This is a genomic window from Pseudomonas sp. NBRC 100443 (assembly GCF_030268185.1).
GTDB classification, from domain to species: domain Bacteria; phylum Pseudomonadota; class Gammaproteobacteria; order Pseudomonadales; family Pseudomonadaceae; genus Pseudomonas; species Pseudomonas citronellolis.
Genome location: NZ_BSQE01000001.1, coordinates 224,546 through 451,323 on the forward strand (window position 1 = coordinate 224,546; position 226,778 = coordinate 451,323).

Consider the following 226,778-nt stretch of genomic DNA (forward strand, 5'->3'; position numbering starts at 1 on the left):
GCCTTGTGCACGTTGTTGATGGCGTAAGCCAGCTGACGACGGCCCCAGTCTTCCAGGCGGTGAACCTTGCCGCCGTCTTCTTCGATGACCTTGGTGTAACGCTCGACCATGCCACCGACTTGTTCGCTCTGGTCCGGGTGAACCAGGAACACGATTTCGTAATGACGCATAAATGCTCCTTACGGGTTGCAGCCTGCCGACGATGCGGTCAGGCAAGGAGTGAATGTCTTTTTGACTTGCCGGCGGGTGGACGCGTGAGCGCCTGCCCGGACGGCAAGGGGCGACATTCTAGAGAAGGGGGGAAGGCGGCGCAAGGCAATTGATGAATATTTGAGCAATTGCTGGCGGGGGGCGGCAGAGGCTCTTCGCAGGATGGGTCGGGCTTGCGAAACCCATGCGGCCATGGCGATGGGTATCGCTTCGCTCAACCCATCCTACGACGGCATTTCTCCTATGGCTCCAACTGTCCTGCAGACCGCGCTGGGGGCTCTTCGCAGGAGCGAGCCTGCTCGCGAACCGGGCGGGCACGGTGCCGGATTTGGTTCGCGAGCAAGCTCGCTCCTACGGGGTTCTTAGGCCTGTTTCGCCTGGCGCTGGCGAACGATCTCGAACAGGCACACGCCGGTGGCCACCGACACGTTCAGGCTGCTGACGCTGCCGCCCATGGGCAGCTTGGCCAGGTAGTCGCAGTGCTCGCGGGTCAGGCGGCGCATGCCCTTGCCTTCGGCGCCCATGACCAGCACGGTGGGCCCGGTGAGGTCCAGTTCGTAGAGGGTCTGGGTCGCCTCGCCAGCCGTGCCGACCACCCACAGGCCGCGCTGCTGGAGCTTTTCCAGGGTGCGCGCGAGGTTGGTCACGGCCACCAGCGGGATCACCTCGGCGGCGCCGCAGGCGACCTTGCGCACGGTGGCGTTGAGGGTCGCCGACTTGTCCTTCGGCACTATCACCGCCAGCGCGCCGGCGGCATCGGCGGTGCGCAGGCAGGCGCCGAGGTTGTGCGGGTCGGTGACGCCGTCCAGGGCCAGCAGCAAGGCCGGCCCCGGGGTGCGCTCGAGCAGTTCCTCGAGCATGTTCTCGCCCCACACCTGGCTCGGGCTGACCTCGGCGACCACGCCCTGATGCACGCCCTCGGCCCACTCGTCGAGTTCCTTGCGCTCACGGGTGCCCACCGGCACCCGCGTCTGCCCGGCCAGCTCCACCAGCGCCTGGACCCGCGGGTCGTGCCGTCCCTCGGCCAGCCACAGCTGCTTGACGCGCTTGGGGTGGTGGCGCAGCAGCGCCTCCACGGCGTGCACGCCGTAGACTCTTTCCCACTGGCTCATGGCTTGGCCTTAGGCTTGCCTGCCGCGGCGCCCTCCGCCTTGGGCTTGGACGGGCCCTTGCGGTGCTTGCTCGGCTTGGCGGCCTTGGCTTTCTGCTTCGACGGCTTGCGCGGCTTCTCCGCAGCGGCCTTGGCGTTCTTCGCCGGCTTGCCCTGGGCCTTGGCCGGCGGCCGCTTGCCGCCCACCTTGGCTTCGTCGAGCAGCGCCTGCTTCAGCGCGCGGCTTCTGTTCACATCGGTGTTGCCGAGCATCTCGTCGGCCTTGGCGAGCATCTCCGGCGCCACCGAGGGCAACGCCTGGACCACACCGACCTTGCGCTTGCGCGGCGGCGCCACGGGCAGCGGCGGCTCCGGCACTTCCAGCTCCAACTCGCGCGGCTGGCCCTTGGCCCTGGCCGGCTTGGCAGCCGCCTTGGCAGGCTTGCCGGGCTTGGCCGTCTCGGCCTTGTCGCCGCGCTTCTTGCGGCCGATGGGCGCGCTGAGCGCGTTTTCGGCCAGCTCGAAGTCGATCTTGCGCTCGTCCAGGTCGACCCGCGCCACCACCACCTGGGTGATGTCGCCGAGGCGGAAGCTGCGCCCGGTGCGCTCGCCGGCCAGGCGGTGGTGCACGGCGTCGAAGTGGTAGTAGTCGCCGGGCAGCGCGGTGACGTGCACCAGGCCCTCGACATAGATGTCGGTCAGCTCGACGAAGATGCCGAAGCCGGTGACCGCGGTGATCACGCCGTCGAAGGTCTCGCCGACGCGGTCGCGCATGTATTCGCACTTCAGCCAGTTGGTGACGTCGCGGGTGGCCTCGTCGGCGCGCCGCTCGGTCATCGAGCATTGCTCGCCGAGCTGCTCCAGGCGCGGCTCGTCATAGGGGTAGATGCGCGCCTTGGCCATCGCGGCGGCGCCGGCGCGCTGCACCAGGTCGGTTTCGCGCTTGGAGCGGATCACGCTGCGGATGGCGCGGTGCACCAGCAGGTCCGGGTAGCGGCGGATCGGCGAGGTGAAGTGGGTGTAGGCCTCGTAGTTCAGGCCGAAGTGGCCGTGGTTCTCCGGGCTGTACACCGCCTGGCTCAGCGAGCGCAGCATCACCGTCTGGATCAGCTGGAAGTCCGGGCGGCCCTGGATGGATTCGAGCAGCGCCTGGTAGTCGCCGGGGGTCGGCTCGCCCTTGCCGCGGTAAAGGGCCAGGCCCAGTTCGCCGAGGAACTGCCGCAGGTTGTTCAGCTTCTCCTGCGGCGGGCCGTCGTGGACGCGGTACAGCGCGGGGATTTCCAGCTTCTCGAGGAACCTGGCGGTGGCCACGTTGGCCGCCAGCATGCATTCCTCGATCAGCTTGTGCGCGTCGTTGCGCTGGGTCGGGCGAATCTCCGAGATCTTGCGGTCGGCGCCGAAGACGATGCGCGTCTCCTGGGTCTCGAAGTCGATGGCGCCACGCACGTGGCGCGCCGCCAGCAGCACCTTGTACAGGTCATACAGGGTGTTCAGGTGCGGCACCACGCCCGGCAGTTGCTCGGCCAGGCGCTTGGCTTCGGGGCTGTCGGGGGTCTCCAGGTACTGGCTGACCTTGGTGTAGGTGAGCCGCGCGTGGGAGTAGATGACCGCCTCGTAGAACTGGTAGCCGGTCATCTTGCCGGCCCTGGACAGGTTCATCTCGCAGACCATGGCCAGGCGGTCGACCAGCGGGTTCAGCGAGCACAGGCCGTTGGAGAGGATTTCCGGCAGCATGGGGATGACGCGCTCGGGGAAGTACACCGAGTTGCCGCGCTTGGCCGCCTCCTCGTCCAGCGCCGAGCCCACCTTCACGTAGTGGGAGACGTCGGCGATGGCGACGTACAGCTTCCAGCCGCCGCCCTTGCGCTTCTCGGCGTAGACGGCGTCGTCGAAGTCGCGGGCGTCCTCGCCGTCGATGGTCACGAACGGCAGGGCGCGCAGGTCGACGCGCTTCTCCTTGTCCTTGTCCGCCACCTCGGGCTTGAGCTTGGCCGCTTCCTTCTCAACGCCTTCGGGCCAGACGTGGGGGATGTCGTAGCTGCGCAGGGCGACTTCGATCTCCATGCCCGGCGCCATGTAGTCGCCGAGCACTTCCACCACTTCGCCCTGGGCCTGGCGGTGCACGCTGGGCCACTGGTCGATGCGCACCTGGACGAACTGGTTGTGCCTGGCCGCGCCGTGCTTGCCCGGCGGGATCAGCACTTCCTGCTGGATCTTCGGGTTGTCGGCGACCACGGTGCCGATGCCGCTCTCTTCGAAGTAGCGGCCGACCAGGGTCTCATGGGCGCGTTCGATGACTTCGACGATGGCGCCTTCGCGGCGGCCGCGGCGGTCGAAGCCGGAGACGCGCGCCAGGGCGCGGTCGCCATCGAACACCAGGCGCATCTGCGTCGGGCTGAGGAACAGGTCGTCGCTGCCGTCGTCGGGAATCAGGAAGCCGAAGCCGTCGCGGTGGCCGGCGATGCGGCCGCGGATCAGGTCCAGCTTGTCCACCGGGGCGTAGGCGCCGCGGCGGGTATAGATGAGCTGGCCGTCACGCTCCATGGCGCGCAGGCGACGGCGCAGGGCTTCTTCCTGCTCCTCGCCGGACAGGCCGAGCTCTTCCAGTAGTTGCGCGCGGGTCGCCGGCGCGCCGCGTTCGGCGAGGTGCGCCAGGATCAGTTCGCGGCTGGGGATGGGGTTTTCGTATTTTTCCGCTTCGCGGGCGGCCTCGGGATCGAGGTTTTGCCAATCGGCCATCAGGGTGAGATCACCTTATCGTCTATATAAATGTAAGCGTCATGTGCTTATTGAAGCGCGAAATCCGCTCGTCGGTCAGCTTCGACCAAGAATAAATTTTTTATCGCATCAGGGGTTTACAAGCCAAAGCCTGCTCCGTATAGTTCGCGCCCACAGCGTCACTGCGACGTTGTAACACGGAAACGATGAGCAATCATCGCATCCAGTGCCCAGGTGGCGGAATTGGTAGACGCACTAGGTTCAGGTCCTAGCGGTGGCAACACCGTGGAAGTTCGAGTCTTCTCCTGGGCACCACTTATTTCACGATAGAGCCCCTGGCTGTATCGCGGCGGTTCGGAACCCTGATAACCGGACATTGAGACGCCGAAGCGACCGAAAGGTTGCATTACCGCAAGACGATGAGCGATCATCGCACCCCATGCTGAAAAGCATGCCCAGGTGGCGGAATTGGTAGACGCACTAGGTTCAGGTCCTAGCGGTGGCAACACCGTGGAAGTTCGAGTCTTCTCCTGGGCACCATCTTCAAGCGAAAAAGCCGAGCACTGCTCGGCTTTTTCGTTTCCGTCGTTCGCAGGAGCGGGCCGGACGAAACGCCCGGCCCTTCTCCCCTCATGCCTTGAACTGCCCCAGGCTGGCGCGCAGCTGCGCCGCCAGGCCGTCCAGCACGCGCCCGCTGCTGGCGGTGGCGGCGACGGCTTCCGCGGCGCGTCCCGCCTCGGCATGGATCACCTCGACGCGCCCGCGCACCGCGACCGCACCGGCGGCCTGCTGCTCGGCGGCATGGGCCGCCGACTCGATGGCGCCATGCACTTCCTCCACGGCCCGCTGCACTTCACGCTGCAGGCGCTCGCTGTCGTGTAGCGCGGCCAACCCCTGCACTGCCTGCTCGCGGGCCTGGCCGATGGCTTCCACCGCCTCGCGCGCGCCACGCTGCAAGGCATCGATATGCGTTTGTATGTCGCCAGTGGACTGCTGCGTCTTGCTCGCCAGCGCCCGCACCTCGTCGGCCACCACGGCGAAACCGCGGCCGCTCTCGCCGGCGCGGGCCGCCTCGATGGCGGCATTGAGCGCCAGCAGGTTGGTCTGTTCGGCGATGCCGTGGATCACCGAGAGCACCACTTCGATCTGCTCGCTCTGCTGCGCCAGCTTCTCGATCACCCCGGCGCCGCTCTGCACGCGGGACTCCAGGGTTTCGATGAGGCCGCCGACGCGCCGGGCGATGGCCGCGTTGTCGTCAGCCGCCTTGCGGATGGACGCCACGCGCTCCAGCGCCTCCTGCATGGCCTGGCTTTCCAGCTGGGCTTCGGCGGCCATGCCGGCGAGCGCCTCCAGGCTGCCGGCCACTTCGTTGCGCTGACGGTCGGCGGCCGCCTCGGCGCTGGCGCTGCGCGAGGCCAGGGCGGCGATCTCGCTGCCGGTGCGCTGCGCCACCTGCCCCGCCTCGCGGACGATGGGCTGCAGCTTGTCGACGAAGCGGTTCACCGCGGTCGCCATCTCGCCCACTTCATCATTGCTGTCCAGGCGCACGCGGCGGGTCAGGTCGCCCTCCCCGGCCGCCAGGTCGTCGAGTGCATCGATCAACAAACGCAGGCGGTTCACTACCCGCCGCCCAAGCACCAAAGCCAGCACCAGCAGTACGCCCAGGCCGACCAGCAGCAGCCCCAGGCCGATATGCCAACGCAGGCTACCGGCGGAAGCCTCCACCGCGCCCTGCGCGCCCTGGCTCATCTCGGCGGCCGCCTGCTGCGCCGCCTGCAGACGGGCGCTCAGCGCCTTGTTGCTGTCGGCGGCGGCGCCGGCCAGGCTGTCGGCCACCAGTTGGTCGCCACTGGCGATCAGGGCGGAGAAGCGCTTGTCCAGGGCCTGCACCTGCTTCTCCACTTCGGCCGTGGAAATACCCAGGCGCACGGTACCGATCACCACGCCGTTGGGGCTGATGGGCACGCTGGAGAGGATCACCGAGTCGTCGTGGGCGGCCGCTTCCAGTACCTTGTCCAGGGCGCGCTCAGCCTGGCCCTTGGCGAGCAGCGCCTGGATGCGCGGGTCCTCGCGGTTGAGGTAGCGCGTCAGGTGCTGCCCCTGGGCATCGTCGTAGACCACGAAGAGCACGTTGGGGTTGGCCTGGGCGCGCCGGGCGTACTCGGAGAGCGTCGGTACGTCGTTGTCCCACATGGCCTTGGGCGCCACCGCGGCAAGCAGTTGGGCAAGCTGGTCGGCGGACTGCCGCAGGCTCTGTTCGAGGCTCTGGCGGGTTTCGCCGCGCTCCTCCTCCAGCCGCGCCGACAAGGCGGCGCCGAGGCGTTCGCGGGTCCGCGCGGACAGCTCGGTGAGCCCTGAACTGAGCTCGCCACCGGCGCGCTCCAGCTCGTCGGCCAGGCGCTGCGACTGGCCGCCCAGGCGTTCGCCCAGGTCGGCCACCAGTTGGTCCACGGTACTGCGGGTGAGCCACAGGGCGATCAGCAACTGCACCAGCAGCGCCAGGCCCAGGGCGATGAACACGGGGCGCAGCAGGCGGCTGCGCAACAGCGAAAGGACGGCGGACACGGAGTGCCTCCTCGGGTAACGGAATACTGGCGCGGGATGCGCCGATGCCATTTGCCAGCAAGGGGCGTGCCGTTGGGGTGGCCATTGGCCGACTGATTGGGAGAGATTACTTTTTGTAGGAGCGAGGGGGACGCCTGGTTCTTGCTCGCGAACGGAATTTCCCGGCAGTTGCAGTGCGGCTGGCACGGTTCGCGAGCAAGCTCGCTCCTACAATTTCAGCCCCCCCCCCCCGGAGGGTATAACGCCAACGGTTCCCGGGAAGCACGGCCGTAGGAGCGGACTCCGTCCGCGATAACCGGACATACCGGCGCGAATCGCGGATAAGATCCGCTCCTACGCAACCCCACCCACGCCATTCCCCTGTAGGAGCGCGCCCTGCGCGCGAATCGCGGGCAGGGCCCGCTCCTACGAAGAGCCCCAGCCCCAAACGAAAAAGCCGCTTCCCCATCAGGAGAAGCGGCTTTTCACACCCTTCGCAGCGACTAGCGCCGCGACGGATCAGCCGAACGGATGGCGCAGGACGATGGTCTCGTTGCGGTCCGGGCCGGTGGAGATGATGTCGATGGGCGCACCGACCAGCTCCTCGATGCGCTTGATGTAGGCGCGGGCGTTGGCCGGCAGGGCTTCCAGGGTCTTGGCGCCGACGGTGGATTCGCTCCAGCCCGGCAGGTCTTCGTACACCGGCTGCAGGCCGATGTAGCTATCGGCGTCGGTCGGCGCGTCGGTCAGCAGTTCGCCGGCGGCGTTCTTGTAGCCGGTGCAGATGCGCACGGTCTGCAGGCCGTCGAGGACGTCCAGCTTGGTCAGGCACAGCCCGGACAGGCTGTTGATCTCGATAGCGCGACGCAGGATCACGGCGTCGAACCAGCCGCAGCGACGGGCACGGCCGGTGGTGGCACCGAACTCGTGGCCTTTCTTCGCCAGGTAGGCGCCCACTTCGTCGAACAGCTCGGTCGGGAACGGGCCGGAACCGACGCGGGTGGTGTAGGCCTTGGTGATGCCGAGGATGTAGTCCAGGAACAGCGGGCCGAAACCGGAGCCGGTGGCGGTGCCGCCAGCAGTGGTGTTGGAGCTGGTGACGAACGGGTAGGTGCCGTGGTCGATGTCCAGCAGCGAGCCCTGGGCGCCTTCGAACATGATGTTCTGGCTGGCGCGACGCAGGTCGTGCAGGGTGCTGGTGACGTCGGCCAGCAGCGGCTTGAGCTGCTCGGCGTAGCCCATGCACTCGTCGAGGGTCTTCTGGAAGTCGACCGCCGGCTCCTTGTAGTAGTTCTGCAGGACGAAGTTGTGGTAGTCCAGCAGCTCGCCCAGCTTGGCGGCGAAGCGCTCGCGGTGGAACAGGTCGGCCACGCGCAGGCCGCGGCGGGCGACCTTGTCTTCGTAGGCCGGGCCGATGCCACGGCCGGTGGTGCCGATCTTGGCGTCGCCGCGGGCCTTCTCGCGCGCCTGGTCGAGGGCGACGTGGAAGGACAGGATCAGCGGGCAGGACGGGCTGATGCGCAGGCGCTCGCGCACCGGTACGCCCTTCTCCTCCAGCTTGGCGATCTCGCGCATCAGCGCGTCGGGCGCCAGCACCACGCCGTTGCCGATCAGGCACTGCACGCCTTCGCGCAGGATGCCCGACGGAATCAGGTGCAGCACGGTCTTCTCGCCGTCGATCACCAGGGTGTGGCCGGCGTTGTGGCCGCCCTGGTAACGAACCACGGCAGCAGCCTGGTCGGTGAGCAAGTCGACGATCTTGCCTTTGCCCTCATCACCCCATTGGGTGCCCAGGACTACGACATTCTTACCCATAACACTTGTCCCCATCGTGGATATTCGGTGCCGGCCTCGGCCGGCGGAAACTCGCGGTGCCCGTCGATCACGGGTCAGAAGGGCACCACCTGCCAATTGCCTTCGCGCAGCTGCAGTTGCGCATCGCAACCCGCCTCGCGCGCCGAAGCCGCATCCTGCCCGGGCAGCGCCTGAACCACGCGCCGCCCGTCGCGGCGCAGCTGCTGCACCGCCTGCCAGAGGCCGGCCCCTTCGGCCGGCGCCCAGATGCCTTGCACCGGCGCGTCCAGCTGCACCTGGCCCAGGGTCACCAGGGTCTTCAGGTCGGTGGAGAAGCCGGTGGCCGGCCGCGCACGGCCGAAGTCGGCGCCGATGTGGTCGTAGCGACCACCCTGGGCGATGGACTCGCCGACGCCGGGCACGAAGGCGGCGAACACCACCCCCGTGTGATAGTGGTAGCCGCGCAGCTCGCCGAGGTCGAAGTACAACGGCAGCTGCGGGAAGCGTTGCGCCAGGGAGTCGGCGATGACGACCAGATCCGCCAGGGCGGCCTTCACCACCGCCGGCGCATCGGCCAGCACTGCGGCGGCCTGCTCCAGCACCTCGCGGCTGCCGCACAGCTCGGCCAGGGCGCGAAGCATGCCGGCGAGCTCGGCCGGCAGGCCTTCGGTGAGCGCGGCAACTTCATCCACCGCCTTGCGCTGCAGGGCGTCGAACAGGGCCTGCTCGGCCTCGCCGGACAGGCCGGCGGCGCGGGCCAGGCCACGGTAGATGCCGACGTGGCCGAGGTCCATGTGCACGTCCGGCACCTCGGCCATGGCCAGCATGTCGAGCATCAGGCTGATGACTTCGACGTCGCTCGCCGGGCTGGCGTCGCCGTAGAGTTCGGCGCCCAGCTGGATCGGGCTGCGCGAGGTGGCCAGGGCGCGCGGGCGGGCATGCAGCACGCTGCCGGCGTAGCACAGGCGGTTAGGGCCCTCGCGGCGCAGGCTGTGGGCGTCCATGCGCGCCACTTGCGGCGTGATGTCCGCGCGGAAGCCCATGAGCCGGCCCGAGGCCGGGTCGGTGACCTTGAAGGTGCGCAGGTCCAGGTCCTGGCCGGCACCGGTCAGCAGGGACTCCAGGTATTCGATGTGCGGGGTGACGACGAACTCGTAACCCCAGCGCTGGAACAGGTCCAGCACCTGACGGCGGGCTGCTTCGACGCGCGCCGCCTCAGGTGGCAGCACTTCTTCGATCCCATCTGGCAGCAGCCAGCGGTCTACCGTTGCCATGTCGCCTCTCCCCTTTCAGCCGGGCGGCAATTCATCTAGTGAATCCAGTAAAGAAGGCCGGTGCCGAGCAGCATGCTGCCCAGCCCGATGAGCCGCAGGCGCCGGTCGTCGAGGCGACCGAGCCCGCTGACGGCCTCACGCCAGCCACGCGGATACAGGAAAGGGAGGATGCCCTCCAGCACCAGCAACAGACAGAACGCTTTGCCGAATTCCTGCCACATGGCTCTCTGTACATAAATCTCGCGGACGCAAAAAAGCCGGGATTTCCCGGCTGACCCATGATAACACGTTTTCTCCGGCGGGCGCTGCCGCCCGCCGGAGAACCCACTCAGGGCTTGGACTTCTCCAGATAACGGAAGAACTCGTTGTCCGGGCTCAGCACCAGGACGTCCTTCTTGTCGGCGAAGCTGTCGCGGTAGGCCTTGAGGCTGCGGGTGAAGGCATAGAACTCCGGGTCCTGGTTGTAGGCCTTGGCGTAGATCGCCGCCGCCTTGGCGTCGCCCTCACCGCGGGTTTCCTCGGACTGCCGATAGGCCTCGGCCAACAGCACGCGGCGCTGGCGGTCGGCGTCGGCGCGGATACCCTCGGCCAGTTCGCGGCCCTTGGCACGGTGCTCGCGGGCCTCGCGCTCGCGCTCGGTGCTCATGCGCTCGAACACGCTGCGGTTGACTTCCTTCGGCAGGTCGATGGCCTTGACGCGCACGTCGATGACCTCGATGCCCAACTCCTTCTGCGCCATGCGATTGAGCGACGCGGTGATGTCGCCCATCAATGCGTCGCGCTCGCCGGACACCACCTCGTGCAGGGTGCGCTTGCCGAACTGGTCGCGCAGGCCGGCTTCCAGGCGCCGCGACAGGCGCTCGTCGGCGATCTGCTTGAGGCCCGAGGTCGCGGTATAGAAGCGCTCGGCATCGGCCACACGCCACTTGGCGTAGGCGTCGACCATCACTGCCTTCTTCTCCAGAGTGAGGAAACGCTGGGTCGGCGAGTCCAGGGTCAGCAGGCGGCCGTCGAACTTGCGCACCTGGTTGACGTAGGGAATCTTGAAGTGCAGGCCAGGCTGCACGTCCGACTCGACCACGCGGCCGAAGCGCAGCAGCACCGCGCGCTCGGTCTGCTGCACCACGTAGATGCTGCTCCACAGCGCCACGGCAGCCACCACGGCGGCGATCAGGGCGATCAGGGACTTGTTACTCATCAGCGGCTCTCCCTGGTGCGCAGGTCACGTTGCTGCAGGTCGCTGGCGACCCGCGAGCCGATGTCCGGCGTGCTGCTCGTCGTACCCGCCGCGCCGCTGCCCGGCGTCGCCGAGCCACGGCCGTCGATCATCTTGTCCAGCGGCAGGTAGATCAGGTTGTTCTGCCCCTGCTGCCCGGTGACCAGCACCTTGCTGCTCTGCGACAGGACCTCCTGCATGGTGTCCAGGTACAGGCGCTCGCGGGTGACCTCCGGCGCCTTGCGGTATTCGCCGGCCAGCTTGCTGAAGCGGTCGGCCTCACCCTCGGCTCGGGCAACCACCTCGTCGCGGTAGCCGTTGGCTTCCTCGATGATGCGCTGGGCCTGGCCGCGGGCTTCGGGCACCACGCCGTTGGCGTAGGCTTCGGCCTGGTTCTTCTCGCGCTGTTCGTCTTCGCGGGCACGGATCACGTCGTCGAAGGCTTCCTGCACCTCGCGCGGGGCGGCGGCGCTCTGAATGTTCACCTGGGTCACGGTGATGCCGGTCTTGTAGGTGTCCAGGAAGCGCTGCAGGCGATCGCGCACCTCGGTGGCCATCTGTTCGCGGCCCTCGGTGAGGATCTGGTCCATGGTGGTGGAGCCGGCCACGTGGCGCAGGGCGCTCTCGGTGGCGTGCTGCAGGCTGACCTCGGGCTGGTCGACGTTGAGCACGAAGTCCTTCAGGTTGCTGACCTTGTACTGCACGGTCAGCGGGACCTCGACGATGTTCTCGTCCTCGGTGAGCATCTGCCCCTGCTTGCTGTAGGCACGCTCGCGGGTGACGTTCTCCTGGAACTTCCTGTCGATCGGCGGGAAGTAGAAGTTCAGGCCCGGGCCCACGGTGTCGTAGTACTTGCCCATGCGCAGGATCACCGCCTGCTCCTGCTCGTCCACCACGTAGATGGCGTTGTACAGCCAGAGCACGGCGAGCACGGCCAGGCCGATGCCGAACAGGCCCAGGCCACCGCCCTTGCCGCCGACGGGGCTGCCGCCGCGCGGTTTCTTGCCGCCGAAGATGCGATTGAGGCTGTCCTGCAGCTTGCGGAAGGCCTCATCGAGATCCGGAGGGCCCTGGCGGCCGCCGCCACGGCGCCCACCCCAGGGGTCCTGATCGTTCTTGTTCGAGTTGTCACCCGGCTCATTCCAAGCCATAGCGCTCTCCATCTAGTAACGCGAAACGCGCCAGCGGCGCGACCACCCATGCTACCGAATGCCCCGCCCGGTGCCAAAAGCACCGTTCCGGGCTTTATTGCAAAGTGTGTTGCGCAATGAACTCCGCCGGCTGCCATCCCTCGCGGCTGACCAGGCGGTTCAACTCGACACGCGGCAGGCGAACCTGCAAAACGGCGCGTCCCTGCTCGTCATGGTCCTCGGACTGCACCGCGCCCAGTTCGAAGAACTGCGCGCGCAGGCGCCCCAGGCGCTGCGGCAGGCAGAGCGTGCCGACGAACAGGTCGTCGCCCAGCAGCTCGGCCACCGCCTTTTCCAGCAGTTCCAGCCCGCGCCCGTCACGGGCGGAGAGCCAGACCCGCACCGGCTTGCCGGTCTCGTCGCGCTGGATTCGCGCGTCCATGTCCGGCAGCAGGTCGATCTTGTTGTACACCTCGAGCATCGGCAGCTCGTTGGCGCCGATATCGGTCAGCACCGCGTGCACCTGCTCCACCTGCGCGTCGCGCTCCGGCTCGTGGGCATCGATCACGTGCAGCAGCAGGTCGGCGTTGCTCGACTCTTCCAGCGTAGCGCGGAAGGCCTCGACCAGCTTGTGCGGCAGGTGACGGATGAAGCCCACGGTGTCGGCCAGCACGACCGGGCCGACGTCCTCCAGCTCGAGCCGGCGCAAGGTCGGATCGAGGGTGGCGAACAGCTGGTTGGCCGCATAGACCTCGGAAGTGGTCAGGGCGTTGAACAGCGTGGACTTGCCGGCGTTGGTGTAGCCGACCAGGGAAACCGAGGGGATTTCCGCCCGGCGCCGGCCACGGCGGGCCTGTTCGCGCTGGCTGCGGACCTTCTCCAGGCGCTGCTTGATCTGGCGGATGCGTGCGCGCAACAGGCGGCGGTCGGTTTCCAGCTGGGTTTCACCCGGACCGCGCAGGCCGATACCGCCCTTCTGCCTTTCCAGGTGGGTCCAGCCGCGCACCAGGCGCGTGCTCATGTGTTCGAGCTGCGCCAGCTCCACCTGCAGCTTGCCCTCATGGGTGCGGGCGCGCTGGGCGAAGATGTCGAGAATCAGACCGGTACGGTCGAGCACCCGGCATTCGAGGACGCGTTCGAGGTTGCGTTCCTGGCTGGGCGTGAGGGTGTGGTTGAAGATGATCAGCTCGACGTCCTGGACTTGCACCAGGTCGCGCAGCTCATCGACCTTGCCACTGCCGATCAGGAACTTGGCCGACGGCTGATGGCGCGAAACGTTGACGAATGCCACCGACTCCGCGCCCGCCGAACGGGCCAGCTCCTGGAATTCCTGCGGGTCTTCGCGCGCCTCGGGGTCCTGACCTTCCAGATGGACCAGAATGGCCCGTTCCCCACCACCCGGGCGCTCAAAGAACAAGGCGGGCTACCGTCAAGCGTTGCCCGGCTCGGCCGGTTGATCGCCGCTGGGCAGACGCACCGGACGGCTGGGCACGACGGTGGAAATGGCGTGCTTGTAGACCATCTGGCTGACAGTGTTCTTCAGCAAAATCACGAACTGGTCGAAGGATTCGATCTGACCTTGCAGCTTGATACCGTTCACCAGGTAGATGGAGACCGGTACGCGTTCTTTTCGCAGGGTATTCAGGTAAGGGTCTTGTAGCGAATGCCCTTTTGACATATGCCGCACTCCTTTAGGGAATCAATAGATTTAGTAGTAGTCGAATGGCTTGTTGCCGTCGGTAACCCCAAGGATAGACGGCTGAATTATGGTCTCGAACCTATATGGAGACCGCCTCAAGATATTTCAAGGCACGCGGCAGATTGTCGCCTGCCAGACTGTCCAACCAGTGTAGATGGCCCCAGCTGCGCAGCCAGGTGAACTGGCGCTTGGCTAGTTGCCGGGTGGCAATCACGCCGCGCTCCTCCATCTCAGCGTAGGACAGTTTGCCCTCGAGGTATTCCCATACCTGTCGGTAGCCCACGGCACGAATGGATGGCAGAGCGGCGTGCAAGTCGTCTCTCGCGCGAAGTGCTTCGACCTCGGCGATGAAGCCCTGTTCCAGCATCTGACGAAAACGTTGCGCGATTCGCGCGTGCAGTACCTGGCGCTGCTGAGGTGCAATCGCCAGTTGCGCCACAGTATACGGTAATTGCGCCGCGCCTGGCGCGCTGGCACCGGCATTTTCAGCCGCCTGGCGGCGGCGGTGGTCGCTCATCGACAAGCCGCTGACGCGTTGCACTTCCAGCGCCCTGACCAGGCGTTGCGGATCGTTGGGGTGGATGCGCGCCGCCGACTCAGGGTCGACCCGCTGCAATTCGGCATGCAGCGCCGCCCAGCCCTCGGCCGCGGCCCAGGCTTCCAGCTCGGCGCGCACCGCCGGATCGGCGCTGGGCATGTCCGCCATACCTTCCAGCAATGCCTTGAAATACAACATGGTGCCGCCAACCAGCAGGGGGATGCGCCCCGCCGCGGTGATCTCGGCCATGGCCGCCAGGGCGTCGGCGCGGAATTCCGCCGCCGAATAGCTTTCGGCCGGATCGCGGATGTCGATCAGGCGGTGCGGGAATTCGGCCAGGATGTCCTTCGAGGGCTTGGCCGTGCCGATGTCCATGCCGCGGTAGACCAGCGCCGAGTCGACGCTGACCAGCTCGATGGGCAGCAGCCGCGCCAGCTCCAGCGCCAGGTCGGTCTTGCCGGCGGCGGTCGGGCCCATGAGGAAGATGGCGGGAGGCAGGGAGGACATCGGCAACTCTTCGGCAGAACGGGCGCGCGCAAACCGCGCGCTGAATCGATTGGCGCGCAGTTTACTGCACTTGGCTTAACGCTGGCTTTATTTCAGCGCCCGCGCAGAAAGAGTTTGTCCAGCTCGTCCAGGCCCAGCTGCGTCCAGGTGGGCCGGCCGTGGTTGCACTGGCCGCTGCGCTCGGTGATTTCCATGTCGCGCAGCAGGGCGTTCATCTCCGGCAGCGTCAGGCGCCGGTTGGCGCGCACCGCGCCGTGGCAGGCCATGGTCCCGAGCAGTTCGTTGAGGTGCGCCTGGATGCGGTCGCTGGTGCCGTATTCCAGCAGGTCGGCGAGCACGTCGCGCACCAGTTGGGTCGCCTCGGCCTGCTTGAGCAGCGCGGGAATCTGGCGGATCGCCAGGCTTTCCGGGCCCAGGCGCTGCAGCTCGAAGCCGAGCCGGCTGAACCAGCCGCCGTGTTCCTCGGCGCAGTCGGCCTCGCGTTCGCTCACCGCCAGGGATTCGGGCACCAGCAGCGGCTGGCCGCGCAGGCCTTCGCTGTCCATGGCGACCTTCAGGCGCTCGTAGGTGATGCGCTCATGGGCCGCATGCATGTCCACCAGCACCAGGCCGTGGGCGTTCTCGGCGAGGATGTAGATGCCCTTGAGCTGGGCCAGGGCGTAGCCCAGCGGCGGGACATCCTGGGCGCTTTCCGGCAGAGCCTGGGGCGCGGCCGTCGCGGCCTGTTCCGGCAGCGGCGCGAAATAGGCGCGGTAGGCGCCCTGGGCCTCGGCGGCGGGCGGCATGTCCTGACGCTGCGGCTGGTAGGAATAGCCGCCGCCGGAACCGGAGGAACCGCCCGAGCCGCTCCAGCTGCGCGCCGCGGCCGGGGCCTCCAGCACCTTGTCCGACAGGCTCATCTCGCCCTGCGGGCCGAATTCCCCGGCGGCCTGCCCGGTGGGGCGCGGCACGGTCAGGGTGGTGGCCCCCGGCGGCGCCAGCTGGTCGTCCGGGCGCACCTCGGCGAGCGCCCGGTGCAGGGTGCCATAGAGGAAGTCGTGGACCATGCGGCTGTCGCGGAAGCGCACTTCGTGCTTGGTCGGGTGCACGTTGACGTCCACCGTCGCTGGGTCGACCTCCAGGAACAGCACGAAGGTCGGGTGGCGGCCGTTGTAGAGCACGTCGCGGTAGGCCTGGCGCACCGCGTGGGCGACCAGCTTGTCGCGCACCATGCGGCCGTTGACGTAGAAGTACTGCAGGTCCGGCTGGCTGCGGGAGAAGGTCGGCAGGCCGACCCAGCCCCACAGGTGCAGGCCGTTGCGCTCGATCTCGATGGGCAGCGCCTGCTCGAGGAAGGCCGGGCCGCACACGGCGCCGACGCGGCGCGCGCGGGCGGTCTCATCCGCGGCCTCGTGCAGGCTGAAGATGGTCTTGCCGTTGTGGCGCAGGTGGAAGGCCACGTCGAAGCGGGCCAGGGCCAGGCGCTTGATGACTTCCTGCAGGTGGTCGAACTCGGTCTTCTCGGCGCGCAGGAACTTGCGCCGCGCCGGGGTGTTGAAGAACAGGTCGCGGACCTCGACGCTGGTGCCCACCGGGTGCGCCGCCGGCTGCACCCGCGGCTGCATGTCGCGGCCCTCGGTCTCCACCTGCCAGGCCTGCTCGGCGTCGGCGGTGCGCGAGGTCATGGTCAGCCGCGACACCGAGCTGATCGAGGCCAGGGCCTCGCCGCGGAAGCCCAGGCTCATCACCGCCTCGAGGTCTTCCAGCTCGCGGATCTTGCTGGTGGCGTGGCGCGCCAGGGCCAGCGGCAGGTCGTCGGCGGGAATGCCACCGCCGTCGTCGCGTACCCGCAGCAGCTTGATGCCGCCCTGTTCCACCTCGACGTCGATGCGCCGGGCGCCGGCGTCCAGGCAGTTCTCCAGCAGTTCCTTGATCACCGAGGCAGGGCGCTCGACCACCTCGCCGGCGGCGATCTGGTTGGCCAGCCGCGGGCTGAGCAGCTGGATGCGGCGTGCTTCGTTCATTGCTGCGCCGCCAGGGAAGTCGCGGGGATGTTCAGCACCTGGCCGATGCGCACGCTATCGGTCTTCAGGTTGTTGGTGCTGCGCAGGGTGGCCATGCTCACGTCGTAGCGAGCGGCGATCATCGACAGGCTCTCGCCGGCGCGCACCACGTGCTGGCGCGGCCCGCTGGAAATCTGCCCGCCGTCGCGCAGCGAGGCGATGTAGGTGCCCGGCGGCGGCGTCTGCACGAAGTACTGGCGCACGCCGGCGGCGATGGAGCGGGCCAGGGCCTGCTGGTGCGAGGCGCTGTTGAGCTTCTGCGACTCGCCGGGGTTGGAGATGAAGCCGGTCTCCACCAGGATCGACGGGATGTCCGGCGACTTCAGCACCATGAAGCCGGCCTGCTCGACGCGGTTCTTGTGCAGCGAGGTGACGCGGCCGACATTGGTCAGCACCTTGTGCCCGACGTCCAGGCTGGAGGACATGGTGGCGGTCATCGACAGGTCGAGCAGCACGCCGGCGAGCATGTGGTCCTTGTCGTCGAGGCTGACGCTGCCGTCGCCGCCGATCAGGTCGGAACGGTTTTCGCTGTCGGCCAGCCAGCGCGCGGTCTCGGAGGTGGCGCCGCGGTCGGAGAGGGCGAACACCGAGGCGCCGAAGGCGCTGCGGCTGGGCGCGGCGTCGGCGTGGATGGAGACGAACAGGTCGGCGCCCTTCTTGCGCGCGATGGCGGTGCGCCCGCGCAGCGGGATGAAGTAGTCGCCGGTGCGCGTCAGCTCGGCGCGGAAGCCCTTCATCTGGTTGATCTGCCGCTGCAGTTCGCGGGCGATCGACAGGGTGATGTTCTTCTCGTGCAGGCCGTTCGGGCCGGAGGCGCCCGGGTCCTCGCCGCCGTGGCCGGCGTCGATGGCGATGATGATGTCGCGCTTGCCGCCGGCCGGCACCGGCGCCTTGGCCACCGGCTGCGTCGGCGTCACCGGGGTGGCCGGCTGGTTCGGCGTGGGCGTGGCGGGCACGTCGGGGGTAATGTCCGCGCCCTGGTCGTAGAGGTCCACCACCAGGCGGTTGCCGTACTGCTGGTTGGGCGGCAGGACGAAACTCTTGGGCGTCACCTGGGCCGAGAGGTCCAGCACCAGGCGCAGGTCGGTGGGCGAACGCTGCGCCGAGCGCACCGAGGTGATCGGGGTGTTCTTCAGCTTGAGCTGGTTCAGCGCGGTGCTCAGCTGCGCGCCATTGAGGTCGATGACGATGCGGTTCGGCGCGCTGAGGGTGAACAGGCTGTGCTGCACCGGGCCGGACAGGTCGAACACCAGGCGCGTGTTGTCCGGCGCGCGCCACAGGCGCACGCTCTTGATCTGCGTGATTTGCGCGGCGGCAAGAACCTCGCCGGCGCCCAGCGCCAGCAGGATGAACAACCCGGCCAACAGCGCCCGAAGGCGCAACCCCCAACCCATGTTTTTTCTCATGCTCCCGTAGCCAGGACGGCGCACCAGGCTTCGCCCCGCACTCCGTGCGGTTCCAGGCGCAGCATGCGGCCGCCCGCTTGCGGGGTAATGGTAATGTCCAGGTCGGCCTTTGGCAAAATGCCCGCGCCCCTTTCGGCCCACTCGATCAGGCACAGGGCGTCGCCTTCGAAGTAATCGCGGATGCCCAGATATTCCAGTTCCTCGGGGTCGGCCAGGCGGTACAGATCGAAATGGAAGGCGCGCACCTCGCCCAGCTCGTAGGGCTCGACCAGGGTGAAGGTCGGGCTCTTCACCGCCCCGGCATGGCCCAGGCCGCGCAGAATGCCGCGCGAGAGCGTGGTCTTGCCGGCGCCGAGGTCGCCGTGCAGGTAGATCACCCCGCGCCCGCCGGTAGCCTGGGCGATCCTCGCGCCCAGCGCGTACATGGCCTCCTCGCCGTCGGCGAACAGCTTCAGTTCAGGCATGGGGCGAACTCCTCGAGCAACTGACGAACGGCAGGGATCAGGTCGCTGGCCGCGAGCCCCCGCCCCTGCGCGCCAAGCAGCTCGCCGGCGCGGGCGTGCAGCCAGACAGCCAGGCAGGCGGCGTCGAAGGGTTCCATTTTCTGCGCCAGCAACGCGCCAACTATCCCGGACAGCACGTCACCCAGGCCGGCGGTGGCCATGGCCGGATGACCATGGGAGCACAACGCCAGGCGACCGTCCGGCGCAGCGACCAAGCTGCCGACGCCCTTGAGCACGGCCACCGCCTGGTAGCGGCTGGCCAGCTCGCGCACGGCGGCGGCTCGATCGGCCTGCACCTCGGCGGTGGAGCGGCCCAGCAGGCGGGCCGCCTCGGCGGGGTGCGGGGTGATCACCAGGCTGCCCGCCGGGCGCTGCACCTGGCCCTCGGCCAGCAGGTTGAGCGCATCGGCGTCCCACACCTGGGGCAGCTCCAGACTGGCCGCGGCGCTGGCCAGGCAGCGACCCCAGGCGTTGCGGCCGATGCCGGGGCCGACCACCAGCACGCTGGCGCGCTCGGTGGCGCGCAGCACCTCGGCTGACGAGGACACGCCGCGGGTCATCAGTTCCGGGCAGCGCGCCAGCGCCGCCGGCACGTGGGCGGCGCGGGTGGCGACGGAGACCAGCCCGGCGCCGCTGCGCAGGGCCGCTTCGCCGGCCAGCAGGGTGGCGCCGCCCATGCCGTGATCGCCGCCGATCAGCAGCAGGTGGCCAAACAGGCCCTTGTGCGCCGCCTTCGGCCGCGGCGCCAGCTGCGCCAGGCTGCTGGGCGCCAGGCGCGTGGCCTGGGCCTCCTCGGGCAGTTGCGCGGGGTCGGCGTCGAGGCTGTCGAAGGCCAGCTCGCCGCACTGGTCCGGGCCTTCGCCGGTGAACAGGCCGAACTTGAGGCCGATGAAGGTCACCGTCAGGTCGGCGCGCACCGCGCAGCCCAGCACCTGGCCGGTATCGGCGCTGAGGCCGGAGGGGATGTCGATGGCCAGGACCGGCAGGCCGCTGGCGTTGATCCGCGCGATGGCCGCCGCGTACGGGTCGCGCACCGCGCCACCGAGGCCGGTGCCGAGCAGCGCATCCACCAGCACGCCATGCAGTTCGGCGTGTTCGTGCCAGGGCAGGAGGGTCACGCCGGCGGCCAGGGCCTCGGCGTGGGCGGATGCGGCGTCGCCGGCCAGCCGCGCGGTGTCGCCCACCGCCAGCACGCGCACGTTCCAGCCGGCGCGCTGGGCCAGGGCGGCGACCAGGTAGCCGTCGCCGGCGTTGTTGCCGTGCCCGGCCAGCACCGTCAGGCGCCCGGCGTCCGGCCAGCGCCGGCGCAGGGCGCGCCAGGCGGCATGGGCGGCGCGCTGCATGAGCTCGAAGCCGGAGGTGCCGGCGGCGATCAGGCACGCGTCGAGGTCGCGCACCTGCCGGGCGCTGTACAGCGCGGTCGGCAGACTGTCGTGAAGGTGCGAATTCATCGGGTTTCCGCGGGGAATCGGGCGCCGGTCGGCGCGGTCTGGCAGAATTATACCTACCCCGGTCCCGCTTTCCCGCCCCCGCATGCACGATTCCACATCCGATTACAGCGCCATCGCCGAACGCATCAAGGCCTGGGGCCGCGAGCTGGGCTTCCAGCAGGTCGGCATCGGCGGGCTGGACCTGGCCAGCCACGGCGAGCACCTGCAGCGCTGGCTGGCCGCCGGCTACCACGGCGAGATGGACTACATGGGCGCCCACGGCAGCAAGCGCTGGCGCCCGGACGAACTGGTGCCCGGCACCCTGCGGGTGGTCTCGCTGCGCATGGACTACCTGCCCGGCGACACACGCATGGCGCAGCGCCTGGCCGAGCCGGAGAAGGCCTACGTATCGCGCTACGCCCTGGGCCGCGACTACCACAAGCTGGTGCGCAAGCGCCTGCAGCAGCTGGCCGAACGCGTCCAGCAGGAGGTCGGCCCGTTCGGCTACCGCGCCTTCGTCGACAGCGCGCCGGTGCTGGAGAAGGCCATCGGCGAACAGGCCGGGCTCGGCTGGATCGGCAAGAACACCCTGCTGCTCAACCGCAAGGCCGGCAGCTACTTCTTCCTCGGCGAACTCTTCACCGACCTGCCGCTGCCCCTGGACGAACCCCACGGCAGCGAGCACTGCGGGCGCTGCAGCGCCTGCCTGGACATCTGCCCGACCAACGCCTTCGTCGGCCCTTACGTGCTGGACGCGCGGCGCTGCATCTCCTACCTGACCATCGAACTGAAGGGCCCGATCCCCGAGGAACTGCGCGCGCCCATGGGCAACCGGGTATTCGGCTGCGACGACTGCCAGATCGTCTGCCCCTGGAACCGCTTCGCCCGGCCCAGCGAGCAGGGCGACTTCCAGCCGCGCCACGGGCTGGACAATGCCGAGTTGGCCGAGCTGTTCCTCTGGAGCGAAGAAGAGTTCCTCAGCCGCACCGAGGGCTCGCCGCTACGCCGTGCGGGCTATGAGCGGTGGCTGCGCAACCTGGCGGTGGGGCTGGGGAATGCGCCTTCGAGCATTCCGGTGATAGAGGCGCTGAAGGCACGGCGGGAGTTTCCGTCGGAGTTGGTGCGCGAGCACGTCGAGTGGGCGCTGCGGCGGCATGGGATCGCCCCTACACCTTCCGGCAATGCCCCGTAGGATGGCGTTGAGCGAAGCGATACCCATCGCCATGACCGCATGGGTATCGCAAGCTCAACCCATCCTACGAAAAGCACTTCAAATGCACCTTCGAGCACTCCAGTGATAGAGGCGCTGAAGGCGCGGCGGGAGTTTCCGTCGGAGTTGGTGCGCGAGCACATCGAGTGGGCGCTGCGGCGGCATGGGGTGGGACGGTAGGGGTTCTGCTGGCTGGGTTCGGAGCGCGTCCTGAAGAGCCCCTCTCCCCAGCCCTCTCCCTGAAGGGAGAGGGGGCTTGTCCGTGCCGAAAGAAGGAATGGTTTCAGCTGGAAACCATCGGAGTTGCCGGCTAACTCCAGAGCATCCAAGCACTCCGAACGGTCCCCTCTCCCTTCAGGGAGAGGGTTAGGGAGAGGGAGCGGAGCCAAACCGACACACCTCAGCCACCTGGAAACCCCGTTCGCGAGCAAGCTCGCTCCTACGAAAAACCAGCGACTCAGACCTTGATGAAGGTCTCGCGGTAATAGCGCAGCTCGGCGATGGATTCGCGGATGTCGTCCAGCGCCAGGTGGGTATTGCCCTTCTTGAAGCCATCCCGCACCTGCGGGGCCCAGCGCGCCGCCAGTTCCTTGAGGGTGGAGACATCCAGGTTGCGGTAGTGGAAGTAGGCCTCCAGCTTCGGCATGTACCTATAGAGGAAGCGGCGGTCCTGGCAGATGCTGTTGCCGCAGATCGGCGAGGCGCGCTTGGGCACCCATTTTTCCAGGAAGGCCAGGGTCATGGCCTCGGCCTGGGCGGCGTCGATGGTGCTTTCGCGCACGCGCTGGGTCAGGCCCGACTGGCCGTGCTGGCGGGTGTTCCACTCATCCATGCCGGCGAGGGTCTCCTCGCTCTGGTGCACGGCGATCACCGGGCCTTCCGCGAGAATGTTCAGCTCGCTGTCGGTGACGATGGTGGCCATTTCGATGATCACGTCCCGGTCCGGGTCCAGGCCGGTCATCTCCAGGTCGATCCAGATCAGGTTCTGTGGGTTCTGCATGCTGCGCTCCTCGGCTCAAGCCCCCTAGTTTAGCGGGAAGCGCGCCGGGGCATGCTAAACTCGCCGGCGATTTTTCACTCGGGTTCCCTATGGCCAAGCGTCATCTCACCCGCCGGCAGAGCTGGCGCATCGAAAAGATCCAGGAAGAGCGCGCCGCACGCGCCGCCAAGCGCGAGTCGCGCACCCTGGAGGAGCTGGAAGGCGGCGACCTGGGGCCGGAGCAGAACGGCCTGGTGATCGCCCACTTCGGCGTCCAGGTGGAAGTCGAGGCGCTGGAGGGCGAGCACGCCGGCGAGGTGCTGCGCTGCCACCTGCGCGCCAACCTGCCGCCACTGGTGACCGGCGACCGCGTGGTCTGGCGCCCGGGCAACCAGGGCATCGGCGTGATAGTCGCGCAGCTGCCGCGCACCTCCGAGCTGTGCCGCCCGGACATGCGCGGCCTGCTCAAGCCGGTGGCGGCCAACGTCGACCGCATCGTCATCGTCTTCGCCCCGCGGCCCGAGCCCCACGCCAACCTGATCGACCGCTACCTGATCGCCGCCGAGCACGCCGGCATCCAGCCGCTGCTGCTGCTGAACAAGGCCGACCTGATCGACGAGCAGAACGCCGAGCAGATCGACGCGCTGCTGGGCACCTACCGCGACCTGGGCTACCCGCTGCTGGAGGTCTCGGCCTTCAACGGCCTGGCCATGGACGCCCTGCGCGCGGCGCTGAACGATCACGTCAGCGTGTTCGTCGGCCAGTCCGGGGTGGGCAAGTCGTCGCTGGTCAACGCCCTGCTACCGGGGGTGGACACCCGCGTCGGCGACCTCTCGGAGATCACCGGCAAGGGCACCCACACCACCACCACGGCGCGGCTGTTCCACTTCCCCGCCGGCGGCGACCTGATCGACTCCCCCGGCATCCGCGAATTCGGCCTGGGGCACGTCACTCGCGACGACGTCGAGGCCGGCTTCATCGAGTTCCGCGACCTGCTCGGGCACTGCCGCTTCCGCGACTGCAAGCACGACCGCGAGCCCGGCTGCGCGCTGCTCAAGGCTCTGGAGGAAGGCCGCATCAGCCCGCAGCGCATGGCCAGTTATCGGCACATTCTCGCCAGCCTGCCGGAAACGGATTACTGATCAGCGCCCGCGCTCCGACAACTTTGTCGGAGCGCCAGGCCCGCCTTCACTGTAATGCTGTTCACTTAAGCGATATGTGGTAGTTCAGCGAAGGTGCGCCAGCTTGGCCTCGCTCCCTCACCCCAGCCCTCTCCCAAAGGGAGAGGGGGCTGTTCGGAGCGTGCGGGGAGTTCGGCGTCATCCCGGAACGCCTACCTCCTCTCGTCATTCCCGAGAGCGCGAACCCTGGGTTCGCGAGCAAGCTCGCTCCTACGAAAAGCCAAAGCGCATTCGCTCTGGCTTTTGCTCTTGAGACTTCCAGAGAAACATCCGCGCACTCCGAAACGCCCCTTCAGAAGGCCGAGCGAAACCGGCGCTCAGGAGGTCATGCGACATGGATGTCGCGAGAGCCCCGATGGGCTACAGGGACGTACCCTCGGGGCGGGCCTCCGTGGCGGGGGAATTCGCGAGGGTAGCCCGGCTCCATCGGGCCCGTATGCGGGGCAAGCCTTTTTGGTTCCTTTTGTGGCGTTTGACAAAAGGGACTCGCCCGAGGGGGCGAAACAAGAAGGTCGGGCAGACTCGGTGCGGCGCAGAAACACCCAAGCCAAGGCAACTGGGTTATTCCCCTTCGGGCCAGCGCAAGTATTGTTCGCGGCAATGACGAGGTTAAGGCCGGAGTGGGGCAAGCTTCGCGAGCCAAGCCATAACCCCAAATGAAAAATACCGTTTCCCCCAGGCAGAGAAACGGCATCCTTTCTTAAGTGAACAGCATTACCCGTAGGAGCGGACCTTGTCCGCGATAGCCGGACGTCCCGGTGCGATTCGCGGATGAGATCCGCTCCTACGCTGCCCCACCACGCCGTTCCCCTGTAGGAGCGCGCCCTGCGCGCGATTCGCGGGCAGGGCCCGCTCCTACAAGGGCCATCGGGGTCAGTCGGCGGCATCCGGGGCGTGCAGCGGCAGGTCCAGCTGCACGCGGCGGCGCAGCCAGGGGCTGGGGCGGTAGCGCGGTTCGCCGTAGCAGGCCTGCAGGCCCTGGAGGATGGTGAGGATGCGCGCCGCGCCGTAGTGCTCGCCGAAGGCCAGCGGGCCGAAGGGGTAGCCCAGGGCCAGTTGCACCGCGCGGTCGAGGGTCACCGGGGTGGCGATGCCGCGCTGGGCGATCTCGCAGCCCAGGTTGACGATGCCGGCGATCACTCGCTGGGTGACGAAGCCGGCGGAGTCGTTGATCACCTCCACCGGCACGCCGTCGGCGCCCAGGGCCTGGCGCGCCTGGGCTTCCAGCTGCGGGTCGAGGGCCGGCTGGCGCATCAGCACGCGGCGCTTGTCGAGGTCGCCGAAGCTTTCCAGGGCCAGGCTGCGCTCCGCCGGCAGGCCGAGGGCGTCGATGCGGGTGCTGGCGTCTTCCCCCAGCGGGGTGACCAGGCAGATGGCGCGGGCCGAAGGCGCCTCGGCGCTCTCCAGCACCAGCCCGGCCTGGATCAGCAACTGGCCGACGTGGTGGCGCAGCTCCGGGTCCTGGCTGTCCAGCCAGAAGGGCCGGTCCAGCAGCACTGGCTCGGGTTGTGGCTCCGGCTCGCGCAGCGGCTGGCCGTCGCGATAGCGGTAGAAGCCCTCGCCGCTCTTGCGCCCGAGCAGGCCGGCGGCCACCCGCTGCGCCGCCAGGGGCGAGGGCAGGTAGCGTGGGTCCTGGTAGAACTGCTGGTACAGCGACTCCATCACCGCGTGGGAGACGTCCAGCCCGGTCAGGTCGAACAGTTCGAAGGGCCCCATGCGGAAGCCGGCGCCGTCGCGCAGGATGCGGTCGATCTGCGCGGCGCTGGCGATGCCCTCGCCGAGGATGCGCAGGGCCTCGGTGCTGTAGGCGCGGCCGGCGTGGTTGACGATGAAGCCGGGGCTGTCCGGGCTCACCGCCGGGAAGTGCCCGGCCTGCTCGGCCAGGCGCGAAAGGCGCGTTATCACCGCCTCGTCGGTGCGCTGGCCGCGCACCACCTCGACGATGCGCATCAGGGGCGCCGGGTTGAAGAAGTGGAAGCCGGCCACCCGCTCGGGGCGGCGGCAGCGCGCGGCGATGCGGGTGACCGACAGCGACGAGGTGTTGCTGGCCAGCACCGCGTCGTCCGCCACCCGCGCCTCCAGCTCGGCGAACAGCGCCTGCTTGGCGCCGAGGTCTTCGACGATGGCCTCGACCAGCAGGTCGCAGCCGGCCAGCTCGTCGAGGCTGTGCGCCGCTTGCAGGCGCTGCAGGGTGGCGGCCAGGGCGTCGGCGCCGAGCTTGCCCTTGGCGGCGGCGCGCTCGAGCAGCTCGCGGTTGAAGTCCAGGGCCTGCTGGATGCTCTCGGCGCGGCTGTCGTAGAGCTGCACCGGCACCCCGGCGCTGGCGAACAGCTGGGCGATGCCGCGGCCCATGGCGCCGGCGCCGATCACGCCGATGCGGCGGAACGCGGGAAGGTTGCTGGCTGGCATGGACGTGGCGTCCCCGTCTGGCTGGCTTGTCTTCACCTTAGTCGCTGGGGTCACGGCGTGGGGTTCCGTCGTGCCTCCAGGTCGCGCAACTGGCGGCGGAGCATCTTGCCCACCGAGGTCTTGGGCAACTCGTCGAGAATCTCGACGAAGCTCGGCACCTTGTAGCCGGTGAGGTGCTCGCGGCAGTGGGCGATGATCGCGGCGGCGTCCAGGGCCGGGTCGCGCAGGCTGACGAACAGCTTCACCGATTCGCCCTTGCGCAGGTCCGGCACGCCGATGGCGATGCACTCGCGGATGCCCGGGTGGCGCATCACCGCGTCCTCCACCTCGTTGGGGAAGACGTTGAAGCCCGACACCAGGATCATGTCCTTCTTGCGGTCGACGATCTTCAGCAGGCCGTTGGCGTCCTGCAGGGCGATGTCGCCGGTGCGCAGCCAGCCGTCGGCGTCCAGCACCTGGGCGGTTTCCTCCGGGCGGCCCCAGTAGCCGAGCATCACCTGCGGACCGCGCAGGCACAGCTCGCCGGGGACTTCCAGCGGGCACGGGTTGCCCTCCTCGTCGAGGATGCGCACCTGGGTGTCGATCAGCGGCTGGCCGACGAAGCCCTCGCGGTAGGGCGTCAGCCGGGTGTTGGTGCACACCACCGGCGACGCCTCGGTGAGGCCGAAGCCCTCCAGCACCGGGGCGCCGGTGAGCGCCTGCCAGCGCCGGCCGACTTCCAGGTTCAGCGGCGCGCCGCCGCTGGTCACCCACTTCAGGTGGCTGAAGTCCAGGCTGGCGAAGGCCGGGTGGTTCATCAGCCCGACGAACAGGCTGTTCAGCCCGCTGAGCAGGGTGAAGGGGTAGCGGCGCATGGCCTCGATGATCTCGTCGAGGTTGCGCCCGTCGCGGATCACCACGGTGTGCAGGCCCATGGCCACGGAGCTCAGGCAGTTCGTGGAGAAGGCCATGATGTGGTACAGCGGCAGCGGCGCGATGCGCACGTCGCTGGCCGGGTCGAGCAGGCCCGGGCGCATGAACAGTTCCAGGGTCTGGATGACGTTGGCCAGCAGGTTGTAGTGGCTGAGCATGGCGCCCTTGGACAGGCCGGTGGTGCCGCCGGTGTACTGCAGCAGCGCCAGGCGCTCCAGGCCCGGCTCGGCGTCCAGCGGCGGGGCCTCGACGCCCAGGCGCAGGGCCTGCATGAAGCGCGTGGCGTCGGGCTCGTCGCAGGCGTACTGCGGGGCTTGCATGTCTTCCACCGAGGTCAGCAGCACCTGGCGCACCGCGCTGTCGCCCTGCACCTTGCGCAGCAGCGGCAGTAGGCGGTCGAGCAGCAGTATGGCCACGGCGCCGGAGTCGCGCAGCTGGTGGCTCAGCTCGCCGGCGGTGTACTGCGGGTTGGTGTTGACCAGCACCAGCCCGGCCTTGAGCGCGCCGAAGGCGGCGATGGGATATTGCAGGGAGTTGGGCAGCATCAGCGCCAGGCGCTCGCCGGGTTGCAGGCCGGCGCAGTGGCGCAGGTAGCGGGCGAAGGCGTCGGCCTGGCGCTCCAGCTCGGCGAAGCTCAGGCAGCTGCCGGCGCAGGAGAAGGCGGGGCGCTCGGGGTGTTCGCGGCTGGCGTCGCGCAGCAGGTCGTGGACGTTGCGGTAACCGCGCGCGGCGAATTGCGCGGCGACATGGCTTTCGGCAGTGACGGGCATCGTCGCCCTCCATCAGTGAATTGTTATTCTGCTCTGCGAAACATGATGTCGAAATCGATGGTATGCGATAGCCTTTGCCTGTGCAACGGCCCGTCGCCCTGCTGTCCGCGGCATGCCGATCTGCTATCGTTCGCCCGCGCCGGACGCCGCTCCGGCCCTTATTTCCCCATAGCCGAGGCAGCATGAGCGACGATTTCGAAGACTCCAGCGCACCCAAGGACCGCAAGTTCGTCGAGGCCCTGGCCCGCGGCCTGGACGTGCTGCGCGCCTTCACCCACGGCTCGGTGGTGCTGGGCAACCAGGAGATCGCGCGGATCACCGGCCTGCCCAAGCCGACCGTGTCGCGCATGACGTATACGCTGACCAGGCTCGGCTACCTCAGCTATTCGCAACAGCACGAGAAGTACCAGCTGGATTCCGGCGTGCTCGCCCTGGGCTATGCCTACGTGTCGAACCTGCGCGTGCGCCAGCTGGCCAAGCCCTACATGGACGCCTTCGCCCGCCGCACCAACACCACCGTGGGCCTGACCTGCCGCGACTGGCTATCGATGATCTACGTGGAGAACTGCCGGCCGCCGGAGGCTACCTCGCTGCGCATGGACGCTGGCGTGCGCCTGCCGTTGGCTACCACTGCTGCGGGTCGTGCCTACCTGGCGGCGACTCCGGAGCAGGAGCGAGAGCATTTGCTGCAGGCCCTGGAGGCGCGCCATGAAGGCGATTGGGCGGCCATGCGTGCGTCGCTGGAGCGTTCCTTCGAGGAATATCGCGAGCATGGTTTCTGCCTGTCCCTCGGCGATTGGGATCGCAATGTGCGTGCGGCTGGTGTGCCGCTGCGGCTGGCCGATGGGGGGCTGATGGCGCTGACTTGTGGTGCGCCGTCGTTCCAGTTGAGTGAGGAAACGCTCAAGGGGACGTTGGCCCATGAGTTGGAGATGCTGGCGCGGGATATCGAGAGCCTGGGGGCCTGAACCAACCCGGCTGCACGATTCGTAGGATGGCGTTGAGCGAAGCGATACCCATCGATCACGGCCTCGGCTTATCGGCGGATAACGCTGGCGCGTTATGCGCCCTACGGATTGGGCTCGGTGCTCGGGCTTTTCCCTCACCCCAGCCCTCTCCCAGAGGGAGAGGGGGCTGTCCGTGCCGGCTGGGAGTGGGGTTTCAGCCGGGGGCGCCTGGGTTTCCGACTGACTCCAACCTCCCCGCACACACCGAACGGTCCCCTCTCCCTCCGGGAGAGGGTTAGGGTGAGGGGGCCGCAGGCCTGCCCTGCGCCACCTCCATCAATTCCGCAAGGGCCTTTGAGTCAGGCTTCCCTCACCCCAGCCCTCTCCCAGAGGGAGAGGGAGCTGTCCGTGCCGGCTGGGAGTGGGGTTTCAGCCGGAAACGCCTGGGTTTCCGACTGACTCCAACCTCCCCGCACACACCGAACGGTCCCCTCTCCCTCCGGGAGAGGGTTAGGGTGAGGGGGCCGCAGGCCTGCCCTACGCCACCTCCATCAACCCTGCATAAGCCTTCAGGTGATGGTCGTCATCGCCCAACTGGTGACCCAGCATCACCAGCCGCTTGGCGTGGTGCGCCAGCACGTATTCCCAGGTCATGCCGATGCCGCCGTGCAGCTGGATCGCCTGCTCGGCGATGTAGCGCCCGGCGCGGGTGACGATGAATTTCGCCGCCGCCAGGGTGCGGCTGCGCTCGGCGCTGTCCGGCTGGTCCGCCACGCACGCGGCCAGGATGGCCATGCTGGTGGCCTGCTCCAGCTCGCTGCGCATGTCCACCATGCGGTGCTGCAGCACCTGGAACTTGCCGATGGGCACGCCGAACTGCTTGCGCGTCTTCAGGTAGTCGAGGGTCAGGGCGCAGGCTTCCTGCATGCTGCCCAGGGCTTCGGCGCACTGCGCGGCGATGGCGCGGCCCTGCTGATAGCGCAGCGCCGGCAATGCTTCATCGGGAACGCCCACGGCTTCGGCTACGGCACCGTCGAGGAACAGCTCGCAAGCCTTCTGCCCGTCGATGGTCGGATAGGTGCGGCGCTGCACGCCGGGTTGTCGCGGATCGACCAGGAACAGGCCGATGCCCGCCTCGTCCCGCGCGTTGCCCGCTACCCGCGCCGAAACCAGGATCGCCGCGGCGCTCTGCCCGCCGACCACCACCGCCTTGCGGCCGCTGAGCTTCCAGCCGTCGCCGGCCTGTTCCGCGCGGGTCTGCACGTCGTGCAACTGGTAATGGCTCTGCGGCTCTTCCAGGGCCACCGCCAATTGCGCCTCGGCGCTGGCGATGCGCGGCAGCCAGCTTTCCTTCTGTGCCTCGCTGCCCAGTTGGGCGAGCAGCCCGCCGGCGTGTACCACCGATTGCAGGTAGGGCTCCAGGCACAGGCCGCGGCCCAGTTCGGTGAGCACCAGCATGCTGTCCACGCCGCCGCCGAAGCCGCCGTAGGCTTCGGGCAGCGACACCGAGGTCAGCCCCAGCTCGCCCAACTGACGCCAGAAGCCGGCGCTATAGCCCAGCTCGCTCTTGCCGAAGCCCTCGCGCTTGTCGAAGGCGTATTCGTCGCGCACCAGGCGCGCCGCGGTGTCCTGCAGCATCTGCTGCTCTTCGCTGAGTTTGAAGTCCATGCTCACGCCCTCACAGCTCGAGAATCATCTTCGAGACGATGTTCTTCTGGATTTCGTTGGAGCCGCCGAAGATCGACAGCTTGCGCAGGTTGAAGTACTGGCTGGCCGGCGCGCTGGCGTAGTCGGCGTGCAGCGGCTCGGCGCCCAGCTCGAATTCCTCTTCGAGGAAGGGCAGCGCGTAGGGGCCGATGACCTTGCGCAGCAGGTGGCTGATGGCCTGGCGGATCTCGGTGCCCTTGACCTTGAGGATCGAGCTTTCCGCCCCCGGCACGCCGCCTTCGCGGGCGGCGGCGAGGATGCGCAGGGTGCTCATCTCGATGGCCATCAACTGCATCTCCACCTCGGCCACCTGGGCGCGGAACAGCGGGTCTTCCAGCATCGGCCTGCCGTCGCACAGCTCGCGGCTGGCCACGCGCTTGAGGTGCGCGAGCACCGCCTTGGACGCGCCTATGCCGGCCAGGCCGGTGCGCTCGTAGGTGAGCAGGTACTTGGCGCAGGTCCAGCCTTCGTTCTCGCGGCCGACCAGGTTCTGCAGCGGCACCTTCACGTTGTCGAAGAAGACTTCGTTGACCTCGTGCTCGCCGTCCAGGGTGATGATCGGCCGCACGGTGATGCCGGGGCTCTTCATGTCGATCAGCAGGAAGCTGATGCCGCGTTGCTGCTGGGCCTCCGGGTCGGTGCGCACCAGGCAGAAGATCCAGTCGGCGTGCTGGCCCAGTGTCGTCCAGGTCTTCTGGCCGTTCACCACGTAATACTCGCCCTCGCGCACCGCGCGGGTCTTCAGCGACGCCAGGTCGGAGCCGGCGCCCGGCTCGGAGTAGCCCTGGCACCACCAGTCGGTGCCGTCGAGGATGCGCGGCAGGTAGTGGGCCTGCTGCTCCGGGGTGCCGAACCTGATGATCACCGGGGCGACCATGTTCACGCCGAAGGGGATGGTGCGCGGCGCGCCGAAGGCGGCGCATTCCTCTTCGAAGATGTGCTTCTGCACGGCGTTCCATCCGGTGCCGCCGAATTCCACCGGCCAGTGGCTGGCGTACCAGCCCTGCTCGCTGAGGGCGCGCTGCCAGCGCTGGTGGTCCTGTTTGTTCAGGTGCTTGCCCAGGCGCACCTTGCTGGCGATGTCGGCCGGCAGCTTGTCGCGCAGGAAAGCGCGGACTTCGTCGCGGAAGGCCAGTTCGTCGGGGGTGAAGTGGATGTCCATGGCGGTTCCTTAGAGGTCGGCGAAACGGCGGCCTTCGGCCACCAGGCGTTCGAGCAGCGGCGCCGGCTCCCACCAGGCGCCGAAGCGCTGGTGGAATTCGCGGATGCGTTGCAGCACCTGGTCCAGGCCCAGGCGGTCGGCGTGGAACAGCGGGCCGCCGCGCCAGGCGGGGAAGCCGTAGCCGTTGAGGAAGATCAGGTCGACGTCGCTGGCGCGCTGGGCGATGCCTTCGTCGAGGATGCGCGCGGCCTCGTTGACCAGGGCGAAGAGGCAGCGCTCGACGATGTGCTCGTTAGTCACCGGCTGGCGAACGATGCCGCGGGTGGCCGCGGCCTGCTCCAGCATGGCCGGCAGCGCCGGGTTGTCCTGCGGGGTGCGCGAGCCTTGCGGGTAGAGGTAGAAGCCGGCGCCGCTCTTCTGCCCGAGCATGCCGGCGGCGTACAGGTGGTCGAGCACCGTGGGCAGCGTCTGCCCGGGCTCGAGGCCGGGGCGCTGGCGCTCGCGGATGGCGTGGCTGATGTCCAGCCCGGAGAGGTCGCGCACCGCCAGCGGGCCCATGGCCATGCCGAAGTCGCGCAGGGCGGCGTCCACCTGGGCCGGGCTTGCGCCCTCCTCCAGGAGGAACTCGGCCTGGCGGCCGTACTGGAAGATCATGCGGTTGCCGACGAAGCCGTCACACACGCCCACCGCCACCGCGACCTTCTTCAGGCGCTTGCCCATTTGCATGGCGCTGGCCAGCACTTCGGCGGAAGTCTCGCGGCCGCGCACCACTTCCAGCAGGCGCATGACGTTGGCCGGGCTGAAGAAGTGCAGGCCGACCACGTCCTGCGGGCGGCGGGTGAAGGCGGCGATGGCGTCGAGGTCCAGCGACGAGGTGTTGCTGGCGAGGATGGCGCCGGGCTTGCACACCGCGTCCAGGCGCTCGAAGACCTGGCGCTTGACCTCCAGGCTCTCGAACACGGCTTCGATCGCCAGGTCCGCGTCGGCCAGCGCGGCGTAGTCGAGCACGCCCTGGATCAGGCCCAGGCGCTTTTCCATTGCGTCGCTGGTGAGGCTGCCACGCTCGACGCTGGCCTGGTAGGTGGCGCGGGCGCGTTGCAGGGCGCGGTCGAGGGCGGCGGCGTCGACTTCCAGCAGCTTCACCGGGATGCCGACGTTGGCGAAGCACAGGGCGATGCCCACGCCCATGGTGCCGCCGCCGATCACCGCGGCCGTGCGTATTTCGCGCACCGGGGTGTCGGCGGGCAGGCCGGCGATCTTCGTCGCTTCGCGCTCGGCGAAGAAGGCGTGGATGAGGGCGGCGCGCTGCGGTGACTCCAGGCATTCCTGGAATAGTTCGCGCTCGCGCTTCAGGCCCTCGGCCAGGGGCAGGCGGCTGGCGGCTTCCACCGCGGCCACGCAGCGCAGCGGGGAGAACAGGCCGGGCATGCGCTTCTGCACTTCGGCGTGCTTGGCGGCGATCAGCGCGGCGTCGCCTTGCACCTGGCGCTCGCCGCTGCGGCGCGGGCCGCGGCCCTCGTCCAGCAGGCGGCGGGCGTAGGCCAGGCCGGCTTCGGCCAGGTCGCCGTCGACGAGTTCGTCGAGGATGCCGTATTTCAGGGCCTGCGGCGCTTTCACCGGGTTGCCGGAGACGATCATCTCCAGCGCCCGCTCCACGCCAACCAGGCGCGGCAGGCGCTGGGTACCGCCGGCGCCGGGGAGCAGGCCGATCTTCACTTCCGGCAGGCCGACCTGGGCGTCGGCCCGGGCGATGCGGTAATGGCAGGCCAGCGCCACTTCCAGCCCGCCGCCCAGGGCGGTGCCGTGGATGACTGCCACGCTGGGCTTGGCGGAGGCCTCGATGGCTTCCACCACCTCGGGCAGCGAGGGCGCCTGCGGCGGCTTGCCGAATTCCTTGATATCCGCCCCGGCCATGAAGGTGCGCCCGGCGCACACCAGCACCACCGCGCGCACCGCGGCATCCGCCTCGGCCTCGCGGAAGGCCCGCAGCAACCCGGCGCGCACCGCCAGGCCCAGGGCGTTGACCGGGGGATTGTCGACCTTGATCAGGGCCACGTCGGCGTGACGTTCGACCTGCACTACCTCGGACATGCTCAGCGTCTCCGTTGTAATTGTGGTTTTTAACGGAATTATGTTTCGCTGTGCAGAATATAAAGATCACTGGGGGTTGTCGAGGGGTGTTGTGCTTTTCGTAGGAGCGAGGGGGGCGCCTAGCCCTTGCTCGCGAACGGTGCCTCCCGGCTGCTTCGGTGTCGTGGCTTGACTCCGCCCCCTCTCCCTAACCCTCTCCCTGAAGGGAGAGGGGACCGTTCGGTGTGCTTGGGCATTCCTGAGTTAGCCGGCAGCGCCAGCGGTTTCCGGCTGAAACCATCACTTCTCTCGGCACAGACTGCCCCCTCTCCCTTCAGGGAGAGGGCTGGGGAGAGGGCGCTCTTCGGACAAACACCATAGGCCCGGCCGGAAATCCGTTCGCGAGCAAGCTCGCTCAAATAATTTCGGAGAGCGCAAAGCGCAGGACGTTGGGGCATCGGCCGAAACGCAGACAAAAAAAGACCGCTCTCCCCTGCCTGAATCTGGAAAAGCGGTCTGTTAAGCGAAAAGAAGTCGTGGAAAGGTCGTTATAGCCCCCCGCCGTTGCAGCTTGTTTACAGGCGAAAAAAAGCCGCGCCCTTGCGGGGCGCGGCTTCTTCAAAGGTGCGGTCGGCTATCAGAAGGCCGGAACCACGGCACCCTTGTATTTCTCCAGGATGAACTGCTTCACCTCGGGGCTGTGCAGGGCGGCGGCCAGTTTCTTCATGGCGTCGCTGTCCTTGTTGTCCGGGCGGGCTACCAGGATGTTCACGTAGGGCGAGTCGGAACCCTCGATGGCCAGGGCGTCCTTGGTCGGGTTCAGCTTGGCTTCCAGGGCGTAGTTGGTGTTGATCAGCGCCAGGTCGACCTGGCCCAGCACGCGCGGCAGGGTCGCGGCTTCCAGTTCACGCACCTTGATGTTCTTCGGGTTGTCGGTGATGTCCTTCGGGGTGGCGGTGATGCTCTTCTCGTCCTTGAGCTTGATCAGGCCGGTCTTGGCCAGCAGCAGCAGGGCGCGGCCGCCGTTGGTGGCGTCGTTGGGGATCACCACGGTGGCGCCGGAGGGCAGCTCGTCGAGTTTCTTGTACTTGCTGGAGTAGGCGCCCAGCGGCTCGATGTGCACGCCGGTGACGGCTACCAGGCTGGTGCCCTTGGACTTGTTGAACTCGTCCAGGTACGGCTGGTGCTGGAAGAAGTTGGCGTCCAGGCGCTTTTCGGCGACCTGGGTGTTGGGCTGCACGTAGTCGGTGAATTCCTTGACCTTCAGCTCCACCCCTTCCTTGGCCAGGATGGGTTTGACGAAGTTGAGGATTTCCGCGTGCGGCACCGGGGTGGCGGCCACGCTGAGGGTTTCGGCCGCGTGGGCGCCGGTGATCGACAGCGCCGCGGTGGCGGCGAAGGCGGCAAGCAGTTTCTTCATGGATCGCTCCTTTTGGGATTTTCCTGTGGCCCGCGGGCCTTGTGGTTATTTGCGGGAGAAGTGGACCACCAGCTTGTCGCCGACGGTCTGCAGAACCTGTACCAGCACCAGCAGCATGATCACGGTGACCACCATGACGTCGGTCTGGAAGCGCTGGTAGCCGAAGCGGATGGCCAGGTCGCCGAGGCCGCCGGCGCCGACCACGCCGGCCATCGCGGTGTAGGACACCAGGGTGATGGCGGTGACGGTGATGGCGGCGATGATGCCCGGGCGGGCCTCCGGCAGCAGGGCGTTGCAGATGATCTGACGGGTGCTGGCGCCCATCGCCTGGGTGGCCTCGATGATGCCCTTGTCGACCTCGCGCAGGGCGGTTTCCACCAGGCGCGCGAAGAACGGCGTGGCGCCCACCACCAGCGGCGGGATGGCCCCGGCGACGCCCAGCGAGGTGCCGGTGATCAGCACGGTGAAGGGGATCATCACGATCAGCAGGATGATGAACGGCAGCGAGCGCAACACGTTGACCACGAAGGACAGCAGGGCGTAGACCGCGCGGTTCTGGAACAGCTGCCTGGGCCCGGTGAGGAACAGCAGCACGCCCAGCGGCAGGCCGAGGATGACGGTGAACAGCAGCGAGCCGCCGAGCATCCAGAAGGTGTCGATGCTGGCCTGGAGGATTTCCGACCAATCAATGTTTACAAAGCCCATGTTTTCAAAAAAAGCATTCATGCGCGCAGCACCTCCACATGCACCTCGGCCGCGTTCAGCTGGGCCATGGCCGCCTCCATGTCACCGCCCACCAGGGCCAGGGTCAGCTGGCCGTAGGGCTGGTCCTTGATGCGGTCGATACGCCCGGCGAGGATGCTGTAGTCCACCCCGGTCTGCCGCGCCACGGTGCCCAGCAGCGGGGCGTAGGTGGCCTCGCCGCGGAAGGTCAGACGCAGGATGCGCCCGGGCACGTGGGCGAAGTCGTCGTGCTGCTCGTTCTCGTCGACGCGCTCGGCCTCGAAGACGAAGCGCCGGGTGGTCTCGTGCTGCGGGTGGAGGAAGACGTCGGCCACCTCGCCCTGCTCGACGATGCTGCCGGCGTCCATCACCGCCACGCGGTCGCAGACGCGGCGGATCACGTCCATCTCATGGGTGATGAGCACGATGGTCAGCTTCAGCTCGCGGTTGATCTCCGCCAGCAGCTGCAGGACCTGGCCGGTGGTCTGCGGGTCCAGCGCGCTGGTGGCCTCGTCGCAGAGCAGCAGCTTGGGCCCGCAGGCCAGGGCGCGGGCGATGCCGACGCGCTGCTTCTGGCCGCCGGAGAGTTGCGCCGGGTACTTGCGGGCGTGGTCCTGCAGGCCCACGCGCTTGAGCAGTTCGTCCACCCGCGCGGCGATCTGCGCGGCGCTGAAGCTGCCGGCCAGCTTCATCGGCATGGCGATGTTCTCGGCCACGGTCTTGGAGGCCAGCAGGTTGAAGTGCTGGAAGATCATCCCGACGCGCTGGCGGAAGCGCCGCAGGCCGTCGGCGTCGAGGGCGGTGACGTCCTCGCCATCGATGACGATGCGCCCGCCGCTGGGTTCTTCCAGGCGGTTGATCAGGCGCAGCAGGGTGCTCTTGCCGGCGCCGGAGTGGCCGATCAGGCCGAACACCTGGCCGGCGCCGATGCTCAGGCGCGTCGGCTGCAGGGCCGGGATGTCGCGGCCGGCGACGCGGTAGGTCTTGTGGACGTCGTGGAATTCGATCACGTGGCGAACCTTGTGGGTACGGCGAAGTGTGGGAATGGCGCGCTCTGCCGGGGTGTCCTGGCAAACGAGCGTAGGCGCTCGGCAAAAACCGCGCATTTTACCCTGCTTTCCTATAGCCGATTAATCCTTGTTCGGATAAGGGCCGAGCGAAATGGAATAAGACGGGCGGACGCGGCTTTCAGGGCTCGCACTTGACCGGGGCGGCGGCCTTGGGCTGGCCGATGTCCTTGACATCGGCGGCCAGCGCCGGGGCGCGCGGCATCAGCGAGCGGGCGCGGGCCAGGGCGTTGCTGGCGCCGTTGACGTCGCCGGCCTGCAGGGCCTCGCGGCTGCGTTGCAGGTAGGCGTCGGCCAGGCGCTGGCGGCGTTCGGCCAGCTGCGCGGCATCCTCGTGCTCCTGGCCCAGCTGCAGTTGCGCGGCTTCCAGCTGGCCGGCGGCCAGGCGGGCCTCGAAGCCAGAGCCGCTCGGCGCCTGGCCGGGCAGGCTCTGGCACGCGCCCAGCAGCAGGGCGAGGGAGAGGACGGAAAGCAGACGGAGGGCAAGGGACTTCATGCCAGTCATTCTCGATTGATCAAAAAATCGACAAATTCTACACCGTCCGCCGCGGCAGGACAAAACTCAGCAGGAACAGCGCCGCCGCGCTGACCACGATGGACGGCCCGGCCGGGGTGTCCTTGAACCACGACAGCGCAAGCCCGGCGCACACCGCCACCAGGCCCACCAGGGTGGCGCCGAAGGCCATCTGCTCGGGGCTGCGGGCGTGACGCTGGGCGGCGGCGGCGGGGATGATCAGCAGCGAGGTGATCAGCAGCACCCCGACGATCTTCATGGCCACGGCGATGACGATGGCGATCAGCAGCATCAGCGCCAGGCGGATGGCGGTGACCGGCAGGCCCTCGACCCGCGCCAGCTCCTCGTGCACGGTGATCGCCAGCAGCGGCCGCCACAGCCAGCAGATCAGCCCCAGCACCAGGGCGCTGCCGGCGACTATCCACATGAGGTCGGTCTGGCTCACCGCCAGCAGGTCGCCGAACAGGTAGGCCATCAGGTCCACCCGCACTTCCTTCATGAAGCTCAGGGTCACCAGGCCCAGGGACAGGGTGCTGTGGGCGAGGATGCCCAGCAGGGTGTCGGCGGCCAGCGGCTGGCGCTGCTGCAGGGTCACCAGCAGCACGGCCAGCAGCACGCAGCCGACGGTCACCGCGAGGGTCGGGCTGACGTCCAGCAGGAAGCCCAGGGCCACGCCGAGCAGCGCGGCGTGGGACAGGGTGTCGCCGAAGTAGGCCATGCGCCGCCAGACCACGAAGGAACCCAGGGGGCCGGCGACCAGCGCCAGGGACAGCCCGGCCAGCAGCGCGTAGAGAAGGAAATCAGCCATGGTTGCAGTCGGGGCCGTGCTTGTGGACCGGGGTCAGTTTGCCGTGGATCGCCAGGCCGGCGCCGTCCTGCGGCACCACTTCGCCGTGCAGGTCGTGGGCATGGTCGTGGTGGTGGTGGTAGACCGCCAGGCTGCGGGCGTCCTGGCCGAACAGCTCGACGAAGGCCGGGTCGCCGCTGACCTGCTCGGGGTGGCCGTGGCAGCACACGTGGCGGTTCAGGCAGACCACCTGGTCGGTGGTGCTCATCACCAGGTGCAGGTCGTGGGAGACCATCAGCACGCCGCAGCCCAGGCGGTCGCGCAGGCGGGTGATCAGGCGGTACAGCTCGGCCTGGCCGGCGACGTCGACGCCCTGCACGGGCTCGTCCAGCACCAGCAGCTGCGGCTTGCGCAGCAGCGCGCGGGCCAACAGCACGCGCTGCAGTTCGCCGCCGGAGACGGTCTGCAGCGGGCTGTCCAGCACTTGCGCGGCGCCCACTTCCTTGAGCGCGGCCAGGGCCTGCTCGCGGCCCACGCCGGGCACCAGGCGCAGGAAGCGCAGCACCGAGAGCGGCAGGGTCGGGTCGACGTGGAGCTTCTGCGGCATGTAGCCGATGGTCAGCTTCGGCTGGCGCCACACCGTGCCGCTGTCGGGCTTGAGCAGGCCGAGCACGCTGCGCACCAGGGTGGTCTTGCCGGCGCCGTTGGGGCCGATCAGGGTGACGATCTCGCCGGCGCCGATGCTCAGGCTGACGTTCTGCAGCACCGCCTGCCCGGCATAGCGCACGCCCACCCCTTCGAGGCGGACCAGGGGCTGGCTCATCAGGCCTCCCGCTGCTTGGGCGCGCAGGCGGCGCAGAGGCCGACCACTTCGACGGTCTGCGTCTCGACGCTGAAGCCGACGCCCTCGGCGCCGGCGACTATGGCCTGGCTGATGGCCGGCTGTTCCAGCTCGATGGCGGTGTGGCAGGCGCGGCAGATGAGGAACTGGCCCTCGTGGGCGTGCTCGGGGTTGTTGCAGCCGACGAAGGCGTTGAGCGAGGCGATGCGGTGCACCAGGCCGTTTTCCAGGAGGAAGTCCAGCGCCCTGTAGACGGTGGGCGGCGCGGCGCGGCGGCCGTCTTCCTCGCTGAGCACGGCGAGGATGTCGTAGGCGCCCAGCGGCCTGTGGCTCTGCCAGACCAGTTCCAGCACGCGCCGGCGCAGCTCGGTCAGGCGCACGCCCTGGCGCGCGCAGAGCGCGTCGGCCTCGGCCAGGGCGCCGGCCACGCAGGTGGCGTGGTCGTGCGGGCGGCAGGCCAGCGGGGTGTTGGGCATCAACTTGTACATTGCGGCGACGACGCTCGGGTACGGAGACGTTATTATATTACCCTTTACCTCCCTGCCCGTGTGAGTCCGCCGTGTCCCTGCGCCCATCCGCCCTGCTCCTCGCCTGCTGCACCCTGTTCCTGAGCCTTGGCGCCAGCGCCGAGGTCAAGGTGCTGACCAGCATCAAGCCGCTGCAACTGATCGCCGCCGCCGTCCAGGACGGCGAGGGCAGCCCCGACGTGCTGCTACCGCCCGGCGCCTCGCCGCACAGCTACGCCCTGCGCCCCTCGGACGTGCGCCGCCTGCGCGAGGCCCAGCTGTTCTACTGGGTGGGCCCGGACATGGAAGTGTTCCTCGGCAAGCCGCTGCAGGCCCGCCAGGCCCCCAGCGTGGCGGTGCAGGAGCTGCCGGGCATGCACCTGCGCAAGTTCGTCAACTTCGAGACCATGAGCCACGCCGACTACGAGGACCACGACCACGATCACCGCCCCGGCACCCTGGACGCGCACCTCTGGCTGCTGCCGGCCAACGCCCAGGCCATCGCCGCGCGCATGGCCGAGGACCTGGCCATCGCCGACCCGCTCAACGCCGGGCGCTACCAGGCCAACCTCAAGGCCTTCGACGAGCGCATGGAACAGCTCGACGCGCGCCTGAAGCAGCGCCTGGCGCCGCTGGTCGGCAAGCCCTACTTCGTCTTCCACGAGGCCTTCGACTATTTCGAGGAGGCCTACGGCCTGCGCCACGCGGGGGTCTTCGCCCTGTCCGCGGACGTGCAGCCGGGGGCGAAGCACGTCGCCGCGATGCGCGCGCAACTGCAGAAGGCCGGCCCGTCCTGCATCTTCAGCGAACCGCCGCTCCGCCCGCGCCTGGCCGATACCCTCAGCGCCGGCCTGCCGGTGCAACTGGCCGAGCTGGATGATCTGGGCGTGGCGGTCAAGGTCGACGCCAATGGCTACGAGAAGCTGCTGGGTAACCTGGCCGACGAGTTCGCCGGGTGCCTGGAGAAGCTCTGAGGCGGCGCTCTTGTAGGATGGGTTGAGCGAAGCGATACCCATCGGGCCATGCCATGGTGATGGGTATCGCAAGCTCACCCCATCCTACGGTCTTTGGTGGGGTGAGAGGGAATGGTGCCTGCCGGGGGGCCATGGTGCTGGGATGGGTACCGCTCCCTCTCCCCAGCCCTCTCCCTGAAGGGAGAGGGGGCTAGTTCGTGCCGAGAATAGAACAGGCATCAGCTTGAAAATTTCGGCGTTGCCGGCTAACGCCTATACCTCCGACTCTGCCCAACGGTCCCCTCTCCCTTCAGGGAGAGGGTTAGGGAGAGGGCGCTCTTGCGCTCTTGGGCACTTAGGCTCTTGCCCCCACCCCAACCCCCTCCCTCCCGCCCCCGCTCACCTACACTTTCCCCCTGCGTCCCATCGCCTCATAGGCAAATACCTCTTCCGGGTACTAGAGTCTCCGGCTGGACTAAATACACAATATGTAGTTTCGTGTATTTACTGGATAACTAGATATTGCGGTCTGCCCCAAGCCGGCCGCGCACCAACGGGAGGATCTTCAGCGGATGGCCAAGACCGATGCTCGCCCGCAGGGCACAGACCAGGCGGCACTCGAACTGCAGCCGGCGTCCCAGGACATCTGGGACAGCAAATACCGGCTCAAGCAGAAGGACGGCACGCCCATCGACGCCAGCGTCGACGAGACCTGGCAGCGGGTGGCCCGCGCCCTGGCCGACGTCGAGCCGGACGCGGCGACCCGCGAGCACTGGTACGAGCGCTTCCTCTGGGCCCTGCGCCATGGCGCCATCCCGGCCGGGCGGATCATCTCCAACGCCGGCGCCCAGGGGCACAAGCCGGCCACCTCGACCATCAACTGCACCGTCTCCGGGATCATCCACGACTCCATGGACGACATCCTGCAGAAGGTCCACGAGGCCGGCCTGACGCTCAAGGCCGGCTGCGGCATCGGCTACGAGTTCAGCACCCTGCGCCCGCGCGGCGCCTACGTGTCCGGCGCCGGCGCGCACACCAGCGGGCCGCTGTCGTTCATGGATATCTTCGACAAGATGTGCTTCACCGTCAGCTCCGCCGGCGGCCGCCGCGGCGCGCAGATGGGCACCTTCGACGTCGCCCACCCGGACGTGCGCGAGTTCATCCGCGCCAAGCGCGAGGACGGCCGGCTGCGCCAGTTCAACCTCAGCCTGCTGATCACCGACGACTTCATGCAGGCGGTGCAGGCCGACGCCGACTGGCCGCTGCTGTTCCCGGTGCACCACAAGGAGCGCGACGAGGTCGACCTGGACGACCCGGCCCAGGTGCTCTGGCGCGACTGGCCGATCCACGACGAATATCTGGTCGGCGAGGACGGCCGCGTCGCCTGCAAGGTCTACGGGCGCGTGAAGGCGCGGCACCTGTGGGACATGATCATGGTCTCCACCTACGACTATGCCGAGCCGGGCTTCATCCTCATCGACCGCGTCAACGAGCTGAACAACAACTGGTGGTGCGAGGCCATCCGCGCCACCAACCCCTGCGGCGAGCAGCCGCTGCCGCCCTATGGTTCCTGCCTGCTGGGCTCGGTGAACCTCACCGGCTTCGTCGTCGATCCCTTCGGCGAGGAGCCGCACTTCGACTGGGAGCGCTACCGCGAGGTGGTGCGGGTGTTCACCCGCATGCTCGACAACGTGGTGGAGGTCAACGGCCTGCCGCTTGCGCAGCAGCGCGAGGAAATCCTCGGCAAGCGCCGCCACGGCATGGGCTTCCTTGGCCTGGGCTCGACGCTGACCATGCTCAAGCTGCGCTACGGCAGCCCCGAGGCCTGCGTGTTCACCGAGGAAGTGGCGCGCGAAATGGCCCTGGTGGGCTGGGAAGTGGCCCTCGACCTGGCCCTGGAGAAAGGCCCGGCGCCGGTGCTGGCGCAGGACTACGAAGTGACCGCGGAAATGCTGCGCAAGCGCCCGGAAATGGCCGCCGACGGCCTGAAAGTGGGCGACCGGGTGCCCGGCCGCGTCCTCCACGCCAAGTATTCGCGCTACATGCAGCGCATCGCCGAGCACGCGCCGCAACTGGTCGAGGCCCTGGCCCGCCACGGCGCGCGCTTCACCCACCACAGCTCCATCGCGCCCACCGGCACCATCAGCCTGAGCCTGGCCAACAACGCCTCCAACGGCATCGAGCCGAGCTTCGCCCACCACTACTCGCGCAACCTGATCCGCGCCGGGCGCAAGACCAAGGAGAAAATCTCGGTGTTCAGCTACGAACTGCTGGCCTACCGCGCCAAGGTCGACGCCAAGGCCGTGCCCGACGCCGAGGACGGCAAGCACCGCCTGCCGGAGTACTTCGTCACCGCCGACGACATCACCCCGCAGCAGCACGTGGACATCCAGGCGGCGGCGCAGCGCTGGATCGACTCGTCGATCTCCAAGACCGCCAACGTGCCCACCGACTACCCCTTCGAGGACTTCAAGGACATCTACCTCTACGCCTGGCGCCAGGGCCTGAAGGGCTGCACCACCTTCCGCTTCAACCCGGCGGCCTTCCAGGGCGTGCTGGTCAAGGACTCGGACCTGGAGAAGACCCTCTACCGCTTCGAGCTGGAAGACGGCAGCACGGTAGAACTCAAGGGCAACGAGGAAGTTGAGTACGACGGCGAGACGCATACCGCCGCCAACCTGTTCGATGCCTTGAAAGAAGGCTACTACGGCAAGTTCTGAAGCCGCGGAGGAATCCCATGCCAGTGAAAATCAACCAGAAGATCCGCAGCTTCGAAGTGGTCGACGTCGCCGAGGAAAAGGCCCGCGCCGAGGCTGCCGCGGCGGCGGCCGTGGTGAAGATGGACGAAACCCTGCAGCGCCCGGAGATCCTGGTGGGCGCCACCTACAAGATCAAGTCGCCGCTGTTCGAGCACGCGCTCTACGTGACCATCAACGACATGGTGCTCAACCCCGACACGCCCTACGAGCAGCGCCGGCCCTTCGAGATATTCATCAACTCGAAGAACATGGACCACTTCCAGTGGATAGTCGCCCTCACCCGCATCATGTCGGCAGTGTTCCGCAAGGGCGGCGATTGCACCTTCCTGGTGGAGGAAATGAAGGCGGTGTTCGATCCGCGCGGCGGCTATCTCAAGCGCGGCGGCATCTACATGCCCTCCATCGTCGCCGAGATAGGCGCGGTGGTGGAACGCCACCTGGTAGCCATCGGCCTGATGCAGGGCCCGCAGATCGACGAGGAACAACGCCTGTACCTGGCGGAAAAACGCGCGGCCTACGAAGCGGCCCAGGGCACCAACAAGGCCGAACCCGGCGAAGGCTTCCCCGCCGGCGCCCAGCTGTGCGGCAAGTGCAGCACCATGGCGGTGGTGCAGATGGACGGTTGCGCGACCTGCCTGAATTGCGGGTATTCGAAATGTGGGTGAGCCGGCGCTACGCGACGCATGCGTCGCGCCGGCGAACGACTGACCATGGATGGTCAGGCCGGGGTTGAACTTGGGCAGAGGAGTATCGACAGGGATGTCTGCTCAAGATCGGATCTTCACTCCGTACGAGCATGCGTCGCGCCGGCGAACGACCGGCCAAGGATGGTCAGGCCGGGGTTGAACTTGGGCAGAGGAGCAACGACAGGGATGTCCACTCCGACTCAGATCTTCACACCCGCATGCGTCGCACCAGTACACCCCTGTAGGAGCGAGCTTGCTCGCGAACCAAGCCCTGCAGAGAAGCCATTCGCGAGCAAGCTCGCTCCTACGAAAAGCCGTGCCACCCGGCAGAACCGTGGGGCGTCATCCCGCGATCGCGCGCAGGGCGCGCTCCTACAGGTGGGCATCGAGGCCCCTGGGACGCACGGACGTAGGAGCGGACTCCGTCCGCGATAGCGTATATACGCCGGCGCTGCCGGCGGAAATCGCGGATAAATCCGCTCCTACACAAAATCGTACCGTCCGGCGGCGGCCCTACAACGCAAACGGCAAATGAATGTCCACCTTCTGCCGCTTCGCCAGGCGCCGTTCGAACTCGCCCGGGTCGTGGATCAGCACGTCCTGCCCGGCGAAGGCCTCGGCGGCGATCAGGCGCGACAGCCAGAAGCGCACGCAGGCCACGCGCAGCATTTCCGGCCACAGCTCGGCCTCCAGGGCGGTGAACGGCCGGCGGCTGGCGTAGGCGGCCAGCAGCGCGCGGGCGCGGGGGCCGTCGAGTTCGCCGTCTTCGTGGGAACACCAGTCGTTCAGGGTGATCGCCAGGTCGTAGAGCATCCAGCCCGAACAGGCGTTGTAGAAGTCGATCACCCCGGCCAGGTGCGGGCCGTCGAACAGCACGTTGTCGCGGAACAGGTCGGCGTGCAGGTTGGCGCGCGGCAGCTCGGGCTGTTCGGCGAGCAGCCGGGCGATTTCCTCCAGGGCGTTTTCCAGCAGTTCGCGCGGGGCCGGGGCCAGGTGCGAGGCGAGGTTCTCGCCCTGGTGCAGCATCCAGCTCAGGCCGCGGTCGCTGGGGCGTTCGATGATGCGCCCGCGGGTGGCCAGGTGCAGGCGCGCCAGCAGGGCGCCGACCTCGCCGCAATGGTGGGCGTTGGGCTGGCGCTCGTGGCGGCCGGGCAGGCGCGGCTGCAGCAGCGCCGGCTTGCCCTCCAGCTGGCGCAGGGCCTCGCCGGTTTCGGTGCGCAGGGCGTAGGGCACCGGCAGGTCGGCCTCGTGGAGCACGTCGAGCAGTTCGACGAAGAACGGCAGGTCCTGCACCGGGCCGCGCTCGACCAGGGTCAGGACGAATTCGCCGCGCTCCAGGCTGACGAAGAAGTTGCTGTTCTCCGAGCCCTCGGGGATGCCGCGGAACTCGTGCAGGCGCCCCAGCCCGTAGGGTGCGAGGAAGCTTTCCAGGGTGGAACGCTCAAGAGGGGTGAATACCGACATGCTCAGGCCTCGTGAGCGCCATGGGGTTGAAGGTTTACCAGCTGAAGATCTGCCACTGCGGGATCAGCTTGTCCGGCTGGTCGGAACGGATGAAATTGCCATCGCTGCCGTCCTGGCGCACCAGGAAGTACGGCTTGCCATGCTTGGGCGTGACCTTGATGGCGTAGAGGAAGCCGTTGACCCGGTATTCCTGGATGGTCTTGTCGCCCTCCTGGCGGATGGTCACATCCGGTTCGGGCGTCGGCGCTTCCTCGTCCACCGCCATGGCGACCAGGGGGGATACGGCCAGCAGGGCGGCGAGCAACCAGCGTTTGCGACTGCGCATGATAACCTTGTTCCTTTGTCGATTCGGCTGGGGTCATTCTAGCCCCTGGCCTCCGGAAAAGGTTGATTCCACTCATGAGTCAAGCACCCCTCGTCCTCGTGGACGGCTCTTCCTACCTGTACCGCGCCTTCCATGCCCTGCCGCCGCTGACCACCTCCACCGGCATGCCCACGGGCGCGGTGAAGGGGGTGCTGAACATGCTCAAGAGCCTGCGCAAGCAGTACCCGGACAGCCCCTTCGCGGTGGTCTTCGACGCCAAGGGCCCGACCTTCCGCGACGAGCTGTTCGCCGAGTACAAGTCGCACCGCCCGCCGATGCCGGACGAACTGCGGGTGCAGATCGAGCCGCTGCACGCGGCGGTGCGCGCCCTGGGCCTGCCGCTGCTGTGCGTGGAAGGGGTGGAGGCCGACGACGTGATCGGCACCCTGGCCCGCAGCAGCGCCGCGGCGCAGCGCCCGGTGGTGATCTCCACCGGCGACAAGGACATGGCCCAATTGGTCGACGGGCACATTACGCTGGTCAACACCATGACCGGTAGCACGCTGGACGTGGATGGCGTTAAAGAGAAATTCGGCGTCGGTCCTGAGCTGATCATCGACTACCTGGCGCTGATGGGCGACAAGGTCGACAACATCCCCGGCGTGCCCGGGGTCGGCGAGAAGACCGCGCTGGGCCTGCTCACCGGCGTCGGCGGCGGCCTCGACGTGCTCTACGCCAGCCTGAACAAGGTGCCCGAGCTGCCGATCCGCGGCGCCAAGGGCCTGCCGGCCAAGCTCGAGGAAAACCGCGAGCAGGCCTACCTGTCCTACCAGCTGGCCACCATCAAGACCGACGTCGCCCTGGACATCGAGCTGGACGCCCTGCACCCGGGCGAACCGGACCGCGACGCGCTGATCGAGCTGTACCGCCAGCTGGAGTTCAAGAACTGGCTGGACGACCTGCTGCGCGAGGCCAAGGACGCCGGCGAAAGCCCCGCCGAGAGCGCCCCGGCCCAGGACTCGCGCTACGAAACCGTGCTGGAGCAGGCCGCTTTCGACGCCTGGCTGCAGAAGCTGCAGGCCGCCGAGCTGATCGCCTTCGACACCGAGACCACCAGCATCGACGCCCAGCAGGCGCAGGTGGTGGGCGTGTCCTTCGCCGTCGAGCCGGGCGAGGCCGCCTACGTGCCCCTGGCCCACAGCTACATGGGCGTACCCCAGCAACTGGACCGCGACGCCGTGCTCAAGGCCCTCAAGCCGCTGCTGGAAGACCCGAACAAGGCCAAGGTCGGCCAGCACGCCAAGTACGACATCAACGTCCTGGCCAACGCCAGCACGCCCATCGAGGTGCGCGGCGTGGCCTTCGACACCATGCTCGAATCCTACGTGCTCAACTCCACCGCCACCCGCCACGACATGGACAGCCTGGCGCTGAAGTACCTGGGCCACAGCACCATCCGCTTCGAGGACATCGCCGGCAAGGGCGCCAAGCAGCTGACCTTCGACCAGATCGCCCTGGAGCAGGCCGGCCCCTACGCCGCCGAGGACGCCGACGTGACCCTGCGCCTGCACCAGGCCCTGTGGGAGAAGCTGCAGGCCATCCCGTCGCTGGCCAAGGTCCTCACCGACATCGAGATGCCGCTGGTGCCGGTGCTGGCGCGCATCGAGCGCAACGGCGCGCTGGTCGACGCCAACCTCCTGGGGCTGCAAAGCCGCGAACTGGGAGAGAAAATGGTCGAATTGGAGCGCAAGTCCTTCGAACTGGCCGGCCAGGAGTTCAACCTCGGCTCGCCCAAGCAGCTCGGCGCCATCCTCTACGAGAAGCTCGGCCTGCCGGTGCTGGCCAAGACCGCCACCGGCCAGCCGTCCACCGCCGAGAACGTGCTCGCCGACCTGGCCGAGCAGGACTACGAGCTGCCCAAGGTGATCATGCAGTACCGCTCCCTGAGCAAGCTCAAGAGCACCTACACCGACAAGCTGCCGGAGCAGATCAACCCGCGCACCGGGCGCATCCACACCAGCTACCACCAGGCGGTGGCGGCCACCGGGCGGCTCTCCTCCACCGACCCGAACCTGCAGAACATCCCGATCCGCACCGCCGAGGGCCGGCGCATCCGCCAGGCCTTCGTCGCCCCCGCGGGCTGCCGGCTGCTGTCGGCCGACTACTCGCAGATCGAACTGCGCATCATGGCCCACCTGGCCCAGGACGAGGGCCTGCTGGACGCCTTCCGCCACGACCGCGACGTGCATCGCGCCACCGCCGCCGAGGTCTTCGGCCTGCCGCTGGACGAGGTCACGCCCGAGCAGCGCCGCCGCGCCAAGGCCATCAACTTCGGGCTGATCTACGGCATGAGCGCCTTCGGCCTGGCCAAGCAGATCGGCGTCGAGCGCAAGGAGGCCCAGGCCTACATCGACCGCTACTTCGCCCGCTACCCCGGGGTGCTGGCCTACATGGAGCGCACCCGCGCCCAGGCCGCCGAGCAGGGCTACGTCGAGACGCTCTACGGCCGCCGCCTGTACCTTCCGGAAATCGGCTCGAAGAATGCCGCCATGCGCAAGGCCGCCGAGCGCACCGCGATCAACGCGCCCATGCAGGGCACCGCGGCGGACATCATGAAGCTCGCCATGGTCGCCGTGGACGACTGGCTGCAGGCCAGCGGCATCGATGCCCGGGTCATCCTCCAGGTACACGACGAACTGGTGCTGGAAGTGCGCGAGGACCTGGTCGAGGAGGTGTCGGCGAAACTGCGCGACCTGATGGGCAAGGCGGCGGAGCTGGCGGTACCGCTCATCGTCGAAACCGGCAGCGGTTCGAATTGGGACGAAGCCCACTGACGAACGGTCGCAGGGCCCGGGTGACGGGCCCTGCGGGGCGCCTCAGGAAACCCTGAAAAGGGCCTCGGGAAAATTTTTTCAGCCACCACTGAACTTTCCCGCCGCAGCCCGGGTCAGAACTCGTGAATGGCTGGAGAAGCCCTTCGATGCTCCTTTGCAGTGTTTAGTGTTGGCAGAATCCTGGACCCCGCCCTAGCGGTCCGGACTTAAACCCCGAACTTCCCCCTCCCCATACGAAGCTCGGGGTTTTTTTTGCCTGCGAAAAAGTGCCGGCGGCCAGCCGGCACCCTCTACGCCAGGCCTTCAGGCCTGTTCGGCCTCCTCTCCGTCTTCTTCCAGCAGGCCCAGCCAGGCCGCCAGGACCTGTTGCGCCTCCTCCACCCCCTCGCGCTTGGGCGCCGAGAACAATTGCACGCTGGCGACGTCGCCCCAGCCCTGCTGGATTTCGCGGCGCACCTTGAGCAGCGCATTCTTCGCCGCGCCGAAGGCCAGCTTGTCGGCCTTGGTCAGCAGCACGTGGATCGGCAGCCGGCTGGCCTGGGCCCAGTCGAGCATCAGGCGGTCGAATTCGGTCAGCGGGTGGCGGATGTCCATCATCAGCACCACCCCGGCCAACGACTCGCGGCTGCTCAGGTAGGCTTCCAGGTGCTGCTGCCAGTGCAGCTTCAGCGGGATCGGCACCTTGGCGTAGCCGTAGCCGGGCAGGTCGACCAGGCGGCGCTCGTCGTCCAGGCGGAAGAAGTTCAGCAACTGGGTGCGCCCGGGGGTTTTCGAGGTGCGCGCCAGATTGGCATGGGTGAGTGCATTTAGCGCGCTAGACTTACCAGCGTTGGAACGGCCGGCGAAGGCGACTTCGCGGCCGCTGTCTTCCGGGCACTGCTCGACCTTGGCCGCGCTGATGAGGAAGGTTGCCTGCTGGCAAAGGCTGAGGATGGGGTTCTTGGCAGGGCTCTTGGGGGGCATGGGGGGCTTCCGCGGCGGGGTGCGACTCGGTGTCGCGGGGGCCGGTCTCGTTTTCGAACAGGCAGGCGAAGTATATAATGCCGCGGATTTTGTGTGCGCTTTATCCCCCAGGGTCGGGCGCCACGGGAACGCGATAATCAACCGGCCGCGCAATAGAACGCGGACGTTCCCTCCCGATGAGGACGATCATGAAGAAACTGCTGTTCGCAGCCGTAGCCGCCGCGATGGCTACCAGCGTGCAGGCCGCCCAGGACCCGGAAGCGGTATTCAACCGGGCCTGTGGCGCCTGTCATGCCGGCCAGTTGCCGATGGCCCCGAAGAAGGGCGACGCCGCAGCCTGGAAACCGCGCCTGGACAAAGGCATGGATACGCTGGTGCAGCACGTCACCAACGGTTTCAACGCCATGCCCCCGCGTGGCCTGTGCACCGACTGCAACACCGAGGACTACAAGGCAATCATCCAGTGGATGTCCAAGTAACCCGGGCTTTTCTCTTTCACCTATTAGCCGTAATGGATTAGCTGATGAACAAAATAATCGTGAGTCTGCTCTTGACCCTGGGACTGACCGCCATGGCCCACGCCGAAGTCGGCGATGCCAAGGCCGGCCAGGCGAAGGCCGCCGTGTGCGGCGCCTGCCATGGTGCCGATGGCAACAGCATGGCGCCGAACTTCCCGAAACTGGCGGGCCAGGGCGACAAATACCTGCTCAAGCAGATGCATGACATCAAGGACGGCAAGCGCACCGTTCTGGAGATGACCGGCCTGCTGACCAACCTCAGCGACCAGGACCTGGCCGACATCGCCGCCTACTTCTCCAGCCAGAAGATGAGCGTCGGCGCCGCCGATCCCAAGCTGGTCTCCGCCGGCGAGGCCCTGTACCGCGGCGGCAAGCTCGCCGAGGGCATGCCCGCCTGCACCGGCTGCCACTCGCCCGACGGCGTGGGCAACGAGCCGGCCGCCTTCCCGCACCTGGGTGGCCAGCACGCGGCCTACGTGGCCAAGCAGCTGACCGCCTTCCGCGAAGGCGAGCGCACCAACGACGGCGACAGCATGATCATGCGCAGCATCGCCGCCAAGCTGTCCAACAAGGACATCGCCGCCGTCTCCAGCTACATCGAAGGCCTGCACTGAGGCCTTCGCCCCGCGGCACGGCTTGAAAAAAAAGGGTGGCTTCGGCCACCCTTTTTCGTATCCGCCGCCACTACAATGCCTGGAACCGCCGCCGGCCTCCCCAGTCCAATCACCGCCGCGCCGCGGCGCCCCCGATCCAGCCAAGGAGTGAACCATGCGTAACCTGATTTTCACCGCCGTACTGGCCTTCGCCGGCCTGTTCGGTCTCAGCGCGCAAGCCGCCGAGTTCGAATCCGGCAAGCAGTACACCGAGCTGAGCACCCCTGTTCCGGTGTCCCAGCCCGGCAAGATCGAGGTGGTGGAGCTGTTCTGGTACGGCTGCCCGCATTGCTACGCCTTCGAACCGACCATCAACCCGTGGATCGGGAAACTCCCGGCCGACGTGCACTTCGTCCGCATCCCGGCCATGTTCGGCGGCATCTGGAACGTCCACGGCCAGCTGTTCCTGACCCTGGAAGCCATGGGCGTGGAGCACAAGGTGCACACCGCCGTGTTCGAGGCCATCCACAAGGAAGGCAAGAAACTGGCCACCCCGGAAGAGATGGCCGACTTCCTCGCCCCGCTGGGCGTGGACAAGGACAAGTTCCTCAGCACCTTCGACTCGTTCGCCATCAAGGGCCAGATCGAGAAGGACAAGAAACTGGCCATGGCCTACCAGATCAGCGGCGTACCGACCATGGTGGTCAACGGCAAGTACCGCTTCGACATCGGCTCGGCCGGTGGCCCGGAGAAGGCCCTGGAGCTGGCCGACTTCCTGATCGCCAAGGAACGCGACGCCGCCAAGGCCGCCCAGTGAGGTAACCCAGCCATGCTGAGCAGGCTCCGCCAGCAGCGGGTGGTCGCATCCCGCCCCGCGCAGGTCAACCCGCAGGCCGCGGAAACCGGCTATCCCGCCGATGGCCGCCTGCGCCTGCTCAGCTTCAACATCCAGGTGGGCATCAGCACCGAACGCTACCGCCACTACCTGACCCGCGGCTGGCAGCACCTGCTGCCCGCCGCCGGGCGCGCCGGCAACCTGCAGCGCATCGGCGACCTGCTGTCCGGCTACGACCTGGTGGCCCTGCAGGAGGCCGACGGCGGCAGCCTGCGCTCCGGCTACGTCAACCAGGTCGAGCACCTGGCCCAGCTCGGCGCCTTCCCCTACTGGTACCAGCAGCTCAACCGCAACCTCGGGCGCATCGCCCAGCACAGCAACGGCCTGCTCAGCCGCCTGCGCCCGACCCTACTGGAAGACCACCCGCTCCCCGGCCCGCCCGGCCGCGGGGCGATCCTCATGCGCTTCGGCGAGGGCGACAACGCCCTGGCCGTGGTGATGATGCACCTGGCCCTGGGCCCGCGCACCCGCACCCGCCAGCTCGCCTACATCCGCGAGCTGCTGCAGAACTACCGCCACCAGGTGCTGATGGGCGACATGAACACCCACGCCAGCGACCTGCTGGAGACTTCGCCGCTGCGCGATCTCGGGCTGATCGCCCCGCAGGTCCAGGCGACCTTTCCCAGCTGGCGCCCGCAGCGCTGCCTGGACCACATCCTGCTCAGCCCCGGGCTGACCCTGGAGCGGGTCAGCGTGCTGCCGGAGCCGATCTCCGACCACCTGCCGGTGTCCGTGGAGATCCGCCTGCCCGACGGCTGCCGACAAGACTCCGCGCTTTCTCTCAAGGACGCTCGATGAGCCGCGACGACAACCAGCGCTGGAAGGAAAAGTACCTCGCCAACATCGACCAGCAGGAGCGCCTGGAGCGCCGCTGGGAGGTGCGCGTCGACCTGCTGCGCCGCGGCCTGGTGCGCAGCAGCCTGGCTGCCGAGGGCAGCGACAAGGCGGTCGACCAGTGCATGCAGGAGCTGCGCGAGCTGCTGCGCCGCAACGATATTGACGCGGGCCTGGCGCGGCTGATCCCGCGCCTGGAAAAGACCGTGCTGGACTCCGAACAGCGCCGCCAGCAGCGCATCCGCCAGAACATCACGGCGCTGCAGCAGATCGCCCAGCAGCTGCTGAACCTCGACCTGCCGCGGGACGTGCGCCTGCCGCTGAAACTGTTCGCCCGCGACCTGGAGGCGCGCGCCAGCCAATCCCGCGAGCTGCCGGTGCTGCTCGGCGAGCTGGGCAACCTGCAGCGGCGCGTGCTGGAACAGCTTTCCGACGCCGAGGCGCCGCGTCCCGGCCTGCTGCAGCGCCTGTTCGGCGGCCGCGAAGACGGCGAGGACGGCCCCGCCCAGCCCGCGCCCGCCAGCAACGGCGCGCCGGCCAGCGAGACGCCGGCGGCGCCGGCCAGGGCCGAGGCCGCCGCGGTCGCCGAGGCTGGCGTAGCCGTCGCGGACGAAGAACCCCCGGCCATCCCGCAGCAGGCCGCCGCCGTGGCGGTGCAAGCCGATCCCGAACCGCTGCCGTCACCCGCGCCGTCCGCCGCCCTGCTGGACAGCCTGCCGCTGCCCGCCGACCTCATCCCCAGCGCGCCGCGCCCGGTGCTGCTGGACGGCGAGGGCGAGCAGCACTACGCCCTGCCGCCGATGCCCGAGCCCGGCTACAGCGCGGTGGCGCCGCACATCGAAGCCAGCCTGCTGAACCTGCTCGACCAACTGCAGCTGCCGGCTACCTACCGCCCACAGGCCCAGGCCCTGCGCGAGCGCATCAACGGCAGCCTGAACTGGTACGAACTGGTGCCGGTGCTGGACGACCTGGCGGTGCTGGTGCTGGCCCTCAACGACAGCGGCCAGGCCGCCTTCGAAGGCTACCTGCACCAGCTCAACGACCGCCTGAGCACCTTCCTCGACAGCCTCGGCGCGGTGCAGCAGGGCCAGGACGCCGTGTCCGACAGCGCGCGGCGCCTGGACGATGAACTGCGCGACCAGGTCAGCGGCCTGCAGAGCAGCGTGCAGCAGGCCACCGACCTGGACAGCCTCCGGCGCTCGGTGGATGAGCGCCTGGAAGGCCTGCTCGGCAGCATCGAGCGGCACCGCCAGGAACGCGAGGCCCGCGAGCGCGAGGCCGGGGAGCGCCTGCAGGCGCTGGTGGCGCGGGTTTCCTCGATGGAGGAAGAGGCGCGCAGCTTCCAGGCCAGCATCGAGGACCAGCGGCAGAAGGCCCTGACCGATCCCCTCACCGGCCTGCCCAACCGCGCCGCCCTGAGCGAGCGCCTGGAACTGGAAGTGGCGCGGGTGCAGCGCTTCGGCGGCGAACTGCTGCTGGCGGTGCTGGACGTCGACCACTTCAAGCGCATCAACGACGACTACGGCCACCTGGCCGGCGACAAGGTGCTGAAGATCATCGCCGGCGAGCTGGCCAAGCGCCTGCGCAAGACCGACTTCATCGCCCGCTTCGGCGGCGAGGAATTCGTCGTGCTGCTGCCCTCCACGCCCCTGGACGGCGGGCAGCAACTGCTGGAAGCCCTGCGCACGTCGGTGGAACGCATCCCCTTCCACTTCAAGGGCGAGCCGCTGGTCATCACCTGCTCCGCGGGCCTCACCCAGTTCCGCGCCGGCGAGCGCAACGAAGCGGCCTTCGAGCGCGCCGACCAGGCCCTGTACCGCGCCAAGCGCGGCGGCCGCAACCGCCTGGAGATGGGCTGAGGCGCTGCCCGTGGGCGCTCCTGCACCCGCCGGCAAACACAACCCCCGTAGGATGGCGTTGAGCGAAGCGATACCCATCGCCACGGCAGCATGGGTTTCGCAGGCTCAACCCATCCTACGGAAAGCAGTGTCCGCTCGTGCGTCGTCGCCCCAACCTCCCATCACCCGAACTTGACGAATGAAAGCTCTTGGGTTTTGATTCGCATCTGTAACTTTCGAATCGAAACATAAACCTTCATGTCGAAACGCAACACGCCCCAGCGCCGCCACGAGATCCTCGCCCTGCTCAACCAGCAGGGCGAGGTCAGCGTCGACGACCTCGCCCGGCGTTTCGCCACTTCCGAGGTGACCATCCGCAAGGACCTGGCCGCCCTGGAGAGCAACGGCCTGCTGCTGCGCCGCTACGGCGGCGCGGTGCCCATGCCGCAGGAACTGCTGGCCGAGCCGAGCCCGCCGCTGTCGCCCTACAAGCAGGCCATCGCCCGCGCCGCGGCGGCCTGCATCCGCGAGCACGCGCGGATCATCATCGACAGCGGCAGCACCACCGCCGCGCTGATCCCCGAGCTTGGGCACAAGCCCGGCCTGGTGGTGATGACCAACTCGCTGAACGTCGCCAACGCCCTGCGCGAGCTGGAGCGCGAGCCGGTGCTGCTGATGACCGGCGGCACCTGGGACCCGCACTCGGAGTCGTTCCAGGGCCAGGTGGCCGAGCAGGTGCTGCGCTCCTACGATTTCGACCAGCTGTTCATCGGCGCCGCCGGCCTCGACCCCGCGCGCGGCACTACCACCTTCAACGAACTGCTCGGGCTGAGCCGGGTGATGGCCGAGGTCGCCCGCGAGGTGATCGTCATGGCCGAGGCCGACAAGCTCGGGCGGCGCATGCCCAACCTGGAACTGCCGTGGAGCAGCATCCAGACCCTGATCACCGACGAGCGCCTCAGCGACGAGGCCTGTGCCCAGATCGAGGCGCGCGGCGTGAAAGTCATACGCGCGCGCTGCACGAACTAAGGAGAACGCCCCATGTGTGGAATCGTTGGCGCCATTGCCGAACGTAACGTCACCCCGATCCTGATCGAGGGCCTCAAGCGCCTCGAATACCGCGGCTACGACAGCGCCGGCCTGGCCCTGGTGGACGCCGCCGGCGAGCTGCAGCGCCGCCGCCGCGTCGGCAAGGTGGCGAGCTTGGAGCAGGCCCTGGCCGAACAGCCGCTGGCCGGCCACCTGGGCATCGCCCACACCCGCTGGGCCACCCACGGCGCGCCCAGCGAGGCCAACGCCCACCCGCACTTCTCCCACGACCGCCTGGCGGTGGTGCACAACGGCATCATCGAGAACCACGAGGAGCTGCGCGAATACCTCAAGGGCGAGGGCTACGTGTTCACCTCGCAGACCGACACCGAGGTCATCGTCCACCTGCTGCACCTGCGCCTGCGCGAGCTGGGCGACCTGACCACCGCGCTCAAGGCCACGGTCCGGGAACTGCACGGCGCCTACGGCCTGGCGGCGATCAGCCTGGACCAGCCGGACCGCATCGTCGCCGCCCGCAGCGGCAGCCCGCTGGTGGTCGGCCTGGGCCTGGGCGAGAACTTCCTCGCCTCCGACCAGTTGGCCCTGCGCCAGGTCACCGACCGCTTCATCTACCTGGAAGAAGGCGACATCGTCGAGCTGCGCCGCGATAGCGTGCAGCTGTGGGATGCCGAAGGCCGCCCGGTGAAGCGCGAGGCGGTGCAGTACCACGAGGGCGCCGAGGCCGCCGACAAGGGCGAGTACCGCCACTTCATGCTCAAGGAGATCCACGAGCAGCCCAAGGTGGTGCAGCGCACCCTGGAAGGCCGCCTGGGCTCCGGCCAGGTGCTGGTGGAGAGCTTCGGGCCGAACGCCGCCGAATTGTTCGCCAAGGTGCGCAACGTGCAGATCGTCGCCTGCGGCACCAGCTACCACGCCGGCCTGGTGGCGCGTTACTGGCTGGAAGAGCTGACCGGCATCCCCTGCCAGGTCGAGGTGGCCAGCGAGTTCCGCTACCGCAAGGTGGCGGTGCAGCCCGACGCCCTGTTCGTCACCATCTCGCAGTCCGGCGAGACCGCCGACACCCTGGCCGCGCTGCGCAACGCCAAGCAACTGGGCTTCCTTTCCAGCCTGGCGATCTGCAACGTCGCCACCAGCTCTCTGGTGCGCGAGTCGGACATGACCCTGCTGACCCTGGCCGGCCCGGAGATCGGCGTGGCCTCGACCAAGGCCTTCACCACCCAGCTGGTGGCCCTGCTGCTGCTGACCCTGGCCATCGGCCGGGTGCAGAACCGCCTGGGCGAGGGTGTCGAGGCCGAACTGGTGGAAGCCCTGCGCCGCCTGCCGACGCGCCTGGAAGAAGCCCTGGCGATGGACAAGGTGGTGGAGAAGGTCGGCGAGCTGTTCGCCGAGAAGCACCACACCCTGTTCCTCGGCCGCGGCGCCCAGTACCCGGTGGCCATGGAGGGCGCGCTGAAGCTCAAGGAAATCTCCTACATCCACGCCGAAGCCTACCCGGCCGGCGAGCTCAAGCACGGCCCGCTGGCCCTGGTGGATGCCGACATGCCAGTGGTCACGGTGGCGCCGAACAACGAGCTGCTGGAGAAGCTCAAGTCCAACCTGCAGGAAGTCCGCGCCCGCGGCGGCGAGCTGATCGTCTTCGCCGAGGCCAACAGCGGCCTGGGCAACGGCCCGGGCACCCACGTGGTGAGCATGCCGCCGATCCACGACTGCCTGGCGCCGATCCTCTACACCGTGCCGCTGCAGCTGCTGTCCTACCACGTGGCCGTGCTCAAGGGCACCGACGTCGACCAGCCGCGCAACCTGGCCAAGTCGGTTACGGTGGAATAAGCCGCGCGCCCGGTGAATCCAATCGCGGACAAAGTCCGCTCCTACCGCATGAGCGAGCATGGCTTTTCGTAGGATGGTGTTGAGCGAAGCGATACCCATCAGCGCAACCGCATGGGTATCGCAAGCTCAACCCATCCTACGCAGGAACACTTCAGCCTAGGCAGCTGGGTCATTTCCCTTCGGGCCGGGTCACCCCCACGGATAACCGAATCGTCATGCACGCCTCAGGCTCCCGTTAGGCCCCGCTGCTTAAGGTGAAGGCAGTTTCCACCACCACCGACGAGGTGACTGCCATGAACCTGTTCCGCCCTCTCCTGCTCGCCGGCCTGCTCGGCGTTTCGTCCCTGGCCCTGGCCGAGAGCGGGGGCGATCGTACCTTCGCGCGCATGGAGCAGAACCGCCTGGCGGCCATGGCCGCCGCGAACCCGCCGGCGCAGGCCGACGACTTCCGCCGCTACGAGTACGGCATGCGCCTGGACATCGCCCAGGTGCTGGAAGTGACGCCGGCCCGGGGCTGCGGCGTGGTGCCGGTGCGCATGCGCTACCTGGACTCCGACGGCGCCGAGCAGCGCCTGGAATACCGCGCCGAGCGCGTCAGCTGCAACCGCGGCAAGTGATCAGGCGGCCGCGTTGGGAAAGCGCAGGTGGAAGCGCGTCGGGCCTTCCGCCGCGCTGTCCACCGCGACGCTGCCGTTGTGCAGGCTCATGATCGAGCGGACGATGGCCAGGCCCAGGCCGGTGCCGCCCTCCTGGCGCGAGCGGCCGCCATCGGCGCGGTAGAAGCGCTCGAACAGGTGCGGCAGGTGCTGCGGCTCGATGCCGGGCCCGGGGTTGCTGACGCAGAGCGCTACGCCCTCCGCGCCGCCCTTGATGTCGATGTCGACCTGGCTGCCGGCCGGCGCGTGACGGATGGCGTTGGACAGCAGGTTGGAGATCGCCCGCTGCACCATCAGGCGGTTGCCGTGGACCCAGGCATCGCCGGACAGCTCGATGTCCACCCCCTTCTCCTCGGCGGCATACAGGAACAGCTCCGCCACGCGGCAGGCCTCGGCTCCCAGCGAGAGACGCTCGAAAGGCACCTGCGCCTGGTTGACCTGGGCCAGGAACAGCATGTCGCTGACGATGCGCGACAGCCGCTCCAGCTCCTCGACGCCCGAGGCCAGCACCGCCTGGTATTCCTCCAGCGGCCGCTCGCGGGACAGGGTGACCTGCGCCTTGCCCAGCAGGTTGCCGATGGGCGAGCGCAGCTCGTGGGCGAGGTCGTCTGAGAACTGCGTCAGCTGCTGCACGCCCTGGTCCAGGCGATGCAGCATGACGTTCAGCGCCTGGGCCGCCTCGCCCAGTTCCAGCGGCAGTTTCTCCACCGGGATGCGGTGGCTGAGGTCCTCGGTGGAAATGCGCGCGGCCACCTTGCGGAAGCGCTGCAGCGGCGACAGCCCGCGGTGCACCGCGTACCAGGCGCCCAGGCCCACCAGCAATAGAAGGAAGGGCACGCCGGCCAGCACCGACTGGCGGAAGGCGCCGAGCAGCGCATCGTCGTTGCCGCGTTCGAGGGTCAGCAGGGCGCGCACGCTGGCGCCGTTGGCCATCGGCACCCGGCTGCCGATGCTGAGCAGGCGCCGGCCGGCGTCGTCGGTCCAGGCGTGGTACTGCGGTTCGCTGCCCGGTTGCAGGCTGTCCAGGGTGGCCAGCCGCTGCGGCTTGCCGGTGTCGAGCAGCGGCGCCTGGCCCTGCTCCGGGGCCAGCAGCGTCAGCTCCAGGTTGTCGTGGCCGGCCACCACGTCCAGCAGTTCGTGCGGGCCGCGCGCCAGGGCGCGGTCGTCCAGGCCGGCATCCAGGGCGTGGCGGACCTGGCCGAGCTTGTCGGCCAGCTCGTTGCGCGCGCGGCTCTGCAACTCGTGGTCGAGGGCCGTGTAGGCGAGCAGGGCGAACACCACCACCAGGCCGGCGCAGAGCAGGCCGATGCCCAGGGCCAGGCGGGTGGACAGGCTGGCCGGCTTCATTCGCGCGCCTCCAGCACGTAGCCGACGCCGCGCAGGGTGTGGATCAGCTTGCTGTCGAAGGGGTCGTCGACCTTCAGCCGCAGGCGGCGGATGGTGACTTCCACCACGTTGGTGTCGCAGTCGAAGTTCATGTCCCACACCAGGGAGATGATCTGGGTGCGCGTCAGCACCTCGCCGCTGCGGCTCATCAGCAGGTGCAGCAGGGCGAATTCCTTGGTGGTCAGGTCGATGCGCCGGCCGTCGCGGTAGGCGCGGTGGCGCGCCGGGTCCAGCTCCAGGCCGGCGATGCGTAGCACCGGCGGCGCGCTCACCCGCTCGCTGCGGCGCAGCAGGGTACGCACCCGGGCGAGCAGCTCGGGGAACTCGAAGGGTTTCACCAGGTAGTCGTCGGCGCCCAGCTCCAGGCCGCGCACGCGCTCGGCCAGGCGGCCGCGGGCGGTGAGCAGCATGACCCGCGTGTCGCTCTCGCGGCGCAGTTGCTGCAGCACTTCCCAGCCATCCATCTGCGGCATGTTCACGTCGAGGATGACCAGGTCGTAGGTGCCCTGGCGGGCCAGGTGCAGGCCGTCCACGCCGTTGTCGGCGCGGTCCACCACGAAGCCGCTTTCGCTCAGGCCCTGGTGCAGGTAGTCGGCGGTCTTGGCTTCGTCCTCTACAACTAGGATTCGCATATGGGGAATGACCTTACTTATGAAGTCTGAAAATTCTGTACTTATCGGACGTGTGAATTACGGATATGTAGACAGGGAACTTTCCGATATTTAACTGGCCAGTGAGGCTAAGGGCTGTAGCCGCTTCAGGGTCAATGCCGCTGGCTCCCAAAGGATGTTTCCGGATATTGCCATTGCGGCGCATTAGTTGTTCCAAATCCTTGATAAGGCGGCTTTATCGGTGGTTTTCAGGGCCTGGTTCGGAGCGCCCTGGATAGCCGGATAAAGCCGATGCTAACGCAGGAAAATATGAACTTCGGTTGAATGACATATTTGTAATTGACGGGTCACCTTGCCGATAAAAGCAGGAAATTAACGTTGCGGCAGTGGGTGGAACTTCCCTGGAAGTTGCCGCCTGTCCATGGGGCGAAAACGCCGTCCCGGGCCGTTTCCTGAGGTGTGCCGTGTCCTACTTTCGTGGCCTGTTCCGCTGGCCGGCTGCGGGCCTGTGTCCGTGGCCGGCATCGTTGTCGCTGTTCCTGCTTCTGCTCGGCCTGCCGGGCGTGCCGGCCGAGGCCCGCGCCCTGGGCTTCGACGAGGCCCTGCGCACCGCGCTGGCGGCCAACCCCGAGCTGGCCGCCGTGGCTCGCGGCCGGGGCATTGCCGCGGGCGAGCGGCGCCAGGCGGCGCTGCTGCCGAACCCGAGCCTGTCCTGGGAGACCGAGGACACCCGCCGCGAGCGTTCCACCACCACCCTCGCCCTGACCCAGCCCCTGGAACTGGGCGGCAAGCGCGGCGCGCGGGTGGCCGTGGCCGAGCGCGGCGAGGCGATTGCCGAAATGGAACTGGAGGTACGCCGCAACGCGCTGCGCGCCGAGGTGCTGGAGGCCTTCCAGGCTGCCTTGCAGGCGCAGGAACGGCTGCGCCTGGGCGAAGAGTCGGTGGCTCTGACCCGCCGCGGCCTGGCTGCCGCCGAGGCGCGGGTGCGCGCCGGCAAGTCGGCCCCCCTGGAGGCGACGCGGGCACAGGTGCAGCTGACCGAGGTGGAGCTGGAACTGCAGCGCGCGCGCATCGACCGCGACCAGGCCTACCGCGCCCTGGCCGGGCTCATGGGCGAGGCCGAGCCGGGCTTCGCCGAAGTGGCCGGCAACGCCGAGCTGCCGGCGCCGCCCCAGGCCGCGCAGTTGCTGCGGCGCCTGGAGCAGACCGCCGAGCTGCGCCTGGCGCTGCTCCAGGTCGACCAGCGCGAGGCCGCCATACAGCTGGCGCGGGCCGAGCGCGTGCCCAACCTCGACGTCACCCTGGGCAGCCAGTACGACCACGAGGCCCGCGAGCGGGTGAACCTGGTCGGGCTGTCCATGCCGCTGCCGCTGTTCGACCGCAACCAGGGCCGCCTGCTGGCCGAGGCGCGCAGGGCGGACCAGGCCCGCGACCTGCGCAACGCCACCGAGCTGCGCCTGCGCCGCGAGACGCAGCAGGCGCTGGACCTGTGGGGCACCGCGCAGCATGAGGCGCGGACCCTGCGCGACAGCCTGCTGCCGGCCGCGCGCCAGGCCTTGGACGCCGCCACCCGCGGCTTCGAGATGGGCAAGTTCGGCTTCCTCGAAGTGCTCGACGCCCAGCGCACCCTGCTCGCCGCGCGCGACCGGTACCTGCAGGCGCTGGCCCGCCTCGCCGAGGCGCGCGCTCGCACCGAGCGCATCTTCGGCGACCTGGCGCTGCGCTGATGGCCGGGCGCTCCCTGCGCGCCCGGCTGTCGTCGGCTCTGCTGCTGGCGGCGTTGCTGGCTACCAGCAGCCACCTTCCCTACCAGGCCTACGGCTCCGCCGCCGGGCACTGGTGCATCCATGACCTGTTCCGCGCCCTGGGCGCGCTGTCGAGCCTGATCGGCGCCTGAGGCGCGGGGCCATCCGGGAGAGTCCATGAAGTCGAGAGAAATGAAGATCGCCGCCGCCGTGCTGTTCCTGCTGGCGCTGGGTGGCGCCGCCACGCTGTTGCCGGGCGGGGCCGCGCAGGCGCCGGAAGGGCATGGCGAGGCGGCCGCGCACCAGGATGGCGAACACCACGGCGAAAGCGCCGCCAAGGCCCATGGCGAGGCCGCTGGCCACGAAGACGACGAGCACCACGCCGATAGCGAAGAACACGGCGAGGAAGACGCCGGCCTGCGCCTGAGCGACGAGCAGTTGCGCGCCGCTGGCGTGGAGCTGGAGCGCGCCGCGCCGGCCGAGTTGTCCGCGCGCCTGAGCCTGCCCGGCGAGATCGCCTTCGACGCCGACCGCACCGCGCACCTGGTGCCGCGCGTGGCCGGGGTGGTGCAGCAGGTGGCGGCCGAACTGGGCCAGGCGGTGAAGCGCGGCGAGCTGCTGGCGGTGATCGCCAGCCCGCAGCTGTCGGACCTGCGCAGCGAACTGGCGGCGGCGCAGCGGCGCCTCGAACTGGCGCGGGTGACCTACGAGCGCGAGCGCCAGCTGTGGCAGGAGAAGGTCTCCGCCGAGCAGGACTACCTGCAGGCGCGCCAGGCCCGGCAGGAAGCCGAGATCGCCCTGGCCAACGCCCGGCAGAAGCTCGGCGCCCTGGGCGCCGGCGGCGGCGACCGCTACGAGTTGCGCGCGCCCTTCGACGGCGTGGTGGTGGAGAAGCACCTGGTGCGCGGCGAGGTGGTGGACGAGAACACCGCCGCCTTCACCCTTTCCGACCTGTCGCGGGTCTGGGCCACCTTCGCCGTGGCGCCGCGCGACCTGGCCTGGGTGCAGCTGGGCAAGGCGGCGCAGGTCGAGGCCGTGGACCTGGGCATGAGCGCCGAGGGCCGCGTCGCCCAGGTCGGCAACCTGCTGGGCGAACAGTCGCGCATGGCCAGCGCGCGGGTGGTGGTGGAGAACCCCGGCGGCGCCTGGCGGCCGGGCCTGCCGGTGCAGGTGACGCTGGCCGGCGCGCCGCGCGCGGCGGCGGTCAGCGTGGCGGAGGCGGCCATCCAGCGCGTGGAGGAGCAGGACGTGGTGTTCGTCCGCCGCGACGGCGCCTTCGTCGCCCAGCCGGTGCGCCTGGGCGCGCGCGGCCAGGGCCGGGTGGAGGTGCTGCAGGGCCTGGCCGCCGGCGAGCAGGTCGCTGCCGCCGGCAGCTTCGTCCTCAAGTCGGAGCTGGGCAAGGCCAGCGCCGAGCACGCCCACTGACCGCGAGAGCCCCCCATGTTCGAACGCATCATCCGTTTCGCCATCGAGCAGCGCTACCTGGTGCTGCTCGCCGTGCTGGGCATGGCCGCCCTCGGCGTGGCCAGCTACCAGAAGCTGCCGATCGACGCGGTGCCCGACATCACCAACGTCCAGGTGCAGATCAACACCGCCGCCCCCGGCTACTCGCCGCTGGAGACCGAGCAGCGCATCACCTACCCCATCGAGACCGCCATGGCCGGCCTGCCGGGCCTGCAGCAGACGCGCTCGATCTCGCGCTCGGGGCTGTCGCAGGTGACGGCGATCTTCGCCGACGGCACCGACATCTACTTCGCCCGGCAACTGGTCAACGAGCGCCTGCAGCAGGCCCGCGAGCAACTGCCCGAAGGCGCCGAGGCGGCGCTGGGGCCGATCTCCACCGGCCTGGGCGAAATCTTCCTGTGGACCATCGAGGCCGCCGAGGACGCGCGCAAGGAGGACGGCACGCCCTACACGCCCACCGACCTGCGGGTGATCCAGGACTGGATCGTCAAGCCGCAGCTGCGCAACGTGCCCGGCGTGGCCGAGATCAACACCATCGGCGGCCAGGCCCGGCAGTACCAGGTGGCGCCCGACCTGCAACGCCTGGCCGCGCACCGCCTGACCCTGGCCGACCTGCTGGCGGCGCTGGAGCGCAACAACGGCAACGTCGGCGCCGGGTACATTGAGCGCAACGGCGAGCAGCTGCTGGTGCGCGCGCCGGGGCAGCTGTCCGGCCTGGAGGACATCGGCAACGTGCTGGTGGCCAACCTGGAAGGCACGCCGATCCGCGTGCGCGACGTGGCGCAGGTGCAGATCGGCCGCGAACTGCGCAGCGGCGCGGCTACCGAGAACGGCCGCGAGGTGGTGCTGGGCACGGTGTTCATGCTGATCGGCGAGAACAGCCGCAGCGTCGCCGCCGCCGTGGCCGAGCGCCTGGAACAGGTCAACCGCAGCCTGCCGGCGGGGGTGCGCGCGGTGCCGGTGTACGACCGCACGCAGCTGGTGGACAAGGCCATCGCCACGGTGAAGAAGAACCTGGTGGAGGGCGCGGTGCTGGTCATCGCCGTGCTCTTCCTGTTCCTCGGCAACCTGCGCGCGGCGCTGATCACCGCCATGGTCATCCCGCTGGCGATGCTGTTCACTTTCAGCGGCATGTTCGCCAACCGCGTCAGCGCCAACCTGATGAGCCTGGGCGCGCTGGACTTCGGCATCATCGTCGACGGCGCGGTGGTCATCGTCGAGAACGCCATCCGCCGCCTGGCCCACGCCCAGCAGCACCACGGCCGCCTGCTGACGCGCAGCGAGCGCCTGCACGAGGTGTTCGCCGCCTCGAAGGAGGCGCGCCGCGCGCTGATCTTCGGCCAACTGATCATCATGGTGGTGTACCTGCCGATCTTCGCCCTCACCGGCGTGGAAGGGAAAATGTTCCACCCCATGGCCTTCACCGTGGTCATCGCGCTGTTCGGCGCCATGCTGCTATCGGTGACCTTCGTGCCGGCGGCCATCGCCCTGTTCGTCAGCGGCCGCGTGCGCGAGGAGGAGAACTGGCTGATGCGCGGCGCGCGGCGCGGCTATGAGCCGGTGCTGGGCTGGGTGATGGGCCACCGCGCGCGGGTGTTCGCCGGCGCCGCGCTGCTGGTGCTGGGCGCGGGCCTGCTGGCCACGCGCATGGGCAGCGAGTTCGTGCCCAGCCTCAGCGAGGGCGACTTCGCCCTGCAGGCGCTGCGCGTGCCGGGCACCAGCCTGACGCAGTCGGTGGAGCTGCAGGAACGCCTGGAGCGCCACATCCTCGCCAGGGTGCCGGAGGTGCAGCGGGTGTTCGCCCGCACCGGCACCGCCGAGATCGCCTCCGACCCCATGCCGCCGAACATCTCCGACAGCTACCTGATGCTGCGCCCGCAGCAGGACTGGCCGGACCCGCGCAAGCCGCGCGCGCAGCTGGTGGAGGAGATCCAGCGCGCCGCCGCCGAGGTGCCGGGGAGCAACTACGAGCTGTCGCAGCCGATCCAGCTGCGCTTCAACGAGCTGATCTCCGGGGTGCGCAGCGACGTGGCGGTGAAGGTCTTCGGCGATGACATGGCGGTGCTGGAACAGACCGCCGGGAAGATCGCCGAGGCCCTGCGCCGGGTGCCCGGCGCCTCCGAGGTGAAGGTGGAACAGACTGGCGGCCTGCCGGTGCTGACCGTCGACATCGACCGCGACCGGGCGGCGCGCTTCGGCCTGGCCGTGGGCGACGTGCAGGACTTCGTCGCCATCGCGGTGGGCGGGCGTCAGGCCGGCACGCTGTTCGAGGGCGACCGCCGCTTCGACCTGCTGGTGCGCCTGCCCGAGGCGCAGCGTAGCGACATCGACGGCCTGTCGCGCCTGCTGCTGCCGTTGCCGGCCGGCGCCGACGGGCGCATCGCCTTCATCCCGCTCGGCCAGGTGGCGCAACTGCAATTGCTGCAGGGGCCGAACCAGGTCAGCCGGGAGAACGGCAAGCGCCTGGTGGTGGTCAGCGCCAACGTGCGCGGCCGCGACATCGGCTCCTTCGTCGCCGAGGCCGAACAGCGCCTGGCCAATGAGGTGCAGGTGCCGGCCGGCTACTGGAGCGCCTGGGGCGGCCAGTTCGAGCAGCTGCAATCGGCGGCCAAGCGCCTGCAGGTGGTGGTGCCGGTGGCGCTGCTGCTGGTCTTCGTGCTGCTGTTCATGATGTTCGGCAACGTCCGCGACGGCCTGCTGGTGTTCACCGGCATCCCCTTCGCCCTCACCGGCGGGGTGGCGGCGCTGTGGCTGCGCGACATCCCGCTGTCGATCTCCGCCGGGGTGGGCTTCATCGCCCTGTCCGGGGTGGCGGTGCTCAACGGCCTGGTGATGCTCGCCTTCATCCGCAACCTGCGCGAGGCGGGCCGCGGGCTGGATGCGGCCATCCACGAGGGCGCCCTGACGCGGCTGCGCCCGGTGTTGATGACGGCGCTGGTGGCGTCGCTGGGCTTCGTGCCCATGGCGCTGGCCACAGGTACCGGCGCCGAGGTGCAACGGCCGCTGGCTACGGTGGTGATCGGGGGCATTCTCTCCAGCACTGCGCTCACGCTGCTGGTGTTGCCGGCGCTGTATCGCTGGGCGCACAGGCGCGATGAGGTGGGCTGAGCAGGGACGTAAAAAAGGCGCCCGCGGGGGGCGCCTCAGGGGCCATCCCTTACCAAAGGAGCTTTCGCTGCCGGGACGGCCGTCAGTTCACACGAGTGGGGCTGACGGGGTTATTGGAACCTGTCGTCGGTAACAGGATGCTGAGGTGGGGATGACGATTTTGATAGGGAGGGGGTTGGGCTTTTGTGTAGGAGCGAGCTTGCTCGCGAACGGAGTTCCCCCGGTTGCAACGGAGCCTTGGATTGACTCCGTTCCCTCTCCCCAGCCCTCTCCCTGAAGGGAGAGGGGGCTAGTTCGTGCCGAGAGGCGGTGTGGTTTCATCCTGATACCCGTGTAGTAGCCGGCTAACGCCGAAATACCCGAGCACACCGAACGGTCCCCTCTCCCTTCAGGGAGAGGGTTAGGGAGAGGGCGCTCTTCAGGCCAGGCACCGAAGCCACCGGGAAACCGGGTTCGCGAGCAAGCTCGCTCCTACGCAAAAGCAAAACCACCCCCGCAAACGAAAAAGGCCCCCGCAGGGGCCTTTCTCCACAGCCGAACCTCAAAGCACCCGCAACGGGTACTCCACTATCAACCGCACCTCGTCCAGGTCCGACTCGAAGGCCGTGGCCCGGGTCGTCGCCTGGCGCAGGCGGAAGGACAGGTCCTTCAGGTTGCCGTTCTGCACCACGTACTTCGCCTCGACGTCGCGCTCCCAGCGCTTCTGGTCGGTCAATGGATCGCCGTTCCCGTCGCGGCGCATGTAGACCGCGTTGGCGTGGCTGTAGTCGGCGTCGCTGCCGCGGGCGTAGCGGGTCATGAAGCTCAGGCCGGGGATGCCGTAGGCCTGCATGTCGAGGTCGTAGCGGAGCATCCAGGAGCGCTCCTTCGGCGAGTTGAAGTCGGTGTACTGGATGGAGTTGTCCAGGTAGATCGAGTCCGACTGGCGCAGATAGTCGAAGTCGTTATTGCCGTTGTTGCGCTGGTGGCTCAGGGCCAGGGTGTGGGCGCCGAAGCGCACGCCGAGCTTGCCGCTCCAGATGTTGGTGTTGAACTCGCCGAGCAGCTCGCGGCCGCCGTCGTCCACCGACTTGTAGTAGGTGAAGCCGCCGATCAGGTCCAGGCCGTCGGCCAGCGGGTAGGTCGCCGAGGTGGCCGCGTAGTACTGCTTCCAGGCGTCCTTCAGGCGGCTGCCGTAGAGGCTTACGCTGACCTGTTCGGTGAGCGCGTAGTCGCCGCCCAGGTAGGCGACCCAGGGGGCGTCGACGGGGCCGGCGTAGAAGGTCGCGAAGCCTTCGCTCATCTTGCGCTCGTTGGGCTGGCTCATCGAATGCAGGCGCCCGGCCTGCAGGTCCAGGCCCTTGATGCTGGCGTTGTTCAGGGTCACGCCGCGGAAGGATTCGGGCAGCAGGCGCGAGTCGCCGTAGTGCACCACCGGCGTCTGCGGGAACACGTCGCCGATCCTCACCTCGGTGTCGAACAGGCGCAGCCTGGCGGCGCCGCCGGCCTTGGCGTATTCGTCCTGGGTGCGGCCCCGGGCGTCCACCGGCAGCACGTCGAACGAACTGTGCCCGCCGTTGCGGCCGTCGCCGCTGTCCAGCTGGATGCCGAGCATGGCGAAGGCGTCGACGCCGAAGCCCACCGTGCCCCGGGTGTAGCCGGACTGGTAGCGGGCGAAGAGGCCCTGGGCCCAGGCCTCGGAGTAGCCGTTGCCCTTGGGGCTGGACTGGCCGTGGCGGTCGTCGCGGTTGAAGTAGAAGTTGCGGTTGAGGATGTCCAGGCGCTGGCCTTCGAGGAAGCCCTCGGCGCCTTCCTCGGCGCCGGCCAGGGGGCTGGCCAGCCCGGCGGCGAGCAGGGAGAGGGCCAGGGGAATGTGCCGCTGTGTCATCGATCGCTCCATGGGGTGTTGGGCGGCTGCCGGAGAGGCGCCGCATCGTTGTTGTGCACCCGCAGCGGCTGGGAGCCGCGCGCAGGCAGGCTCCATCCTGATGACGGCGGAATGACGCGGAGATGAGGCGGACATGACAATTCCGTCAGCCGGCGAACGGCGGACGAAGACGGGAGCGACTGCGGAGATGAAGAAGGCGGGGGGACCATTATCCCCCCGGTGCCTGCGCGTCCGGGGGTGTGGACGGGGCACCGAGGCTTTGCGGCAGGAGCCGCCCTGCGAGGGGAAGGTAATCGACCTTGTCTTGTGGACAAGGTCGGACCCTGCGGCCCACCGAGGGGTACCTGACAAGTAGTCCCGGCAGGCACGCGTGGGTGGCGAAACGATAGAAGCTGGCCTTGTGCCGGTCAATCGGAAATGCCGAACGGACGTTCGATATTCGCCCTTTCGATGGTTGGCACCCCGTCGATCGGCAGGATTTATCGTTAGCTGGCTATCGGCAGGGGGCTATACTCCTGTAACAGATTGTGTCGGCAAGCTGCCCGAGTGCGGCCTGCCGCACCTCGTCCGGTGGCGAAAGGGACGGCCGCCGTACAACGCCAACAACAGTGTCATCGACGAGAGAACCCGCATGAACGCACCCGTACCGCATTACTCCGCCGAAGAACGCGCCCGACGCATCTTCGCCATTGTCGGCGCCTCCTCCGGCAACCTGGTGGAGTGGTTCGACTTCTACGTCTACGCCTTCACTGCCATCTACTTCGCCCACGCCTTCTTCCCCTCGGGCAATCCCACGGTGCAGCTGCTCAACACCGCCGGGGTGTTCGCCGCCGGCTTCCTGATGCGCCCCATCGGCGGCTGGATGTTCGGCCGCATCGCCGACAAGAAGGGCCGCAAGACGGCGATGATGATCTCGGTGCTGATGATGTGCGGCGGCTCCCTGGCCATCGCCGTGATGCCCACCTACGAGACCATCGGCGTGCTGGCGCCGGCGGCGCTGCTGCTGGCGCGGCTGTTCCAGGGCCTGTCGGTGGGCGGCGAGTACGGCACCAGCGCCACCTACATGAGCGAGGTGGCGCTCAAGGGCCAGCGCGGCTTCTTCGCCTCCTTCCAGTACGTGACGCTGATCGGCGGCCAGCTGCTGGCGGTGCTGGTGGTGGTGATCCTGCAGCAGCTGCTGAGCAACGAGGAGCTGCGCGCCTGGGGCTGGCGGATTCCCTTCGTGGTCGGCGCCATCACCGCGGTGATCGCCTTCTACCTGCGCCGTTCGCTGAGCGAGACGGCCAAGGACGAGAACCTGCACCGCGCGGAGTCCGGCACCCTCACCGAGCTGTTCGCCCACCACAAGCGCGCCTTCTTCACCGTGCTCGGCTTCACCGCCGGCGGCTCGCTGATCTTCTACACCTTCACCACCTACATGCAGAAGTACCTGGTCAACACCGTGGGCATGGACGCCAAGGTGGCCAGCGGCGTGATGACCTTCGCGCTGTTCGTCTACATGTGCATGCAGCCGCTGTTCGGCGCCCTCTCCGACCGCATCGGGCGCAAGACCTCGATGCTCTGGTTCGGCCTGCTGGGCATGCTCTGCACCTGGCCGATCCTCTCCGCGCTCAAGACCACCACCAGCCCCTACATGGCCTTCGTGCTGATCATCGCGGCCATGGCCATCGTCAGCCTGTACACCTCCATCAGCGGGCTGATCAAGGCCGAGATGTTCCCGCCGCAGATCCGCGCCCTGGGCGTGGGCCTGTCCTACGCGGTGGGCAACGCCATCTTCGGCGGCTCGGCGGAATACGCGGCCCTGGGCCTGAAGAGCCTCGGCGTGGAGTCGTACTTCTACATCTACGTCTCGGTGATGTGCGGCGTGGCGCTGGTGGTCTGCCTGCTGCTGCCGGACCTGCGCAAGGTCAGCTACCTCAACGACGAGGACTGACGGCGCGCGGGCGGTGGAGGCTCAGTCCTCCACCTTGCCGCGCAGGCGGCTGTTGGGCAGCGCCAGGGCGATGAGCAGCGCCAGCACGCCGACGCCGGCGTTGACCAGGAACAGCCGGCGGAACACTTCGTCCAGCAGCAGGCGGCGGTCCTCGTGGCCGGGGCCGGCGAGGCTGGCGAGCAGTTCGTTGGCGGAGATGCCGTGGCCGAAGCCCTGCCCGGCCGCCAGCGGCTGCAGCATGGCCAGGAGGATCGCCGACATCAGGGCGACGCCCACCGCCCCGCCGAGGGAGCGGAACAGCGTGGTGTTGCTGGTGGCGACGCCCAGGTGGCTATGCGATACGGCGCTCTGCGCGGCCACCAGGCTGGTGGGGAACTGGGTGCCGGCGGCGGTGCCGCACAGCAGCATGAACAGCCCCGACAGCCAGAAGCTGGACGGCGTGACCAGGGCCAGGCCGGCCACCGCGCAGGGCAGCAGCAGCGCGCCGGCGACTATCTGCGGCTTGTAGCGGCCCAGTATGGTGGTCAGGCGCCCGCAGCAGTAGGCGCCGATCGGCACGCCCATGGCCAGCGGCAGCATGTGCAGCGCGGCGCTGTCGGCGCCGGCGCCGGTCACCGACTGGAAGCGCAGCGGCACCAGCACCGACAGCGAGATGATCTGGAAGCTGGCGAAGAAGCCGACCATCCAGCTCAGCGTCGCCGCGCGGATGGCGAACAGCTGCATGGGCACCAGCGGCTCGGCGGCGCGGCGCTCCTGCAGGACGAACAGCACCAGCAGCACCAGGGCCGCGGCGAACAGCCCGAGCAGCTGCGCATCGCGCCAGTCGGCGCCCTGGCCGACGTCGGTGATGGCCAGCAGCAGGCTGCCCAGGCCTGCGATCATCAGCAGCGTGCCCAGGTAGTCGATGCGCGGCCGCCGCCCCGGCACCGGCAGGCCCACCAGGGTGCGCCGCGACACCGCGAAGGCCACCAGGCCCACCGGCAGGTTGATCAGGAACACCCAGCGCCAGGACAGGTACTCGGTGAGCAGCCCGCCCAGCACGGGGCCGGCGATGCTCGCCACCGCGTACATGCTGCTGAAGTAGCCCTGGTAGCGGCCGCGTTCGCGCGGCGGGACTATGTCGCCGATGATCGCCTGGCTCACCGACATCAGCCCGCCGGCGCCCACGCCCTGCAGCACCCGCGCCAGCACCAGCTGCTCCATGCTCTGGGCCAGGCCGCAGAGCAGCGAGGCGAAGGTGAACAGCGCGGTGGCGAAGAGCATCAGCCGGCGCCGCCCGTAGAGGTCGCCGAGCTTGCCGTAGATGGGCATGGAGATGGTCATGGCGACCATGTAGCCGGAAATCACCCAGGCCAGCAGGTCGAAGTTGGCGAAACCGGCGGAGATGGCGGGCAGCGAGACGGCGACTATGGTCTGGTCGAGCGCGCCGAGGAAGATCGCCAGCATCAGCCCGATGAGGATGGTGCGCACCGGCGGACGCGGGTGGCTCAGGGTATTCAAGCAACCCCCTTGAGGACGAGCGAATTTGTTGGGACGGGATGGATGCTTAGCAGTCTAACGGATTGTGCCTGCGGCGCGCTGCCGCACTTTTGCAATCCGGTAAAGGCTCTATCTCGATATGGACACGCTGACTGTCAGAAATCTCCTGCTACGCTTTTGCAGCGCTCCGTTCGCACCTGCCGCCGAATCCACCGATAGACGAAGGGCGGGAACACCCATAGGCGAAGGCTATGAGGGTCCTGTTCTATAGTTTTTCTGTTCGTGACCAGGAGGAATGCATGAAAGCCAACCTGCCCTCTGAGTTGCTGTCCCTGCAATTGCCGTTGCGCATCCGCATCGGCGATGCCCAGGCCTTCGACCTCGGCCCGGACCCGCAGGTGACGCTGATCGTCCGCGATCCGACGCTGCTGGCCGAGATCAGCCAGCCCAGCCTGGACGCCCTCGGCCGCGCCTACGTCGAAAAGCGCATGGATATCGAGGGGCCGATCGGCGACGTCATCGCCATGGGCGATGCCCTGAGCGAGGCCCTGGGCGTCGACGACGGGCCCGCCGACTTCGTCCGCGAAAGCCACGACAAGCGCACCGACGCCGAAGCCATCCACTACCACTACGACCTCTCCAACGACTTCTACAAGCTCTGGCTGGACCCGGAGATGGTCTATTCCTGCGCCTACTACGAGACCGGCACGGAAGACCTGGCCACCGCCCAGTTGGCCAAGCTGCGCCACCTGTGCCGCAAGCTGCGCCTGAAGCCCGGCGAGCGCCTGCTCGACGTCGGCTGCGGCTGGGGCGGCCTGGCCCGCCTGGCGGCGCGCGAATTCGGCGCCGAGGTCTACGGCATCACCCTGAGCGAAGAGCAGCTCAAGCTCGGCCGCGAACGGGTCAAGGCCGAGGGGCTGGAAGGTAAGGTGAGGCTGGAGCTGCTGGACTACCGCGACCTGCCCCGCGACGGCCGCTTCGACAAGGTGGTCAGCGTGGGCATGTTCGAGCACGTCGGCCACGCCAACCTGGGCCTCTACTTCCAGCAGCTGTACGACGCGGTGCGCCCGGGCGGCCTAGTGATGAACCACGGCATCACCGCCAAGTACACCGACGGCCGCCCGGTGGGCCGCGGCGCCGGCGACTTCATCGACCGCTACGTGTTCCCCCACGGCGAGCTGCCGCACCTGTCCCTGGCGGTGTCGCGCATGAGCGAGGCGGGCCTGGAAGTGGTCGACGTCGAGGGCCTGCGCCTGCACTATGCGCGCACCCTGGACTTCTGGAGCGCCAGCCTGGAAGCGAAACTGGCCGAGGCCGCCAAGCTGGTGCCGGAGCAGGCCCTGCGCATCTGGCGCTTGTACCTGGCCGGTTGCGCCTACGGCTTCAAGAAGGGCTGGATCAACCTGCACCAGATCCTGGCGAGCAAGCCGCACGCGGACGGCAGCCACGAGGTGCCGTGGAGCCGGGAGGATATCTACGCCTGAGGCGGGGCCGTAGGCGCGGGCCCTGCCCGCGATTCGCGCGCAGGGCGCGCTCCTACATGGGCACGGTGTTGGGGCATCTCGTAGGAGCGGATCTCATCCGCGAATCGCGCCGGAACCTCCGGCTATCGCGGACAAGGTCCGCTCCTACAGGCTCCGGCAAACACAACGCCCGTAGGATGGTGTTGAGCGAAGCGATACCCATCGCCATCACTGCCGGATGGGTTCGGTGCGCACCCCGAAGAGCGCCCTCTCCCTAACCCTCTCCTGAAGGGCGAGGGGACCGTTCGGAGTGCGTGGGTATTCCTGAGTCAGCCGGCAGCACCGAAGGTTTCCGACTGAAACCATCACTTCTCTCGGCACGGACAAGCCCCCTCTCCCTTCAGGGAGAGGGCTGGGGAGAGGGAGCGTAGTCACCCCAAAGCACTACTGCATCCGGCATGCTCCATTCCCAAGCAACCCTGCTTCCTCTGCGGCACAATACGCCCCCTCCAGCCCCCGCCCGGATGCTCTCCCGTGCCCACCCTCCAGGAACTCCCCCTCACCCAAGCCCCCTGGCCCCTGCTCCTGCTCGCCGACCCCAGCCGCGAGCAGATCGAACGCTACCTCCCGCAATCCCGCCTGCTGGCGCTGGTCGAGGGCGAGGCAGTCCGCGGCGTGCTGGCGCTGACACCGGTGAGCTGGGGCGTGCTGGAAGTCACCAACCTCGCCGTGGACGAGGCCTGGCAGGGGCGTGGGCTGGGCAAGCGCCTGCTGGCCGCGGCCATCGACGCGGCGCGGGCGGCCGGGGCGTTGCGGCTGGACATCGCCACCGGCAACTCCAGCCTGGCGCAGTTGGGGCTCTACCAGCGCATGGGCTTTCGCATCTGCGCCGTGGAGAGCGACTACTTCAGCCTCAACTACCCCGAGCCCATCGTCGAGAACGGCATCCCCTGCCGCGACCGCCTGCGCCTGAGCCTGGTGCTCTAGTCGGTCAGCGCCTGGTAGAGGGTGTCGACGTTGCTGCGGTACAGGCCCAGGTAGGTGCTGGCCGGGCCTTCGCTGGCCAGGGCGTCGGAGTGCAGGGTGCCGCCGATCTTCGCGCCGCTTTCCTCGGCGATCTGCTGCATCAGCCGCGGGTCCTTGATGTTCTCCACGAAGACCGCGCGAATGTGCTGCTCGCGGATCTGCCGGATCAGCTCGGCGACTTCCGTGGCCGAGGCCTCGCGCTCGGTGGACAGGCCCTGGGGCGCCAGCAGCTTCAGGCCGTAGGCCTGGCCGAGGTAGCCGAAGGCGTCGTGGGAGGTGACCAGGGTGCGGCGGTCGGCGGGCAGGTTGCCGAGCTTGTCCTTGGCGTAGGCGAGCAGCGCGTGGGCCTGCTTCAGGTAGGCCTCGGCGTTGCGCCGGTAGTCGGCGGCATTGGCCGGGTCGAGCTTCTCCAGCGCCTTGGCGATGTTGTCGACGTAGATGTCGGCGTTGGCCAGGTTGTTCCAGGCGTGCGGATCGGGGATGGTCTGGCCGTCCTCCTCCAGGCTGCGCGGGATCACGCCGTGGCTGGCCTGGATCACCTGCGCGCGGGTCTCGGTGCTCTTCACCAGGCGGTCGAGCCAGGGTTCGAAGCCCAGGCCGTTCTCCACCACCAGCTGCGCCTGGCGCACGGCGCGGGCGTCGTCCGGGGTGGTCTCGTAGGTGTGGGCGTCGCTGTCGGGGCCGACCAGGTTGTTCAACTGGATGTGCTCGCCGCCGACCGCGCGGGTCATGTCGGCGAGGATGCTGAAGCTGGTCACCACGCGCGGCTTCTCGGCGGCGGGCAGCGACAGGGGCAGGCAGAACGCGAACAGCAGCAAAAGGGCGCGCATGGCGGGTTTCCTTGGGTGGAGGGTCATTGGGGGATGGGCAGCAGGCCGCGGCGCAACAGGCCGTGCACCGGGCCGAACAGCACGGAGAACAGGTAGAACAGGCCGGCGAGCAGGACGATGGCCGGCCCGCTGGGCAGCGACCAGGCGTAGGACGCCGCCAGGCCCAGCCACACCGAGAGCGCGCCGATGCCCGCGGCCAGGGCCAGCAGCGCCGGCAGGCGGCGGCTCCAGAAGCGCGCGGCGGCGGCCGGCAGCATCATCAGGCCGACCATCATCAGCGCGCCCAGGGCCTGGAAGCCGATCACCAGGTTGAGCACCACCAGGCCGAGGAACAGCCCGTGGGCGAAGGGTCCGAGGCGGCTGACGCTGCGCAGGAACAGCGGGTCGAGGCTGTCCAGCAGCAGGCTGCGGTAGATCAGCGCAAGCACGCCGAGGCTGAGCGCGGCCACGCCGAGCATGCCCAGCAGGGTCGTGCGGTCCACCGCCAGGGCCGAGCCGAACAACAGCTCCAGCAGGTTCAGGCGCTTGCCGGCCAGGCCCAGCAGGAGCACGCCGCTGGCCAGGGAGATGGGGTAGACCGCGGCCAGGCTGGCGTCCTCGCGCAGCCCGGTGTGGCGCGTCACCCAGGCCGCCAGGCCGGCCACCGCCAGGCCCGCGCCAAGGCCGCCGAGGGTCAGCGCCGGCAGCGACAGCCCGGCCAGCCAGAAGCCGATGGCGGCGCCGGGGAGAATGCCGTGGGCGATGGCGTCGCCGATCAGGCTCATGCGCCGCAGGATCAGGAACACCCCCAGGGGCGCCGCGCTCGACGCCAGGACCACGCCGCCCAGCAGCGCGCGACGCATGAAGGCGAATTCGACGAAGGGCTGCCACAGCGTGTGCAGGACCATCACGCCACCCGCGCCAGGCAGCGGCTGGCGAGCAGCTCGCGGCTGCTGCCGTGGCGGCAACCCTCGGCGGCCACGCACAGGCAGTCGGGGACGCGCTCGCGCACCGCGCCCAGGTCGTGGCAGACCAATAGCAGGGTGCGGCCTTCGCGGTGCCAGGCGTCGATGTGCTGCCAGAGCAGCGCCTGGCCGGCTTCGTCGAGGCATGCGTCGGGCTCGTCGAGCAGCAGCAGCGGGCTGTCCAGCAGGCTCAGGCGGGCCAGCAGGGCGCGCTGCAGCTGGCCGCCGGAGAGCGCCGCCAGCGGGCGCTGCTCCAGGCCCTCCAACTGCCAGTCGGCCAGCGCCCGGCGCAGCTTGTCGCGGCGCTCGGCGGTGGGCAGGCGGCTGTTCCAGAAGCCGGCGCCGACCAGCTCGCCGAGGCCGATGGGGAATTGCCGGTCGAGGGCCTGCTGCTGCACCAGGTAGCCGATCTCCCGCGGCCGCAGCTGGACGCGCACGCGCCCGGCCAGGGGCTTCTGCAGCCCGGCGATGACCTTCAGCAGGCTGCTCTTGCCGCAGCCGTTGGCGCCGACGATGGCGGTCAGGCTGCCGGCGCCCAGGTCGAGGTTCAGCGGCGGCGTCAGCGGCAGGCGCGGCGGCCCCCACTGCAGGGCCTGGCAATGGATCATGGGGCCTCCCTGCGCCACTGGCTGCGGGCCACGGCGTCGTGGGCGTGGAGGCTTTCGGCGTGGACCACGCTCAGCGCGAAGGCCTCCAGTTCCCCGCGTTGCGCCAGGGCGCGGTGCAGGCGGCGGGCGGCGTCTTCGCAGAACATCAGGTTCTGCCCATTGGCCAGGGCGAAGGCCTGCTCGTCGGCGCGCTTCACCGCGGTCTGCACGGCGGTGCCCAGGGCGGCCTCGGCGCAGTCGAGCAGCTCGCGCAGCGGCAGGCTGTCCAGGCCCTCGCGCAGGTGCAGATGCAGGTCGGCGAAGCTGCGCTGGCTGTGGGGCGTGGCGACTATGCCGGCGCTGCTGCCGAGCCAGGTGTGGACTTCCTGGTGGCTGGGCGAGCGGTCGGCGAAATCCTCGGTGAAGCGCTGCTGGATCAGCTGGCGCGCCAGGGCCGCCGAGCAGGGGCAGGTGGAGGAATAGGCCAGGCGCAGGCGCAGCTCCAGGCGCAGGCCCTGATCGTCCAGGCACGCGTGGACCTCGCAGGGGTACTGCTTCCAGCCGCTGAGCGGGCTGACCAGCGCCGGGCGGCTGAGCAGGGCGTCGAAGGCCAGGCGCAGGCTGGCGCGGCGCGACAGGCCGGCGTGGCTGGCGAGGAAGTCGTCGAGCACTTCGCGCAACAGCTGCGGGCCCAGCTCGGCCTGCTCCAGGCGGGCCAGGGCCAGGTACAGGCGCGACATGTGGATGCCCCGGGCGGCGGCGGCGTCCAGGCTGACGCCGGCGTCGGCCAGCGCGTTCAGGCGTTCGCCGTGCAGGCGCATCGGCAGGGCGATGCCCTGCATGCCGACCCAGTCCAGGGCGAGGGTGTCGGACGCGGCCTGGCTGGCGACGTCGGGGAGAAAGGCGGTCATGGGAATGGCTGGCACTGGTGAATGTTATAATATAACGTATTGTTTCCTACTCCTTCCTGCAAGCGCCATGAATCGACGCCGCCTGCTGCAAACCTTGCTCGCCAGCGCCGCCTGGCTGCCCGCCCTGGACGTTTTCGCCGGCCCGCGCCTGCTCGGCGCGCGCAGCGAGGCCATGGCCGGGGGCCTGCGCCTGGTCCTCGACCTCGACGGGCCCTTCCACTACCGCACCTTCACCCTTTCCGCGCCGGAGCGCCTGGTGGTCGACCTGGACGGCGCCAGCCTGGGCACGCCCCTGGCCTCCCCTGCCCCGTCCGGCCCGCTGCGCGGCCTGCGCAGCGGGCGCCTGGCCGACGGCGGCACGCGCCTGGTGCTGGACCTGGCCGAGCCGGTGCAATTGCAGGCCTTCGCCCTGGGGCCCCAGGCCGGCAGGGGCCATCGCCTGGTGCTCGACCTGCATCCAGCAGGGGCACCTGCCCCGGTCGCCACGGCGAAGCCTGCCGGCAAGGGCCGCGACATCCTCGTGGTGGTGGACGCCGGCCACGGCGGCAAGGACCCCGGCGCCCTCGGCCCGCGCGGCGAGCGGGAGAAGGACGTGGCGCTGCTGATCGCGCAGAACCTGGCGCGGCGCATCGACCGTCAGAGCGGCTTCAAGGCGCGCCTGGTGCGCAACGTCGACGTGTTCATCCCGCTGCGCCAGCGCGTGGAAGTGGCGCGGCGCTGCAACGCCGACATGTTCGTCTCGGTACACGCCGACGCCGCGCCCCGCCGCACGGCCTCCGGCGCCTCGGTGTTCGCCCTCTCCGAGCACGGCGCTACCTCGACCCTGGCGCGCTTCATGGCCGAGCGCGAGAACGGCGCCGACCTGATCGGCGCCGCCGGCAACCTGCCGCTGCAGGGCAAGGACCCGGCGCTGGCCAAGGTGATCCTCGACATGTCGCTGAGTTCCACCATCGCCTCCAGCCTGGACCTGGGCCACAGCGTGCTGCGCAGCCTCGGCGGCATCACCCGGCTGCATCAGGAGCGCGTCGACCAGGCCGGTTTCGCCGTGCTCAAGTCACCGGACATCCCCTCGATCCTGGTGGAGACCGGCTTCATCTCCAACGACGCCGACTGCCGCCGCCTGCACGACGCGCGGCACCAGCAGGAGCTGGCCGGAGCGATCTTCGATGGATTGCACGGCTATTTCCGCCAGCGCCCGCCGGTGGGGAGCCTGCTGGCGGCGTTGCGGGAGCAGGGCAAGGCGTAGGGCGAGGAGCGGATTCATCTGCGATTTCGCGGCGGGGCTCGGCCTATCGCGGACGGAGTCCGCTCCTACGAGGAAACTCCGTGCTTCACGACAATTGTAGGAGCGGGCCCTGCCCGCGATTCGCGCGCAGGGCGCGCTCCTACAGGGGAATGGCGTGGGTGGGGCAGCGTAGGAGCGGATCTCATCCGCGAATCGCGCCGGAATGTGGAATACCGTGCTGCCCCGCGAACCGTAGGAGCGGACTCCGTCCGCGATTCCCCATGCGTCCGGCAGTGGCGTGGCCGGGCGCCTACCGCACCTGCTGGCTGCACCCGCTGACGCGCCCGCAGGTCAGCTTCGCCTGGCCGCCGCTGGAGCTGCTGAAGCGGCTGATGTGCGTCCAGCCGATGCCGCGGCTGGTGCCCAGCCACACCTGGCCGTCGCTGCTCACGCCGCTGAAGAAGGTCAGGCGCCCGTAGCGCGTGCCGGTCTGCGCCCAGCGCTGGCCGCTGGCGGCGTCGAAACCGCGCAGGTAGGTGTCGTGGCCGAGGGTGGCGATGCTGTAGTGGCTGCCGTCGCGGTCCATGCAGGCCAGCACGTTGGCCAGCCAGGCGCAGGCCGCCGGCGGCAGGCCGGGGAAGGCCAGCGGCGGCTCCCCCGCGGCCCGCGCCAGGGGCGCCAGGAGCAGCAGGCAGAGCGTCAGGGCGGCGGCTTTCATCGGGACCTCGGGGCGGGCTGGACGGGCCTCCATGGTACGCCGGCGGATTGTCGAATACGAAATGTTATATTATAACAATTCGATCCCGTCCTTCCGGAGACCGCCATGTCCCTGCAAGCCGAACCGGTCCTCAGCGAACGGCAACTGCTGGCACAACCCGCCAGCGCCTACATGAACGAGGCCCAGCAGGCCTTCTTCCGCGACCTGCTGCTGCGCCAGCGCGCCGAGCTGCAGGCGCGCATCGACAGCGAATTCGACGCGCTGCGCGAGGTGGAACGGCCCGGCGACGAGGCCGACATCGCCAGCCGCGAGGAGCAGCGCCAGTGGCAGCTGCGCCTGCTGGAGCGCGAGAAGAAGCTGCTGGACAAGATCGACCAGTCCCTCGAGCGCCTGGCCCGCGGCGAGTACGGCTGGTGCGCCGAGACCGGCGAGCCGATCGGCCTGCGCCGCCTGCTGCTGCGCCCCACCGCCAGCCTCAGCGTCGAGGCCAAGGAACGCCAGGAGCGCCGCGAGCTGCACCTGCGCGACGCCTGAAGAATCCATAACAGAGAGCCACCACCGTGAAGCAACGCCTACCCGTCACCGTCCTTTCCGGCTTCCTCGGCGCCGGCAAGAGCACCCTGCTCAACCAGGTGCTGAAGAACCGCGAGCACCGCCGCGTCGCAGTGATCGTCAACGACATGAGCGAGATCAACATCGACGGCAGCGAGGTGCAGCGCGACGTCAGCCTCAACCGCGCCGAAGAGAAGCTGGTGGAGATGAGCAACGGCTGCATCTGCTGCACCCTGCGCGAAGACCTGCTGCAGGAAGTGGCGAAGCTCGCCGCCGAAGGCCGCTTCGACTACCTGCTGATCGAGTCCACCGGCATCTCCGAGCCGCTGCCGGTGGCCGAGACCTTCACCTTCCGCGACGAGCAGGGCCGCAGCCTGTCCGACCTGGCGCGGCTGGACACCCTGGTCACCGTGGTCGATGGCCTGAACTTCCTGCGCGACTACCAGGGCAGCGACAGCCTGGCCAGCCGCGGCGAGAGCCTGGGCGAGGAAGACCAGCGCTCCATCGCCGACCTGCTGATCGACCAGGTGGAGTTCGCCGACGTCATCCTGCTCAGCAAGGTCGACCTGATCTCCAGCGCCGAGCGCGAAGAGCTGCTGGCGATCCTCCGCGGCCTCAACCCCGACGCCGAGATCCGCCCCATGGTCATGGGCCAGGTGCCGCTGGAATGGATCCTCGACACCGGCCGCTTCGACTTCGAGCGCGCCGCCCAGGCCCCCGGCTGGCTCAAGGAACTGCGCGGCGAACACGTGCCGGAGACCGAGGAGTACGGCATCGCCTCCCGCGCCTATCGCGCGCGCCGGCCCTTCCACCCGCAGCGCTTCCACGACTTCCTTGCCACGCCCTGGAGCAACGGCCGCCTGCTGCGCTCCAAGGGCTTCTTCTGGCTGGCCAGCCGCTACCGCGAGGCCGGCAGCTGGTCCCAGGCCGGCGGCCTGATGCGCCACGGCCTGGCCGGGCGCTGGTGGCGCTTCGTGCCGAAGGAACGCTGGCCGCAGGACGAGGACGGCCTGCGCCAGGTGATGCGCCACTGGAGCGCGGAGACCGGCGATTGCCGCCAGGAACTGGTGTTCATCGGCCAGGGCATCGACTTCGCCCGCCTGGAGGACGAGCTGGACGCCTGCCTGCTGGACGACGCCGAATTCGCCGCCGGGCCCCAGGCCTGGGCGCGGCTGGCCGACCCCTTCGAGTCCTGGACGGAGGACGCCTGATGCTCGCCCGGTCATTGCAATGCACGCCGCGCCAGGTGCTCGGCGACGACCCGCAGGTGCTCGCCGAGGTGCTGCACGACGGCGTCAACCTGGCGGTCTGGCGGCGCCGCCTGTTCCCCGAGCTGGCGGCCTATGCCGAGGCCCTGGTGCAGGACGAGGCGCTTTACGCCCGCCACGCGACCCTGGAGCTGGACGAGGCCGGGCGCAGCGACCAGCTGCGCGGCCTGTTCGACGAGAGCCCGGGCGCTACGCTCTTCGCCAACGACCTGGCCTGGCTGGTGGAGGCCTTCGCCTGCCTGACCGGCGCGCGCCGCGTGGGCCTGCGCCTGCGCAGCCTGGAGCGGGCCATGTGCCCGCGCTTCCACGTCGACCACGTGGCGCTGCGGCTGGTCACCAGCTACGCCGGCTGCGCCAGCGAATGGCTGGAGGAAGGCGCCCTGCCCCGCGACCGTCTCGGCGAGGCCGAGCCGGCGAGCATCCAGCGCCTGGAAGTGGGCGACGTGGGCCTGTTCAAGGGCGAGAAATGGATCGGCAACGAGGGCGCCGGCATCGTCCACCGCTCGCCCGCCCCGGCGCCGGGCACGCGGCGCCTGCTGCTGACCCTGGACTGGCTCTAGGCCGGGCGGCGCATGTCGATGTGCGGGATGTCGTCTTCCAGGTACACCTCGCCCTCGGCGACGAAGCCGTAGCGGCCGTAGTAGCCCTGCAGGTGCGCCTGCGCTGAGAGATACACCGGGCTGCCCGGCCAGCGCCGCGCCGCTTCGTCCAGGGCGCGCTGCATCAACTGGTGGCCGAGGCCGCGACCGCGCCCGGCGGCGGCGGTGATGACGCGGCCGATGACCACTTCGCCGTCGTGCGTCGTCGGGTCGAGCAGGCGCAGGTAGGCCAGCAGCTGGCCGCCCTCGTGGGCCATCAGGTGGCAGGTGTCGCCGGACAGGTCCTGGTCGTCGATGTCCTGGTAGGGGCAGTTCTGCTCCACCACGAAGACCTCGCAGCGCAGGCGCAGGAGGGCGTACAGCGTCTCCTTGCTCAGTTCGCTGTGGTGTTGGCAGCTCCAGGTGAGGTCCATGGCGTGAGGCTCCGGCGGCAGGTGGAAAAGGCCGCCCATCCTCTCACGCCCGGGCGCTTCACACAGCCACCCGCGGCCCCGTCGGCGACAGCCCGCCGAGGTGCCGACGCAGCGCCTCGATGGCCACCCGCACCTTGGCCGGCTGGGCGTCGCGCCGTGGCGTCACGGCGTAGATGCCGTAGGTGGGCAGGCGCCATTGCGGCAGCAGGCGCAGCAGCCTGCCCTCCTCCAGCGCCTCGCGCACTTCCGGCTCCGGCTGCAGCGACACGCCCAGGCCGTCGAGGGTGAACTGGCGCAGGGCGAGCATGCTGTTGGCCGCCACCCGCGGCTCCAGGCGCAGGCGACAGCTCTCCCCGTCCGGCCCGTCGAACTGCAGCGCCTGGCCGTGGCCGCGGGTGTTCAGCGCCAGCCAGTCGACCTGCAGCAATTGCTCGGGACGGTCGATTGCCCCGCAGCGGCGCAGGTAGGCCGGGGCCGCGCAGACCAGGTTCTGCCAGTCGCCCAGGTGGCGCGCCACCAGGCTGGAATCGGCCAGGTTGCCGACGCGGATGGCCAGGTCGATGCGCTGCTCGATCAGGTCGATCTGCTCGTCGTGGAAGAACAGCTGCAGGCGCAGCTGGCGGTGGTTCTCCAGCAGCGGACGCAGCGCCTCGGTGATCAGCCGCCCGGAAAAACCCACCGGCGCTGCCAGGCGCAGTTCGCCCACCGGCGCTTCGCGCCACTCGCCCAGGCGCTGCTCGGCCTCCTCGGCGATGGCCAGCATCTGCGCGCAACTGCGGTAGAAGGCCTCGCCGGCCTCGGTCAGCGTCAGCCGGCGGGTGGTGCGGTGCAGCAGGCTCACCTGGGCCTGCGCCTCCAGCTTGCGGATTTGCTGGCTGACCGCCGAGGGGCTCATGCCCAGGGCCTCGGCGGCGGCGGCCATGGAGCCGCGGGCGACCACGGTGGCGAACACGGCCATGCCTCGGAGGTTGTCCATTGTGAAGCTCCGCTTAAGAGTGAAAGGCACGATAGCCGGTTTTTCCCGGGCTTTCTTGCGCCTAGCATACGAAGCCTCTGAAAGAAGAGGATGAACGATGCCGACTTCCCGTGCCGACGTGCCCACCCCCGATGGCGCCCGCTACCTCAAGCGCCTGTGCAACCACTTCGCCCACAAGCTGCCGGTGGAGCTGAGCGAGGACAGCGGCGTGCTGAACTTCGAGTTCGGCACCTGCCGGCTCGAGGCCGACGCCGCCGCGCTGCACCTGCAGGCCGAAGCCGAGGACGCCGAGCGGCTGGCCCGCGTGCAGCAGGTGGTGGTCAGCCACCTCGACCGCTTCGCCTGGAAGGAAGGCCAGCTGCCGGTGAACTGGAGCTGAGCCCCCTGCCCTTTTCCCTTGCCGCCGTGGCCGCCGTGGCCGCCGCGGTTCAGCGCTGGCCGCTGAGAATCTGCTGGATCAGGCCGCTGGCCAGTTCGATCAGCAGGTAGTCGCCGTCCACTTCCTGCCACTGGTAGCCGTAGGCCGGCGGCGGCAGCTGGCGGCTGCGCCAGTCTTCCACGTAGTAGCGCTGCGCGCGGTATTCCGGCGGCAGGTACTGGCCGGTCTGCCAGTGCCGGCGCTCGGCCTCCTGGCGGCGCATGGCGTCTTCCCATTCGCGTTGCCGCTGCTCCTGCTGGCGGCGTTGCGCCTCTTCCCACTGACGCTGGCGCTCATCGGCCTGGCGGCGCTGCTCGTCCTGCCACTGGCGGTCGCGCTCGGCCTGCTGGCGTTGTTCCTCCTGCCAGCGCCGCTGCTGTTCCTGCTGGCGGCGCTGGGCTTCCTGGCGCTGCTGCTGCTCGGCCTGGCGGCGCTGTTCGTCGCGCTGGCGCTGGAACTCCTGTTGCTGGCGCTGCCGGTCCTCCATCTGCCGACGTTGCTGCTCGGCCATCTGCCGCTGCTGCTCCTGCTGGCGGCGCTGCTGTTCCTCGTTCTGCCGGCGCTGCTGCTCGGCCATCTGGCGTTGCTGTTCCTGTTGCTGGCGCTGTTGCTCCTGCCATTGCTGCTGTTGCTGGGCGTCGTTGGCGTTCCAGGCGAGGGCCGCGCCGGCGGGCAGCAGCAGGCCCAGGCAGAGGGCGCGGAGGGAGGCGGTGTTGGGCATGGTCGGGTCGTCGGGCAGGGCGGCGAAATGGCCGGGAAAGTCAGGAAAGTGGACAGGGAAATGCTGGGAAAAGTTCCGATCTTGGAAAAACGCGTCGCCGCATGAAAAGACGATTGGTCATCATTCGGTCGTAACTAGATCGATATTTCAATTTATGGTCGCAAATAGACCAAATTACCTTGAAAGATGCATTTGATCTATTTTTGTACAAAATTAATAAGTCAATACTTTGAAATATTTTGTAACCGTGTGGCCACTTTTACCCCGGGTTATCCACAGAATCGATGCGCAAAATTTGTACATCGCGGCCTTTTACCCGGTAGGCGGCCTGGTAGGGCCAGCGTTCCAGCGGCAATTCGCGCACGCCGGGCACCTCGCTGGGCCGACCGACGCTGCTCAGGCTGAGGTCGGCCAGCGCCTTCACCTGGCCGACCACGTCCTGGATGGCCTTCAGCGCCTTCTCCGGGCCGATCAGCACCACGTAGTGGTCGTACAGGCCGTCCAGGTCGGCCGCCGCCTTGTGCGTCCACTGCAGGCTCATGCCAGCCCCCACTTGGCTTCTATCTCGGCGTGCGGCAGCAGGTGCCCGGCGTTGGCGTCGGCCAGGCCCTCGTCGATGGCCGCCACGTGCCAGCTCTGGCGCTCCAGGTACTGCGCCAGGGCCTGGCGCAGGTGGTAGGGGCGGTCCCGGTGGGTGGCCCGGGCCAGTTGGTCCAGGGCCTTGGCCAGGGCGTCATCGGCGCGGAAGGAGATTACGGTGGTCAATTTCTGAGCAGTCCGTTTACGCTGTATACAGTGTCTACAACGATAACATAAGTATACGAATCAGGCACTTGGCGTTGGCGAGAAGGGCAATGGGAAGGAGAGGGCGCGAGTGCGGCCGGGCGCTGGCGCGGAACTGGCCAGGAAGGCGGAAAGGCCCGGCTGGCGCGGCTTCTAGGGCACTTTCGCGGCGGCGCAAGTTGGCTTGCCGCTTTCGGGATTTGCCGCCGCCGCGGGGCGGTCCAGGCTGGCGGAGCAGCCCCTTTCCCGCCAGGAGACGCCCATGCCCCATGACTTCCCGCAACCGGTGGACGCCGCCGAGGTCCCGCGCTTCGCCGGCATCCCCAGCTTCATGCGTCTGCCGATCTTCGAGGACCCGGCCCAGGTGGATATCGCCCTGGTCGGCGTGCCCTGGGACGGCGGCACCACCAACCGCGCCGGCGCCCGCCACGGCCCGCGCGAGGTGCGCAACCAGTCCAGCCTGATGCGCAAGGTGCACCACGTCAGCCGCATCGCGCCCTACGACCTGGCGCGCGTCGGCGACGTGGGCGACGCCCCGGTGAACCCCATCGACCTGCTCGATTCGCTCAAGCGCATCGAGGGCTTCTACCGGCGCATCCACGCCGCCGGCGCGGTGCCGCTGTCGGTGGGCGGCGACCACCTGGTGACGCTGCCGATCTTCCGCGCCCTGGCCGCCGAGCGGCCCATCGGCATGGTCCACTTCGACGCCCATTCGGACACCAACGACCGTTACTTCGGCGACAACCCCTACACCCACGGCACGCCGTTCCGCCGCGCCATCGAGGAAGGCCTGCTGGACCCGCGGCGCACCGTGCAGATCGGCATCCGCGGCTCGGTGTATTCGGCGGACGACGAGGCCTTCGCCAGGGAGTGCGGCATCCGCGTCATCCACATGGAGGAGTTCGCCGCGCTGGGCGTCGAGGCGACACTCGCCGAGGCGCGGCGGGTGGTGGGCGAGGGGCCGACCTACGTCAGCTTCGACGTCGACGTGCTCGACCCGGCCTTCGCCCCCGGCACCGGCACCCCGGAGATCGGCGGCATGACCACGCTGCAGGCGCAGCACCTGGTCCGCGGCCTGCAGGGCCTGGACCTGATAGGCGCGGACGTGGTGGAGGTGTCGCCGCCGTTCGACCTGGGCGGCGCCACGGCGCTGGTCGGCGCGACCATGATGTTCGAGCTGCTGTGCATCCTCGCCGACGCCCGGGCCCGGCGCCGCTGACCGCCGCGGGGGTTCACGGGGCGGCGCCCGCGGGGCTATAACGAAGGCCTGCCCCCGCCGCCGCGAGAACCCCCATGCTGGGCAACCTTTCCGACATCGACCTGCGCCTGCTGCGCACCTTCTGCGCCATAGCCGAGGCCGGCGGCTTCACCGCTGCCCAGGTGCGCCTGAACACCAGCCTGTCGCGCCTGAGCGTGCTGGTGCGCGACCTCGAACTGCGCCTGGGCTACTCGCTGTGCCGGCGCGGCAGCAGCGGCTTCCAGCTCACCGAGGAAGGCCAGCAGCTGTACGACGCGGCCCAGGGCCTGTTCGTCGACATCGAGCGCTTCCGCGAGCAGGTCACCGGCCTGGGCGGGCGCGCCCGCGAAACCCTGCACCTGGGCTGCGTCGACGGCGTGGTCGGGCAGCACTGCTGGGCGCTGCCGCTGGCCATCCGCCTGTTCCGCCAGGGCAACCCCGGCGTGCGCCTGAACCTGCACACCCAGCGCCCGGACGAGCTGGAGAACGCCGTGCTGGAAGAGCGCCTGCAACTGGCCATCGGCGCCTTCCACCATCGCCTGTCCGGGCTGCGCTACCAGTTGCTGTTCAGCGAGGAACAGAACCTCTACTGCGCCCCCGGCCACCCGTTCTTCGCCCGCGCCGACGACGAGCCGGGCCTGGAGGCGATCTGCGCCGCCGATTACGTCGGCCGCGGCTACATGGCCGAAAGCCGGCGCCCCCACGGCCTGGTGTTCAACCGCACGACCACCGCCTACAGCATGGAGGCCATCGCCAACCTGGTGTTCAGCGGCACCTTCATCGGCTACCTGCCGACGCCCTACGCCGCGGCCTGGGTCGCCGAGGGGCGGCTGCGGGCGATCCGCCCGGCGCAGCTGGCCTACCACTCGGAATTCCACTGCGTGACGCGCCAGGGCGCCGAACCGGGCGAAGCCCTGGGCGCCTTCCTCAGCGCGCTGGAACAGGCCCAGGCGCAACTGGGGCGGGGAGGGCTGGACTCATGAACGCACTGCACGCATTGCACGAGGACGGCTTCGTGCTGCTGCCCGGCCTGCTGGATGCCGCGCAGGTCGCCGAGGTGCGCGGGCTGATCGACGCCCTGCGGCCGATCCACTGGGACTACGAGGGCCTGGTGGACCACTACAAGTGCGTGTTCAACCGCTCGCCGCGCTGGCTGCCCTACCTCGACCCGCCGGGGCTGATCGAGGTGGCCGAGGCGGCCCTGGGCGCGGACTGCCACGTCATCGGCCAGACCGCCTGGCGCTGCCACCCCGGCTTCATCGGCGGCGACATGCACCAGGACTACCTGCCGCTGCGCCTGCCGGAAGCGCTGTTGCTGGGCGGCTTCGAGCTGCCGATGTTCATCTGCACGGCGCAGGTCTACCTCGACGACATCGACCACGACCTCTGCCCGACCTGGGTGATCCCCGGCAGCCACCGCGCCGGCCGCGCGCCGCACCCGGACGAGCGCAGCTGGCGGGGCAGGGCGGCCGAGCCGGTGCTGTGCCGCGCCGGTGATTGCCTGCTGTTCCGCAGCGACCTGTGGCATTCCGGCAGCCGTAACCTGAGCCAGCGCACGCGCTACCTGTTGCAGGTGCACTACGGCCGGCGCATGGTGGCGCAGAAGTTCTCGCCCTATCTCGACTGGTGTTTCGACCCCGAAGTGCTGGCCGCCTGCACGCCCCGCCAGCGCCGCCTGCTGGGCGACCACGAGGCGGCGGAATACGACTGAGGAGCCCGGCCATGAGCCAGACCCACCAAGGGGGCTGCCATTGTGGCGCCCTGCGTTATGAGTTCACTGCGGAGCTGGATGATGTCGGCCACTGCCATTGTTCGATCTGCCGGCGGAGTAGTGGGGGCATGGTGGTCACCTGGGCGACGGTGCCGCGCAGTAGTTTCCGTTGGTTGAAGGGGGCGCCGGCCTGCTATGTGTCGAGTCCGGGTAATCGGCGGTTGTTCTGTGGCAACTGTGGGGCGCAGGTGGTGTTCGAGACGGAGCGGACGCCGGAGACGTTGGATGTGACTGTTGCGACCTTCGATCATCCGGAGGTGGCGCCGCCGCAAAGGCATGTTTGGGTGAAGAGCCGGGTTGCTTGGCTGCATCTGGATGAGCAGTTGCCGGGAGAGGATGGGGAGGTTTTGTAGGCGCGAGCTAGCCGGCGGTTCTTGTGCGCTGGATCGGTTCCGTACCCTCTCCCCAGCCCTCTCCCTGAAGGGAGAGGGGGCTTGTCCGTGCCGAGCGGAGGCCTGGTTTCAGCCGGCAATCTCTGTGCTAGCCGGCTAACTCCAGAACATCAGTGCCTGCCCAACGGTCCCCTCTCCCTTCAGGGAGAGGGTTAGGGAGAGGGCGCTCTTCAGGCCACACACCGAACCTCGCCGGCTGACTGCTGTTCGCGAGCAAGCTCGCTCCTACGAAAAGCATCCTCCGGACTTGTGGGCCGGGCGTAGGGCGCATAACGCCTACAGCATTATCCGCCGTTTGACTCTGATCCCAGGCGCGCTTCGGGGGCGGTTGCGGAGTGCCTGTTTCCGGGCGCTCCGGCCTTGACCACCAAGCCGGGCATGGGCCGGGTGAAGCGGCGGATAACCGCGAACGGTTATTCGCCCTACGTCGAGGGTGGGCCGGGCGTAGGGCGCATAACGCCTACGGCGTTATCCGCCGTTTGACCTTGATTCCAGGCGCGCTTCGGGTTCGGTCACGGAGCGCCTCTTTCCGGGCGCTCCGAGTTCGACCGCGACGCTGGGCATGGCCAAGGTGAAACGGCGTATAACCGCGAACGGTTATACGCCCTACGCGGCGTTTCAGAACACCATCTGCCACTGCGCGATCAGCGCATGGTTCTGCGCCTGGCTGCCTTTCTCGCCGCTGTAGGCCAGGCCGATGCTGTGGCGGGCCGACAGGCCCAGGTCCAGGCCCAGGTCCAGCAGCAGGCTGTTGCGGTCCAGCGCCGTGCCCTGGACGCTGAAGGCGCCGCCGCCGGCGAGGAAGGCCTGGCGGGTGCTGCTGTCCAGGTCGCCGTAGGTGTGGCGCCAGCCCAGGCCCAGGCGCGGGGTCAGGCTCATGCCGTTGTCCAGGCTGGTGAGCCAGGCCGTGCGCACGCCCAGGGTGCTGCTGAAGTTGTGCTGGCTTTGCTCGTCCACGTGCAGGGCCGCGGCGCCGCCTTTTTCGTCGTAGGCGTCGCGCTTGTAGTACTGGTAGCCGAGGTTGGCGTAGGGCTCGGCGCTCAGGCGGCCGTCGCCGAGCTGGTAGCCGGCTTCGGCGAAGGCCTGCCAGCTGTGGGCGTCGTAGTCGCCCTTGGGGCGGTCGCTGAAGCCGTCGAACTCGACGCGGCGTTTGCTTTCGCCGTCGTGGCTGCTGTAGGCCGCGCCCAGGCGCAGGGCCAGCGGGCCGCCCTGGCGCAGGGCGTAGGTGCCCAGGTGCCAGCTGTCGATGTCGCCGGAGGTGCCGCCCTGGCCGTCGAGGTCGGTGTGCGAGTAGCCGCCCAGCACGCCCAGGCGCCATTGGCCGTCCAGCGCCCAGTCGGCGCCCAGCAGGGTGCCGCCGGTGTCCTGGTCGAGGTCGCCGCTGCCGTGCTCGCCGTCCAGTTGGCCGTGGCTGCCGATGCCTTGCAGCCAGAGGCGGCCGGCGGCGTTCGGGTCGTTCAGGTTGCGTGCCTCGCTGGGTACGCCGAGGGCGGCCAGTTGCGGGGTGTCGCGCTCGTCGCTGGCCACCAGCAGGCCGCCGCCGAACTGGCGCAGCGCGCCGAGCATGGCGCCGCCCACCGCCTGGCTGCCGGCCAGGGTGGCGGCGGCCAGGTTGGCGTTGCTGGCGCCGGCCAGCTGCTCCACGGCGCGGCCGGCGTTGCCGGCGTCGCTGGTGATCAGCGCGTTGTACAGCTGGCCCATGCCCTGGCCCTGCAGGGCGCTGGCGGCGTTGCGGCCGTTGCCGCTGCTGGCCAGGTCGGCGAACTGCACGTCGTTGCGCGTCAGTTGCAGGTCCACGCTGTTGGCGCCGTAGCCGAGGCTCGGGGTGAGGAAGGCGAAGTTGCTGCTGACCTCGGCGAACCGGCCGCTGACGCCGCCGCTGGCGTTCAGCACCTGGTAGCTGCTCTGCCAGGGATAGTTGCCGGGCCCGGCCTGCAGGGCCAGGCGCGCGCCGTCCAGGGTCGCGCTGCCATCCACTTGCAGGGTGGCGTGGCTGCCGTCGGCTTCCACGCCGTAGGCCAGGGTCGAGCCGCTGCGCAGGGCCAGGTCGCCGGTCACGTGGGTGGCGCCCTGCTGCGGGTTGGCCAGCAAGGTGCCGCTGACGTCCAGGCCGCCGACGCTGCCGCTGCCGGCATAGCTGGCGCCGCTGTCCACCAGCAGGCTGCCGGCGATGCCGCCCTGGTTGATCAGCTGGGCGCCGGCGAAGACTTCGCCGCCTTCGCTGAAGTCGCCGCTGCCAGTGAGGGTCCAGGCGCCCTGGCGCACCTCCAGGCGCTCGAAGTTGTGGCTCTGGCCGAAGCTGCCGCCGCGGGCGTCGTCGAAGCTCACCCGGTCATGGCCGTCGCCGCCGTCCACCAGGCCTTCGAAGCGGCTGCCGGCGAGCAGCGTCAGGCTGTCGTCGCCGCCGCCCAGCTCCAGGGCGATGCCGTTGCCGCCGTGGATCAGGCCGTCGTTGATCACGCTGTCGGCGAAGTCGCCGACCAGGCTCACGCCGCTGGAAGCCAGGCCTTCGATGGTGCCGTGGTTCTCCAGGGTGGTGGCGCCGTAGCCGCTGCCGGCGGAGCCGTCGTCCACCAGGATGCCGCGGCTGGCGCCGCTGATCAGCGCGCCGGCGGCGTTGTAGACGCTGCCGCCGCCCATGGCGATGCCTTCGCTGCCGTTGGGCTGGCCGCCCTTGTCGACGCCGGCCGCGCCTGTGCCTTCGATGATCCCGTGGTTCTCGATGTGGCCGATCAGGTCGATGTCCACGCCATCGCCGTCGCCATCGGGCACCAGGCCGTTGTAGGCGCCGGTGATGCGCCCGTAGTTGGTGACCGTGCCGTTGCCGTCGGAGCCGTAGCCCGAGCCGTTGCGGCCGATGATCACGCCGTCGGCGTAGTTGACCAGGGTGGCGCCGACGTCGGTGGTGATGCCGTGGCGGCCGCCGGAGATCAGCCCGTGGTTGTAGACGCTGCCGCCCTCGGTGTCCTGGAAGTCGATGCCGTCGTTCTTGGCGTCGGCGTCGATCATGTCGCCGCTGCTGATCTCGCCGTAGTTGGTGATGCTGGCGTTGGCGCCGGGGCGGATGCCGTCGTTGCCGTCGCCGTGGATGACGCCGGTCTCGCGGTTGATGATGGTCACCGGCACGCCGCTGCGCAGGTCGTCGAAGTCCACCGCCTGGCCGGTGGCCGAGCGGATGCTGCCGGCGTTGTCCAGCAGCAGGCTGCCGCTGTCGAAGCCGTCCTTCACCCGCACGGCGTCGTCGCTGGCGCTGATGCCGGCGCCGGCGCGGTTGTAGATCCGGTAGTCGCGGGTGGTCGCGGTGCTGCCCGAGCTTTCGATGGCGCGGCCGTTGCTGGCGGTGATCTGCCCGCTGTTGTCGACCACCACGCCGGCGCCGCTGGTGGCGTCCTTCAGGGCGACGGTCTTGTCGCTGGCGGTGATGCTGCCGCTTGCGGTGACCTGCAGGCTGGTCTCGCCGGAGAGCGTCTGCTTGCTGGTGCTGGGCGTGCTGATGACGATGGGGCCGGCGGGCGCGGCGTGGGCGCCGGCGCTGAAGACGAGGGCGATGCTGAACGCCAGCGGGGAAGGCTTGAACGACATGGCGACGACCTTTTTTCTTCTGGAAGTGGCCGTCGTTTATAGCGATGCAATCTTACGCTTTTGTAACCATGCTGGCTTTTTGCCCAGGCCGGGCGCGGGGCGCCCGGCCCTTGCCGTCACTGCTTGTAGTAGACGATCTGGTTGCTGGTGGCGAGCAGTTCGCCGGCCTCGCTCCACAGCTCCGCGGCCTGGTCGAAGTAGCCGTTGCGGAAGGCCTGGCCGCGGGCCTCGCCGAGCAGGTAGCCGCTGCCGACTTCGGCCAGTTGCGCGGCGTCGGTGTGGAAGTAGGTGGTGATCGACACGGTGCCGGCCGGCACCGGGGTGGCGCGGCGCAGCCAGACGCGCGGGTAGAAGATGTCGCTCATCGCCGCCAGCGCCGGGAAGTCCAGGGCCCGCGGCTGGGCGTCGCGCAGCCAGAGGCGGGTGCGGCTGTGCTCGCCGCTGCCGTCCCAGGTGCTGGGGAAGGCGCCGTCGATGGCGCGCATCTCGTACTGCTGCGCCCAGGCCACGCCCTTGCCGCTGGTGTTCAGCGGCGGCGTCTGCGCCGGCGCCGTGGCCTGCGGGCGCGCCAGGTCGAGCTCGCTCCAGGTCTCGCGGCGCAGAGCGGTGACCGCGGTGCCGGTGGTGGAGACCTGCTCCACGCCGTCGCCGTCCACCTGGCTCAGTTGCAGCAGCCAGTGCTGGGTGGAGCGGTTGGTGCGGATCGGCGTGGCGCGCACGGCGAAGGCGCCGGCCTCGATGGCGGCGGCGAAGTTCACCGTCAGCGCGACGGGCGCGCCGAGCAGCCGCGGGTGGCGCAGCACGGCCTGCAGCAGGGTGGCGGCGGTGATGCCGCCGAAGGGCCCGACCATGTTCCAGTAGTCGGCGCTGGTGTGGCCGTGGAACAGGTCGGCGTCGCGGGCGTCGGCTTCCAGGGCCAGGGCGCGGTCGAAGGGGTGCAGGGCGGAGTCGGTCATGCTCGGTGCTCTCGGCGCGGGTATCCGGTCCTTTTAGGGGAGCGGCCCGGGCGCGGTCAAGCGAACCGGGCGGTCAGGGCGTGACCTCGAAACGCAGGGTGCCGATCACCTGGCCGACCTCGGTGATCACCTGCACCTGCCAGCGCCCGGTCGGGTCGGCGGGGAAGTTCTGCTTGTGCGTCCAGGCGCGGTAGCCGGCCTCGCGGCCGCCGTGGATGTCCAGGGCGATGCGGTCGACTTCCTGGCCGTTGTGCAGCCACACGTGGAAGATGCGCTCGTCCAGGCCGCGCGGCGCGCTGATGGCGGTGTAGGCGTAGAGGCCCTGGGCGCGGATCTGCGCGGCGCCGACCTGCTCGACGCTGTCGCCGGGGGTGCGCTGGCTGTTGTCGAACTGCTCGGTGACCGCCATTTCCGCCAGCCACAGGGTGGACGGCGGCACCCAGGCGCGGCCGAACCAGCCGACCACGCCGATGCACAGGGTCAGGCCGAGCAGGGCGAACCAGCGCCACCACTTGTGGATGCCCACCGACACCACCAGGCTGGGGAAGGACAGCGCCACGGCGATGCCCAGGGCCCAGCGGTAGCTTTCCGGGGTGCTCAGCTGGAGGATCAGCGGCAGCGCGGTGAGCAGCACGGCGAACAGCGTCAGGGTGTGGTAGCCGAGGAAGGTCCAGCGCCGCGGCGCCAGCCACTTGTAGTAGACCGGGTCGGTGATGGCGATCAGCCCGGCCAGCCCCAGGGCGCCGGTGAACAGGGCCTGGCCGCTGTTCCAGGTGGTGGTGACGAAGAAGAACGGCAGGACGAAGAACAGGCTTTCCTGGTGGATCAGTTGGGTCGCGTAGCGCAGCAGCCCCGGCGGCACCGACCAGCCGAAGCGCTCCTTGAAGCGCTGGGTGAGCAGGTTCTCCAGCATCAGCCAGAGCCAGCTGACCAGCATGACGATGGCCATGGCGCGGGCGAAGCCGGCGCGGTGGCGGTCGACCATCATGAAGCTGAACAGCCCCGAGCAGAAGCCGAACAGGGCGACCAGCCGCGGGTAGCGTTCGAGGAGCGAGAGGGCCAGCGCGATCAGGCGCTGCACGCGGGATTTCAACACAAGCATGACGAAAGGCCGAAGCCGGACAACCGGAAGGCCGGGGATTGTAGCGCTTGTGCCGGGCGCGGGGCAGCGGCGCTGGACGGAGGGTAGGGGGCCGGCGGCTCTTCGTAGGAGCGGACCTTGTCCGCGATAGCCGGCGGTTCCGGCGCGATTCGCGGATGAGATCCGCTCCGCTGCGCCACCCGCACCGTCCCCATGTAGGAGCGCGCCCTGCGCGCGATTCGCGGGCAGGGCCCGCTCCTACAAGGGTTGGCATTCAGCCCCGTAGGATGGGTATCGCTCCGCTCAACCCATCCTACGAAGGCTGGTGTGCGGGCTCTGACACCACCCCGCCACTCAGTTCCTCGCGGGCATAGTCGACGAACAGCCGCGCCGGCTTGGTCAGCTGCGCGCGCTTGAGCCAGGCGGCCACCAGGCCGGAGGCGCTGACGTCTTCGGCGATGTTCACCATCACCACCTTCTTGCCGTCGTAGGTGCATTCCGAATGCGGCCGGGTGACCAGCACCGAGAAGCCGAAGCCCTGGCCGACCATGCCGCGCACCATCTCGATGGAAGGCGAGCTGAAGGCGATGTTCGGCGTCAGCCCCAGTTCCTCGAAGATGCTCACGAAATAGGTGCGGCTGGGCTGCACGTCGAGCAGGATCATCGGTTCCAGCGCCAGGTCGCGCAGCGACACCTGGGCCTGGCGGGCGAAGCGGTGGTCGGCCGGGAGCAGGGCGTAGGGGCGCTGCGCCGGCATCAGCGGCTCGGTCTCGATGGTGCCGTCGAGGTCGTGGCGGTACAGCAGGGCCAGGTCGAAGCGCCCGGAGGTCAGGCCCTGCACCAGTTCCTGCTGCTCGCCGTCGCGGATGCGGATCTCCACCCCCGGGTAGCGCTCGCGGAAGCCGGCGATCAGCCGCGGCAGGTACAGCGGCGCCACCGTCTCGAAGCAGGCCAGGTCGATCTGCCCGGCCACCACGTCGTTGTCGGCCAGGGCGTTCTGCTCGAACTCGTGGGCCATGCGCAGCAGTTCCTGGGCCTTGCGGTAGAAACGCGCGCCGCTGGGGGTGAGGGACACGCCCTGGGCGTGGTGGCGGATGAACAGCTGCACGCCGAAGCTCTCTTCCAGGCCCTTGATCGCCGTGGAGATCGACGGCTGGGCGATGTAGAGCTTGCGCGAGGCCTCGGCCACGCTGCCGCATTCCACTGTGGTCACGAAATACTTCAATTGCCGCAAGGTATAGGAAGCCACTGCAAGACCTCTATGGCGCGGCTTCGCCGGTGGCGTGCGCGCTCTCGTTGTGTCATCGGTTCATCGGAAAGCAAGGATCGGGCCCGCCGGCAGGCGCCGGGGAGCGCCGAGGCGCCTCCAGGTGCCGCACCATAACCCAGCATGGCGCACTTTGCCGGTGCGCGCCTGCCCAGCTTTTTCATATACCCCGAAGACATATTTAATATTTTTCCTCCGCCGGGGCATGCGCGACCATCAGGGCACCACAGAACAAAACAATAATTGCTCGTGAGCAGGAGTGCCCTGGTGTATCAACTCAGCGACTGGCAGCAGCGTGCAGCCCGCCAGACCTTCATCGACGCCGCCCTGATCGATGGCCGCCGCATGGCCGCCGCCGACGGCGCCACCTTCGCATCCATCGACCCGGCCACCAACCGCCTGCTGGCCAACGTCGCCGCCTGTGGCGCGACCGAAGTCGACGCCGCCGTGCGCAGCGCCCGCCGTGCCTTCGAGCAGGGCCCCTGGGCACGCATGGCGCCGCGCGAGCGCAAGGCCGTGCTGCTGAAGCTGGCCGAGCTGATGCTGGCCCACCGCGACGAGCTGGCCCTGCTGGACTCGCTGAACATGGGCAAGCCGGTGATGGACGCCTGGAACATCGATGTGCCCGGCGCCGCCGGCGTCTTCTCCTGGTACGCCGAGGCCCTGGACAAGCTCTATGACCAGGTCGCCCCGACCGCGCCCAGCGCCCTGGCCACCATCACCCGCGCGCCCCTGGGCGTGATCGGCGCCGTGGTGCCGTGGAACTTCCCCCTCGACATGGCCGCCTGGAAACTGGCCCCGGCCCTGGCCGCCGGCAACTCGGTGGTGCTCAAGCCGGCCGAGCAGTCGCCGTTCTCGGCTTTGCGCCTGGCCGAGCTGGCCCTGGAGGCCGGCCTGCCCGAGGGCGTGCTGAATGTGGTGCCGGGCCTCGGCGAGCACGCCGGCAAGGCCCTGGGCCTGCACCCGGACGTGGACTGCCTGGTGTTCACCGGCTCCACCGAAGTGGGCAAGTACTTCATGCAGTATTCCGCCCAGTCCAACCTCAAGCAGGTATGGCTGGAGTGTGGCGGCAAGAGCCCGAACCTCGTGTTCGCCGATTGCCGCGACCTCGATCTTGCGGCTGAAAAAGCGGCATTCGGCATTTTCTTCAACCAGGGCGAGGTCTGCTCGGCCAACTCGCGGCTACTGGTGGAGCGCTCCATCCACGACGAATTCGTCGAGCGCCTGATCGCCAAGGCCCGCGACTGGGCTCCGGGCGACCCGCTGGACCCGGCCAGCCGCGCCGGCGCCATCGTCGACGCCAAGCAGACCGCCAGCATCCTGCGCTTCATCGAGGAAACCCGCGGCAGCGCCGCTACCCTGGCCTGCGGCGGCCGCCAGCTGAGCTTCAATGGGTCGGGCAACTTCATCGAGCCGACCATCTTCACCAACGTCGACCCGCAGCAGCGCCTGGCCCGCGAGGAAGTCTTCGGCCCGGTGCTGGCGGTGACCGCCTTCGACAGCGAGGACGAGGCCCTGCGGCTGGCCAACGACAGCCCCTTCGGCCTGGCCGCCTCGGTGTGGAGCGACGACCTCAACCGCGCCCACCGCGTGGCCGGCCGGTTGAACGTCGGCACCGTGTCGGTGAACACCGTGGACGCCCTGGACCCGGCCATCCCCTTCGGCGGCGGCAAGCAGTCCGGCTTCGGCCGCGACCTGTCGCTGCATTCGTTCGACAAGTACACCCAGCTGAAAACCACCTGGTTCCAGCTGCGCTGAGGGCAGCCCCGGGGCCGGCGCACCGCCGGCCCGTGCTGCCCCGGCGAACCGCTCGAGACGGCCGGTGAGACTGCCCAGGTAAGTCCGTCGCCCTCGATCCCCTGCAAACCCCTCAGGCCGGCTGCCGGAGCACCGCCGAGGGAACTAGGAGAAAGTCGATGACCGACAACACCAAAGCGCAACGCGAAACCCGTGACTACCAGGCGGCCGACGCGGCCCACCACATCCACGCCTTCCTCGACCAGAAGGCGCTGAACGCCGAAGGCCCGCGGGTGATGGTGCGCGGTGAGGGCCTGTACCTGTGGGACAACGACGGCAACCGCTACCTGGATGGCATGTCCGGCCTGTGGTGCACCCAGCTGGGCTACGGGCGCAAGGACCTGACCGCCGCGGCGAGCGCGCAGATGGACCAGCTGCCGTACTACAACATGTTCTTCCACACCACCCACCCGGCGGTGATCGAGCTGTCCGAGCTGCTCTTCAGCCTGGTGCCGGGCCACTACAGCCATGCCATCTACACCAACTCCGGCTCCGAATCCAACGAGGTGCTGATCCGCACCGTGCGCCGCTACTGGCAGATCCTCGGCAAGCCGCAGAAGAAGATCATGATCGGCCGCTGGAACGGCTACCACGGCTCGACCCTGGCGGCCACCGCGCTGGGCGGCATGAAGTTCATGCACGAGATGGGCGGGATGATCCCGGACATCGCCCACATCGACGAGCCCTACTGGTTCGCCAACGGCGGCGACCTCACCCCCGAGGAGTTCGGCCGCCGCTGCGCGCAGCAGCTGGAGGACAAGATTCTCGAGCTGGGCGCCGAGAACGTCGCCGGCTTCATCGCCGAGCCGTTCCAGGGCGCCGGCGGCATGATCTTCCCGCCGGAGAGCTACTGGCCGGAAATCCAGCGCATCTGCCGCAAGTACGACGTGCTGCTGTGCGCCGACGAAGTGATCGGCGGCTTCGGCCGCACCGGCGAATGGTTCGCCCACCAGCACTTCGGCTTCGAGCCGGACACCCTGTCCATCGCCAAGGGCCTGACCAGCGGCTACATCCCCATGGGCGGCCTGGTGCTGAGCAAGCGCATCGCCGAGGTGCTGGTGGAGCAGGGCGGCGTGTTCGCCCACGGCCTGACCTACTCCGGCCACCCGGTGGCGGCGGCGGTGGCCGTGGCCAACCTCAAGGCGCTGCGCGACGAGGGCATCGTCACCCAGGTCAAGAACGACACCGGCCCCTACCTGCAGCAGTGCCTGCGCGAGGTGTTCGGCAACCACCCGCTGATCGGCGAGATCCAGGGCGCCGGCCTGGTGGCGGCGCTGCAGTTCGTGCAGGACAAGGCCACCCGCAAGCGCTTCGACAACGAGAACGACCTGGCCTGGCGCTGCCGCACCATCGGCTTCGAGGAGGGCGTGATCATCCGTTCCACCCTCGGCCGCATGATCATGGCCCCGGCCCTGGTGGCCGGCCGCGCCGAGCTGGACGAACTGGTGGACAAGACGCGCATCGCGGTGGACCGCACCGCGAAAGAGATCGGCGTGCTCTGACGCCAGTCTCGCAGGCGCTGCCTTCCGTAGGATGGCGTTGAGCGCAGCGATACCCATCGATGGGTATCGCCGCGCACATCCCCTCCTGCGAGCAGCGCCCTTCGCCACAACCGAACAACAACGCCGCGGGCCCACGCAGGCCCGTGCCGTGGAACCTTTTTGCCGCCCGTTCGGCAACTGCCCAGCAATCCAAACCAACAACGCCAACCGGCTGTGGGAGTTCGTTCCATGAAATCGTCCTTGCATTGCATCCTCGCCTGCGCGGTCCTCGCCGCCACCGGCGCCGCCCAGGCGCAGGATCTCACGGTGATCTCCTTCGGCGGCGCCACCAAGGCCGCCCAGGACCTGGCCTACTTCAAACCCTTCGATGCCAGCGGCGCCGGCAAGGTGATCGCCGGCGAGTACAACGGCGAGATGGCCAAGGTGAAGGCCATGGTCAACGTCGGCAAGGTCACCTGGGACGTGGTCGAGGTGGAAAGCCCCGAGCTGCTGCGCGGCTGCGACGAGGGCCTGTTCGAGCGCATCGACCCGGCCGCCATCGGCGACGAGTCGAAGTTCGTCCCCGGCACCTTCAGCGAGTGCGGCGTGGCCACCTACGTCTGGTCGATGGTCATGGCCTACGACAGCAAGCGCCTGGCCAAGGCGCCGACTTCCTGGGCGGACTTCTGGAACGTCAAGGACTACCCGGGCAAGCGCGGCCTGCGCAAGGGCGCCAAGTACACCCTGGAAGTGGCCCTGCTGGCCGACGGCGTGAAGCCCGAGGACCTGTACAAGGTGCTGGGCACCCCCGAGGGCGTCAGCCGCGCCTTCAAGAAGCTCGACGAGATCAAGCCCTACATCCAGTGGTGGGAAGCCGGCGCGCAGCCGCCGCAGTGGCTGGCCGCCGGCGACGTGGTGATGAGCGCCGCCTACAACGGCCGCATCGCCGCCGCGCAGAAGGAAGGCGTGCCGCTGGCCATCGTCTGGCCGGGCAGCCTCTACGACCCGGAATACTGGGCAGTGGTCAAGGGCACGCCGAACAAGGCCCTGGCCGAGAAGTTCATCGCCTTCGCCAGCCAGCCGCAGACGCAGAAGGTGTTCTCCGAGAACATCCCCTACGGCCCGGTGCACAAGGGCACCCTGGAACTGCTGCCGGCCGACGTGCAGGCCGCGCTGCCCACCGCCCCGGCCAACCTGCAGGGCGCCCGCTCGGTGGACTCGGCCTTCTGGGTCGACCACGGCGAGGAACTGGAACTGCGCTTCAACGCCTGGGCGGCCCGCTGAGGCCCCCGGCCAACCCGAGTGCCCGGCGTGCCGGGCACCGCTTTGCCTTGCGAGAACCACAATGACAACGACGCAAACCCCGGCGGCGACCCTGGAGCTGAGCACCATCCAGCCCATCGCCCGGCACGAACGCCACGGCCGCGCCCGCGACCTCTTCACCATCTGGTTCGGCAGCAACATCATGCTGCTCACCGTGGTCACGGGGGCGCTGGCCGTCACCGTGTTCCAGCTGTCCTTCGTCGCCGCGCTGCTGGCGCTGGTGCTGGGCAACCTGGTGGGCGGGGTGTTCATGGCCCTGCACTCGGCCCAGGGGCCACAGCTGGGCGTGCCGCAGATGGTGCAGACGCGCGGTCAGTTCGGCTCCTTCGGCTCGCTGCTGGTGGTGGCCCTGGTGGTGATCATGTACCTGGGCTTCTTCGCCTCCAACCTGGTGCTCGGCGGCCAGACGCTGCACGCGCGCTTCCCGGCCGTGGCCACCAACGCCGGCATCCTGCTGGTAGGCGCGGTCAGCGTGGTCGCCACCGTCTTCGGCTACCGCCTGATCCACGGCTACACTCGGCTGATGTCCTGGCTGTCCGGCGCGGTGCTGCTGGTCAGCTTCGCCTGGGTGCTGTTCATCCACGGCCTGCCGGCGGACTTCCTGCAGCGCAACGGCTTCAACCTGCCGGGCTTCCTCGGCGCGCTGTCGATCGCCGCGCTCTGGCAGCTGGCCTATGCCCCCTACGTTTCCGACTACTCGCGCTACATGCCGCAGGACACCGGCGCGCGCACCGCGTTCTGGTCCAGCTACTGGGGCTGCTGCCTGGGTTCGATCCTGCCCATGGTCCTGGGCGTGATCGTCGGCCTGTGCCTGGACGGCGGCGACGTGGTCGCCGGGCTGATCGGCATGACCGGCGGCTTCAGCGCCGTGCTGGTGGCGGTGTTCTCCATCGGCATCGCCGCCACCAACGCCATGAACCTGTACTGCGGCACGCTCTCGGCGATCACCGTCGGCCAGACGCTGATCCCGGCCTGGGCGGCCGGCGCCGGCTGGCGCGCGCTGATCGCCCTGAGCCTGTTCGGCGGCTCGCTGGCCATCGCGCTGCTCGGCCAGGACAACTTCATGGCCAACTACACCAACTTCATCCTGCTGCTGCTCTACGTGCTGGTGCCCTGGAGCGCGATCAACCTGGTCGACTACTACCTGGTCGCCCACGGCCAGTACGACGTGCTGTCGTTCTTCCGCCGCGACGGCGGCATCTACGGCACCTTCAACTGGACCGCGGTGAACTGCTACGTGCTGGGCATCCTGGTGCAGGTGCCGTTCATGTCCACCGAGCTGTACACCGGGGTAGTGGCGCGCGCCATGAACGGCGCCGACATCTCCTGGATCGTCGGCCTGGGTGTGGTCTCGCCGGTCTACTGGCTGTTCAGCCGCAAGCGCCAGCGCGCCCTGGCGGAGGCCCGCGCATGAGCCGCCGCACCGGGTTCTTCTTCGACGAACGCTGCTTCTGGCACGCCGCCGGGCTGCACGCGCTGATCCTCCCGGTGGGCGGCTGGCTGCAGCCGCCGGCCGGCAGCGGCCACGCCGAGTCGGCGGAGAGCAAGCGGCGGCTGAAGAGCCTGATGGATGTCTCGGGCCTGAGTGCGAAGCTCAGGCTCGCCAGCGCGCCGTTGGCCAGCGAGGAAGACCTGCTGCGCGTCCACCCGCTGGACTACCTGCAACGCTTCAAGGCCATGAGCGACGCCGGCCATGGCGAGCTGGGCGAGGAGGCCATGGTCGGCCCCGGCACCTACGAGATCGCCCGGCAGTCCGCCGGGCTGGCCATCGCCGCGGTGGACGCGGTGCTCAGCGGCGAACTGGACAACGCCTACGCGCTGTCGCGGCCGCCGGGCCACCATTGCCTGGCCGACCGCGGCATGGGCTTCTGCTACCTGGCCAACATCGCCGTGGCGGTGGAGGCGGCCAAGGCGCGCCACGGCATCCGCCGCGTCGCCGTGCTGGACTGGGACGTGCACCACGGCAACGGCACCCAGTCGATCTTCTATGGCCGCGACGACGTGCTGACTCTGTCGATCCACCAGGCCGACTGCTTCCCGGTGGGTTCCGGCGCCGTGGAAGAGCAGGGCGAAGGCGCCGGCCTGGGCGCCAACGTCAACGTGCCGCTGTACCCCGGCAGCGGCGACGACGCCTATCGCCACGCCATGCAGCGCATCATAGTGCCGGCCCTGGAGCGCTTCCGCCCGGAGCTGATCGTGGTCGCCTGCGGCTTCGACGCCAACGGCGTGGACCCGCTGGCGCGCATGCTCGCCCACAGCGAGACCTTCCGCGCCCTCACCCGCAGCGTGCGCGAGGCCGCCGAGCGCCTGTGCGACGGGCGCCTGGTGCTGGTCCACGAGGGCGGCTACGCCGAAGCCTACGTGCCCTTCTGCGGTCACGCGGTGATCGAGGAACTGGCCGGGGCGGCCACCGAGGTGGTCGACCCCTTCCTGCCGATGCTCGAAGGCCAGCAGCCGGACGCGGACTTCCGCGCCTTCCAGCGCCAGGCCATCGAGCGCATGGCGCAGAAGCTGGGCCTGTAGGCCGGGATCAAGCCTGCGGCAGCGTGCCCGGGCGCAGGTAAGCCAGCACGTGCGCGACGTAGTCGGCCTTGCCCAGTTCGATGCCCAGGCTGCGCAGGATGGCGTAGGCGGTGATGCAGTGGAAATAGAACTGCGGGAACGACCAGTCGCGGGCGTACTGCTGGCTGTCCATGTCGAAGATGATGCCGTTGGGCAGGTCGAGCGCGATCGGCGCCTCGGGCCGGCCATCGAGCGCGTCGCCGGGCAGGTCGGCGAGCGCTGCCAGCGCTTCGGCGATGCAGGCCCGGGCCTCGGCCAGGGTGCCCGGCCGCTCGTTCGACGCCCAGCCGTCGTTGCGCACCTGCAGCCACGCCTGCGGAACGGCCAGGCCACGTAGGCGGTAGGTCGGCTCCAGCGCCTGGAAGCAGGCGAAGCGCACCTGCGCGGCCAGCGGGTACATGTCCGGCGCCAGGCGTTGCGCCATCAGTTCGTCGACGTCGTTGCCGGCAGCGCTTTCATGGGCGGCGGCCTTGTCGAGCCATTGCGACAGGTTCGTGAGCATGTGGGTGAACGAGGGAACGAGAAGGCTGGTCAGCGGCATGGCGGGCTCCGGGAAAGGGGAGCCGTCAGCTTAGTCCGGGCTCGCCGGCCGTGCTGCGCCATGAAGTCCCTGTCGTACTCGGCCTGCTGTGGATATCGCGGACGGAGTCCGCTCCTACACCTCCAGGGAAGCACGGCTTTTCGTAGGATGGGTTGAGCGAAGCGATACCCATCCTACGAAGAGCATGCGGCGCGTGCTGGCTGTGGGTCCTTTGTCTCCGGCTGACCCCAGCCTCCCCGCACACGCCGAACGGTCCCCTCTCCCTCCGGGAGAGGGTTAGGGTGAGGGGCCGTTGAGGCACGGGGCGTCATGTTTACCGTAGCGGGCCCTGCCCGCGATTCGCGCGCAGGGCGCGCTCCTACAGGGGAATGCCGCGCAAAAAAAGAGGGAGCCCGAAGGCTCCCCTGGAGAGAAACCGCGGCGGGGGACGCCGCGGTCGGAGCGCTGGCCGCGGCTCAGGCGGCGCGGAACAGGTTGTGCGGGTCGATGACGAATTTCTTCGGCACGCCGGCATCGAACTCGCCGTAGCCTTTCGGCGCCTCGTCCAGGGTGATGACTTCCACCCCGACGATGTCGGCGATCTTGATGCGGTCCCACATGATCGCCTGCATCAGCTGGCGGTTGTACTTCATCACCGGGGTCTGGCCGGTGTGGAAGCTGTGCGACTTGGCCCAGCCCAGGCCGAAGCGGATGCTCAGGCTGCCGTGCTTGGCGGCGTCGTCCACCGCGCCCGGGTCCTCGGTGACGTACAGGCCCGGGATGCCGATCTGGCCGGCCACCCGGGTGATGCCCATCAGCGAGTTGAGCACGGTGGCCGGGGCCTCGTGCTGCGAACCGGAATGGCCGTGGCCGCGGGCCTCGAAGCCCACCGCGTCGACCGCGCAGTCCACTTCCGGCTCGCCCAGCAGGTCGGCGATCTGCTCGTGCAGCGGGGTGTCCTTGGACAGGTCGGCGATCTCGAAGCCCTGGGCCTTGGCGTGGGCCAGGCGGGTCGGGTTGACGTCGCCGATGATCACCACCGCGGCGCCCAGCAGGCGGGCTGAGGCGGCAGCGGCCAGGCCCACGGGGCCTGCGCCGGCGATGTACACGCTGCTGCCCGGACCGACGCCGGCGGTGACCGCGCCGTGGTAGCCGGTGGGCAGGATGTCGGACAGGCAGGTCAGGTCGCGGATCTTCTCCATGGCCTTCTCGCGGTCCGGCAGCTTCAGCAGGTTGAAGTCGGCGTAGGGCACCAGCACGTATTCGGCCTGGCCGCCGACCCAGCCGCCCATGTCGACGTAGCCGTAGGCGCCGCCGGCGCGGGCCGGGTTGACCGTCAGGCAGACGCCGGTGTGCTGCTCCTTGCAGGTGCGGCAGTGGCCGCAGGCGACGTTGAAGGGCACCGAGACCAGGTCGCCGATCTTCATGGTTTCCACGCCGCGGCCGATCTCCACCACCTCGCCGGTGATCTCGTGGCCCAGCACCAGGCCGGTGGGCGCGGTGGTGCGGCCGCGCACCATGTGCTGGTCGGAGCCGCAGATATTGGTGGAGACCACCCGCAGGATCACCCCGTGGTCGATCTGCTTGCCTTGCGGGTCCTGCATCTTGGGATAGGGGATGTTCTGAACTTCGACCTTACCTGGGCCGAGATAAACCACACCACGATTGCCAGACATACGCATTCCTCTTTTTTGTCGTTGTGGGTACAAATGCGCGGCGCGGCGGCCACGCGGCTTTGCACTGGGAATTCGAGCTGGAAGCTCAAAGCGCGAAGCTTGAAGCCAGGCCGCATGCTTCCAGCTCCAGGCTTCCCGCTTCCAACTGCTCTTTTTAGAGAACCACCGTCCGATTCGCGTTGAGGAACACCCTCCGCTCGATGTGGTAGCCCACCGCTCGCGCCAGGGTCAGGCACTCGACGTCGCGGCCCTTGGCGATCAGGTCCTCGGGGTAGTGGGCGTGGTCCACGGCCTCGACGCCCTGGGCGATGATCGGGCCCTCGTCGAGGTCGTTGTTGATGTAGTGGGCGGTGGCGCCGACCAGCTTGACGCCCTTCTGGTACGCCTGGTGGTAGGGCTTGGCGCCCTTGAAGCCGGGCAGCAGCGAGTGGTGGATGTTGATCGCCCAGCCGTCCAGCCTGCGGCACAGCTCAGGGGAGAGCACCTGCATATAGCGGGCGAGGATCACCAGTTCCGCGCCGCTTTGCTCGATCACCTGCCACACCTTGGCTTCCTGGGCGGCCTTGTCCTGCGGGTCGAGGGCGAAGTGGTGGTAGGGGATGCCGTGCCAGCGCGCCAGGGGCTCCAGGTCCGGGTGGTTGGAGACCACCGCCGCCACGTCCATCGGCAGCTGGCCGATGCGCTGGCGGTAGAGCAGGTCGTTCAGGCAGTGGTCGGCCTTGGAGACCATGATCACCACCTTGCTGCGGTAGCCCGGCGGGGTCAGTTCGGTCTTCATCTGGAAGGGCTCGACGCGCTCGGCCAGGCTGGCGCGGAAGGCCGCCTCGTCGAAGCCGGGCGGGGCGCGGAACTCCACGCGGATGAAGAAGCGCTGGGCCAGGCGGTCGTCGAAGGAGTGGTGCTCGGTGACGTAGCACTGCTGTTCGAACAGGTGGCGCGTCACCACGTCGACGGTGCCGAGCAGGCTCGGGCTGTCGGCGGTGAGGATCCAGGTATCGGGGGTGCGGCTCATGACGTGGCTCCGGTGGCGACGCGGGAGGGCGGGCCGGGTGGCCCGCCCGCCAGGATCAGGCGGCGATCTGCAGGCCGTACTCGGCGCTGGCGTCCTGCAGCCACAGCCAGAAGTAGTCGGCGAAGCTGCGGCGCACCACCAGTTCCCAGGTGTCCTCGCCGGTGTGGCGGATCACGCATTGGGACTTGGCGAAGATGCTGCCCACCGCCTTGCCCACCGGGAAGTTGCTCGGGTGCACGTCGTAGCTGGTGGACTTCATCAGCAGTTCGCGCACCTTCGGCCCGGTGAGTTCCAGCAGGGTCTGCCCGCCGCTGACGTTGACCACCGAGTAGTGCAGGTCTTCGCCGAGGGTTTCGCGCAGCTTCTTCTCAACAGTGAATTCCTCGCCGCCGGGGACGATCAGCAGCCACTCGTCCGGGCCCAGCCACTGCAGCGAGACCTCGCCCTTGGCTACCAGGCCCAGGGCCACCGGCAGCTCCAGGCCCAGGGCCTTGTGCACGCCTTCGGCGAAGGCCGCGTCATGGGCGCTGCCGCGCAGGGTCAGGTGGCCCAGCAGCTTTTTCTCGCGCAGGGTGATGCCGGCGTTGGCGACGCTGCGGCCGGCGAGCTTGTCCAGCTCGGCGTGGTGCAGCGGGGTCTCGACTTTCACCCCGGCTTCGGGGCATTGCTGGTAGAGGTTTGCCTTGCTCATTCGTATTCACCTTGGGGCGCCGTGCGCCCTGGAATCCTCTCACCCTCCCCCCGTCGGAGGAGGGCTCGGCCTTCGCTTGCGGCTTGTCGCTTACCGCTTGCAGCTGCTCTTAATCCACATTCTGCCGTTCGCCTTTCGGGTCGTAGAACACCGAGCTGCAGATTTCCGCCTCGATCACCCGGCCGTCGACCAGGGGCGCGTAGACCTTCTCGCCCATGCGCTTGAGGCCACCCTTGACCACCGCCAGGGCGAAGCCGTAGCCGAGGGTGCTGCTCATGTAGCTGGAGGTGACGTGGCCGACCATGTTCATCGGGATCGACTGTTGGGTGGTGAACACCAACTGGGCGCCTTCGGGCAGCACGTCCATGGGGTTGGTGGGCTTGAGGCCGACCAGCTGCTTGCGGTCCTCGCGCAGGCAGTCGGCGCGGTTCATGCCGCGCCAGCCGATCCACGAGAAGGGCTTGGTGCGGCCCACGGCCCAACCCATGTTGAGGTCGTCCGGGGTCACCGAGGCGTCGGTGTCCTGGCCGACGATGATGAAGCCCTTCTCGGCGCGCAGCACGTGCATGGTCTCGGTGCCGTATGGGGTCAGGTCGTACTTCTTGCCGGCCTCGACTATGGCTTCCAGCACGCCCATGGCGTAGTTGGCCTGGATGTTCACCTCGTAGGAGAGCTCGCCGGTGAAGGAGATGCGGAACACCCGCGCCGGCACGCCGGCCACCTTGCCTTCCTTCCAGGTCATGAAGGGGAAGGCGTCCTTGTCCAGGTCGATGTCGGTGACCTCGGCCAGCAGCTTGCGGCTGTTGGGGCCGGACAGGGTCAGGGTGGCCCAGTGGTCGGTGACCGAGGTGAAGTACACCTTCAGCTCCGGCCATTCGGTCTGGTGGTACAGCTCCAGCCACTCCAGCACGCGGGCGGCGCCGCCGGTGGTGGTGGTCATGACGAAGTGGTTGTCCGCCAGGCACGCGGTCACGCCGTCGTCGAAGACCATGCCGTCTTCCTTGCACATCAGGCCGTAGCGGGCCTTGCCCACGTCCAGCTTGGTCCAGGCGTTGGTGTAGACGCGGTTGAGGAACTCGCGGGCGTCCGGGCCCTGGATGTCGATCTTGCCCAGGGTGGAGGCGTCCAGCAGGCCCACCGACTCGCGCACCGCGCGGCATTCGCGGGCCACGGCGGCGTGCATGTCCTCGCCGGCTTTGGGGAAGTACCAGGGGCGCTTCCACTGGCCGACGTCCTCGAACTCGGCGCCGTTCTTCACGTGCCAGGCGTGCAGGGCGGTGAAGCGCACCGGCTCGAACAGGTGGCCGCAGTGGCGGCCGGCCACGGCGCCGAAGGTCACCGGGGTGTAGTTCGGGCGGAACATGGTGGTGCCGGTCTCGGCGATGCTCTTGCCCTGGGCGCGGGCGGCGATGGCCAGGCCGTTGATGTTGCCCAGCTTGCCCTGGTCGGTGCCGAAGCCCAGCGCGGTGTAGCGCTTGACGTGCTCGATGGACTCGAAGCCCTCGCGGCAGGCCAGCTCGATGGCCGCGGCGGTGACGTCGTTCTGCGGGTCGACGAACTGCTTGGGCGCGCGGGAAGTGGGCTTCTCGTGGGGCACCTGGAACAGCGCCACGGTCGGCTCCTCGACCCGCTCGGAAGCCTTCGGCAGCTCGCCTGCGACGGCCTTGAAGCCGGCGTCCTCGGCGGCCTGGGTGCCGGCGTTGTAGCCGTCCTGCAGGTTGTCGGCGAGGCGGAACACGCCGTTCACGGCGCCTGCGCAGATGCGCTTCTGCAGGCCTTCGCCGGGGACGAAGGCGAGGATGTCCTCGCGCCACTCGGGCTTGCCGCCCAGGTGCGAGGCCAGGTGCACCACCGGGCTGTAGCCGCCGGAGCTGGCGATCAGGTCGCAGTCCAGCCAGTCGCCGGGGGCGGTGACCTTCAGGCGGATGGGGTCGATGGCGGCGATTTTCGCGCCGCTCACGCGCTTGCCGCCGCGGGCTTCGATCACCGCACTGCCGGTGATGACGCGCATGCCGCGCTTGCGGGCTTCTTCCACCCACTCGCCGCGAGGGTTGGCGCGGGCGTCGGCGATGGCCACCACTTCCAGGCCGGCTTCCTGCCAGTCCAGGGCGACGCGGTAGGCGTAGTCGTTGTTGGTGGACAGCACCAGCTTCTTGCCCGGCGCCACGCCGTAGCGGCGCACGTAGGTGGAGACCGCGCCGGCCAGCATGTTGCCCGGCAGGTCGTTGTTGGCGTACACCAGCGGCCGCTCGTGGGCGCCGGCGGCCAGCACCACGCGCTTGGCGCGCACGCGGTGCACGCGGTGGCGCACCTGGCCCAGCGGCGCGGTTTCACCGAGGTGGTCGGTGAGGCGCTCGTGGATGGTGAGGAAGTTGTGGTCGTGGTAGCCGTTCACCGTGGCGCGCGGCAGCAGCACGACTTCCGGCAGCGACTTCAGCTCGGCCAGCACCTGCGCCACCCATTCGGCGGCGGGCTTGCCGTCGAGGGTCTCGCGGGTGTCCAGCAGGCTGCCGCCGAACTCTTCCTGCTCGTCGGCCAGGATCACCCGGGCGCCGGTGCGCGCGGCGGCCAGGGCAGCGGCCAGGCCGGCGGGGCCGGCGCCGACCACCAGCACGTCGCAGTGGCGGTTCATCCAGTCGTAGCTGTCCGGGTCTACCTCGGTGGGCGCGCGGCCAAGGCCCGCGGCCTTGCGGATGTACTTCTCGTAGGTCAGCCACATGGACTGCGGGTACATGAAGGTCTTGTAGTAGAAGCCGGGGGGCATCATCTTGCCGCCGACCTTGCCGAACACGCCCATCAGGTCGTTCTGCACGTTCGGCCAGCCGTTGGTGCTGCTGGCCACCAGGCCCGGGTACAGGGCCTGCTGGGTGGCGCGCACGTTGGGCACCTGGGTGGCCTCGCGCGAGCCGATCTGCAGGATGGCGTTGGGCTCCTCGGCGCCGGCCGCGACTATGCCGCGGGCGCGGGAGTACTTGAAGCTGCGGCCGACCACGTCGACGCCGTTGGCCAGCAGGGCGGCGGCCAGGCTGTCGCCGGCGAAGCCCTGGTATTGCTGGCCGTTGAAGGTGAAGGTCAGCGGCTTGCTGCGGTCGATGCGACCGCCACGGGAAAGGCGATTGATCTGGCTCATGTTCAGGCCTTCGCGACTGCGGGCTGGGCGGCGGGTTTCTTCTCGGCGCTGGTCACGCTGGGTTTCTCGCCGATCTTGTAGGTTTCGAGGATCTCGTAGGTCACGGTGTGGCGGGTGGCGTTGAAGTACTGCCGGCAGCCGGCGGCGTGCACCCACAGCTCGTGGTGGATGCCGCGCGGGTTGTCGCGGAAGAACATGTAGTCGCCCCACTCCTCGTCGGTGCAGGCGCCGGGGTCCAGCGGGCGCGGGATGTGCGCCTGGCCCTTGGCGTGGAATTCCTCTTCGGAGCGCAGCTCGCCGCAATGGGGGCAGAAGATGTGAAGCATGGTCTAAACCTCCGGGGTTGCCTTCCGTGGGAGGCGGGGCGCCGGCTCTTCGCCGAACCACCCTCTCCCGCCCTTCGGGCACCCTCTCCCGCAAGCGGGAGAGGGGAATCAGTTGTCGCCCTGCGGGCGAATGTTCAATGTGCGACAGCCGCAGCACCGTGCTCGTCGATGAGCGCGCCACTGTGGAAACGTTCGATGGAGAAGGGTGCGGCCAGCGGATGCGGCTCGCCGGTCGCCAGGGTGGCGGCGAAGACGTTGCCCGAGCCGGGGGTGGCCTTGAAGCCGCCGGTGCCCCAGCCGCAGTTGAAGAACAGGTTCTTCACCGGCGTCTTGCCGATGATCGGGCAGGCGTCCGGGGTGGTGTCGACGATGCCGCCCCACTGGCGGTTCATGCGCACGCGGGAGAGCACCGGGAACATCTCGACGATGGCCTGCAGGGTGTGCTCGATCACCGGGTAGGAGCCGCGCTGGCCGTAGCCGTTGTAGCCGTCGATGCCGGCGCCGATGACCAGGTCGCCCTTGTCCGACTGGCTGATGTAGCCGTGCACGGCGTTGGACATGATGACGCTGTCGATGATCGGCTTCAGCGGCTCGGAAACCAGCGCCTGCAGCGGGTGCGATTCGATCGGCAGGCGGAAGCCGGCGAGCTTGGCCATGTGCCCGGAGTTGCCCGCGGTGACCACGCCGACGCGCTTGGCGCCGATGAAGCCGCGGTTGGTCTCGACGCCGATCACCGCGCCGTCCTGCTTGCGGAAGCCGATGACTTCGGTCTGCTGGATCAGGTCCACGCCCAGGGCGTCGGCGGCGCGGGCGAAGCCCCAGGCCACCGCGTCGTGGCGGGCCACGCCGCCGCGGCGCTGCACGGTGGAACCCATGATCGGGTAGCGGGCGCTCTTGGTGCAGTTCAGGTAGGGGATTTCCTCGGCCACCTGCTGGGCGTTCAGCAGCTCGCCGTCCACGCCGTTGAGGCGGTTGGCGCTGACGCGGCGCTCGCCGTCGCGCATGTCCTGCAGGGTGTGGCAGAGGTTGTAGACGCCGCGCTGGGAGAACATGACGTTGTAGTTGAGGTCCTGGGACAGGCCTTCCCACAGCTTCATGGCGTGCTCGTAGAGCTGCGCCGACTCGTCCCACAGGTAGTTGGAGCGGACGATGGTGGTGTTGCGCGCGGTGTTGCCGCCGCCCAGCCAGCCCTTCTCCACCACCGCGATGTTGCGGATGCCGTGTTCCTTGGCCAGGTAGTAGGCCGTGGCCAGGCCATGGCCGCCGCCGCCGACGATGACCACGTCGTACACCGGCTTGGGCGTGGGCGTGCGCCACATGCGCTGCCAGTTCTCGTGGTGGCTCAGTGAGTGCTTTAACAGGCCGAAGCCGGAGTAGCGTTGCATGTGGGTGCTCCTGAAAATCTCGTGTCGCGGCGTTCTACCTGTAGGAGCGGGCCCTGCCCGCGATGCTTTCGGCCATTCGCGGGCAGGGCCCGCTCCTACGGAACAAGGGCCGCGGGAATCTCAACGATAGACCGGGAAGTCGGCGCACAGGCCGGCGACCTGGGTGGCCACCTTGGCCTCGACGTCGGCGTCGCCCAGGTGGCCGAGCACGTCGCAGATCCAGCCGGCCAGTTCGCGGCTCTGTTCTTCCTTCAGGCCCCGGCTGGTGATGGCCGGGGTGCCGACGCGGATGCCCGAGGTGACGAACGGGCTCTGCGGGTCGTTGGGCACGGCGTTCTTGTTCACCGTGATGCCCACGCGGCCGAGAGCGGCGTCGGCTTCCTTGCCGGTCAGGCCCTGCTTGACCAGGCTGATCAGCATCAGGTGGTTGTCGGTGCCGCCGGAAACCACGTCGTAGCCGCGGTCGATGAAGACTTCGGCCATGGCCTTGGCGTTCTTGATCACCTGGGCCTGGTAGTCCTTGAACTCCGGCTCCAGCGCTTCCTTGAAGCACACCGCCTTGGCGGCGATCACGTGCATCAGCGGGCCGCCCTGGGCGCCGGGGAACACCGCGGAGTTGAGCTTCTTCTCGATCTCCTCGTTGCTGCGAGCCAGGATCAGGCCGCCGCGCGGGCCGCGCAGGGTCTTGTGGGTGGTGGTGGTGACCACGTCGGCGTAGGGCAGCGGGTTGGGGTACAGGCCGGCGGCCACCAGGCCGGCGACGTGGGCCATGTCGACGAACAGCAGCGCCCCGACCTTGTCGGCGATGGCGCGGAAGCGCGGGAAGTCGAGGGTCTTGGAGTAGGCGGAGAAGCCGGCGACGATCATCTTCGGCTTGTGCTCCACGGCCAGGCGCTCGACCTCGTCGTAGTCGATCAGCCCGGTGGCGGTGTCCAGGCCGTACTGCACGGCGTTGTACAGCTTGCCGGAGGAGGAGACCTTGGCGCCGTGGGTCAGGTGGCCGCCGTGGGCCAGGCTCATGCCCAGGATGGTGTCGCCGGCGTTGAGCAGCGCCAGGTACACCGCCGAGTTGGCCGAGGAGCCGGAGTGCGGCTGGACGTTGGCGTAATCGGCGCCGAACAGCTGCTTGGCGCGGTCGATGGCCAGCTGCTCGACCTTGTCGACGTGCTCGCAGCCGCCGTAGTAGCGCTTGCCCGGGTAGCCTTCGGCGTACTTGTTGGTCAGCCCGCTGCCCTGGGCCTGCATGACGCGCTTGCTGGTGTAGTTCTCCGAGGCGATCAGCTCCAGGTGGTCTTCCTGGCGTTCTTCCTCGGCGGCCATGGCGGCGAAGAGTTCGTCGTCGTAGCCCTGGATCTGGTCATGCTTGCTGAACATCGCGGTCTCCGTGCGACAGGCGCGTCGCTTGTGGGTGGAGGCTGCCCTGACCGCCCGCGCCGGGAGCCTGGCAGGGCTCGGCGCGAAGGGATCGGTATTAGCCAGTTGCAATCGATTGTGCGCAATAGCCAGCCCCCCCATTTGCCTGTTTGCGACGTCAAAATGCCCAAACCTACCCGCGCGTTGCACCGCCCGTCCCTGCTTCGTCTGCGCCGGGCCCGCGACGGCCGCGAAGGCGTCGGCGCGACATCGCCAAGGGTGTAAGCTGGAGGCCGCCAGCGCCCCCGGCGCATGTCGCAGAAGAACAAGAAAAGCAGGCTGTCCTGACTGCCGTCGCCCCGCCCCGCGGAAAACGCCGTGCCAGCCAGCGCAGTGGAGGTTTCGATGATGCTCAGTGCTGTCCCGACCAACGGTCGCGAACACCAACCCGACGCCGTTGCGGCCACCGCCACCAGGACCTTCGGCTTCCTGCTGGTGCCCAACTTCACCACCATCGGCTTCGCCTCGGCGGTGGAAACCCTGCGCATGGCCAACCTGGCGGCGCACCGGCCGCTGTACCGCACCCTGCAGATAGCCGCGGACCTGGAGCCGGTGCGCGCCAGCAACGGCATGCGCGTAGTGCCGGACCACGGCATCGACGAGGTGCCGCGCCTGGACGCGCTCTTCGTGGTCGGCTCCAACCCCATCCCGGCCAAATGCGACCGGCGCCTGCTCGACTGGCTGCGCAAGCTGGCCCGCCAGGGCGTGCCGCTGGGCGGCATCTGCACCGGCAGCCACCTGCTGGCCAGCGCCGGGCTGCTCAAGGACTACCGCTGCACCATCCACTGGGAAGACATCGAGCAGCTCAAGGAACGCTTCCCCGGCATCGTCATCTCCAACCAGCTGTTCGAGCTGGACCGCGACCGCTACACCTGCTCCGGCGGCACCGCGGCCATGGACATGACCCTGCAGCTGATCGCCCGCGAGCCGGGCGGCGTGGAGATCGCCACCCGCGCCGCCGAGCTGCTGCTGTGCGACCGCATGCGCGGCTCCCGCGAGCAGCAGCGCATCCCCCTGCGGCAGAAGCTGGGCAGCGCCCAGCCCAAGCTGAGCCAGATCGTGGCGATCATGGAGGCCAACCTGGAGGAGCCGCTGGAGCTGGACGAACTGGCGCAGCTCAACGAGGTGTCGGTGCGCCAGCTGGAACGCCTGTTCCACAAATACCTGCAGCGCACCCCCAGCCAGTACTACCTGGAACTGCGCCTGAACCGCGCCCGCGACCTGCTGTTGCGCAGCGAGGCGCAGATCCGCGAAATCGCCCTGTCCTGCGGCTTCACCTCGCCGGCGCACTTCTCCAAGTGCTACAGCCGCTTCTTCGGCTGCTCGCCGCGCGGCCAGCGCAAGCAGAGCCCACTGGGGGCCTGAAACGCGAAAAGCCGTGCCCGGGGGCACGGCTTTTCGTTACGGATGGCGCGGCTGCCTCAATCCTCCATCGGCCGGTGCGCCGTCTCCCGTACGCAGAGCATCGCCAGCAGCGCCACCGCCGCCGCGGCCACCAGCATCCAGGCCGGCGCCAGCTTGTTGCCGGTGAGGCTGATCAGCCAGGTGGCGATGAACGGCGCGGTGCCGCCGAACAGCGCGTTGGCGGTGTTGAAGCTGAAGGCGAAGCCGGTGTAGCGCACGCGGGTGGGGAAGATTTCCGCGAGGAAGCAGGGCAGGGTGCCGTCGTTCATCGCCAGCATCAGGCCGAATCCGATCTGGATCAGCAGGATGAAGGCGAAGCCCTGGTTGCCCAGCAGGCGGAACAGCGGCACGGTGAGCGCCAGGAACAGCAGCGAGGCGGCCACCAGCATGGTCTTGCGGCCGAAGCGGTCGGACAGCTTGCCCATCAGGAAGATGAAGCCGATGTAGGTGGCCAGCGACACGGTGGAGGCGAGGAAGGAATCGCTCTCGCTCATGCCCATCTCGGCGGACAGGTAGGTCGGCATATAGCTGAGGATCAGGTAGAAGGCCACCGCGTTCAGGCAGGTGGCGCCCACGGCCACCAGCAGGTGCTTGCGGTGGGTGCCGAACAGCTCGCGGATCGGCGCGCGGTGCTGGCCCTGCTTCTGCTCCATGGCCGCTTCCATCTCGCGGAACTTCGGGGTATCGGCCAGGTGCAGGCGGATGTAGCGGCCGATCAGGCCCAGGGGCGCGGCCAGCAGGAAGGGCAGGCGCCAGCCCCATTCGTGCAGCTGGGCGCTGTCCAGGTGGGTATACAGCTGGGCGGCGAACAGCGAACCCACCAGCAGCCCGGCGGCGGTGCTGGCCGGCACCAGGCAGGTGTAGAAGCCGCGCTTGCCTTCCGGGGCGTACTCGGCGAGGAAGGCCGAGGCGCCAGCGTATTCGCCCGAGGCGGAGAAACCCTGCACCAGGCGGATGGCCAGCAGCAGCCCCGGCGCCGCCAGGCCGGCCTGGGCATAGCCGGGCAGCAGGGCGATGCAGAAGGTCGAGCCGGACATGATCAGGATCGACAGCGACAGCGCGTTGCGCCGGCCGAAGCGGTCGCCGATGTGGCCCCAGACGATGCCGCCGATGGGCCGCACGATGAACGACAGGGCGAACACCGCGAAGGTGGCCAGCAGGCCGGAGACCTTGTCGGTCTGCGGGAAGAACACCACGGCGATGACTGCCGCCAGGTAGCCGTAGGCGGCGTAGTCGAACCACTCGACGAAGTTGCCCATGAAGGCCGCGCTGGCGGCCCGGCGCAGGACGCGGCGTTCCTCGGAGACGGGGGCGTTCATGGCGCTTCGGCCGTAGGCCAGGGGTTGCTGGGAGAGGCTCATTGTGCGCCTCCCGCCGGTTGGGCGCAGTGTTGCGCGGGGGTGTCGGGAGCGCCGCTGGCGCCGTGCGTGAAGGTGACCATTGCCCATACCTCTGTTGTTATCGAAATGGAAGTTCGGCAGCGGGTAAGTCGTGGCTGGCGCGGATACGCCCGGCGCAGCCTCTTGTTCTTATCGGTCGTGGCACCGCCCCGGGGCGGTGGTGCTCGTTCTGCAAGCGAAGAAGCCGCGTGCTGTGCGCACGCGGCTCCCGAGGTCATTTACGGATGATGTTGCGCTGCGGCCCGTAGGGGAACCGGGTGATGTTCTCGGCGCCCTGTTCGGTGACGATCAGGATGTCGTGCTCGCGGTAGCCGCCGGCGCCCGGCAGGCCCTCGGGGAGCATGATCATCGGCTCCATGGAGACCACCATGCCCGGCTCCAGCACCGTGTCGATGTCCTCGCGCAGCTCAAGGCCGGCCTCGCGCCCGTAGTAGTGGCTGAGGGTGCCGAAGGAGTGGCCGTAGCCGAAGGTGCGGTATTGCAGCAGGTCGTGTTCCAGGTAGATCTCGTTCAGCTCACGGGCGATGTCGCAGCAGCGCGCGCCGGGCCTGATCAGCTTCAGGCCGGCCTCGTGGACCTTGACGTTGACCTCCCACAGGCGCAGGTGCTCGTCGGAGCAGTGGTCGAGGAACAGGGTGCGCTCCAGGGCGGTGTAGTAGCCGGCGATCATCGGGAAGCAGTTCAGGCTGAGGATGTCGCCCTTGTTCACCTTGCGCGAGGTCACCGGGTTGTGCGCGCCGTCGGTGTTGATGCCGGACTGGAACCAGGTCCAGGTGTCCATCAGCTCGCCGTCGGGGAAGCGCTTGGCAATCTCGCGGATCATGGCCTGGGTGGCGTGCAGGGCCACTTCGTATTCCGGCACCTGGTCGTGCAGCGCCTCGACCACCGCGGCGCCGCCGATGTCGGCCACCTGGGCGCCGTGGCGGATGATGGCGTGCTCTTCGGCGGACTTGATCATGCGCATGCGCATGCAGGCGGCGGCCACGTCCACCAGCTCGCCCTCGGGATAGCGGGCGGCGAGCTTGTCGCGGTTCTGCAGATTCAGGTGGTCGAACTCCACGCCGATGCGCCGGGCCTTGGGCAGGGCCTGCTGGATGGCGGCGAAGTAGTTGTCGCGCTGCCAGTCGGTGTAGACGATGTTGTCGGTGCCCTGGGTGCGGCGCCAGGGCTGGCCGCCGTCGATGTTGGCGCTGATGCTGACCACAGCGTCCTGGGTGACCACCAGGGCGTAGGGGCGGCCGAAGGAGCAGTAGAGGAAGTCGGAGTAGTAGTTGATGTTGTGGTAGGAGGTGAAGACCGCGGCATCGATGCCCGCCTCGGCCAGGTGGGCGCGCAGTCTGGCCTGGCGGTTGGCGTATTCCTGCCCGGAGAAGGTCGGGCGGACCTTCTGGCCGTTGCGGATGCGGATCGTCTGGGGCATTTGCATGGCGTTCTTCCTCGCTGCTTCTTGTCGTTCGACGCGCCTTTCTGGCCCGTCGTTGGAAGGCATTGCAGCAGAAGGCCGGGGCGCTCTTTTGCACGAATCCGACCCGAACTTGGACGTATCCGCTCGGCCCGCGCCGGGGCGCTCTTCGTAGGATGGGTTGAGCTTGCGAAACCCATCGCCATGGCCTGATGGGTATCGCTTCGCTCAACCCATCCTACGGCGGCGTTTCTCGGTGTCGTGGGCGCAAAAAAAGAGGCCCGCAACGTGCTGCCGACACGTGCGGGCCTGTGGTGCAACCGGGGAAAGGGCTAGTGCAGCGCCGCCTGGCGCCGCTCCTGGGTCGGCGGGCGGCCGAAGTGCTCGCGGTAGCAGCGGGTGAAATGCTGCTGGCAGGGGAAGCCGCAGGCCCGCGCCACCTCGGCCAGCGGCCGGGCGCTGCCGCGCAGCAGCTGGCGGGCGTGGGCCAGGCGCAGGCGCTGGTAGTAGCGCGCCGGCGTGCATTGCAGGTAGCGCTGGAACAGGCGCTCCACCTGGCGCCGCGACAGGCCCAGGGTGGCCGCCAGCTGCGGCATGCCCAAGGGCCGCGTGAGGTGCGCGCGCATCAGCGCGATGGCGCGCTGCAGGCCGGCGTGGGGCGGCGTGGAGGCCTGGAGGGTGCCCAGGCTGCGTTCGTCGTCGAGGATGGTGCGCACGGCCTGGGCCAGCGCCGGGCCCTGGCTGCGGCCGATCAGTTGCAGCAGGGTGCTGGCGCAGTCGCCCTCGCCGCTCGCCGGGCGGCAGCCTTCCGGGCCGCAGAGCAGCAGCAGGTCGGCCGGCGGGCGCTGGGCGAGGCTGGCGTCGCAGTTCACGCACAGGCCGCTGCTGGCCCTGGCGGGGCCGCCGTCCAGGCTCAGCAGGGCCCACACGGCGCAGCTGGCGCCGGCGAGCAGGTTGGCCTGGCGCAGCGGCTCCAGGGCCAGCGCCAGGGCGAACAGGTCGAAGCCGTCCTGCAGCAGGAAGTTCACGTGGGCCGGGGCGGTGTCGTGCATGGCGCTCTCCTCAGCACTCGATGATGCTGACGGCCAGGCCGCCGCGGGAGGTTTCCTTGTACTTGTCGTGCATGTCGGCGCCGGTGTCGCGCATGGTGCGGATGGCCTGGTCGAGGCTGATGAAGTGCTGGCCGTCGCCGCGCAGGGCCATCTGCGCGGCATTGATGGCCTTCACCGCGGCGATGGCGTTGCGCTCGATGCAGGGCACCTGGACCAGGCCGCCGACCGGGTCGCAGGTCAGGCCCAGGTTGTGCTCTAGGCCGATCTCGGCGGCGTTCTCCACCTGTTCGGGGCTGGCGCCGAGGACTTCGGCCAGGCCGGCGGCGGCCATGGCGCAGGCCGAGCCGACCTCGCCCTGGCAGCCGACTTCGGCGCCGGAGATGGAGGCGTTCTTCTTGCACAGGATGCCCACGGCCGCGGCGGCGAGGAAGAAATCGACCACGTCCTGCTCGCTGGCATCGGGGTTGAAGCGCATGTAGTAGTGCAGCACCGCCGGGACGATGCCGGCCGCACCGTTGGTGGGCGCGGTGACCATGCGCCCGCCGGCGGCGTTTTCCTCGTTGACTGCCAGGGCGTAGAGGTTGACCCACTCCATGGCGCTGAGGGTGGAGCCGATGACGTTGGGCTTGCCGATCTCCAGCAGGTTGCGGTGCAGGCGGGCGGCGCGGCGCTGCACGTTGAGGCCGCCAGGGAGGATGCCCTCGGCCTTGAGGCCGTTGTTCACGCAGTCCTGCATGGCGCGCCAGATGCGCATCAGGCCGTCGCGGGTGTCGGTGTCGCTGCGCCACATGCGCTCGTTGGCCAGCATCAGCTGGGAGACGCGCAGGTTGTGGCGGCGGCACAGCTGCAGCAGCTCGGCGGCGCTGTTGAAGTCGTAGGGCAGGCGGGTGGCGTCCTGGTCGAGACTGCCGGTGGCGGCCTGCTCGGCATCGACGACGAAGCCGCCGCCGATGGAGTAATAGGTGTCGGCGTACAGCTCGGCGTCGCCCTCGTAGGCGACCAGGCTCATGGCGTTGGGGTGGTAGGGCAGGTTTTCCTCCAGCAGGAGCATGTCGCGCACCCAGTCGAAGGCAATGCGCCGCTCGCCGGCCAGCAGCAGTTCGCCGCTGCCGAGCAGTTCGGCCACGCGCGGGGCGATCTGGCTGGGATCGATGCGGTCGGGCCATTCGCCCATCAGGCCCATGATCACGGCGCGGTCGGTGCCGTGGCCGACGCCGGTGGCGGAGAGCGAACCGTAGAGCTTCACTTCGACGCGGCTGACGCGGGGCAGCAACTGGCGCTCGCGCAGGGCGCCGACGAACAGGGCGGCGGCGCGCATGGGGCCGACGGTATGCGAGCTGGAAGGGCCGATACCGATCTTGAACAGGTCGAACACACTGATGGCCATGCCGGGGCTCCTCGAATGGCGATGCCGCTGCCGCCGATTCTCGGCTGCCTGGCCGGGGAAAAGATGTCCGCTCCCGACCTGAAAATGCACCTGGCTGCCACCGGGCCACTGCTGCGCGCCGCGCCGCCCGCGGCTAGAATGCCGCCACTGTCAAACCCGAGGACGCCATGAAACGCTCCCTGATCCTGCTCAGCGCCCTGATGCTCGGCGCGACCCTCCACGGCTGCGGCGGTGGCGACGACAAGGCCAAGGCCGAGAAGGCCGCGGCCGCCGCGGTGCCGGCCGACAGCTGCACCGGCCACCCGCTGGAAAAGGCCCTGCCGCCGAGCAAGGAAATGTACGGCTACCCGTTCATCTCCCGCGAATGCGGCTACAACGACGCCAAGCTGGTGTACGGCACCGCCGACGGCAGCCGCCACCTGGAGATCAGCCTGATCGACACCGGCATGCCGGCGCCGGCCCAGGATGCCAATAGCGAGCAGGCCATCGCCTACCGTGGTGCGCAGGACAAGCTGCGCGACATGACGCATTCCAGCCTGACGCTGCTGAACAAGACTCGCGAGACCGCGATCAAGAACGGCACTGCCGACAAGTTCGGTGGCGAGGACTACCTGCCGGTGATCGACACCACCCGCATGGGGGATCCCCTGGGCATAGTCGCCCCGGCCAAGGGCGAGGCGGGTGAGTCCAGCCTGACTGGGCTGATCAAGGGGCGCTACGTGCTGACTCTGAGCAGCCCGGACAAGCCCAACGGCGGCAGCACCCAGTCCATGCGGCAGTTGTTCGTGCCTATCGTCGAGCAGATGAAGCTGACGGCATTGCCCTGATCGACTGCCTGGGCTCCCGGCCACGCCGGAGGCCCAGGTGGCACGAATGGCCCCATTCGCGAGCCGTCGTAGGATGGCGTTGAGCGAAGCGATACCCATCACCGCGACCGCATGGGTTTCGCCAAGGCTCAACCCATCCTACGAAAAGCACCTCGGCGCAGCCGGCAAGACAGTCGCTTGCACGGGCGTAGGAGCGGACTTTGTCCGCGATTGGATTCCCCCAGCCACGCCGAACAGCCCCCACCGTAGGATGGCGTTGAGCGAAGCGATACCCATCACCCCGGCCGCATGGGTTTCGCCAAGGCTCAACCCATCCTACGAAAAGCGCCTCGGCGTAGCCGGCAAGACTGTTGCTCCTACAAAAGCTGCGATTTCGCTACGCTGCCTGTGGATGACTCTTATCTTCCCGAGGCAGCTTTCGATGTTCGACATTTCCCAGCAATTCGCCAGCGACAACTATTCCGGCATCTGCCCGGAAGCCTGGGCCGCCATGGCCGAGGCCAACCGCGGCCATGAGCGGGCCTACGGCGACGACCAGTGGACGGCGCGCGCTTCCGACCACTTCCGCGAGCTGTTCGAGACCGATTGCGAGGTGTTCTTCGCCTTCAACGGCACCGCCGCCAACTCCCTGGCCCTGGCCGCCCTGTGCCAGAGCTACCACAGCGTGATCTGCGCCGAGACCGCCCACGTCGAGACCGACGAGTGCGGCGCCCCGGAGTTCTTCTCCAACGGCTCCAAGCTGCTGCTGGCGCGCACCGACGAGCAGGGCAAGCTGACCCCTGCGGCGATCCGCGAGATCGCCCTGAAGCGCCAGGACATCCACTATCCCAAGCCGCGGGTAGTGACCCTCACCCAGGCCACCGAGGTCGGCACCGTCTACCGCCCGGACGAACTGGGCGCGCTGAGCGCCACCTGCCGCGAGCTGGGCCTGCACCTGCACATGGACGGCGCGCGCTTCTCCAATGCCTGCGCCTTCCTCGGCGCCACCCCGGCGGAGCTGACCTGGAAGGCCGGCGTCGAGGTGCTGTGCTTCGGCGGTACCAAGAACGGCATGGCGGTGGGCGAGGCCATCCTGTTCTTCGACCGCGAACTGGCCGAAGGCTTCGACTACCGCTGCAAGCAGGCCGGCCAGCTGGCCTCGAAGATGCGCTTCCTCGCCGCGCCCTGGGTCGGCGTGCTGCAGGACGACGCCTGGCTGCACTACGCCAACCACGCCAACCAGTGCGCGCGCCTGCTGGCGCAGCGGGTGGCCGACGTGCCGGGCGTGCAGCTGATGTTCCCGGTGGAGGCCAACGGGGTGTTCCTGCAGATGTCCGAACCGGCCCTGGAAGCCCTGCGCCAGCGCGGCTGGCGCTTCTACACCTTCATTGGTGCCGGCGGCGCGCGCTTCATGTGCTCCTGGGACACCGAAGTCGAACGCGTCGAGGCGCTGGCGCAGGACATTCGCCAGGTGATGGGCGCCGCCGCCTGAGTTGTCCACCGAATCTGTCGAAAACCCTGTGCGCAGCCTGTGGCCGGGCTGTGCGCAGGCGGCTGGCGGGCGCATGGCCGCTGGGCCGGGCCAGGGCGCTCGGGGTTTGTCCGGCGGGCTGGATTCTGCCCCCGGAATCTGTTGGCCGTGCTGTGGATAAAGTGTGAATGAATACCTTCGCGCCAGGCCGGGCGGGGCCTGCGCGCGGCTGTATGTTTTTTGACCTTGTTTCCGCTGCGCGCCTTGATTTTCAAGCACTTGCCGCGACCTTTCGGTGACCGACGAGTTGCCCACAATGGCTGTGGAGCGAGGCGCGGGAAAGCTGTGGAAAAGCTGTCAGTGAATGGCTGCACGAGCGAAACGGCGAGGGCTGCCGGGCATTGCCGGTTTTTTCGCCAATGGCCCTGTCCGAGGGCGCTGCGGAAAAAACCGGCGGCCAATCGTCGCGGGCTGTCCACGGCTTCTGTTGAACGGCTTGTGATAAAGCTGTGGATAAACTGTCGCTGGACAGGCTTGCCGGGGCTTGCGCGGCACTGCTCAAAAAATCACCAGCGTTGCGCTTGAAGGCCCGTGGCACAAGGCTTGCCAGCTTCCCCGGCGAATCTCCCAAACTGTCCACAACGGCTGTGGAGGCAAGCCTCAGCAAGCTGTGGAAAAGCTGTGGTGAAACGACTGTGATAGGCATGCCCGCTGGCCTCGCGGCGGCTGGCTGTTTTTTGCTCAGAGAGTCCCGAGGTGCTACCTATACTTCCCGTTACCCTGCCTGGGAGGTGCCCCATGTCGAACTACTCGGTCGAACAGATCCGCACGGTCGCCCTGGTCGGCCATGGCGACAGCGGCAAGACCCTGCTCGCCGAAGCCCTGCTGCAGCGCAGCGGCGCCATTCCCGCGATGGGCTCGCTGGAGCGCGGCGACACCCTGTGCGACGCCGACCCGCTGGAGCGCGACTATCACCATTCGCTGTCCGCCGCCCTGGCGCACTTCGAGCACGAGGGCGCGCACGTCCAGCTCATCGATACCCCCGGCCTGCCCGACTTCATCGGCCACGCGCTGCCGGCCCTGGCGGCGGTGGAGACCGCGCTGGTGGTGGTCAACGCGCAGAACGGCATCGAGCTGAACACCCACCGCATGATGGACTGGGCCACCGAGCGCGGGCTGTGCCGGATGCTGGTGGTGAACAAGATCGACGCCGAACGCGTCGACCTGCCGACGCTGCTGGCCGACCTGCGCGAAGCCTTCGGCAAGGAAGTGCTGCCGCTGAACCTGCCGGCCGGCGGAGCGACGCGAGTGGCCGACTGCTTCTTCGCGCCCGCCGGCGAGGCGGACTTCTCCTCGGTGGAGGAGGCGCACCAGGCGCTGGTCGACCAGGTCGTGGAGGTCGACGAGGAACTGATGGCGCGCTACCTGGAGCAGGGCTCGATCCAGCCGGAGGAACTCCACGAACCCTTCGAGCGGGCCCTGCGCGAAGGCCACCTGATTCCCCTGTGCTTCGTCTCGGCGCGCACTGGCGCCGGCGTCGACGAGTTGCTGACGGCGCTGGCGCGGCTGGCGCCCAACCCCGCCGAAGGCAACCCGCCGCTGTTCGAGCGGCTGGACGAGCAGGGCGGCGCCAGGCCCTTTCGCTCGCAGCCGGACCCCGAGGCCCACGTGCTGGCCCATGTGTTCAAGGTGGTGATCGACCCCTTCGTCGGCCGCCTGGCGGTGTTCCGCGTGCACCAGGGCACCGTGCGCCGCGACATGCAGCTGTTCGCCGGGGACGGCCGCAAGCCGTTCAAGGTCGGCCACCTGCTGCGCCTGCAGGGCAAGCGCCACGAGGAGGTACCGCAACTGATCCCCGGCGATTTCGGTGCGTTGACCAAGGTCGAGGAGCTGGAGTTCGACGTGGTCCTGCACGACTCCCACGACGAGGACCACATCCGCCTGGCGCCGCTGGACTTCCCCACGCCCATGCAGGGCCTGGCCATCGAGGCCGGCCGCCGCGGCGACGAGCAGCGCCTGGCCGAGGTGATGCAGCGCCTGCTGGCCGAGGACCCCTGCGTGCGCCTGGACTACAACGCCTCCACCCAGGAAACCGTGCTGCGCGGCATGGGCGAACTGCACCTGCGCTACCTGCTGGAGCGCCTGACCGGCAGCTACAAGCTGGAAGTGAACACCCGAGCGCCCAGCGTGCCCTACCGCGAGACGGCGACGCGCCCGGCCGAGGGTCATTGCCGGCACAAGAAGCAGACCGGCGGCGCCGGCCAGTTCGGCGAGGTGTTCCTGCGCGTGGAGCCGCTGCCGCGCGGGGCCGGTTTCGAGTTCGTCGATGCCATCAAGGGCGGGGTGATCCCGGGGCAGTTCATCCCCTCGGTGGAGAAGGGCGTGCGCGCGGCGCTGGCCGCCGGGCCCCTGGCCGGCTTCCCGGTGGAGGACGTGAAGGTCACGGTGTTCGACGGCAAGAGCCACTCGGTGGACTCCAAGGACATCGCCTTCCAGGCCGCCGGGCGCAAGGCCATGCTCGACGCCCTGCGCAACGCCGGGGGGCTGGTGCTGGAGCCGGTGGTGAACATCGCGGTGACGGCGCCGGAGGCGCGCCTGGGCGACATCACCGCCGACCTCACCGGCCGCCGCGGCCAGGTGCTGGGCACCGAGCCGCTGTCGGCCCGCGCCACCCTGGTGCGCGGCCAGGTGCCGCTGGCGGAGCTGGAGGGCTACGCCAACCGGCTGAAGGCGATCACCGCCGGGCAGGGCTTCTTCACCCTGGAGGCCAGCCACTACAACCCCGTGCCGCAGGACGTGCAGCAGCGCCTGGCCAGTGGGTACAAGGCGGTGCAGGAAGAAGACTGAGGAGGCCGGGTCCTGTCTTGCCGGCTGCGCCGGAGCGCTCTTACGAGAAGCCGTGTCCGCCGGTATGGCAGGAGCAACTGTCTTGCGCCGAGGTGCTCTTCGTAGGATGGGTTGAGCTTGCGAAACCCATGCGGTTGCGCTGATGGGTATCGCTTCGCTCAACGCCATCCTACGAAAAGCCGTGCTTCCTGGAATCGTAGGAGATTTATCCGCGATGCTCTGTGCGTGGGCTTGGCCTATCGCTCCAGGCGCATCAATTCAGATGCAGTTCCACCCCGAAGCGCCGCGACAGGCACGGCCACTGCTTCCAGGCGGTGACCGTCTGCGGGTCGCTCAGGCGGGCGCGGTAGGCTTGCGCCGCCGGGCTGGCGAAGACGCTGTCGTCGAGCATCGAGTCCACCGCGTGGTGCACGGCCTCGTCCAGCTGGTTGGCGAAGGGCTCGCCGATCAGCTGGTGCGCCACCAGGTTGGCCACGGTGGTGTCCAGCGGGATCAGCGGCTGGCCGAAGTGGGCGATGTAGCGGTCGTTCACTTCCTCCACCAGGCGGTGCGCCAGGTAGGCCTCGTCGAGCAGCGCGTCCAGGCCGTCGTGGCCGGCCAGCAGGTCCGGCGGGGTCAGGAAGAAGTGCTCGGCGACCTTCAGCACCGGCTTGATCCTTTCCTCTATACCGGCGTTGCGCGCCACGCTGGTGGCGGCTTCGAGGAACTCGGGGACCTGCTCGATATAGGCATGGACGAAGCGGGTGAGCACCTGGACGGCATCGTCGCCGCTCAGGTTGATGCTCGGGTGCAGGCCCGCCATCTGGCTGTGGATGAGCCGCGCCAGGTGCCCGTTGCGCGCCTCGAGCCGGTGGGCCTGCTGAATCAGTTCGCGCAGTGCTGCGATATTCATGACAACTCCAAGACAACTCGATTTGGAAAGTGAAGAAAGACCTTAGCCGGGCGGGTCGGCGAGCTAAGACGCGATCGTCATAATCACGCAACCTTTATGAGGTTCGGGCATATCAAGCCGCCACCATGGTAGAGCAAAGCCGCAGGCGGCGTGGGTTTGAGAGCACCTTTCGCAATTGCGGAGGAGTTTTTTGCGCTGCGTTGTTATGTCGCAACCCCTGGCTATACTCCGATTCGACACACCTGAACCTGATGAACCCGGCCTGCCTTGCACGTGCCGAGGCTCGGCGGTCAAAGTTTGCTGTCTTGGCGGTCGCTCCCTTGGCCGCTGGCGTTTGCCGGCGGGATAAGAACAACGATAAGGGGAACCCGAATGCTGCGACATCCGCGTACCTGGATGGGCTTGCTGTCGCTCCTCGTGTTTACTCCGGCGCACGCCGCCTGGACGGTGAACATGACCCCGGGGGCGACCGAGGTCAGCCGTAACGTGTTCGACCTGCACATGACCATTTTCTGGATCTGTGTGGTCATCGGCATCATCGTCTTCGGTGCCATGTTCTGGTCGATGATCGTCCACCGCCGTTCCACCGGCCAGCAGCCGGCGCATTTCCACGAGAGTACCGCAGTGGAAATCCTCTGGACCGTGGTGCCGTTCCTGATTCTGGTGGTGATGGCCATTCCCGCCACGCGCACCCTGATCCACATGTACGACACCTCCGAGCCGGAGCTGGACGTGCAGATCACCGGCTACCAGTGGAAGTGGCAGTACAAGTACCTGGGCCAGGACGTGGAGTTCTTCAGCAACCTGGCCACCAGCCAGGAGCAGATCCACAACAGGGATCCCAAGGACGAGCACTACCTGCTGGAAGTGGACAACCCGCTGGTGCTGCCGGCCGGGGTCAAGGTGCGCTTCCTGGTGACCTCCAGCGACGTCATCCACTCCTGGTGGGTGCCGGCCTTCGCGGTCAAGCGCGACGCCATCCCCGGTTTCGTCAACGAGGCCTGGACCAGGATCGATGAGCCCGGCGTCTACCGCGGCCAGTGTGCCGAGCTGTGCGGCAAGGACCACGGCTTCATGCCCATCGTGGTCGACGTGAAGTCCAAGCCGGACTTCGACAAGTGGCTGGCCGAGCGCAAGGAAGAGGCGGCCAAGCTCAAGGAGCTGACCAGCAAGGAGTGGACCAAGGAAGAACTGGTCGCCCGTGGCGACAAGGTCTACCACACCATCTGCGCCGCCTGCCACCAGCCCGAAGGCCAGGGCATGCCGCCGATGTTCCCGGCGCTCAAGGGCTCGAAGATCGTCACCGGGCCCAAGGAGCACCATCTGGAAACCGTGTTCAACGGCGTTCCGGGCACGGCCATGGCGGCCTTCGGCAAGCAGCTCTCGGAAGTGGACATCGCCGCGGTGATCACCTTCGAGCGCAACAGCTGGGGCAACAACGACGGCGACATGGTCACTCCGCAAGACGTAGTGGCCTACAAGCAGAAGCAAAAATAACGAGGAGCCTGCGATGAGCGCTGTGATCGACCATCCCGAGCATTCGCACGCCGGCGAGCACCACCATGGCCCGGCCAAGGGCCTGATGCGCTGGGTCCTGACCACCAACCACAAGGACATCGGCACCCTGTACCTGTGGTTCAGCTTCTGCGCCTTCCTCCTCGGCGGCTCCTTCGCCATGGTGATCCGCGCCGAGCTGTTCCAGCCGGGGCTGCAGATCGTCGAGCCGGCCTTCTTCAACCAGATGACCACCATGCACGGCCTGGTGATGGTGTTCGGCGCGGTGATGCCGGCCTTCGTCGGCCTGGCCAACTGGATGGTGCCGCTGATGATAGGCGCGCCGGACATGGCCCTGCCGCGCATGAACAACTTCAGCTTCTGGCTGCTGCCGGCGGCCTTCGGCCTGCTGGTCAGCACCCTGTTCATGCCCGGCGGCGGCCCCAACTTCGGCTGGACCTTCTACGCCCCGCTGTCCACCACCTTCGCCCCGCACAGCGTGACCTTCTTCATCTTCGCCCTGCACATGATGGGGATGAGCTCGATCATGGGCGCGATCAACGTGATCGCCACCATCCTCAACCTGCGCGCCCCGGGCATGACGCTGATGAAGATGCCGCTGTTTGTCTGGACCTGGCTGATCACCGCCTTCCTGCTGATCGCGGTGATGCCGGTGCTGGCCGGCTGCGTGACCATGATGCTGATGGACATCCACTTCGGCACCAGCTTCTTCAGCGCGGCCGGCGGCGGCGACCCGGTGCTGTTCCAGCACGTGTTCTGGTTCTTCGGCCACCCCGAGGTGTACATCATGATCCTGCCGGCGTTCGGCGCGGTCAGCGCGATCATCCCGGCGTTCAGCCGCAAGCCGCTGTTCGGCTACACCTCGATGGTCTACGCCACCGCCTCGATCGCCTTCCTCTCGTTCATCGTCTGGGCGCACCACATGTTCGTGGTCGGCATCCCGCTGGTGGGCGAACTGTTCTTCATGTACGCCACCATGCTGATCGCCGTGCCCACCGGGGTGAAGGTGTTCAACTGGGCCTCGACCATGTGGCAGGGCTCGCTGACCTTCGAGGCGCCGATGCTGTTCGCCGTGGCCTTCGTCATCCTCTTCACCATCGGCGGCTTCTCCGGGCTGATGCTGGCCATCGCCCCGGCGGACTTCCAGTACCAGGACACCTACTTCGTGGTGGCGCACTTCCATTACGTGCTGGTGCCCGGGGCGATCTTCGGCATCTTCGCCTCGGTGTACTACTGGATACCCAAGTGGACCGGGCACATGTACGACGAGACCCTGGCCAAGCTGCACTTCTGGCTGAGCTTCATCGGCATGAACATGGCCTTCTTCCCCATGCACTTCCTGGGGCTGGCCGGCATGCCGCGGCGGATTCCGGACTACAACCTGCAGTTCGCCAACTTCAACATGGTCTCGTCCATCGGCGCCTTCCTGTTCGGCACCACCCAGCTGCTGTTCCTGTTCATCGTCATCAAGACCATCCGCGGCGGCAAGCCGGCCCCGGCCAAGCCCTGGGACGGCGCCGAAGGCCTGGAGTGGACGGTGCCCTCGCCGGCGCCCTACCACACCTTCAGCACCCCGCCGGAAGTGAAATGAACCGGCACCCGCGGGAACGGCCCTGGCCGTTCCCGCAGGAGGGATAGAACATGAGCGACGGCAATATCGAGACGCGCAAGCTGGTCACCCGCCTGCTGGTGGTGGTGGTGGCCATGTTCGCCTTCGGCTTCGCCCTGGTGCCGATCTACAACGTCATGTGCAAGGCCCTGGGCATCAACGGCAAGACTTCCGGCAGCGCCTACCAGGGCGGCCTCCAGCAGGTGGACATGGCGCGCCAGGTGAAGGTGGACTTCGTGGCCAACAACAACATCGACATGGTCTGGGAATTCCGCCCCGAGAGCGAAATGATCGTGGTGCACCCCGGGGCGGTGAACCAGATGCTGTTCGTCGCGCAGAACCCCACCAACAAGCCGATGACCGCCCAGGCCATCCCCAGCATCGCGCCCTCCACGGCCGCGCGCTACTTCCACAAGACCGAATGCTTCTGCTTCACCCAGCAGGTCCTGCAGCCCGGCGAGCGCATCGAGATGCCGGTGCGCTTCATCGTCGACCGCGACCTGCCGGCGGATGTCCACCGCATCACCCTCGCCTACACGCTGTTCGACATCACCGCACGCAAGCCACCGGTGGCCAGCAACGACCGCTGACCGGCCCAGGAGAACAAGAATGGCAACCCACGATCCCTACTACGTTCCCGCCCAGAGCAAATGGCCGATCATCGCCACCATCGGCCTGCTCACCACGCTGTTCGGCGTCGGCACCTGGATGAACGACTACAGCGCCGGCAAGGAGGCCTCCCACGGGCCCTGGATCCTCTTCGCCGGCGGGCTGATCGTCGCCTACATGCTGTTCGGCTGGTTCGGCAACGTGATCAAGGAGAGCCGCTCCGGCCTCTACAGCCCGCAGATGGACCGCTCGTTCCGCTGGGGCATGAGCTGGTTCATCTTCTCCGAGGTGATGTTCTTCGCCGCCTTCTTCGGCGCGCTCTTCTACATCCGCCACTTCGCCGGGCCCTGGCTGGGCGGCGAGGGCCACAAGGGCATCGCCCACATGCTCTGGCCGGAGTTCCAGTACACCTGGCCGCTGCTGAGCAACCCGGACAACAAGCTGTTCCCGCCGCCCAAGGAAGTCATCGAGCCGTGGAAGCTGCCGCTGATCAACACCATCCTGCTGGTCACCTCCAGCTTCACCGTGACCTTCGCCCACCACGCGCTGAAGAAGAACCACCGCGGCCCGCTGAAGCTGTGGCTGGCGATCACCGTGGCCCTGGGCGTGGCCTTCCTGTTCCTGCAGGCCCACGAGTACCACGAGGCCTATAGCGAACTGGGCCTGACCCTCGGCTCGGGCATCTACGGCACCACCTTCTTCATGCTCACCGGCTTCCACGGCGCCCACGTGACCATAGGCGCGCTGATGCTGAGCATCATGCTGATCCGCATCCTGCGCGGGCACTTCGACGCCGAGCACCACTTCGGTTTCGAGGCGGCCAGCTGGTACTGGCACTTCGTCGACGTTGTGTGGATCGGGCTGTTCATCTTCGTGTACGTGCTTTGAGGAGGCACGCCCTGTAGGAGCGAGCTTGCTCGCGAACCAGCCCCGCTGCGGAGTCGTTCGCGAGCAAGCTCGCTCCTACGAAAAGCTCAGAAGGTGGCGGAAGTGACCAACTGCCCGGAGTAGAAGCCCCAGGCGACCAGGGCGAGGGTGAGGGCGGCGAGGATGACCCGCACGGTAAGGGCGTTGACCACGCGGGAACCGTGGCCCTCGTCCTTGACCAGGAAGAACAACCCGCTGAACAGGCTGGCCACGGTGGCCAGCAGCAGAACGACGATCGCGGCCTTGAGCATGACCTGGCTCCGATTGCTGAGGGGGTAACTTGCAGTATAGCCAGCACGCCATCGACTCCCGCCCGCGCCACGGCGTGGCGGCGGTCTTCCGGCCGGGCCTGGCGCCGACCCTGGTGGTCCTGGCGCTGCTCCCGCTGCTGGTCGCCCTGGGCTGCTGGCAGCTTTCCCGCGCCGCCGAGAAACGCGTGCTGCTGGCCGCCGCCGAAGCGCGCCGCGAGGCCGCGCCCATCCCCGCCGCGCAGCTCGAACGCCTGGCCAACCCCGCCTACGTGCGGGTGCGCTTGCAGGGCCGCCTGGACGCCGAACATACCCTGCTGCTGGACAACCGCACCCGCGATGGCGCCGCCGGCGTCGAGGTGCTGCAACCCTTCCACGACAAGGCCAGCGGCCTCTGGCTACTGGTCAACCGCGGCTGGCTGCCCTGGCCCAACCGCCGCGTGCCGCCAAGCTTCGACACGCCCGCCGGCGACCTGCTGCTCGACGCCTGGGCCTACGTCCCGCCGCCCGGCGGCCTGCAACTGGCCGATGCGCGGCTGCAGGCCTGGCCGCAACTGATCACCCGCGTCGACCCGGACGCCACCTGGCAGGCCCTGGACCGCAACGGCCTGGCCCTGGAGCTGCGCCTGGAACCGGGCGACGCTGCCTTCGAGACCAACTGGCCGGTGGTCGCCATGGCCCCCGAACGCCACACCGGCTACGCCGTGCAGTGGTTCGCCATGGCCACCGCCCTGTTCGCCCTCTACCTCTATCTCGGCATCCGCCGCGCACGGGAGAAGCCCGCCCATGACCAGCCTGACCCTCGATGAAACCCAGCTGCGCCGCCGCAACCGCGGGCGCCTGCAACTGCTGCTGATCCTCGCCGTGGTATTCGGCCCGATGCTGCTGGCCACCGGCATGTACAAGTTCCGCTTCTGGGTGCCGGAAAGCCGCAGCTACCACGGCGAACTGATCGCCAACGGCAGCACGCCCGCCGACCTGGGCGTGCAGGCCGACGCCGCGAGCGACCGCTGGCAACTGCTGGTCACCGCCCCCGCCGCCTGCGCCGCCGACTGCCAGCAACTGGTGTACCTGGCGCGGCAGATCAACATCGGCCTGAACCGCGACGCCAACCGCGCCGAGCACGCCCTGGCCGCCGCCCAGGCGCTGCCGGCGGACTTCCAGGCGCAGCTGGACAAGGACTACCCGCGCCTGAAGCGCTACGCCCTGCAACCGGCCGCCGGCGAGCAGGCGCCGCAGCTGTGGATAGTCGATCCCCACGGCAACCTGGTGCTGCGCTATGCCGCCGGCGCCAACGGCAAGCAGATCCTCGGCGACCTGCAACTGCTGCTGAAGCTCTCCCACATCGGCTGAGCGCAGGCCACGACAACGACAAGAACGGGGGCTGTGCATGACGAACACACCGCGTAAACCCGGCTTCTACGTCGCCGCCTTCGCCACCGCCCTGGCGCTGGTGGTGGTGCTGCTCGGCGCCTACACCCGGCTCACCCACGCCGGCCTGGGCTGCCCGGACTGGCCCGGCTGCTACGGCTTCATCCACGTGCCCAGCAGCGAGGCGCAGCTGGCCCACGCCGAGCAGCACTTCCCCGAGGCCCCGGTGGAAGCGCAGAAGGGCTGGAACGAGATGATCCACCGCTACTTCGCCGGCACCCTGGGCCTGCTCATCGCCGGCCTGGCGGTGCACGCCCTGCTGCGCCGCGGCCGCGACGGCCAGCCGCTGCGCCTGCCGTTGCTGCTGCTGGGCGTGGTTATCGCCCAGGCTGCCTTCGGCATGTGGACGGTGACCCTCAAGCTGTGGCCGCAGGTGGTCACCGCGCACCTGCTCGGCGGCTTCACCACGCTGTCGCTGCTGTTCCTCCTCGCCCTGCGCCTGTCCGGCGCCGTGCAACCGCTGCAACGCGCCGGCGCGCCACGCCGCCTGGCGGCCTTTGCCCTGGCCCTGGTGGTGCTGCAGATCGCCCTGGGCGGCTGGGTGAGCAGCAACTACGCGGCGGTGGCCTGCATCGACCTGCCCATGTGCCACGGCCAGTGGTGGCCGCAGATGGACTTCGCCAACGGCTTCCACCTGACCCAGCACATCGGCCCCAACTACCTGGGCGGGCAGCTCGACAGCGACGCCCGCACGGCCATCCACATGACCCACCGCATGGGCGCCTTCTGCGTGGTGGCGGTGCTGCTGGTGCTGGCCTGGCGCCTGCAGCGCGTCGGCCTGATCTACCCCACCGCGCTGATGCTGCTGGCGCTGTCGCTGCAGGTCGGCCTGGGCATCAGCAACGTGCTGCTGCACCTGCCGCTGCCGGTGGCGGTGGCGCACAACGGCGGTGGCGCCTGCCTGCTGCTGAGCCTGGTGCTGGTCAACTACCGCCTGCGCGCGCCGGTCAGCGTGGCCAAGGTCGCTGCGGCCGGCAGGGCGCGCACGCTGCCGGCGCTGGAACGGCCGGTGGCCTATCCCTCGCAAGGCTGAACCTCATTCAACGAACGGAGAGTCGAACATGGCCAGCGTACTGAGCGGCACCCGCAGCCAACCCGGCTGGCGCGATTACCTGGAGCTGACCAAGCCCAAGGTGGTCCTGCTGATGCTGATCACCTCGCTGATCGGCATGCTGCTGGCCACCCGCAGCGGCGTGCCCTGGACGGTGCTGCTGTTCGGCAACCTGGGCATCGGCCTGTGCGCCGGCGCGGCGGCGGCGGTGAACCACGTGGTGGACCGGCGCATCGACTCGATCATGGCGCGCACCCACCGCCGCCCCCTGGTGGAGGGGCGGCTCTCGCCCAGCGTGGCCCTGGGCTTCGCCCTGCTCCTGGCGCTGGCCGGGATGAGCCTGCTGCTGACCTTCACCAACGCCCTCACCGCCTGGCTGACGCTGGCCTCGCTGCTGGGCTACGCGGCGCTCTACACGGGCTTCCTCAAGCGCGCCACGCCGCAGAACATCGTGATCGGCGGCCTGGCCGGCGCGGCCCCGCCGATGCTCGGCTGGGTGGCGGTGACCGGGCACCTGTCGGCCGAACCGCTGCTGCTGGTGCTGATCATCTTCGCCTGGACGCCGCCGCACTTCTGGGCCCTGTGCCTGCACCGCAAGGACGAGTACGCCAAGGCCGAGATCCCGATGCTGCCGGTGACCCACGGCGAGCGCTACACCAAGCTGCACATCCTGCTCTACAGCCTGGTACTGTTCGCCGTGAGCCTGATGCCCTTCGCCATCCACATGAGCGGGCTCGTCTACCTGCTCGCCGCGCTGGCCCTGGGCGCGCGCTTCCTCGACTGGGCCTGGGCGCTGTACCGTGACAGCAAGCCCCATGCGGCCATCGGCACCTTCAAGTACTCTATCGCCTACCTGTTCCTGCTGTTCATCGCCCTGCTGGTGGACCATTACCTGCCCATCCACATGGCGCTGTAACAACCGGGTTCGCGAGCATTTCCGGGAAGCACGGCTTTTCGTAGGATGGCGTTGAGCGAAGCGATACCCATCAGCACGACCGTATGGGTATCGCAAGCTCAACCCATCCTACGAAGAGCATCTCGGCGCATGACAGTTGCTCCTACGAAAAGCCCCCGCAGGACCGACCTGCAGGAGCGAGGGCGCGCCTAGCCCTTGCTCGCGAACGCCCCTCGACTTCTCCCGACCACGAGAACCCCATGTCCCGAGTCAACAAGACCGTCCTCATCCTGGTAGCCATAGTCGCCGTCATCCTCGGCCTCACCGTGCAGAAGGTGCTCACCGAGAAACACCGCCTCGACCCCGCCGCGCTGCTCGACGCCGGCATCGTGCTGCTGCCGCAGAGCCGCGAGGTGCCGGCGCTGACCTTCCAGGACCAGGACGGCAAGCCGTTCGACACTGCCAGCCTCAAGGGCCGCTGGAGCCTGCTGTTCTTCGGCTACACCTTCTGCCCGGACGTCTGCCCCACCACCCTGGCGCAGCTGCGCGAACTGCAGGGCAAGCTGAGCCCGGAAGCGCGCGCGCAGCTGCAGGTGGTGTTCGTCAGCGTCGACCCGCACCGCGACACCCCGGCGCGCCTGAAGGAGTACCTGGGCTTCTTCAACGCCGGCTTCCAGGGCCTGGTGGGCAGCGACGAGGCCATCCAGAAGCTGGCCAACGCCATGAGCATCCCCTACATCCCGGCCGACACCAGCAAGCCCAACTACACCGTCGACCACAGCGGCAACCTGGTCATCATCGGCCCGGACGGCACCCAGCACGGCTTCATCCGCGCGCCGCTGAACAACGCCAAGCTCGCCGAACAGCTGCCCAAGGTACTCGCCGACCAGGGCTGAGCCATTCGCCGGCGCGCAGCCGGCCCATTCACCGCGCTGCTTTGTCGCAGCCAGGCAACGGCCACCCTCGGGTGGCCGTTCTTTTTTTTCATCACCCGCCCGCACAGCCTTGGACTAGTCTGTTTTTCAAGGCCTGCCCCGACGCCCGCCCGAAAGCCAGGAAACATGCGCCGTGAGGCGGTCGCCAGGGATTTCCTGACTCTGTAGTCAATGTAAAAAATCTGCTACGGAATTCCAGGCATCAGTGATCACTCATATTTCGGATTAAAAACATTAATTAACACCTATAGATACGCCTGAGGCAGGATTGACGGGCCTCTCACCGGGTTGCCGGGGGTTCTGATGAGCAAACATTCACACCAGGGATAGCGTTTTCCCCCGGTCACAATAGGCAATTAGGCTAAAAGCCAGGGCGCACGCGCCCCTTGCCGGGACGGGGGAACTACGGGTCTCAACGTGACTTGTAGTCCTTTTTCAGTACTACTTCAGAACTTCTTGCCGACCCAGTGGCTCGATTGCACAATGCCGACGCCCAGCGGGTTCTGGACCCGCCCTTTCGCGGCATGCGTTGCCAGTTCGACAACCCGGCCGCCTTCCGGCGCCGGACTACTCAAGGATCACGCAGGAGATTTGTGAGTGCAGATCGGTGTCCCTCTCGAGACCCATGCCGGTGAAACACGGGTCGCCGCCACCGCTGAAACCGTCAAGAAACTGGTTGGCCAAGGCCACCAGGTGATCGTTCAGAGTGGCGCCGGTATCAATGCCTGTCAGCCGGACAGCGCCTACGAGGCCGCCGGGGCGAAGATCGGCTCCGCCGCCGACGCCCTGGGCGCCGAACTGGTGCTCAAGGTGGTCGCCCCCAGCGCCGAGGAACTGGCGCAGATGAAGCCGGGCGCCGTACTGATCGGCATGCTCAACCCCTTCGACAACGACAACATCGCGCGCATGGCCGAACGCGGCATCACCGCCTTCGCCCTGGAGGCCGCCCCGCGCACCTCGCGGGCGCAGAGCCTCGACGTGCTGTCGTCCCAGGCCAACATCGCCGGCTACAAGGCGGTGATGCTCGCGGCCAACCACTACCCGCGCTTCATGCCCATGCTGATGACCGCCGCCGGCACCGTTAAGGCCGCCCGCGTGCTGATCCTCGGCGCCGGTGTCGCCGGCCTGCAGGCCATCGCCACGGCCAAGCGCCTGGGCGCGGTGATCGAGGCCTCGGACGTGCGCCCGGCGGTGAAGGAGCAGATCGAATCCCTCGGCGCCAAGTTCGTCGACGTGCCCTACGAGACCGACGAGGAGCGCGAGTGCGCCGAAGGCGTCGGCGGCTACGCCCGGCCGATGCCGGCCTCGTGGATGGAGCGCCAGGCCAAGGCGGTGCACGAGCGCGCCAAGCAGGCCGACATCGTCATCACCACCGCGCTGATCCCGGGCCGCAAGGCGCCGACGCTGCTGCACGAAGCCACCGTGCAGGAGATGAAACCGGGCTCGGTGGTCATCGACCTGGCCGCAGCCCAAGGCGGCAACTGCCCGCTGACCGAAGCCGGGCAGGTGGTGGTCAAGCACGGCGTGACCCTGGTCGGCCACACCAACCTGGCCGCCATGGTCCCGGCGGACGCCTCGGCCCTGTATGCGCGCAACCTGCTCGACTTCCTCAAGCTGACCCTCTGCGCCGAAGACTTCAAGGTCAACCTGGAAGACGACATCGTCGCTGCCTGCCTGATGTGCCGCGACGGCCAGGCCGTGCGCAAGAACGGCTGAGCCCTCCTTAATAAAGAAGAACCCGCCGGGCTCCTGCCCGGCCTAGAGACCGGTGAAAGACGATGGAAGAAATGCTGATCTCCCACGGGATCTACAACCTGATCATCTTCGTGCTGGCCGTGTACGTCGGCTACCACGTGGTATGGAACGTCACCCCCGCGCTGCACACCCCGCTGATGGCGGTGACCAACGCCATCTCGGCGATCGTCATCGTCGGCGCCATGCTGGCCGCCGCCCTGACCGTCACCCCGCTGGGCAAGATCATGGGCACCCTGGCCGTGGCCCTGGCCGCGGTCAACGTGTTCGGTGGCTTCCTGGTCACCCGCCGCATGCTGGAAATGTTCAAGAAGAAAGCGCCGAAAGCGCCGGCGGAGAAGCACTGACCATGAGCATGAACCTCGTCACCCTGCTGTACCTGATCGCCTCGGTCTGCTTCATCCAGGCCCTGAAGGGCCTGTCGCACCCGACCAGCTCGCGGCGCGGCAACCTGTTCGGCATGGTCGGCATGGCCATCGCCGTGCTCACCACCGTCGGCCTGGTGTTCAAGCTCGGCGCGCAACTGGCCGAGGGCGGCAACGCCGCCGCCGGCATCGGCTACATCCTGGTCGGCCTGCTGATCGGCGGCAGCGCCGGTTCGATCATGGCCAAGCGCGTTGAAATGACCAAGATGCCCGAGCTGGTCGCCTTCATGCACAGCATGATCGGCCTGGCCGCGGTGTTCATCGCCATCGCCGCCGTGGTCGAGCCGCAGTCGCTGGGCATCGTCCAGCACCTGGGCGATACCATCCCCACCGGCAACCGCCTGGAGCTGTTCCTCGGCGCGGCCATCGGTGCCATCACCTTCTCCGGTTCGGTGATCGCCTTCGGCAAGCTGTCGGGCAAGTACAAGTTCCGCCTGTTCCAGGGCGCACCGGTACAGTTCGCCGGCCAGCACCTGCTCAACCTGGTGCTGGGCCTGGCCACCCTGGGCCTGGGCCTGGTGTTCATGTTCACCGGCAACCTCGCCGCCTTCGCCCTGATGCTGGCCCTGGCCTTCATCCTCGGCGTGCTGATCATCATCCCCATCGGCGGTGCCGACATGCCGGTGGTGGTCTCGATGCTCAACTCCTACTCCGGCTGGGCCGCGGCGGGCATCGGCTTCTCGCTGAACAACTCGATGCTGATCATCGCCGGCTCCCTGGTCGGCTCCTCGGGCGCCATCCTCTCGTACATCATGTGCAAGGCGATGAACCGCTCGTTCTTCAACGTCATCCTCGGTGGTTTCGGTGCCAGCGCCGACGACGCCGGCCCGGCTGGCGCCAAGGAAGCCCGCCCGGTGAAATCCGGTTCGGCCGACGACGCCTCCTTCCTGCTGACCAACGCCGACAGCGTAATCATCGTCCCCGGCTACGGCCTGGCGGTGGCCCGCGCCCAGCACGCGCTGATGGAACTGGCGGAGAAGCTGACCCACCGCGGCGTCACCGTGAAGTTCGCCATCCACCCGGTCGCCGGCCGCATGCCCGGCCACATGAACGTCCTGCTGGCCGAGGCCGAGGTGCCCTACGAGCAGGTGTTCGAGATGGAAGACATCAACTCCGAGTTCGGCCAGACCGACGTGGTGCTGGTGCTGGGCGCCAACGACGTGGTCAACCCGGCGGCGAAGAACGATCCGAAGTCGCCGATCGCCGGCATGCCGATCCTCGAGGCCTACAAGGCCAAGACCGTGATCGTCAACAAGCGCTCGATGGCCAGCGGCTACGCCGGCCTGGACAACGAACTGTTCTACCTGGACAAGACCATGATGGTCTTCGGCGACGCCAAGAAAGTCATCGAAGACATGGTCAAGGCCGTCGAATAACGACAGCCGTCGATCCACAAGACACCGGCCATGCGCCGGTGTCTTGCTTTGCCGCAAGGGAAAACCCTCTGGACTTTGGTAGTAAGTAAGGCGGTGGCGGGGCGTTTTTTCGACCTTGGTATAAGGGCGAAAAATCGCCGAGTCCCTAGACTGGCCGCCTTGCACTCCCCATAAAGCCTGAGGTTTTTCCATGTACCGTGATCGCGTGCGCCTGCCTTCCCTGCTCGAGAAGGTGATGACTGCTGACCAGGCCGCAGCCCTGATCCAGGACGGCATGACCGTCGGCATGAGCGGCTTCACCCGCGCCGGCGAAGCCAAGGCCGTGCCGGAGGCCCTGGCCCAGCGCGCCAAGCAGCAGCCGCTGAAGATCAGCCTGATGACCGGCGCGAGCCTGGGCAACGACCTCGACAAGCACCTCACCGAGGCCGGCGTGCTGGCCCGGCGCATGCCCTTCCAGGTCGACAGCACCCTGCGCAAGGCGATCAACGACGGCTCGGTGATGTTCATCGACCAGCACCTGTCGGAAACCGTCGAACAACTGCGCAACCACCAGCTCAAGCTGCCGGACATCGCGGTGATCGAAGCCGTGGCCATCACCGAGCAAGGCCACATCGTGCCGACCACCTCCGTGGGCAACTCGGCCAGCTTCGCTATCTTCGCCAAGCAGGTGATCGTCGAGATCAACCTGGCGCACAACACCAACCTGGAAGGCCTGCACGACATCTACATCCCGACCTACCGGCCGACCCGCACGCCCATCCCGCTGACCAAGGTCGACGATCGCATCGGCAGCACCGCCATTCCGATCCCGCCGGAGAAGATCGTCGCCATCGTCATCAACAACCAGCCCGACTCGCCCTCCACCGTGCTGCCGCCGGACAGCGAGACCCAGGCCATCGCCAACCACCTGATCGACTTCTTCAAGCGCGAAGTGGACGCCGGCCGCCTGGCGAAGAACCTCGCGCCGCTGCAGGCGGGCATCGGCAGCATCGCCAACGCGGTGATGTGCGGCCTGATGGAATCGCCCTTCGAAGACCTGACCATGTACTCCGAAGTGCTGCAGGACTCCACCTTCGACCTGATGGACTCGGGCAAGCTGCGCTTCGCCTCGGGCAGCTCCATCACCCTGTCGAGCCGCCGCAACGCCGACGTCTTCGGCAACCTGGAGCGCTACAAGGACAAGCTGGTGCTGCGCCCGCAGGAAATCTCCAACCACCCCGAGGTGGTGCGACGCCTGGGCATCATCGGCATCAACACGGCGCTGGAGTTCGACATCTACGGCAACGTCAACTCCACCCACGTCGGCGGCACGAAGATGATGAACGGCATCGGCGGCTCGGGCGACTTCGCCCGCAACGCCCACCTGGCCATCTTCGTCACCAAGTCCATCGCCAAGGGCGGCAACATCTCCAGCGTGGTGCCCATGGTCAGCCACGTCGACCATACCGAGCACGACGTGGACATCCTCGTCACCGAACAGGGCCTGGCCGACCTGCGCGGCCTGGCGCCGCGCGAGCGCGCCAAGGTGATCATCGAGAACTGCGTGCACCCGTCCTACCGCGATGCCCTGGCCGGCTACTTCGAGGCCGCCTGCCAGCGCGGCGGGCACACCCCGCACATCCTGCGCGAAGCCATGAACTGGCACATCAACCTGGAAGAACGCGGCCACATGCTCGCCGCCAGCTGATCCGGCATCCCTGGCGGGCCATTCCACAAAGAATGGCCCGCCAGGCTGGACAGTCGGAAAAAAACCACGTAAAAACACTTCCGAACAGTTTTTTATCCCACAGCGACTGTTCCACTTCTCCTACTGCCATCCCCGGCAGACCTGCTGAAAATCCTCAATCCCCCGCCGCCTGTGCACCACAATGGAGCGCAGCGGTACAGTTCGCCCCAAAATCGCCATTACAGTTCGCTGAAACAATTCGCTGACGCTATTTAATTCAAGGCAACTGTACCTATCGCGGCTGACCAAAAAGTCAGAAGATACTCCCCAACAACTTCCGCAACCCCACTACCCGCCAAAAGCGGGAAGGACGAAAATCATGGAACGTACCCTCGGTTCCGCCACTGTCAGCAACATCCGTTCTTCCTCTACCGCCCACCGCAGCCTGGTCGGCACCGTCCGCCTGTGGCAGCGCCGCATCGAGAGCCGCCGCCAGCTGGCCCGCCTCGACTCGCGCCTGCTGGCCGACGCCGGCATCAGCGAAGCCCAGCGCTACGCCGAGCTGAACAAGCCGTTCTGGAAGTAAGCGGAAGCGCTGAACTGTCAGGCGGTAGATAGACAGTTCGAAACTGTACTGGTGAAAGGCCGCTAGATTGAGCGGCCTTTCTGCTTTTCCAGGCCCGGATCGGCGAACAGCAGTTCCCGATACAGACCGGCCCAGCGCCGTCCCATGGTCTCGGCGGTGAACAGTTCCTCGTAGCGCGCCTCGGCCTTCCTGCCCATCTCGGCTGCGCTCTCCGGGTGCTCCCATATCCAGCGCATCGCCTCGCGGAACGCCTTCGGCTCGCTGGGCGGCACCACCAGCCCCGTCACCCCCTGGATATTGATGTAGCTGGTGCCCGTCCCGATCTCGCTGGAAATCATCGGCTTGCCGTACATCGCGCCTTCCAGCAGGGAGATACCGAACGCCTCCGAACGCAGGTGCGAAGGAAACACGATGGCGCGGCTCAGTTGCAGCAGCGCCACCTTGTCCACCTCGCTGACCCGCCCCAGGAAGCGTACGTGGCCTTCCACTCCCAAGGCAGCGGCTTGCGCCTTCAGCTCGGCCTCCAGCGGCCCGGCGCCGACCACCACCAGCGGGTAGCCGGTCCCCTGGATCGCTTCCAGCAGGATGTGCAGGCCCTTGTAGTAGCGCATCACCCCGACGAACAGGAAGAAACCCTCTCCCACCCGCTGGCGCCAGCCGTCCAGGCAGTTCGCATCGGGCTGTGGATAACCCGTCTTGTCCAGACCGTAGGGAATCACTTCGGTCTTGCCCGGGAAGCGCCGCAACACCTCGCTGGTGGCCAGGTAGTTGGGCGAGGCCGCCACTATGCGGTCGGCGCAGCCGAGAAAGCCGTTCATCAGCGGCTGGTACAGCCTGAGCAGATGGCGCTGGCGGACGATGTCCGAGTGGTAGGTCACCACCATCGGCTTGCGCACCCCGGAGAGGAAATGCACCAGGTCCATGAACGGCCAGGGGAAGTGGAAATTGATGATGTCGGCCTCGGCGGCCAGGGCGCGAAAGCGCGGCAACACGCTGTAGGAGAAGCCCGTCGAGGCCAACTGCAGATCCAGGCGCGCACGGTGCACCCGGTGTCCATCGACCTCCAGCAGCGCCGGCTCGGGATTGGCGCTCAAGGTGAGCACCTCGTTCTCGATGCCGTGAGCCTCGCCGCTGCGGCAGAGCTGGTTGATCACCTGTTCGATCCCGCCCACGGAGTCGGGCAGGTAGGTCTTGAAGAAATGTAGAATGCGCATTCAGCCTCCCATGGCCTGGCGATAGGCCTCGACGGTGGCGCGGGCGCACGCCTGCCAGCTGAAAGCCCCGGCGCGGTCCAGCCCCAGGCGCCGCAGACGTGCCCATTCGTTCCCGTCCTCCAGCAGCCGCTGGATGGCATCGGCCATGCCCTGCTCATCCTGTGGCTCGACGAAACAGCCGGCCTCGCCGGCCACTTCCGGTAGTGACGAGGTGCGCGCCAGCACCGTAGGCACGCCGCTGGCCATGGCTTCCAGCACCGGCAGCCCGAAGCCCTCGTAGAGCGACGGGAACAACAGCAGGCGCGCGCCGGCGAGCACGCACGCCAGGGTGTCGTCGTCCAGGTAGCCGAGCAGGCGCACCTGGCCGCCGGCCAGCGCCACGGCCAGTTCCGCGTCCAGCTGTTCCTGGCGCCAGCCGGCCATGCCGGCGATCAGCAGGGGATAGCGCTCGCGCAGCGCCGGCGGCAACAGGGCATGGGCGCGCAGGGCCTGCTGCAGGTTCTTGCGCGGTTCCAGCGTACCCACGCAGATCAGATAGCCCCCAGCTTCCAGAGCCAGTGGCGCCAGTACAGTTCGCAACTGTTCCGCCGTGCGCGGCCGGAAGCGCGGCGCACACCCCAGGGGCGCGACCATCACCCGCTCCGCCGGCAGGCCGAAATACGCACGCAGCTCCTCGCCGACGAAGTGCGAATCCACCAGGATGCGCCCGGCCCGGGCCACGCCTTCTCCGACACGCCGCTCGATCTCCGCCAGGCGGTCACGCGGCTGGGTCTGGGGATAACGCACGTGGGTCAGGTCATGCACCGTCATGACCATGGGGCCCTCGAACGCCAGCGGCCACAGGCTCGGTTCGTGATACAGCTGCACATCCCGCTCGCGCAGGCCCCGGTCGAAGCGCTGCTGTTCCAGCCAACGGCGGATCCGGTAGGCGCCCGGCACCCGCCTGGCCGCGGCGCTCCAGCGCGAATAGCCCGGCAACGCCGCCCGCGGCAGCGCCTGCGACCAGCCCCAGCCATGGAAATAGTCCAGATCCACGCCGGGCTGCTCGCCCAGGGCCTGCGCCAGCGCCGCCACGTATTGGCCGATGCCGGTGCGCGGGGCCTGGAGGATGCGGGTGTTAAGCGCAACCTTCACGCTGTTCGTCCTTTTCCGGCGCCCCTCCCAAAGGCTGTTGCCACTGCGCCTGCACTACGCGCTCGATGAGTTGCTGGCTGGCCTCACGCCATCCGATCCAGCGCCACTCGGACACCGGCCGTTGCGCCGGAAACTGGCCCGATTCTTCGAAGCGCTCCACGAGCGCCGCAAGGGACTCCGGCTGGTCCAGATCGAAATAGGCCATGAAGTCGCTGCCGATCTCACGGAAGACCGGGATATCGCTGGCCATGGCCGGCAACTGGCGTTGCATGGCCTCTACCAGTGGCAGGCCGAAGCCTTCGACGAAAGACGGGAACACCAGTGCCTTGGCGTTCGCATAGGCGTGCTCCAGGCCTCGATCGTTGAGCTTGTGGAAAACATGCAGGCGCTTGTTCAATTCCGGATGCCGGCGGATGCGGGTGACCAGGTCCTCGCACTTCCAACCGACGCGCCCGATGATGCACAGGCGGACAGGGGAGCCACGCGCCCAGAGACGCTCGAAGGCGTCCAGCAGATAGGCGTGGTTCTTTCGCGGTTCTATGGTGCTGACCATCAGGTACACCGGCGCACCCGCCTCGAACATCCGCAGCAGGCGCGGATCGATACGGCCGGGACGGTCGGCCAGGTCCAGCTCCGAGCCCAGGTAGAAGTGGTCGAACCAGATCTGCCCGGCCACCGCCTCGCCCCGACGGCGGACGATCTCGGCACGCAGTTGGTCGCGGATGGTGGTGGAGATGCACATGAAACCATCGGCCATCTCGGCGATCCAGTCGAACCAGCGGTCGAAAACACGGACCAGGCCGGCATCGCAAAACTGCGGATGCGTAGAGGGGATGAGATCGTAGATCACCGAGACGATGCCCACGCCCTGCGCCTTGAGACGCTCGGCGACGGGGAAGAAATCGGCATGCCAGGACGAGTCGAGCAGCAGCAATTGGTCGCCCGGCAACGCCTCCATCGCCTGCACGCGCTCAGGCACCACATGGTTTCGCGAGGCATAGGTGGCGAATCGCAGCGGCAGGGTGAAGCTTAGGCTGGCCAGCTTGCAGAGCATGTAGAGAGCCCGCCGCGCATTGTGCCAACGGTTCATCGGCCAGCGCCGCTCCAGGCGCGCGTGCCACATCCAGTAGTCGTTACGTAGTTGCTCCAGGGCCACGCGCATGCGGCTGTGCCAGGGCAGGTCGCGGCCGGACAAGGGCGCCAGCGCCAGTACCCGGAACATACGCCCGCGCAGGAAGACCACGGGTATGCACTCGACTTCGGCCTGGACCGTATCGAGATTGCGGATGACATTGCGCACGACGCGCTGGATGCCCGAGTTCACTTCGGGGTGTTCGAAGACGTATGTGCATTCGATGAGTATGCGCATCATGGCAGGCTGCGCCTCAGTTCGAGCACTTCCGCTGCAGCGCCCAGGCGCTCGACCGCAAGCTCCGCCCCCAGCCAGGAATAGCCGACGAAGTTCTCGTGGCTGGCGTTGGCCACCTGGAACAGCATGGCGCAGTCGCGCCATTCGTAGCTGCCGTCCAGGTGCGAGTCACGCCTGGAAAGGCTCAAGGAAACCGAGTAGTTGCCTGGTCCCAGGCGCATCGGGAAGCTGTATCGATACAGGATGCGCTCACCTGCCCGGATATTCTCCAGCGTCTGCTTCAGGCGGTAGGAGTTGATGCCGTACATGGCCTGGCCCAGGCGGTCCTTGAGCATGAACCCCAGCACCAGTTGGCTGATGTCCTGGGTCGCGCGGACCACCACTTCCAGCGTCACCTCGCTGCCCACTTCGATGATTTCCACCGAGGTATCCTGCTCCAGCAGGCGCACCGACTCGACCTCGACCTCCCCGGTACCGGAAATGGTCCGCGTCTTGCCGTTGGCCAGCATCTCCTGGCGTACCCGATGGTTGAGGCCGGCCGTCATGCGCGCATGGTAGTAGTCCATGACCATCTCCGGGTCGCCTTGCTGCACGACCCTGCCGAACTCCAGCAGCACGGCGCGATCGCAGATGGACTGGATGGCGAAGCGGTCATGGGACACGATCAGCAGCGTGGTGCCGTCGCGGCGGAAGCTACGGATGCGCTCGAAGCTCTTGTGCTGGAAATAGGCATCGCCCACCGAGAGCGCCTCGTCGACGATCAGCACGTCAGGGCGCCTGGCGGTGGCCACGCTGAACGCCAGGCGCATCTGCATACCGCTGGAGTAGGTGCGCACCGGCTGGTCGATGGCGTCACCGATCTCGGCGAAGGCCTCGATGGCCGGCATCAGTTCCTCGATTTCCTCGCGCTGCAGGCCCTGCAACTGCGCGGCCATGAACACGTTCTGGCGGCCGGTGAATTCAGGGTGGAAGCCCATGCCCAGCTCCAGCAGCGCCGAGACCCGCCCGCCGACGCTGCAGCTGCCGTGGGTGGGCAGGGTGGTGCCGGTGATGATCTTGAGCAGCGTGCTCTTGCCGGCGCCATTGGAACCGACCAACCCTACCGCCTCGCCGGGCGCGATGTCCAGGTCGATATCCTGCAGCACCCATTTCTGCTGGTGGCGCGGCCGGGCGCCGGGAGACAACCATTCGAGCAGCCGAGCCCAGCGCGAGGGATACTGGCGGTAGGCCTTGCCGAGTTGCTGGATGCGTATGTGGCCCATCAGAGTTCGTCCACCATCTCGCCGGAACGGCTACGGAACAGCGCCAGCGCCAGGACGCACAGCACCAGGGCCGAGAGCAGCAGCGGCAGCAGGTCAGTCCATACGGGCCAGCGGCCATATAGGAAGAGGTTCTGGTAGGACTGAATCAGCGGCGTCATCGGATTGAGCTGGATCAGCCTGCGGATGCTTTCCGGCAGGATGCTGGTCGGGTAGACGATGGGCGTGAACCAGAACCAGAACTGCAGGAGGATGCCGAACAGTTGCCCGACGTCGCGGAAGAACACGTTGAGCACGCCCAGCAGCATGCCCAGCCCACAGGCGAACAGTAGTTGCAGCAGGAGCAGGACGGGGAAGGCCAGCAGGGCGATGCCGGGCAGCCGGCCGGTGATGGCCAGGAAGCCGCAGAACAGCGCGAAGATGATGGCGAAGTTCACCAGTGCGTTGAGCATGCTCACCACCGGCAGGCAGATGCGTGGGAAGTTGAGCTTCTTCAGCAGGTTCGCGTTGTCCAGGAACATCGTCAGGCTGCGCCCGACCACCTCGGAGAACAGGCCCCAGGTGAGCAGCCCGGAACAGATGAACACGCCGAATGCCATGCGGTCATCGACGCCCGGCAACCGCGCCCGCATCACCTCGGAGAAGATCACCGTATACACCAGGATCATCGCCAGCGGGTTGAGCACCGTCCAGGCCGCGCCCAACATCGAGCCGCGGTAGCGCGACTCGAACTCGCGGCGCACGCTGCCGGCGACGAAGCCGCGGTATTGCCAGATTCCCTGGAACATCCTCGCCAACATCTAGCAGGCCCTGCCGTACTGGTCCTCGAAGCGGACGATGTCGTCCTCCCCCAGGTATTCGCCGCTCTGCACCTCGATCATCACCAGGTCGATGACGCCGGGGTTCTCCAGGCGATGCTTGTGCCCCGCAGGGATGTAGGTGGACTCGTTGCTGTTCACCAGGCGCACGCCCTCGCCATTGGTGACCTTGGCCATGCCACGCACCACTATCCAGTGTTCGCTGCGGTGATGGTGCATTTGCAACGACAGTGAGGCCCCCGGCTTGACCACGATGCGCTTGATCTTGAAGCGCGGCCCTTCCTCCAGCACCGTGTAGGTTCCCCACGGACGGCTCACGGTGCGGTGCAGGCGATAAGCCTCGTGCTCGCTGTCCTTGAGCTGCTTGACCACCTTGCGCACGTCCTGGGCGCGCTCGGCGTGGGCGACCAGGATGGCGTCTGCGGTATCGATGACGATCAGGTCGGACACGCCCACGGTGGCCACCAGGCGGTCGTCGCTCTGCACGTAGGTGTTGCAGGTATCGACGAACACCGCGTCGGCGGCTGCGCGGTTGTTCTGCGCATCAGGCTCGACCAGCGCGCTCAGCGCCCCCCAGGAGCCGATGTCGCTCCAGTCGAAGGCCGCCGGAACCACCGCGACGCGCTCTGAGCGCTCCATCAGTGCGTAGTCGATGGAAATGTCGGGGAAGGCGGCGAAATGCTCGCCGCTCAGTTCCTGCTGCACCACCTGGCCCAGTTCGTCGCCGCTGCTGGCCTCGTGGCAGGCGATGGCGCTGGCGAGGATTTCCGGAGCGTGGCGTTCCAGCTCGCCAAGCAGCGTGGCGACGCTGAAGCAGAACATGCCCGAGTTCCAGAGGAAATCACCGCTGTCGAGGAATTGCCGGGCAGTCTCCAGGTCGGGCTTCTCCACGAAACGCCGAACCCTGGCCCCGCGGCCCTCGTCCAGTTGCTCGCCCATCTCTATGTAGCCGAAACCGGTCTCCGGTGCCGTGGGCACCACGCCGAAGGTGACCAGGTGACCGGCCTCGGCCAGGGCGGCCGCGCGCTCGACCGCCCGGCCAAAGGCCTCGAGGTCGCGGATCAGGTGGTCCGCCGGCATCACCACCAGCAATGCCTGGTCGCCGTGCCTGGCGCGTACTGCCAACGCCGCCATGGCGACCGCAGGCGCCGTATTGTGCCCCACCGGCTCCAGGACGAAATGTCCGCGCTGGCGCAGCTTGGCGGCAAGGAAGTGATCCTTGCTCTGGAAGTAGTAGTCGCGGTTGGTCACCGTAACTATCTCGCCATCGCTGGGCAAAAGGCCGGCTGCCCGGCAGTAGGTCTTGTGCAGAAGGGTCTGGCCATCGGGCAGCGCCATGAAGGGTTTGGGCTGCCCCTCGCGGGAAACCGGCCACAGGCGCGTCCCGGCCCCACCGGAAAGAATCACAGGAACCAGCATGGCGCTACTCCTTGTCGACTCGCCGCAGGTCGGCATCCACCATCATGTGAATCAGATTCTCGAGGCTGGTCCTCGGACTCCAGCCCAGCACCCGTTCGGCCTTGGCCGGGTTGCCCAGGAGCACGTCGACCTCCGCGGGGCGGATGAAGGCCTGGTCGACCACCACGTGATCCTGGTACTTCAGGCCGACGTAGTCGAAGGCGATGCGGCACATTTCCCGCACCGTGGTGGTCACGCCAGTCGCCACCACGTAGTCATCGGGCTTTTCCTGCTGCAGCATCAGCCACATGGCCTCGACATAGTCGCCAGCGAAACCCCAGTCGCGCTTGGCATCGATGTTGCCCAGGCGCAACTCCTTCTGTTTGCCGAGCTTGATCCGCGCCACGGCATCGGTGACCTTGCGGGTCACGAACTCGATGCCACGCAGCGGCGATTCGTGGTTGAAGAGGATGCCGCTGGAGGTGTGCAGGCCGAAGCTCTCGCGGTAGTTCACCGTGATCCAGTGGCCGTACAGCTTGGCCACGCCATAGGGGCTGCGCGGGTAGAAGGGTGTGTTCTCGTCCTGCCGCTCGGCCTGGATCAGACCGAACATCTCGCTGGTGGAGGCCTGGTAGAAGCGCGTCTGCGGGCTGAACTGGCGGATCGCCTCGAGCAGGTGGGTAACCCCCAGGCCGTCGACCACGGCGGTGGTGATCGGCTGGTCCCATGAGCTGCCGACGAAGCTTTGCGCCGCCAGGTTGTAGATTTCATCCGGCTTGGCCTTGATGACCGCGCGCTGGATGGACGAGGCATCGGCCATATCGCCATCCAGATAGACCAGCTCCGATTCGATGCCCAGCTCGCGCAAACGCCAGCGGGTATCGGAGCTGCGCCGGGCCACCAGGCCGTGCACGCGGTATCCCTTTTCGAGCAGCAGTTTTGCCAGGTAGGCACCGTCCTGGCCCGTCACTCCCGTGATGAGTGCGTTTCTTGTCATTGTCGCTACACCCGTGATGCCCAGTCCGACAGGATCGCCGTCAGGGTCTGATTTATCGTTATGTCCGGCTTCCAGCCGGTCGCCTCGTGCAGCTTGGAATGACTGCCGCATACACGGCGTTGTTCCGCACGGCGCATGCGTGCGGGGTCCTGCACCAGTTCGATCTCCACCTGGGCGAGATCGGCCAGTTGCTGGATCAGGTCGCGAATCCGCCGTTCTTCACCGGAGCAGACGTTGTAGACCTGTCCGGGGCGGCCGCCTTCAAGCAAGGCGAAGTAGGCCGACACCACATCGCGGACATCCAGGAAGTCGCGGCTGACGTCGATGTCGCCAACCAGCAGCCGAGGCTCCTGCAGGCCTGCGCGGATCAGAGCGATCTGTCGTGCAGCACTGGCGATGACGAAGTTTTCCTTCTGCCCGGCGCCCACGTGGTTGAAGGGGCGCGCGATCATCACTCGCCAGCCTTCGGTCATGCCCCACTGCAGGCAGAGGTGTTCGGCCGCCAGCTTGCTGACGGCATAGGGGTTGCGAGGCGCAGGCAGAAGGTCTTCGCGGATGGGAAGGCGTGCTTCGTCCACCTGGCCATAGATGTCCCCGGAACTGACGTAGAGGAAGTCCCCGGAGAAATCGAGAGCCTTGAGTGCCTGCAGCAGGTTGAGGGTACCCAGGAGATTGACCTGCAGCGTACCCGCGGGATCGCGAAACGCTTCCGGGACGAAGGTCTGCCCGGCGAGATGGATGACGGTATCCGGCCGCTGACTGTAACCGGCACGCACCGCTTCCGGATCGGTTAGGTCGGGGCGCTCGGGCACCTCGAGCAGTTCCCACACGCTCTCGTGCTGATCAAGCCAGGTTCGGATGTGGTGTCCGACGAATCCCGTGAGGCCGGTGACCAATAGGCGCTTTCTCAAGAGAACCCCTTGTCATGAGCACCCAGGGAACATCCGACAGGTGCTACGAGCTGGAAAGGTGCCTGCAGAAGTCGCGAAAATGATGCGATTAGGATTCTTCTGCTGTTGTACTTATCTCGTTAACCTGTAGTAAATGAATGACAAATTCAACCTAAAGCTGAGTGACCGGTCGGTTCTGCTTCAATTTTTCATACATGGTACTTAAGCACTTTTCGAAGCCGGCTGCGCTGTGTTTAGAATGCGGCCGCCAGCGCTTGCAACCTGTCCAGTCCGACAACCCGGTCGTCGACTGGACAAAAGCCCCACCCCGGCCGCCAGGGTGGTAACAAGAACAATACACAGGCAACGGCCTGTAAGGCGCTGCCGGCAGCGCCTGCACAGTGTTGTAGGACCGTATGGACTTCATCCTGTTTTCGGATATTGGCGAGAGCGCCATCGACAGCAGTCTCGGCACTCCCGAGTACAGCTATTTCTTCGTTCTCAAGGCCTATCTGCCGGTTCTGCAGGCGCTTGGCGAAGTACATCGCCCGCAGAGCCTGCAGGAGCTGGAAGCCACCGCCCGCCGGCTGCGCGCGGCCGGGCGTGATTGCCTGGCACTGTTCTTCGGCCCACCGCACAAGTCTCCGCTTTCCCTCGCCTGTCCCATCCTCTGCGTCATCGCCTGGGAATACGACAGCATCCCCAACGAAACCTGGAACGATGATCCGTGCTTGGACTGGCGCTACGTGCTAAGCCGGCATGGCGGGGCGATCAGCCTGTCGTCGCACACAGCCCGGGCGATCCGCGCCTCGATGGGGGAGGACTTCCCGGTGATTCCCCTGCCGACACCGCTCTGGGAAACCTATGCCAGCCTCGGCGGACAATCGCCGGCCAACGCCATCATCGAGCCGACGAAACTGCAGATTCGTGGCTGCATCCTCGATACCCGACTGCTGGGCCTGTCGGCCGACGGACTCATCGCACCGATACATGACATTCCCGCCGTCGCCGACGAGCCCATCGAGCCCATTATCGAAGCCGTGCCGGCACTCACCTGGCGACGGCGCGCGCTGATCACCCGGCATTACCTCCTGATGTGGTACCGCGAGGCCGTGCGCGACCTCGTGCCCGCCGCGCTGCGCCGGGGCCTGAGCCGACTGCTGCGGCGCCCCAGCCCGCTAGCGCCGGCCGAGCCGCCCGCGGCATCCTCCGCAACCGTGATCGAAGAGCATCCCCAGGCGCAGTTGCCGGATACCTCGCAACTGGTCGAGGTCCAGGTGGAGGGCGTGGTCTACGTCTCGGTATTCAACCCTGCGGATGGGCGCAAGAACTGGGAGAACCTGGTCACGGCCTTCTGCTGGGCGTTCCGCGACACTGCCGACGCGACCCTGGTGCTCAAGATCACCCAGAAGGACCTGGCCAGCTACTACGTTCACATGCTGACCCTGTTGTCGCAGTTGGCCCCCTTCGCTTGCCGTGTCGTAGTCATGCACGGCTTCCTCGACGACGAACAATTCCAGCGCCTGCGCGAGGCCACCAGTTACTACGTCAATGCCTCGCGCTGCGAAGGCCTGTGTCTTCCGCTGATGGAGTTCCTGGCCTGCGGCAAGCCGGCCATAGCCCCGGCGCACACCGCGATGGAGGACTACGTCGACAGCGACCTGGCCTTCGTCGTCCCCGCTTGTCGCGAACATGCCGTATGGCCCCAGGACACTCGCCTGAGCTACCGGACCATACGCTACCGTCCGGACTGGGGCGCGCTGAAGCAGGCGTACCTGGACAGCCACGGGATTGCCCGGCAGGCACCGGAGTGTTATCAGGCGATGTCCATGGCGGCACGCCAGCGGATGCGCGAATTCGCCGGCGAGGAGCGTTTCGCGAACGAACTGGGTGAGTTCCTCGGCACCTTCCTGGGCACCGGCAGGCCCGACAAAGCCGTCGCGGGAGACGCGGCATGCTGATCCTCATCCATTCGGAAACCAACCGCAGCAACATCCGAGAGAACCTCGGCAAGCCCGAATACAGCTATTACTTCGTGCTGAAGGAATTCCGTCCGCTACTCGAACGCCTGGGCCAGGTGATGGAAATCAGCGATCCGGACGACCTCGTCGATCGGATCTACGCCGACTGCCAGCGCCGCGGCGAGGAGTGCATCTTCCTGTCCTTCTCGCCACCGCACCGCACCCCCATTCATTACCGTTGCCCGACCGTCCCGGTATTCGCCTGGGAGTTCAGCGTCATCCCTTATGAGAGCTGGTACGGCGAGCCGCGCCACGACTGGCGCCTGGTGTTCGACCGACTGGGCGCGGCCATCACCCATTCCAGCTTCACCGTCGACTCGGTACGCCAGTCCATGGGTCCGGACTTCCCTGTGGTGAGCATCCCAGCCCCGGTCTGGAACCGCTTCGCCGCCCTGGCGGCCCGTCTGCAACGCAGGCCGGTGGCCGAGCAGCTGGAATTGCAGGTCGAAGGCCTGGTGATCGACAGCCGTGTGGACGACGTGGGCGGCTATGCCCCCGAACCCCATCGCGATGCGCCACGCATTGACTTCGAGGCCTCGCGCGAAAGGCAGAAACTGCGCCTGGACGGAGTGATCTACACCTCGGTGTTCAACCCCTACGACGGCCGCAAGAACTGGATCGACATGCTCGGCGCCTTCTGCTGGGCCTTCCGCGATTGTGAAGACGCCACTCTGGTACTCAAGCTCACCCACCACTGCATCGACGATGCGCTGGCGGACATGCTCCACCACCTCTACAAGCTCAGGCCCTACCGTTGCCGCTTCGTGCTGATCCACGGCTACCTCGAGGATGCCGACTACGAACGCCTGGTGGAGGCCACCAGCTACGTGGTCAATACCTCCTACGGCGAGGGGCAGTGCCTGCCGCTGATGGAGTTCATGTCCTGCGGCAAGCCGGCCATAGCCCCGCGCAATACGGCGATGCTCGATTACATCGACAGCGACAATGCCTTCGTGGTGGATTGCACCGAGGAACTCACTGCCTGGCCCCATGACCCGCGGGCGGCCTACCGTACCCTGCGCTACATCACCAACTGGGACTCGCTGCTTGCGGCCTACCAGGAAAGCTATCGGGTGGCGAAGGAAGACCCCCAGCGCTATGCGCACATGAGCGAGGCCGCAGTGGACGCCCTGCAGGCGTTCTGCAGCATGGAGCAGGCGCAGGCCCGGCTGTCCGCCTTCCTCGCTGCCCTGCGGGCTCGCAGGGCGATAACGGGCGATGAGCCATGCGCAAGTCTGTGACTATGGCATTGCCATGTCGATCATCGGCTTGCCCCGGACATGGCCAGCCGGCAATGGCGGAGGGTGTGTCATGCATCGGTTACCGATGACGGACCGCCAGGGCCACACACCCGGCCGGCGTATCCAGGACATCGAGCTGCTGCGGGCGCTCGCCGTGGTCAGCGTGGTCGTGCACCATGCCCATGGCAATCTGTTCCACTGGCCCACGCCGCTGTTCGATGCCTTCTTCCGGCGCTTCGAGCTGTGGTGGGGCGTCGATCTGTTCTTCGCCATTTCCGGCTTCGTCATCGCCCGCGACCTGATTCCTCGCCTGCAGGGCTGCAACGGTGTCGCCGAGTTCTGGCGCAACAGCGTACAGTTCTGGGTCAGGCGCGCCTTCCGCCTGCTCCCCTCGGCCTGGCTCTGGCTGCTGCTGATGCTGGTGGCCTGCCGCTTCCTGAACGAATCGGGCGCCTTCGGCACATTGTCCGCCAACCTCGCCGCAACACTCGCGGGGATACTGCAATACGCGAACTTCCGTTTCGCCGACAGCTTCTTCCGCTACGAGTACGGCGTCAGCTTCGTCTACTGGAGCCTGTCGCTGGAGGAGCAGTTCTATCTCCTGCTGCCGCTGCTGATATTCGTCTCGCGCCGCTTCCTGCCCTGGATTCTGGTAGGGGTGATAGCCGCCCAGTTCTTCGTCTGGCGCACGCCCTTGCTGATGGTGCTGCGCACCGACGCCCTGGCCTGGGGCGTGCTCCTGGCCCTGGCCAGCCACAAGGCCTTCTATGTACGCCTGGAGCCGACCTGGCTGTTGCGCTGGCGCCCCCTGGGGCTGATCCTGGCGGCACTGCTGGTGCTGGGGTTGACGCGGGTGTCCACCGAGCAGCACCTCTGGTCCGTCTGGCGTATCGGGGTGATCGCCCTGTTCAGCGCGGCCCTGGTCTGGTTGGCTTCCTACGATCGCGGCTACCTGGCCCTTCCCGCGCCCCTGCAACGCCTTGGCCTCTGGCTGGGCAGCCGCTCCTATGGCATCTATCTCATCCATATCCCGGCATTCTTCCTGACCCGGGAAATTGCCTTCCGCCTGTATGGCGACAGCGCCCTGGACGGCACCCATACCCTGCTGTTCCTGGTCCTGGCCATCTGCACCATCGTCCTTTGCAGCGAAGCGAACTACCGCTATGTCGAGTTGCCGCTCAGAGCACGCGGCACCGCCATTGCCCGGCGTTTCTCGACCGAGGCGCCGCCTACCGCAGGAGACATCCGCAATGAGGCAGCCTAGCCGTCGTCGCGTCCCCGTCGAGTTTCCCGGCTGCGCAGACAAATCCCGCATTTCCCCGCTCGGAACGCTTCTGGAGAACTGGCCATGCTGAACCGGCTGAAGAATTTCCTGACCACTCCTGCCGCTCCAGCGGCGAAGGAAAGCACGGGCAGCGCCGCCGAGCCACGTGTGGATCCATACATGCTGGGCCTCAAGGATGCAGCCCTGAGCGGCTGGTTCGACCAGCAGAACGGCGAGCTCTACCGCGGTTTTCCCGTGGGCCCCGAGGACACCGTGCTGGATGTCGGCTGCGGCAACGGCGGCAATGTGCACTTCTGCGCCATGCGTGGCGCGCGCATCATCGTGGCCGACATCGACGCCGAGAAGATCGAGGCCACCCGCCAACGCCTGGAAGGAAGCGCGGCCCGCAGCGTCGAGTGCCTGGTGACCGACAGTGCTCCGCTACCGATTCCGGACGCCTCCATCAGTCGTGTGGTCAGCACCGAGGTCATCGAGCATGTGGACGACCCCCGGGCCTTCCTCGCCGAGTTGGTCCGCGTGGGGCAACCCGGCGCCCTCTACCTGCTTTCCGCCCCTCATCCCTCCTCGGAGGAGCTCCAGCGGGGCTTCGCCGCCGCCGATTATTTCCGCAAACCCAACCACGTGCGGGTGATCGGCGAGCAGCAGTTCAGGGACTGGGTGACGGAAGCGGGCCTGGAAGTCGTCAGCCACGGCCAATATGGTTTCTACTGGTCTTTGTGGATGCTGTTCTTCTGGGAGGCCGGCGTCGGGTTCGAGAATCCCGACCATCCGCTGCTGCACAACTGGACCAGGACCTGGGACGTCCTGCTCGATTCGCCTCGCGGTGCCGCCATCAAGGAGGCGCTGGACCAGATGGTCGCCAAGAGCCAGGTGATAGTGGCGCGCAAGCCGTGATGCAAGCGCCTCGCCACCGACAGGGAATGTGAAGGATGAGAAGCCCTGCATTGTCGAGCAACCGGCACTTCGGTCTGGAATGGCTGTGGAGCCCCGCGCGTCGCAGCATCGCCTACGCTTTGCCGCTGCTCATGGCCGTGGCCCTGGTGCTGTATCTGTATCCGGGTACCTTCCTGGCCGGGCATGGCAGGTTCTTCGAGGGCGGCGATGCGGCCTCTCACGTGTCGGGGTGGCTGTTCTTCGAACAGGACCACTGGCATTTCCCGCTGCTGAAGACGGATCGCCTCAACTATCCCGACGGCATCAGCATTGCCTTCACCGACAGCATCCCGCTGCTGGCCTTGCCGCTCAAGCTGTTCGCCGGGGTGTTGCCCGCGGGCTTCCACTATTTCGGCCTGTGGCACGCCATCTGCTACCTGCTGCAGGCAGCCGCCGCGGTTTTCGTGATTCGCTCACTGGGTATCCGGCATCTGCCAGGCGCCCTGCTCGCGGCGGGTTTCGCCCTGATCTGGCCTGCCCTGACGCACCGCCTGGGGCACACGGCGCTCATGACCCAGGGGCTGCTCCTGCTGACACTGGGCACCTATCTGAGAGGCCATTCGGGAACATGGTCCGTTCGCCGAACCTGCACGGCATTCATCGCAATCACCGCCAGCGCCCTGCTGGTACACCCCTACCTGTTCGCCATGAGCTATCCGCTCCTGCTCGTCTATCTGGTGAGCCAGTGGCGGGCTGGAAGCCTGGACCTGAAACGCGTCTGCCTCTGGCTCGCAGGCTCGCTCGTGGTGCTGTTCGCCATCCTCCTGGCGGGCGGCTATCTCATCGGCAAGGGCGCCGCCGCCGGCGGCTTCGGCATCTATTCACTGAACCTGCTCTCGCCTTTCTGCGGTGGCCTGCTGTGTTCCAGCCACTACGCGACACCGGGTCAGGATGAAGGCTTCAACTACCTGGGCGCTGGCGTCCTGCTGTTGCTGGCCACCAGCGCGCTGTTGGAACCCCGTGCGTTCCTCCGTTCCGCGGCGCGCCATCGCTACCTGTTGTTGGCCCTGCTGGCGCTGACTCTCTATGCGGCCAGCAACAAAGTGTTCGTTGGCCAGCATGAGTTGCTGGATATCCACCTGCCCCGGTTCGCCGAAGCGCTGGCCGGCATCTTCCGGGTGAGCGGCCGTTTCTTCTGGTTGGTGGGCTACAGCATCCTGTTCTTCGTCCTGGCCGTATTGCTGCGCCGTCGCAGCCTCGCGCTGTTGCTGCTGATGTCCGGGGCGCTGGCACTGCAGTGGTACGACACCCGCCCGTTGCGTGACCGCGTCCTGTTCCAGACACGCCTCCCCACCACCGTCGACATCGCGCCCTGGCGCTCGGCGCTGGCCGGCTTCGAGGAAATCGACGTCTATCCAGCCTATGGCTGCAGCCTTCCGCCCACCACGGACGACGACTACGTGCGCTATCAGTACCTGGCGGCGCAACTGGGCCTTCGGATCAATACCGGCTATACCGCCCGCGCCGCGACGGATTGCACGAAAAAGAACAGGCTGGTCGACGGGCCCGCACTGCCCGGCCATCTGTACGTGAAGCTGGGGCACCTGCATAACCCGCTGGATCTGCCGCCGCTGTTCCGTACTGCGCTCGATGCCGGGCGCTGCATGCTCGACAGCCAGCATCTCATCTGCATGAACACCCGGCCCTCGCAAAGCTGGGCTACCGTGGCGGCACCGCTGGACAGGCGGAATTCGGACCTCCGGATACGCTGGAAGGCCGAACAACTGCCCAGCCTGATCGGCCAACTGCGCAACGGGCGCCTGGTCCCGCGCCAGCCGGGCGAGGCGGGCTATCTCAGCTATGGTCCCTACATCGCCCTGAGCGAAGGCGTCTATTCGTACCGGATCAACTACTTGAGCGAAGCTGACGAAGCCACGACCGTCGGTACCTGGGATATCGTCGGGCAAGACGCTGGCGGGCACTTCGTCGCCCTCTCCAGCGGCCCGCTGGCTGGCACCCACGGCGAACTCCGGCCGGTCGCCGGAATGGTGGCCTTGAAAGCCCCGCTGCAGAAAGTCGAATTGCGCCTGCTGAGCAATGGCGCAGACCTGCAACTCTCCGACCTGGAGATTTCTTCGGGCCCGCCCGCGCCACAAACCGCCCAGCGTGCGGCCGATTGAGGTAGCGCCTGCCATGTCCCGGATAACAAGAGCGACACGAGCCACGGACGAAACGACATGACCAGTGAACTCCACGCCACGCCCCGGCAGAGCCTCATCCACCGCCCGCAGCTCGACACGCCGCTGGCATTGTCGCTGGTGGTGCCTGTCTACAACGAGGCGGAGACCGTTGCGCTGTTCGTCGAGCGCGTCGAGCAGGTGTTCGCCGATCCTGATGCCGTGCGAGTGGAGTACGTCTTCGTCAACGACGGCAGTGAGGACGATACGCTCGATGTACTCCTGCTGCTGCAACGACGCATCGCACGGATCAGGATCGTCGACCTGAGCCGCAATTTCGGCAAGGAAGCGGCCCTGAGTGCCGGTCTGCGTTGTGCCACGGGCCAGGTGGTGGTGCCGATCGACGTCGATCTCCAGGATCCGCCCGAACTGATCCCGACCATGATCGAACGCTGGCGGGAAGGCTATGACGTGGTGCTCGGGCATCGCATCGATCGCGCCTCCGACTCCTGGGCCAAACGGGCGTCGGCCAACTGGTTCTATCGCATCCACAACAAGATCGCCGATCCGGCGATTCCCGAGAACGTCGGCGACTTCCGCCTGATGGACCGCCAGGTCGTGGATGCGCTGAATGACCTGCCCGAGTCCCGGCGTTTCATGAAGGGCCTGTTCGCCTGGGTCGGGTTCCGTACCACCCATATCGACTACAGCCGCCCGGAAAGAGTGGCCGGAACCAGCAAGTTCAATGGCTGGCGCCTGTGGAACTTCGCCCTCGAAGGCATCACCAGTTTCAGCACCGATCCCCTGAAGATCTGGACCTACCTCGGCATCGCCGTGTCCTTGAGCGCCTTCCTGTTCGCCATACTGATCGTCCTCAAGGTGGTGCTCTTCGGCATCGACGTGCCTGGCTACGCCTCGCTGATGGTCGCCGTGACCTTCCTCGGCGGCCTGCAACTCATCGGCATCGGGGTGCTGGGCGAGTATCTCGGCCGCACCTACCTGGAATCCAAGCGCAGGCCCGTGTATCTCGTCCGGCGCATCTACGAAGCAGAGGACTGAGCATGGACCTCAAGGAAACCGACATCCTGGGCGAGCATATCGCCGACCACTGGTATTACCGATCCAAGCGGGCCGCCGTGCAGCAGTTCCTCGGCGACATGCGCCCCTCGAGCATCCTAGACGTGGGCGCCGGCTCCGGCTTCTTCTCCCGCGCCCTGCTGGCCGAAGGCAGCGCCGGCGAGGCCTGGTGCGTGGACATCAGCTACTCGGCGGACTCCGATGCCAGCGAGTCCGGGAAGCCGATCCGCTTCCGTCGCTCAGTGGACCGCCTGGACTCCGACCTGGTGCTGCTGATGGATGTCCTGGAGCATGTCGACGACGATGTCGGCCTGCTTCGCCACTACGTCGAGAAGGTGCCCCACGGTGCGCACTTCCTGATTTCCGTACCGGCCTTCCAGTTCCTCTGGAGCGATCACGATGTATTCCTCGAGCACAAGCGTCGCTACCGGCTCACCGATATCGAACGGGTCGCAGAGCAGGCCGGGCTCGAGGTGCTGAAAGGCGCCTACTACTTTGGCGGCGTATTCCCGATAGCCGCCACCCTGCGCCTGTTCGAGCGACTCAGGGGTGATGCCGTGCGCCAGCCCAGATCGCAGCTCAAACGACACAACGGGGTGGTCAATGCAGCCCTGCAGGCACTATCCATGGTGGAGTTGCCGGTACTGCGCTTCAATCGTGTCGCCGGTCTGACAGCATTTTGCCTGGCTCGGCGCCCATGACCCACGATGAGAGCCTGTCCATGCGCCGCCTGCTTCGCAGCCGCCTGCTGAAGGAGGTGCTGCTCGCCGCCCGCTTCGGTGTCGTCGGCGTAGGCGCCACCGCACTGCACATCGGCATCGTCTGGCTGCTGCTGTCCCATACGACATGGCCGGTGCTGCTCGCCAACCTGGTCGCCTTCCTTTGTGCCTTTGGCCTGTCGTTCTCCGGCAACTACATCTGGACCTTTTCTGCGCCGGGCTCGCCAAGCAGGGCGATGCGCCGCTTCTTCCTGATTTCCCTGAGCGCCTTCCTGGTCAACAGCGGCTTGCTGGCTGCGCTGCTGGCCGCCGGCTGGCTTTCGCCGCGTCTGTCCGCCATCGCGTCGGCCGCCGTGGTACCGGGCATCACCTTCCTGGCCAGCCGACTCTGGGGGTTCAGACACTAGCCATGGAACGGACATTGAAAACCGCCGGAACCAACCTCGCGATGCGCACCTCAACCGATTCGCGTCATTCGCTGTGGATCCCCGTACTGCTGGCCTGCCTGCTGTTCCTGGCCCTCGGGGGCCAGTCCATTCTGTTGCCATCGAACACCGGCTGGCTGATGCGTGGCTTCTTCGACCCGCCGACCAATCTGCTGGGGTGGGAGTTCTTCCGTGAAACCCCCTTGCTGCAATTCCCTCTGGGCGCCAATCCACGCTATGGCATGGAACAGGGAAGCTCCATCGTCTTCTCCGACTCGCTGCCACTGTTCGCCCTGCCATTCAAACTGATCGGCCCGCTGCTGCCCGACAGCTTCCAGTACTTCGGCCTGTGGGTGCTGACCTGCATGGTGCTGCAGGGGGTATTCGGCTACCTGACGCTATCGCGTTTCGTTGAAGACCGGCGCCAGCTGTGCCTGGGCACCGGCCTGCTGTTGCTGCTGCCTCCCTACCTGATGCGCTTCTCGATCCACCTCGCACTGGGTGGCCAGTGGCTGCTCATGGCCGGGCTGTACCTCTATTTCGACAAGGCCTACCGAGTGCGCTTCTGGTTGGTGCTGCTGGCGGTCGCCACCCTGACCCACGCCTACCTGCTGGTCATGCTCGGCGCGATCTGGGGCGCCGATCTGCTGCAACGCCTGCTGCGGCGCGAAGCGAGCCTTGCCCGCTGCGTGGTGCGCGGGCTGACCGGCTGCGCCCTGGTCCTGACGATAATGTGGCTCCTGGGCTACTTCATGCTGGGCTCGTCGCCGGCAGCGACGGGCTCCTACGGACGAATGAACCTGTTGTCGCTGATCGATTCTCGAGGGGCCTGGTCGCGGCTGCTGCCCGGACTACAGCTCCCCTTCATCGAGGGCGACGGTTTCGCTTACATGGGCGTGGGTATGCTGGGACTGCTGGCCATTGCCTGTCTCCTGGCAATTGGCCGCCGCGGACAATGGAGCCACACGCTCATCTGGCCCCTGATCGTGATGAGCGTTCTCCTGCTGTTGGTATCGCTGACCAATACAGTGAGCATCGGCCACCATACCCTGATCCAGTTCGAGATACCGGACTGGGCGGTGCGTCTGTACCAGATATTCCGTTCGCCGGGTCGGATGTTCTGGCCGGTGTTCTATCTGCTCTGCGTGACAACCATCGCCATCGTCTGCACTCGTACCCGGCCGCAGATCGCCTTGGGCCTGCTCGCCATTGCCCTGATCGCGCAGATCTACGATCTGTCCAACGTGCTTGCCGGTACGCGCAATCACTTCCAAGGGCACTGGAACAATCCCCTGACCTCCAGGTTGTGGACCGAACTCGGTTCCCGCTACGACAAGGTGCTCTACATTGCGCCAACCAACGTTCCGCCGGACTTCATCCCCCTTTCGAACTTCGCTCTGCACCACGGCATGTCGATCAATGCCGCCAACTTCGCCAGGGTTGACACCGAGGCTCAAGCAAGAACCCAGGCCGCCCTGGCAGCCCAGGTGCAGGCAGGCACCTACGATCCCAAGGCCCTCTATGTCTTCAATGATCTTGCTCTCTGGGACCAGGCCCTGCAGTCACACGGTGCGGACGACGCGATGGGGGAGCTCGATGGCATCAAGCTGCTGCTCCCGGGCATGGGCCAATGCGAAGGCTGCCGGGATGCCGGCTTCGTGCCCAAGCACTGGGGCTTCTGGCCGGCCGAACACCTGCCTACGCTCATCGGCCAGTTGCGCGATGGCCGCCTGGTGGCCCAGCCCGGCATCTCGGGCTACCTGAGTTACGGTCCATACACCCACATCCCCCAGGGTAAGCTGCGCTACCGCATCACCTACAGCGCCAGCGGCAGTCCATCACAGCCGGTGGGTAACTGGGATGTCGTCAGCAATGCGACGACCCAGGTGATCATCCTGGCCCAGGGCCCGCTGATGGGTACCGAAGGCGAACCCAGGACGCTGGAGGGTATTTTCGACGTGGCAACGGCCAGCTCGAGCGCGGAAATCCGTACCTTCAGCAATGGAGCCGGCGAATTGGCGTTGATCAGCGTCGAACTCCTGCCTGAGCGCTAGGTAATATTCGCCTGCACAGTAAGGCGCCGGAACGGCATAACAGTGCCCCTGGGGACCTCGACTGTGCCGGAATGATCGTCGGCGCTTGTGTCTGTGAGGGCCACGCCCGGGGCGTGCATCCTGTCCTTCCGTCACCAGAAGGACAACCACATGAACCGGGTTCTCGCTCCTTTCCGTTCGTCTGCCGGTTCGCGCCTGGACGCCCGAAGCCTGTGGCGGAAGATCGCTGGTCGGATCGCCATGTACCTGCAAAACGCCCGCACCCGCCACCAGCTCGCCCAGCTCGGCGAACGCGAGTTGGCCGACGCCGGCATCGACCGTTGCCAGCGCGAGCGGGAACTTTCGAAACCTTTCTGGCGCTGAGCGGCTGGCCGCGGCGGGCGGGCTCCGCTAGTCTGCATCGGTAGCGCGCGGCAGCTTTGGCCGCGCGGTTTCATCTCGACTGGGAGTGTCCATCCATGAATCGTCTGCGCCTGCTTACCGCCGCCGCCCTGCTTACCTGCGCCAGCGGCGCCTTCGCCACCAGCTTCATCGTCACCACCGATGCGCTGGTCGGCGCCACCAAGGCCACCTCCGACGGTACCACCGACATCACCAACTCCTTCCGCGACGACAAGATCGTCCTGGACGCCCGCGACGACGCCGCCACCTTCGTCGCCACCGCCGGGCAGGTGCGCGGCGCGCACCTGGAAGCGGCGCTGCGGCACATCCGCGGCAAGCTGCCGAGCCTGGCCGCCAACGACCTGCAGCTGGCCCAGGCGATCCTGGTCATCTAACTTCCCCCTCGGCCCGGAGGCGCCTTTTCAGAGCGTCTACCGGGCCTGCAAGGCTGGCTCTTGCCGGCACATTCCGTTAGCCTTGTCGGCTGTGCTTTTCCGATCGCCATAGCCCATGCGCAGCCTCCTATTCCTGCTCACCGGCCTCTGCCTGGCCACCCCCGCGCTGGCCTTCGAACAGACCACCATGTTCGTCGCCGGCAGCAGCTACGTGACCAGCAAAGTCACCAGTACGCCTTTCGAGAACAAACTGCTCGGTGCCGCCCGCGATGATGCCGCCAGCTACATCGCCACCGACGGCCGGGTGCGCGGAGCGCGCCTGGAACAGGCGTTGCGCTGGCTGCGCAAACAGCACCCGGAGCTCGCGGCGAACGATCGGGAACTGGCCGAAGCCATTCTTGCCCAATAGTCAGTCGTGAGCAGCGCCCGCTGCCGTTTCGGAGACTCCCATGCGCCTCAGCTCGATCCCCAAGAGCCCCCTGATCCTCGGCCTGCTGCTGGCCGCCTGCGCCTCCAGCGCCCAGGCCCAGTCGGTCATCCGCCTGTTCAACATCACCACCAACGCCATCGGCCGCAGCGTGGACTTCACCTCCGACACCACCACCTCGATCCGCGACATGAAGATCGTCCGCGAGGCCCGCGACGACGCCGCCAGCTTCGTCGCCAGCGAAGGCGCCATCCGCGGCGCGCAGCTGGAAGCGGCGCTGAAGGTGGTCCGCGAGAAGGTGCCGGACGCGCGCGAGGCCTCCGACCAGCAGCTGGCCGAAGCCATCCTCGCTCTGTGATCCCCCGCGGCGGCCGCGCTCTGGCGGCACTGGGCCTGCTCGCCGCCTTCGGCGCCCGGGCCGATCTGCGCCTGGAGCTGCTGCCCGACGGCCTCGCCCCGGCGCAGCGCCAGGCCAGCCAGCAGCTGCTGGATGACGTCCGCCAGGCGCTGCCGCCACTCTTCGTCCAGGCCCTGGACCGCCGCGTCGAGGTTCAGTGGCGCGACGACCTGCCGGGCAACGGCATGGGCCAGGCCCTGCGCCCCGGCGCCATCGCGCTGAACCGCAAGTACCTGGCCGCCCTCGCCGACGGCAGCGCCGCCACCCTCAAGACCGGCCGCAGCCACGGCACCCTGCGCCGCGAACTGCAGGCCACGGTGGTCCACGAGCTGACCCACCTGTACGACCGCGGCCGCCTCTGGCTGCCCGCCGAGGCCCGGCTGATCCAGCGCTGCACGCGCCAGCAGGGCAGCATCGGGCGCATCGGCGAGGGCGCCGAGTGCCGCGGCCAGGCCAACCGCCGCTTCACCCTCTCCGACGACCCGCGCCTGCTCGACCTCGCCGGCTGGCCGCAACTGGCCGGCAAGCGTGGCCAGCGCGAGCACGACAACCGCTTCGTCCTGCGCAGCCCGGACCGCTACGAGCTGAGCAACCCGCGCGAGTTCGTCGCGGTGAACATGGAGTACTTCGTCCTCGACCCCAGCTACGCCTGCCGCCGCCCGGCGCTGTACCGCTACTACGCCGAGCGCTTCGGCGAGCGCCCGCAGCGCCAGGCCTGCGAACAATCCTTCGCCTACCTCAACGCCGGCCGCGACTTCGGCCGCCAGCCGCTGGGCAGGCTGGACCCGGAGCGCGTCTACGAGGTCGACTACCTGCTGGCCGAGGCCAACGACCAGTGGATGAGCCGCTGGGGCCACGCCATGCTGCGCCTGGTGGTCTGCGCCCCGGGCCGGCCGCGCGGCCCGGACTGCCGGCTGGACCTGGACCAGCACCTGGTGCTGTCCTACCGCGCCTTCGTTGGCGATCTGCAGCTGTCCAGCTGGGACGGCCTGACCGGTTCCTACCCGTCGCGGCTGTTCGTCCTGCCGCTGTCCCAGGTGATCGAGGAATACACCAAGATCGAGCTGCGCAGCCTGGCCTCGATCCCGCTCAAGCTCAATCGCCAGCAGATCGACGAGCTGGTGGAGCGGGCCATGCAGGTGCACTGGGGCTACGACGGCAACTACTACTTCATCTCCAACAACTGCGCGGTGGAAACCCTCAAGCTGCTGCGCAGCGGCATCCCCGACCCGCGCCTGCAGGACCTCGACAGCATCACCCCCAACGGCGTGGTGCAGATTCTGGAGAACCGCGGCCTGGCCGACGCCAGCGTGCTCGACGAGCCCAAGCGCGCGCTGCGCCTGGGCTACCGCTTCGACTCCTTCCGCGACCGCTACCAGGCGATGTTCGAGGTGCTGCGCCAGCGCCTGGACATTCCCCAGAGCAAGGTCGAGGACTGGCTGGCCCTGCCCGCCAGCGAGCGCCGCGCCTGGTTCGACAAGGCCGATCTGCGCGCCAGCGCCGCCATGCTGCTGCTGGAGCAGGCCTCGCTGCGGCGCCAACTGCAACTGGCCCAGGACGAGCTGAAGCGCCTGTACCTGGGCCACCGCGACGACGCCCGCGCCGACCCCAAGCTGGTGGCGGCGGGCAAGACGCTGCAGCAGATCCTCGACGACAGCGGCTTCCTCAGCCAACCGGCGGAGCTGCTGGACAGCGGCTACGGCCTGCCGCAGCCGGGCGAGTCGACGCGCCTGGAGCAGCAGACACTGGCCCGCCAGGCACGCCTGCGCCAGCTCAGCGACGACCTCGACCAGGAGGTCCGCGCGCTGCTGGAGCCGGAACGCCGCGAGGAGTTGCAGGCGCTGGAGGCCAACCTCAAGCAGCTCGGTGCGCATCTGCGGGCGCTGCACAAGGCGGCGGGTGGGTTCGAGTTGCCTTGAGGGGCTGTTTCTGTAGGAGCGACTGCGCCAAAGCGCTTTTCGTAGGATGGGTTGCAGGGGAGCACGTTGGGAGCGAGCTTGCTCGCGAACGGTGGTCAGCTGCGGCTTCGGTACGTTGGTTTGACTTCGCTCCCTCTCCCCAGCCCTCTCCCTGAAGGGAGAGGGGGCTAGTCCGTGCCGAGATGAGGCATGGTTTCAGCCTGGCAGCAACGGAATTGCCGGCTGACTCCAGAACATCCAAGCACACCGAACGGTCCCCTCTCCCTTCAGGGCGGGGCGCGCAGCCGAGGGTTAGGGAGAGGGGCTCTTCAGGACACGCACCGAGCCATCGGGCTGCGTTCCGTTCGCGAGCAAGCTCGCTCCTACACAAAACCCACCACCCCAAACAAAAAACGCGCCCAAAGGCGCGTTTCTCATCAACCGAAGAACCCCTCAGCGGCGCCCCTCCAGCTTGAAGTAGAAGACCTTGGTCGCCTGCCGCGCGACGATGCGGCCGCCGCTGACGCGAGGCTCGAAGCGCCAGGTGTCCATGGCCTGGCGCACGGCGTTGTCGAACATCCGCGGCGGCGAGGAATCCAGCACCTGGATGTCGTCGATGCGGCCGTCGGCGGTGATGGTGAACAGCACTTTCACGTGGCCTTCGATGCCGCGGCGCTGGGCCATCAGCGGGTACTTCGGCGAATCCATGCGCAGCGGCTTGATGTCGCTGTCGTTGAGGCTGCCGGTGGGCAGGCCGGCCGGGCCCTGGGTGCCGGTCGGGGCGGCCTGGGCGCCCGGGGTGCTCTGGCCCACGGTCGGCGCGGCCGGAGGCGGCGGCGGGGCGGGCGGCGTCGGCTCGGCCTGGGCTTGCTCGGCCGGCTCGGGTTCGGGCTTGGGTTTCGGCTTGGGCTTGGGCGCCTTCTTCGGCACCGCCTTTTCCACCGGCTTGGGCTTGGGTTTCGGCGGCTCCGGCTTGGGCGGCTCGACCACCGGCTCCGGCGGCGTGGGTTGCGGCGGCTGCGGCTCGGGCGCTGCTGCCGGCGGCTCCTTCACCGGTTCGGGCTTGGGCGGCAGCTGCACCACGCTGACCTGCATGGTCGGCACTTCGCCACGGCCGAGGTTGAGCTCGTCGGGGCTGGGCACGGCCCAGACCAGGCCGGCGACCACGGCCAGGTGCAGCACCACGGACAGCCCGGAAGACTTCCACCAGCCCGCCTGCTGGGGCGGCTGCTCCGCGTCTTCCACGCCCTCCACGGGCGCGGCGTAGGGGATCAGCAGTTCGGCGACGGGAACTTCCTCGTCGCGGCGGGCGCCGGAGCAGTCCACCAGACGCAGGTTGGCTTCATTGCCACGCTGGGCGCTGACGCAGGGCAGCGAGAGTCCTTCGTCGCTGTCGGAGGACGAAGGAAGTTCCGCGGCGGACGCGACGAGAGTGGAACTCGCCGGCGAGCGCGATTGCGATGGCGACATGGGAGAAGCCTGTGGAGAAATGACAGAATCTGATAATTATTATCATTCGCCCCGGGTATGGCAACCTTATTGGCCATCCGGCAACCAGGCGCAGGTCAACATTTGCTGCTGCAGCGCCTGCGGATCCTGCTCTTTGGCGAAGATCAGCTCCAGCCGATTGTCCCGCCGCCAGGCGCTGGGCTGCCAGGGTTCGGCGCCCGTCACCCGGTTGCAGGCCAGCCAGCCGTCCTCGCAGTGCAGCACCGCCTTGGCCCGCAGCAAGCCGTCCAGGCCGGCCAGCCAGGCCTCCAGCGCCGCGCGGCGGAAGCGCCAGTCGGCGTGCAGGCGCCAGCCGACGGCCTGGTGTCCACCGTCGCTGTGTACCTGGCGCAGGGGCGCGGCACGGGTCAGCAGTACCGGCAGTTCGGCCGTGGGGGCTGGCAGCTCCACCGCCGCGGCCGGGTCGAACGCTGCGACGAACGGCAGGCTCGCGAAGGGCAGGCGCCCCTGCTCGGTCCACACCAGCGGCAGCGCCGGCAAGGCGGCGGCTTGCAGACGCGCGCGGACCGCCTCATCCAGGGCTTCGCTCTTGTTCAGCACCAATAGCGCGGCATCGGCCAGGGCGTCCTGCTGCGCCTCCGGCAGGGCGGCCCCGCCGGCCAGCGCCGCGGCATCCAGCACCAGCAGCAGCGGCTGCGGCGCCAGCACGCCGCGCCAGGGCGCCTCGCCCAGCTGGCGCAGCAGGGTGCGCGGGTGGCCGAGGCCGGAGGGCTCGATGAACAGCCGCTGCGGCCGCGCCTTGCGCAGCAGGCGGGCGAGGCCGACCTGGAAGGGCGCACCGTTGACGCAGCACAGGCAGCCGCCGGCCACCTCGCCTATGGCCACGCCGTCGGCGTCGGCGGCCAGCAGCGCGGCGTCCAGGCCGACCTGGCCGAATTCGTTGACCAGCACCGCCCAGCGCTCGCCAGGCGGGCGCTGGGCCAGCAGGTCGCGGATCAGGCTGGTCTTGCCGGCGCCCAGTGGGCCGCCGATCACATGGGTGGGAATCTGTTCGAGCATGGCGCCATGTTGCCGCCTGACGCAGGCCGGGAAAAGCGCTAGAGTCGGCCCTTCGCTCAAAGGACCCCGTTTTCATGCGTCTGCCGGCCCTGTTCCTGTCGTCCTGCCTCGCCCTGCCAGCCCTTGCCCACGCCGAAGCCTGCGTGGTGCACAGCCGCGGCAAGAACCTCGACGTGAAGGTCTGCCAGCAGAACCGCAGCATCCCGGCGAAGCTGTTCCACGAAGGCTTCTGTCAGCCGCAGCTGAAGGACCAGCAGGTCGAGGTGACCTACGCCGACGCCTGCCCCAGCGGCGCCTTCGGCGTCTGCAACAACGCCCAGGTGCCCAACAGCCCCTACCGCCAGGACATCCACTACTACGGCGTAGCCAGCGACGCGCGCTTCCTCCAGCCGTTCTGCGAAAGCCAGAGCAAGGGCCAGTGGCAGGCCGGCAAGTGACCGTCACGCGCCTGTCATGGGCGGCTGTTCTACTGCTGGTCGGGTACCTCACACCCACTGGCGCCCCACGCCAGCAAAGATCTTGGTGATAGGGCCGCCCCGCGCGGCCCTCTTTTTTCCGACTCTATTTCCCGCGTTTTCGCCATCCGGACCGGCGGTATCGCCGTTCGTCCGCGCAAAGGTGTCTTGCGCAGCCGCCCCTTCTGTCAGAAGGTCACATCCGCTAAGTTTTCAGAGCGTGAGGTACCTTGGGGGTTACGCATGAGCACGTCTATGAACCTGGACGGCCCCTTCTATCCACCGGCGCTGGGGGCGCCGGAACGACTCAGCGCGGAGCAGTTGCGCGCCTCGCTGGAAATCACCATGGCCGAGCACGGCGGCGGCGCCGTCTGGCTGTTCGCCTACGGCTCGCTGATCTGGCGCCCGGAGTTCCCGGTGGCCGAGGCCAGCCGTGCGCGGGTGCACGGCTACCACCGCGGGCTTTACCTGTGGTCGCTGACCCACCGCGGCACCCCGGAGATGCCCGGCCTGGTGCTCGGCCTGGACCGCGGCGGCTCCTGCGCCGGCTTCGCCTACCGGCTGCCCGACGACGACCTCGACGCCAACCTGTTCGCCCTCTGGCAGCGCGAGATGCCCTACGCCTCCTACCGCCCGGAATGGCTCAGCTGCCGCCTGGAGGATGGCCGCCGGGTGCGCGCCCTGGGTTTCGTCCTCGAACGCCACCTGCCCAGCTATGCCGGCTCGCTGCCGGACAGCATCGTGCAGCGCGTGTTCGACAGCGCCCAGGGGCACTTCGGCACCACCCGCGAATACGTCGAGCAGACGGTCAGCGCGCTGCGCGCCTGCGCCATGCCCGACCTGAACCTGGAGGCCCTGCTGGCGCGCTGCTGCGCCAAGGCCAGCGGCTGAGTCAGGGCGTCGGCTGGCGCACCTCGATCGGTTGCGCCGGCGTCTCGTCCAGCCCCCAGTCTGACCCATCCGCCCAGTCCTCGCCGAAGGTCTCGATGGGGTGCTGGGTGCGGCTGGAGCCATTGCCGCAACCCATGGCCGAGGCCGGGCAGTAGCGGTCGCAGCCCCAGCAGATGCGTTCGGGGTGGGCGGGGTGCAGGGGGAATTTCTTGGCCATGGAGGTTCGCCTGAAGGGAGTGGGCCCAGCTTCGATTCAACGCCTTCCGGCGCCCTTCGTACTTGTCGCGAATCAAGAAGTGCGGGAATAAGCAAATGCAGTATAAGCAAAGCATTTTTTATTCCTTAATTTATTGACGAAGCCCACCTACACTGCCTCCCCATGACGACTTTCAGGGGGATGAACCCATGCGCAGTGAACGCGTCCGCTATGTCCTGGTGCCCGGCTGGCACGGCTCGGAGGACGAGCACTGGCAGAGCCACTGGCAGCGCGCGCTGCCCAACGCCTCGCGGGTGGAACAGCGCGACTGGGTGACGCCGCGGCATGTCGACTGGGTCGCCGAACTGGACCGCGAGATCCGCCGCCAGCCCGGCCGCGTGGTGCTGATCGCCCACAGCCTGGGCTGCGTCACCGTCGCTTCCTGGGCCCGCCGCGCCTGGCCCAGGGCCCTGGCCCAGGTGGCGGGCGCCCTGCTGGTGGCGCCCGCCGACGTCGAGCGCGAGACCTGCCACGCGGCGCTGCGCAACTTCGCCCCCATCGCCCTGGACGCCCTGCCGTTCCCCAGCGTGCTGGTGGGCTCGGACAACGACGCCGCCTGCAGCCCGCAGCGCGCCCTGCAGCTGGGCCGCGCCTGGGGCGCCGAGACGCTGATCCTGCCGGATGCCGGGCACATCAATGTGAAGTCCGGCCACGGCGCCTGGGAAGCCGGCTACCGTCACCTGTTCCGCCTGCAGTACCTGATCGACCAGCGCGAACGCCGCCGGGCCTGAGCGAGACGGAATGTAGGGGCAACTGTCTTGCGCCGATGTGCTCGTCGTAGGATGGGTTGAGCTTGCGATACCCATGCTGCCGTGGTGATGGGTATCGCTTCGCTCAACACCATCCTACGAAAAGCCGTGCTTCCCTGGAGGTGTAGGCGGGCCCTGCCCACGATTTCGCGCGCAGGGTGCGCTCCTGCATGGGAATGGTGCTCGGGCTTGCCCTCTCCCGGAGGGAGAGGGGACCGCAGGCCCCGAGCGCGGGTAGCGCGGCGTAGCGGATCTCATCCGCGATCCGGCTGTCATGCGTGTCGCGGCATGACAGCAGAAACCCATCCTACGAACCTGCCGCTCCCGCCTCGCGCCGTGCGCGGCCTTCGAGGCGGCGGCGCAGGCTGTGGCTTTCCAGGCTCAGCCGGCAGCCCTTGGCCGCCGCGGCGCGGCCCCAGTCCTCCAGCAGCTCCATGCAGGCGTGGTCGATGTAGCGCAGGTGCTGCAGCGGCACGTGCAGCGTGGTGCCCGGCTTCACCTGGTCCAGCAGGCGCGCCAGCTGCGGTACCCGCAGGAAGGTGGCGGCGCCCACCAGGCGCAGCTCGGCTTCGTCGCCGGCGCCGTTGTAGTGCAGGCTGGCCTTCAGCCGCGCGGCCTTCAGCGCCAGCTTGAGCAGGGTCAGGGCGAAGCCCACCAGCACGCCGGTGAGCAGGTCGGTGAGGACGATGCCCAAAGCCGTGGCCAGGTACACCAGCGCCGGCATCCGCCCGTAGCGCAGCAGGCCGGTGAGCGCCTTGGGATCGGCCAGCTTGAGCCCGGTGTAGACCAGCACCCCGGCCAGGCTGGCGATGGGGATCTGCCGCAGCAGCCCGCCGAGCAGGGCGACGAAGGCCAGCAGCCAGAGGCCGTGGAGGATGGCGGACAGGCGGCTGCGGGCGCCGGCCTGCACGTTGGCCGAGCTGCGCACGATCACCCCGGTCATCGGCAGCGCGCCGAGCAGGCCGCAGATCAGGTTGCCGACGCCCTGGGCGGACAGCTCACGGTCCATGTCCGAACGCGGCCCCTGGTGGATGCGGTCCACCGCGGCGGCGGAGAGCAGCGTCTCGGCGCTGGCGATGAAGGCCACCGCCAGGGCCGCCAGCAGCAGCTCGGGTTCGGCCAGGCGCAGCAGGTCGGCCGGGCGGACCCAGTCGATGGCCTGGCTGAGCTGTTCCGGCACTTCCACCCGCAGCACGTCCATGGGCAGCGCCAGGCTCGCCAGGGTCGCCGCGCTCACCCCGAGCAGGGCGCCGGGCAGGAATCGCAGGCGCGCCGGGCGGAAGCGTTCCCAGCCCCACATCAGCGCCATGGTGCCGAGGCCCAGGGCCAGGGCCTGCGGGCCGTTGCCCAGCGAGGCGGCGAGGGCGCCGGGGAACGCCAGCAGGTTGTCCAGCCCTGATGCCTGTGGCTGGAGGTCGAGCATCACGTGGACCTGCGACAGCACGATGAGGATGCCGATGCCGGCGAGCATGCCGTACACCACCGCCGGCGCGGTGACGCGGAACCAGCAGCCCAGGCGCAGGCGCCCGGCGACCAGTTGGATCAGCCCGGCCAGCAGCAGGATCGGCCCGAGCATGGCCATGCCGTGGCTGCGCACCAGTTCGAAGACCAGCACCGCCAGGCCCGCCGCCGGCCCGCTGACCTGCAGCGGCGAGCCGGCCAGCAGGCCGACCACCAGGCCGCCGACGATGCCGGTGAGCATGCCCTTGGCCGGCGGCATGCCGGAAGCGATGGCGATACCCATGCACAACGGCAGGGCGACGAGAAAGACCACCACCGAGGCCAGCAGGTCGCGGGGCAGGTTGTCCTTGAGGGCGCGCAGGGGCGCATGAAGGGGGTGGGGAACGGGCATGGCGCTGTCCTCCTTGGCTTTTTCGGGCGCGAGAAAGCCCACGACGCCGGGTCAGCGGCATCGACACGCGCAGGTTGTCAGGCCGCGCCGGCGGGCCGGCGCGGGGTTCGGGCAGGTGTCAGGTCAGGAAGCGGGCACGGCTGTCGTTGTGGAGGTGGGCGCCGTGCCCGTGAGGGTCAGGATTGCGAGTAGCGCGGGCGCGGCGTCGCCATGGGCATCGGGCCTTCGCCGTCCAGCGGGCGGAAATGGCCCACCTCGGCGTCGTAGGCCTTGATCTGGCTGGTCTCGATGTCATAGACCCAGCCGTGGATGAACAACTGCCCGCTGGCCAGGCGCGCGGCCACCGAGGGATGGGTCTTCAGGTGGTCGAGCTGGGCCACCACGTTTTCCTCGGTGAGGATGTCCAGGGTGTCGTGGCTGGCGCAGCCGCAGTTCTGCTCGACCACCGTCTTGGCCACTTCGGCGTGGCGCAGCCAGGCCTTCACCGTGGGCATGCGCTCCAGCGTCTGCGGGTCGAGCACCGCCTTCATGGCGCCGCAGTCGGAATGCCCGCAGACGATGATGTGCTGCACGCCCAGGGCCATCACCGCGAACTCGATGGCGGTGGACACGCCGCCGTTCATCTGCCCGTAGGGCGGCACCACGTTGCCGACGTTGCGGGTGACGAAGAGGTCGCCCGGCGAGCTCTGGGTGATCAGTTCGGGGACGATGCGCGAATCCGCGCAGGTGATGAACATGGCGCGCGGGTTCTGCGCATGGGCGAGCTTCTTGAACAGCGCTTCCTGTTGCGGGAAGACCTCCTGGCGGAACTGGCGGAAACCTTCGACGATGCGCCGCAGGGCCTCGTCGGCATTCTCCGTGATGTGCTCCTCACTGTGCGATTTGTCGTTCATTGCATGAGCCTCGAAGAGTGACGATGGATTTTTCCCATGCTTGCCGACGTTTCGCACATGGCGAAAAGACACAAACGTTGGGAAATGATGTTCGTGACCGTTTGGTCATCCTGTCGGCAACCCTAGACAAGGAAGATTAATCAAAAATTAAATAAACGCTCTATCTCGCACGTTACAGACATCTTTAAGGCAAGATCGCCGATGATGCCGACAAGCTATCATGGCCCGATGATGTGAATGCGCCGCCTCAGAACAGGCTCATCTGTGCCCGCGGAACCTGGAACAGCGAGCAGTCCAGCCCACCGTAGTCGCGGCGGTCCAGCCCCAGGCGGCGGGCGGCCAATTGGAAGCGCTTGGCCAGCAGTTCGGCGAACACGCCTTCCCCGCGCATGCGCGTGCCGAAGCGGCTGTCGTAGTCCTTGCCGCCGCGGCTCTGGCGGATCAGGCTCATCACGTGCTCGGCGCGGTCGGGGAAGTGCGCCTGCAACCATTGCTGGAACAGCTCGGAAATCTCCAGCGGCAGGCGCAGCAGGATGTAGCCGGCCGAGCGCGCGCCGTTGTCGTGGGCGGCTTCCAGCAGGCGTTCCAGCTCCATGTCGTTGACCATCGGGATCATCGGCGCCAGCACCGCGCTGACCGGCACGCCGTGCTCGTGCAGGGTGCGCATGGCGCGCAGGCGCGCGCCGGGGCTGGCGGTGCGCGGTTCCATGATGCGCTTGAGCTCGTTGTCCAGGGTGGTGAGGCTGAAGGCCACGCTGACCAGGTTGAGGCTGGCCAGTTCGCCCAGCAGGTCGAGGTCGCGCAGGATCAGCGAGCCCTTGGTGATGATGTGCAGCGGGTGGCGGAAGCGCAGCAGGATCTCCAGCGCCTGGCGCGTCAGGCGCTGCTCGCGTTCCAGCGGCTGGTAGGCGTCGGTATTGATGCCCAGGGCGATGGGCCGCGGCACGTAGCCGGGCTTGCTCAGCTCCGCCTCCAGGCGCTCGGCGAGGTTGGTCTTGGCGATCAGCCGCGTCTCGAAGTCGATGCCCGGCGACAGGTCCCAGTAGGCGTGGCTGGGCCGTGCGAAGCAGTAGATGCAGCCGTGCTCGCAGCCGCGGTAGGGGTTGATCGAGCGGTCGAAGCCGACGTCCGGCGACTGGTTGCGGCTGATCACCGTCTTCGCCTGCTCCATCCGCACCTCGGTGGCGCGGCAGGGCGGCGCCTCGTCCTGGTACCAGCCGTCGTCCTCGGTCTCGCTGCGGGTCGGCGCGAAGCGGTTGTGCGGATTGCTGGCGGTGCCGCGGCCACGCGGCGGCAGGGGAGAGGACATGGGTGGGCTCCAGAATTTACTGTATATAAATACAGTATTCCCATGCGAATGACAGCCCCTGCCGATGGATGGCCGGGCGTAGGGCGAATAACCGTTCGCGGTTATCCGCCGTTTGACCATGGCCCCAGGCCCCCTACGGAGCCAAACCCGAAGCCCCGCTTCAAGGCGCTCCGAACCCGACATCGGGTTGGGCAACGGCGTACAACCGCGAACGGTTGTGCGCCCTACGAATGGTGATGGGTATCGCTTCGCTCAACCCATCCTACGGCCGTACCTGTAGGAGCGGATTCATCCGCGATGCCGCCGGCAGGGCCGGCGCTCATGCTCAGATCAACACCCGCAACGACCAGTACAGCAGCGCCGCCAGGCAGATCGCCGCCGGCAGCGTCAGCACCCAGGCCAGCAGCATGTTGCGGATGGTCTGCCATTGCAGGCCGCTGCCGTTGGCGGTCATGGTCCCGGCGACGCCGGAGGACAGCACCTGGGTGGTGGACACCGGCAGGCCGTAGATGTCCGCCGCGCCTATGGTGAGCATCGCGGTGAGCTGCGCGCTGGCGCCCTGGGCGTAGGTCAGCGGCTGCTTGCCGATGCCCTCGCCGACGGTGGTGACGATGCGCCGCCAGCCCACCAGGGTGCCCAGGCCGAGGGCCAGGGCCACCGCCACCTTGACCCACGGCGGGATGAACTGGACGGTGTCCAGGCTGCGGTCGCGCAGGGCCTGCAGGGTGCTCCAGGTGTCGACGTCGAAGACCTGCTCGGTGCGGTCGAGCTGGCGGATGGTCTCCACGCTCAGATACAGCTCGTTGTGCAGCGCCAGCACCTCGTCGTCGGGCAGCCCGCTCAGGTCGTCGTGGCCGCGCAGGCGCGCGCCTATGTTGTGCAGTTGCGCGGCCAGCGCCGGCAGCACCTCGGGGGTCAGGCGCTGCTCGCTCTGGTAGTCCAGCAGCACCCGGCGCGGGGCCGTGGGGATGTCTTCCGGGGCCAGCCGGCGCAGCTGCAGTTCGGCCCGGTGCGCCAGCTCGCGCAGCTGCTGCACCTGGGCCGGCGCCTGGCCGCGGTCGACGGCGAAGCTCAGCGGCATCAGCGCGGCGAGGATCAGCATGATCAGGCCGATGCCCTTCTGCCCGTCGTTGGAGCCATGGGCGAAGGACACCCCGGTGCAGGTCAGCACCAGCAGCGCGCGGATGCCCAGCGGCGGCGGCTGGCGCCCCTGGGGCGCGCTGAACAGCGTCTTGCGCCGCGCCACGACGCGCATGCCCAGCAGTAGCAGGCCGGCGCCGAGGAAGCCCAGCAGCGGCGACAGCAGCAGGGCGTAGCCGACCTTCTGCAACTGCTCCCAGGCGCTGCCGTCGATGCCCAGTTCGCCGCTCAGCACGCCGTGGGCCAGGCTCACGCCGACGATGGAGCCGATCAGGGTGTGCGACGACGACACCGGCAGGCCCAGCCACCAGGTGCCGAGGTTCCACAGGATGGAGGCGCCGAGCAGGGCGAAGATCATCGCCAGGCCGGCGGCGCTGTCCACCCGCAGCAGCAGGTCCAGCGGCAGCAGGGTGACGATGCCGAAGGCCACCGCGCCGCTGGAGAAGAGCACGCCGAGCAGGTTCCACAGCCCCGACCAGCCCACCGCCAGCTGCGGCGGCAGGGCGTTGGTGTAGATCACCGTGGCCACCGCGTTGGCGGTGTCGTGGAAGCCGTTGATGAACTCGAAGCCCAGGGCGATCAGCAGCGCCAGGGCCAGCACCAGCAGGGTGCCGCTGGGGCGCAGCTGGCCGCCCTGGGCGAGGATGTCCAGGGCCAGGTTGCCGAAGGTGTAGACCAGGCCGCCGCCGAGCAGGAGGAAGAACAGCACTTGCCCGGTGGGCGTGGCCACTTCCTGCAGCACCGGGTTCACCGGCATGCGCGAGACGCGCGTGGCGCGCAGGGACTGGAGCAGGTGGTAACGGTCAAGCACGTCCGTTGTGCTCCCTGTCGGGGACTGCGGTGTCGGGGGCGGGGCGAGGGGGCACTGGCGGCTCCTTCCTGCAAATGCCTAATAGCCTAGTCCGCCGGGCGGCGCTGCGGTTCTCCAATGTTTCCGGGATAGACGCCCCAGGTGATATGTCAAATGGCTATTATCCGTGCAGGTCTTTCAACCACTACGCTTTCCTGGTGGGCCACCCGAGGGCACTGTCATGCAGGAAGAAAGCCCAAGTGCGTTTCCGAGATGGATGCCAGCAATGCCCTACGACCAGCTCCCGGATGTCTTCGCGCAGATTCTCGAACAGGCCATCGATGGCGTGGTGGTGCTGGACGAGCACAACCGCGTGCTGCTGTTCAACGCCGCCGCGGAGCGCCTGTGGGGCTATTCCCGCGAGGCGGTGCTGGGCCAGGACGTCGGCCTGCTGCTGCCTCGGGAGGTGCGTCCGCGTCTGGACGCCAGCCTGGACACCGAGGGCATCGTCGGCAGCCGCAGCGAGGTGCCGATGCGCTGCCGCGACGGCAGCCGGCTGTGGGGCTCGATGTCGATCTCGCACATCGAGTTCGACGGCAAGCGCCTGCTCACCGCCTTCGTCAAGGACTGCACCCTGCAGCGCCGCCAGCGCGAGCAGATGGACGTACTGTCGCTGGCCGCCAACGAGACCGACAACGCAGTCATCGTCACCGGCCGCGAGGGGCGCATCCTCTACGTCAATGCCGGCTTCAGCCGCATGTTCGGCTGGAACGCCGAGCAGGCCCAGGGGCGCTACCCCTCGGAGCTGCTGCAGGTGCCCCAGGCCAGCGTGCGGCGCTGGCGCCAGGCCGGCGCCGGGCTGTTCCGCAGCGAAGAGCTGGTGCGCGACCTGATCGGCCGGCCGCTGTGGTGCTCGGTGGTGGCCAACCCCATCCTCGACGCCCGCGGCCAGCCGGTGAACTCGGTGATGCTGCTCACCGACATCACCCACACCAAGCTGCACGAAGTGCTGCAGAACAAGGTGCTCGACGCCCTGGTGCGCGAGCGCCCGCTGGTGGACGTGATGGACCTGGTGTGCCGCGAGGTGGAGCGCATCGCCCCGGAGGTCAAGGCCTCGATCCTGCGCGTGGACGCCCAGGGGCGCATGCACCCGCTGGCTGCGCCGAGCCTGCCGGAGGCCTTCTCGCAGTCCATCGAGGGCGCGCGCATGGGCCCCCACGCCGGCAGCTGCGGCACCGCGGCCTACCGGGGCAAGGCGGTGATGGTCAGCGACATCGCCAGCGACCCGTTGTGGGACGACTACCGCCAGCTGGCGCTCCCCCTGGGCCTGAAGGCCTGCTGGTCGAGCCCGATCAAGAACAGCGAGGGCCGCGTCATCGGCACCTTCGCCTTCTACTACGAGCAGTGCCGCGGCCCGGACGAGTTGCACCTGCGCCTGGTGGACGTCAGCCTGCCGCTGTGCGCCCTGGCCCTGGAGCGCGAGGAAGCCCGCGCGCACATCCGCCAACTGGCCTTCTACGACACCCTCACCGGCCTGCCCAACCGCAGCCTGCTGCTGGCCGAGGCCGAGCAGGCGATGACGCGCATCGAGAACGACGAGGCGGAAATGGCGGTGCTGTTCATCGACCTGGACCGCTTCAAGCAGATCAACGATTCCCTCGGCCACCCGGCCGGCGACGAGTTGCTGCGCCTGGTGGCGGCGCGCCTGCAGGAAGTGGTGCGCGAGCAGGGCCTGGTGGGGCGCCTGTCGGGCGACGAGTTCGTGGTGGTGCTGCCGTACTGCGGCGGCCTGCTCGCCTCGCAGATCGCCGAGCGCATCCTCGCCCGCCTGGCCCTGGCGCACCGGGTAGGCGGCGTCAGCCTGATCACCCTGGCGAGCATCGGTATCAGCCTGTTCCCCAGTAACGGCCGGGACATGGAGACGCTGCTGCACCGCGCCGACATCGCCATGTACCAGGCGAAGAATGGTGGGCGCGGCAGCTACCGCTTCTTCAGCGAAGAGATGAACCAGCGCGCCCAGGAACGCCTGGCCCTGGAAAGCGCGCTGCGCGAGGCCGTGCAGCGCCAGGCGCTGAGCCTGCACTACCAGCCCCAGGTGCGCCTGGACGACGGCCGCGTGCACGCGGTGGAAGCCCTGGCCCGCTGGCGCCACCCGCAACTCGGCGCGGTGGCGCCGAACCGCTTCATCCCCCTGGCGGAGGAGTGCGGCATCATCGGCGAACTCAGCCAGTGGGTGCTGCGCGAGGCCTGCCGGCAACTGGCCGACTGGCGCCGGCGCGGCATCCACGTTCCGGCGGTGGCGGTCAACCTGTCCCCCGCCGACTTCCGCGACCCCGACCTGCCGGTGCGCCTGCAGGACCTGCTGCAGCGCAACGGCCTGGCCGGCACCGACCTGGTGGTGGAAATCACCGAAGGCATGCTGCTGGACAACCACCCGGCGACCCTCGACATCCTCCGCGCCGTGGATGGCTTGGGTGTACGCCTGTCGATGGACGACTTCGGCACCGGCTATTCCAGCCTGGGCTACCTGCATCGCCTGCCGATCAGCGAACTGAAACTCGACCGCAGCTTCGTCGCCCAGCTGAACGCCGGCGCGGCGGCGCAGGCGCTGACCGACGCGGTGATGAACATCGGCCGCAGCCTGGAACTGATGGTGGTCGCCGAAGGGGTGGAGGACGAGGCGCAACTGGAGCTGTTGCGCCAGCAGGGCTACCCGGTGGCCCAGGGCTACCTGTTCTCGCGGCCCTTGCCGGCGGCGGCGTTGGAGGAGTGGTTGGTGAGGCGGGGGAGAGGGTTGTAGGAGCGAGCTTGCTCGCGAATCTGGTTTGCCGGTGGCTCTGGTGTGTCGGGTTGACTCCGCTCCCTCTCCCCAGCCCTCTCCCTGAAGGGAGAGGGGGCTAGTCCGTGCCGAGAGAGGAAATGGTTTCAGCCGGATGTCGCTGAGCTTGCCGGCTAACGCCGAAACCCCCGAACACGCCGAACGGTCCCCTCTCCCTTCAGGGAGAGGGTTAGGGAGAGGGCGCTCTAAACCCCCAGCACCAATCCCACCAGCAACCTCAATCCTTCTTCTTCAGCTTCGGATTAGGGAAAAACTGCACCCCCTGCACCTTCGGATCAGCCGGCTTCTTCAACCCACTGGCATTGACCCGCGTAGCCAACTCCTTCGGCACCGACTGCCCCTGGGCGTTGAGCGTGTCGGCGTAACCGCAAGCCACGCACTCGCGGTGCGGCACGCCGTCCTCGTCCCACATCAGGATCTTGTCCTGCTCGCTGCAGGCCGGGCATACCGCGCCGGCGATGAAGCGCTTCTTCACCTCGGCCATCACGCAGCCTCCCCGGTCAGGCCGGAATGGCGCAGCAGCGCGTCGATCGACGGCTCGCGGCCGCGGAAGGCGATGAACAGCGCCATCGGCTCCTGGGAGCCGCCCTTGGCCAGGATGGCCTCGCGGAAGGCCGCGCCGGTCTGCGGGTTGAACACGCCCTCTTCCTCGAAGCGCGAGAAGGCGTCGGCCGACAGCACTTCCGCCCACTTGTAGCTGTAGTAACCGGCCGCGTAGCCGCCGGCGAAGATGTGCGCGAAGCTGTTGGCGAAGCGGTTGTACGCCGGTGGGCGCATCACCGCCACCTCGTCGCGCACGCCGTTGAGCACGTCGAGCACGCTGCGGCCGTCGCCATGGCTGGTGTGCAGTTCGAAGTCGAACAGCGAGAACTCCAGCTGGCGCACCATCATCAGGCCGGACTGGAAGTTCTTCGCCGCCAGCATCTTCTCCAGGATGTCCTGGGGCAGCGGCGCGCCGGTCTCGTAGTGGCCGGAGATCAGCGCCAGGCCCTCGGGCTCCCAGCACCAGTTCTCCATGAACTGGCTGGGCAGCTCCACCGCGTCCCAGGCCACGCCGTTGATGCCCGAGGCGCCGGCGTGCTCGACACGGGTCAGCAGGTGGTGCAGGCCGTGGCCGAATTCGTGGAACAACGTGGTCACTTCGTCGTGGGTGAGCAGCGCCGGCTTGCCGTTCACCGCCGGGGTGAAGTTGCACACCAGGTAGGCGACCGGGGCGATCAGCTGGCCGGCGGCGTCGCGGCGGCGGTCGCGGGCGCCGTCCATCCAGGCGCCGCCGCGCTTGTTGGCGCGGGCATAGAGGTCGAAGTAGAAGCGCCCGACGTGCTGGCCGTTCTCCTCGATCTCGAACAGGCGCACGTCCGGGTGCCAGCGCTCGAAGTCATGCAGCTCGCGGATCTGGATGCCGTAGAGCTTCTGCACGATGGCGAACAGGCCGGACAGCACCTTGTCCACCGGGAAGTACGCGCGCAGCGCTTCCTGCGACACGCTGTAACGCGCCTCGCGCAGCTTCTCGCCGTAGTAGCCGGAGTCCCAGCTCTGCAGCTGCGCGCAGCCCTGTTCGGCGGCGTAGGCCTTGAGCTGGTCGAGGTCCTGCTGGGCGTAGGGCTTGCTGCGCGCCGCCAGGTCGCGCAGGAAGTGCAGCACCTGCTCGGGGGATTCGGCCATCTTGGTCGCCAGCGACAGCGCCGAGAAGTTGGCGTAGCCCAGCAGGCGCGCCAGTTCCTGGCGCAGGTCGAGGATTTCCTGCATCACCGGGCCGTTGTCGTTCTGCCCGGCGTTGGGGCCCTGGTCGGAGGCGCGGGTGCAGTAGGCGGCGTAGACCTCTTCGCGCAGGGCGCGGTCGTCGGCGTAGGTCATCACCGCGAAATAGCTGGGGAACTCCAGGCTGATCAGCCAGCCGTCCAGGCCCTTGGCCTGCGCGGCCTGCTGCATCTGCGCCTTGGCCGAGTCGGTCAGCCCGGCCAGCGCCGCCTCGTCGGTGACGTGCTTGGTCCAGGCCTGGGTGGCGTCCAGCAACTGGTTGGAGAAGCGGCTGCCCAGCTCGGACAGGCGCGCCTGGATTTCCGCGTAGCGCTTCTGCTGCTCGGCCGGCAGGTCGATGCCCGACAGGCGGAAGTCGCGCAGGGCATGTTCCAGGATGGTCTTCTGCGCCACGTCGAAGTTCGCCGCGGCGGGGCTGGCGGCCAGGGCCTCGTAGGCCTTGAACAGCTCGCGGTTCTGGCCCAGCTCGGTCCAGTAGGCCGAGAGCAGCGGCAGGCAGCCTTCATAGGCCTCGCGCAGCTCGGCGCTGTTGCACACGGCGTTGAGGTGGCTCACCGGGCTCCAGGCCGCGCCCAGGCGCGCATGCAGTTCGTCCATGGCCAGCACCAGGCCGTCCCAGCTGGGGTTGGCGCCCTGTTCGGCGAGGATGCGCGCAATGCCGGCGCGGTTGTCGGCGAGTATCTGCTCGATGGCCGGCTTCACATGCTCGGGGCGGATGGCGGAGAAGGGCGGCAGGTCGTAGGACTGCAGAAGGGGATTCGCGCTCACGGTGGCAACCTTGGCTGAGGAAACACCCGGCCATCTTAAATACAATCGACGGCATCCGCAGCCTGAAGGAAAACTATCGTGGCCATACGTTCGTATCAGGGTAAAACGCCGAAACTCGGCGAACGCGTCTTCGTCGACCCCTGCGCCGTGCTCATCGGCGACATCGAAATCGGCGCCGACAGCTCGGTGTGGCCGCAGGTGACCATCCGCGGCGACATGCACCGCATCCGCATCGGCAGCCGGACCAGCATCCAGGACGGCAGCGTGCTGCACATCACCCACGCCGGCCCCTACAACCCCGACGGCTTCCCGCTGACCATCGGCGACGAAGTGACCGTCGGCCACAAGGTCCTGCTGCACGGCTGCAGCGTCGGCAACCGCGTGCTGGTGGGCATGGGCTGCATCGTCATGGACGGCGCGGTGATAGAAGACGAAGTCATCCTCGGCGCCGGCAGCCTGGTGCCGCCGGGCAAGGTGCTGGAAAGTGGCTTCCTCTACGTCGGCAGCCCGGCGAAGAAGGCCCGCCCGCTGAGCGACAAGGAACGGTCCTTCTTCGCCTATACCGCTGGCAACTACGTGAAGCTGAAGGACCAGCACATCGCCGAGGGCTATGCCGAGTAAGGCAATAGGCAGCGCGGAGACGACTGGGCGCCGGTCTGTTTGTACGGCAATGAGGTGCGCAGGAATGCTCTTCCGAGGGGGCGGCGCTTTTTAGCTGCCTACGCGGCAGTGAAGAGGTCCAGTCCCGTCTTGACCAGCTCGGGGTTTTTCTTAGCTGCCTACACGGCAGTGAAGCTCATGGCGTCGACGTTCATCAGTGGGGTGTATTTCTTAGCTGCCTACACGGCAGTGAAGGTGGCCGCCGCTGGCCAGGTACTGCTCAACCTTTTCTTAGCTGCCTACACGGCAGTGAAGCGGATTTACGACCGGCCAGACCGCTCCCCCATTTTCTTAGCTGCCTACACGGCAGTGAAGTGGACCAGGACGGCGCGCTGGTCGACGCCTGATTTCTTAGCTGCCTACACGGCAGTGAAGGGCGAGCGCATGGATGCGGCGGTGCCGGGGCATTTCTTAGCTGCCTACACGGCAGTGAAGTTGAAGCTCGGCTGAAGAATCCAAGCCGTATATTTCTTAGCTGCCTACACGGCAGTGAAGATGGTTTCCTCGGTCTTTTTCTTGCGGGTCATTTTCTTAGCTGCCTACACGGCAGTGAAGTCGAGAACGACGAATATCCGGGCGGCTTCTATTTTCTTAGCTGCCTACACGGCAGTGAAGTAGAGACTCAAGCTCCCAACTCTTTGTGGCTAAAAGGAAAACCAGCCATTAAGCCCATCTATCCCTTTTTTCGACGGCCCTTGTAAGTGACTGATTTTCCAAGATGTATAGAAGGCTCCGGAAAAAAGGGTCAGAACCAGGGAACAGTACACCCATCGCTCAGCCCATAGCGGTTGATGTGCCCGGCCACCGGTTGGCTCTGCAAAGGGCCGTGGTGGATGAACAGACGAAAGTGCTGCCCACTGCTCTGACTGCGCAACTGGACGTAGGGCAAGTCGAGCCGGCGGGCGGCGCTGTCGGGAATGCGTTGCCTGGCTTCTTCTTCGCTGAAGCCATGGCGGCGCATCTGCCGCCGCCGCAGGCGCTCCGGGTTGCTCTTGGCCTGCACGCGGCGGACCTGGCGATGCTGCGCCCCCGCGGGAACCGGCAGCAGTTCGCCCAGGTGCAGGTGGTCGCGCATGCCGGATAACCAGGGTTGAGCCATCAACGAATCTAGCGCGGCACTGGTTCCGTGCAGGCGTAGGTGGTTACCGAGGCATGGGCGCTTCTCGTCGACGGCCGGGAAGCTGATGCCGATGTTCTCCTCGGGCAGTGCCACCAATGCGCGGTGCAGCTTGGCAAACAACGCATTCATCAGCTGGGGGCTGGGGAACTCCGGATCGGGCCTGATGTGGATATCCAGGTAGTGGTCCATGGCTCACTTCTCTTCCGCTTCGCCGAAGACGCCGCCGCGGATCAGGTTGGCGATCACGAAGTGCTGCTGTTCGGGGGCTGGCGCCTGGTCCTTCAGCACCCAGCGGTCGAGCAGGCTGTAGAAGTCCAGCTTCTCCCGCGGCTGGCGATAGGCCTTGCCCTGGGAGGTCACCGAGCCATAGGGCTCCACGGCAATAGGGCCGAGACCGTCCTCGTCGGGGTACCAGGTGTCGATGGTGCGCAGGGCGTTGCCGATCTTCTGCGAGTGGATGGCGGCGACCTCGCGGACCTGGTACAGGGTCTTGCTCTTCTGTCCGCGCTTGTCGCCGCGGTCGAGGATGAGTTCCTGCGAAGGGAAGACTTCCTGGCCGTCGCCGATGCGGGCAAAGGCGATGACTTCCAGCAGAACGTGGCCTTGGCCGGCCAGCCCCTCGGCGATCAGGCCGGCCAGACCGTCCAGTTCGTCACCGTCGTCGAAGGCGCGGAGGCTGTGGGCGAAGGCGTCGAAGGTCCAACTCTGCGCCGCTTCGCCGTTGCGCAGGTGGCGCACGTGGACCTCTATGGCCTCGGCGCCAGTGCGGTTGCGCCAGAGGAATCGCCCGTTGGCCAGGTTGCCGGCATAGCGGCGCGCCAGTTCGCCGAAGCCCTGGCTGCTCACGTACTGGCCGACGGTTTCCAGCAGCTTGGCCTTGTAGGCGGTGTCGTTGCAGGCGGACGGCGTACCGGCACCGCCCAGCACGCGCAAGGTGAAGCGCACTCTTAAGGTGTCCGCATCGTTGGGCAGGTTGGCCACATCCACGGTCTGCAGGTTGGGCGACTGGATGGAGGCGTCGAGCTTCGCCGGGTCGCGGTCCTTGGTCTTCAGACGGTTGGAGATGGTGCCGCGTACGGATTTCTCGCGGATGGCCACGCTGGTCCAGCCGGCGGAGTCGCCACGGTTTTCCCAGCGCCCGGCGCTGAACAATGCGTCGGACGGGTCGAGCTTGCGCTCGAAGGCCAGAACGGAAGCGGTGCTGAGTTCTTGCTTGGACATGTCGATTTCCTTATGCGGTGGCTTCGCGGGCATAGTGAGGCGTGGTGCAGCGGTACAGCCCGGCCCGGGCATCGGCCTGGTGGTACCAGAGCAAATGGCGCAGGTCGGCGACCCGCTGCGGGCTCAGCCACTCGCCAAGGGTGAAGAGGGTTTCGACGAAGCGCAGTGGAACGCTCCGGTCACGTGCATTGAGCACTTCCCCCGGCGCGTAGGTTTCCGACAGGGCGCCATAGCCCGCTGGAATCGGCACCAGCCAGCCGGCCGGCCGCCTGGACTGCCATTGGGCGGGGTGGCCAGCCTCATGGTGGGGCGGGGGCTCGATGTTGAGGCGCGACAGGTCGAGCAGCGCATCCAGTTCGTTTGCCTGGGGATCGCCTTGGCGTAGGTCTTCCAGGTGCTCTTGCAGCAGACCTTCACGGCTGACCAGGGCGAAACAGGGTAGCAGGCGATGCGCCAGGCGCCGGTAGCGACGGCGCTGTTCGTCCGCATTGCCGGAAAGCAGCTCGAGCGACGGCTCCAGATAACCGCTCGTGGGCCGGGTGGCGGGCAGGATGCTGCCGCCGGCCAGGCGCATGGCATAGGCCTCATGGAGGAGCCGATGGGCGAGGCTGGCCAGGGAATGATCGTCGAGAGCATTGCCGCTGGCGCCGACCAGCAGGCTGACCTCCAGATGGGCGCGGCCTTCCTCGACGATAGCCGCCGTGCTGCCGTCCTTGTTCAGCGGGTTGCGCGTCAGGTTGAAGACCCTGGTGCGCTTGCCGGCCGGCTGCGAGACCTGTGGCTCGAAGCGATGGCAGATGATGCCGACGCCGTCCAGTTGGAGGTCCAACTCGTTGGCCACGCGGCGATGCAGGGCGTGCACGAAACCGGTAAAGGCACTGGGAGCGGGGAAGCCCCAGGTCAGCGGGCTGGAGATGGCGTTGGCGTTCTGCACCCGTAGATGTGGGAGCAGAAGCAGGGCCTCGGGTTCAGCTGGGGTCATATTCGAGCTCCTCCCTGAGCAGTTGCAGTTCCTTGTGCAGGTCATGGGTCCATTGCCTGGCTTCGTCTTCGCCCAGCCGGTGTTCATGACCGCCAAGGGCCTGGTTCAGCCAGTTGGCGAAGCGCTGGCCGACTTGCTGGGGCCAATCCAGGCGAACTCGCTGGGCGGAGAATATTTCGTCTTGCCGTCCGCGCAATGGATCGAGCCAGAGACGCTCGGCGTCGTGCAGCCGGCAGTCCTGCCGGGCGCTCCAGCCCGAAGGCTCGCGCACTTGGGCTGCGTAGTGCAGGAGCCGATCGCAGATGTCGCCCAGCAGGCGTTCACGCTTGCGGCGTATCGCCAGGTTGTTGTGGCTAGTGTGTGCCAGGAAATCGCGTAGCTCGCGGACGCGGCGGCGCAACGTCCCATCATAGCGAGCCAGGAATGGGAACACCGAGTCGGTGTCCAGCGGCAGGCGCACTTCCGGGCTCTCCCATTGTGGCGGCAGGGATGCCAGCAGCCAGTTCTCGCCGTGGCGTTCGCTGTTCAACTGGCTGATGTTCTGCGGCTTGGTACCACCGAAGTTCTGGATGGCCAGGTTCGGGTACTCGCGGTAGCCGTGGGGCCAGCCCTCGCCTTTGGCGCGTGCCTCGCGGGCTGCCCGGGCTGCCTCGCCGAAACGGTCGGCACGCAGTGTCTGTTGCACCTTGTGCGCCAGGCTGGTGGGAAACAGCGGGGCGAGCAGGTGGTAATCGCTCCCCGCGAGCGGGAAATACAGCTGCTTGGCCAGAGTGTGGGAGGCCGTTTTGCCCTTGCTTCGGGTGATGCTCACGAATGCATCGCGCCATTCCCTGGCAAGACTGCTTTCCTCGGAAAGCGCTGCGAGTACCTGCGGTTCGTCGTCCAGCAGGCGTTGCAACAGACTGCGGCCTTCCAACTCGAGGTTGAGGAACTTGAACACGTCCAGCGCGGCGGCGTTGCCCACTACGTCATGAGCCAGCTCGCCCTTCAGGCTGTGGGTACCGACAAGCCCAGGGGGCTTGGGTGACTCGGGCATGACGTAGAGGTTGCTGCCGCGGGCATCCGGGTGGATGGGTTTGAGGGTATGGCTGGCCATCTGGATCTGGCCGACCCGCCGTGCGGCATCGGCCAACCAGGCTTCGCGGCGATGCCCCTCGATCAGCGCCTGGCGCTTGCCTTCATCGTCGGGCCTGAGCTTGTCCAGCTTGGCTTGCAGGCGTTCGTCGATAAAGGACTGGATGGCCTGGCGCAGGGCCAGAGCGTTTGCTTGGAGCATCACGACCTCCTGGCGTTAGTCGATTACCTATTGTAGGTGTCTATGTGCTTTACTCCGAACGACTACCGTGAAGGTAGCTTAGAAATATTGAAAGTGGCTATGGACAGCTTTTTACTGCCGTACAGGCAGCACGAAGGGAGACTTGAATCCCAGGAGCGGGATTCTGAACAGGAGCGCACATGACTTTGCCCATACCCCTGCTACCCGTTGCGGCGGAACTGGAAACCCGTACCGTCCTGAAGAAGCTGGCGCGTGCCCACCAGGCCCTGGCGGAACTCAAGGGGGTGGTCGACAGCGTGCCCAACCAGCACATCCTGATCGATACGCTGGCGCTCCAGGAGGCCAAGGACAGTTCGGCCATCGAAAACATCATCACCACCCACGATGATTTGTACCGCAGCGATAGTGTCGCGCGGCAGTTCGTCAGCCTGGCGGCGAAGGAAGTGCACAACTATGCGACAGCGCTGAAGAATGGCTTCGCGCAGGTCCTGCGGACGGGGCTGCTGACCTTGCCTGACATCCTCTCGATCCAGGCATGCATCGAGGAGAACGACGCGGGTTTTCGCAGGCTCCCCGGCACCGCGCTAAAGAACCAGCAGACCGGAGAGGTCGTCTATACGCCACCCCAGCATCCGGACGAAATTCTGGCGCTGATGGGCAATCTCGAGCGCTTCATCAACGAAGAGGGGCTCTGCGACTGGGACCCGCTGACACGCATGGCGGTGATTCACCACCAGTTCGAAAGCATCCATCCGTTCTATGATGGCAATGGCCGGACAGGGCGTATCGTCAACGTGCTGTATCTGGTTCGGCAGGGGTTGTTGGGGAGCCCGGTGCTGTACTTGTCCCGCTATATCAATCAGCACAAGGCGGACTATTACCGTCTGCTGCAGGATGTGCGCGATAGCGGTGTCTGGGAGCCGTGGCTGCTGTTCATGCTTGATGCTGTCGAGCAGACGGCGCATCAGACCACCACCCTCGTCTATGCCATCAAGAATCTGATGCAGCAGTGCAAGGAACGGCTCCGCAGCGAATTGCCCAAGGTGTATAGCCAGGACCTGGTGAACAACATGTTCCGCCACCCCTACACCAAGATCGAGTTCGTTCAGAACGAGTTGCAAGTGAGCCGTCAGACGGCGGCGCGCTATCTGGATGAACTGGTGGGTATCGGCATGCTCAGCAAGCATCGCATCGGCAAGGAGAACTTCTACCTCAACGACGCGTTGTTCCAATTGCTGCTCAATGCGGGGCACGCCGACGTGTCGACGGAACAGCGCCTTTCTTGACGCGTTCTCTGCTCGTGTTAAGGAAACCGATGTTTGCTTAACACGTTCTCTCCACGTGTTAAGGAAAACGCCATTTGCTTAACACGTTCCCTCGACGTGTTAAGGAAACCGGCATCTGCTCGACACGTCTTTCCCCTCTTCAGAGCCTGCGTTTGAAACCCAAGGCCGATTGGTAGCTCCAGCCTTGGGTCGATTCGCGAAGCTGCACCCTGGCGAAGCGCATCGCGCAATCACGCAGCCCCATGTCGCTGCGTCTGGCCAGTGCTTCGAGTTCGTCGAGATAGTCGGCGGTCGCCCAGAGGCTGATGTTTTCGGCCTGAAGAGGGAGCGGCAGTAGCTCGCACAGAGTGCCGCAAGCGGTCCATTGGCCTTCTTCGTAGTGGTGGAGGCGCAGCCTGGTGTCGTCGTCTTCATCGGGCAGCAGGGCGTAGCTGTCCCCTTGGTTACCTGCCCGGAAGGGCTGGTCGCTCTGCAGGATGCCGGACAGCGAAGCCGGTGATTGCCACCAGAGTTGGGTGTTCAGCTCTATCGCTGCATTGCCGCCGTGCAGCAGAGCACGTAGCCGGGCGTGCTCCAGGTCGGCCAGGTGCATGCGAGGGCGCAAGGGCTGTGGCTCGACGATGCGCGCCGTGGCGTCGATCACCGCCAGTTGCTCGGCCGGTAGCAGGTCATGCAGGTCGTGACTGTCGAGGGGGAAGTCCTTGCTTTCGAAACCCGGCTGGCGATAGGCGGGGTGGCGCCCCTCCAGGCTCCACAGGTTCTGCGCCAGCAGGTACAGGTTGGGGCTGGCGCAGGCGCCCGGGCGATGGCGCCGGATGCGGCCGGCGAGCTGGATGATCGAACGCATGGAGGAGGGCTCGGCGATGGCCCAGTCGTAATCGTGATCGCGTCCCACCTCCGCTACTGGCGAGGCGAGCACCACGAACAGATGGTCGTCCTGCGGGTGCTCCGCCAGCGCGCGGCGCACGCTTTCCATGGCGAACAGCCGTGGCGCGTCCCCGTCACCGCGCTTGAGCAGTTCGTCGAGTTCGTGCTCGATGGCCGAGCGCATCAGCAGCGGGTGATGGGAGTGGTAGATGCACAGGTGCAGTTGGCAGCCCGGTGGCGCGACTCCAGCCAGCAGCGCGCGGGCCAGGTCGATCAGCGGCTCGATGTGCGCCAGGCGCAGCAGGCCGAAGCTGACGCGTTTGCCCTCGTGCGCCGTGTGGTGCTGGCGATGCAACTCGCCCATCCAGGCCGGCAGTTGCCGTGCCAGTTCCGTGCAGATGCCCTCGCGCGTCCGGGTTTCGGGGCTCAGGCTGCGAATCTCGGCGCGACGGCGGACCTCGCTTTGCCGCAAACGCTGTGCGCGCTGTTCGACGAAGGCTGCATGGGCTGCAGCGAACGGCTCCAGCGTGGTGCAGTCACGTTCCGTGCAGCCGTATTCGTCGAACCAGGCGCAGACCACGTTCGCCGGGGCTCCCGGGTGCTCGCCGCGATGGCGCTGGAAGACCTGGCGGCCATTGCGATAGGCCTCGAACAGCCCTTCCACCAAGGCCGGCGGCAAGGTGGCCGAGGACAGCAGTACCCGGCTGCCGAGCAGGCCTGCCCAGTGCACCAGGCGGGTAAGGGCGGGCAGGTCGTCGATGTCGAAGTCGTCCGGTTCGTCGAGGACCAGGTCGGAAGTCATCAGGCGCAGCATGGGGGCTATCTGGCGGCCGCCGCGCAGGCTTTCGGTGGCCGGCACCAGGTGGTCGATGGTGCAGACCAGCAGCGGTGCATCGAGTAGCTTGCCGGCGGCCGGGTTACCCGCGAGCCAGTCTTTCAGGGGCCCGCTTTCGAGGCTGCCTTCGTAGCTCACGTGGCTGTTGTCCGGCAGCAGCGGCTCGGCAGACTCGCTACCCCGTGCGTCCAGGTCCTGTCGAGTCAGTTCGAACAGCTCCCGGATGGCGCCACCGCCCACGAGAACGGCGAGGTCGTCGTCGCCCAGGTCGAGTCGCTGGCGGTAGGCTTGCCCGGTCTGCAGCGTCAGGGTGCGCAGGCCGAGGGCAATGGTGGCGCGCATGCCGCGCCCGGGGTTGGCCAGGGCGTAGAGGATGCGCCCGTTGGCGAGGGTCTTGCCGCAGCCGGTGGAGGCCATGTTGATGCCGAAGAAGCCCTGCCGGCTGGTCCGTTCGGCGAGGGCGCCGGCCATGTCGAAGGCCTTGTCCTGCCAGCGGAAGCGCTCTTCCGTGGCGCGGCGCTGGAAGCCCTTGTGGCGTGCCAGGCGGGGCAACTGCCGTTCGAGTCGTGGCAGCAGGCCCAGCAACTGCCGTGCGCCCCGGGCGACACCGATCAGATGTTCGTCCAGGTGTTGCTTGAGCGATCCGCTGGCGCCGTCGGTATTGGCGAACAATGGGAAGCCCTTGTCGCCCAGTGGGCTGGCCGGGCGGCTCGAGTAGTGATGGTCGGCGAGCATCAGGGCCAGACGGGAAAGATGCATGACATAGGGATCGCCGAGAAAGCCGGCGCCGCGCTGGACGAAGCCGTTGCGCTCCAGCATCGACCTGGCGCAGGCAGCCGCCTTGCGCCGCCAGGCACCACTGGCGAAGGGCAGGCCGTGGGAGAAACGCCAGCAGCTCTGCTTTTCCCTGGCCGTGGCATCTCCACGCGGGCCGCACCATTCCGGCTTGATGGCGCCGGGCAGGCGCGCCAGTGTAGCGGGGCCCCGGTGCGGGCCCAGGGGCAGACGGTGGTGGGTGAGAATCAGCCAACCCAGCGCCCGGGCCAGGGGCGGCATGCCGTTTTCATGCAGGGGGTTGCCCGGCGTTTCCAGGCCATCGCAGCGCAGGCTTGCCAACCAGGGTGTTTGCGCCTGCTCCTCGGCCTCGGCCAGGTTCTGCAGCCAGACCCGGTCGTCCGTGGCCTGGCCGACGAAGGCTTCGAACAGCCTCAGGGATACCCACTCATGGCGGTAGGCATCGGCCAGCGGTTTGCGGCTCTTCAGTTTTGCCTGGAAGGCGTCGCTGGCCTTGCCGATATCGTGGAACAGGGCCGCCATCTGCGCGAGCAGGCGGATGTCCTCGGCGCTGTGCCAATCGTTCTCGTCTTCCCGGCGCAGGACATCGAGGCTGGTCGTGTCCGTGGGGACGGCGCCCTGGGCGTTGAAGCGGCTGGCGTTGCCGACGATCCAGAGCAGTTCGCTATGATCCTGTCCGCGAATCCAGTGGCAGGCCACGGCAGTGTTGCGCCGTGCGCTCTTCTTCAGCAGGCGGCGCAGGGTGTCCAGGCCGGCCTGGGTAATCGCCGTCTGCCAGGTGCGGTCGCCGCGCCGCTCGGCGAACTGGTCGAGGATGCGCCTGCTCTCGGCCAGCGCGCGTTTATCGCATTGCGCGATCAGCAGTACGTTCACCGACTGCCTTCTCCCAGCGTATCGGCCACGGCCTTGAGCGTGTCGATCATGAAGTCGAGGGACTCGGTGCGCGTGAGGCTTTCGATGCAACTCTGGCGGAAGTCCTGCTCCGTATCGCCACGCGTGGCCGAGACGAAGGCCCTTGACCAATACTCGGCAGTGCTGGAGGTAGTACAGGTTGGCGCGCTTGGAATGGAGAATGGTCTTCAGGTCGGAAGGGGCGAACTCGTCCATGGTCGCGGGTGCCGAAGCGGGATAATTGCTCGATGCTACTGCTGCATGCGGGGGAAGGGAATGATGGAGGTTTGCTTGACTGCCTGGCACAGGAAGAACTGCCTAATACGGCAGTGAAGAACTTCTTCGTCGCCATCGACAAGCGCGTGCTTTTCTTAGCTGCCTATACGGCAGTGAAGCAGCTGTCGGCGATGAACTTCGCTTCGATGCTTTTCTTAGCTGCCTATACGGCAGTGAAGGTGGCCACCGGCACTGCGACTGCCTCGGACTGTTTCTTAGCTGCCTATACGGCAGTGAAGGGGCCGCGCGTCACCGCCGACGTCATCCGGGATTTCTTAGCTGCCTACACGGCAGTGAAGATCGGCTGCACCCATCGCCGGCCACCGGTCCATTTCTTAGCTGCCTACACGGCAGTGAAGGAGAGATGTTACTCCTCAACCCCCTGACTTCCCACGAGAAAGCACCCTATCCACACGCATAACCCTTTTCCCAGGGGCCTCTCCAAGCCATTGATTTTCATGGGACTCGCAAGAGGCTCCAGAAAAAGGGTAGGAAGTCATTGCATGGGCGTTTGGTCGGTACGGAGGCCAGTTGTATGCTTCCGGTTCGATTCTTCCTGCCGCAGCTTCGTCCATGCACTACCAGAACATCCTCTTCGACCTCGACGGCACCCTTACCGACCCGCGCGAGGGCATCACCCGTTCGATCCAGTACGCCCTGGCGCAGCTGGGCATCGACGAGCCGGACCTGCGCCGGCTCGAGCACTTCATCGGTCCGCCGCTGCTGCAGTGCTTCATGAGCACCTATGGCTTCGACGAGGCGCGGGCCTGGGAGGCGGTGAACCATTACCGGGTGCGCTTCAAGGACACCGGGTTGTACGAGAACCGGGTGTTCGATGGCGTCGGCGAGTTGCTGGCGCTGCTTGGCGGCCAGGGCCGCACGCTGTTCATCGCCACCAGCAAGCCCACCGTGTTCGCCGCCGAGATCGCCCGGCATTTCGACTTCGCCCGGCACTTCAAGGTGATCTACGGCAGCGAGCTGGACGGCAGCCGCACCAACAAGGTGGAGCTGATCGAGCACCTGCTGCGCCTCGAAGGCCTGGACCCGGCGCAGACGCTGATGATCGGCGACCGCAAGCACGACCTGATCGGCGCGCACCGCAACGGCCTGAGCGCCGCCGGCGTCGGCTATGGCTTCGGCAGCCGCGAGGAGCTGCTGGCCGAAAGCCCGGCGCACTACTTCGCCAACCTGGGCGAACTGCACGCAGCCTTCGCCGCCGGCTGAGGCGCAAGACCCCGGGAGGGCCGCCTCCCCGTGCTGCAACGGGGCGCCGTGGCGGCGGGGGAAATCGCGTCTAGAATGAGTCAGTCGGATGACGTCAAAAATATGGCAAATAGCCATTAATTTGCATTGCCTGGGGAAAGGCTCGCCTGCACAATTGCGCTTTCGCCAAAAGAACGACACTGACTCGGCGAACGGGATTTCTGGGGACAGCCATGGCGGCACGATGGGGATTGCGCGGCAAATCGGTGGTAGCGCTGTTACTGGCCTGCGTTCTGGCGTTGGTTCCCGCGGTGCTGCTCGGCTGGAAGGCGATGGAGGACATCCGTACGCACTTCGGCCTGGCCTATGCGAAGAACTTCACCCTGCTCAACCAGCAAAAGATCCTCGCCCCGGTGATCCGCGAGCTGTCGCTGTCGCGGCGCCTGGCCGAATCGGTGGTGACCCAGGACTGGCTGCTGGACGAGAGCAGTTCTGAGCGGCGCACGCGCTTCTTCCGTGAGGCCGACGGTTACCGCGGCGACCAGGGCGAGTATTCCTACTTCGTCATCGTCGACTCCTCGCTGCACTACTACTTCAACGACTCCACCTCGCCGCTGTCCAACGCCCCGCGCTACACCCTCAGCCGCGACGACCCGCAGGACGCCTGGTACTTCGCGACCATGGCCAGCGACAGCCCCTACAACATCAACGTCAACTACGACGCCAAGCTGCGCGCCACCAAGGTCTGGTTCAACGTCCAGGTCATCGCCGGCAACCACAAGGTCGGCCTGGCCGGCGGCGGGCTGGACCTGACCGCCTTCCTCGACCAGTTCATCTCGCGCCGCGAGCCCGGGGTGACGCCGATGATCGTCGACGCCGACGGCGCCATCCAGGCGCACCCGGACCGCAAGCTGATCGCCCTGAGTTCCGGCGCCGGCACCGCCGGGAACGATGGCCACCGGGTCTTCGACCTGCTGGCCAGCGACGAGGAACGCAAGGGCCTGCGCCAGGTGCTGGACGACGCCCAGGCGCACCCGGGCGAGGTGCGCACCTTCTGGGCCACCCTCGACGGCAAGCGGCAGCTGCTGGCCACCGCGTACATTCCCGAGCTGCGCTGGCACGTGCTCAGCGCCGTCGACCTGCATGCCGCGCAGGTGCTCGACAGCCGCTGGATCTGGCCGCTGGCGGGCACCCTGCTGGGCCTGCTGGCGCTGCTGCTGATCGGCTTCGCCTACACCGTCGAGCTGCTGCTGCTCAAGCCGCTGCGCGGCCTGCGCCAGTCGGCCAAGGCGATCGCCGCCGGGCAGTACGACAACCCGCTGCCCAAGTCCCGCGGCGACGAGATCGGCGAGCTGTCCGACGCCTTCGCCAGCATGGCCAACCAGGTCCGCCGGCACACCGAGGACCTGGAGGACAAGGTGCGCCAGCGCACCCAGGCCCTGGAGCAGGCCAACCGCGAGATGGCCGCGGCGCAGAAGAAGATCGGCGACTCCATCGACTACGCCAGCCTGATCCAGCGCGCCATCCTGCCCGACCGCCAGCTGCAGTCGTCTCTCGGCCAGCACCATTTCGTGCTGTGGAAGCCGCGCGACGTGGTCGGCGGCGACTTCTACATCTACCGCGAAGGCAGCGAGGACAGCCTGATCGGCGTGGTCGACTGCGCCGGCCACGGCGTGCCCGGCGCGCTCATGACCATGCTGGCGCTGGCCGCCATCGACCACGCCATCGACAGCGTGCAGAGCCACGACCCTGCGTCGATCCTGCGCGAGACCGACCAGGTGATGCGCGGCATGATCGGCCAGGAGCGGGTGACCCAGGCCCTGGCCACCAACATGGATGCCGGCTTCGTGCGCATCGACCACGGCCGCCGGCTGCTGCACTTCTCCGGGGCGAAGATCTCGTTGTTCGCCAGCAATGGTGACGAGGTTCGCGAATACAAGGGCGGCCGTCGCGCCATCGGCGACAAGCGCCAGGGAGAGTACGAGAATATCCAGCTGCCGCTGGAGCCGGGCTGGACCTTCTACCTGTGCACCGACGGCTTCCTCGACCAGGCCGGCGGCGAGCACGGCTTCGGTTTCGGCAACAGCCGCTTCGCCGAACTGCTGCGCCGTCATTCACGTCTGCCATTGGCCGAGCAGGCGCGGGTGTTTGCCGCTACCCTGGCGGACTATCAGGGCGAACGGCCGCAACGCGACGACATCACCATCCTGTCCTTCCGATTCGAGTAGGAGTACGCCATGGAGACACTAGACCTGTTGGCCATGCGTGAAAGCTACACCCGACAACGCATCCTGCTGTGCTTCAACGGCCCGATCTCGCGCAGCCTGATCGAGGAGATCGGCCACGCCCTGCGCAACTACATGCAGGCCGAGCAGGCGCACCCCAGCGAGGCCATGGACGTCTTCGCGGTCTACATCGAGATGACCCAGAACATCCGCCACTACGCCACCCAGCGCGGCTACGGCGACCAGGACGCTTCGGCCACCGTGGCCATCGCCCGCGACGACGACGGCCACTACGTGGTGTCCGCCGGCAACCTGGTGGAGCTGGCGGACGGCCGCGAGCTGGTGCGCAACATCGAGGCCATCGCCGGGCTCGACAAGGCCCAGCTCAAGGCGGCCTACAAGGAGCAGCTGCGCCGCCCGCGCGATTCCGGGGTCAGCAGCGGCGCCGGCCTGGGCCTGCTGGACATCGCCCGCAAGTCCAGCATGCCCTTGCAGACCTCCCTTACCGAACAACCCGATGGGCGCGCGTTCTTCAGTCTGCGCGCCGTGATCTGACCACGCGTTTCAGGAATACAAAGGTATGAGTGACCTTCACATCAGCGGCACCCAGTCCACCCCGTCGATCCACGGTGACTGGGAAGCCGGCGTCCTGGCCATGCAGGGCGACTCCTATCCCGAGAACTCCTACGAACTCTTCGGCCAGGTGATCGAATGGGTGGAACGCTTCCTCGCCGGGGAGCAGCGCCCGCTGGCACTGGACCTGCGTCTGCTATACCTCAATACCAGTTCGATCAAGGCGATGATGGATATCTTCGACCTGCTCGAGGAAGCCCACCGCAACGGTCGACAGACCCAGGTGAGCTGGCACTACGACCGCCGCAACGAGCGCGTCGCCGAACTGGCCGAGGAATTCCGCGAAGACTGTAGCTTCCCGTTCGTCATACAGCCCTACGACGAGTGATGCCATGAACAGCGAACGCGAGCTGGACCTGTTGATCGAGGAGCTGCTGGCCGACCCGCAGTATTTCGACCATCCGCTGCGCGAGGCGCTGTTCCTCAAGCACCAGCAGTCCCTCGACCAGCTCGCGCGCCTGGAGCGCATCGCGCGGATTTCCGACGGTTTCCAGTCGATGGCGCGGGCGCAGAACTCGACGCTGTCCGAGCGCTACCACAAGCAGTTGCGCCAGCTGGAGAAGGTCGCGCGCATCTCCGACCGCTACCAGAACATGATGCGCGACCTCAACGTGGCGCTGCGCGAGGCCTCCACCCACGACCCGCTGACCGGCATCGGCAACCGCCGCCTGCTGATGGAGCGCCTGCGCGAGGAAAGCGAGCGCGCCCAGCGCAGCGGCAAGCCCTACGTGCTGGTGATCCTCGACATCGACCACTTCAAGCAGGTCAACGACACCTGGGGCCACGAGGTGGGCGACCGCGTGCTGGTGGAGATCGGCTGCACCATGCAGGCCGCGCTGCGCCAGTACGACCTGTGCGGGCGCTGGGGCGGCGAGGAGTTCCTCCTGCTGCTGCCGGAAACCGCCATGGCCGACGCCGACCAGGTGATCGACCGGGTACGCCAGGACATCCGCTCGCTGGCCGTGCGCGTGGGCACCGAGGCGCTGTCGGTGACCGCCAGCTTCGGCGTGGCCGAATACCGCCTGGGCGAGAGCTACTCGCAGACGCTCAGCCGGGCCGATGCGGCGCTGCTGGAGGCCAAGCGCAGCGGGCGGGACAAGTGCGTGGCGAGTGCTGTGACGAGTGGTTGAGATTCCCGGCGGTTCCCTCTGCTGGGGCGGCTGTTCGTAGGAGCGAGGGGGGCGCCCAGTTCTTGCTCGCGAACGGTGCTTGCCGGTCGCATGGGTGTCTCAGGTTACCTCCGCACCCTCTCCCCAGCCCTCTCCCTGAAGGGAGAGGGGGCTAGTCCGTGCCGAGAGAAGGCATGGCTTCGTCCTGATACCTGCGGAGTTGTCGGCTAACGCCAGAACAACCGTTTCTGCCCAACGGTCCCCTCTCCCTTCAGGGAGAGGGTTAGGGAGAGGGGCGGAGCCAATCCCAGGCACCAAAGCGATAGGCGAACACCCATCGCAATCACCCCACCGCAAAAAAACCTCAAACCCTCACACTGGCAAAGGTCGACTCCCCCTGCGCCTGGCTCAGCGCCGAGATCGCCGAGGAGTGCGGCATCAGCGCCAGGTCCTGGGGTATCGGCATGACCATCACCGGCTGGCCTATCGGCTGGCCCTGGCGTTCGTCGCGTGGCGGGATGCCGAAGTATTCGCGGTAGCACTTGGAGAAGTGCGGGGTGGAGACGAAGCCGCACACCGAGGCCACCTCGATGATCGACATCGAGGTCTGCTTGAGCAACTGGCGCGCGCGGATCAGGCGCAGCTTCAGGTAGTAGCGCGACGGCGAGCAGTGCAGGTACTTCTGGAACAGCCGCTCCAGCTGGCGCCGCGAGACGTTGACGTAGACCGCCAGTTCGTCGAGGTCGATGGGCTCTTCCAGGTTGGCTTCCATCAGCGCGACTATTTCCTGCAGCTTCGGCTGGTTGGTGCCGAGCATGTGCTTGAGCGGCACGCGCTGGTGGTCCTGCTCGTTGCGGATGCGCTCGTAGATGAACATCTCGGAGATCGCCGCCGACAGCTCGCGGCCGTGCTCGCGGCCGATCAGGTGCAGCATCATGTCCATCGGCGCGGTGCCGCCGGAGGAGGTGTAGCGGTTGCGGTCGATGGAGAACAGGCGGGTGCTCATGGCCACCCGCGGGAAGGCCTCCTGCATCGCTGCCAGGCATTCCCAGTGCACGCTGCAGTCGTAGCCGTCGAGCAGGCCGGCGCGGGCCAGCGCCCAGCTGCCGGTGCACACCGCGCCGAGGCGGCGGCCCAGGCGCGCCTGGGTCTGCAGGAAGCTCACGTGCTCGCGGGTGACGCTGCGCTGGATGCCCACGCCGCCGACCACGATCAGCGAATCCATCGGCGGGGCGCCGTCGGTGCTGGCGTCGGGGGTGATCTGCAGGCCGTCGCTGGCCCATACCTGGCGGCCGTCGAGGGTGAGGGTGTGCCAGCGGTACAGCTCCCTGCCGGAGAGCTGGTTGGCCATGCGCAGCGGTTCCACCGCGGAGGCCAGGGAGATCAGGGTGAAGTTGTCCAGCAGCAGGAAGCCGATGGACTGCGGAGCTCGGTTTTGCGGGGGAACTCCGGGGTTGAAAGCATTCATGATGCTCGATCTCCTCACGCTAGTCACGGTTGCCCCTGAGGGGCTTTCTTATGCTTGTTTTCTGCCTGGGTGACCCGCAGGTCACCGTCGCTTCCAAGAGCAAGGCAAATGCCGTGCCTATATTGATTGGGCGTTCAATAAAAAAAGAAAAGCGCCTGGGAACGGCGCTTTTGGGAGCTTGGATGCGACCCCAGACATGTCGCAAACGCCTATGGGGCGTGGCCTCTGGGGCATTTGGTAGCACTCGGCCCGTGGCTGCCGAGTGCCAGCATTTTCCGAAAGTAACGCTTGTCAGACCTGTCCGATAACGACGCGACGCTGCGCCAAAAGGTGGCGCCGGGCGCGCGGAGTGAGCAAAAGAGGGTCAGCACTCGATGATGCTGACGGCCAGGCCGCCGCGGGAGGTTTCCTTGTACTTGTCGTGCATGTCGGCGCCGGTGTCGCGCATGGTGCGGATGGCCTGGTCGAGGCTGATGAAGTGCTGGCCGTCGCCACGCAGGGCCATCTGCGCGGCGTTGATGGCCTTCACCGCGGCGATGGCGTTGCGCTCGATGCAGGGCACCTGGACCAGGCCGCCGACCGGGTCGCAGGTCAGGCCGAGGTTGTGCTCCAGGCCGATCTCGGCGGCGTTCTCGACCTGCTCGGGGCTGGCGCCGAGGACTTCGGCCAGGCCGGCGGCGGCCATGGCGCAGGCCGAGCCGACTTCGCCCTGGCAGCCGACTTCGGCGCCGGAGATGGAAGCGTTCTTCTTGCACAGGATGCCCACCGCCGCGGCGGCGAGGAAGAAGTCCACCACGTCCTGCTCGCTGGCATCGGGATTGAAGCGCATGTAGTAGTGCAGCACCGCCGGAACGATGCCGGCCGCGCCGTTGGTGGGCGCGGTGACCATGCGCCCGCCGGCGGCGTTTTCCTCGTTGACTGCCAGGGCGTAGAGGTTCACCCATTCCATGGCGCTGAGGGTGGAGCCGATGACGTTGGGCTTGCCGATCTCCAGCAGGTTGCGGTGCAGGCGGGCGGCGCGGCGCTGCACGTTGAGGCCGCCGGGGAGGATGCCCTCGGCCTTGAGGCCGTTGTTCACGCAGTCCTGCATGGCGCGCCAGATGCGCATCAGGCCGTCGCGGGTGTCGGTGTCGCTGCGCCACATGCGCTCATTGGCCAGCATCAGCTGGGACACGCGCAGGTTGTGGCGGCGGCACAGCTGCAGCAGCTCGGCGGCGCTGTTGAAGTCGTAGGGCAGGCGGGTGGCGTCCTGGTCGAGGGAGCCGGTGGCGGCCTGCTCGGCATCGACGACGAAGCCGCCGCCGATGGAGTAATAGGTGTCGGCGTACAGCTCATTCCCGTTTTCGTAGGCGACCAGGCTCATGGCGTTGGGGTGGTAGGGCAGGTTCTCCTCCAGCAGGCGCATGTCGCGCACCCAGTCGAAGGCAATGCGCCGCTCGCCGGCCAGCAGCAGTTCGCCGCTGCCGAGCAGGTCGGCCATGCGCGGGGCGATCTGGCTGGGATCGATGCGGTCGGGCCACTCGCCCATCAGGCCCATGATCACGGCGCGGTCGGTGCCGTGGCCGACGCCGGTGGCGGAGAGCGAACCGTAGAGCTTCACTTCGACGCGGCTGACGCGGGGCAGCAACTGGCGCTCGCGCAGGGCGCCGACGAACAGGGCGGCGGCGCGCATGGGGCCGACGGTATGCGAGCTGGAAGGGCCGATACCGATCTTGAACAGGTCGAACACACTGATAGCCATGCCGGCCTCCGCAGGAACTGGGCGTGATGCGGAGCGCCCGCGGGCACTCCTGATGCGGGGCATCATCGGCCCTCGGCCGGCGGGGCCGGCGTCCGGCACCGACTTGGCCTTATCCAAAAGCGCCGCGGCGTGCGACACGGGAAGAATCGTGCCAGGCGATGTCGTTAATGCGACAAATAGTTATGAATTTGAGACTTGGTCGATAGACAACATCAATCAGTCGACAGCCCCATATTTCGGGGTGTTTCATGATGAACGGTCGACGAACGGCTAGGGTTTCGCCTTCGGACCTGCGCTTGACCCCTCCCCGTAATTGCTAGAGGCTGACCTCATGAAGTGTTTTCTGTTGTCGCTGTTGGCGTTACCCGTTCTTTGCTCAGGCCTGGCCCAGGCCGCCGAACCACAGTCCTGCTCGCTGGTCCGTTTCGCCGATGTCGGCTGGACCGACATCACCGTCACCACCGCCGTCACCCGCCTGGTGCTCAGTGAACAGGGCTACCGCACCAAGGTCGAGCGTCTCTCCGTCCCCGATACCTACAAGGCCCTGGCCGAGAAGCGCATCGACGTCTTCCTCGGCAACTGGATGCCGAGCATGGCCGCGGACATCAAGCCCTACGCCGACAACGGCCAGGTGCAGACGGTGCGCGCCAACCTGGAGGGCGCCAAGTACACCCTCGCCGTTCCCCAGTACGCCTACGATGCGGGCCTGAAGAGCTTCGCCGACATCGCGAAGTTCAAGGAACAGCTGGGCGGCAAGATCTACGGCATCGAGCCGGGCAACGACGGCAACCAATTGATCCGCAAGATGATCGCCGAGAAGGCCTTCGGCCTGGGCGACTTCCAACTGGTGGAGTCCAGCGAGGCCGACATGCTCGCCTCGGTGCGCCGCGCCGGCGCCCTCAAGCAGCCGATCGTGTTCCTCGGCTGGGAACCGCACCCGATGAACACCCGCCTGCAGATGCGCTACCTGGAAGGCGGCGATGCCTATTTCGGCCCGAACTACGGCGGCGCCACCGTCTACACCAACGTCAGGGCCGGCTATCTTGATGAATGCCCGAACGTCGCGCAGCTGCTGCGCAACCTGAAATTCGACCTGGCCATGGAGAACCGCCTGATGGACGCGGTGCTCAATGAACGGAGCAATCCGCGCCAGGCCGCCAAGGACTGGTTGCAGGCCAACCCGCAGGTGCGCGATGCCTGGCTCAAGGGCGTGCAGCCGCGCGCCCAGGCCCAGCCCAAGGCCGTCGCCCAGCAGTGAGGGCGACGTCTCCGGGCTGCCGGAACAGGGCCGTGGAACTGGATGCGACACCCCTGGTGCTGATTGCGACTTCGCCTGCACTGGTTGCGACGCACCCGGTATGCGGCGGATTTTTCCTGTTCCATGATCGTTTCCGAATCGACGAAGAAAGGGCCCGCGTCCCGGCGCGGCCCACCTAGAAACCCACGCAGATCGCCCATTCCGTAGAGGAGTACGCTCATGAAAGGTTGCAAGTCTTTGCTGCTGGCTGTGTCCCTGAGTACGCCGCTGGTGGTTCAGGCCGCTGAACCTGAGTCGTGCGGCACGGTTCGCTTCTCCGACGTCGGCTGGACCGACATCACCGTCACCACCGCGACCACTCGCCAGGTGCTGGAGTCGCTCGGCTACACCACCAAGGTGAACATGCTTTCCGTGCCGGTGACCTACCGCTCGCTGGCGAACAAGGACCTCGACGTCTTCCTCGGCAACTGGATGCCGAGCATGGCCAACGACATCAAGCCCTACGCCGACAACGGCTCGGTGGAAACCGTGCGGGCCAACCTGGAGGGCGCCAAGTACACCCTGGCGGTCACCCAGGCGGCCTACGACGGCGGGCTGAAGACCTTCGCCGACATCGCCAGGTTCTCCGACAAGCTCGGCGGCAAGATCTACGGCATCGAGCCGGGCAACGACGGCAACCGCCTGGTCCAGGGCATGATCGACAAGAACCAGTTCGACCTGGGCAAGTTCAAGCTGGTGGAGTCCAGCGAGGCCGGCATGCTCTCGCAGGTGGGCCGCGCCGACCGCCGCAGCCAGTGGATCGTGTTCCTCGGCTGGGAACCGCACCCGATGAACACCCGCTTCAAGATGCAGTACCTGCAGGGTGGCGATGACGTGTTCGGCCCCAACTACGGCGGCGCGACCATCTACACCAACGTGCGCAAGGGCTACGTCCAGGAATGCCCGAACGTCGGCAAGCTGCTGACCAACCTCACTTTCACCCTGGACATGGAAAACAAACTGATGGACGCCGTGCTCAACGAGGGCAAGAAGCCCGAGGACGCGGCCAAGGCCTGGTTGAAGGATCACCCGGAACTGCTCGATGCCTGGCTGGCTGGCGTCACCACGCGTGACGGCAAGCCGGCGCTCGCCGCGGCCAAGGTCGCTTTCGCCAAGTGACCCTGGCCGGTCGCTTCCACCTTGCTTGATGGGCCCGCACTATGTTTCTGACTGAACACAAGATCCCCCTCGGTGAGCACATCGCCGCCTTCGTCGACTGGCTCACCCGCCATGGCTCGGCGGTCTTCGACAAGATCTCGGATGTCCTCGAGTTCCTCATCCACGGTGTCACCGGCGGGTTGCTGTGGTTCCACCCGCTGCTGCTCACCGCCATCATGGTGGGCCTGGTGCACTTCATCCAGCGCAGCATCGGCCTGACGCTGTTCGCCCTGGCCTCTCTGCTGCTGATCCTCAACCTGGGCTACTGGCAGGAAACCATGGAGACCCTGGCCCAGGTCATCTTCGCCACCCTGGTGTGCGTCGCCATCGGCGTGCCCCTGGGCATCCTCGCGGCGCACAAGCCCTGGTTCTACACCGCCCTGCGCCCGCTGCTGGACCTGATGCAGACGGTGCCCACCTTCGTCTACCTGATCCCCACCCTGACGCTGTTCGGCCTGGGTGTGGTGCCGGGCCTGATCTCCACGGTGATCTTCGCCATCGCCGCGCCCATCCGCCTGACCTGCCTGGGCATCCAGGACGTGCCGGCGGAGCTGATGGACGCCGGCAAGGCCTTCGGCTGCTCGCGTTGGCAGCTGCTGACCCGAATCGAACTGCCGCACGCCATGCCCAGCATCGGCGCCGGCATCACCCAGTGCATCATGCTGTCGCTGTCGATGGTGGTGATTTCCGCGCTGGTAGGCGCCGACGGCCTCGGCAAGCCGGTGGTGAACGCGCTGAACACCGCGGACATCTCCCTGGGCTTCGAGGCCGGCCTGGCCATCGTCCTGCTCGCCATCCTGCTCGACCGGGTGTGCAAGCAACGCTCGCTGCGGGGGAGGTAAGCAACCATGGCTGCGATTGAATTCAAGAACGTCGATGTGATCTTCGGCAAGAACACCAAGGAAGCCCTGCGCCTGCTCGACGAAGGCCTGGGCCGCCAGGAAATCCTCAAGCGCACCGGCCAGGTGCTGGGCGTGGAGGACGCCAACCTGGACGTCGAGCGCGGTGAAATCTGCGTGATGATGGGCCTGTCCGGCTCGGGCAAGTCGAGCCTGCTGCGCTGCATCAACGGCCTCAACACGGTCAGCCGCGGCAAGCTGCTGATCGAGCACGAAGGCCAGCAGGTGGACGTCGCCAACTGCTCGCCGGCGACGCTCAAGACCATGCGCACCAAGCGCATCGCCATGGTGTTCCAGAAGTTCGCCCTGATGCCCTGGCTGACCGTGGCCGAGAACATCGGCTTCGGCCTGGAGATGCAGGGCCGCCCGGCCGCCGAGCGCAAGAAGGTGATCGACGAGAAGCTCGAACTGGTGGGCCTGTCGCAGTGGCGCGACAAGCGCCCGGACGAACTCTCCGGCGGCATGCAGCAGCGCGTCGGCCTGGCCCGCGCGCTGGCCATGGACGGCGACATCCTGCTGATGGACGAACCCTTCTCGGCGCTGGACCCGCTGATCCGCCAGCAGCTGCAGGACGAACTGCTGGTGCTGCAACGCCAGCTGCACAAGACCATCGTCTTCGTCAGCCACGACCTCGACGAGGCGCTGAAGATCGGCTCGCGCATCGCCATCATGAAGGACGGCCGCATCATCCAGCACAGCAAGCCCGAGGAGATCGTGCTGAACCCGGCGGACGATTACGTGCGCACCTTCGTCGCCCACACCAACCCACTCAACGTGCTGTGCGGCTCCAGCCTGATGCGCGGCCTGGACCAGTGCCGCCGGCAGGACGGCGAGGTGTGCTTCGACCAGGGCCGCGACTGCTGGATCGGCCTCACCGAGACCAACCAGATCAAGACCGCGCGCCAGGGCAGCAACATCATCGACCTGCAGCAATGGCGCCCGGGCGACCCGGTGGAAAAGCTCAAGCACGAGCCGACCCTGGTGGACGTCAGCATCCGCATGCGCGACGCCCTGCAGATCCGCTACCAGACCGGCCACAAGCTGGTCCTGCAGGAGCAGAGCCGCGTGGTCGGCGTGCTCGGCGACAGCGAGCTGTACCACGCGCTGCTGGGCAAGAACCTGGGCTGACGGGGCCGAGGCAACGAAAACGCCGGGCAGATGCCCGGCGTTTTCGTTTTGCGCGGAGTTTCTCCTGCACTTCGTAGGATGGGTTGAGCGAAGCGATACCCATCGCCACGGCCGCATGGGTTTCGCAGGCTCAACCCATCCTACGAAGCGCCCATCGGTGCGGCCAGCTCAATGCTTGAGTTCGGCCAGGCCCTTGAGCAGCGCCGCGTGGAAGGCCTGCGGGTCCTGGATCTGCGGCGCGTGGCCGAGCTTGTCGAACTCCACCAGGGTGGCGTGGGGGATGGCCTGGGCGGTGCGCTTGCCCAGCTCGGCGTAGTTGCCCAGCTTGGCGCGCAGCGGCTCGGGGGCGACGTCCTTGCCGATCGCGGTGTTGTCCTGGGTGCCGATCATCAGCAGGGTGGGCGCCTGGATCTGGCCGAACTCGTAGACCACCGGCTGGGTGAATATCATGTCGTACTGCAGCGCCGAGTTCCACGCCACGCGCTCGTGGCCGGAGCCGCTGTACAGGCCGGCGAGCATGTTCACCCACTTGTCGTACTCCGGCTTCCACTGGCCGGCGTAGTATGTGGCCTGCTCGTACTTGCGGATGCTCTCGGCGCTGGTCTTCAGCTCGCGCTCGTACCACTGGTCCGGGGTGCGGTAGGGCACGCCCAGGGCCTTCCAGTCCTCCAGGCCGATGGGGTTGACCAGCACCAGCTGCTCGACCTGCTGCGGGTACATCAGCGCGTAGCGCGCGGCGAGCATGCCGCCGGTGGAGTGGCCGAGCATGGTCACCTTGTGCAGCCTGAGCTTGTCCAGCAGGGCGTGGGTGTTGCTGGCCAGTTGCTGGAAGCTGTACTGGTAGTGCTCCGGCTTGGTCGACTTGCAGAAGCCGATCTGGTCCGGCGCCACCACCCGGTAGCCGGCCGCGCTGAGGGCGGCGATGCTGGCCTCCCAGGTGCCGGCGCAGAAGTTCTTGCCGTGCAGCAGCACCACCGCGCGGCCGTTGGGCTTGGCCGGCTTCACGTCGATGTAGGCCATGTGCACGTGCTTGCCCTGGGAGGCGAAGCTGAAGTGTCCCACCGGGTAGGCGTAGTTGAAGCGTTCCAGTTCGGGACCGTAGTTCGGCCGGGTTTCGGCGGCCTGCAACGGCAGGGCGGCGGCCAGCAGCAGGGCGGGGAGCCAGCGTCGGAACATGGGGTTTCCTCGGGAGGGCGGGGGAATGCTCTAGCATGCCTGGGGAGGCTTGAGGCTAACAAGGGCGTAGGGCGGATAACCGTTCGCGGTTATCCGCCGTTTGACCTACGACGGCGCTCTTCCTGCCATGTTAGGCGCAACTGTCTTGCAAGCCGCGCCGAGGTGCTCTTCGTAGGATGGGTTGAGCTTGCGAAACCCATGCGGTTGCGCTGATGGGTATCGCTTCGCTCAACACCATCCTACGAGAAGCCGTGCCTATCCGTATTGTAGGAGCGGGCCCTGCCCGCGAATCGCGCGCAGGGCGCGCTCCTACAGGTGACTCCGTTCGCGATGGCGGCGTTTCAGGCCGGCCCGTCGCGGGTCAGCCAGTCGATGAACAGCGAGAACAGCTCCGCCTGGGAGTTGATCTCCAGCTTGGTGTAGAGATGCTTGCGGTGCATGCGCACCGTCTCCGGCGAGATGTCCAGCACGCGGGCGCTGGACTTCACCGAGTGGCCGCGCAGCAGCAGGTGGGCGATTTCCCGTTCGCGCTCGGTCAGGCAGTCGCCGCCGAAGTTCATGAAGGCTTCGCGGATGTGCCGGTTCAGCGCCGCCGCCGGTGGCGCGCCGGCGTCGCCGCCGGCCAGCAGCAGGTCGAGGCCGCCGCGGCTCTCGAACTGCCGGCACAGCTCGCGCACCAGCGGCAGCGCGGCGCGCAGCAGTTCGGTCTGTTCCTCGCTGAAGCGCGCGCCGCTGCGGCCCTGGTACACGCACAGGGAAAGCTTGCGCTGGGCGTCGAGGTCGACGATGTAGTGGCTGTCTTCCACCGAGCCGCACTTGAGGTAGTAGGTCTTGTAGTACTCGCTGGCGAAGAAGTCGTCCGGGGCGATTTCCGCCAGCGGGTAGAAGCCCTCGGCCAGGCCGCCTTCGATGGCCAGGCAGAAGGGGTCGAGCAGGTAGCCGCGGGCGTAGTAGCGCTCGGTCAGCGGCTCGCGGTATTGCGCGGGGATGCCGTGCTGGAACAGGTGGCGCGGCGGCTGGCCCTTGCGCTCCAGGCCGAACAGCGAGGACTCGATGGGCACCAGCGCGCCGAGTGCCTCCACCAGCCGCGCCGGGAATTCCGCCGTGGCCACCGCCGCCATGGCGCGCGCCAGCCCCGCATGCCAGGCATGCAGGGCCGGGCTGTTGGGTGGGGGGGCGAGTGGGGTGGCCGGTGTGCTCATGGTCGGCAGCATACGGCCGCCGCCGACCAGGTGCAAAGCGCCGCGTCCGCGCATCAGTGCCCCGCGTAGTCGCCGCTGCGCTTGAGGTCCTCGGCGGTTTCGAGGATGGCCTCGCGCAGGGTGTCGACCACCTCGTCGACCTGCTCGCGGGTAATGGTCAGCGGCGGCGACATCACGTTCAGGTGCACGATGGGGCGCACCAGCAGGCCGCGCTTCTGCGCGCGCAGGTGGATCTTCTCGCCGATGTTCAGCTCCTCGGGGAACAGCGTCTTGCTGCGCTTGTCGGCGACGAACTCGACGCAGGCCATCAGCTTCTGGCAGCGCACGTCGCCCACCAGCGGCAGCTCGGCCAGCTCCTGCAGGCGCTGCTCCAGGTAGGCACCGACGTCCTTGACGTGTTCCAGCAGGTTCTCGCGCTGGATGATCTCGATGTTCTTCAGCGCCGAGATGCAGCTCACCGGGTGCCCGCTGTAGGTGAAGCCGTGGCTGAAGCAGCGGCCCTGGTTCGGCTCGGCGATCACCTTCCAGATGCGGTCCGAGAAGATGCACGTGCCCAACGGCAGGTAGCCGGAGGTCAGGCCCTTGGCGGTGGTGATGATGTCCGGCTGCATGCCGAACACGTCCTCGGAGGCGAAGAAGGCGCCCAGGCGGCCGAAGGAGGTCACCACCTCGTCGGCGACGTAGAGCAGGTCGTACTTCCGGCACACCTCCCACATGCGCTTGTGGTAGCCCTTGGGCGGGATGATCACGCCGCCCGAGCCCATGATCGGCTCGGCGAAGAAGGCCGCCACGTTGTCCGCGCCCAGTTCCAGGATCTTGTCCTCGAACTCCTTGACCAGGAATTCCAGGAAATCGCCCTCGGTCATGCCCGCCGGCGCGCGGTAGGGATTGGGGCAGGAAATGTGGTGGATGAAGTCCTTGAGGAAGTCGAACTCGGCCGGGTGGTCGGCGACCTTGCCGCCGAGCGACATGGTCAGGAAAGTCGAGCCGTGGTAGGCGTTGACGCGGCTGATGATGTGCTTCTTGGCGTGCTTGCCGCGGCAGTTCTGGTAGTACTGGATCAGCCGGTAGGCGGTGTCCACGGCGGTGGAGCCGCCGGTGGTGAGGAACACGTGGTCGAGGTCGCCCGGGGCCAGTTCGGCGAGCTTCTCGCAGAGCTGGATGGCGGTGACGTTGGCCATGTCGCAGAAGGGGTTGGAGTAGGCCAGCTGGCGCACCTGCTCGGCGATGGCCTCGGCCATTTCCTCGCGGCCCAGGCCGATGTTGGTGCACCACATGCCGCCCACGGCGTCCAGGTAGCGGTTGCCCTTGGTGTCGTAGATGTAGGCGCCCTGGCCTGCGGCGATGTTCAGCGCGCCGTTCTCGCGGTGGTCGTCGAACACGTGGTAGCCGTGCACGTAGTGGGCCTTGTCGGCGGCGACCAGCTTTTCGTCATCGAACTGGGCGAAGAAGGCGGCGGATGGGGTGGTCATGGCAGTACCTCGATAGTGCGGTTTCATCTCGTTAATTCCGTTTCCCTCTCCCTTGCCGGATTTGGTATCGCCTGAGCGCTTCAGGAGGGCGCCATCGGTCATCTCGGCACTATCGGCCCCCTCTCCCTTCAGGGAGAGGGCTGGGGAGAGGGGGCTCTTCAGTCAGTAGTCAGTCACGAAAACTCAGGTCCCCGTCTTCACCGCATTCCACGTCCGGGTGATCAGCCGCGTGGCCTTGGGCCCCTGGACCTTCTGGGTGAACAGCCGCGAACGCGTCTCGGCATCCGGGTAGATCGCCGGGTCGTCGCGCACCCCCGCGGCCAGCAGCGGCTTGGCCGCGCCGTTGCTGGTGGCGTAGCGGATGTAGTCGCTGACGTCGGCGGCCACCTTCGGCTGCAGCATGTACTCGATGAACTTGTGGGCGTTGGCCACGTGGGGCGCGTCGGCCGGGATGTAGAAGTCGTCGAACCAGATCAGCGAGCCTTCCCTGGGCACGAAGTAGCCCAGCTTGACCTTGGCCCCGGCCTCGTCGGCGCGGGCCTGGGCGGTGGCGTAGTCGCCGGACCAGGTCATGGCCATGCACTGGTCGCCGTTGGCCAGGCCGTTGAGGTAGCTGGTGGAGTCGAACTTGCGGATGTACGGGCGGATCGACTGCAGCAGGTCCTGGGCGGCCTTGAGGTCCTCGGGGTTGGCGCTGTTCGGGTCGCGCTTGAGGTAGGCCAGGGCCAGCGGGATGACGTCGGTGGGCGAGTCGATGATGGTCACCCCGCAGTCGGCGAATTTCGACACCACCTTGGGATCGAACAGCATCGCCAGCGAGCCGATGGGCGCGTCGGGCATGCGCTGCTTGATCTTCTCTATGTTGTAGGTGATGCCGTTGCTGCCCCAGGTGTAGGGCGCCGAGTACTGCACGCCCGGGTCGTAGTGGTCCAGGTGCTTGAGCACCTCGGCGTCGAGGTTGCTCCAGCTGGGCAGCCTGCTCTTGTCCAGCGGCTGGAACACCCCGGCCTTGAGCAGCGGCGGCACCAGCGCGGCGTTGAGCACCACCAGGTCGTAGCCGGAGCGGCCGGGCAGCAGCTTGCCCTGCACCGTCTCGTAGGAGTCGAAGGTGTCGTAGACCACCTTGATCCCGGTGGCCTTCTCGAAGTCGGCGATGGTGTGCTCGCCGATGTAGTCGGTCCAGTTGTACAGCCTCAGCGTGTTGCCGCCGTCGGCGTCCGCGGCCTGGCCGAGCAAGGGGCTCAGCAGCAGGGCCGTGCCCAGGATCGCTGCGCAGGATTTGTACATGTCACTCCCACCTGTGGTTGTTGTTCGAGGGTCGTGTCGGCTGTGGCCACTGTCCGCCGCCGGCCGTCGCCGGGCCATTCCCCGAATGGGTGGGTGGGGCTGGTATGCTGTTGCACATTCGTTCAGATTGGCGGCCTCGGACACAGGAGCGGCAGGCGATGAACCAGGCAGTGCGCTTTTCCCGGCTGGAACCCGAACAGCGCAAGGCGCTGCTGATCGAGGCCACCCTGGCGTGCCTGAAGCAGCACGGCTTCCAGGGCGCGTCGATCCGCAAGATCTGCGCCGAGGCCGGGGTCTCGGTGGGGCTGATCAACCACCACTACGCGGGCAAGGACGAGCTGGTGGCCGAGGCCTACCTGACGGTCACCGGGCGCGTCATGCAGTTGCTGCGCGAAGCCATCGACCAGGCCGCGCCGGACCCTCGCGCACGCCTGTCGGCGTTCTTCCGCGCCTCGTTCAGCGCCGAGCTGCTCGACCCGCAGCTGCTCGATGCCTGGCTGGCGTTCTGGGGCGCGGTGAAGACCGCCGAGGCGATCAACCGTGCCCACGACCATTCCTACGGCGAGTACCGCGCGCTGCTGGCCCAAGCGCTGAACCAACTGGCCGAAGAGGAAGGCTGGGCCGACTTCGACGCCGACCTCGCCGCCATCGCCCTGTCCGCCATGCTCGACGGCCTGTGGCTGGAATCCGGGCTGAACCCCAACACCTTCAGCCCCGAGCAGGGCATCCAGGTCTGCGAAGCCTGGGTCGACGGCCTGCAGGCCGGCGGGCGGCAGCGCTTCAGCCGTCGGCCGGCGGACTGTTGATCGGCCGTTCAGCAATCGCTACTCTGCGCCGGCCCCTGGGAAATTTCCCATGGGCGTCCATCTTCTAATAAGAAATCCGCCGCGACCTCGCCGGCGGCCGCAGCAGGGTATTGGCGATGGCTCCCCGTGTACTGATCGTCGACGACGATCCGCTGATCCGCGAACTCCTCCAGTCCTACCTCGCCGGGGAGGGCTACGAGGTGGCCTGCGCCAGCACCGCCGAACAGGCCGAGGCCAGCCTGGCCGAAGCCGAGCAGGGCGGCCCGCCCTTCGACCTGGTGCTGCTGGACATCCGCCTGCCCGGCAAGGACGGCCTGACCCTCACCCGCGAACTGCGCGTGCGCTCGGAGGTGGGCATCATCCTGATCACCGGGCGCAACGACGACATCGACCGCATCGTCGGCCTGGAATGCGGCGCCGACGACTACGTGATCAAGCCGCCGAACCCGCGCGAACTGGTGTCGCGGGCGAAGAACCTGATCCGCCGCGTGCGCCACGCCCGCGCCCCGGCCGCGGCGACACCGGCGCGCCAGCCGTTCAAGCGCTTCGCCCAGTGGCGCCTGGACCCGGACCGCCGGCGCCTGGTCGACCGCGACGGCGGCGAAACCCTGCTCACCCACGGCGAGTTCCAACTGCTCAGCGTGTTCCTGCGCAACAGCGGCCACACCCTCAGCCGTGACCAACTGATGGACCAGATCCGCAACCGCGAGTGGCTGCCCAACGACCGCTCCATCGACGTGCTGGTCGGCCGCCTGCGCCGCAAGCTGCGCGACGATCCGGCCGAACCCGAGCTGATCATCACCATCCACGGCGCCGGCTACCTGTTCACCGCCGCCCCCAGCGACGCCTGAACGTGCGCTGGCTGGCCCTGCTCGCCCTGGCGTTGCTCGCTCTGGCCCGGGGTGGCCTGGCGCCGGCCGTCGAGCGCGTGCGCTACTGCGACTATCCGGTGTACCCGCCGGTGTCCTGGAGCGATGGCCATGAAGTGCGCGGGCTGGCGCCGCAGGTGGTGAAGCGCGTGCTCGGCGGGCTCGGCTACGACGTGCAGGTGGTGGTGCTGGGCAACTGGAAGCGCTGCCTGATGGACGCCGCCGCCGGGCGCGTCGACGTGGTGCTGGCCTACCGCACGGCGCAGCGCGACCAGGGCCTGGCCTTCGCCGAGGCGCCGGTGCTGCGCGAGGAAGTGGCGCTGTTCTACAACCGCCGCAAACCGGTGCGCTTCCAGACGCTGGAGGACCTTTCCCGCTACCGCGGCGGCCTGCTGTTCGGCGAGAGCTACGGCGCCGAATTCGACCGCTTCGTCGCCAGCCACGACAACATCGAGTACGTCTCCGACAGCACGCAGAACTTCGGCAAGCTGATCCGCCAGCGCATCGACTTCATCCCCTACGAGCGGCGCACCGGGCGGCTGCTGGTCGAGCGCCTGCCCGGTGGGGAGGACATCGTGGACGCGCCGCAACCGATCACCGTCGACTACCTGCGCCTGGCGGTGTCGCGGCACTCGCCGTTGCAGGCACGCCTGGGCGAGATCGACAAGGTCCTGCAACGCCTGCAGGCCGACGGCAGCCTGGCGCGCTGGCTGGACGAAAGCGAGCGCGACTACCGCGCCATGCTTGCCGCCGGGGCGCAACCATGAGGGCCCTGCGCGCCCCCGGCCCGCTGGCGCGGCGCCTGCTGCTGCGGGTGCTCGGCTTCAGCCTGTGCTTCACCCTGCTGGCCGGCGCGCTGCAGCTGTACCTCGAATACCGCCGCGAGATGCGCGACATCGAAACCCGCCTGGAGCTGATCCGCAGCGGCTACCTGGCCAGCTTCGAGCGCAGCCTGTGGGACCTCAACCAGGCCCAGCTCAACGTGCAGTTGCACGGCCTGGTGGACTTCCCCGACATCGCCTGGGCGAGCCTCGCCAGCGCCGACTTCAACCTGATCCAGGGCGACATCCAGGCTCCCGGCCCGCTGCGCGTCGAGCACTTCCCGCTCAGCTACCAGCCGCCGGACGGCGAGCTGCGCGCCCTCGGCGAGCTGGCCGTGGCCATCGACCAGGGCGCCGTGTACCGCCGCCTTTGGCACGGCGGACTGAGCAACCTGCTGTGGATGGGCCTGTTCCTCTGTGGCCTGGCGGTGGCCCTGAGCTGGCTGTTCCACAAGCTGGTGACGCGCCACCTGGAGCGCATGGCCGAGTTCGCCGGGCGCATGGCCGGCGGCGACCTGCAGCAGCCGCTGCGCCTGGACAAGCGCATCCGCGCCGAAGACGACGAACTCGACACCGTGGCCCATTCCCTCGACGACATGCGCCAGGCCCTGCGCGAAGAGCGCGACGAACTGCAGCGCCAGGTCGAGCGGCGCACCGCCAGCCTGCGCCGGGCCAAGGACGAGGCCGAGGCGGCCAACGAGGCGAAGAGCCGCTTCCTGGCCACCATGAGCCACGAAATCCGCACCCCGCTCAACGGCATCCTCGGCATGGCCGAACTGCTGCGCGACGCGCCCCTCGGCGAGCTGGAACGCAAGCGCCTGCACGCCCTGCACAAGGCCGGCGAAGGCCTGCTGGCGGTGCTCAACGAAGTGCTGCACTTCGCCAAGCTGGAGGACGGCGCCAGCCTGCCGGAGCCGGTGGACTTCGACCTCGGCGAGCTGCTCGACGAGGTGCTGACGCTGCTGGAACCCCGCGCGGCGGCCAATGCCACGCGCCTGTCGCTGCACCTGGACGACGACGTGCGCCGCCGTTGCCGGGGCGCCGAGCAGTTCCTCCGCCAGGTGCTGAGCAACCTGGTGGCCAATGCGGTGAAGTTCACCGAGGGCGGCGAAGTGCGTGTGGAAGTGGAACTGCTGGCGCAGCAGGGCGAAGGCCAGCGCCTGCGCTTCGCCGTGGTCGACGATGGCATCGGCATTCCCGAGGCGGTGCAGGCGCGCATCTTCGAACGCTTCACCCAGGCCAGCGAGGAAGTCACCCGCCGCTACGGCGGCAGCGGCCTGGGCCTGGCCATCAGCAAGCGCCTGGTGGAAGCCATGGGCGGGCGCATCGGCGTGCGCAGCCGGGAAGGGCAGGGCAGCACCTTCTGGTTCGAGGTCGAGCTGCAAGCCGCGCTGGTTCCCGTGGTGGAACCGCAGGCGGCCCCGCGCAGCGAACGTGCCCTGAGCGTGCTGCTGGTGGAGGACGTGCCGCTCAATCGCGAAGTGGCCCAGGGGCTGCTGGAGCGCGACGGTCACGCCGTGCGCCTGGCCGAGGATGCCGAACCGGCGCTGGTCGCCTGTCGCGAGCAGGCCTTCGACCTGATCCTCCTGGACATGCACCTGCCGGGCCTGGGCGGTATCGAGTTGTGCCGGGCGATCCGCGGCCAGGAGGGCGGGCGCAACCGGGAAACGCCGATCCTCGCCTTCACCGCCAGCGTGCAGCCGGCGCTGGTGCGCACCTACTTCGAAGCCGGCATGCAAGGCGTGCTGGCCAAGCCGTTGCGTGTCGACGACCTGCGTCGTGCGCTGGCCAACCTGCATGCGCCTTTGGCCGGGCGCGAGGCGGATGGGGTGATCGACGAGCAGGTGCTGGCGACCCACCGTGAACTGCTGGGCGAGCATCGTGTGAACGAGCTGCTCGGCGTACTGCGCGACCTGCTGGCGCAACAGCTGCCGCTGCTCCACGAAGCCATCCGCGCCGGCGACGCCAGCGAGGCCGCTGGCCTGGCCCACCGCCTGGCGGGCAGTTGCCACTCGATGGGCCTGCGCGGCCTGGGCGAATGCCTGCACGGCCTGGAAGAAGCGGCCCTGGCTGGCGAACCGCTGCAAGCCTGGAGCGAAAGACTCGACGCGCAACTCAGCACCGCCAGGATGCACCTCCTGTAGGAGCGAGCTTGCTCGCGAACGGATTCCCCGGCGGCTGCGGTGCCATGCGGTTCGCGAGCAAGCAAAAGCACAGAATGCGCAGACCCAGCAGGGAGGCACGCGCATACAGCAGGCACGGACGGTCCCCTCTCCCTGAAGGGAGAGGGGGCCGCACGGCAGGCTTGGACGTTTCGGCGTCAGCCGATGCGTCCGAAAAGCCCCCGCTACAAATTCCTTTGCTTGCGAACGAATCTCCCGGCGGCTGCGGTGCCATGCGGTTCGCGAGCAAGCTCGCTCCTACGAAAAGCACAGAATGCGCAGACCCAGCAGGGAGGCACGCGCATACAGCAGGCACGGACAGTCCCCTCTCCCTTCAGGGAGAGGGTTAGGGAGAGGGTTGCGGGCTCCCAGATGAGCTCCGTGCGTTCGGCTGACTCCGTTCCCTCTCCCCAGCCCTCGGTTGCGCGCCCCGCCCTGAAGGGCGAGGGGGCCGTTCGGCAGGCTTGGATGTTTCGGAGTTAGCCGGACGTTATCCCGAGGGCGTGGGGACTAGCCCGCTACAAATTCCTTACAGCTTTTTACATCTTCGATCCCGCCGTTCAACGCGACCTTACATCCCCTTCGAATAATCCGGCGGTATCCGTGCCACGAGCCACGGCCTCTGACTGATTGGAGATAACAACAATGATCCAACGTAGAGTTCCGCTTCGCCGCGCCCGCCGTCTGCCGGGGGTGCGCCATGTCTGATTCCAAGCTCCAGCTCACCCGCGCGCTCAAGAGCCGCCACATCTTCATGCTGTCCCTCGGCGGGGTGATCGGCACCGGCCTGTTCATGGGCGCCGGCGTCACCATCAACCAGGGCGGACCGGCCGGCGCCGTGCTGGCCTACCTGGTGGCCGGGCTGCTGATGTACCTGGTGATGGTCTGCCTGGGCGAGCTGTCGGTGCAGATGCCCGTCTCCGGCTCCTTCCAGGCCCACGCCACGCGCTTCATCGGCCCGGCCACCGGGTTCATGATCGGCTGGGTGTACTGGATGAGCTGGGCCTCCACCGTCGGCCTGGAATTCACCGCCGCCGGCATGCTGATGACGCGCTGGTTCCCCGAGGTGCCGATCTGGCTCTGGTCGGGCTTCTTCGTGGTCGTGCTGTTCTCCCTCAACGCCCTGGCCACCCGCGCCTTCGGCGAGGCCGAGTACTGGTTCGCCGGGATCAAGGTGGCGGCCATCCTCGCCTTCATCATCGTCGGCGTGCTGGTGATCTTCGGCGGCATCCACCTCAACGACGGCGCGCCCGCTCCCATGCTCGACAACCTGGTTGGCGACCAACTGTTCCCCAACGGCCTGTCGGCAGTGTTCGCGGTGATGATGACGGTGGTCTACGCCTTCCAGGGCTGCGAGATCATGGGCGTGGCCGCCGGCGAGACCGACCAGCCGGAGAAGAGCATCCCCCGCGCCGTGCGCAACGTGGTGTTCCGCGTGCTGATCTTCTACGTGCTGGCGATCGTCGTGCTGGCCGCCATCGTCCCCTGGCAGCAGGCCGGGCTGGTGGAAAGCCCGTTCGTGCAGGTGTTCGACATGGTCGGCATCCCCTACGCGGCGGACCTGATGAACTTCGTCATCCTCACCGCGATCCTCTCGGTGGGCAATTCCGGGCTGTACGCCTCCACCCGCATCCTCTGGGCCATGTCCAAGACCGGTATGGCGCCCAAGGGCCTGTCCAAGCTCAGTTCCCGTGGCGTGCCGCTGTACGCGCTGCTGATCAGCCTGGCCTTCGCCCTGCTCTCGCTGCTGACCAGCGTGGTCGCCGCCGACACCCTGTTCATGGTGCTGATGGCGGTGAGCGGGATGTCCGGCACCGTGACCTGGATCGTCATCGCCTACGCCCAGTACCGCTTCCGCCGCGAACACATGGCCAAGGGCGGCACGGTGGCCGACCTGAAATACGCCGCGCCGCTGTTCCCGCTGATCCCCCTGGCCTGCATCGCCATCTGCTGCGCGCTGTTCGTGTTCCTGGCCCTGGACCCGACCCAGCGCCCGTCGCTGTACTGGGGCTTCGGCTTCATCGCCGCCTGCTACCTGGCCTACTACGTGCTCAAGCGCAAGCGCCCGCAGGGAGTCAGCGAGGCCGTGCCGAGCGTCGGCTGAACCCACGAAGCCCCGCCCCGCGGGGCTTTTCGCTTTTCGGCCTTTCGTAGGATGGCGTTGAGCGAAGCGATACCCATCACCGCAACCGCATGGGTTTCGCAAGCTCAACGCCATCCTACGAAAAGCCGTGCTTCCTGGAACCGTAGGAGACTTCGTCCGCGAAGGCCCGCAGGGCCGTTTGTGCGAAGTTGTAACAAGGTCCCGGGAAAAACCCTGGAAGAACCCCACAGCCCCGCACCGCGCGGCCTTCCCGCCGTCCGGCGGGGCGTTACAAGCCCCCCGAACGGGTGCATTGCCGTCTTGTTGAACACTTGTTTAGTATGGTGGCCAACACCGCCCTCATGCGACAACAACAACGAGGCCAGCATGACTCACGCATCCCCGCTCAGCCGGGTCCAGGACGGCATCGCCTGGATCACCCTGAACCGCCCCGAACAGCGCAACGCGCTGGACGTTCCCACGCTGAAGAACCTGCACGCGCTGCTCGACGCCTACGCCGTCGACCCGGCGGTGCGCGTCATCGTGCTGACCGGCGAGGGCCGCAGCTTCTGCGCCGGCGCCGACCTCGCCGAATGGGCCGAGGCGGAAGAGCGCGGCGAGCTGGAGACCTACGGCTGGACCGAAACCGCCCACGCCCTGATGACCCGCCTGCACGGCCTGGACAAGCCGACCATCGCCGCGGTCAACGGCACCGCCGTCGGCGCCGGCATGGACCTCACCCTGTGCTGCGACTTCCGCATCGCCGGCGCCTCGGCGCGCTTCAAGGCCGGCTACACCGGCATGGCCTACTGCCCGGATGCCGGCGCCAGCTGGCACCTGCCGCGGCTGATCGGCAGCGAGGAGGCCAAGCGCCTGCTGTTCCTCGACGAGCTGTGGAGCGCCGAGCGCGCGCTGAATGCCGGCCTGGTCGGCGAAGTGGTCGCCGATGACCAACTGCTTGCCAGCGTCGGCGAATTCGCCGCGCGTCTGGCCGCCGGCCCGACCTTCGCCTTCGCCCAGACCAAGCGCCTGATCCGCGACGGCGCCAACCGCACACTGGCCCAGCAACTGGAGGCCGAGCAGGCCGCTGGGCTGCTCTGCGGCCGCAGCGAGGACGCCGCCGAAGCCCTGCGCGCCGTGGCCGAGAAACGTTCCCCCCACTTCCAAGGCCGTTGAGCGGCGAGGTATTCCCCATGGATTTCAAACTGACCCAGGAACAGGAAATGCTCGTCGAGGCGGTCAAGGCTTTCGTCGAGAAAGAGCTGCTGCCCCACGAGGAAGAAGTCGACCGCGCCGACGCGGTGTCGCCGGAACTCGCCGCGCAGATTCGCGGCAAGGCGCTGGCCGCCGGCTTCTACGCCTTCAACATGCCCGAGGAAGTCGGCGGCGGCGGCCTCGACTACCTGTCCCAGGCGCTGGTCGAGCGCGAGCTGTCCAAGGTCTCCTGGGCGCTGCACGTGTTCGTCGCGCGGCCCTCGAAAATCCTCATGGCCTGCAAGGGCCAACAGGTGCAGGACTACCTGCTGCCCTGCGTGAACGGCGAGAAGATCGACTGCTTCGCCCTCACCGAACCGGGCGCCGGCTCCGACGCCAACTCGATCAAGACCCGCGCCGTGCGCGACGGCGACGACTTCGTCATCAACGGCGCCAAGCACTTCATCAGCCACGCCGGCCACGCCGACTTCGCCATCGTCTTCGCCGTCACCGACAGCTACGAGCGCAATGGCAAGAAGCGCAACGCCGTGACCGCCTTCCTGGTCGACAAGGGCAGCGCCGGCATGACCGTGCGCCGCGGCCCGAAATGCGTCAGCAACAAGGGCTACCACACCTACGAAATCTTCTTCGACGACTGCCGCGTGCCGGCCTCCAAGGTCCTCGGCGAAGTCGACAAGGGCTGGGAAGTGGCCAACGCCTGGCTCACCGCCGGCCGCGTGATGGTCGCCGCCAACTGCGTCGGCCAGGCCCAGCGCGCCATGGACCTGGCCCTGCAATGGTCGGCCGACCGCAAGCAGTTCGGCCAGGCCATCGGCAGCTACCAGGGCATTTCCTTCAAGCTGGCCGACATGGCCACGCAGATCCGCGCCGCCGAGCTGATGACCCTGCACACCGCGTGGAAGATGGACCAGGGCAGCATGACCGACGGCGAGGCCGGCATGGCCAAGCTGTTCGCCAGCGAAGTGCTCGGCAAGGTCGCCGACGAGACCGTGCAGATCTTCGGCGGCATGGGCCTGATGGACGAAGGCCCGGTGGAACGCATCTGGCGCAACGCACGCATCGAGCGCATCTGGGAAGGCACCTCGGAAATCCAGCGCCACATCATCTCCCGCGAACTGCTGCGGCCGCTGCTGCGCTGATCCTCGCTCCCCTCTCCCGCTTGCGGGAGAGGGGCTGGGGGAGAGGGCAACGAGCCTTGCACCGAGACCTGATATGAACACAGAGAACCTCAAGCGCCTGCTGGCGCCCCGTCACCTGGCCTTCATCGGCGGCCGCAGCATGGCCCGCGCGCTCAAGCGCTGCGCCGAGGGCGGTTTCGCCGGGCCGCTGTGGCTGGTCAACCCGCAATACGACGAGCTGGAAGGCGTGCCTTGCGTGCGCAGCATCGCCGAACTGCCCGAAGGCCCGGACGCGGTGTTCGTCGCCACCAACCGCGACCTGACCCTGAACGCGGTCGCCGAGCTGGCCGCCAAGGGCGCCGGCGGCGCCATCTGCTACGCCTCCGGCTTCGCCGAAACCGGCGCCGAGGGCCAGGCCCTGCAGCAGCGCCTGCTCGATGTGGCCGGCGACATGGCCCTGCTCGGCCCCAACTGCTACGGCCTGCTCGACTACCTGCACGGCGCCGCCCTGTGGCCGGTGGCCCACGGCGGGCACATCGTCGAGAAGGGCGTGGCGGTGCTGACGCAGAGCGGCAACTTCGCCTACAACCTGTCGATGAGCGACCGCTCGCTGCCCATCGCCTACATGGCCTCGGTGGGCAACCAGGCGCAGCTGGGCGTGGCCGAGCTGATGGACGTGCTGCTCGACGAGCCGCGCGTCACCGCCATCGGCCTGCACCTGGAAGGCCTGAAGAACGTCCCCGGCTTCGCCCGCGCCGCCTACAAGGCGCTGCAGAAGGGCATCCCGGTGATCGCGCTGAAGACCGGTGTCTCGCAGATAGGCGCGGAACTGGCGCTCAGCCACACCAGCTCGCTGGCCGGCTCCGACGCGCTGTACGACGCGCTCTTCGACCGCCTCGGGGTGATCCGCGTGAGCGGCCCGGTGAGCTTCATCGAAACCCTCAAGGCCGCCGCCTGCGGCAACCTGCCGGCCGGCCCGAGCCTGGCCGCGCTGGCCTGCTCCGGCGGCGACGCCGGGCTGATCGCCGACTACGCCGAACGCAACGGCCTGCCGTTGCCCAGGCTGGTCGACGCGCAGCGCGCCGAACTGGCCCAGGTGCTGCCGGACTACGCCAACATCGCCAACCCGCTGGACTTCACCACCGCCATCTGGGGCGACGGCCCGGCGCTGGAGAAGATGCTCGACAGCGCCCTGCGCACGCCGGCCGACGCGGCCCTGCTGGTGCTCGACTACCCTGGCGAGGAAACCGGCGAACGCCCGCAGTGCGACCTGCTGCTGGAGCTGTACTGCGCGGCGCTGAAGCGCCACGGCAAGGTTGGCTTCATCGCCTCGGCGCTGCCCGAACTGCTGCCGGCCCACGCCCGCGAACTGCTGCACGGCCACGGCGTGGCGGCGTTGCAGGGTGTGGAAGACGGCCTCGCCGCCTGGGGCCGCATCGCCCACTACCGCCAGCGCCGCGACGCGCTGCTGGCGCGCGGCGAGGCGGCGCTGGTGCCGCTGTGCCCGCAGGCCATCGACGGCCAGGGCCGGCTGCTCGACGAGTGGCAGTCCAAGCAGGCGCTGAAACCCTTCGGCCTGCCGCTGCCGGCCGCCGTGCTCAGCACCCCCGGCCAGGCCCGCGAGGCCGCCGCTGACCTGGGCTACCCGCTGGTGCTCAAGGCGGTCAGCGCCGAGCTGCCGCACAAGACCGAGGTCGGCGGCGTGGCGCTCAACCTGCGCAACGAGGCGGCCCTGGAAGCGGCGCTGTTCGACATGCGCGAGAACCTGGCGAAGCACGCCCCCGGCGTGGCTTTCGACAAGGTGCTGCTGGAACGCATGGCCAGCCCGCCGCTGGCCGAGCTGATCGTCGGCATCAAGCGCGAGGTCGGCTTCGGCCTGGCCCTGGTGCTGGGCGCCGGCGGCATCCTCGTCGAGCTGCTCAAGGACAGCCGCAGCCTGCTGCTGCCGACCACCGACGCGGCCATCCGCGACGCCCTCCTGGGCCTGCGCAGCGCGCCGCTGCTCAGTGGCTTCCGCGGCCGCCCGGCGGTGGACATGGACAAGCTGGTGGACGCCATCCGCGCGGTGGCCGACTACGCCTGCGAGCACGCCGACAGCCTGCTGGAACTGGACGTCAACCCGCTGCTGGTGAACGCCGAAGGCGCCGTGGCGGTGGATGCGCTCATACGGCTGGCCGACGCCTGAGGACCTGAAGGGGAACACGAACGCTCCCCTCTCCCTTCAGGGAGAGGGGCTGGGGGAGAGGGTGGCGGGCCGACGCACCGATGCGGCCGGCGAAGAGCCCCTCTCCCCAGCCCTCTCCCGCAAGCGGGAGAGGGGGCAAGAGCGCTACGGCGCGAACGGCGATCACACACGTCGCCGGACAGACGAGGATTTGCCCATGCAACAACAGAAGACCCTCACCGGCGGCCAGGCCCTGGTCCGCCTGCTGGCCAACTACGGCGTCGACACCGTGTTCGGCATCCCCGGCGTGCACACCCTGGAGCTGTACCGCGGCCTGCCCGGCAGCGGCATCCGCCATGTGCTCACCCGCCACGAACAGGGCGCCGGCTTCATGGCCGACGGCTACGCCCGCGTCAGCGGCAAGCCCGGCGTGGCCTTCATCATCACCGGCCCGGGCGTCACCAACGCCGCCACCGCCATCGGCCAGGCCTATGCCGACTCGGTGCCGCTGCTGGTGATCTCCAGCGTCAACCACACCGCCAGCCTCGGCAAGGGCTGGGGCTGCCTGCACGAGACCCAGGACCAGCGCGCCATGACCGCGCCGATCACCGCGTTCTCGGCAGTCGCCTTGACCCCGGAAGACCTGCCCGAGTTGATCGCCCGCGCCTACGCCGTGTTCGACAGCGAGCGCCCGCGCCCGGTGCACATCTCGGTGCCGCTGGACGTGCTCGCCGCGCCCATCGCCCGCGACTGGACGAATGAAGTGGTGCGCCGCGCCGGCCGTGGCCAGCCCGCCGCCGCCGCGCTGCGCCAGGCTGTGGATAAACTCGCCGCGGCCAAGCGCCCGATGATCATCGCCGGCGGCGGCGCGTTGCACGCCGCCGACGCCCTGGCCGCGCTCAGCGAACGCCTGGCCGCGCCGCTGTTCACCAGCGTCGCCGGCAAGGGCCTGCTGGCCCCGCAAGCGCCGCTGGCCGCCGGCGCCACCCTGTGCACCCAGGCCGGCTCGGACATGATCGCCGAGGCCGACGTGGTGCTAGCCATCGGCACCGAGATGGCCGACACCGACTACTGGCGCGAGCGCCTGCCGCTGGGCGGCGAGCTGATCCGCGTCGATGTCGATTCGCGCAAGTTCAACGACTTCTACCCCAGCGCCGTGGCCCTGCTGGGCGATTCGAAGGCCACCGCCGAAGCGCTGCTCGCCGCGCTGCCGGCCGCCAAGCGCGACGCCGACAGCGCCATCGACCGTGTTGCTCAGCTGCGCCAGCAACTGGATGCCAGCCACGCGCCGCTGCAGCTTATCCACAAGGCGATCCTCGAACGCATCGCCAAGGCGCTGCCGGCCAACGCCTTCATCGCCAGCGACATGACCCAACTGGCCTACACCGCCAACTACCTGTACCCCAGCCAGGCGCCGCGCGGCTGGCTGCACCCCACCGGCTACGGCACCCTCGGCTACGGCGTGCCGGCCGGCATCGGCGCCAAGTTCGGCGCGCCGGAGCGCCCCGGCCTGGTGCTGGTGGGCGACGGCGGCTTCCTCTACACCGCACAGGAACTGGCCACCGCCACCGAGGAGCTGGACAGCCCGCTGGTGGTGCTGCTGTGGAACAACGACGCGCTCGGGCAGATCCGCGACGACATGCTCGGCCTGGACATCGAGCCGGTCGGCGTGCTGCCGCGCAACCCGGACTTCGCCCTGCTCGGCCGCGCCTACGGCTGCGAGATGCGCCAGCCGCAGAGCCTGGACGAGCTGGAGCGCGACCTGCGCGAAGGTTTCGCCCACCCCGGCGTGACCCTGATCGAACTGAAACACGCCTGCGCGAAGTAGGCCCCGTTGCACCCGCCGGGGCGCAGGCCCCGGCGCATTGAAGGACTCCCCGTCATGCGCTTCTCGAACCTCACCCAACGCATCGCAGGCCCCGGCGCCGCCGCCTGGGACATCCACTACCGCGCCCTGGCGCGCCTGGAGCAGGGCGACGACATCCTGCTGCTGTCGGTGGGCGACCCCGACTTCGACACCCCGGCGCCCATCGTGCAGTCGGCCATCGACAGCCTGCTGGCCGGCAACACCCACTACTCCGACGTGCGCGGCAAGCGCAACCTGCGCGAGGCCATCGCCAGCCGCCACACGCAACGCAGCGGCCAGGCGGTGGATGCGAACAATGTGGTGGTGCTGGCCGGCGCGCAGTGCGCGCTCTACGCCGTGGCGCAGTGCGTGCTCAACCCGGGCGACGAGGTGATAGTCGCCGAGCCCATGTACGTCACCTACGAGGCGGTGTTCGGCGCCTGCGGAGCCAAGGTGGTACCGGTGTCGGTGCGCTCTGAGCACGGCTTCCGCGTGCAGGCCGAGGACGTGGCCAGGCTGGTCACCCCGCGCACCCGCGCCATCGCCATCAACAGCCCGCACAACCCCTCCGGTGCCAGCCTGCCGCGCGCTACCTGGGAGGCGCTGGCCGAGCTGTGCATCGAACACGACCTGTGGATGATTTCCGACGAGGTCTACAGCGAACTGATCTTCGACGGCGAGCACATCAGCCCGGCCAGCCTGCCGGGCATGGCCGAGCGCACCGCGACCCTCAACAGCCTGTCCAAGTCCCACGCCATGACCGGCTGGCGGGTGGGCTGGGTGGTCGGTCCGCAGGACCTCTGCGGCCACCTGGAAAACCTCGCGCTGTGCATGCTCTATGGCTCGCCGGACTTCGTCCAGGACGCCGCCTGCACCGCGCTGGACGCCCAGCTGCCGGAGCTGGAAGCCATGCGCGAGGCCTACCGCCAGCGCCGCGACCTGGTCCTCGACTGTCTGGCCGATTGCGTCGGCCTGCGCGCGCTGCGCCCGGACGGCGGCATGTTCGTGATGGTCGACATCCGCCCCACCGGCCTCTCCGCCCAGGACTTCGCCGACCTGCTGCTGGACCGCCACGGCGTCTCGGTGCTCGCCGGCGAGGCCTTCGGCCCCAGCGCCGCCGGGCACATCCGCCTGGGCCTGGTACTCGGCGCCGAGCCGCTGCGCGAAGCCTGCCGGCGCATCGCCCTGTGCGCCGCCGAATTGCTCAAGGAGAAGCGCTATGCATGATCGCCTGCGGCTGTACATCGACGGCGCCTGGGTGGCGCCGCAAGGGCAGGGCCTGGCCGAGGTGCAGAACCCGGCCAGCGAGCAGACCATCGGCCGCGAGTGGGGCGAGGAAGGTCTGGCGGAGTTCGTCGAACACAAGGCCATTCAACTCTGAACGCCTGAAGAGCACCCTCTCCCCAGCCCTCTCCCGCAAGCGGGAGAGGGGGCAAAAGCGCTTCGGTGCTACCAGCGGGAGAGGGCGCTGCAGGATGAACACGAACGCCCCCTCTCCCTTCAGGGCGGGGCGCGCAGCCGAGGGCTGGGGAGAGGGTGCTGAGCCAGTACGCCAATCCGCCAAGTAGCGCTTTTCTAGCCAGGAATCCACATGAACGTACTGATCATCCACGCCCACAACGAACCCCAGTCCTTCAGCACCGCGCTGTACAAGCTGGCCGAAGAAACCCTCAAGGGCCAGGGCCACGAAGTACAGGTCTCCGACCTCTACGCGATGAACTGGAACCCGGTAGCCAGCGCCGCCGACTTCGGCGCGCGCGCCAACCCGGACTACCTGGTCTACGCCCTGGAACAGCGCGAAGGCGCCAAGCACCAGACCATCGCCGCCGACATCCAGGCCGAGCTGGACAAGCTGCTCAGGGCGGACCTGGTGATCTTCAACTTCCCGATCTACTGGTTCTCCGCCCCGGCCATCCTCAAGGGCTGGTTCGACCGCGTGCTGGTCTCGGGCATCTGCTACGGCGGCAAGCGCTTCTACGACCAGGGCGGCCTGGCCGGCAAGAAGGCGCTGGTGACGGTGACCCTCGGCGGGCGCGAGCACATGTTCGGCGAAGGCGCCATCCACGGCCCGCTGGAAGACATGCTGCGGCCGATCCTGCGCGGCACCCTGGCCTACACCGGCATGACGGTGCTGCCGCCCTTCGTCGCCTGGCACGTGCCCTACATCGGCAACGACGCGCGCCAGGACTTCCTGCGCCAGTACCAGGACCGCCTGCAGCACCTGGAGAACGACCAACCGCTGGAGTTCCCGCGCCTGGCGCAGTTCGACGAACGCCTCTACCCGCTGCCGCGCTGACTGGCACGCCTCGATGCCGTGGCGCACCGTCGTAGGATGGTGTTGAGCGAAGCGATACCCATCACCGCGACCGCATGGGTTTCGCAAGCTCAACCCATCCTACGAAAGCACCTCGGCGCCGCCTGCAAACGAAAAAAGGCGCACATCAATCAAGACATGCGCCTTTGGAGGAAAAGGGCAGCCGCTGCAGCGGGGTATGCGCGGGGGAGTGTTGGCAAGCGGCTGGTGTGCCGGGTGCCAGACGATGGGCCTGATGGACCCATCGCTGCTGCAGCGACCTGGTTGCCACTATACCCGGCAACTGTCGCGGGAAAATGACCCTATACTGCGATTCAGTTTTGCAGACGGGGCAACAGTGGACACTTTACATGCGATGCGGGTCTTCGCCCGCGTGGTCGATGCCGGCAGCTTCACCGCCGCCGCCAATGCCCTGGGCCTGTCGACCGCCCAGGTCTCCCGCGTGGTCTCGGACCTGGAGGCCTTCCTGCAGGCGCGCCTGCTGCACCGCACCACGCGGCGCCTGGCCCTGACCGAGACCGGCGAGCGCTACCTGCAGCGCTGCCGGGAAATCCTCCTCGACGTCGAGGAAGCCGAGGCCGAGGCCAACGGCGCGCACCTGCGCCCGCGCGGGCGGCTGCGCGTGCACTCGTTGACCGGGCTCGGCCAGCAGCATCTCATCCCGCTGATCTCGCGCTACTGCCAGCAGCACCCGGAGGTCTACATCGAGCTGACCCTGGCCCAGCGCCAGCCGGACATCCTCGAAGAAGGCCAGGACGTGGTCATCACCCGCGACCGCGAACTGCCCGATTCCGAGTACGTCGCCCAGACCCTCGGCACCATCTACAGCGTGCTCTGCGCCAGCCCCGGCTACCTGGCCGAACGCGGCACCCCGCGCGCCATCGAGGACCTGCGCGAGCACCGCTGCCTGCGCCTGCAGGACCCGACCTTCCCGGAAGGCTGGGCCTTCGAGGAAGACAACGAGGCGAGCGTGATCCGCCCGCGCGACACCTTCATGGTCAACGTCGCCGAGGCCCTGGCCGGGGCCGCCCGCGCCGGCATGGGCATCTGCCTGCTGCCCAGCTACGTGGCTGCGCCGGCGCTGCGCCAGGGCGAGCTGGTGCGCGTGTTGCCCGAGCGCAGCCTGCACGTGCGGCAGATCTTCGCGCTCTACCCGTCGCGGCGCTTCCTCGACGCGAAGATCCGCACCTGGGTGGAGTTCCTCAAGGAAGAACTGCCCAAGGCCTTCGACGCCGACGAGCAGGTGATGAACGACCCTGCGCACTGGGCCTGAAAACGGATTGTTGCTTTTCAGGCAATGGTCTGTTGGTGAGCCAGCTATTTTTCCGCCTGTCACCGAGTCGTAACCTTTGCATCGCCCCCACTGAGCGGGGCTAATCAAAGGTTCGAGAATCATGTCCCGTAAACTTGTTGTTGCTGCCCTGCTGTCCGTTTGCTCGCTGTCCTTCGTGCAACTGAGCTTCGCCGAAGAATCCCGACTGATGACCGACAAGATGGTGAAAGCCAACGAGGCCGCCATCGCCGCTGCCCAGCAGGCCTCCGACGCCGAGCGTACCGCCGGCAAGGCCGCTGCCCAGTCCAACGCCGATTCCTGATCGGCGTTACTTTCCCCCGGGAAGCCCGGAGCGTGAGCCGGTATTCCCAATGCCTTGCGCCGCATACGAAATGCGGCGTTTTTTTATCCCGGCGGGGGCGGTGATCTTTTCATTTTATGAAAAAGTCTTTCGCCGTCTCCGCGCTTTATTGAAACTAGATAGGTCAATAGACTTGTCTTTATCTGCCGGGCTCTCCCGGCAGGCCCGACACGATCAGCCTGATGTGTCACCGAGGGGCGGTGACTGCGAACTTCCGTCCCTCACGCCAGCCGGTTCCTCCAACGCCGACTGGCCTTGCTTCCCGACGCCGATATCCGATTGCTCCAATCGACGTCTTCTTTCCGGCCGCTGCACTCAGCGGCCGTTTTTTTGCCTGTGGAAAAGCGCCGGCCGCTCGAGGCGATATTGGCGAAGTGCCGTTGCGCAGGGCAGAATCCCTTCTGTCTGGACATGGATGCCACGCATGACGCCGAACCTGTTCGCCACTCCCCGCGCAAGCCTGCAGACCATCGAAACTCCGGCGGTTCCTGCGGTCTACCAGCCCTATCTGCTCGTCGTTGCCCTGCTGACGCTGGGGGTGTGCTCCCTTGGCGCCAGCTCGCTCTGGAGCTGGCACAACGGGCAGACGCTGGCGCAGCTGCTGCGTTCGACCCCGTTCATCGCCAGCGATTGGCTGGGACGGCTGCTATTCAACGCGGCAATCATAGTGCTGTTCATGCAGCGCGAACGGGAACGTCTGCGTATCGCCAGCTTCCGCCCCCTGGCCGGGATAGTGCTGGGCTTCGTGGCGTTGTTGACCTTGTGCATGTGGCTCCTGGGGGAATTGGCGTCGCCCGTCCTGAGCGATATCCAGCGCTGGTTGGTAGTACAGGCCAGTCTGCGCTTCTGGCTGTACTTCCCGTTCCTGATTGCCGGCAGCATGGGGGTGCTGGTACTGATGTGCCTGGTGCCGCTCTGGTTGGCGCTGCGCCTTGCCCGGCCGTATTGCGAGCGCTTGGCGGATGCCCGGACGGTATCCCTGGACAGCTGGCATTTGGCGCTTGGCGTGGCACTGGGGGTCGGCGCCATTCTCCATGTGCCGGTCAAGCTCCTGGTCGGCGTACTGATCCCGGATATCGTCGGT

The 226,778-nt window shown here is 67.8% G+C and carries 190 protein-coding genes, 2 tRNA genes, 3 pseudogenes and 2 CRISPR repeat arrays (2 of these 197 running past the window's edge); of the genes and pseudogenes, 102 read left to right on the forward strand and 93 right to left on the reverse strand.

Features of this window, described 5'->3' with window-relative positions:
• From rpsF to rnr, 3 genes are all read right to left on the reverse strand, one after another.
• On the reverse strand, positions 1-170 hold the beginning of the coding sequence (gene rpsF / locus QSJ95_RS01020) for a 30S ribosomal protein S6 (RefSeq protein WP_009613460.1). Its footprint begins 247 nt before the window's first position; only the first 170 of its 417 coding nucleotides appear in the window; its start codon is at positions 168-170; its stop codon lies off the left edge, out of view.
• 402 nt (positions 171-572) lie between these two features.
• Positions 573-1,322 carry a 23S rRNA (guanosine(2251)-2'-O)-methyltransferase RlmB gene (gene rlmB / locus QSJ95_RS01025; RefSeq protein ID WP_009613461.1) on the reverse strand — a complete coding sequence of 250 codons (750 nt, stop codon included), beginning with the start codon at positions 1,320-1,322 and terminating at the stop codon, positions 573-575.
• A complete protein-coding gene (gene rnr / locus QSJ95_RS01030) occupies positions 1,319-4,039 on the reverse strand; it encodes a ribonuclease R (protein ID WP_285639239.1) in 2,721 nt (906 codons plus the stop codon). Before rnr ends, rlmB begins: the two co-directional genes overlap by 4 nt.
• 207 nt (positions 4,040-4,246) lie before the next feature.
• Here rnr and QSJ95_RS01035 point away from each other — a divergent pair.
• Positions 4,247-4,333 (forward strand) — tRNA-Leu (locus tag QSJ95_RS01035).
• A gap of 138 nt (positions 4,334-4,471) precedes the next feature.
• Positions 4,472-4,558, forward strand: a tRNA-Leu gene (locus QSJ95_RS01040).
• Positions 4,559-4,648: 90 nt separating this feature from the next.
• On the opposite strand, the gene QSJ95_RS01045 is transcribed toward QSJ95_RS01040, so the two are convergent.
• The 13 genes from QSJ95_RS01045 to QSJ95_RS01105 all read right to left on the reverse strand — a co-directional run bounded on the left by QSJ95_RS01045 (position 4,649) and on the right by QSJ95_RS01105 (position 20,122).
• Positions 4,649-6,583, reverse strand: coding sequence for a methyl-accepting chemotaxis protein (locus QSJ95_RS01045; RefSeq protein WP_285639241.1), 1,935 nt, complete (start codon positions 6,581-6,583; stop codon positions 4,649-4,651).
• A gap of 498 nt (positions 6,584-7,081) precedes the next feature.
• On the reverse strand, positions 7,082-8,377 hold the full coding sequence (locus QSJ95_RS01050; RefSeq protein WP_009613464.1) for an adenylosuccinate synthase: 1,296 nt from the start codon (positions 8,375-8,377) through the stop codon (positions 7,082-7,084).
• A 74-nt stretch (positions 8,378-8,451) separates the two neighbouring features.
• The gene (locus QSJ95_RS01055) at positions 8,452-9,630 is read right to left on the reverse strand and encodes an ATP phosphoribosyltransferase regulatory subunit (protein ID WP_285639244.1); all 1,179 of its coding nucleotides are present in this window, start codon (positions 9,628-9,630) and stop codon (positions 8,452-8,454) included.
• A gap of 35 nt (positions 9,631-9,665) precedes the next feature.
• Complete coding sequence (locus QSJ95_RS01060) at positions 9,666-9,851, reverse strand: DUF2065 domain-containing protein (protein ID WP_009613466.1); 186 nt, start codon at positions 9,849-9,851, stop codon at positions 9,666-9,668.
• Between the two features lie 107 nt (positions 9,852-9,958).
• A complete protein-coding gene (hflC, locus tag QSJ95_RS01065) occupies positions 9,959-10,828 on the reverse strand; it encodes a protease modulator HflC (protein ID WP_009613467.1) in 870 nt (289 codons plus the stop codon).
• Positions 10,828-11,997 (reverse strand): FtsH protease activity modulator HflK, encoded by a 1,170-nt coding sequence (gene hflK, locus QSJ95_RS01070; protein ID WP_009613468.1) that lies wholly within the window; start codon positions 11,995-11,997, stop codon positions 10,828-10,830. The genes hflC and hflK overlap by 1 nt, the downstream gene beginning before the upstream one ends.
• A gap of 94 nt (positions 11,998-12,091) precedes the next feature.
• On the reverse strand, positions 12,092-13,393 hold the full coding sequence (gene hflX / locus QSJ95_RS01075; RefSeq protein WP_285639251.1) for a ribosome rescue GTPase HflX: 1,302 nt from the start codon (positions 13,391-13,393) through the stop codon (positions 12,092-12,094).
• Between the two features lie 12 nt (positions 13,394-13,405).
• Positions 13,406-13,654: an RNA chaperone Hfq gene (hfq, locus tag QSJ95_RS01080; protein WP_003095657.1), complete on the reverse strand. Its 249-nt coding sequence runs from the start codon at positions 13,652-13,654 to the stop codon at positions 13,406-13,408.
• A 100-nt stretch (positions 13,655-13,754) separates the two neighbouring features.
• Positions 13,755-14,720, reverse strand: a complete 966-nt coding sequence (miaA, locus tag QSJ95_RS01085) for a tRNA (adenosine(37)-N6)-dimethylallyltransferase MiaA (protein WP_009613482.1) — start codon at positions 14,718-14,720, stop codon at positions 13,755-13,757.
• Positions 14,721-14,812: 92 nt separating this feature from the next.
• Positions 14,813-16,723: a DNA mismatch repair endonuclease MutL gene (mutL, locus tag QSJ95_RS01090; RefSeq protein WP_285639256.1), complete on the reverse strand. Its 1,911-nt coding sequence runs from the start codon at positions 16,721-16,723 to the stop codon at positions 14,813-14,815.
• Positions 16,720-18,156: an N-acetylmuramoyl-L-alanine amidase AmiB gene (gene amiB, locus QSJ95_RS01095; protein ID WP_043299953.1), complete on the reverse strand. Its 1,437-nt coding sequence runs from the start codon at positions 18,154-18,156 to the stop codon at positions 16,720-16,722. Before amiB ends, mutL begins: the two co-directional genes overlap by 4 nt.
• 8 nt (positions 18,157-18,164) lie before the next feature.
• Positions 18,165-18,632: a tRNA (adenosine(37)-N6)-threonylcarbamoyltransferase complex ATPase subunit type 1 TsaE gene (tsaE, locus tag QSJ95_RS01100; RefSeq protein ID WP_069863176.1), complete on the reverse strand. Its 468-nt coding sequence runs from the start codon at positions 18,630-18,632 to the stop codon at positions 18,165-18,167.
• Positions 18,620-20,122, reverse strand: a complete 1,503-nt coding sequence (locus QSJ95_RS01105; protein WP_285639264.1) for an NAD(P)H-hydrate dehydratase — start codon at positions 20,120-20,122, stop codon at positions 18,620-18,622. The genes tsaE and QSJ95_RS01105 overlap by 13 nt, the downstream gene beginning before the upstream one ends.
• Positions 20,123-20,204: 82 nt before the next feature.
• Between QSJ95_RS01105 and queG the strand changes: the two genes are divergently transcribed.
• Together queG and QSJ95_RS01115 are read left to right on the forward strand one after the other, a co-directional pair.
• A complete protein-coding gene (gene queG, locus QSJ95_RS01110; protein WP_285639266.1) occupies positions 20,205-21,293 on the forward strand; it encodes a tRNA epoxyqueuosine(34) reductase QueG in 1,089 nt (362 codons plus the stop codon).
• A gap of 81 nt (positions 21,294-21,374) precedes the next feature.
• Positions 21,375-21,491 (forward strand): annotated as a pseudogene (locus QSJ95_RS01115) (tRNA epoxyqueuosine(34) reductase QueG); the annotation flags it as partial.
• Between the two features lie 277 nt (positions 21,492-21,768).
• On the opposite strand, the gene orn reads toward QSJ95_RS01115, so the two are convergent.
• Positions 21,769-22,311 carry an oligoribonuclease gene (orn, locus tag QSJ95_RS01120; protein WP_043268584.1) on the reverse strand — a complete coding sequence of 181 codons (543 nt, stop codon included), beginning with the start codon at positions 22,309-22,311 and terminating at the stop codon, positions 21,769-21,771.
• A gap of 89 nt (positions 22,312-22,400) precedes the next feature.
• Between orn and rsgA the strand changes: the two genes are divergently transcribed.
• Positions 22,401-23,432, forward strand: a complete 1,032-nt coding sequence (rsgA, locus tag QSJ95_RS01125; protein WP_285639268.1) for a small ribosomal subunit biogenesis GTPase RsgA — start codon at positions 22,401-22,403, stop codon at positions 23,430-23,432.
• A gap of 912 nt (positions 23,433-24,344) precedes the next feature.
• On the opposite strand, the gene QSJ95_RS01130 is transcribed toward rsgA, so the two are convergent.
• A complete protein-coding gene (locus QSJ95_RS01130) occupies positions 24,345-25,880 on the reverse strand; it encodes a 3-hydroxyacyl-CoA dehydrogenase (protein ID WP_285639269.1) in 1,536 nt (511 codons plus the stop codon).
• A gap of 50 nt (positions 25,881-25,930) precedes the next feature.
• Entirely contained in the window at positions 25,931-27,562 is a 1,632-nt protein-coding gene (locus QSJ95_RS01135) for an AMP-binding protein (RefSeq protein ID WP_285639271.1), read from the reverse strand.
• Positions 27,563-27,744: 182 nt separating this feature from the next.
• Between QSJ95_RS01135 and QSJ95_RS01140 the strand changes: the two genes are divergently transcribed.
• Entirely contained in the window at positions 27,745-28,530 is a 786-nt protein-coding gene (locus QSJ95_RS01140) for an IclR family transcriptional regulator (protein WP_285639273.1), read from the forward strand.
• A gap of 516 nt (positions 28,531-29,046) precedes the next feature.
• Here the strand turns inward: QSJ95_RS01140 and QSJ95_RS01145 are convergent.
• The 10 genes from QSJ95_RS01145 to zur form a co-directional block, all read right to left on the reverse strand.
• On the reverse strand, positions 29,047-30,177 hold the full coding sequence (locus QSJ95_RS01145; protein WP_285639275.1) for an acyl-CoA dehydrogenase family protein: 1,131 nt from the start codon (positions 30,175-30,177) through the stop codon (positions 29,047-29,049).
• 10 nt (positions 30,178-30,187) lie between these two features.
• Positions 30,188-31,378: an acyl-CoA dehydrogenase family protein gene (locus QSJ95_RS01150; RefSeq protein ID WP_285639276.1), complete on the reverse strand. Its 1,191-nt coding sequence runs from the start codon at positions 31,376-31,378 to the stop codon at positions 30,188-30,190.
• Positions 31,379-31,387: 9 nt separating this feature from the next.
• The gene (locus QSJ95_RS01155; RefSeq protein WP_285639278.1) at positions 31,388-33,469 is read right to left on the reverse strand and encodes a 3-hydroxyacyl-CoA dehydrogenase NAD-binding domain-containing protein; all 2,082 of its coding nucleotides are present in this window, start codon (positions 33,467-33,469) and stop codon (positions 31,388-31,390) included.
• Between the two features lie 616 nt (positions 33,470-34,085).
• Positions 34,086-34,868, reverse strand: coding sequence for a MetQ/NlpA family ABC transporter substrate-binding protein (locus QSJ95_RS01160; RefSeq protein ID WP_285639279.1), 783 nt, complete (start codon positions 34,866-34,868; stop codon positions 34,086-34,088).
• A gap of 45 nt (positions 34,869-34,913) precedes the next feature.
• A complete protein-coding gene (locus QSJ95_RS01165; protein ID WP_058487909.1) occupies positions 34,914-35,594 on the reverse strand; it encodes a methionine ABC transporter permease in 681 nt (226 codons plus the stop codon).
• Positions 35,591-36,601, reverse strand: coding sequence for a methionine ABC transporter ATP-binding protein (locus tag QSJ95_RS01170; protein ID WP_058071076.1), 1,011 nt, complete (start codon positions 36,599-36,601; stop codon positions 35,591-35,593). Before QSJ95_RS01170 ends, QSJ95_RS01165 begins: the two co-directional genes overlap by 4 nt.
• 178 nt (positions 36,602-36,779) lie before the next feature.
• On the reverse strand, positions 36,780-37,154 hold the full coding sequence (locus QSJ95_RS01175) for a hypothetical protein (protein WP_009614548.1): 375 nt from the start codon (positions 37,152-37,154) through the stop codon (positions 36,780-36,782).
• 37 nt (positions 37,155-37,191) lie between these two features.
• Positions 37,192-37,980: a zinc ABC transporter permease subunit ZnuB gene (gene znuB / locus QSJ95_RS01180; RefSeq protein ID WP_009614550.1), complete on the reverse strand. Its 789-nt coding sequence runs from the start codon at positions 37,978-37,980 to the stop codon at positions 37,192-37,194.
• A complete protein-coding gene (znuC, locus tag QSJ95_RS01185) occupies positions 37,973-38,782 on the reverse strand; it encodes a zinc ABC transporter ATP-binding protein ZnuC (RefSeq protein WP_285639293.1) in 810 nt (269 codons plus the stop codon). Before znuC ends, znuB begins: the two co-directional genes overlap by 8 nt.
• Positions 38,782-39,288, reverse strand: coding sequence for a zinc uptake transcriptional repressor Zur (gene zur / locus QSJ95_RS01190; RefSeq protein ID WP_009614552.1), 507 nt, complete (start codon positions 39,286-39,288; stop codon positions 38,782-38,784). Before zur ends, znuC begins: the two co-directional genes overlap by 1 nt.
• Before the next feature lie 71 nt (positions 39,289-39,359).
• On the opposite strand from zur, the gene QSJ95_RS01195 reads away from it, so the two are divergent.
• The 3 genes from QSJ95_RS01195 to QSJ95_RS01205 all read left to right on the forward strand — a co-directional run bounded on the left by QSJ95_RS01195 (position 39,360) and on the right by QSJ95_RS01205 (position 43,683).
• The gene (locus tag QSJ95_RS01195) at positions 39,360-40,280 is read left to right on the forward strand and encodes a zinc ABC transporter substrate-binding protein (protein ID WP_285639297.1); all 921 of its coding nucleotides are present in this window, start codon (positions 39,360-39,362) and stop codon (positions 40,278-40,280) included.
• A 551-nt stretch (positions 40,281-40,831) separates the two neighbouring features.
• A complete protein-coding gene (locus QSJ95_RS01200) occupies positions 40,832-42,979 on the forward strand; it encodes an adenosylcobalamin-dependent ribonucleoside-diphosphate reductase (RefSeq protein ID WP_009614554.1) in 2,148 nt (715 codons plus the stop codon).
• Positions 42,980-42,996: 17 nt separating this feature from the next.
• Positions 42,997-43,683, forward strand: coding sequence for a TSCPD domain-containing protein (locus QSJ95_RS01205; RefSeq protein ID WP_009614556.1), 687 nt, complete (start codon positions 42,997-42,999; stop codon positions 43,681-43,683).
• 534 nt (positions 43,684-44,217) lie between these two features.
• On the opposite strand, the gene QSJ95_RS01210 is transcribed toward QSJ95_RS01205, so the two are convergent.
• Both QSJ95_RS01210 and QSJ95_RS01215 read right to left on the reverse strand, forming a co-directional pair.
• Positions 44,218-45,168 (reverse strand): homoserine kinase, encoded by a 951-nt coding sequence (locus QSJ95_RS01210; RefSeq protein ID WP_043312543.1) that lies wholly within the window; start codon positions 45,166-45,168, stop codon positions 44,218-44,220.
• Positions 45,169-45,202: 34 nt separating this feature from the next.
• Positions 45,203-45,493, reverse strand: a complete 291-nt coding sequence (locus tag QSJ95_RS01215) for a DUF2782 domain-containing protein (RefSeq protein WP_009614560.1) — start codon at positions 45,491-45,493, stop codon at positions 45,203-45,205.
• 74 nt (positions 45,494-45,567) lie between these two features.
• On the opposite strand from QSJ95_RS01215, the gene polA reads away from it, so the two are divergent.
• Positions 45,568-48,306, forward strand: a complete 2,739-nt coding sequence (gene polA, locus QSJ95_RS01220; RefSeq protein WP_285639308.1) for a DNA polymerase I — start codon at positions 45,568-45,570, stop codon at positions 48,304-48,306.
• Between the two features lie 303 nt (positions 48,307-48,609).
• Here polA and yihA read toward each other — a convergent pair whose 3' ends face one another.
• Positions 48,610-49,269 (reverse strand): ribosome biogenesis GTP-binding protein YihA/YsxC, encoded by a 660-nt coding sequence (gene yihA, locus QSJ95_RS01225; RefSeq protein WP_043270061.1) that lies wholly within the window; start codon positions 49,267-49,269, stop codon positions 48,610-48,612.
• A 188-nt stretch (positions 49,270-49,457) separates the two neighbouring features.
• Here yihA and QSJ95_RS01230 point away from each other — a divergent pair, with 188 nt between their 5' ends.
• The 8 genes from QSJ95_RS01230 to QSJ95_RS01265 all read left to right on the forward strand — a co-directional run bounded on the left by QSJ95_RS01230 (position 49,458) and on the right by QSJ95_RS01265 (position 57,441).
• Positions 49,458-49,748 (forward strand): c-type cytochrome, encoded by a 291-nt coding sequence (locus QSJ95_RS01230; RefSeq protein WP_009614563.1) that lies wholly within the window; start codon positions 49,458-49,460, stop codon positions 49,746-49,748.
• Between the two features lie 44 nt (positions 49,749-49,792).
• Complete coding sequence (locus tag QSJ95_RS01235; RefSeq protein WP_009614564.1) at positions 49,793-50,401, forward strand: c-type cytochrome; 609 nt, start codon at positions 49,793-49,795, stop codon at positions 50,399-50,401.
• 154 nt (positions 50,402-50,555) lie between these two features.
• Positions 50,556-51,197 (forward strand): thiol:disulfide interchange protein DsbA, encoded by a 642-nt coding sequence (dsbA, locus tag QSJ95_RS01240; RefSeq protein ID WP_009614565.1) that lies wholly within the window; start codon positions 50,556-50,558, stop codon positions 51,195-51,197.
• 12 nt (positions 51,198-51,209) lie between these two features.
• Positions 51,210-52,073 carry an endonuclease/exonuclease/phosphatase family protein gene (locus QSJ95_RS01245; protein WP_285639313.1) on the forward strand — a complete coding sequence of 288 codons (864 nt, stop codon included), beginning with the start codon at positions 51,210-51,212 and terminating at the stop codon, positions 52,071-52,073.
• Positions 52,070-53,968: a GGDEF domain-containing protein gene (locus QSJ95_RS01250; RefSeq protein WP_285639314.1), complete on the forward strand. Its 1,899-nt coding sequence runs from the start codon at positions 52,070-52,072 to the stop codon at positions 53,966-53,968. Before QSJ95_RS01245 ends, QSJ95_RS01250 begins: the two co-directional genes overlap by 4 nt.
• A 237-nt stretch (positions 53,969-54,205) precedes the next feature.
• Positions 54,206-54,976: a DeoR/GlpR family DNA-binding transcription regulator gene (locus QSJ95_RS01255; RefSeq protein ID WP_009614568.1), complete on the forward strand. Its 771-nt coding sequence runs from the start codon at positions 54,206-54,208 to the stop codon at positions 54,974-54,976.
• Positions 54,977-54,988: 12 nt separating this feature from the next.
• Complete coding sequence (gene glmS, locus QSJ95_RS01260) at positions 54,989-56,824, forward strand: glutamine--fructose-6-phosphate transaminase (isomerizing) (RefSeq protein WP_269961937.1); 1,836 nt, start codon at positions 54,989-54,991, stop codon at positions 56,822-56,824.
• Positions 56,825-57,117: 293 nt separating this feature from the next.
• Positions 57,118-57,441: a co-regulatory protein PtrA N-terminal domain-containing protein gene (locus tag QSJ95_RS01265; RefSeq protein ID WP_009614585.1), complete on the forward strand. Its 324-nt coding sequence runs from the start codon at positions 57,118-57,120 to the stop codon at positions 57,439-57,441.
• Here the strand turns inward: QSJ95_RS01265 and QSJ95_RS01270 are convergent, their stop codons facing one another.
• Together QSJ95_RS01270 and QSJ95_RS01275 are read right to left on the reverse strand one after the other, a co-directional pair.
• Complete coding sequence (locus QSJ95_RS01270) at positions 57,442-58,827, reverse strand: heavy metal sensor histidine kinase (RefSeq protein ID WP_285639316.1); 1,386 nt, start codon at positions 58,825-58,827, stop codon at positions 57,442-57,444.
• Positions 58,824-59,498 carry a heavy metal response regulator transcription factor gene (locus tag QSJ95_RS01275; protein WP_043270052.1) on the reverse strand — a complete coding sequence of 225 codons (675 nt, stop codon included), beginning with the start codon at positions 59,496-59,498 and terminating at the stop codon, positions 58,824-58,826. The genes QSJ95_RS01270 and QSJ95_RS01275 overlap by 4 nt, the downstream gene beginning before the upstream one ends.
• A 485-nt stretch (positions 59,499-59,983) precedes the next feature.
• On the opposite strand from QSJ95_RS01275, the gene QSJ95_RS01280 reads away from it, so the two are divergent.
• Genes QSJ95_RS01280 through QSJ95_RS01295 form a run of 4 tightly spaced genes read left to right on the forward strand, consistent with a single transcriptional unit; the run spans position 59,984 to position 65,794 of the window.
• On the forward strand, positions 59,984-61,204 hold the full coding sequence (locus QSJ95_RS01280; protein WP_502945255.1) for a TolC family protein: 1,221 nt from the start codon (positions 59,984-59,986) through the stop codon (positions 61,202-61,204).
• A complete protein-coding gene (locus tag QSJ95_RS01285; protein ID WP_253391010.1) occupies positions 61,204-61,374 on the forward strand; it encodes a hypothetical protein in 171 nt (56 codons plus the stop codon). The genes QSJ95_RS01280 and QSJ95_RS01285 overlap by 1 nt, the downstream gene beginning before the upstream one ends.
• 25 nt (positions 61,375-61,399) lie before the next feature.
• Positions 61,400-62,647 (forward strand): efflux RND transporter periplasmic adaptor subunit, encoded by a 1,248-nt coding sequence (locus tag QSJ95_RS01290; protein WP_285639321.1) that lies wholly within the window; start codon positions 61,400-61,402, stop codon positions 62,645-62,647.
• 15 nt (positions 62,648-62,662) lie between these two features.
• Positions 62,663-65,794 (forward strand): CusA/CzcA family heavy metal efflux RND transporter, encoded by a 3,132-nt coding sequence (locus QSJ95_RS01295; protein WP_069862814.1) that lies wholly within the window; start codon positions 62,663-62,665, stop codon positions 65,792-65,794.
• A gap of 541 nt (positions 65,795-66,335) precedes the next feature.
• Here the strand turns inward: QSJ95_RS01295 and QSJ95_RS01300 are convergent.
• Positions 66,336-67,661 (reverse strand): OprD family porin, encoded by a 1,326-nt coding sequence (locus QSJ95_RS01300; protein ID WP_134163347.1) that lies wholly within the window; start codon positions 67,659-67,661, stop codon positions 66,336-66,338.
• A gap of 631 nt (positions 67,662-68,292) precedes the next feature.
• On the opposite strand from QSJ95_RS01300, the gene QSJ95_RS01305 reads away from it, so the two are divergent.
• A complete protein-coding gene (locus tag QSJ95_RS01305) occupies positions 68,293-69,594 on the forward strand; it encodes an MFS family transporter (protein ID WP_009614611.1) in 1,302 nt (433 codons plus the stop codon).
• Positions 69,595-69,615: 21 nt separating this feature from the next.
• Here QSJ95_RS01305 and QSJ95_RS01310 read toward each other — a convergent pair whose 3' ends face one another.
• Entirely contained in the window at positions 69,616-71,094 is a 1,479-nt protein-coding gene (locus QSJ95_RS01310) for an MDR family MFS transporter (RefSeq protein ID WP_009614612.1), read from the reverse strand.
• A gap of 278 nt (positions 71,095-71,372) precedes the next feature.
• Between QSJ95_RS01310 and cfaB the strand changes: the two genes are divergently transcribed.
• Positions 71,373-72,557: a C17 cyclopropane fatty acid synthase CfaB gene (gene cfaB / locus QSJ95_RS01315; RefSeq protein ID WP_285639324.1), complete on the forward strand. Its 1,185-nt coding sequence runs from the start codon at positions 71,373-71,375 to the stop codon at positions 72,555-72,557.
• Positions 72,558-73,070: 513 nt separating this feature from the next.
• Complete coding sequence (locus QSJ95_RS01320) at positions 73,071-73,523, forward strand: GNAT family N-acetyltransferase (protein WP_058487893.1); 453 nt, start codon at positions 73,071-73,073, stop codon at positions 73,521-73,523.
• On the opposite strand, the gene QSJ95_RS01325 is transcribed toward QSJ95_RS01320, so the two are convergent.
• From QSJ95_RS01325 to folE2, 4 genes are read right to left on the reverse strand one after another with little or no spacing between them, the layout of a single operon-like run.
• Positions 73,520-74,392 (reverse strand): metal ABC transporter substrate-binding protein, encoded by an 873-nt coding sequence (locus QSJ95_RS01325; protein ID WP_285639326.1) that lies wholly within the window; start codon positions 74,390-74,392, stop codon positions 73,520-73,522. The two genes, QSJ95_RS01320 and QSJ95_RS01325, sit on opposite strands and share 4 nt — an antisense overlap.
• A gap of 23 nt (positions 74,393-74,415) precedes the next feature.
• Positions 74,416-75,279 (reverse strand): metal ABC transporter permease, encoded by an 864-nt coding sequence (locus tag QSJ95_RS01330; RefSeq protein WP_069862806.1) that lies wholly within the window; start codon positions 75,277-75,279, stop codon positions 74,416-74,418.
• Entirely contained in the window at positions 75,279-75,944 is a 666-nt protein-coding gene (locus QSJ95_RS01335; RefSeq protein WP_285639328.1) for a metal ABC transporter ATP-binding protein, read from the reverse strand. Before QSJ95_RS01335 ends, QSJ95_RS01330 begins: the two co-directional genes overlap by 1 nt.
• Entirely contained in the window at positions 75,941-76,834 is an 894-nt protein-coding gene (gene folE2 / locus QSJ95_RS01340) for a GTP cyclohydrolase FolE2 (protein WP_285639329.1), read from the reverse strand. The genes QSJ95_RS01335 and folE2 overlap by 4 nt, the downstream gene beginning before the upstream one ends.
• Positions 76,835-76,901: 67 nt before the next feature.
• On the opposite strand from folE2, the gene QSJ95_RS01345 reads away from it, so the two are divergent.
• Positions 76,902-78,080 (forward strand): N-acetylmuramoyl-L-alanine amidase, encoded by a 1,179-nt coding sequence (locus QSJ95_RS01345; RefSeq protein ID WP_285639330.1) that lies wholly within the window; start codon positions 76,902-76,904, stop codon positions 78,078-78,080.
• Positions 78,081-78,369: 289 nt separating this feature from the next.
• Here QSJ95_RS01345 and QSJ95_RS01350 read toward each other — a convergent pair whose 3' ends face one another.
• Entirely contained in the window at positions 78,370-78,777 is a 408-nt protein-coding gene (locus QSJ95_RS01350) for a hypothetical protein (protein ID WP_285639331.1), read from the reverse strand.
• Positions 78,778-78,882: 105 nt separating this feature from the next.
• Here QSJ95_RS01350 and dksA point away from each other — a divergent pair, with 105 nt between their 5' ends.
• From dksA to QSJ95_RS01365, 3 genes are read left to right on the forward strand one after another with little or no spacing between them, the layout of a single operon-like run.
• Complete coding sequence (dksA, locus tag QSJ95_RS01355; RefSeq protein ID WP_285639333.1) at positions 78,883-79,311, forward strand: RNA polymerase-binding protein DksA; 429 nt, start codon at positions 78,883-78,885, stop codon at positions 79,309-79,311.
• A gap of 26 nt (positions 79,312-79,337) precedes the next feature.
• Positions 79,338-80,540, forward strand: a complete 1,203-nt coding sequence (gene zigA, locus QSJ95_RS01360; protein WP_043270024.1) for a zinc metallochaperone GTPase ZigA — start codon at positions 79,338-79,340, stop codon at positions 80,538-80,540.
• Complete coding sequence (locus QSJ95_RS01365; RefSeq protein ID WP_285639336.1) at positions 80,540-81,157, forward strand: DUF1826 domain-containing protein; 618 nt, start codon at positions 80,540-80,542, stop codon at positions 81,155-81,157. Before zigA ends, QSJ95_RS01365 begins: the two co-directional genes overlap by 1 nt.
• Here the strand turns inward: QSJ95_RS01365 and QSJ95_RS01370 are convergent.
• Together QSJ95_RS01370 and QSJ95_RS01375 are read right to left on the reverse strand one after the other, a co-directional pair.
• Entirely contained in the window at positions 81,154-81,609 is a 456-nt protein-coding gene (locus tag QSJ95_RS01370) for a GNAT family N-acetyltransferase (RefSeq protein ID WP_285639339.1), read from the reverse strand. The genes QSJ95_RS01365 and QSJ95_RS01370 overlap by 4 nt on opposite strands.
• Positions 81,610-81,667: 58 nt before the next feature.
• On the reverse strand, positions 81,668-82,585 hold the full coding sequence (locus tag QSJ95_RS01375; RefSeq protein WP_285639341.1) for a LysR family transcriptional regulator: 918 nt from the start codon (positions 82,583-82,585) through the stop codon (positions 81,668-81,670).
• Between the two features lie 97 nt (positions 82,586-82,682).
• Here QSJ95_RS01375 and QSJ95_RS01380 point away from each other — a divergent pair, with 97 nt between their 5' ends.
• Positions 82,683-82,964 carry a DUF2218 domain-containing protein gene (locus tag QSJ95_RS01380; protein WP_009614626.1) on the forward strand — a complete coding sequence of 94 codons (282 nt, stop codon included), beginning with the start codon at positions 82,683-82,685 and terminating at the stop codon, positions 82,962-82,964.
• Between the two features lie 49 nt (positions 82,965-83,013).
• On the opposite strand, the gene QSJ95_RS01385 is transcribed toward QSJ95_RS01380, so the two are convergent.
• From QSJ95_RS01385 to QSJ95_RS01395, 3 genes are all read right to left on the reverse strand, one after another.
• Complete coding sequence (locus tag QSJ95_RS01385; RefSeq protein ID WP_285639345.1) at positions 83,014-83,724, reverse strand: RcnB family protein; 711 nt, start codon at positions 83,722-83,724, stop codon at positions 83,014-83,016.
• Positions 83,725-83,983: 259 nt separating this feature from the next.
• Positions 83,984-84,265 (reverse strand): type II toxin-antitoxin system RelE/ParE family toxin, encoded by a 282-nt coding sequence (locus tag QSJ95_RS01390; protein ID WP_009614629.1) that lies wholly within the window; start codon positions 84,263-84,265, stop codon positions 83,984-83,986.
• Positions 84,262-84,489: a CopG family ribbon-helix-helix protein gene (locus tag QSJ95_RS01395; RefSeq protein WP_009614631.1), complete on the reverse strand. Its 228-nt coding sequence runs from the start codon at positions 84,487-84,489 to the stop codon at positions 84,262-84,264. The genes QSJ95_RS01390 and QSJ95_RS01395 overlap by 4 nt, the downstream gene beginning before the upstream one ends.
• 280 nt (positions 84,490-84,769) lie before the next feature.
• Between QSJ95_RS01395 and speB the strand changes: the two genes are divergently transcribed.
• The 4 genes from speB to QSJ95_RS01415 all read left to right on the forward strand — a co-directional run bounded on the left by speB (position 84,770) and on the right by QSJ95_RS01415 (position 87,868).
• Entirely contained in the window at positions 84,770-85,726 is a 957-nt protein-coding gene (speB, locus tag QSJ95_RS01400; protein WP_285639351.1) for an agmatinase, read from the forward strand.
• A gap of 74 nt (positions 85,727-85,800) precedes the next feature.
• Positions 85,801-86,727: a LysR family transcriptional regulator gene (locus QSJ95_RS01405; RefSeq protein ID WP_285639353.1), complete on the forward strand. Its 927-nt coding sequence runs from the start codon at positions 85,801-85,803 to the stop codon at positions 86,725-86,727.
• Positions 86,724-87,455, forward strand: a complete 732-nt coding sequence (locus QSJ95_RS01410) for a phytanoyl-CoA dioxygenase family protein (RefSeq protein WP_285639355.1) — start codon at positions 86,724-86,726, stop codon at positions 87,453-87,455. The genes QSJ95_RS01405 and QSJ95_RS01410 overlap by 4 nt, the downstream gene beginning before the upstream one ends.
• Before the next feature lie 11 nt (positions 87,456-87,466).
• A complete protein-coding gene (locus tag QSJ95_RS01415) occupies positions 87,467-87,868 on the forward strand; it encodes a GFA family protein (protein WP_285639357.1) in 402 nt (133 codons plus the stop codon).
• 657 nt (positions 87,869-88,525) lie between these two features.
• On the opposite strand, the gene QSJ95_RS01420 is transcribed toward QSJ95_RS01415, so the two are convergent.
• The 4 genes from QSJ95_RS01420 to QSJ95_RS01435 form a co-directional block, all read right to left on the reverse strand.
• On the reverse strand, positions 88,526-91,489 hold the full coding sequence (locus QSJ95_RS01420) for an autotransporter outer membrane beta-barrel domain-containing protein (RefSeq protein ID WP_285639359.1): 2,964 nt from the start codon (positions 91,487-91,489) through the stop codon (positions 88,526-88,528).
• Between the two features lie 116 nt (positions 91,490-91,605).
• A complete protein-coding gene (locus tag QSJ95_RS01425) occupies positions 91,606-92,445 on the reverse strand; it encodes an acyl-CoA thioesterase (protein WP_058487876.1) in 840 nt (279 codons plus the stop codon).
• A 73-nt stretch (positions 92,446-92,518) separates the two neighbouring features.
• Positions 92,519-93,547, reverse strand: a complete 1,029-nt coding sequence (locus tag QSJ95_RS01430; protein ID WP_043312483.1) for a DUF5924 family protein — start codon at positions 93,545-93,547, stop codon at positions 92,519-92,521.
• 292 nt (positions 93,548-93,839) lie between these two features.
• Complete coding sequence (locus QSJ95_RS01435) at positions 93,840-94,775, reverse strand: LysR family transcriptional regulator (protein WP_064581566.1); 936 nt, start codon at positions 94,773-94,775, stop codon at positions 93,840-93,842.
• Between the two features lie 285 nt (positions 94,776-95,060).
• Here QSJ95_RS01435 and QSJ95_RS01440 point away from each other — a divergent pair, with 285 nt between their 5' ends.
• The 6 genes and pseudogenes from QSJ95_RS01440 to QSJ95_RS01460 all read left to right on the forward strand — a co-directional run bounded on the left by QSJ95_RS01440 (position 95,061) and on the right by QSJ95_RS01460 (position 101,917).
• On the forward strand, positions 95,061-96,551 hold the full coding sequence (locus tag QSJ95_RS01440; RefSeq protein WP_064581567.1) for an aldehyde dehydrogenase: 1,491 nt from the start codon (positions 95,061-95,063) through the stop codon (positions 96,549-96,551).
• A gap of 45 nt (positions 96,552-96,596) precedes the next feature.
• A pseudogene (locus QSJ95_RS32920) lies at positions 96,597-96,670 on the forward strand (hypothetical protein); the annotation flags it as partial.
• A 39-nt stretch (positions 96,671-96,709) separates the two neighbouring features.
• Positions 96,710-98,092 carry an aspartate aminotransferase family protein gene (locus tag QSJ95_RS01445; RefSeq protein ID WP_009614644.1) on the forward strand — a complete coding sequence of 461 codons (1,383 nt, stop codon included), beginning with the start codon at positions 96,710-96,712 and terminating at the stop codon, positions 98,090-98,092.
• A gap of 228 nt (positions 98,093-98,320) precedes the next feature.
• Complete coding sequence (locus QSJ95_RS01450) at positions 98,321-99,355, forward strand: gamma-aminobutyric acid-binding protein (RefSeq protein ID WP_285639374.1); 1,035 nt, start codon at positions 98,321-98,323, stop codon at positions 99,353-99,355.
• A 61-nt stretch (positions 99,356-99,416) separates the two neighbouring features.
• Positions 99,417-100,808: a purine-cytosine permease family protein gene (locus QSJ95_RS01455; RefSeq protein WP_253391031.1), complete on the forward strand. Its 1,392-nt coding sequence runs from the start codon at positions 99,417-99,419 to the stop codon at positions 100,806-100,808.
• A complete protein-coding gene (locus QSJ95_RS01460; RefSeq protein WP_285639376.1) occupies positions 100,805-101,917 on the forward strand; it encodes a histone deacetylase-like amidohydrolase in 1,113 nt (370 codons plus the stop codon). Before QSJ95_RS01455 ends, QSJ95_RS01460 begins: the two co-directional genes overlap by 4 nt.
• 7 nt (positions 101,918-101,924) lie before the next feature.
• Here the strand turns inward: QSJ95_RS01460 and QSJ95_RS01465 are convergent, their stop codons facing one another.
• From QSJ95_RS01465 to glyA, 8 genes are all read right to left on the reverse strand, one after another.
• On the reverse strand, positions 101,925-102,497 hold the full coding sequence (locus tag QSJ95_RS01465; RefSeq protein WP_285639378.1) for a DUF1993 domain-containing protein: 573 nt from the start codon (positions 102,495-102,497) through the stop codon (positions 101,925-101,927).
• Positions 102,498-102,952: 455 nt separating this feature from the next.
• Positions 102,953-104,152 (reverse strand): formaldehyde dehydrogenase, glutathione-independent, encoded by a 1,200-nt coding sequence (gene fdhA, locus QSJ95_RS01470; protein ID WP_061560310.1) that lies wholly within the window; start codon positions 104,150-104,152, stop codon positions 102,953-102,955.
• 154 nt (positions 104,153-104,306) lie between these two features.
• Positions 104,307-105,164, reverse strand: coding sequence for a formyltetrahydrofolate deformylase (gene purU, locus QSJ95_RS01475; protein ID WP_058073090.1), 858 nt, complete (start codon positions 105,162-105,164; stop codon positions 104,307-104,309).
• A 55-nt stretch (positions 105,165-105,219) separates the two neighbouring features.
• The gene (locus QSJ95_RS01480) at positions 105,220-105,855 is read right to left on the reverse strand and encodes a sarcosine oxidase subunit gamma (protein ID WP_009614655.1); all 636 of its coding nucleotides are present in this window, start codon (positions 105,853-105,855) and stop codon (positions 105,220-105,222) included.
• Positions 105,856-105,964: 109 nt separating this feature from the next.
• Complete coding sequence (locus tag QSJ95_RS01485) at positions 105,965-108,985, reverse strand: sarcosine oxidase subunit alpha (protein WP_043312472.1); 3,021 nt, start codon at positions 108,983-108,985, stop codon at positions 105,965-105,967.
• Positions 108,986-108,987: 2 nt separating this feature from the next.
• Positions 108,988-109,311 carry a sarcosine oxidase subunit delta gene (locus QSJ95_RS01490; RefSeq protein ID WP_009614657.1) on the reverse strand — a complete coding sequence of 108 codons (324 nt, stop codon included), beginning with the start codon at positions 109,309-109,311 and terminating at the stop codon, positions 108,988-108,990.
• 134 nt (positions 109,312-109,445) lie between these two features.
• Positions 109,446-110,696, reverse strand: coding sequence for a sarcosine oxidase subunit beta (locus QSJ95_RS01495; RefSeq protein ID WP_009614658.1), 1,251 nt, complete (start codon positions 110,694-110,696; stop codon positions 109,446-109,448).
• Positions 110,697-110,816: 120 nt separating this feature from the next.
• Positions 110,817-112,070: a serine hydroxymethyltransferase gene (gene glyA, locus QSJ95_RS01500; RefSeq protein WP_285639398.1), complete on the reverse strand. Its 1,254-nt coding sequence runs from the start codon at positions 112,068-112,070 to the stop codon at positions 110,817-110,819.
• A 387-nt stretch (positions 112,071-112,457) separates the two neighbouring features.
• Between glyA and cahR the strand changes: the two genes are divergently transcribed.
• Positions 112,458-113,474: a transcriptional regulator CahA gene (gene cahR, locus QSJ95_RS01505; protein ID WP_009614660.1), complete on the forward strand. Its 1,017-nt coding sequence runs from the start codon at positions 112,458-112,460 to the stop codon at positions 113,472-113,474.
• Between the two features lie 56 nt (positions 113,475-113,530).
• Here the strand turns inward: cahR and QSJ95_RS01510 are convergent, their stop codons facing one another.
• The 4 genes from QSJ95_RS01510 to QSJ95_RS01525 all read right to left on the reverse strand — a co-directional run bounded on the left by QSJ95_RS01510 (position 113,531) and on the right by QSJ95_RS01525 (position 118,754).
• Positions 113,531-114,832, reverse strand: coding sequence for an MFS transporter (locus QSJ95_RS01510; RefSeq protein WP_193427672.1), 1,302 nt, complete (start codon positions 114,830-114,832; stop codon positions 113,531-113,533).
• 295 nt (positions 114,833-115,127) lie between these two features.
• Positions 115,128-116,339 (reverse strand): creatinase, encoded by a 1,212-nt coding sequence (gene creA, locus QSJ95_RS01515; protein ID WP_009614662.1) that lies wholly within the window; start codon positions 116,337-116,339, stop codon positions 115,128-115,130.
• A gap of 308 nt (positions 116,340-116,647) precedes the next feature.
• A complete protein-coding gene (locus QSJ95_RS01520; protein ID WP_285639406.1) occupies positions 116,648-117,367 on the reverse strand; it encodes a GlxA family transcriptional regulator in 720 nt (239 codons plus the stop codon).
• A gap of 10 nt (positions 117,368-117,377) precedes the next feature.
• The gene (locus QSJ95_RS01525) at positions 117,378-118,754 is read right to left on the reverse strand and encodes an L-serine ammonia-lyase (protein WP_285639408.1); all 1,377 of its coding nucleotides are present in this window, start codon (positions 118,752-118,754) and stop codon (positions 117,378-117,380) included.
• Positions 118,755-118,921: 167 nt separating this feature from the next.
• Between QSJ95_RS01525 and QSJ95_RS01530 the strand changes: the two genes are divergently transcribed.
• Together QSJ95_RS01530 and QSJ95_RS01535 are read left to right on the forward strand one after the other, a co-directional pair.
• A complete protein-coding gene (locus tag QSJ95_RS01530; RefSeq protein WP_058487864.1) occupies positions 118,922-119,581 on the forward strand; it encodes a hypothetical protein in 660 nt (219 codons plus the stop codon).
• A 421-nt stretch (positions 119,582-120,002) separates the two neighbouring features.
• Entirely contained in the window at positions 120,003-121,052 is a 1,050-nt protein-coding gene (locus tag QSJ95_RS01535; RefSeq protein ID WP_058073089.1) for a threonine aldolase family protein, read from the forward strand.
• 250 nt (positions 121,053-121,302) lie between these two features.
• Here the strand turns inward: QSJ95_RS01535 and QSJ95_RS01540 are convergent, their stop codons facing one another.
• Entirely contained in the window at positions 121,303-121,737 is a 435-nt protein-coding gene (locus tag QSJ95_RS01540) for a hypothetical protein (protein WP_285639411.1), read from the reverse strand.
• A gap of 92 nt (positions 121,738-121,829) precedes the next feature.
• Here QSJ95_RS01540 and fusA point away from each other — a divergent pair, with 92 nt between their 5' ends.
• On the forward strand, positions 121,830-123,878 hold the full coding sequence (gene fusA, locus QSJ95_RS01545; RefSeq protein WP_285639412.1) for an elongation factor G: 2,049 nt from the start codon (positions 121,830-121,832) through the stop codon (positions 123,876-123,878).
• Between the two features lie 253 nt (positions 123,879-124,131).
• On the opposite strand, the gene QSJ95_RS01550 is transcribed toward fusA, so the two are convergent.
• Positions 124,132-124,770: a hypothetical protein gene (locus tag QSJ95_RS01550; protein WP_009614683.1), complete on the reverse strand. Its 639-nt coding sequence runs from the start codon at positions 124,768-124,770 to the stop codon at positions 124,132-124,134.
• A gap of 372 nt (positions 124,771-125,142) precedes the next feature.
• On the opposite strand from QSJ95_RS01550, the gene coxB reads away from it, so the two are divergent.
• Genes coxB through QSJ95_RS01570 form a run of 4 tightly spaced genes read left to right on the forward strand, consistent with a single transcriptional unit; the run spans position 125,143 to position 129,391 of the window.
• Entirely contained in the window at positions 125,143-126,267 is a 1,125-nt protein-coding gene (gene coxB, locus QSJ95_RS01555) for a cytochrome c oxidase subunit II (protein WP_281686142.1), read from the forward strand.
• A gap of 13 nt (positions 126,268-126,280) precedes the next feature.
• Complete coding sequence (gene ctaD / locus QSJ95_RS01560) at positions 126,281-127,876, forward strand: cytochrome c oxidase subunit I (RefSeq protein ID WP_009614691.1); 1,596 nt, start codon at positions 126,281-126,283, stop codon at positions 127,874-127,876.
• Between the two features lie 50 nt (positions 127,877-127,926).
• Positions 127,927-128,484 (forward strand): cytochrome c oxidase assembly protein, encoded by a 558-nt coding sequence (locus QSJ95_RS01565; protein WP_064581580.1) that lies wholly within the window; start codon positions 127,927-127,929, stop codon positions 128,482-128,484.
• A gap of 19 nt (positions 128,485-128,503) precedes the next feature.
• Complete coding sequence (locus tag QSJ95_RS01570) at positions 128,504-129,391, forward strand: cytochrome c oxidase subunit 3 (protein WP_009614695.1); 888 nt, start codon at positions 128,504-128,506, stop codon at positions 129,389-129,391.
• Positions 129,392-129,477: 86 nt separating this feature from the next.
• On the opposite strand, the gene QSJ95_RS01575 is transcribed toward QSJ95_RS01570, so the two are convergent.
• Positions 129,478-129,681: a twin transmembrane helix small protein gene (locus tag QSJ95_RS01575; protein WP_009614697.1), complete on the reverse strand. Its 204-nt coding sequence runs from the start codon at positions 129,679-129,681 to the stop codon at positions 129,478-129,480.
• 29 nt (positions 129,682-129,710) lie between these two features.
• On the opposite strand from QSJ95_RS01575, the gene QSJ95_RS01580 reads away from it, so the two are divergent.
• From QSJ95_RS01580 to QSJ95_RS01625, 10 genes are all read left to right on the forward strand, one after another.
• Positions 129,711-130,487, forward strand: a complete 777-nt coding sequence (locus QSJ95_RS01580; protein WP_419792488.1) for an SURF1 family protein — start codon at positions 129,711-129,713, stop codon at positions 130,485-130,487.
• Positions 130,465-131,031: a PA_0111/PP_0108 family redox-active disulfide protein gene (locus QSJ95_RS01585; RefSeq protein WP_009614702.1), complete on the forward strand. Its 567-nt coding sequence runs from the start codon at positions 130,465-130,467 to the stop codon at positions 131,029-131,031. The genes QSJ95_RS01580 and QSJ95_RS01585 overlap by 23 nt, the downstream gene beginning before the upstream one ends.
• A gap of 37 nt (positions 131,032-131,068) precedes the next feature.
• Complete coding sequence (locus QSJ95_RS01590; RefSeq protein ID WP_285639424.1) at positions 131,069-132,142, forward strand: COX15/CtaA family protein; 1,074 nt, start codon at positions 131,069-131,071, stop codon at positions 132,140-132,142.
• 28 nt (positions 132,143-132,170) lie between these two features.
• On the forward strand, positions 132,171-133,076 hold the full coding sequence (gene cyoE, locus QSJ95_RS01595; protein ID WP_009614706.1) for a heme o synthase: 906 nt from the start codon (positions 132,171-132,173) through the stop codon (positions 133,074-133,076).
• 239 nt (positions 133,077-133,315) lie between these two features.
• Positions 133,316-133,951 (forward strand): SCO family protein, encoded by a 636-nt coding sequence (locus QSJ95_RS01600; RefSeq protein ID WP_061560322.1) that lies wholly within the window; start codon positions 133,316-133,318, stop codon positions 133,949-133,951.
• A 636-nt stretch (positions 133,952-134,587) separates the two neighbouring features.
• Positions 134,588-135,706 carry a Re/Si-specific NAD(P)(+) transhydrogenase subunit alpha gene (locus QSJ95_RS01605; RefSeq protein WP_285639427.1) on the forward strand — a complete coding sequence of 373 codons (1,119 nt, stop codon included), beginning with the start codon at positions 134,588-134,590 and terminating at the stop codon, positions 135,704-135,706.
• Between the two features lie 62 nt (positions 135,707-135,768).
• Entirely contained in the window at positions 135,769-136,089 is a 321-nt protein-coding gene (locus QSJ95_RS01610; RefSeq protein WP_009614711.1) for an NAD(P) transhydrogenase subunit alpha part 2, read from the forward strand.
• Between the two features lie 2 nt (positions 136,090-136,091).
• Positions 136,092-137,543 (forward strand): NAD(P)(+) transhydrogenase (Re/Si-specific) subunit beta, encoded by a 1,452-nt coding sequence (locus QSJ95_RS01615; RefSeq protein WP_009614712.1) that lies wholly within the window; start codon positions 136,092-136,094, stop codon positions 137,541-137,543.
• 190 nt (positions 137,544-137,733) lie between these two features.
• Entirely contained in the window at positions 137,734-139,230 is a 1,497-nt protein-coding gene (scpC, locus tag QSJ95_RS01620; RefSeq protein WP_285639431.1) for a succinyl-CoA:acetate CoA-transferase ScpC, read from the forward strand.
• 358 nt (positions 139,231-139,588) lie between these two features.
• A complete protein-coding gene (locus tag QSJ95_RS01625) occupies positions 139,589-139,795 on the forward strand; it encodes a DUF1127 domain-containing protein (protein WP_009614715.1) in 207 nt (68 codons plus the stop codon).
• A 62-nt stretch (positions 139,796-139,857) separates the two neighbouring features.
• Here QSJ95_RS01625 and QSJ95_RS01630 read toward each other — a convergent pair whose 3' ends face one another.
• Genes QSJ95_RS01630 through QSJ95_RS01665 form a run of 8 tightly spaced genes read right to left on the reverse strand, consistent with a single transcriptional unit; the run spans position 139,858 to position 148,895 of the window.
• A complete protein-coding gene (locus tag QSJ95_RS01630; protein WP_285639434.1) occupies positions 139,858-141,009 on the reverse strand; it encodes a glycosyltransferase family 4 protein in 1,152 nt (383 codons plus the stop codon).
• Complete coding sequence (locus tag QSJ95_RS01635) at positions 141,010-142,143, reverse strand: glycosyltransferase family 4 protein (protein WP_285639436.1); 1,134 nt, start codon at positions 142,141-142,143, stop codon at positions 141,010-141,012.
• On the reverse strand, positions 142,127-143,515 hold the full coding sequence (locus QSJ95_RS01640) for a glycosyltransferase family 4 protein (protein ID WP_285639438.1): 1,389 nt from the start codon (positions 143,513-143,515) through the stop codon (positions 142,127-142,129). Before QSJ95_RS01640 ends, QSJ95_RS01635 begins: the two co-directional genes overlap by 17 nt.
• On the reverse strand, positions 143,512-144,774 hold the full coding sequence (locus QSJ95_RS01645; protein WP_069862753.1) for an ABC transporter ATP-binding protein: 1,263 nt from the start codon (positions 144,772-144,774) through the stop codon (positions 143,512-143,514). The genes QSJ95_RS01640 and QSJ95_RS01645 overlap by 4 nt, the downstream gene beginning before the upstream one ends.
• Entirely contained in the window at positions 144,774-145,571 is a 798-nt protein-coding gene (locus QSJ95_RS01650) for an ABC transporter permease (protein WP_069862751.1), read from the reverse strand. The genes QSJ95_RS01645 and QSJ95_RS01650 overlap by 1 nt, the downstream gene beginning before the upstream one ends.
• Positions 145,572-147,008 (reverse strand): mannose-1-phosphate guanylyltransferase/mannose-6-phosphate isomerase, encoded by a 1,437-nt coding sequence (locus tag QSJ95_RS01655; protein ID WP_285639443.1) that lies wholly within the window; start codon positions 147,006-147,008, stop codon positions 145,572-145,574.
• A gap of 4 nt (positions 147,009-147,012) precedes the next feature.
• Entirely contained in the window at positions 147,013-147,984 is a 972-nt protein-coding gene (gene gmd, locus QSJ95_RS01660; RefSeq protein ID WP_009614730.1) for a GDP-mannose 4,6-dehydratase, read from the reverse strand.
• Positions 147,985-147,989: 5 nt separating this feature from the next.
• Positions 147,990-148,895, reverse strand: coding sequence for a GDP-mannose 4,6-dehydratase (locus QSJ95_RS01665; protein WP_285639446.1), 906 nt, complete (start codon positions 148,893-148,895; stop codon positions 147,990-147,992).
• Positions 148,896-149,290: 395 nt separating this feature from the next.
• On the opposite strand from QSJ95_RS01665, the gene QSJ95_RS01670 reads away from it, so the two are divergent.
• The 14 genes from QSJ95_RS01670 to QSJ95_RS01735 all read left to right on the forward strand — a co-directional run bounded on the left by QSJ95_RS01670 (position 149,291) and on the right by QSJ95_RS01735 (position 164,265).
• Complete coding sequence (locus QSJ95_RS01670; protein ID WP_285639448.1) at positions 149,291-150,835, forward strand: glycosyltransferase; 1,545 nt, start codon at positions 149,291-149,293, stop codon at positions 150,833-150,835.
• On the forward strand, positions 150,829-152,136 hold the full coding sequence (locus QSJ95_RS01675) for a glycosyltransferase (protein ID WP_285639451.1): 1,308 nt from the start codon (positions 150,829-150,831) through the stop codon (positions 152,134-152,136). The genes QSJ95_RS01670 and QSJ95_RS01675 overlap by 7 nt, the downstream gene beginning before the upstream one ends.
• A gap of 70 nt (positions 152,137-152,206) precedes the next feature.
• Complete coding sequence (locus QSJ95_RS01680) at positions 152,207-153,400, forward strand: acyltransferase family protein (protein WP_269961898.1); 1,194 nt, start codon at positions 152,207-152,209, stop codon at positions 153,398-153,400.
• 84 nt (positions 153,401-153,484) lie between these two features.
• Positions 153,485-154,315 carry a class I SAM-dependent methyltransferase gene (locus QSJ95_RS01685; RefSeq protein ID WP_285639453.1) on the forward strand — a complete coding sequence of 277 codons (831 nt, stop codon included), beginning with the start codon at positions 153,485-153,487 and terminating at the stop codon, positions 154,313-154,315.
• A 35-nt stretch (positions 154,316-154,350) separates the two neighbouring features.
• Positions 154,351-156,474: a DUF6311 domain-containing protein gene (locus QSJ95_RS01690; RefSeq protein WP_285639454.1), complete on the forward strand. Its 2,124-nt coding sequence runs from the start codon at positions 154,351-154,353 to the stop codon at positions 156,472-156,474.
• Between the two features lie 57 nt (positions 156,475-156,531).
• Positions 156,532-157,530, forward strand: coding sequence for a glycosyltransferase family 2 protein (locus tag QSJ95_RS01695; protein ID WP_285639456.1), 999 nt, complete (start codon positions 156,532-156,534; stop codon positions 157,528-157,530).
• 2 nt (positions 157,531-157,532) lie between these two features.
• Complete coding sequence (locus tag QSJ95_RS01700; RefSeq protein WP_285639457.1) at positions 157,533-158,249, forward strand: class I SAM-dependent methyltransferase; 717 nt, start codon at positions 157,533-157,535, stop codon at positions 158,247-158,249.
• A gap of 20 nt (positions 158,250-158,269) precedes the next feature.
• Positions 158,270-158,674 carry a GtrA family protein gene (locus QSJ95_RS01705; protein ID WP_064987656.1) on the forward strand — a complete coding sequence of 135 codons (405 nt, stop codon included), beginning with the start codon at positions 158,270-158,272 and terminating at the stop codon, positions 158,672-158,674.
• A gap of 2 nt (positions 158,675-158,676) precedes the next feature.
• The gene (locus tag QSJ95_RS01710; RefSeq protein WP_285639458.1) at positions 158,677-160,746 is read left to right on the forward strand and encodes a DUF6311 domain-containing protein; all 2,070 of its coding nucleotides are present in this window, start codon (positions 158,677-158,679) and stop codon (positions 160,744-160,746) included.
• Between the two features lie 150 nt (positions 160,747-160,896).
• Positions 160,897-161,109: a DUF1127 domain-containing protein gene (locus QSJ95_RS32855; RefSeq protein WP_024128834.1), complete on the forward strand. Its 213-nt coding sequence runs from the start codon at positions 160,897-160,899 to the stop codon at positions 161,107-161,109.
• Between the two features lie 95 nt (positions 161,110-161,204).
• Positions 161,205-161,522: a DUF2388 domain-containing protein gene (locus QSJ95_RS01720; RefSeq protein ID WP_043269918.1), complete on the forward strand. Its 318-nt coding sequence runs from the start codon at positions 161,205-161,207 to the stop codon at positions 161,520-161,522.
• A 115-nt stretch (positions 161,523-161,637) separates the two neighbouring features.
• Entirely contained in the window at positions 161,638-161,931 is a 294-nt protein-coding gene (locus QSJ95_RS01725; RefSeq protein WP_043269916.1) for a DUF2388 domain-containing protein, read from the forward strand.
• Positions 161,932-161,971: 40 nt separating this feature from the next.
• Complete coding sequence (locus tag QSJ95_RS01730; RefSeq protein ID WP_058073074.1) at positions 161,972-162,307, forward strand: DUF2388 domain-containing protein; 336 nt, start codon at positions 161,972-161,974, stop codon at positions 162,305-162,307.
• Positions 162,307-164,265 carry a DUF7844 domain-containing protein gene (locus QSJ95_RS01735; RefSeq protein ID WP_285639668.1) on the forward strand — a complete coding sequence of 653 codons (1,959 nt, stop codon included), beginning with the start codon at positions 162,307-162,309 and terminating at the stop codon, positions 164,263-164,265. The genes QSJ95_RS01730 and QSJ95_RS01735 overlap by 1 nt, the downstream gene beginning before the upstream one ends.
• Before the next feature lie 432 nt (positions 164,266-164,697).
• Here QSJ95_RS01735 and QSJ95_RS01740 read toward each other — a convergent pair whose 3' ends face one another.
• Both QSJ95_RS01740 and QSJ95_RS01745 read right to left on the reverse strand, forming a co-directional pair.
• Positions 164,698-165,714 (reverse strand): energy transducer TonB, encoded by a 1,017-nt coding sequence (locus QSJ95_RS01740; RefSeq protein ID WP_285639464.1) that lies wholly within the window; start codon positions 165,712-165,714, stop codon positions 164,698-164,700.
• 66 nt (positions 165,715-165,780) lie between these two features.
• Positions 165,781-166,752, reverse strand: a complete 972-nt coding sequence (locus tag QSJ95_RS01745) for a CobW family GTP-binding protein (RefSeq protein ID WP_285639467.1) — start codon at positions 166,750-166,752, stop codon at positions 165,781-165,783.
• 74 nt (positions 166,753-166,826) lie between these two features.
• On the opposite strand from QSJ95_RS01745, the gene QSJ95_RS01750 reads away from it, so the two are divergent.
• Both QSJ95_RS01750 and QSJ95_RS01755 read left to right on the forward strand, forming a co-directional pair.
• A complete protein-coding gene (locus QSJ95_RS01750; protein WP_058073070.1) occupies positions 166,827-167,189 on the forward strand; it encodes a hypothetical protein in 363 nt (120 codons plus the stop codon).
• Between the two features lie 261 nt (positions 167,190-167,450).
• A complete protein-coding gene (locus QSJ95_RS01755) occupies positions 167,451-168,098 on the forward strand; it encodes a gamma-glutamylcyclotransferase (protein ID WP_043269912.1) in 648 nt (215 codons plus the stop codon).
• Position 168,099: 1 nt separating this feature from the next.
• Here QSJ95_RS01755 and QSJ95_RS01760 read toward each other — a convergent pair whose 3' ends face one another.
• Positions 168,100-168,315, reverse strand: coding sequence for a DUF3079 domain-containing protein (locus QSJ95_RS01760; RefSeq protein WP_009614763.1), 216 nt, complete (start codon positions 168,313-168,315; stop codon positions 168,100-168,102).
• A 188-nt stretch (positions 168,316-168,503) separates the two neighbouring features.
• Between QSJ95_RS01760 and QSJ95_RS01765 the strand changes: the two genes are divergently transcribed.
• On the forward strand, positions 168,504-169,085 hold the full coding sequence (locus QSJ95_RS01765) for an alpha/beta hydrolase (protein ID WP_285639472.1): 582 nt from the start codon (positions 168,504-168,506) through the stop codon (positions 169,083-169,085).
• Between the two features lie 325 nt (positions 169,086-169,410).
• On the opposite strand, the gene QSJ95_RS01770 is transcribed toward QSJ95_RS01765, so the two are convergent.
• From QSJ95_RS01770 to QSJ95_RS01785, 4 genes are all read right to left on the reverse strand, one after another.
• A complete protein-coding gene (locus QSJ95_RS01770; RefSeq protein ID WP_285639475.1) occupies positions 169,411-170,955 on the reverse strand; it encodes a SulP family inorganic anion transporter in 1,545 nt (514 codons plus the stop codon).
• Between the two features lie 176 nt (positions 170,956-171,131).
• Positions 171,132-171,848 carry a carbonic anhydrase gene (locus QSJ95_RS01775; RefSeq protein ID WP_285639477.1) on the reverse strand — a complete coding sequence of 239 codons (717 nt, stop codon included), beginning with the start codon at positions 171,846-171,848 and terminating at the stop codon, positions 171,132-171,134.
• Between the two features lie 247 nt (positions 171,849-172,095).
• The gene (locus QSJ95_RS01780; RefSeq protein ID WP_285639479.1) at positions 172,096-173,157 is read right to left on the reverse strand and encodes a PA0069 family radical SAM protein; all 1,062 of its coding nucleotides are present in this window, start codon (positions 173,155-173,157) and stop codon (positions 172,096-172,098) included.
• A gap of 325 nt (positions 173,158-173,482) precedes the next feature.
• On the reverse strand, positions 173,483-175,054 hold the full coding sequence (locus QSJ95_RS01785) for an inorganic phosphate transporter (protein WP_502945256.1): 1,572 nt from the start codon (positions 175,052-175,054) through the stop codon (positions 173,483-173,485).
• A gap of 319 nt (positions 175,055-175,373) precedes the next feature.
• On the opposite strand from QSJ95_RS01785, the gene QSJ95_RS01790 reads away from it, so the two are divergent.
• Entirely contained in the window at positions 175,374-177,887 is a 2,514-nt protein-coding gene (locus QSJ95_RS01790) for an EAL domain-containing protein (protein ID WP_285639483.1), read from the forward strand.
• 256 nt (positions 177,888-178,143) lie between these two features.
• On the opposite strand, the gene QSJ95_RS01795 is transcribed toward QSJ95_RS01790, so the two are convergent.
• Together QSJ95_RS01795 and prlC are read right to left on the reverse strand one after the other, a co-directional pair.
• Entirely contained in the window at positions 178,144-178,410 is a 267-nt protein-coding gene (locus QSJ95_RS01795) for a YheV family putative zinc ribbon protein (protein WP_285639485.1), read from the reverse strand.
• Entirely contained in the window at positions 178,410-180,455 is a 2,046-nt protein-coding gene (gene prlC, locus QSJ95_RS01800; RefSeq protein WP_285639487.1) for an oligopeptidase A, read from the reverse strand. The genes QSJ95_RS01795 and prlC overlap by 1 nt, the downstream gene beginning before the upstream one ends.
• A 78-nt stretch (positions 180,456-180,533) precedes the next feature.
• Between prlC and QSJ95_RS01805 the strand changes: the two genes are divergently transcribed.
• On the forward strand, positions 180,534-181,076 hold the full coding sequence (locus QSJ95_RS01805) for a gamma carbonic anhydrase family protein (protein ID WP_285639489.1): 543 nt from the start codon (positions 180,534-180,536) through the stop codon (positions 181,074-181,076).
• Between the two features lie 86 nt (positions 181,077-181,162).
• Positions 181,163-181,730: a CRISPR direct-repeat array (repeat unit 28 nt; unit sequence TTTCTTAGCTGCCTACACGGCAGTGAAG).
• A 130-nt stretch (positions 181,731-181,860) separates the two neighbouring features.
• Here the strand turns inward: QSJ95_RS01805 and cas6f are convergent.
• The 4 genes from cas6f to csy1 are packed head-to-tail and all read right to left on the reverse strand — an operon-like array spanning position 181,861 to position 185,714.
• On the reverse strand, positions 181,861-182,424 hold the full coding sequence (gene cas6f / locus QSJ95_RS01810; protein WP_285639491.1) for a type I-F CRISPR-associated endoribonuclease Cas6/Csy4: 564 nt from the start codon (positions 182,422-182,424) through the stop codon (positions 181,861-181,863).
• 3 nt (positions 182,425-182,427) lie between these two features.
• A complete protein-coding gene (csy3, locus tag QSJ95_RS01815) occupies positions 182,428-183,456 on the reverse strand; it encodes a type I-F CRISPR-associated protein Csy3 (RefSeq protein ID WP_285639492.1) in 1,029 nt (342 codons plus the stop codon).
• Between the two features lie 10 nt (positions 183,457-183,466).
• Positions 183,467-184,438, reverse strand: a complete 972-nt coding sequence (gene csy2, locus QSJ95_RS01820) for a type I-F CRISPR-associated protein Csy2 (RefSeq protein WP_285639495.1) — start codon at positions 184,436-184,438, stop codon at positions 183,467-183,469.
• Positions 184,425-185,714: a type I-F CRISPR-associated protein Csy1 gene (gene csy1, locus QSJ95_RS01825; protein WP_285639497.1), complete on the reverse strand. Its 1,290-nt coding sequence runs from the start codon at positions 185,712-185,714 to the stop codon at positions 184,425-184,427. The genes csy2 and csy1 overlap by 14 nt, the downstream gene beginning before the upstream one ends.
• A gap of 179 nt (positions 185,715-185,893) precedes the next feature.
• Between csy1 and QSJ95_RS01830 the strand changes: the two genes are divergently transcribed.
• Positions 185,894-187,000: a Fic family protein gene (locus QSJ95_RS01830; protein WP_285639499.1), complete on the forward strand. Its 1,107-nt coding sequence runs from the start codon at positions 185,894-185,896 to the stop codon at positions 186,998-187,000.
• Between the two features lie 139 nt (positions 187,001-187,139).
• On the opposite strand, the gene cas3f is transcribed toward QSJ95_RS01830, so the two are convergent.
• Positions 187,140-190,370, reverse strand: coding sequence for a type I-F CRISPR-associated helicase Cas3f (gene cas3f, locus QSJ95_RS01835; RefSeq protein WP_285639501.1), 3,231 nt, complete (start codon positions 190,368-190,370; stop codon positions 187,140-187,142).
• Positions 190,371-190,754: 384 nt separating this feature from the next.
• A CRISPR array of direct repeats spans positions 190,755-191,023; the repeat unit is 29 nt; unit sequence ATTTCTTAGCTGCCTACACGGCAGTGAAG.
• A gap of 214 nt (positions 191,024-191,237) precedes the next feature.
• On the opposite strand from cas3f, the gene QSJ95_RS01840 reads away from it, so the two are divergent.
• From QSJ95_RS01840 to siaD, 5 genes are all read left to right on the forward strand, one after another.
• The gene (locus QSJ95_RS01840; protein WP_058073062.1) at positions 191,238-191,888 is read left to right on the forward strand and encodes an HAD family hydrolase; all 651 of its coding nucleotides are present in this window, start codon (positions 191,238-191,240) and stop codon (positions 191,886-191,888) included.
• A gap of 212 nt (positions 191,889-192,100) precedes the next feature.
• Positions 192,101-194,095 (forward strand): biofilm regulation protein phosphatase SiaA, encoded by a 1,995-nt coding sequence (siaA, locus tag QSJ95_RS01845; RefSeq protein WP_043269881.1) that lies wholly within the window; start codon positions 192,101-192,103, stop codon positions 194,093-194,095.
• 9 nt (positions 194,096-194,104) lie between these two features.
• The gene (siaB, locus tag QSJ95_RS01850) at positions 194,105-194,647 is read left to right on the forward strand and encodes a biofilm regulation protein kinase SiaB (protein WP_009614787.1); all 543 of its coding nucleotides are present in this window, start codon (positions 194,105-194,107) and stop codon (positions 194,645-194,647) included.
• A 25-nt stretch (positions 194,648-194,672) separates the two neighbouring features.
• Positions 194,673-195,053 carry a biofilm regulation phosphoprotein SiaC gene (gene siaC / locus QSJ95_RS01855; protein WP_009614788.1) on the forward strand — a complete coding sequence of 127 codons (381 nt, stop codon included), beginning with the start codon at positions 194,673-194,675 and terminating at the stop codon, positions 195,051-195,053.
• Between the two features lie 4 nt (positions 195,054-195,057).
• Complete coding sequence (siaD, locus tag QSJ95_RS01860; RefSeq protein WP_009614789.1) at positions 195,058-195,855, forward strand: biofilm regulation diguanylate cyclase SiaD; 798 nt, start codon at positions 195,058-195,060, stop codon at positions 195,853-195,855.
• Between the two features lie 343 nt (positions 195,856-196,198).
• Here siaD and gbdR read toward each other — a convergent pair whose 3' ends face one another.
• Both gbdR and QSJ95_RS01870 read right to left on the reverse strand, forming a co-directional pair.
• On the reverse strand, positions 196,199-197,302 hold the full coding sequence (gene gbdR, locus QSJ95_RS01865; protein WP_009614790.1) for a choline metabolism transcriptional regulator GbdR: 1,104 nt from the start codon (positions 197,300-197,302) through the stop codon (positions 196,199-196,201).
• A gap of 364 nt (positions 197,303-197,666) precedes the next feature.
• Positions 197,667-199,043: an L-serine ammonia-lyase gene (locus tag QSJ95_RS01870; RefSeq protein ID WP_285639513.1), complete on the reverse strand. Its 1,377-nt coding sequence runs from the start codon at positions 199,041-199,043 to the stop codon at positions 197,667-197,669.
• 382 nt (positions 199,044-199,425) lie between these two features.
• On the opposite strand from QSJ95_RS01870, the gene QSJ95_RS01875 reads away from it, so the two are divergent.
• The 4 genes from QSJ95_RS01875 (at position 199,426) to choV (ending at position 203,525) form a co-directional block, all read left to right on the forward strand.
• On the forward strand, positions 199,426-200,301 hold the full coding sequence (locus tag QSJ95_RS01875) for a choline ABC transporter substrate-binding protein (RefSeq protein ID WP_502945257.1): 876 nt from the start codon (positions 199,426-199,428) through the stop codon (positions 200,299-200,301).
• A 219-nt stretch (positions 200,302-200,520) separates the two neighbouring features.
• Positions 200,521-201,459 carry a choline ABC transporter substrate-binding protein gene (locus QSJ95_RS01880; protein ID WP_009614794.1) on the forward strand — a complete coding sequence of 313 codons (939 nt, stop codon included), beginning with the start codon at positions 200,521-200,523 and terminating at the stop codon, positions 201,457-201,459.
• A 41-nt stretch (positions 201,460-201,500) separates the two neighbouring features.
• Positions 201,501-202,340, forward strand: coding sequence for a choline ABC transporter permease subunit (gene choW, locus QSJ95_RS01885; protein WP_009614795.1), 840 nt, complete (start codon positions 201,501-201,503; stop codon positions 202,338-202,340).
• A gap of 6 nt (positions 202,341-202,346) precedes the next feature.
• On the forward strand, positions 202,347-203,525 hold the full coding sequence (gene choV / locus QSJ95_RS01890; protein ID WP_009614797.1) for a choline ABC transporter ATP-binding protein: 1,179 nt from the start codon (positions 202,347-202,349) through the stop codon (positions 203,523-203,525).
• Positions 203,526-203,693: 168 nt separating this feature from the next.
• Here the strand turns inward: choV and QSJ95_RS01895 are convergent, their stop codons facing one another.
• From QSJ95_RS01895 to QSJ95_RS01910, 4 genes are all read right to left on the reverse strand, one after another.
• Positions 203,694-204,701, reverse strand: coding sequence for an alpha/beta fold hydrolase (locus tag QSJ95_RS01895; protein ID WP_285639522.1), 1,008 nt, complete (start codon positions 204,699-204,701; stop codon positions 203,694-203,696).
• A 341-nt stretch (positions 204,702-205,042) separates the two neighbouring features.
• A complete protein-coding gene (locus tag QSJ95_RS01900) occupies positions 205,043-205,903 on the reverse strand; it encodes a helix-turn-helix transcriptional regulator (protein ID WP_285639669.1) in 861 nt (286 codons plus the stop codon).
• Positions 205,904-205,956: 53 nt separating this feature from the next.
• Positions 205,957-207,375 carry an aminotransferase gene (locus tag QSJ95_RS01905; protein WP_285639524.1) on the reverse strand — a complete coding sequence of 473 codons (1,419 nt, stop codon included), beginning with the start codon at positions 207,373-207,375 and terminating at the stop codon, positions 205,957-205,959.
• A 183-nt stretch (positions 207,376-207,558) separates the two neighbouring features.
• Positions 207,559-208,662: a polyamine ABC transporter substrate-binding protein gene (locus tag QSJ95_RS01910; RefSeq protein ID WP_285639526.1), complete on the reverse strand. Its 1,104-nt coding sequence runs from the start codon at positions 208,660-208,662 to the stop codon at positions 207,559-207,561.
• Positions 208,663-208,820: 158 nt separating this feature from the next.
• Here QSJ95_RS01910 and QSJ95_RS01915 point away from each other — a divergent pair, with 158 nt between their 5' ends.
• From QSJ95_RS01915 to QSJ95_RS01985, 15 genes and pseudogenes are all read left to right on the forward strand, one after another.
• Positions 208,821-209,468: a TetR family transcriptional regulator C-terminal domain-containing protein gene (locus tag QSJ95_RS01915; RefSeq protein ID WP_009614807.1), complete on the forward strand. Its 648-nt coding sequence runs from the start codon at positions 208,821-208,823 to the stop codon at positions 209,466-209,468.
• Between the two features lie 110 nt (positions 209,469-209,578).
• Complete coding sequence (locus QSJ95_RS01920) at positions 209,579-210,319, forward strand: response regulator transcription factor (protein WP_285639529.1); 741 nt, start codon at positions 209,579-209,581, stop codon at positions 210,317-210,319.
• Positions 210,316-211,104 carry a substrate-binding periplasmic protein gene (locus QSJ95_RS01925; protein ID WP_502945258.1) on the forward strand — a complete coding sequence of 263 codons (789 nt, stop codon included), beginning with the start codon at positions 210,316-210,318 and terminating at the stop codon, positions 211,102-211,104. The genes QSJ95_RS01920 and QSJ95_RS01925 overlap by 4 nt, the downstream gene beginning before the upstream one ends.
• The gene (locus tag QSJ95_RS01930) at positions 211,101-213,302 is read left to right on the forward strand and encodes an ATP-binding protein (protein WP_285639535.1); all 2,202 of its coding nucleotides are present in this window, start codon (positions 211,101-211,103) and stop codon (positions 213,300-213,302) included. The genes QSJ95_RS01925 and QSJ95_RS01930 overlap by 4 nt, the downstream gene beginning before the upstream one ends.
• Before the next feature lie 718 nt (positions 213,303-214,020).
• Positions 214,021-215,424 carry an amino acid permease gene (locus QSJ95_RS01935; RefSeq protein WP_285639537.1) on the forward strand — a complete coding sequence of 468 codons (1,404 nt, stop codon included), beginning with the start codon at positions 214,021-214,023 and terminating at the stop codon, positions 215,422-215,424.
• A 366-nt stretch (positions 215,425-215,790) separates the two neighbouring features.
• Positions 215,791-216,579 (forward strand): enoyl-CoA hydratase/isomerase family protein, encoded by a 789-nt coding sequence (locus QSJ95_RS01940; RefSeq protein WP_285639539.1) that lies wholly within the window; start codon positions 215,791-215,793, stop codon positions 216,577-216,579.
• Between the two features lie 17 nt (positions 216,580-216,596).
• Entirely contained in the window at positions 216,597-217,757 is a 1,161-nt protein-coding gene (locus tag QSJ95_RS01945; protein ID WP_043314654.1) for an acyl-CoA dehydrogenase family protein, read from the forward strand.
• A gap of 73 nt (positions 217,758-217,830) precedes the next feature.
• Positions 217,831-219,921: an acetate--CoA ligase family protein gene (locus QSJ95_RS01950; protein ID WP_285639543.1), complete on the forward strand. Its 2,091-nt coding sequence runs from the start codon at positions 217,831-217,833 to the stop codon at positions 219,919-219,921.
• Positions 219,922-220,053: 132 nt separating this feature from the next.
• Positions 220,054-221,728: pseudogene (locus QSJ95_RS01955) on the forward strand (5-guanidino-2-oxopentanoate decarboxylase); the annotation flags it as partial.
• A 54-nt stretch (positions 221,729-221,782) separates the two neighbouring features.
• Positions 221,783-222,973, forward strand: coding sequence for a pyridoxal phosphate-dependent aminotransferase (locus QSJ95_RS01960; RefSeq protein WP_285639545.1), 1,191 nt, complete (start codon positions 221,783-221,785; stop codon positions 222,971-222,973).
• Positions 222,966-223,127 (forward strand): hypothetical protein, encoded by a 162-nt coding sequence (locus tag QSJ95_RS01965; protein ID WP_281685968.1) that lies wholly within the window; start codon positions 222,966-222,968, stop codon positions 223,125-223,127. Before QSJ95_RS01960 ends, QSJ95_RS01965 begins: the two co-directional genes overlap by 8 nt.
• Positions 223,128-223,337: 210 nt before the next feature.
• Entirely contained in the window at positions 223,338-224,042 is a 705-nt protein-coding gene (locus tag QSJ95_RS01970; protein ID WP_281685967.1) for an NAD(P)H-dependent oxidoreductase, read from the forward strand.
• Between the two features lie 355 nt (positions 224,043-224,397).
• The gene (locus QSJ95_RS01975; RefSeq protein ID WP_281685966.1) at positions 224,398-225,333 is read left to right on the forward strand and encodes a LysR family transcriptional regulator; all 936 of its coding nucleotides are present in this window, start codon (positions 224,398-224,400) and stop codon (positions 225,331-225,333) included.
• 121 nt (positions 225,334-225,454) lie between these two features.
• Positions 225,455-225,655, forward strand: coding sequence for a hypothetical protein (locus QSJ95_RS01980; protein WP_009614826.1), 201 nt, complete (start codon positions 225,455-225,457; stop codon positions 225,653-225,655).
• Positions 225,656-226,118: 463 nt separating this feature from the next.
• Positions 226,119-226,778, forward strand: partial view of a hypothetical protein gene (locus QSJ95_RS01985; RefSeq protein WP_285639554.1) — the 5' portion only. The gene runs 357 nt beyond the window's last position; the window shows 660 of its 1,017 coding nt (coding positions 1-660); it begins with the start codon at positions 226,119-226,121; its stop codon lies beyond the right edge, outside the window.

What these genes read in the sequence shown, in the direction of transcription:
- rlmB (WP_009613461.1), bottom strand. Translation starts at nt 1,322, where the DNA reads ATGAGCCAGTGGGAAAGAGTCTACGGCGTGCACGCCGTGGAGGCGCTG.
- rnr (WP_285639239.1), bottom strand. Translation starts at nt 4,039, where the DNA reads ATGGCCGATTGGCAAAACCTCGATCCCGAGGCCGCCCGCGAAGCGGAA.
- QSJ95_RS01050 (WP_009613464.1), bottom strand. Translation starts at nt 8,377, where the DNA reads ATGGGTAAGAATGTCGTAGTCCTGGGCACCCAATGGGGTGATGAGGGC.
- QSJ95_RS01055 (WP_285639244.1), bottom strand. Translation starts at nt 9,630, where the DNA reads ATGGCAACGGTAGACCGCTGGCTGCTGCCAGATGGGATCGAAGAAGTG.
- QSJ95_RS01060 (WP_009613466.1), bottom strand. Translation starts at nt 9,851, where the DNA reads ATGTGGCAGGAATTCGGCAAAGCGTTCTGTCTGTTGCTGGTGCTGGAG.
- hflC (WP_009613467.1), bottom strand. Translation starts at nt 10,828, where the DNA reads ATGAGTAACAAGTCCCTGATCGCCCTGATCGCCGCCGTGGTGGCTGCC.
- hflK (WP_009613468.1), bottom strand. Translation starts at nt 11,997, where the DNA reads ATGGCTTGGAATGAGCCGGGTGACAACTCGAACAAGAACGATCAGGAC.
- hfq (WP_003095657.1), bottom strand. Translation starts at nt 13,654, where the DNA reads ATGTCAAAAGGGCATTCGCTACAAGACCCTTACCTGAATACCCTGCGA.
- miaA (WP_009613482.1), bottom strand. Translation starts at nt 14,720, where the DNA reads ATGTCCTCCCTGCCTCCCGCCATCTTCCTCATGGGCCCGACCGCCGCC.
- mutL (WP_285639256.1), bottom strand. Translation starts at nt 16,723, where the DNA reads ATGAACGAAGCACGCCGCATCCAGCTGCTCAGCCCGCGGCTGGCCAAC.
- amiB (WP_043299953.1), bottom strand. Translation starts at nt 18,156, where the DNA reads ATGGGTTGGGGGTTGCGCCTTCGGGCGCTGTTGGCCGGGTTGTTCATC.
- tsaE (WP_069863176.1), bottom strand. Translation starts at nt 18,632, where the DNA reads ATGCCTGAACTGAAGCTGTTCGCCGACGGCGAGGAGGCCATGTACGCG.
- QSJ95_RS01105 (WP_285639264.1), bottom strand. Translation starts at nt 20,122, where the DNA reads ATGAATTCGCACCTTCACGACAGTCTGCCGACCGCGCTGTACAGCGCC.
- queG (WP_285639266.1), top strand. Translation starts at nt 20,205, where the DNA reads ATGCACGATTCCACATCCGATTACAGCGCCATCGCCGAACGCATCAAG.
- orn (WP_043268584.1), bottom strand. Translation starts at nt 22,311, where the DNA reads ATGCAGAACCCACAGAACCTGATCTGGATCGACCTGGAGATGACCGGC.
- rsgA (WP_285639268.1), top strand. Translation starts at nt 22,401, where the DNA reads ATGGCCAAGCGTCATCTCACCCGCCGGCAGAGCTGGCGCATCGAAAAG.
- QSJ95_RS01130 (WP_285639269.1), bottom strand. Translation starts at nt 25,880, where the DNA reads ATGCCAGCCAGCAACCTTCCCGCGTTCCGCCGCATCGGCGTGATCGGC.
- QSJ95_RS01135 (WP_285639271.1), bottom strand. Translation starts at nt 27,562, where the DNA reads ATGCCCGTCACTGCCGAAAGCCATGTCGCCGCGCAATTCGCCGCGCGC.
- QSJ95_RS01140 (WP_285639273.1), top strand. Translation starts at nt 27,745, where the DNA reads ATGAGCGACGATTTCGAAGACTCCAGCGCACCCAAGGACCGCAAGTTC.
- QSJ95_RS01145 (WP_285639275.1), bottom strand. Translation starts at nt 30,177, where the DNA reads ATGGACTTCAAACTCAGCGAAGAGCAGCAGATGCTGCAGGACACCGCG.
- QSJ95_RS01150 (WP_285639276.1), bottom strand. Translation starts at nt 31,378, where the DNA reads ATGGACATCCACTTCACCCCCGACGAACTGGCCTTCCGCGACGAAGTC.
- QSJ95_RS01155 (WP_285639278.1), bottom strand. Translation starts at nt 33,469, where the DNA reads ATGTCCGAGGTAGTGCAGGTCGAACGTCACGCCGACGTGGCCCTGATC.
- QSJ95_RS01160 (WP_285639279.1), bottom strand. Translation starts at nt 34,868, where the DNA reads ATGAAGAAACTGCTTGCCGCCTTCGCCGCCACCGCGGCGCTGTCGATC.
- QSJ95_RS01165 (WP_058487909.1), bottom strand. Translation starts at nt 35,594, where the DNA reads ATGAATGCTTTTTTTGAAAACATGGGCTTTGTAAACATTGATTGGTCG.
- QSJ95_RS01175 (WP_009614548.1), bottom strand. Translation starts at nt 37,154, where the DNA reads ATGAAGTCCCTTGCCCTCCGTCTGCTTTCCGTCCTCTCCCTCGCCCTG.
- znuB (WP_009614550.1), bottom strand. Translation starts at nt 37,980, where the DNA reads ATGGCTGATTTCCTTCTCTACGCGCTGCTGGCCGGGCTGTCCCTGGCG.
- znuC (WP_285639293.1), bottom strand. Translation starts at nt 38,782, where the DNA reads ATGAGCCAGCCCCTGGTCCGCCTCGAAGGGGTGGGCGTGCGCTATGCC.
- zur (WP_009614552.1), bottom strand. Translation starts at nt 39,288, where the DNA reads ATGTACAAGTTGATGCCCAACACCCCGCTGGCCTGCCGCCCGCACGAC.
- QSJ95_RS01200 (WP_009614554.1), top strand. Translation starts at nt 40,832, where the DNA reads ATGGCCAAGACCGATGCTCGCCCGCAGGGCACAGACCAGGCGGCACTC.
- QSJ95_RS01205 (WP_009614556.1), top strand. Translation starts at nt 42,997, where the DNA reads ATGCCAGTGAAAATCAACCAGAAGATCCGCAGCTTCGAAGTGGTCGAC.
- QSJ95_RS01210 (WP_043312543.1), bottom strand. Translation starts at nt 45,168, where the DNA reads ATGTCGGTATTCACCCCTCTTGAGCGTTCCACCCTGGAAAGCTTCCTC.
- QSJ95_RS01215 (WP_009614560.1), bottom strand. Translation starts at nt 45,493, where the DNA reads ATGCGCAGTCGCAAACGCTGGTTGCTCGCCGCCCTGCTGGCCGTATCC.
- polA (WP_285639308.1), top strand. Translation starts at nt 45,568, where the DNA reads ATGAGTCAAGCACCCCTCGTCCTCGTGGACGGCTCTTCCTACCTGTAC.
- yihA (WP_043270061.1), bottom strand. Translation starts at nt 49,269, where the DNA reads ATGCCCCCCAAGAGCCCTGCCAAGAACCCCATCCTCAGCCTTTGCCAG.
- QSJ95_RS01230 (WP_009614563.1), top strand. Translation starts at nt 49,458, where the DNA reads ATGAAGAAACTGCTGTTCGCAGCCGTAGCCGCCGCGATGGCTACCAGC.
- QSJ95_RS01235 (WP_009614564.1), top strand. Translation starts at nt 49,793, where the DNA reads ATGAACAAAATAATCGTGAGTCTGCTCTTGACCCTGGGACTGACCGCC.
- dsbA (WP_009614565.1), top strand. Translation starts at nt 50,556, where the DNA reads ATGCGTAACCTGATTTTCACCGCCGTACTGGCCTTCGCCGGCCTGTTC.
- QSJ95_RS01245 (WP_285639313.1), top strand. Translation starts at nt 51,210, where the DNA reads ATGCTGAGCAGGCTCCGCCAGCAGCGGGTGGTCGCATCCCGCCCCGCG.
- QSJ95_RS01250 (WP_285639314.1), top strand. Translation starts at nt 52,070, where the DNA reads ATGAGCCGCGACGACAACCAGCGCTGGAAGGAAAAGTACCTCGCCAAC.
- QSJ95_RS01255 (WP_009614568.1), top strand. Translation starts at nt 54,206, where the DNA reads ATGTCGAAACGCAACACGCCCCAGCGCCGCCACGAGATCCTCGCCCTG.
- glmS (WP_269961937.1), top strand. Translation starts at nt 54,989, where the DNA reads ATGTGTGGAATCGTTGGCGCCATTGCCGAACGTAACGTCACCCCGATC.
- QSJ95_RS01265 (WP_009614585.1), top strand. Translation starts at nt 57,118, where the DNA reads ATGAACCTGTTCCGCCCTCTCCTGCTCGCCGGCCTGCTCGGCGTTTCG.
- QSJ95_RS01270 (WP_285639316.1), bottom strand. Translation starts at nt 58,827, where the DNA reads ATGAAGCCGGCCAGCCTGTCCACCCGCCTGGCCCTGGGCATCGGCCTG.
- QSJ95_RS01275 (WP_043270052.1), bottom strand. Translation starts at nt 59,498, where the DNA reads ATGCGAATCCTAGTTGTAGAGGACGAAGCCAAGACCGCCGACTACCTG.
- QSJ95_RS01285 (WP_253391010.1), top strand. Translation starts at nt 61,204, where the DNA reads ATGGCCGGGCGCTCCCTGCGCGCCCGGCTGTCGTCGGCTCTGCTGCTG.
- QSJ95_RS01290 (WP_285639321.1), top strand. Translation starts at nt 61,400, where the DNA reads ATGAAGTCGAGAGAAATGAAGATCGCCGCCGCCGTGCTGTTCCTGCTG.
- QSJ95_RS01295 (WP_069862814.1), top strand. Translation starts at nt 62,663, where the DNA reads ATGTTCGAACGCATCATCCGTTTCGCCATCGAGCAGCGCTACCTGGTG.
- QSJ95_RS01300 (WP_134163347.1), bottom strand. Translation starts at nt 67,661, where the DNA reads ATGACACAGCGGCACATTCCCCTGGCCCTCTCCCTGCTCGCCGCCGGG.
- QSJ95_RS01305 (WP_009614611.1), top strand. Translation starts at nt 68,293, where the DNA reads ATGAACGCACCCGTACCGCATTACTCCGCCGAAGAACGCGCCCGACGC.
- cfaB (WP_285639324.1), top strand. Translation starts at nt 71,373, where the DNA reads ATGAAAGCCAACCTGCCCTCTGAGTTGCTGTCCCTGCAATTGCCGTTG.
- QSJ95_RS01325 (WP_285639326.1), bottom strand. Translation starts at nt 74,392, where the DNA reads ATGCGCGCCCTTTTGCTGCTGTTCGCGTTCTGCCTGCCCCTGTCGCTG.
- QSJ95_RS01330 (WP_069862806.1), bottom strand. Translation starts at nt 75,279, where the DNA reads ATGGTCCTGCACACGCTGTGGCAGCCCTTCGTCGAATTCGCCTTCATG.
- QSJ95_RS01335 (WP_285639328.1), bottom strand. Translation starts at nt 75,944, where the DNA reads ATGATCCATTGCCAGGCCCTGCAGTGGGGGCCGCCGCGCCTGCCGCTG.
- folE2 (WP_285639329.1), bottom strand. Translation starts at nt 76,834, where the DNA reads ATGACCGCCTTTCTCCCCGACGTCGCCAGCCAGGCCGCGTCCGACACC.
- QSJ95_RS01345 (WP_285639330.1), top strand. Translation starts at nt 76,902, where the DNA reads ATGAATCGACGCCGCCTGCTGCAAACCTTGCTCGCCAGCGCCGCCTGG.
- QSJ95_RS01350 (WP_285639331.1), bottom strand. Translation starts at nt 78,777, where the DNA reads ATGAAAGCCGCCGCCCTGACGCTCTGCCTGCTGCTCCTGGCGCCCCTG.
- dksA (WP_285639333.1), top strand. Translation starts at nt 78,883, where the DNA reads ATGTCCCTGCAAGCCGAACCGGTCCTCAGCGAACGGCAACTGCTGGCA.
- QSJ95_RS01365 (WP_285639336.1), top strand. Translation starts at nt 80,540, where the DNA reads ATGCTCGCCCGGTCATTGCAATGCACGCCGCGCCAGGTGCTCGGCGAC.
- QSJ95_RS01370 (WP_285639339.1), bottom strand. Translation starts at nt 81,609, where the DNA reads ATGGACCTCACCTGGAGCTGCCAACACCACAGCGAACTGAGCAAGGAG.
- QSJ95_RS01375 (WP_285639341.1), bottom strand. Translation starts at nt 82,585, where the DNA reads ATGGACAACCTCCGAGGCATGGCCGTGTTCGCCACCGTGGTCGCCCGC.
- QSJ95_RS01380 (WP_009614626.1), top strand. Translation starts at nt 82,683, where the DNA reads ATGCCGACTTCCCGTGCCGACGTGCCCACCCCCGATGGCGCCCGCTAC.
- QSJ95_RS01385 (WP_285639345.1), bottom strand. Translation starts at nt 83,724, where the DNA reads ATGCCCAACACCGCCTCCCTCCGCGCCCTCTGCCTGGGCCTGCTGCTG.
- QSJ95_RS01390 (WP_009614629.1), bottom strand. Translation starts at nt 84,265, where the DNA reads ATGAGCCTGCAGTGGACGCACAAGGCGGCGGCCGACCTGGACGGCCTG.
- speB (WP_285639351.1), top strand. Translation starts at nt 84,770, where the DNA reads ATGCCCCATGACTTCCCGCAACCGGTGGACGCCGCCGAGGTCCCGCGC.
- QSJ95_RS01405 (WP_285639353.1), top strand. Translation starts at nt 85,801, where the DNA reads ATGCTGGGCAACCTTTCCGACATCGACCTGCGCCTGCTGCGCACCTTC.
- QSJ95_RS01410 (WP_285639355.1), top strand. Translation starts at nt 86,724, where the DNA reads ATGAACGCACTGCACGCATTGCACGAGGACGGCTTCGTGCTGCTGCCC.
- QSJ95_RS01415 (WP_285639357.1), top strand. Translation starts at nt 87,467, where the DNA reads ATGAGCCAGACCCACCAAGGGGGCTGCCATTGTGGCGCCCTGCGTTAT.
- QSJ95_RS01420 (WP_285639359.1), bottom strand. Translation starts at nt 91,489, where the DNA reads ATGTCGTTCAAGCCTTCCCCGCTGGCGTTCAGCATCGCCCTCGTCTTC.
- QSJ95_RS01425 (WP_058487876.1), bottom strand. Translation starts at nt 92,445, where the DNA reads ATGACCGACTCCGCCCTGCACCCCTTCGACCGCGCCCTGGCCCTGGAA.
- QSJ95_RS01430 (WP_043312483.1), bottom strand. Translation starts at nt 93,547, where the DNA reads ATGCTTGTGTTGAAATCCCGCGTGCAGCGCCTGATCGCGCTGGCCCTC.
- QSJ95_RS01445 (WP_009614644.1), top strand. Translation starts at nt 96,710, where the DNA reads ATGACCGACAACACCAAAGCGCAACGCGAAACCCGTGACTACCAGGCG.
- QSJ95_RS01450 (WP_285639374.1), top strand. Translation starts at nt 98,321, where the DNA reads ATGAAATCGTCCTTGCATTGCATCCTCGCCTGCGCGGTCCTCGCCGCC.
- QSJ95_RS01455 (WP_253391031.1), top strand. Translation starts at nt 99,417, where the DNA reads ATGACAACGACGCAAACCCCGGCGGCGACCCTGGAGCTGAGCACCATC.
- QSJ95_RS01460 (WP_285639376.1), top strand. Translation starts at nt 100,805, where the DNA reads ATGAGCCGCCGCACCGGGTTCTTCTTCGACGAACGCTGCTTCTGGCAC.
- QSJ95_RS01465 (WP_285639378.1), bottom strand. Translation starts at nt 102,497, where the DNA reads ATGCCGCTGACCAGCCTTCTCGTTCCCTCGTTCACCCACATGCTCACG.
- fdhA (WP_061560310.1), bottom strand. Translation starts at nt 104,152, where the DNA reads ATGTCTGGCAATCGTGGTGTGGTTTATCTCGGCCCAGGTAAGGTCGAA.
- purU (WP_058073090.1), bottom strand. Translation starts at nt 105,164, where the DNA reads ATGAGCCGCACCCCCGATACCTGGATCCTCACCGCCGACAGCCCGAGC.
- QSJ95_RS01480 (WP_009614655.1), bottom strand. Translation starts at nt 105,855, where the DNA reads ATGAGCAAGGCAAACCTCTACCAGCAATGCCCCGAAGCCGGGGTGAAA.
- QSJ95_RS01485 (WP_043312472.1), bottom strand. Translation starts at nt 108,985, where the DNA reads ATGAGCCAGATCAATCGCCTTTCCCGTGGCGGTCGCATCGACCGCAGC.
- QSJ95_RS01490 (WP_009614657.1), bottom strand. Translation starts at nt 109,311, where the DNA reads ATGCTTCACATCTTCTGCCCCCATTGCGGCGAGCTGCGCTCCGAAGAG.
- QSJ95_RS01495 (WP_009614658.1), bottom strand. Translation starts at nt 110,696, where the DNA reads ATGCAACGCTACTCCGGCTTCGGCCTGTTAAAGCACTCACTGAGCCAC.
- glyA (WP_285639398.1), bottom strand. Translation starts at nt 112,070, where the DNA reads ATGTTCAGCAAGCATGACCAGATCCAGGGCTACGACGACGAACTCTTC.
- cahR (WP_009614660.1), top strand. Translation starts at nt 112,458, where the DNA reads ATGCTCAGTGCTGTCCCGACCAACGGTCGCGAACACCAACCCGACGCC.
- QSJ95_RS01510 (WP_193427672.1), bottom strand. Translation starts at nt 114,832, where the DNA reads ATGAACGCCCCCGTCTCCGAGGAACGCCGCGTCCTGCGCCGGGCCGCC.
- creA (WP_009614662.1), bottom strand. Translation starts at nt 116,339, where the DNA reads ATGCAAATGCCCCAGACGATCCGCATCCGCAACGGCCAGAAGGTCCGC.
- QSJ95_RS01520 (WP_285639406.1), bottom strand. Translation starts at nt 117,367, where the DNA reads ATGCACGACACCGCCCCGGCCCACGTGAACTTCCTGCTGCAGGACGGC.
- QSJ95_RS01525 (WP_285639408.1), bottom strand. Translation starts at nt 118,754, where the DNA reads ATGGCCATCAGTGTGTTCGACCTGTTCAAGATCGGTATCGGCCCTTCC.
- QSJ95_RS01530 (WP_058487864.1), top strand. Translation starts at nt 118,922, where the DNA reads ATGAAACGCTCCCTGATCCTGCTCAGCGCCCTGATGCTCGGCGCGACC.
- QSJ95_RS01535 (WP_058073089.1), top strand. Translation starts at nt 120,003, where the DNA reads ATGTTCGACATTTCCCAGCAATTCGCCAGCGACAACTATTCCGGCATC.
- QSJ95_RS01540 (WP_285639411.1), bottom strand. Translation starts at nt 121,737, where the DNA reads ATGCCTATCACAGTCGTTTCACCACAGCTTTTCCACAGCTTGCTGAGG.
- fusA (WP_285639412.1), top strand. Translation starts at nt 121,830, where the DNA reads ATGTCGAACTACTCGGTCGAACAGATCCGCACGGTCGCCCTGGTCGGC.
- QSJ95_RS01550 (WP_009614683.1), bottom strand. Translation starts at nt 124,770, where the DNA reads ATGAATATCGCAGCACTGCGCGAACTGATTCAGCAGGCCCACCGGCTC.
- coxB (WP_281686142.1), top strand. Translation starts at nt 125,143, where the DNA reads ATGCTGCGACATCCGCGTACCTGGATGGGCTTGCTGTCGCTCCTCGTG.
- ctaD (WP_009614691.1), top strand. Translation starts at nt 126,281, where the DNA reads ATGAGCGCTGTGATCGACCATCCCGAGCATTCGCACGCCGGCGAGCAC.
- QSJ95_RS01565 (WP_064581580.1), top strand. Translation starts at nt 127,927, where the DNA reads ATGAGCGACGGCAATATCGAGACGCGCAAGCTGGTCACCCGCCTGCTG.
- QSJ95_RS01570 (WP_009614695.1), top strand. Translation starts at nt 128,504, where the DNA reads ATGGCAACCCACGATCCCTACTACGTTCCCGCCCAGAGCAAATGGCCG.
- QSJ95_RS01575 (WP_009614697.1), bottom strand. Translation starts at nt 129,681, where the DNA reads ATGCTCAAGGCCGCGATCGTCGTTCTGCTGCTGGCCACCGTGGCCAGC.
- QSJ95_RS01585 (WP_009614702.1), top strand. Translation starts at nt 130,465, where the DNA reads ATGACCAGCCTGACCCTCGATGAAACCCAGCTGCGCCGCCGCAACCGC.
- QSJ95_RS01590 (WP_285639424.1), top strand. Translation starts at nt 131,069, where the DNA reads ATGACGAACACACCGCGTAAACCCGGCTTCTACGTCGCCGCCTTCGCC.
- cyoE (WP_009614706.1), top strand. Translation starts at nt 132,171, where the DNA reads ATGGCCAGCGTACTGAGCGGCACCCGCAGCCAACCCGGCTGGCGCGAT.
- QSJ95_RS01600 (WP_061560322.1), top strand. Translation starts at nt 133,316, where the DNA reads ATGTCCCGAGTCAACAAGACCGTCCTCATCCTGGTAGCCATAGTCGCC.
- QSJ95_RS01610 (WP_009614711.1), top strand. Translation starts at nt 135,769, where the DNA reads ATGGAAGAAATGCTGATCTCCCACGGGATCTACAACCTGATCATCTTC.
- QSJ95_RS01615 (WP_009614712.1), top strand. Translation starts at nt 136,092, where the DNA reads ATGAGCATGAACCTCGTCACCCTGCTGTACCTGATCGCCTCGGTCTGC.
- scpC (WP_285639431.1), top strand. Translation starts at nt 137,734, where the DNA reads ATGTACCGTGATCGCGTGCGCCTGCCTTCCCTGCTCGAGAAGGTGATG.
- QSJ95_RS01625 (WP_009614715.1), top strand. Translation starts at nt 139,589, where the DNA reads ATGGAACGTACCCTCGGTTCCGCCACTGTCAGCAACATCCGTTCTTCC.
- QSJ95_RS01630 (WP_285639434.1), bottom strand. Translation starts at nt 141,009, where the DNA reads ATGCGCATTCTACATTTCTTCAAGACCTACCTGCCCGACTCCGTGGGC.
- QSJ95_RS01640 (WP_285639438.1), bottom strand. Translation starts at nt 143,515, where the DNA reads ATGATGCGCATACTCATCGAATGCACATACGTCTTCGAACACCCCGAA.
- QSJ95_RS01645 (WP_069862753.1), bottom strand. Translation starts at nt 144,774, where the DNA reads ATGGGCCACATACGCATCCAGCAACTCGGCAAGGCCTACCGCCAGTAT.
- QSJ95_RS01650 (WP_069862751.1), bottom strand. Translation starts at nt 145,571, where the DNA reads ATGTTGGCGAGGATGTTCCAGGGAATCTGGCAATACCGCGGCTTCGTC.
- QSJ95_RS01655 (WP_285639443.1), bottom strand. Translation starts at nt 147,008, where the DNA reads ATGCTGGTTCCTGTGATTCTTTCCGGTGGGGCCGGGACGCGCCTGTGG.
- gmd (WP_009614730.1), bottom strand. Translation starts at nt 147,984, where the DNA reads ATGACAAGAAACGCACTCATCACGGGAGTGACGGGCCAGGACGGTGCC.
- QSJ95_RS01670 (WP_285639448.1), top strand. Translation starts at nt 149,291, where the DNA reads ATGGACTTCATCCTGTTTTCGGATATTGGCGAGAGCGCCATCGACAGC.
- QSJ95_RS01675 (WP_285639451.1), top strand. Translation starts at nt 150,829, where the DNA reads ATGCTGATCCTCATCCATTCGGAAACCAACCGCAGCAACATCCGAGAG.
- QSJ95_RS01680 (WP_269961898.1), top strand. Translation starts at nt 152,207, where the DNA reads ATGCATCGGTTACCGATGACGGACCGCCAGGGCCACACACCCGGCCGG.
- QSJ95_RS01685 (WP_285639453.1), top strand. Translation starts at nt 153,485, where the DNA reads ATGCTGAACCGGCTGAAGAATTTCCTGACCACTCCTGCCGCTCCAGCG.
- QSJ95_RS01690 (WP_285639454.1), top strand. Translation starts at nt 154,351, where the DNA reads ATGAGAAGCCCTGCATTGTCGAGCAACCGGCACTTCGGTCTGGAATGG.
- QSJ95_RS01695 (WP_285639456.1), top strand. Translation starts at nt 156,532, where the DNA reads ATGACCAGTGAACTCCACGCCACGCCCCGGCAGAGCCTCATCCACCGC.
- QSJ95_RS01700 (WP_285639457.1), top strand. Translation starts at nt 157,533, where the DNA reads ATGGACCTCAAGGAAACCGACATCCTGGGCGAGCATATCGCCGACCAC.
- QSJ95_RS01705 (WP_064987656.1), top strand. Translation starts at nt 158,270, where the DNA reads ATGCGCCGCCTGCTTCGCAGCCGCCTGCTGAAGGAGGTGCTGCTCGCC.
- QSJ95_RS01710 (WP_285639458.1), top strand. Translation starts at nt 158,677, where the DNA reads ATGGAACGGACATTGAAAACCGCCGGAACCAACCTCGCGATGCGCACC.
- QSJ95_RS32855 (WP_024128834.1), top strand. Translation starts at nt 160,897, where the DNA reads ATGAACCGGGTTCTCGCTCCTTTCCGTTCGTCTGCCGGTTCGCGCCTG.
- QSJ95_RS01720 (WP_043269918.1), top strand. Translation starts at nt 161,205, where the DNA reads ATGAATCGTCTGCGCCTGCTTACCGCCGCCGCCCTGCTTACCTGCGCC.
- QSJ95_RS01725 (WP_043269916.1), top strand. Translation starts at nt 161,638, where the DNA reads ATGCGCAGCCTCCTATTCCTGCTCACCGGCCTCTGCCTGGCCACCCCC.
- QSJ95_RS01730 (WP_058073074.1), top strand. Translation starts at nt 161,972, where the DNA reads ATGCGCCTCAGCTCGATCCCCAAGAGCCCCCTGATCCTCGGCCTGCTG.
- QSJ95_RS01740 (WP_285639464.1), bottom strand. Translation starts at nt 165,714, where the DNA reads ATGTCGCCATCGCAATCGCGCTCGCCGGCGAGTTCCACTCTCGTCGCG.
- QSJ95_RS01745 (WP_285639467.1), bottom strand. Translation starts at nt 166,752, where the DNA reads ATGCTCGAACAGATTCCCACCCATGTGATCGGCGGCCCACTGGGCGCC.
- QSJ95_RS01750 (WP_058073070.1), top strand. Translation starts at nt 166,827, where the DNA reads ATGCGTCTGCCGGCCCTGTTCCTGTCGTCCTGCCTCGCCCTGCCAGCC.
- QSJ95_RS01755 (WP_043269912.1), top strand. Translation starts at nt 167,451, where the DNA reads ATGAGCACGTCTATGAACCTGGACGGCCCCTTCTATCCACCGGCGCTG.
- QSJ95_RS01760 (WP_009614763.1), bottom strand. Translation starts at nt 168,315, where the DNA reads ATGGCCAAGAAATTCCCCCTGCACCCCGCCCACCCCGAACGCATCTGC.
- QSJ95_RS01765 (WP_285639472.1), top strand. Translation starts at nt 168,504, where the DNA reads ATGCGCAGTGAACGCGTCCGCTATGTCCTGGTGCCCGGCTGGCACGGC.
- QSJ95_RS01770 (WP_285639475.1), bottom strand. Translation starts at nt 170,955, where the DNA reads ATGCCCGTTCCCCACCCCCTTCATGCGCCCCTGCGCGCCCTCAAGGAC.
- QSJ95_RS01775 (WP_285639477.1), bottom strand. Translation starts at nt 171,848, where the DNA reads ATGAACGACAAATCGCACAGTGAGGAGCACATCACGGAGAATGCCGAC.
- QSJ95_RS01780 (WP_285639479.1), bottom strand. Translation starts at nt 173,157, where the DNA reads ATGTCCTCTCCCCTGCCGCCGCGTGGCCGCGGCACCGCCAGCAATCCG.
- QSJ95_RS01785 (WP_502945256.1), bottom strand. Translation starts at nt 175,054, where the DNA reads ATGCCGGTGAACCCGGTGCTGCAGGAAGTGGCCACGCCCACCGGGCAA.
- QSJ95_RS01790 (WP_285639483.1), top strand. Translation starts at nt 175,374, where the DNA reads ATGCCCTACGACCAGCTCCCGGATGTCTTCGCGCAGATTCTCGAACAG.
- QSJ95_RS01795 (WP_285639485.1), bottom strand. Translation starts at nt 178,410, where the DNA reads ATGGCCGAGGTGAAGAAGCGCTTCATCGCCGGCGCGGTATGCCCGGCC.
- cas6f (WP_285639491.1), bottom strand. Translation starts at nt 182,424, where the DNA reads ATGGACCACTACCTGGATATCCACATCAGGCCCGATCCGGAGTTCCCC.
- csy3 (WP_285639492.1), bottom strand. Translation starts at nt 183,456, where the DNA reads ATGTCCAAGCAAGAACTCAGCACCGCTTCCGTTCTGGCCTTCGAGCGC.
- csy2 (WP_285639495.1), bottom strand. Translation starts at nt 184,438, where the DNA reads ATGACCCCAGCTGAACCCGAGGCCCTGCTTCTGCTCCCACATCTACGG.
- csy1 (WP_285639497.1), bottom strand. Translation starts at nt 185,714, where the DNA reads ATGCTCCAAGCAAACGCTCTGGCCCTGCGCCAGGCCATCCAGTCCTTT.
- QSJ95_RS01830 (WP_285639499.1), top strand. Translation starts at nt 185,894, where the DNA reads ATGACTTTGCCCATACCCCTGCTACCCGTTGCGGCGGAACTGGAAACC.
- QSJ95_RS01840 (WP_058073062.1), top strand. Translation starts at nt 191,238, where the DNA reads ATGCACTACCAGAACATCCTCTTCGACCTCGACGGCACCCTTACCGAC.
- siaA (WP_043269881.1), top strand. Translation starts at nt 192,101, where the DNA reads ATGGCGGCACGATGGGGATTGCGCGGCAAATCGGTGGTAGCGCTGTTA.
- siaB (WP_009614787.1), top strand. Translation starts at nt 194,105, where the DNA reads ATGGAGACACTAGACCTGTTGGCCATGCGTGAAAGCTACACCCGACAA.
- siaC (WP_009614788.1), top strand. Translation starts at nt 194,673, where the DNA reads ATGAGTGACCTTCACATCAGCGGCACCCAGTCCACCCCGTCGATCCAC.
- siaD (WP_009614789.1), top strand. Translation starts at nt 195,058, where the DNA reads ATGAACAGCGAACGCGAGCTGGACCTGTTGATCGAGGAGCTGCTGGCC.
- gbdR (WP_009614790.1), bottom strand. Translation starts at nt 197,302, where the DNA reads ATGAATGCTTTCAACCCCGGAGTTCCCCCGCAAAACCGAGCTCCGCAG.
- QSJ95_RS01870 (WP_285639513.1), bottom strand. Translation starts at nt 199,043, where the DNA reads ATGGCTATCAGTGTGTTCGACCTGTTCAAGATCGGTATCGGCCCTTCC.
- QSJ95_RS01880 (WP_009614794.1), top strand. Translation starts at nt 200,521, where the DNA reads ATGAAAGGTTGCAAGTCTTTGCTGCTGGCTGTGTCCCTGAGTACGCCG.
- choW (WP_009614795.1), top strand. Translation starts at nt 201,501, where the DNA reads ATGTTTCTGACTGAACACAAGATCCCCCTCGGTGAGCACATCGCCGCC.
- choV (WP_009614797.1), top strand. Translation starts at nt 202,347, where the DNA reads ATGGCTGCGATTGAATTCAAGAACGTCGATGTGATCTTCGGCAAGAAC.
- QSJ95_RS01895 (WP_285639522.1), bottom strand. Translation starts at nt 204,701, where the DNA reads ATGTTCCGACGCTGGCTCCCCGCCCTGCTGCTGGCCGCCGCCCTGCCG.
- QSJ95_RS01900 (WP_285639669.1), bottom strand. Translation starts at nt 205,903, where the DNA reads ATGAGCACACCGGCCACCCCACTCGCCCCCCCACCCAACAGCCCGGCC.
- QSJ95_RS01905 (WP_285639524.1), bottom strand. Translation starts at nt 207,375, where the DNA reads ATGACCACCCCATCCGCCGCCTTCTTCGCCCAGTTCGATGACGAAAAG.
- QSJ95_RS01910 (WP_285639526.1), bottom strand. Translation starts at nt 208,662, where the DNA reads ATGTACAAATCCTGCGCAGCGATCCTGGGCACGGCCCTGCTGCTGAGC.
- QSJ95_RS01915 (WP_009614807.1), top strand. Translation starts at nt 208,821, where the DNA reads ATGAACCAGGCAGTGCGCTTTTCCCGGCTGGAACCCGAACAGCGCAAG.
- QSJ95_RS01930 (WP_285639535.1), top strand. Translation starts at nt 211,101, where the DNA reads ATGAGGGCCCTGCGCGCCCCCGGCCCGCTGGCGCGGCGCCTGCTGCTG.
- QSJ95_RS01935 (WP_285639537.1), top strand. Translation starts at nt 214,021, where the DNA reads ATGTCTGATTCCAAGCTCCAGCTCACCCGCGCGCTCAAGAGCCGCCAC.
- QSJ95_RS01940 (WP_285639539.1), top strand. Translation starts at nt 215,791, where the DNA reads ATGACTCACGCATCCCCGCTCAGCCGGGTCCAGGACGGCATCGCCTGG.
- QSJ95_RS01945 (WP_043314654.1), top strand. Translation starts at nt 216,597, where the DNA reads ATGGATTTCAAACTGACCCAGGAACAGGAAATGCTCGTCGAGGCGGTC.
- QSJ95_RS01950 (WP_285639543.1), top strand. Translation starts at nt 217,831, where the DNA reads ATGAACACAGAGAACCTCAAGCGCCTGCTGGCGCCCCGTCACCTGGCC.
- QSJ95_RS01960 (WP_285639545.1), top strand. Translation starts at nt 221,783, where the DNA reads ATGCGCTTCTCGAACCTCACCCAACGCATCGCAGGCCCCGGCGCCGCC.
- QSJ95_RS01965 (WP_281685968.1), top strand. Translation starts at nt 222,966, where the DNA reads ATGCATGATCGCCTGCGGCTGTACATCGACGGCGCCTGGGTGGCGCCG.
- QSJ95_RS01970 (WP_281685967.1), top strand. Translation starts at nt 223,338, where the DNA reads ATGAACGTACTGATCATCCACGCCCACAACGAACCCCAGTCCTTCAGC.
- QSJ95_RS01980 (WP_009614826.1), top strand. Translation starts at nt 225,455, where the DNA reads ATGTCCCGTAAACTTGTTGTTGCTGCCCTGCTGTCCGTTTGCTCGCTG.